We start from the raw sequence: 230,686 nt of genomic DNA, 5'->3' as shown, positions 1-230,686 counted from the left end.
TTCTTTTACAAATATCTTTTCTTGCTTGCCTTCAACTTCATCATAAAGGTCTTTAAATTCATTTTCTTTTAATTCCTCTATAGCTTCGGCAAGAATTTTTTGATAGGTTTCAAAACCAATTTCATTGATAAATCCGCTTTGCTCACCACCCAATAGGTCTCCCGCGCCTCTAATCTCCAAATCTTTCATGGCAATGTTAAAACCACTGCCCAGTTCTGTAAATTGTTCTAAAGCCTCAATTCGTTTGCGGGCATCGGTTGTCATTACTTCGTACGGCGGTGTAATAAAATAGCAGAATGCTTTTTTATTACCACGACCAACTCTACCACGCATTTGGTGTAAATCACTTAGACCAAAGTTATTGGCGTTGTTAATGAAAATTGTATTGGCATTGGTTACATCTAAACCGCTTTCCACAATTGTTGTTGAAACTAGAACGTCAAATTCACTGTTCATAAAACCAAGCATTAACGCCTCTAGTTTTTTACCGTCCATTTGACCGTGACCAATACCTACTTTTGCGTCCGGCACCAATCTCTGGATCATACCGGCCACTTCTTTTATGTTTTCAATACGGTTGTGGATAAAGAAGACTTGTCCACCTCTTTCAATCTCATAGCTTACCGCATCCCTAATAGTTTCTTCGTTAAAACGGATTACCTGACTTTCAATGGGGTACCTATTTGGTGGTGCTGTGGTTATGGTAGATAAATCTCTGGCTGCCATCAAACTAAATTGAAGTGTTCTTGGTATTGGCGTAGCCGTCAACGTTAAAACATCTACATTTTCTTTAATTGATTTTAATTTGTCTTTTACGGCAACCCCAAATTTTTGTTCTTCATCTACAATTAAAAGTCCTAAATCTTTGAATTGGACATTTTTGTTGACCAGTTGATGCGTACCAATAATAATATCTACTTTGCCCTCACCTAAACGTTGAATGGTCTCTTTTTTCTCTTTTGCCGTTCTAAACCTATTTAAATAATCTACGGTTACCGGCATATCTTTTAAACGTTCGGAAAAAGTTCTATGATGTTGAAAAGCCAAAATAGTAGTTGGTACCAAAACAGCAACTTGCTTGCCATTATCCACTGCTTTGAACGCGGCCCTTATGGCTACCTCGGTTTTACCGAAACCTACATCGCCACATATTAAACGGTCCATGGGGCGTTCACTTTCCATATCGCGCTTGACGTCTTCGGTAGCTGAACTTTGATCGGGCGTGTCTTCGTAGATGAACGAAGCTTCTAGTTCATTCTGTAAATAACTGTCTGGATTATATTGGAACCCTTTTTCCAATCTTCTTTTTGCATAGACCTTAATGAGATTGAAGGCAATTTTCTTGACCCTGGATTTGGTCTTATCCTTTATTTTTTTCCAAGCACCAGAACCTAATTTGTAAATTTTTGGCGGAGCACCATCCTTGCCGTTGAACTTGGATATTTTATGTAAAGAATGTATGCTTACGTATAAAATATCTCGCTCGCCGTACATTAATTTAATGGCTTCTTGCTTTTTACCTTCAACATCTATTTTTTGTAATCCGCCGAATTTTCCAATTCCGTGGTCAATATGGGTTACATAATCACCAATTTCAAGCTTGTTCAGCTCTTTTAACGTTATGGCCTGTTTTTTGGCATAACCGTTTTTTAAGTGGAATTTATGGTAACGTTCAAATATTTGATGGTCAGTATAACAAACCAGTTTTTGGTCGTCATCTATAAAGCCTTGAAAAAGGGGCGAAACAATGGTTTGGTAATGAACTTGTTGGTTTACTTCTTCAAAAATGTCATGAAAACGTTTTGCCTGCTGTTCACTGGCACAGAATATAAAATTGGTGTATTCTTTGTCTTTATAACCATTTAAGTTTTCGATTAATAAATCGAATTTTTTGTTGAAAGATGGTTGAGGTTTTGAGTGAAATTCAACAAGGTTGGGCGCATCTTTATGGGCATCTTGACTTAAAACCGTAAAACCGGAAAGTTGCTCCCTAAATTCATTGCCTCCCATAAAAAGTTCTTCGGGCTCGGCATGTTTTATATCTTTTGAGAGTTTTGTGAATGCTTCCTTTGCCTTACCGAAGAAATCATCTAATCGGTCATATAATAAATCGGTGTTTTTAGCAAATACCAATGTTTTAGAGGCAACATAGGTTAAAAAGCTTTGGCGTTTTTCAACCAAAAACTTATCCGCCATATTTGGCACTATGGTAATTGATTTTATCTTCTCTTTTGAAAGCTGCGACTCTACATCGAAAGTACGTATGCTGTCTATTTCATCTCCAAAAAATTCAATTCTATAGGGTTCATCGTTAGAAAACGAATAGACATCTACAATACCGCCCCTAACTGAAAACTCACCAGGTTCTGTTATGAAATCTACGCGTTTAAACTTATACTCAAAAAGTATTTCATTTAAAAAGTCTAAAGAAAGCGTATCCCCTAATTTCATTTTTAGGGTATTCTTGTCCAATTCTTTTCTGGTGACCACTTTTTCGAACAGCGCATCTGGGTAGGTGACAATTACCGCAGGTTTTTTTCTGGAATTTATTCTGTTCAATACCTCTGCCCGTAAAAGCACATTGGCATTGTCTGTCTCTTCAATTTGGTAAGGTCTTCTATAACTGCCCGGGTAGAATAGCACATGGTCTTCACCAATTAGCCGTTCTAGATCGTTAAGGTAGTAGGCCGCCTCTTCCTTATCATTGAATATCGCCAAAAACGGTCGGTCTTCAGATTCGAAAATACTAGAAAGTACAAAGGATAACGATGACCCTACAAGACCTTTCAGTTGAATATTTTTTGTTACTGATTGTTCAGATTCGGCAATAGCGTTTTGCAGTTTCCCTATTTGGGGAGACTGGGCATACCGTTGTTGGATAGAAGAATGACTCAACAGTTTAAATTTTTGCAAATATACGTATACCTAATTAATGGATACCACTCATTATTATCACATATGGGCTACACATTACCCTTAAAAAGTTGGAAATTGTGGTGTAGCTAATAAAGTAAGGTTTATGGAAGAGAATGCATTTGATGTTTTTGTAATAGGAAGTGGTATCGCCGGGCAAACCGTGGCAAAATCATGCGTAGAGGCTGGTTTAAAAGTTGCTATAGCCGATAACCGCGAATTTGGAGGTACCTGTGCAAACAGAGGTTGTGATCCCAAAAAAATATTATTGGGGGCAATGGAGGCTTATGAACTTAGTAAAAATTTGAAGGGGAAAGGCGTTGCCAAAACACCTAGGATTAACTGGGGCAAGTTGCAAAAGTATAAACGTAATTTCACCGTTAACGTGCCTGTTGCTACAGAGCGGGTTTTAAAAGAGAAAGGTATTCATCTCTTTCACCAATCTCCAAAGTTTATTGATGAGCTAACGTTACTGGTGGAGGGTAAGAAAATAAGTGCCCAAAAAATTGTGATTGCTACAGGGCAAGTACCTAGAAAAATAGAAATTAAGGGCTCAAAACATTTTAAGAATAGTGATGATTTTCTGAACCTTAAAAAATTACCAGAGCATATTGTTTTTGTTGGTGGTGGCTACATTGGGATGGAATTTGCCCACATGGCCGCACGCGCAGGAGCAAAGGTCACTGTTGTAGATACGGGTAAACGACCATTACATGCATTTGATCCGGACTTGGTTAAAGCACTGAAAAAGTATTCTGAATCTTTAGGTATTACTTTCATTTTTGAGGCGAAACCAACTTCACTTAAAAAGAAACGAAAGAAACATATTTTAAGCTATGAGGTAAAAGGTGATATAAAAATTATTGAAGCCCATATGATTTTTAATACTGCAGGTCGTGTACCGGCATTGGCTGAGCTAGATTTGGATAAGGGTAATGTTGATTTTACAGATAGCGGAGTAGTTACCAATGACTTTTTGCAAAGTAAGAGCAATGTCAATGTTTATGCCTGCGGAGATGTGTCTGACAAAAATTTGCCTTTGACCCCTCTTTCTGGAAGACAAGGTTATGTAGTTGCAGAGAATATTATCAACGGAAATAAAAAAGAATTGGAAGTACCTGTAGTACCTTCTGTTGTTTTTACCTTACCAAATTTGGCTACCGTAGGTTATTCTGAAGAAGAAGCCCGTGCTAGATATAAAAATATCATTGTTAATTATGAGGTGTCTACAGATTGGTTCAATGCCAAGCGTATAAATGCACCGTTGTATGCCTACAAGGTAATTTTAAACGAAAGAACAAGAGAAATTGTTGGGGCTCATTTAATTGGTCCTAATGCTGGTGAGACCATAAACATTTTTACCATGGCTATAAATAATAAAATGACAGATAGGGATATTAAGTCGACTATTTTTACGTATCCTTCGTGGGTAAATGATATTAAGAGTATGGTTTAATTCTTTTCCCTCAATCTTTCTTTCAGTTTTTTAAATGGGTTGGTCTCATGATTTTTCATGGCATGAATGGTAATTGCAACAAAAAGTATAATAACACCTGTAATAGCCGCATAGGCAATGTACATATTGGACCCGTTGTGTCTTATAAAAATCGCAAATAATGCCCAAACACCAACCAAGGCAAACTCTCGCATGTTTCTTTTCCAAATCATCAATAGATTAATGATCGTAGCCGCTACAATCATATTGATCGTCCAGGCTTGTTCAGAAAGTATGCCCCCGTTCCAATCTAGTTTACTTAAATATGCCGCAATGTTGGCTATGGTGGCTACAGAAATCCATCCACTATAAAAACATACAGGCCACCAAACAAAAGCTATTGTGGAAATCGGGGCGTCCCAACGTTCCATATTTGTATTAAGAATAATTTTTATCAGTGACAGTAATATCCCGAGCATGATAATAACTGAAAATCCTGTGTAATTGTACATAAAGACAAACACCCAACAACAGTTCAATATATTGGCTAAAAAGAACCAATACCCAGTCTGTTCTATAAAATTGCTTTTCTTGTTACTGTAGTAGGCTCTCTTTACCTGAAAAATACCATAGCCCAATAAGCCTAGAAATATAATGCCCCATATGGCAAAAGCATATCCGGCTGGGGTAAATAAGTTGTCATAACGCCTACTCATTTCACCTATAGTGGTGTCGTTAAGTGAAAAGGCTTGTGAAATATAATTCACGGCAATTACCAAAACGACAGATACCAAATTAAGTATGGATAATTTTTTTTTCATCCTTATAAAATTATGGTAGATATTTTATAAAGGTATGCCCTTTAGCGTATTAAATGGACTATTTTCGTTTAAACTGCCTTTTTTTCACTTCTTTTATAGGTACGGGTAATACGGCATCGCCCAAAAGGGCATAGACTTCACAGCCCTCACAAGGTTCTAGGGTATAGGTGCCCGTAAATTCTCCAAACGCCGGTACAATCATTTGGTGTTCCGTTTTGTAAAAGCAAGGTAAACGTACCGATTGCCTACCTAATCCACTTAATTTAATGGCAGGATGAATATGCCCTGAAAAATTGAAGAAACCATCGCGCTCCTCTGGATGATGTGTAAGTAGAAAAGAATCAAGTGTTAATTCTGGAATTACCTTAATATTTAGCGCTTCATATTTCAGTGGAGAAATGATATCATGATTACCACTAACCAATATAATTTCTTGAGATGTAGTTTGCACCCATTGCTCAAAAAGTGACCATTCTATATTTAAGGCAGAATGAAACAAATCGCCCAAAAAAAGGATAGATTTTGGTTTAAAATGTTCAACAACCGCTGTTAACGCATCAAAATTTTGCTGTACGGCTTGTTGTGGTACCGCAGCGCCATATTTTCTAAAATGGGAAACCTTGCCCAAATGCACATCACTAATTAAAAGTATGGAGTGCTCTTCCCAAAATAATGCACCTGAGAAATGCATTTTAAAGGTGTGGTCTTTAAGAATAATAGTGTGGGTCATTACTGCAAAATTACCTATTTCTTCATCAATAAGGCTGCCATTTTCTTAATACGGTCTGCTAGCTTTTCACTGGACAATTTTTCCCTGCTCATACGATCGGTAATCAGCGGGAAAGAAAACGGGGTAGGTTTTGCGCAATCTTTCCAAACAATTTCTTGCGTGGCAATGCGCTCTAACGATAATCGTAATCGCCCTTCTTCCAACTGGTGTTCAAAGGTTTCCGTAAAAGCTTGTTGGAAGAGTAAATTTTCTGGTTCGTAATCCCTAAATACATCGAACAATAGCTGAGAACTGCTTTGCAAGTGCTTCATTTTAATACCTTTTTTTGGGTATCCAGTAAAGACCATACCACTTATAATGGCAACATCCCTAAATCTTCGTCGAGCCATTTCTGTGGCATTCAGACTTTTTTGCAAATCATCCAGCATAAAATCTGTAGTGAACAGGTCATTGTCCAGCACCTGTTGTACGTCTATGGGTTGGTCGGATAATAGTTCAAAACCATAATCATTAAATGCCAAAGAGAATGTAATAGGGGATAGTAAACTAATACGATACCCCAGTAAACTACCCATGGCTTCATGAACAAATCTACCCTCAAAAGGGTAGAAGAGGTGGTGATACCCGTCTCTGGTATTAAAGGTTTCAATTAAAAATTCTGATGGTTTGGGTACAATGCTATCTCGTCTTTGTCTTTCAAAAAGTGGTGCCAAAGCCCTTATTTCTTCAGATTGATTTTTTAATGGTTCGCCTGAACTGTATAATTCATTTCGCAATAACTCTGACATTTGTGCTGAAAGGGTGAGTCGGCTTCCCATCCAACTAGAAATTTTGTTGGTTTTCTTATTGCTATTGCGCACCTGCACCGTCATTTCTTTTATTCGAATGAACTCTAGATTTCTACCGGCAAATGTAAACACGTCGCCTTTGTTGAGTTTAGAAACAAAAAACTCTTCTATAGACCCTATATATCCTCCTTTTTGATACTTCACAGATAAGTTTACATCGCCAACAATTGTGCCTATTTGAAAACGATGCCGCATGGCAACACCACGGTTATTGACCTTAAATTTCCCGTCCTCCTCAATTTCTACCTTTTTGTACTCATCATAACTTTGCAGACTTTGACTGCCCATCACCAAAAAATTCAATAACCATTGCCACTGGTCTTTGGTCAACGTTTGGTAGCAAAAAGTTTGCTTTACTTCTTGAAAAATTTCTTTAGGGTAGAATCCGTCAGATATTGCCAAGGTGGTCAAGTATTGTAAAAGCACATCATAACTGTTAAGGTAGGGTATACGGTCTTCTACCGTATTCAGCTTTACTGCTTTTTGCAAAGCCGATGCTTCAATAAGTTCAATGGCGTGGGTGGGTAAAAAATAAATGACACTTTCTTTACCTGGACTATGACCACTGCGACCGGCACGTTGTAAAAAACGGGCAACACCTTTGGGTCCTCCTATCTGTACTACAGTTTCTACAGGGGCAAAATCTACTCCAAGATCCAAACTTGAGGTGCAAACCACTGCTTTCAACTGTTCATTGCGAATTGCATTTTCAACCCAAACGCGAGTTTCTTTATTAATGCTGCCATGGTGCATTGCCATTTCGCCCGCATATTCTGGGTGCTTTTCCAAGATTTTTTGAAACCAGATTTCACATTGGCTACGGGTATTGGTGAAGAGTAAAGTGGTCTTGCTATTATTGATGATGGGAACAACATCTTCCAAAAGGTGTATACCTAAATGACCACGCCATGGAAAGGTTTCCATTTTTTTGGGAATAATACTTTTAACCGTAATTTTTTTGTTGAGTTTGGCTTTTATGAGCGCCGAGTTTTCTATCGTTTTAGAATCAATGCCCAACAAAACATCTCGTGCCTGTTCTAGATTACCAATGGTTGCAGAGATGCCCCAAATTCTTAATTGCGAGGATATATTTTTTAAACGTGATAAGGCAAGTTCCATTTGTACGCCACGTTTTGTGCCCAATATTTCATGCCATTCATCTACTACAATTGCCGAGCAGTCTTTAAAAATTTTATCATAACCTTTTGTAGCGAGCAGTAACTGAAGACTTTCTGGAGTGGTGATCAGCAGATCGGGCATTTGCTTTTTTTGTTGCGCCCGCTCTTTGGTGGTAGTATCTCCAGAGCGGATACCCACGGTCATCTGTGTGCCCAGGTCTTGCGTAATGCGTTCTGCCGATTGCTTAATTTCTTGCGATAATGCACGTAATGGCGTTATCCAAACAGCTTTTAACCCTTTTTTATGTTTGGTCTTGTAATCTGGATTGTTCTTGATGTAATTTAAAACAATTGGAAACCATAAAGCATAGGTTTTGCCACTACCGGTTGGAGCATTTAGGAGTCCGTCCTTACCTTGTAAAAATGCTCTCCAAGTATCTTTTTGAAACTTGAAGGGTTTCCAATGCTGTTCGGCGAACCAGTTTTCGGCTATATCGTAGAGTTCTTGTCTTTTTACCATTGCGAGTAAAGCGAAGCAATCTGTTTAATTTATTCTTGAATTTTATTTTTTGTTCCTAAACTCAAAGTTATCATCTAACCAATTAATGGAAAGATCACCTCATTCAGGAATCATTGAGTTTTTTAACTCTTCTTTTAAAATTATCTGTAGCTCCAACATAAAGAACTGTTTTATTTTTATTGGTTGTTATATAGACATATCTTTTCATTTTATTTGGGCTTGCGAAATCAACAGATGTAAATTAATTATTCGTTTTTTATTTAACAGATTCCTTCGCTTCGCTCGGAATTAATCCCTTCAATTCATCCAAGGTATTAGCTTCATGGATGTTTTTATCTTTTCTCCAGCGTAGCATTCTAGGAAAACGGGTAGCAACACCACTTTTATGTCGTTTGGATAATGCTATACCCTCAAAGGCGATTTCAAATACGTGATGCGGAGTAACACTACGAACGGGTCCAAATCTTTCTAAGGTATTTTTCTTTATCCAAGCATCTAGTTTTCTGAATTCCGCATCGGTTAAACCTGAGTATGCCTTTGCAAAGGTTACCAGTTCTTTTTCTCCTTCTTCATTATCCTTCCAAAGGGCAAAAGTATAATCTGTAAAAAGATTACTTCGCCTACCATGACCGCGCATGGCATAGGTAAGAACCGCATCTATGGTCAGTGGGTCAACTTTCCATTTCCACCAATCGCCTTTCTTACGACCTACTAAATAGGGCGAATCTTTTCTTTTTAGCATTAGTCCTTCACTGTGCATTTCGCGAGAGCGGTCTCTTTCTTCAGCCATCTCTTCCCATGAATTAAAATACATGGTTTTAGAAAGGTGAAGGGGAATATCACTTCGGCTACGCTCAGTGACCTCACTTCGACTGTGCTTAGTGGTTGCACTTCGACTAGACCTAGTGTCTGCGGTTGGGTTACGTTCGGTAACATCTTTAAATAGCTTTTCTAAAATTTCTCTACGTTCTATAAAAGGTAATTGGCGAATATCTTCTCCTTCCCATTCAAGAATATCATATGCTTTTAAGATTACCGGAACTTTTTTTAAAAGTGCGGCGGTTACGTTTTTTCTGCCAATGCGGGTTTGTAAATCGTTAAAGGTGCCGATACCACCTTTTGGAAAAGGGATAATTTCACCATCTATGACCGTACCGTTTGGAATAACGCCTATGAATTTTTCAAATTCGGGATACTTATCCGTTACCAATTCTTCGCCACGGCTCCAAACAAATAATTCATTGTTTCTTAAGATCACTTGAGAACGAATTCCGTCCCACTTATGTTCTGCAGACCATTCTTGTATATCGCCTAAGTCCGATACTTCACCTTCAATGGCATAAGCCAAATAAAAAGGATAAGGTTTTGAAAGGTAATCGCTCTCATTTTCCTCTAAAACCAATTGCTGAAATGTGATTTTATTCGGGTCCCAGTTGCCCATTAATTTATAGGCTAGAATATCTTCATCAATTTGGGTGGCTTTTGCCAAGGCACGTGTCATTAGTTTTTGACTTACCCCAATTCTGAATCCACCAGTAATCAGTTTAGTGAACACAAACCGTTCGTAATAGTTTAAAACACTCCAATTTTCGTAGAGATACGCTCTTTTTTCTTCATCTGTCTTCTTTTTAAGGGCAATCATTTCTTGAAGAAAATCGGTTAAACTTTTGTCCGATGATTGGTCGGCTGCAGGAATGACCAATGCTATGGTTTCTGCGAGATCACCAACAATATGATAGCTTTCTTCAAATAACCACAATGGAATGTTAGCCAATTCTGAAGCCCAAGTTCTTAATAACGTTGTATTTACCGGTCTAGGTGGTCTGCGATGCGATAAAATTGCTATGGTCCAAACCTTATCGGCATCATCGGCTTTAAGAAAATAGTCGGTCAATGCCTGTACCTTAATCGTAGTTTTGTTGGTGCTATCCAAGGTTTTTATAAGCTGTGCAAAATTTCTCATACAGATGCTGTCGATTTTGAAGCTAATGCAGCTTCTGTTTCTTCTTCGCCATATTGCGTAGCTTCTGTACGGGCATCATATCCTTGTTCCCGTAAATATTTCGAGAATATATCGGTATAGCCATGTGTACATATAATTTTTTCGGCGCCTGTAGCTTCAATACTTTCTAAAAGACCGGGCCAATCGCAATGATCGCTTAAAACAAAACCTTTGTCAATAGCCCTTCTTCGCCTTGCTCCCCTAAAGGTCATCCATCCGCTTGCGGAAGCAGTAACATAGGGTACCATTTTTCTGATCCAAGTACTACCATGGGCACTTGGTGGTGCCAATACAATATTGCCCAATAACTGCTCTTTTTTGGTGTCTCTGGTAATTAAAGTGGTCTTGGGAAAATCTACCATCGGTCTAAGAACCTCGGTCATATTTTCAATGGCACCATGGGTATATATTTCTCCAATGTCGGTATCTAGGTACTTTAATAATCGTTGTGCTTTGCCCAAACTATACCCAAAAAGTATGGATGTTTTACCTTCAGCTCTATTTTCTGCCCACCAATTGTTAATGTTTTCTAGAACTTCTGCCTGGGGTGTCCATTTAAATGCGGGTAATCCAAAGGTACATTCGGTAATAAAGGTGTTACATTTTATAGGTTCATACGGTGTGGAAATACCATCATTTTCAGTTTTATAATCTCCTGTAAAAACCCATACTTCATCTTTGTGTTCTACCCTAATTTGTGACGAGCCAATAATATGCCCGGCTGGGTGAAGACTAAACTTTACATTGTTGACCGTGAAGATTTCTCCCCATTCTTTTCCGGTAACATTTATTTCACCTAAACGATGTTGAATTATTGGTACGTTACGGTAGTGGGTTATATATTTCTTATGACCATATCTACTATGGTCTGCATGCCCATGAGAGATTATGGCGTGGTCTACCGGTTTCCACGGATCTAGGTATACATTGGCTTTTTCGCAATAAATACCATTGTTAGTAAATTGTAATAAGGGAGTTTTCATAGCTTTGTCAAGTTACAAATTTTGTATTTTAACAAAGTTGATGTCAAAGTAAACTATGACCTCTAAAAAAATTATATTTGCTCAATAATTAAAAAATAAGATATGTCTTTTGCAGATTTATATACTAGCGGTGAGCACAGAAGAAATTTGGCCCACTTTGCAGCTTTGGCAACTTTAGCGTCAGTAGACGGTGAAATTAGTACAGAGGAAAGAAAAATGCTAGATCGTTTTGCTACGAAACTAGATATCACCAAATCTGAGTATGAGGAGGTTTTTAAGAAAGAAAATAAATATCCAATAGATTCAACGCCAGATTCCGAAAAAAGATTGGAGCGTTTATATGACCTATTTAGAATTGTTTATTCTGATCATGAAATTGATGATGAAGAAAGAATTCTAATTAAAAAGTATGCTATTGGTCTTGGTTTTACCGGTGATAAAGCAGATAAGGTTATTGAGCGTTCAGTAGCTATTTTTGGAGGAAAAATCGATTTTGAAGATTATCTGTATCTATTAAAGAAGTAATTTTTAGCCTTGAAAAAGGGTAATAAAAAAGGGAGCTTTTAGCTCCCTTTTTTATTAATGATATTTATCTAAAAATTCTTGAAGTTTTATGACCATGTTCTTACTTCCACAGAAGAAAGGAACCCTTTGGTGCAGTTCTGTTGGTTGTATATCCATAATTCGATTTTTGCCGCCAATTGCAAGTCCGTTCGCTTGTTCGGCTAAAAATGCCATAGGATTACATTCATATAGTAACCTTAATTTACCGCTTTCAGTAACACTACTTTTAGGGTACATGTAAATGCCACCTTTGATCATGTTTCTATGAAAATCTGAAACCAATGATCCAATATATCTTGAGGTATATGGTCTATCATCTTCTTCCATTTGGCAGTACTTGATATAATCTTTTACGCCTTGGTGAAAATGCACATAATTACCTTCGTTTACGGAGTAAATTCTACCATCTTCCGGGAATTGCATATTTGGGTGCGATAGGTAAAAAGTACCCAATGCAGGGTTTAAGGTAAAACCGTTTACACCATCACCTGTGGTATATACCAACATAGTAGAGGTGCCGTAAACTACGTAACCGGCGGCAACTTGTTTGTGACCAGGCTGTAAAAAATCTTCCATGGTAACAGGTGTTCCAATAGGGGTAACCCGTCTGTAAATAGAAAAAATGGTACCCACAGAAACATTTACATCGATGTTAGACGAGCCGTCTAAAGGGTCAATCAGTACTACATATTTATTCTGGTGGTTATCATCGTTACTGTTGATGCTGATAAAACTATCTTCCTCTTCCGAGGCGATTCCACATACAATTTCCCGGTTTTTTAATGTTTGAATAAATTTATCGTTCGCGAAAAGATCCAGTTTTTGTTGGTCTTCACCTTGAATGTTGGTTTCGCCTACGCCACCTAGAATATCAATTAGTCCTGCTTTGCTTACCTCATGGTTTACAACTTTGGCCGCTAATCTAATGGCATTAATAAGTTTTGATAATTCGCCCGAAGAGTACTGAAATGAATCTTGATTTTCAATAATAAACTCCCCTAGGGTCTGATTTCTTTTTGGAGACATTCTTTAGTTTATGGTTATATACAAATATCGTGTATTTTGTTAAACGTTTCATTTTCATTTTAATTACATTTTTTAAATTTATAACTTTGTGTTTTATTTGTAACAATTATGGAGTATACAATTAGAGTTGCCCAAGCAGGGGACATGGAACAAGTGCATCAATTAATTCAAGAATTGGCCACTTTTGAGAAGGAAGAACACGCCGTTGAGGTTAGTGTACAAGATTTAAAGGAACATGGTTTTGGCAAACAGAAATTGTTTCACTGTTTTGTTGCAGAAAAGAATCAAAAAATTGTAGGTATGGCATTGGTATACCCAAGATATTCTACGTGGAAAGGACCGGTTATTCATTTAGAAGACCTGATCGTCACCAAAGAAATGCGCGGAACAGGATTGGGTACGGCGCTTTTAGATGAAGTGGTGAAGTATGGTGATGAATTAGGAGTAAGAAGAATTTGCTGGGAAGTGCTGGATTGGAACGAGCCTGCCATAGGTTTTTATGAAAGTAAAGGTGCCAATGTAATGAGAGATTGGGATGTAGTTCAATTAGATCAAAAAGGTATTAAAGCATATTTAAATGCCATTGCATAAGAACTAAGGAAAAAGAAAATAAATAGATTAGATATAGATTGAATATGAGGGTTTTTAAATTTGGAGGAGCATCTGTAAAAGATGCAAATGCGGTTAAAAATGTAGTTAAGGTTCTAAGGGAAGTAGGGTATGATAATACGTTACTAGTAGTTTCGGCAATGGGGAAAACCACCAATGCCATGGAAGATATAATTAATGCCTATTTTAATGATAAACAAGAAATACCAGCTAAGGTTTCTGAGTTGGTCGATTATCATCATGCTATAGTGTCAGAATTATTTCCAAATGCTTCACATGCCATTTATAAAGAAATAAAAGTATTGATCGATGAAATAAACGGCTTTCTAGTTTGGAACAAATCTCCTAATTATAATTTTGTTTATGATCAAATTGTAGGTTACGGTGAGCTGTTATCTACAACAATAATTAGTGCGTATTTAAAAGAGATTGGCATTGCAAACCAATGGTTAGATGTTAGAAACTATATTAAAACAGACAGTAGTTATAGAGATACCACTGTAGATTGGGAACGTACGCAAAAGAACGTAACCAATATTGATAAAAAGGTTCTTAACATAACGCAAGGATTTTTAGGCAGTGATGACAATAACTTTACAACAACCTTGGGACGTGAAGGTTCTGATTATACGGCAGCTATTTTGGCCTATTGCCTAAATGCGGATTCCGTAACCATTTGGAAAGATGTTCCAGGCGTTTTAAATGCGGATCCTAGATATTTTGAAGAAACACAATTACTTAACAATATCTCGTATAGAGAGGCTATTGAACTTGCTTTTTATGGGGCATCTGTTATTCACCCTAAAACATTGCAGCCTCTACAGCGCAAGGAAATTCCTTTGCACGTAAAATCTTTTGTCAACCCAAAGGATAAAGGTACTACGGTAGGTAAGGGTGTTGGTATAGAACCAAAAGTACCTTGCTTTATAGTAAAGAAGAATCAGGTACTAATGAAATTATCCTCATTGGATTTTTCATTTATCGTAGAAGACAGTATTAGTGAGCTTTTTAAATTATTCCATCAGCATAAAATTAAGGTAGATTTAATTCAGAATTCCGCTATTAGCTTTTCTGTTTGTATCGACAATAAATTTGGAGGATTGGCTGCGTTATTACAACAGTTAAAAAGTAAGTTTAAAGTGGTACACCACGAGAATGTTTCTTTATATACCATAAGGCATTTTGACAATAAGGCTTTAGAGACCTTGCAAAACGGACATGAGTTGTTATTGGAGCAGCGCGGTACGGAAACCGTTCAATTGGTAGTGAAGTAATACAGTCACTATTTCACTAATTTATTATTGGTAGCTACTTTGGCTATTTGCCTATATTTACATTTTAAAATGAGGATGAATATATGGGTTTAGTCACCGCAAAAGAAATAGCCAAAGCCATTAACCTCTCCAAATATGGGGTGTTGGGAACCTTTGTTGGTTGGGTGTTAATGAAGGTTACACGTATATCGGCTATCAATAGATTTTATGATTCTATTGCCCATTTAGAGGGGGAAAGTTACGCCAATGCCATTTTAGAGCATTTTGATATTGACTATGAAATTCCTGAGGAAGATTTTAAACGTCTGCCTAAAGAAGGACCATACGTTACTATCAGTAATCATCCTTTGGGGGCAATAGACGGTATTCTGTTATTCAAGCTAATGTTGCGTCAACGTCCAGATTATAAAATAATGGCGAATTTTCTTTTAGAGAGAATGGTGCCTTTAAAACCTTATATATTACCGGTAAATCCTTTTAATGACCATAAAGATGCTAGAAGCAATTTAGCCGGATTCAAGAAAACCTTAGAACATTTAAAGAATGGTCATGTACTGGGTGTATTTCCTGCGGGCGAAGTATCTACGTATAGAGACGGTAAGTTAATTGTTGATAAGCCTTGGGAAGAAGCGGTCATTAAACTGATCAGAAAGGCAAATGTACCCGTAGTACCCATATATTTTCATGCTAAAAACAGCTCTTTGTTCTATAGGATCTCTAAGTTGGGCGATTCTTTAAGAACTGCCATGATACCTTCACAGGTTTTTTCCCAAAGCAATAGACCGATCAAAGTTAGAATTGGTCAACCTATTTCATTAGCTACCCAGCAAGAACAGCAAAGTATTGAAGAATATACTGATCTTTTGCGCCGTAAAACATACATGCTCTCTAACGCCTATGAGAAAGAGCGTTTAATTGATCAAATACCTACTTCACTTAAACTGCCCAAGCAACCAAAGAAAATTGCGGATGCGGTTCGTAAAGAGGTTATGGAGGGTGAAATTGAGAAGCTAAGGGAGAAGGATTGTAGGCTACTGCAGAGTAAGAACTATGAGGTTTTTTTAGCCAAAGAAAAGGATATGCCGTTTATCTTAAAAGAAATTGGTAGACAGCGAGAGGTAACGTTTAGGGCTATTGGAGAAGGTACCAATAAGGCAATAGATCTTGATGATTTTGATACCTATTATCACCACCTTTTTCTTTGGGACGATGATGCTAAATGTATTGTTGGAGCTTATAGAATGGGTATGGGGTCAGAGATATTTCCTGCTCATGGTATAGATGGTTTTTACGTACAGGATTTATTTAGGGTAGAGCCAGAACTCTATGATATGATGAAGCATTCCATAGAAATGGGCCGTGCCTATATCACAAAAGAGTATCAGCAAAAACCAATGCCATTATTCTTGTTATGGAAAGGCATTGTGCATACTACTTTGCGTTTTCCAGAGCATAAGTATTTAATAGGAGGGGTAAGTATAAGTAACCAGTTCTCTAATTTTTCTAAGTCTTTGATGATCGAGTTCATGAAGTCCAATTACTGGGATCCCTATGTGGCACAATACATTAGACCTAAAAAGGAATTTAAGGTGAAACTAAAGGATGCCGATAAAGAATTCGTTTTTGATGAAACCCAAGCCGATTTAAATAAGTTTGATCGATTGATCGATGAAGTAGAACCTGGAAATTTACGCTTACCGGTTTTAATTAAAAAATACATTAAGCAAAATGCAAAAGTGGTGGCTTTTAATGTGGATCCACTTTTTAATAATTCTGTAGACGGATTAATGTATATTAAAATAGCAGATCTTCCGGAAAGCACGGTTAAACCTGTTATGGAAGAATTTCAAGCTGAATTGGAGCGACGGTTACTTGAAGGTCAAAATACTGATAACGAAGTATAATTTAATCTATACCAACAATTTTGCTACGCCTTTCAAAAAGCACGTTATCTACCCATTTGCCATGTAATTTTCCTATATGCTCGCGTTTACCTATCATTCTAAAACCTGTTGCTTCATGAACTTTTATGCTTCCATAATTTGTAGGGAATACGCCAGATTGTAATGTCCAAATACCTTCTTTTTCACTTGCGATTATGACGTGTTCCAATAACAATTTGCCAAGACCTTTACCTCTATTGTTACCAGCAATGTAAACGCTAATTTCTGCTACACCACCATAGACACATCTATTGGAAACGGGAGAGAGGGCAACCCAACCTAATATTTCACCATTGCTTTCAGCAACAAAGCGACAGTTTTTCATGTGGGCGGCATCCCATGCTTCATAGCTTGGTGCACATGTTTCAAAAGTGGCTATGCCGGTTGAAATACCTTCTACATATATATCTGATACAGCATTCCAATCAATAGCCAACATTGCTCTTATGGTTATATTATTCATACTTTATTAGCTTTAATGGAATTCAATGATTTTAAGATTCATTAGCAACAATTACTTTTAGTAGTATTAAAAAATGAATTCAACAAGTCCTGTATTGCTGTCCATTTTTGGAGATTTATACAGTAACAAACTTTTTTGCCTTCAATTTCACCTCTAATTAAATCAATACTTTTCAATTCTTTTAGATGCTGTGATATTGTTGGTTGTGCCAAACCTATTTCATCAACAATATCATTGCAAATACAAGCATTTTGCCTACTTATGTATTGTAGTATGGCAATGCGAGCGGGATTAGAAAGCACTTTAAAAATAATAGCTAGGTCATTTTGCTCTGCATTGAATATTTGTGTTTTCGTTAATCCCATAAGATATTTGTATATAGCAATATTACGATATTAAAAAAATTAAAAAAAGCCAGATAAATCATATCTGGCTCAAGTTATTTAGAACCAAGGTTTTTTACCTACTTGGTACGTGTTATAAAATTCTTCATCTGATTTTGTTAGGTAGATGATACCTTCAATTAATCCTATAACGCCCGGTATCCAAAAGAAAAAAGCTCCTATAACTAAACAAGTGGTGGCATAACCAGCAATTGTTACCCCTAAAAGTATAAATCCTTCTTTTTGATAACCCAATAAGAATTTATGGACCCCTAAGGAACCTAATATAATTGCTAAAATTCCTACTAAAACTTTTTTGTTTTCTCCTCCTGCTCCACTAAAAGCTTCTTTGGCTCCAGCAGTAAATTCATCGGCAGTTTTCTTGGCATTCTCACTAAATTCTTTAGCTGATTCTTTTGCATCTTCAGAAAATTCTTTGGCCGATTCTTTTGCGTTATCAAAAGCATCTTCAGCCTTATCTCCGAAATTTTTATTCTCGTCTGACATTTTAATTGTTGTTTGGTGGTTAATAAGTGTTAAATGTAGCAATTATTTTAACATCATAAAAATGCTTTATCAACTGGTTCCCAAAGTTCTATCTTGTTTCCATCAGGGTCTAAAATCCATCCAAATTTTCCATATTCAAATTCTTCGATCTCACCAATTACCGTGACTCCTTCTTCTTTTAAAACTTTCAAAAGTTCTACAAGATTCTCAACCCTAAAATTCATCATAAAATTAGATTTGCTAGGGTTAAAATAGGTAGTGTCGTTATTCATAGGGCTCCATTGAGTAGAACAGTCGTTTCCTTCTTTATCTTTCCACCAAAAAGTACAGCCATATTGATCGGTATTTAAACCTAAGTGTTTGTTGTACCAATTTTTTGAATGATCGGGATCTTTGGTCTTAAAGAAAAAGCCACCTAGTCCCGTAACTCTTTTTTTCATATCTATTTATCTTTTAATAGTATTTTCGTACAGATCAATCCAATTCTTTACGGTCATTTTAGTACACAGTTCTTCTATTAAAGAATACGGGATGTCATCCATACTCTTAAATCGTATACAGCTTTTGCCCATATCCAATTTACGTTTGCAATATTTGGGGTATTCGTCCTTAAACCAACTCATTAATGTGTTGTCTGCATAAATGCCGGAGTGGTACAGTGCAATATAATTTTTTTGCGATGCCAAATTAATGAAAGGTAAAGGTAGTTCTGGTTGAACATGATAACCTGCCGGATAAAGCGAATGTGGCACAACATAGCCTAGCATACCATAACTCAATTGCTCTGTAAAGCCCTTAGGTAAATTTTCAAGTAAAATTGCCCTTAACTTTTCAATTACCTCTTTACGTTCTTGTGGTAATTGAGCAATATATTCGTCTGGTGTGTTAGCTTTGTACTTCATTGTAGCTTTCGAATTTTGCCTTTACTTTATCAACTACGGTTTGGGCCAATTTTATTTTGCTTTCTACCGTCCAACCGGCTACATGTGGCGATAGCATTACTTGGTCAGATGCAATTAAATACTGAAATGCCTCAGGAAGATTATCATCTGTGAACATGTTTTCAAACGAAGCTTTTTCATATTCCAATACATCTAAACCTGCCCCTAAAACTTTACCGGATTTTAAGGCATCAACTAAATCTTTGGTTTTTATACATTTTCCCCTGGCAGTATTAATAATCCAAATAGGTTTTTTGAACTTATCTAGATATTCTGCATCTACCATGCCTATGGTTAACTCTGTTTGGGGTACATGGAGGCTTATGACATCCACCCTGCTTTGAAATTCCATAATACCAACTTGGCGTGCGTTTTCATCTTCAACGCCGCCTTTAATATCGTAGCAGATCACTTCTTCCACATCAAAACCTTTTAGTTTTTTAGCAAAGGCCTTGCCCATGTTGCCATAACCGATAACACCAACTACTTTTCCTTCTAGTTCAATTCCGCGATTGCCTTCTCGGTCCCATTTGCCATTTCTAACTTCCTTGTCGGCAGTATTTAATTTGTTGAATAACGATAAAAGCATACCCAAGGCGTGTTCACCTACGGCATTGCGATTGCCTTCAGGTGCAGCTGCTAGAAAAATACCCAATGATTTTGCATATTTGGTATCAATGTTCTCAAGTCCGGCTCCTAATCTGCCAATGAACTTTAGATTTTTAGCTTTATCAAGAAATTGTTGGTCTATCGTAAACCTACTTCTAATGATCAGACCATCATAATCGGCTATTTTTGCTTCTATCTGATCTTTTGAAGAAGTATAATCTTCATCGTTCGTAAAACCTAGTTCAGCAAACTGTTCAATTATTAATGGGTGGTTTATATCTATGTGTAATACTTTCATTTATGTTCAATTATATTTTGGGGTATTCTGTCTTTGTTTTTTCGTCTATTACATTACCAGTATGTGCTATGCCTTGTTTTTCAAATAACATAATATGCACTTCCTCATTGTCTTTGGTTAAAGGGCAATGTTCTACACCTTTGGGTACAATAATTAATTCGCCTTGTCTTACCACTTCCGTACGGTCTCTAAATTGCATATATAGCGTACCTTTTGTCACTTGAAATAGTTCATCTTCATTGTCATGTGAATGCCATACAAATTCACCTTTAAGCTTAGCCAATAATACCTGCATATTATCCACGACACCAATTTTGTGTGGATGCCAATACCCATCTACAAGTTTATGTTTTTCTTTAAGATTAATGCTTTTCATAGGGTTGTTTGCCTTATCCTTTTTGAAGGGTATGGCAAAGAATGATTTAATTAAGGTAAAATTGAATACAGTAAGATACGTAAAGCCTTAGTATTCTAAAAAAGATAGTGGGTTAATTATATGCCCAAAATCAATTTTGCGATAGAGAAGTAAATTAATATACCAAAAATGTCATTACTGGTCGTAATAAAAGGTCCTGTTGCAATGGCGGGGTCAATACCTCTTTTGTCTAAAAACAATGGCACAAATGTGCCTATGAAACCGGCTACTACAATAACGGCGATCAATGATATGGAAATTGCCAATGAGGTGGGGAAATCGCCTTTCCAAATCCAAGTAAAAATAAGTAGTAAGCAAGACAGGATAAACCCGTTCAATAATGCCAATAACATTTCTTTTATCAACCTATTACTGATGCTTCCTTTAATGTCGTCATTGGCCAGACCTTGTACTATAATAGCACTAGATTGTACTCCAACATTACCTGCCATTGCCGCTATTAGTGGTGTAAATAGAAAAAGTACGGTATACTCACGAAACATTTCTTCAAAACCGCCCATAATTACTGCGGCGGCGGCACCACCAAAAAGCCCTAAGATCAGCCATGGTAAACGAGCTCTAGTTAAATCCCAAATACTATCGTCTGCCTCAACATCTTGTGAAATACCCGCGGCCATTTGGTAATCTCGTTCCGCTTCTTCTTTAATGACATCTACAATATCATCAATTGTAATACGCCCCACCAACCTGCCAATTTCGTCAACCACAGGTATGGCTTCAAGGTCATATTTGCTCATAATCCTAGCAACTTCCTCTGGATCTTCATTAACGTTGACCGAATCTACATTTTTTATAAAAACATCCTTTATGTGGGTTTTGGTAGAAGTGGTCAATAAGTCTTTTAAGGATAAACGACCTTTTAGTTTATCCTCATCATCTACTACGTAGATAGAATGTACGCGGGTAACGTTCTCTGCTTGTGTGCGCATTTCTTTTACGCATGTAAGCACGTTCCAGTTTTCGTTCACCTTTACAAGCTCTTTTGCCATGAGTCCCCCTGCGGAATCTTCGGCATATCTTAAAAGATCAACAATATCTTTGGCATGTTCCCTATCTTCAATTTTAGAGATAACATCCTGTATTTGTTCTTTTGGTAGTTCACCAATAATATCGGCAGCATCATCTGTGTCAAGTTCTTCTAGCTCGCCCGCAATTTCCTTGGTAGATAGGTTACTAAGAATAGCTTCACGGACATCTTCATCTAGTTCTGTAAGAACATCCGATGTTTTATCGCTGTCCAATAATTTGATCAAATAAGTTGCCTGCTCCTTATCCAGTTCATTAATGATCTCCGCAACATCTGCATAATGCACGGTCCCCAACATAGCATTTAGTTCAGCGTCATTATTTTGTTCAATGAGCTGTTCTATTTCTGAAACTAATTCGTCTGTAAGTTTAAAGGGTGTCATCTGCTATTTTCTTCGTCAATGCAATAAAATCTTCGACCGATAATTGTTCCGGTCTAAGGTCAAATATAGTGTCTTCTCTTAGATTATCTGATAAAGTGAATGTTTTTAAACTGTTACGTAATGTCTTTCTTCTTTGGTTAAAAGCTGTCTTTACTACCCTATAAAGTAGTTGTTCGTCACAAGGGAGTTTAAAATTCTCTTTTCGGGTCAATCTTAAAACGCCCGATTGCACTTTTGGTGGTGGGTCAAAGACATCGGCTTCAACGGTAAATAAATATTCGGCATCATAAAATGCTTGAGACAATACAGAAAGAATACCATAGGCCTTGCTACCTTCTGACGAACATATACGTTGTGCTACCTCTTTTTGAAACATACCCGAAAATTCTGGAATTTGATCTCGTAGCTCTAACATTTTAAAAACTATTTGGGTTGAGATGTTATAGGGGAAGTTACCCGTAATGCCAAACTGCTCATTGCCAAATAAAGTGGAGATATCAAAATTTAAAAAATCCGCTTCAATAACCTTAAAAGAACCTTCGCCTTGAAATGCCTTTGGATGCTCTAGTGGAAAAGTTTCGTTCAAGTAGTTGATAGACTCGGTATCTAAGTCCATGGCCACTAAATTACTGTTGCGTAATAGTAGGTACTTTGTTAATACCCCCGTACCCGGACCAATTTCAATTACATTTTTATAGTCTTTCTGTAATAACGTATCTGCTATTTGTTTGGCAATATTTTCATCTTTTAGAAAATGCTGGCCAAGGTGTTTTTTTGCTTTTACGGGACCTTTTTCTTGATGCTTTTTTTGAGCATATTTATCTCCTTTGTATTTCTTTTTCTTTGTTCCCATAAATCTATTTTAAAAGCTTAAAATTTTGCAATATAAGCCCACGCTTTTTTACCGGAAGCCAATTGAATTTCAATTCTTTCATATGCTTCGCCCTCGTATACATCGGCTTTTTGCAATTCTTGATGAGACAGGGTGTACACTTGGCCTTTAATGGAATCTTCCGCTTTTCCTGTGTGTTGCAAAGTAGGGTAGAGGTCTGCTATTTTTTGGTCGGATATTATATATGACGGTAATTCATCTTCAAATCCGTTCAAAGGCCTTGCAAAAACTCCCAATTGAACTTCTCTTTCTTGTAAAGTGCCATATGTAAACAAAAAGTGTGTTGCAGTAGCGCGTTGTACAAAATATTCATCTACAACTTCTAATTCTGTTTTGAAAGAAACCAGCTGACCGGCAAATTTTTTCTGGATACTTTCTATGAGTGCAGGGGCATCTTCTTCATAGTAACGATCTAATGTTGCCTTATCGGGCACCGTATATTGCACGGAATACGTATAGCCTCCCATATCTTCTTCTACTAGAACCTTGGTGAATTTTGCGCTCAAAAATTTACCGGTAGATAGTACTTGTGGTATATGGGTCTCTTTCATCCATTGCAGCCAAGAGTCATGTGCTGTTTCCTCTATATTGGTGGTAACGTTATATATGTACATGTATTATTGTTCAGATTGAATTGCAAAGTTAGTTCAACTAGACCTGACTATGAATTAGATATCCCTTGAATTTAATTAATGGAATCTCCCCTTAAAATTCTGAAGTTCTTGCGGGCTTCTGGGAAGTAGTAACTATCTTGATAGTTGTAAATGATTTTTTCATATTGCTCTTTCGCTTTTATGGGGTCATTGAACACTGTTCTGTAAAGTTCACCCAAGGCATAATAAGCATCATCTGCAAGAATTCCATTACCATAGAACGTGATGATTTTTTGGTAATTTAATTGCGCATCATCGTATTTCTTAAGTTTCTCGTATAATTGGGCTTGCTTTAATAAAGCCTCGTCCTCAATTTTTTCTCCCTTATGATTTTCTAGAATGTCACCCAAGGCATTGATCGCCTCATCGTTTTTATTTTGGTATGCTAAAAAATCTGCCCGTGCATATTTTTTCAATGCTGTTTGAGTAGAATCTTCTAATGAATTATCGGATATCAAGAGGCTCAGCTGCATGGCATCATTTGCGATAAGCTGTGAGGTAGAGCTTCTTAAAACTTTTAGTTGGGTTAAGGCCCAATCAAAATCTCCCTTGTAAAAGCTAGTCTGCGCAACTTTAAACCGTGCATTCTGACCTAAAACGTCGTTTTTAAGTTTTTGCTGAATCTGTGAAAAATAGATGAGTGCTTCATTGAATTTTTTGTTGAACACTAAAATATCTCCAAGTGCCAATTTTAAATAGGCAGTGCCTCTATCGCTCATGGGCAGTTCAAGGCTGTTTTTCAATAATTTTTCGGCAGGTGCCGGGTCGTTCTTTTTAAAAGTTAGAAAATTGGCATAGGCTACCTGAAGCTGAAGGGTTTGTGATCTGTACCCGTAAATATCCACAAGTTCCTCATATTTTTTTTGAATAGCGTCTAACGTACTATCCGTTGCGCCAACCAATTCAATATCAATTAGATTTAATTCTGCATCTAGTTGAACTATTTTATCACTGGTGTTTTCAATGATATAGCTGTAAATATCTTTAGCAATTTCATATTCTTCATTCTCCAGAGCGCTTTGTCCTAAATTTTCTAAACGACTGGTAGAACTGCCATTCATACGCTTAAAAATGGCTTTTTCTTGTCTAAATGCACTACCGTATTGATTTTGTTTTTCAAATAACCAACTCAATAACTCGTTCCATAAAATATCAGGATTCTTTTGAGCGCGTTCCAATAACACTTTTTTTAGCAAAATGTTATTTTGGTTTTCCGGTTCTTCCGATACAAAATCGTCTATGCTTCTTAGAATATTGCTTTTGGAAGTTTTACCATCAATAACAAGATTTAAATACGAATTATACATAGCCTCAACGTTGCCCTGCTCCCCATAAATTCTTGCCAATTGAAAATTGAAGTTTAAAGCGGGGTTTAACTCCATTGATTTTTGAAAAGCCTTTATGGCCATACCCAAAAGGTTGTATTTCTGAAATTGAAGTCCCAAGGCATATCCGTAATTGGGATTTTTATCTATAATGGCCAAAGCTTTGTCGTAATTCTTTTGCGCCAAGTCTTGCTGCTCTTGTAGCGCATAGTTGTAACCAAGGTCAATTAAAAGGGTAGGGTAAGGATTGCGGTCATTTAACCGTGCATTCAAAAAAGATTCTGCTTTTTGGTATGCTTCCAACTGTTGGTAGCAAGCAACTAGGTCTTGCACATACTCTGTTCTTCGGGGATTTTTTTCTACCAATTTTTCGTAGAAAACTACAGCTTTTTCAAAATCACCATCGGCAAAATATTGTTTGGCCAAAAAATCATCTTGGGCAAAACAAAATGTTGTAAAGGTTATGTATGTAATTAGAAAAAGGATAAACCGCATACTCAAAGATACATAGAATGCTGTAAGTAGTTACAAAGCATATATTATCACAGTATATTTTATGAAATGGTTCCGGTGCCCTTATGAGACCCGTCGCAATTGGGCATTCTTTTAGAAAGTCCGCAAACACAATCATTAAGACCTTTTCCGCTTAAAATTCTATTGGTGTATTTATTGATTCGGGCTAACCTTGTCGAAGATTGTTTGGCTTTTGAAAAATGTAATAAATATCCTTTTTGCCTACCAGGGGTCAATTCTTCAAACGCGTTTTTAAAAGTGGGATTTTCCTTTAAAATTATTTTCAATTCTTCAGGGACTTCATAGTCACTAACTTTTTTCGTTGGTATTATTAGATTTGATTTTTCAATTTCTACGGCTTCAAAAATGTAATCTTTGATCACCTTTTTCATTTTTAAAATATCTTCTGTATTCTTGAACCTTATTTGCCTGCCCGCTTGTACGTTTTCTGTCTGTTGTATTAAAATAGAATGCGGGTCTCTAAGCAGCGCACCTTTGTAAAATAGAAGAGCGCAGTATTGTTTGAAACCGTGAATTAAAACAATGTTCTTTCCATTTTTGGTGTAGCAAGGATGTTTCCATTTGAAGTCTTCTGTAACATCGCATTCCAGGATTATTTCTCGGAGCAATGAAAGCTCATTCTTCCATACTTCTTGTTCGTTCAGAAAATCATCCACTTTTAGGTTCATACTTTTTCAATATTGTCTTAAGAACATTATGGTGTGAGCTAGTGTGAAACGACTTTAAGGCCTATTATGGATCCGATCAATGTAGTTAAAAATAGTATTCGTAAAAAAGTAGCGGGTTCTTTAAAAACAAATATGCCCACTAAAACCGTACCTACGGCTCCAATGCCTGTCCAAACCGCATATGCAGTGCCAATGGGAAGAGTTTGCGTTGCTTTTACCAAGAGTATCATACTTATAGCTAAGGCTATTAAAAAACCGATATACCATAAATACATTTCATTACCGGTAGATTCTTTTGCTTTACCCAAGCAAAAAGCGAATGCTACTTCAAATATGCCGGCGATAATTAATAATATCCAATTCATAAGTAACAATTTTAAATATAAAGGTCGAAGAATTAATTGGTATCAAAAAAAACGTCATGAGATTTATAAGTTTCATGACGTTTTAATGATTGTTGTAACCTTAAGTTAAATCAACCAATATTTAAAAGTTGGCTTTTGAAGATTTAATCAATCATATCAAACCCACAATAAGGTACCAAAACATCAGGAATTTTAATGCTATCTGGGGTTTGGTAATTTTCTAGAATTCCTGCTAAAACACGCGGCAACGCCAAAGAACTTCCGTTTAAGGTATGTGCCAATTGGTTTTTACCGTTTTCATCTTTAAATCGTAGTTTTAATCTATTGGCTTGGTAGGTTTCAAAGTTTGATACAGAGCTAATTTCAAGCCATCTATCTTGCGCAGTTGAGAAAACTTCAAAATCAAAAGTAAGCGCAGCGGTAAATCCTAAATCACCACCACAAAGTCTTAGTATACGGTATGGTAGTTTTAATTCACGGAGAATATTTTTCACATGTTCAACCATGCCGTCTAAAGCGTCATAGGATTTTGTAGGGTGTTCTACACGAACAATTTCAACTTTGTCAAATTGATGTAAACGGTTTAGTCCACGTACGTGTGCACCATAACTACCTGCTTCTCTTCTAAAACATGGCGTGTAACCTGTATAAGTTATTGGGAAATCGCTTTCATTTACAATAACATCTCTAAAAATATTGGTTACAGGAACCTCTGCCGTTGGTATCAAATAAAGGTCGTCTGCGGTTACATGGTACATTTGCCCTTCCTTGTCCGGTAATTGCCCAGTACCATAGCCAGATAGTTCGTTTACTAAGTGTGGTACTTGAATTTCAGTATAGCCTGCTTCAGTATTTTTATCTAAAAAATAAGCTATTAGTGCACGTTGTAACCTTGCACCTTTGCCTTTGTATACAGGGAATCCCGCTCCGGCAATTTTAACGCCCAATTCAAAATCTATGATATCATATTTTTTGGCAAGCTCCCAGTGTGGCAAAGAAGCTTCATCTAATTTTGGCACTTCGCCTTCACTGAATACTTCTTCATTGTCCTCTTCAGAAGAACCTTTTACTACCGAGGTATGCGGAGTATTAGGTAATTGATATAATAATGATTTTAACTCTTCTTCAGCTGCATTTAAGTCGTCGCCTAATTGCTTAGACTCCTCCTTAAGTTTTACGGTCTGTTCTTTCAACAGATTTGCCTCTTGCACTTTACCTGTCTTGTACAATACGCCGATCTCTTTAGAAATCTTGTTAGATTCAGCTAAAACGTTATCTAAACTAGTTTGTGAAGCACGTCTTTTTTCATCTAATCTAAGCACGTTGTCCACTAATGGTTGTGCATCAATATTTCTTTTTTCAAGAGCTAGGATAACTTCTTCTTTGTTATCTCTAATGGTCTGTATTTGTAACATTGTAGAATTGTATTTGGCTGCAAATTTACTTAATCTAATATTTTAAGTAGCTACTTTTTAAGACTAAACATCAATTATCTATTTTTCTGATTTGATGTAAGGGGATGGAAGAATCCAGCTATGGTGTTTTGTTCGGTACCATGTCTCGCCCGCCAAGTCGGTCTTTGAATCTATAAAGGGTTCGTACGGCTTACGGTTTATGCTAATTTTTGAATTTTCTAAGTATACTGAAACGTCCCTATTTTCTTCTTTGAATTCCTTTTTAAGATATTGGGCAAACTGCCAGGCAAAATCTGGGTAAGCAAATATCTTTCGCTCTTGACTACGAGATACATAATCTTTGGGGTTGATTATAAAAACCTCTTCGGTATTCTTGTCCACTACCTTGTACCTTCCTTTGCCCTGTCTACTGCGTAACATCATACGCCAGCTCATTCTGTGTCCTTCTTCGGTCCATAATACATCATCTTCAAAAGTATAATGTCTAACGGGTAATAACAGCTGTGTTAAAAAGTATACTGCAGCTACAATCAATAGGATGTTTTTATAATTTGGGATGATGACTTTTGATGTGGTCAACGGAATTTTAGATTTAAAGAAAATTTTGCGGATGGTTTCAGGCTCAAAAAAGAAAACACTGAAGGCTATGGATAAATAAGGGAAAATACCAATTTGAAATATGATCGAATTGAATAGGTGAAAGAATAATGAAAGAAAGAAAGCCGCTTTTCTGGTCGGTTTCCAAAGTAATGCCGGTACAATGAGTAAATCAAACAAAATACCAACAGATCCTATAACAGTATGTATCCAAGGTTCCTGTAAAATATCGCCAACAAGCCAATAGTTCCTCTTCGAATGCATTAAAACGGCTATGGTACTGAAGTCTAGCCAATCTCCATATATTTTAGCAATTGATGCGTATGTGTAAACAATAAAAAGTTGTAGCACCACGATCCATTTTATGTATGCATACATTGCATTGCTTTCTATCTTGGGGTTAAGATTAACGTCTATTGAACGGCTTCTTTCGGCAGGAAAAAAGCACATGATCAATGAAATTAAAATAAGAAGATAGTAATGATTGTTATAGGCGGTCTTTTGCATTAAATAAGTAGCCGTCCACATGGTTGTAAACGTAATCATACTTGCCCGGTACTTAAAACCTAATGCAATGCATATGCCCATTAGCCCCATTATACCAAAGTAGAAATACATTCCGTTGCCTGGTAAAGGTTGTAAAAAATCGAAATCTATAAATGGAAATTTAAATTTTGGGGCAATTAAATTTCTATTCACCCAGCCGGTAGCAATAGCGCCAAAACATTCAAGTGAGATTAGAATGCCAAAAAAGATTCTAAAAATGATCAATGAGCTATTATCTATGCGTTGAAATAATAACCTATTAAGCATAATTACTTATTTATATAGTGAAGAGATTTTTCTTTGTCTATTGCCAATTGAACCTTTAGGGCATCAACAGATTCAAATTTATGTTCATCTCGTAAACGAACCAAAATATTAACTTGTAATTTAAGATTGTATAAATCCGCATCAAAATCAAAAAAATTGACTTCTATGGATTGTTTGGTGCCGTTTACGGTAGGGTTAAAACCTATATTCATCATTCCGTAAACTATTTTACCGTTAATAGTACTATTTACGATATAGGCTCCATTTTTAGGTATTAGCTTATAGTCTTCCGCAATGGAAAGGTTGGCGGTAGGGTAGCCTAGTTGTTTGCCAATTCCCTTGCCTTTTATGATTGTTCCGGTAAGCATATATTCATAGCCTAAATAGCTGTTGGCGGTTTCAATATCACCTTCTTCCAAAGCTTTTCTGATCTTGGTGCTACTTACAGATACATCATCTATTTCTTGGGCGGGTATTTCGTCTACTGAAAATTCATACGTATTACCAAAAGTGACCAAGTCGTTTATGTTGGCATTACGATTTCTGCCGAACCTATGATCATAGCCAATGATTACTTTTTTGGTATTTAAGGTGTTAACCAAAATATCACGGACAAACTCTGTTGCCGTAAGTCTAGAGAATTCTTTTGTAAATGGGTGAATAATAAGAACATCTAACCCTAAGCGCTCTAAAATATTAATTTTCTCATCTATAGTGTTCAAGAGTTTTATATTGGCATCTTTCTGTAAAACCATTCTTGGATGCGGAAAAAACGTAAGAACCGATGATTTCAATGCCGTATTTTTGGCATGATTTATGATTTTATTAAGTATTTTCAGGTGGCCTATATGCACCCCATCAAAGGTGCCTATGGTAATGACCGTAGGATACTCTTCTTTGTATTTGGAAATGTTGCGGACTGTAATCACCTTATGATAGAAAATAAAAAGACTTATATTTGATTTTGGTTAAAAGTCCCTTAATGATTGCAAAATTACGCCTAGTTTTTACAATTACCATAGTATTTCTTTCCTTTTCCGGTGTAGCGCAATCTACATATTGGAAAAATACGGAGTTGAACGGAGCGGCGAAGCGATTATCCAAACAACGCTTAAAAGTAAATAAAAGCAAGGCTTTTAAATTAGATCAAGAACAATTTACGAAGGTATTAAACGACGGTAAATCATCTAAAATTGTTTATTTCCCTAACGAGTTGGGTGAAATAATTCCCTTTTTAGTGGAAGATGCACATCTTTTTGCTGAAGGTTTAGCCGAGAAATACCCTTCCATAAAATCTTTTAAGGGAGTTGCCTTGAACGATGCAACAACGCAGATAAGGTTCAGTATGTCGCCAAAGGGTATACAAAGTACAATTAGTACATCTGGTGAAAATGGGGCTTTGTTCATGCAAAAATCTACTGATGATATTTATGTGTTGTACCGTAGAACGGAACAAGAGGAGAGCGATATAGATTTTGTTTGTAAAACAGTGCCGGAGGTTAAGGAGTATTCTCAGAATGTAACCGCTAAATTGGTAGATGATCAAACACTAAGAAAATTCAGGATAGCTATTTCTGCATCAGGTGAGTACACAGAATTTCATGGTGGAACCAAGGCAGATGCATTAGCGGCGATAAATGCTACGTTGACAAGGGTCAACGCAGTTTTTGAAAGAGATTTGGCTATTACTTTAGAGTTGATCGCAAATACAGATCTTGTTATATATACCAATTCAGATACTGATCCTTACACCGGTAGTTTAAGCTCTCAGGTGCAAAACACTCTAACAAGTGTCATAGGAGAATCAAATTATGATATCGGGCATTTATTCAACCAACAGGATAATACTTTAGATGGTAATTCTGGCTTTATCGGTGCTGTTTGCGTAGACGGAAGAAAAGGTAGCGGTTATACTACTTTGTCTTCTCCTATAGGCGATGCTTTTGATATTGATCTGGTAGCGCATGAAATAGGGCATCAATTTGGTGCCAATCACTCTTTTTCACATACTTCAGAAGGCACTATAGTACAAGTTGAGCCTGCCAGTGGAACAACTATTATGGGGTATGCCGGTATTACGGGAAATAATAATGTTGCCAATAATAGCGATGATTATTTTCACTACGTAAGTATTGTACAGATCAGGGATTATTTGGAAACAGTTTCATGTGGTAGTACCGAGGTACTTGGAAATACACCACCAACGTTAAGTCCATTGGTGAATTATAATATTCCAAAAGGCACATCTTTTGTGCTAACTGCAGAAGCTAACGATGTAGATACCGGTGATATTCTTAGTTATACATGGGAGCAAATAGATAACGGTATTGTAACCCAATCTACGTTCGGACCTACAAATCCGGCAGGAGCCAATTTTAGGTCTTTACCACCTTCACTAATTCCACAACGATATTTTCCTAACCTTACCCGTATTTTGGGCGGGGAACTTACAGAGGCGTTACCTTCAATTGGCGATGCTTGGGAAACTGTGTCAAACGTTGGCAGGGATCTCAATTTTTCAGTGACCGTAAGGGATAATGCCTTGAACGGAGGGCAATCTGTTTCTGATGAAATGACAGTTTCGGTGAGCGGTGAAGCCGGTCCTTTTTTGGTGAGTTCACAAAGTACACAAGAGACCTTTGAAGCTGGATCGGTACAAACCATAACTTGGGATGTAGCCAATACGAACGTAGCACCGATCAATGCGGAAACGGTTACCATATTATTATCTACGGATCGTGGAATTACCTTTTCTGAAATATTGGCAGAGAATATACTAAATGATGGAAGTCATGAAGTTATTATACCGAACCTTCCTACCAGTACAGGGCGTATAATGGTAATGGCGGATGATAATATATTCTTTGCAGTTAACGATGCTTTATTTTCCATAACACCTTCTGAAATTGTAATGGATTTTGATGAGGTAATATTTGATGTCTGTAAGCCTAATGATTTAAATGTTTCCTTTAATTACGAAACCAATTTGGGTTTTGACGAGGAAAGTACATTTAGTGTTCAGGATTTGCCAGCAGGCCTTACGGCAACCTTTATCCCGGCGACCGCAGATGCAACGGATACCGAAGTTAGTATAGCTATAGAAGGTGTGGCGGGTCTAAACGTAGGAGAGTACCCTATAAAGGTGGTAGCTATATCCGCTACGGTCACTAAAGAAATTACGCTTCAAGTAAGGGTGTTTGAGGACAATTTTGAAGATGTTATTCTAGTAGCTCCTACAAATGGTTTTGCAAATGCTTCTACAGATATTCTTTTGGAATGGGGTACATCGATCGGTAATACTCAGTACGAGTTGGAAATTGCGAGCGATTCTGCCTTTACTTCTATCGTAGAATCTGTATCCGTATCGGGTAGTTCCTACACGCCAACCCTTTTGGATAATAATAGCACATATTATTGGCGCGTAAAACCTAAGAACAATTGTGGTGAGGGAGATTTTAGTGAAGCCTTTAGCTTCTCTACCGTACAGTTTAATTGTACCACAAAAGAATCTTCTGATACGCCAATAGCAATATCAAGCAGCGGAACACCGGTAATAACGTCTAAATTGATCTTCTTAGAAGATTTGCCCATTGCGGATATTAATGTGCAGTTAGATATTGAGCATACTTTTTTAGCTGATTTGGTGGTCAGCTTAACTTCACCGGCAGGTACAACCGTTACCTTGGTTTCTAATTCTTGTGGTGATGCAAGTGACATCAATGCTATTTTCGATGATGACAGCCCTGCTTTTAATTGTGGTGTAAATCCTGGAATAGGTGGGTCTGTGAAACCATTGGGAACGTTAAGTTCCTTTAATGGGGAATCTATACTGGGTGAATGGACTTTGGAGGTAAAAGATAATGCGCCTTCTGATGGTGGACGCTTGGTTTCTTTTGCTGTTGAGGTTTGTGTTGAAGGTGACTTTAGACCAGATGCAGATAATGATGGTGTATTCGATGATGGTGACGATCTTTGTCTAAATACCCCGGCAGGGCAGGAGGTAGATGCTTCCGGTTGTGCAATTTATCGCTTTCCTTCAGAGAATTTTGTAATTACTTTAGAAAGTGAAACCTGTAGCGATAATAATGATGGGTCTTTGTCCATTGCCCCTAAATTGGCATTGGATTATCAAATTACCGTGTCGGGTAATGGGGTTGATTTAACGCAAAATTTTTCCAATAGCTTTAATTTGGCAAACTTAAGTGCGGGTACGTATACGTTATGTATTACGGGTACGAATGGTACAGTCGTTTATCAAGAGTATTGTGTTGAAGTACAAATAACCGAACCTGGTCCGTTAAACGTTTCTTCTAAAATTGCGGATGATGGGTCTTTAGTGACATTGAATTTGACGGGATCTTCATTTTATACGATAGAATTGAACGGAATAGCCATACAAACGGAAGATTCTGTTGTGCAATTAGAACTGCAAAAAGGACTAAATTCTTTAAAGGTATATACTCCAATTGCCTGTCAAGGAGTTCATGAAGAGCAAATAGGTTTTTATGAGCGCCCGGTAGTTTTTCCAAACCCGGTAAAAGATGTAGTACAGGTGTATATAGGTGGGCAGCAAGAAGATGTTTTTGTAAGTATTTTTAGTATAGACGGTAGGTTTATCTATGATGAAACAACCACATTGGTGAATGGCATAATTCAGTTAGATTTAAGTGCATTGGCCGCGGGAATATACTATTTAAGGTATGAGGGAAATACAATTAATGGAACAACAAAAGTAATTAAGGAATGATACGTTTTCTAATGTTCTCTTTCTGCGTAGTTATAGCTTTTTCTAGCTGTAAAAAGAAGCGTTCTGCAACACCTCCAGAAGCAGTAAGTTTAGTATTCCCCGAAGAGAATTCTGAATGTACAACCGGTGTAAGCTTAGGTACTGAAACCAGTCAGGTAGAATTTAGATGGAACTTGGCGGATAATACGGAAACGTATGAGTTACGTGTTACCAATATTGCTACGAGTACGGTGCAAACCATTGTGTCTACTTCAAATTCAGCAAAGCTGCCTTTGGCTAAAGGAGAGCAGTTTTCATGGTTGGTACGATCACGTAATAGTGACGTAGAAGAAACTGTTTCCAGTGAAGAATGGTATTTTTATAATGCGGGGTCTAGAACTACATTTGCTCCCTTTCCGGCAACTATTGAGAGTCCGGCTTCATCTTCAAGTGTTTTTAAGGACATCAATAATGAGGTAGAGCTAGTTTGGTCTGCATCTGATCTGGATAATGATATAACCGGTTATGAAGTCTATTTCTCGGTAGAAACGCCACCAATTGATCTTATACGTACGCTTTCATCAGATGTTACCAATATCAAAGTTTCGGTATCTTCAGATACGGTTTACTATTGGCGTGTAATTGTTATAGATGCAGAAGGTAATAGATCTAATACCGGGGTATATAGTTTTAAGGTGCTTTAATGCTAAGAATTGTTGAATTGATTCATTGTTCTGGCAATGCCGGCTAAAGCGAAAGAGTTGATAATCTCAGTTGATTTCTTTAATCGCTCTGGTAACAATGCTTGCTCGTCACTGTTCCATTGTCCTAACACGTATTCAACCTGTCTACCCTTACCAAAATCTGAACCTACTCCAAAGCGGTACCTGTTGTATTGAATGGTCTGTAGAAATAATTCTACATCCTTTAATCCATTATGGCCACCATTACTGCCTTTTGTTTTAATACGAATGGTTCCAAATGGCAGATTAATATCATCTGTAATTACAAGGACGTTACTTTGCGGAATATTTTCTTTATCCATCCAATATTTCAATGCCTTGCCACTTCTGTTCATATATGTTGAGGGCTTAAGACAAATAATAGTTCTTCCTTTTACCTTATAAGAACCAATGTCGCCTAGTTTTGCCGTTTCAAAGGTAAAGTCGTTTGTTTTGGCTACTTCGTCCAGTATTTTAAAACCGATGTTGTGTCTGGTTTCGGTATATTCTTCTCCTATATTTCCAAGGCCAACGATTAAAAATTTTTTCATGGGATCTTTTTCTTCGATAATAATACTCTGTTTGGTAAAAAAGGATTTAAGTAAACGGAGCATTTGAACTATAATTTAGTGCGTAAAAATACAAAAGCATCCTGATACAAATACCAGGATGCTTTTTAATGAATTTTAAACCGTTAAGTCTATTCTTGAGCAGCTTCTTCAGATGCACCTTCTGCACCTTCAGCTCCTTCTTCATCTTCATCTTCATCATCAGTAACAACAGCGGTACGTGCAGTTTTAACCTGTACTACAACTTGATTGTCTGGGTGTAAGATGCTAAAGTCATCATTTAATAATGATGCTACAGAAATGTTCTGACCAATTCTTAATTTAGAAATATCGATATCGAAGAAATCTGGCAATTTGCTAGGTAAAGCTTTGATTGCAAGCTTACGTTTTCTGAACAATAAACGTCCACCATTACGAACACCCGGTGAATTCCCTTGTAATCTTACAGGAATGTTCATGGTAACCATTTTATCATCGAATAACTGATAAAAATCAATATGGATGATGGCATCTGTTACAGGGTGAAATTGAATATCCTGTAATACTGCGTTAACTGTTTCTTTGCCTTCCAATTCAATTGCAACTGTGTGTGCATTTGGAGTGTAAACCAAGTCTCTGAACGCTAGTTCATCTGCTGAAAAGTGTAATGGTTTATCCCCTCCGTATACCACGCAAGGAACCTTTCCAGCATTACGTAGGGCTTTCGTTGCCTTCTTGCCCACGCTTTCTCTTTCTGATCCTTTAATTGTAATTGACTTCATTATATGTATTAAAAATTAATATTCTTGTTTTGACTTCTTCTTTACATTAAAAACTTAGAAGATATGGAGTTATTGTTGTGTACCTTGTCCATGACATCGGCAAATAAATCTGCGCAACTTAAAACTTTTACTTTATCACTCTTTACCTCCGCCGGTATTGAATCTGTAATGATCAATTCCGTAAGTTTTGATTTCTCAATTTTCTCGTAGGCATCTCCTGATAATAGACCATGTGTAGCAATAGCCCTAACACTCAAAGCGCCACGTTCCATCATTAGGTCCGCTGCTTTGGTCAATGTACCTGCCGTATCTACCATGTCATCTGCTAGTACTACATTTTTACCTTTTACATCACCAATTAGTTCCATGTGTGAAATAACATTAGCTTTAGCTCTTTGCTTGTAACATACTACAACATCACAATCTAAAGCTTTTGAATAAGCGTAAGCTCTTTTTGATCCACCCATATCTGGTGAAGCTATGGTAAGATCTTTTAAACCTAAACTTTTTAAATAAGGCAAAAACAATGTTGATGCGAATAAGTGGTCAACCGGTTTTTCAAAAAAGCCTTGTATTTGATCAGCATGTAAATCCATGGTGATAATTCTAGTTGCCCCAGCGGTTTCTAACATTTTTGCAACCAATTTGGCTGCAATAGGCACTCTAGGTTTGTCTTTTCTATCTTGTCTTGCCCAGCCAAAATATGGCATAACGGCTGTAATATGACGCGCAGATGCCCTTTTGGCAGCATCTATCATTAGTAACATTTCCATTAAGTTTTCTGGACCGGGATGTGTTGATCCAATAAGAAATATACGGGTTCCTCTTATTGATTCTTCAAAAGAAGGTTGAAATTCACCATCACTATAGCGGGAAAACGATATTTTGCCTATTTCTGCACCATAAGCTTTGGCAATTTTTTCTCCTAAGACTTTACTTTGAGTACAAGCAAATATTTTCGGTTGTGGAACTTGGTATGGCATGTCTTTGTATATTGTTTTCCAAACAGTTACTTCCTTGTGTGGTGGGAAGCACTTGTTTTTTAGAAGGTGCAAATTTAAAAATTAATTTTGGTTGCTAATGCATAAATATTGATATTTTTAGTGGTAGAAAGAAAATTATTATTTAATTTTGCAGTCCTATTTTGATAGGATGCCAATTTTGAATGGCAAATATGCTCGAGTGGCGGAACTGGTAGACGCGCTGGATTCAAAATCCAGTTCTTCGGAGTGCGGGTTCGATTCCCGCCTCGAGTACTTCTAAACCCTTTTAATCATTTGATTAAGAGGGTTTTTGATTTTTGTAAAATTCTGATATTGCTAATGTTGATTTTGTGGAATAATTGAACTTGCTATTTAATTAGCTTGTTATGTTATCCATTTTAATTTTCTTCGCTCTTGCCTTTTTAGGTGTAATTTTCTCATTTACCTTCAATTGCTCCATAATACTTTCAGCCAAAAATTTTGCCAAATTCACAGGTACGGCATTACCGATCATCTTATAACCTGCTGCTACTTTTTTGTAATGGAAAGTAAAATCATTGGGGAAAGTTTGTATTCTGGCACATTCGCGCACACTTAACCTTCGGTAAAGGTGTTCTTTTCCTGGGACAAAGATTCTAACATCTTTATCTATCAGTTTCATTTTGGGCGCCTGTGGATGTAAAGGTGCATGTCTGCCGCCAGCTTGTATGGTAAAAGATTGTTCATCCCAATTACGAACCCGGTTTCTTGACATAAACATGGTAGAAAAACCACCGATCATATATTCATGATTGGCTACCTTACAATTTGTACCATTGGTATTATTATATTCCAATGCAGGTATGGCGTTACTTTTTAGGTCATGTATGGCAGTTTCAAGAGTTACTTTGGGGAAGGTATAGGTAGGAAATTCATATTTAAAATTCAAATCTTTTCTAATACCTATAAAAAACACCCTTTTTCTATCCTGTGGTACATTGTAGTCGCTTGCATTTAGCATTTGAAATGATAGGTCATAACCTACACCTGCATTTTTTAAAAGTTTTTTAATGCCATCAAGTGCTGTGCTGTGCTTATGAATAAGCATACCGCTTACATTTTCTGCTAAAAAGAATTTGGGTTGTTTGGCTTCAAGAATTCTAATGAAATCATAGAAAAGTTGCCCTCGTTTATCTTGAATGCCTCTGGCAGCACCTGCTGCACTCCAACTTTGGCAAGGTGGTCCGCCAATGATTCCGTCACAATCGGGAACTTCATCGGCAGGGATGTCTACAATACTTCTTTTGTCAAAGATAGTATCCGGATGATTTTTCTCGTACGTTTCCCAAATATCCTTATCATATTCGTTTGCCCAAATGACATTGAAGCCTGCTTGTTCAAAACCAAGATCTAAACCGCCCGCTCCGGCAAAAAAGGATACTACATTCATTTTTTTGTGCTATTCAATTGTTTTTGTTCTAAACAATATCTTGATTTTAAATGCTATTGTTATTACAAAAATACATTTTAGATTTTCAAAATGCTTTTAAACCAAGTATCTATTTCACTTGTATGGTCTGCTTCTTATTTTTAATATTCGCTACATTGGCTTCAAAAGATTTGATAATTTTACGGTCTTTTATGACAACATGCATTCCCACCTCGCAATGAATACCGGTATAACTTACATTTGGCATATTCTTAAATGTAGGGATGTTCACATCATCTAAATATATAAATTGTGTAGGGGTAAAATTGTAAGAGCAATAGATAAGAAGATTATCTATGATGATATATTTTGAGTGAATGTCATTATTGATAAAGTATGTTGCGTTTTTGGTGTTTTTAAGCTGATTGTAGAATTTTTGGAAATTCCCGGTGTTTACCGGACTTCTGAATTTTACATCCTTAAATTTTTGTTCGTCTTGGGGTAATGGAGCAAATGTTTGAGATAAACAGGTGACGCTGATTCCTTTGTCTGCCATTTTTAGTACCACGCCCAATATACCTTGTCTGGTTTCATTTTTTTCTAAAGTAGAGTGATGTGTGGCGTAGAAATTATAATTAAATGCCGCTAAATGTTGCGCGCAAAGGATTATTTTTTCTTTTGCCGCTTCTAGGTAATTGATCAAAGTTATTTCTAGGTGGTTAGCAGAGTTGTCGTAAAAAGGAGCGGTGATATATATTGAATCGGAAAATTGAAATACTGCCTTATCATGGGTGTTACATGTTGTATTCAGTGAAGACCTGTAATCTTTTATGGCAATAGAACGCTCTATCAAATTCTTGTAAAACGTGTTGGCCGTTTCTTCATAACCAGGTTCGTTTTCAATACAGATCATAGATTCATTTTTTACCAAATCCCTTACGGCTAAATTAGATGAGCTCATTAATAATAAATAGCCGTTTTTCTTTTTTATGTAGGCAGATTTTATATGCAGGGAATACGGTAAGGTGCCCCTTGAGAATTTTTTAATATTCGCGCTGCGAACATAAAGATGGGAGAATACATAAAAATGAAAATTTTTGAGAGATGTAGATCTGTAAACTTCCCCAAAAATCTTTCTTGCTAAATTATATTTGGTAAGTTCTTGAGTTGTTTTTTTTCCGGTATCAAGGTTTTTTAAAACTTTAGGATTGTTGTTGTCATAGCCCTCTAGCGGAATAGTAATTACATTTACCGTAATGCCATTGGCGGCTAGCTTTTTAAGATAGTCGTACAAATATTGATTGTTGAACAGGTACCATGAAATATTGATTTCCTCAATATTGTTCTTATCGTTTTCAATAGTGCGTATAAATTCTTGAAGTAAGAAAGGGGAGCCACCCTGTTCATAAAAATCGAATTGATTTTTATAATTATCAGGTTCATCAAAATAGCAATGGATGGGCATACTCAGTGTTGGTTATTTTACACTGATCAAAACCGCTTCACAACTTTGTAAATCTGAGTTAAGAACAATATTTTCTGATTTTTTTCCGTCGGTGATTTCCACGGCTACGGTATTTGGGGGCGAGTCGCCTAGGTTATGGGCATAGAGAAAAAGATCGTTAGATTTATTGGGGTCTAATTTAATTTTAAACTCTTTTTTCCAATAGGTTAGATAATACTTTTTTACTACTTGTACTCCGTTAAGGTAAATAGATACGATGTCACCATCTTGCCTGCCATGGTCCCAAATTTTTACAATAATGTGTTCAGAATCGAATTCAAATTCTTTGGTGTAGGAGATTTTTCTTCCATCAAAACTTTCTCTTACTTCAGGTTTCTCTTGGGCTTGGGCAACTTCTGTTTGCGCCGGGACAATTTGCTCCTTTGTTTTTACTTTAGATTTCTTTCTCTTTTTTTTAGGGGCAACCGTATTGGCATTTGCTAATTGCTGCTTTTTCTTTCTTTCGTCAGAGGCTGCATTGGTAATGGTAAAAAAAGGTGTTACCCTTTTGGCAATATTGTATTTGTCATCAGGAAATAATTCTATGGCAACTACCTGGTATCTATTGCCAGAACCTATATTTTTTGCTAATTCTATTCCGCTTTCAAAACCATCGTTCTTAAAAGAGCCTAGTTCTTGTACCACCATTTCATTTCTAACTAGAAAAAAACGAATAGACTTACTGGTATCTATTTTTACGGTATTCCACTCTAATGTTATTTTTTCTGGAATATTCCAGATTGTGTTTTCATTTGGAGAAGTAATGTTTATCGTAGATATCTCTTGCGTGTGGGCAATAGTAGATGATAATGATAAAACAAATAAAAATATAAAATGAAGTTGGCGCATATGTACTTTCTAATCTTAAAGATAGTCTTAGTAGTAATTATTCAAGACCCTTATAATCTACAAGATATATGACATTTAACGAAAAACTATATTAAATTAATATAAATGCTACTATTTTTTTGAAATAATATAGAAGATGAATATTTGCAATGGGAGGTAAGTTGTGTGTTTTATTGTGTTGATAGTAAGTAGTTTGTAGTGTAGTAGGCATTAAGTATATGGTCCTTTTGGTTCAGAATCTTTTTCTTCATTTTTCAATGTTAAAAAATGGAAATAATCCTAATAATTGGAAATAATCCATAATTTAGCTGTCCCGCTTTTTTATAGGGGTAGTTATGAGCAAGACCATTTTACATATAGATTTAGATACTTTTTATGTGTCCGTAGAACGATTAAATAATCGTGAGTTACAGCATAAACCTTTGTTGGTAGGCGGTACAGGAGACCGTGGTGTAGTGGCAGCGTGTAGCTATGAAACCCGTGGCTTTGGGGTACATTCTGGTATGCCCATGAAAATGGCAAGAGAACTTTGTCCCGAAGCTGTTGTCATTAGAGGTAATGCGGGTGACTATAGTAAGCACTCAGATATTGTAACCGAAATTATAAAAGAGTATGTGCCCGTATTCGAAAAATCGAGCATAGATGAGTTTTATGCAGACCTCACCGGTATGGACCGTTTTTTTGGTTGCTACCAATATGCATCTGACATGCGAAAGAAGATTATTAGGGAAACGGGGCTTCCTATTTCTTTTGGACTTTCAGCAAATAAAGTAGTTTCTAAAGTGGCTACGAACGAGGCAAAACCTAACAATCAATTAAAAATAGATGAGGGATTGGAAAAGCCTTTTCTGGCACCGCTGTCCATCAAAAAAATACCTATGGTGGGCGATAAAACCTATCAAACATTACGAAATTTAGGATTGCGCCAAGTACGTACTGTACAAGAAATGCCCATGGAGGTAATGCAGCGTGTGTTGGGTGCCAATGGTGGCGTTATTTGGAAACGAGCCAATGGCATTGATAATACACCCGTGATTCCGTTCAACGAACGAAAGTCTATCTCTACAGAACGAACTTTTGACAAAGATACTATTGATGTCAACAGGCTGCGCGGTATTCTCATTGCTATGACCGAAAACCTAGCCTACCAATTACGAAGAGGCGAGAAGCTAACAGCTTGTATTTCGGTAAAGATCAGATATTCAGATTTTAATACTTACTCAAAGCAAATGCGTATTCCTTATACCAGCGCAGATCATATTTTAATACCTAAAATTTTAGACCTGTTCAAAAACCTGTATAACCGTAGGTTGCTAGTACGCTTAATAGGTATACGTTTTAGTCATTTAGTATCGGGTAATTACCAGATCAATTTGTTCGATGATACCGAAGAAATTCTAAGCCTTTACAATGCTATGGATAACATACGAAAACGCTACGGAGATAAAAGTGTATTGCGGGCATCGGGCATGGGAGCAAAGACCATTGGTAGAATGCATAATCCTTTTAATGGCTTGCCGCCTGTTGTATTGGCACATCGGAAACTGTAAGCCCCCTAGCCCTCAAAGGGGGAATGAAATGATGTTGGGTGTTGATGTCCGGTCGAGCGCAGTCGAGACCTGTTGTTTGTTGAGGAGAGAAAAGAAGAAGAAAGGGAGCGCATTGCGCAACACGCTGAGCGCCACACGCAAAGCGCAAAAAAAAGCACACTGCGCGTAGCGTCAAGCGAACAGCGCAAAAAAACGAACAACCAAAAACGAACAACGAATTTTGTACCTAAACTGCCACACATATTACAGCCTTCGCTACGGAACCTTCTCGGAACTGGAGCTGTTGCAATTGGCAAAAGATCATGGGGTTACGCAACTGGCATTGACCGATATCAATAACACATCGGCTTGTTTAAATTTTGTTCGTAAAGCTCCAGAATATGATATAAAACCCATTTTAGGAATCGATTTTAGAAACGGGGTTGAACCTTGTTTTGTGGGTATAGCTAAGAATAACGAAGGGTTTTTAGAGCTCAACGATTTTTTATCGCATCACATTCATCATGAAAAGAACATTCCTGAAATAGCTCCGCAGTTTAAAAATGTCTTTGTTATTTATCCTTTTGAGAAAGTTTTAGAGAGTGAAAAGAAAGTCTTTGCAGAACATGAGTTTATTGGGGTTTCGGTCAATGAGCTAAAACGGTTACGATTTTCAAAGTTGTTAGAGCAGCACGATAAAATTGTATTGCTACAACCTGTAACCTTTAGAAATAAGCGCGATTTTAATGCTCACAGGTTGCTACGCGCCATTGCTAATAACACCTTGTTGAGTATGCTGTCGGTTACTGAACAAGCTAGTGAAGATGAGAAAATGTATGCCATACCAAATTTGGCAGCGCATTTTTCCGAGCATAGCTTTATTTTAGAAAATACCCAGCGTTTAATGAATAATTGTGCTATTCATTTCGATTTTAGCTTGGAACGAAAACCACAGAATTTAAATGTGTATTTAGGGAGCAAGGCAGAAGATGAGGTGTTTTTAGAACAGCTGTGTCAAGAGGGCTTGCCTAAGCGGTATCCAGAAATAAACCAAGCTGTTTTAGATCGCTTAGAGAAAGAGCTCTACCTCATTAAAAAAATGGATTTTGTCTCTTATTTTCTTATTAATTGGGATATCATCTCTTATGCCCGTAAGCAGAAATTCTTTTATGTGGGGCGTGGTAGTGGTGCCAATAGTATTGTGGCATATTTGCTTTTTATTACCGATGTGGACCCTATGGAGCTCGATTTGTATTTTGAGCGTTTTATTAATCTGTATCGTGTAAATCCGCCAGATTTTGATATTGATTTTTCGCATCGGGACAGACCGGTAATGACGGAGTATATTTTTAATCGGTTCAAGAACGTTGCTTTGTTGGGTACCTATGTTACGTTTCAGTCTAGAGGGGTAATTCGAGAATTGGGTAAGGTATTTGGATTGCCAAAAGATGAAATAGATGTGTTGTGCAACGGTGATTTTCAAGCCAGCAGGTTAGATAATATATCGGCTTTGGTATTAAAATACACTCAGTTGCTACACGGCATGCCCAATTATTTGAGTATACATGCCGGGGGAATCTTAATTACCGAACAACCTATTCATTGGTTTTCGGCAACCAATATGCCCCCAAAAGGTTTTCCTACCACACAATTTGATATGGTGATTGCCGAGGATGTCGGTATTTTTAAGTTTGATATTCTTGCCCAACGCGGACTCTCCAAAATAAAAGAAACGCTCGATATTTTGGAACGTGACCGCCCTGAGGAATTTGCCAAATTCGATATTCACGATATCAAAGCATTTAAAAACGACCCCAAAATCAATAACATGGTAAAAACAGCGCAGTGCATGGGTTGCTTTTATGTAGAATCTCCCGCTATGCGTATGTTGTTGAAAAAGCTAGAGGTTGATACCTATTTAGGTTTGGTGGCGGCAAGTTCCATTATTCGCCCTGGAGTGTCTAAAAGTGGTATGATGCGAGAATATATTCTTCGGCATCGCAACAAGGGCAGGGCAGAAGAGTTGGCTCATCCGGTGATGCTAGAAATTATGCCAGAGACCTACGGAGTTATGGTATACCAAGAAGATGTGATAAAAGTTGCCCACCATTTTGCCGATTTAGATTTAGGTGAAGCCGATGTGTTACGTCGTGGTATGAGCGGTAAATTTCGCTCGCGAGAAGAGTTTCAAAAAGTACAGGATAAATTTATAGATAACTGCCGTAAAAAGGGCTATACGGAAAAGCTTATTAATGAGGTGTGGAATCAAGTGGCAAGTTTTGCCGGCTATGCTTTTGCAAAAGGGCATTCGGCATCATACGCGGTAGAAAGTTATCAGAGTTTGTTTTTAAGGGCGTATTATCCGCTAGAATATATGGTGGCGGTGCTTAATAATGGTGGCGGATTCTACAAACCCGAATTCTATGTGCACGAAGCTCGTATGTTGGGCGCAACTATACATCCGCCTTGCGTAAATAGAAGTAATGCGGGTAATTGCATTTATGGTAAAGATTTGTATTTAGGGTTAGGCTATCTGCGAGAATTGGAACAACGGGTTATGGAGCGTATTTTAAAAGAGCGCTTTCTTAATGGGAAGTTTCATTCGTTAGAAGATTTTTTAGATCGGTTGATTATCTCCATAGAGCAAGTGAGTATTTTAATACGGATTGATGCTTTTAGGTTTACAAAAACCAATAAGCACGAACTACTGTGGAAAGCACATTTGTTTTTAAATAAGACTAAAAAAGCGGATCACCCTAAATTGTTTGTGCCACGACACCAACATTTTGAAATTCCATCATTATATAGCACCCATTTAGAAGTTGCCTTTACACAATTAGAATTGTTGGGCTTTAGTTTATGCAGTCCGTTTCAGTTGTTGTTAGAACAGCCGTTAAATACTTGTAGTAGTAAAGATTTAGAGCGGTACTTAGGTAGGAATATAGATATTTACGGATATTTAATTACAGTAAAGCGCACCAGAACACATACAAAGAAAGCCATGTACTTTGCAACACTATTAGATCAACAAGGGCAGGTTTTTGATACGGTCTTATTTCCGCCGGTGGCAGCAAAATATATGTTTAAAGGACGAGGAATTTATCGGTTTTATGGTAAAGTGGTCAGTGAATTTGGTTTCCTAAGTATAGAAGTTATAAAACTACAAAAACAAGATTTTATACAAGACCCTAGATATGCCGATATGAAAACTAGCGTCAAGGTTTTTGACCAAAAGAAAACTGGGAAGAGAAAATAGAAATTAGAGAATAGAGGAAGCGCTATTTGTAAAGCCCTATATGCTCTGCGCAGATAAAGCTTCTTATAATGTTCAGCGCAATGCGCCCAGCGTAAAAGCCATCAACCGAAAACTAACAACTAACAACCATCCTCAAAAAGCCTCTAAAACATAACCGAATATCCAATACAGAATAAGAAATACAAAAACGGTTCCTATGCAGCCACATTTGCCACCACCTATTTTCTTTGCGCCGTACCATGCGCCAATAATTTGAATTAATTTTTTCATGGGTGCAATTTATAATATTGTTTGGTTACTATTGATGTAAAAAGTTGCTCAAAAACTTTTTTCAATAAAAAACCTCTTTTTCTTATTAAGAGCATAGATGCTATTAAAATGAAAAAGAGATGTATTTGAACGGAGTTACTAATTAATTTTTGAAAGACTTATCTAAAAACTCATAACGTTCATCATTGGGAGCCTTTACTAATTTGCTTTCAGTGTCTAGAACCATAACCGGAGGAGTTGTGTCGTTGGGTTTGGAAGGATTCCATTTTGGTAGTCCTTCGCCATTAGGGTTTCCGGTTTTAATAAAATTCGCGAAATAGGTCATCATCACTTTAGAAACTTTATAATCATCTGCAGTCCAGGCATAATCATCCACGAGATAAAGATTGCCCATACAGTATTCAATTTCACAAGCATGTGGTGCTCCCACGGCTTTTGGAACAGTAGGTGAATTTGATTCCTTTGCTACTGTGCCGCCGGCTAAACCAGAAGCTAAAGTGTTATCTACTAATGGGGGTCTTAATTTGCTATATAGATATCTGTAAACCGGTTGGTCACTATTTTTTCTATGTAAGTCGAACCATTTCCAAGTACTATAAGAGATAAATCTGTCAGATGCTAAAGCAGTAGCAGATAATTGAATTTCTTTTTCAGAACTATGAGGATACAGTTCTAATACCTTTTCATATTTTTTTGGATAAGCTTCTTTGACTTTGTTTACATAGTTTTCTTTTGTATAAGGACCTTGGGTAAAAGCCATACCCGGTATTTCGGCAGAGTTCCATCCTAATAATAAAGGTACCATAGCTTGCTCTTTATTCTTAAAAATTTCAGGTAGTGTTTTAGTTAGAAAATAGCCGTCTAAAACAGTAGGAAAACGCATTTTATTTAACTCGATATATATTTCATATAGCTCTCTAGAGCTCAATTTTCGGAATTCGGTTATGGAAGTATAACCGGTATTTTTTAGAAAGTCTGAACCGATTTTTTCTGCTTCTTCCAAACTAACGGGAGACATCGTTGGCTTAATAGCGGCACCACTTTCACCAATAGCGCCTGCAATAAGATTTTTTGACAAGGGAGATGCCATTTGTTGACTTGTACCAATAGATCCTGCAGACTCTCCGGCAATAGTTACTTTATTAGGATTGCCTCCAAAAGCGGCAATATTTTTGTTTACCCATTTTAGAGCTGCATTTTGATCTAACAATCCATAATTTCCAGAAGCCTTATATGGTGCCTCTGCGCTTAATTCTGGATGTGCCAAAAATCCGAATATATTCAATCTATAATTGGTTGTAACAACCACAATACCTTCTTTGGCCATACTCTCACCATCATAACGGGGCTCAGAACCATCACCAACTACATTTCCACCGCCAAAGAAATATACAAGAACGGGTAAGTCTTTGGTATTACGGTCTGCAGGTGTCCAAACATTTAAATATAAACAGTCTTCGCTAACTCCGTTTGATCTCGATTTCATGTCGCCATAAACAATAGTTTGCATTGGTCTAGGACCAAATGTTTTAGTCTCCTTTACGCCTTCCCAGTTATCTAAAGGTTGAGGGGCTTTCCATCTTAGCTCACCTACTGGAGGTTTTGCAAACGGTATGCCAAAATAACGTTGAATTCCAGTATGCGTGTCATAATTACCCTCAATAATTCCGTTTTCAACTTGTACTTGTACAGAAAAAAAATTGGTATCCTGGGCTAGCATAAAGTTGAAGCTTAAAATGATGCTAAATAATAGAATTTGTATATTTTTCATGATAGATGTTAGTTATTGTCTCAAAGTGTGACAATAATACATTTATTTTTTAACAAATTGATTTCACAAACGTTAAAAATTTATATTATTAATGGAAATAAGTGGTTAATTATAGGTTTTTAATGGTATTGGGAGGTGTTAAGGTGATTTTTTCAGGTATTAAGGTGAGTTTCTTGTCAACTAAAGATTCATCCAATATCTCCTTTTGTGGAAATACATTGAATGATGATTGTTATTGTTTCAATGTATTGTTAGGCGATATGGGAAACTAGTGATTATAAATAATAGTGTATTGGTGTTTGTTTAAGCTGTTTTCAGTTAAAGTTTATTGGTAGATAGATAACGGACTTAAGTTTGTGGGTTTTTCAGTGAACTTGAAACTATTGATAAATGAAGCGTCTAGTGTTCACTTTTCTTTAATTGATTTAGAATATTCATAACAGTTAATCCATCTAATGCAGAGCAAGGGTTTTTGCTATATCCTAGAAAATAATCTACAGTTGCCTTTATCATGGGTTCTTGAACATGTTTGGGATTGTTGAACTTATATTCTTTATTATCAATTTCAGTATTAAGGTGAACTTTGGAGCCAAAAAAGGAAAAGGCAATACTTCCTTCCGTGCCATATATAATACATTGATCTTTTTGATCCACTTCGGAAACATTAAAATTCCATATGCCTTGAAATTGAACTCCATTTTTAAAGGATAAAACCCCATTCACTATTTCTTCCACATGACTATTGTTAGATTGTTTGGTAAAGCCGTGCATTTCATCAATTTCTCCAAAAAAGTGAAGCATTAAATCTATGTGATGCGGAGCCAGATCATAGAAATAGCCACCACCTGATATTTCTGGTTGTATTCTCCAATTCTCTTTTTTGTCAGAAGCAAATAGTTCATTTTTAGATTGTAAAACTTGTAATCCAACGTGAAGCACATTGCCAATAGCATTAATTTCTAGTAATTCTTTTACTTTTAAGAAAGCGGGTAGTTTACGTCTGTAATGAGCCATGGTTAATTTACCTGTGCTATTTACTAATGCTTCACAAATTTGGTTAGCTTCATTTGGGTTCAGTGCCATTGGTTTTTCTAAATACACATTTTTATTTGCCTTTAGAGCCTGTATCGTATAGGTAAGGTGAGAAGATGGGGGAGTGGCAATATATACTGCATTGATATTTGGGTCGTGTATAATATCATCAGCATTGGTAGTCCATAACGGTACCTCATGGCGTTGTGCAAAATCTTTGACCTTAGCTTCATTTCTGCGCATGACCATTAGCAAGTTGGAGTTTTCCACTTTTTGAAAAGCAGGTCCACTTTTTACTTCGGCAACATCTCCACAACCAATTATTCCCCAATTAATTTCTTTCATTTAAGGTCTCCTTTTATTTCTTACTAAAGTTACAAATTAGGGATGGGTTATCTTTTTTAGGTATAGAATTCTTAATAATGAATTTGTTGAATTATTTTTGAGCAAAATGATATAAATGGCATCAGGATTTTTTGCAGTATTGGATGACGTAGCGGCATTGTTGGACGATGTAGCGTCAATGAGTAAAATAGCTACTAAGAAAACGGCTGGTATTCTCGGTGATGATTTAGCGGTAAATGCAGAAAAAGCATCAGGATTTGTCTCTCAAAGAGAATTACCGGTACTTTGGGCAATTACTAAAGGCTCTTTGCTCAATAAGATTATAATTCTACCTATAGCCTTTTTGTTGAGTGCTTTTTTGCCTTGGGCGGTTACAGTGATTTTAATTTTAGGAGGTGTTTACCTTGCTTTTGAAGGTGCCGAGAAAATTTATGAATTTATTGTACCCCATAAGCATGATCATGTTTCTGCCGATACTCAACCAATGAGCAAGGCGGAAATTTTAGAACTGGAAAAGTCAAAAGTGAAATCTGCTATTCTAACGGATTTTATTTTGTCCATAGAAATCGTGATCATTGCGTTAGGAACTGTTATTGAAGAACCCCTAACTACTCAAATAGCTGTTGTTTCAGTTGTTGCTTTGTTAGCTACGGTTGGAGTATACGGTATTGTAGCTTTAATAGTTCGTATGGATGAGTTTGGAGCTAGATTAATTAACATAAATGAAGAGACCAATACCATTTCAGATAAAATAGGGCAATTTTTTGTAAGCGCATTACCTAAGGTGATTAAAGCGCTTGCTGTAATAGGTACAATAGCGTTACTTTTGGTTTCTGGCGGAATATTTGTACACAATATTGAATTTTTGCATCATCTATTGCCTAATGTTCCAGGTATTATTGTGGAATTTTTAACTGGACTTTTAGTGGGGTTTGTAGCTCTGTTGATTTTTAAAGGAGTCAAATCAATATTCAAAAAATAGGTTCTTGGGTTTAGTTGTTTAGTATGCACGTTCTTCTCCTTTAATGGCATTATATACAGTCATGATTATAATTTTTGCATCTAATCCCAATGACCATTTTTCCATATAAAAAATATCATAACGTACTCTGTTAATGATATCAGATTTGTATATGATTTCACCTCTGTACCCTTGAATCTGTGCCAAGCCTGTTATACCTGGTTTTAGGAAATGCCGTACTAGATATTTGTCTACTGAATTTTGATATTGCTCGGTATGTACAACCATATGTGGTCTTGGACCAACTACACTCATGTCTCCCATTAATACATTGATAAATTGAGGTAATTCATCAATACTGGTCTTTCGTAAAATTTTGCCTAACCTAGTAATACGCATATCATTCTTGGTAGCCATTTTGGTGTCACTATTTTTGCTTTTGGTCATAGACCTAAACTTGTAACACCAAAAAGTTTTTCTATTAACCCCGTGACGCTTTTGTTTAAAAAATAAAGGACCTTTAGAATCAAGTTTCATAAGGATATATATGATAGGAGTTAACCATGATAGTACTAGCAAAATTACTAGGCTTGAGAAAAAAATATCGAATAAACGTTTTATAATGCTAGAATAATCTAGATCTAAAGGAGATGCCCTAAGATTTAGTACCGGCACATGCCCATAAAGCTCTAAAGACATTGCCCTTGAAAATAGTTCTTTATTATCTGGTATTATTTTCACTTTCTTTAGACTATTATCGGCAATGTTTATTAAATATTGAATCTCTGATTTTGAGAGTCTAGAAGCCATGCAATAAACTTCCTCTACGTTATTTTCAAAAATGTAATTAAAGGAACTTTCAATATTGCCTAAATAAAAAGGATTTTTTGATTCAATATTATCAAAATACCCCATATAACGATAGCCGTATTCAGGATTGTCAAATATGCGTTTTACTTTTTGTAAGTTTTTATCTCGCCCAATTACTACCGTTCTAATTTCGCTATACCCTTTTTTACGGTATAAATTTCTCGCCCAGTAAAATAGTATTCTAAAAACTGTGAGTAAAATACAAATCTGAAGATATACTAGAACTAAATAAATAGGGGTATACGTTTGTTGGTTAAAGAATATAAAAGAGGTAAAATAAACCAACCCGTACACAGTAAATTGTGCGACAAAATTCTTGAAATTCGTCATAAAACTATCCCTTCTCGCAGTAGGGTAAAAGTTAATGTGGTATGCAACAATTAACCAAGTTAAGTTATAATATAGTATGCCATAAATATTTAGATAGGTTTCAGGTATGTATACGTATAATGTAAGGTTTATGAACATTATATGTACAAAAAATGAAATTGGAATAATGAAAATTGATTTCTTCATTTCAGCTTTTAATAATGGTTGGTTTAAGAGCTAATGATAGGTTATTACTGTTATCCATTGGTGTCAACCAATGGATAACAGGTAAATTTGAGTTTGATAGAAATCTGTAGGTAAATGACAACTATTTCTTAGTGGTGTACCAAGAATACACTTGTTCTATTCCTTGTGATAATGAAACGGTGTGTTTCCATCCAAGGTCATGTAGTTTTGAGGGATCTGTTAGTTTTTTTAGGGTTCCATCTGGTTTTTCTGTGTTAAAATATAAATTGCCTTTAAAACCTATTTTCTGCTGAATAAGTTCAGCTAAATCTTTAATACTGATATCTACACCAGTACCTATGTTAATATGCGTATTGCGAACTTCTTTATTATCTTGGTCATAACAGTCATTAAAATCTCTTTGTTCCATTAAGAAAACACAGGCGTCTGCCATGTCTTCACTCCAAAGAAACTCTCGCATTGGTTTTCCTGTTCCCCAGATTTCTAAATGAATGTTATCATCTTTCTTTTTGATACCGTATTTATCTAGAACTGATAAAATTTCTTCTTTTGATGAGTTTCCATTGACTCTCTCAATGGGTAAGGCGTTTAAGTCAGATGAGATGGCATCCCAATGATCATTCTCTAGGGCTTTTCCTAAGTGCATTTTTCTTATCAATGCTGGTAAAACATGTGATTTTTCTAAGTCGAAATTGTCATTAGGACCATATAAATTAGTAGGCATTACAGAAATAAAATTAGTTCCGTACTGCAGATTATAACTTTCGCACATTTTTATACCAGCAATTTTAGCAATAGCATAAGGCTCATTGGTATACTCTAAAGTATCGGTCAGCAAATAATCTTCTTTCATGGGTTGTGGACAATTTTTAGGATAAATACAGGTACTACCTAAAAAAAGTAATTTTTTCACACCATGTTTATAGCTTTGGTGAATCACATTATTCTGAATCATGAGATTCTCATAAATGAAATCAGCCCTATACGTATTGTTGGCAATTATGCCGCCAACTTTTGCGGCAGCAAGTATTACATATGAAGGTTTTTCAGTTTCAAAAAAATGTGAAACCTTTACAGAATCGGTCAAATCTAACTCTTTGTGTGTTCTGAAAATTAAATTTGAGTAGCCTTTATTTTTAAGGTTCTTAACTATTGCACTACCGACCAGACCTCTATGACCTGCAACATATATTTTAGCTTCTTTTTCTAACATTTTGAATTTTACCTTGAATAATGGTTTAAATAATTGTTTATTACTTACTCAAAATAGTTATAAGTTACATAGCCGCCTTCTTTCAAGTATTGGTCTTTCTTCATCAGTTTTAGGTCATGTACCATCATATCCTTTACCAAGCCTTGTAAATCATATTCCGGGATCCATCCTAATTTGGTGTTTGCTTTTGTAGCATCGCCAATTAACAATTCTACTTCTGTTGGTCTAAAATATTTAGGATCTACAGCTAGTACTTCTTTGCCAATTTCTAGTTGAATTTCTGGGTTGCTACAAGATTTTACATAACCTTTCTCATTAACCCCTTCACCTTTAAATTCTATTTCAACACCCATTTCTGCAAATGCCATTCGTACAAATTCTCTAACCGGAGTGGTTTTACCAGTAGCAATAACCCAGTCTTCTGGTTCGTCTGCCTGTAAAATCATCCACATCATACGTACATAATCTTTGGCATGGCCCCAATCACGCTGTGCATCTAAGTTCCCTAAGTATACTTTGTCCTGTAGCCCTAGACCAATACGTGCCGCAGCTCTAGTAATTTTTCGGGTAACAAAAGTTTCCCCTCTAATGGGCGACTCATGATTAAATAAAATACCGTTACAAGCAAACATATTATATGCTTCCCTGTAATTTACCGTAATCCAAAATGCATACATTTTTGCAACTGCATAGGGACTTCTTGGGTAAAAAGGAGTAGTTTCAGATTGTGGTACCTCTTGTACCTTACCGTATAATTCTGAAGTAGACGCCTGGTAGATTCTTGTTTTTTTCTCTAGCCCTAGTAGACGAACTGCATCCAATATTCTTAAAGTACCTAATCCATCCGCATTTCCTGTATATTCAGGAACTTCAAATGATACATGGACGTGACTCATGGCCGCAAGGTTATATATCTCGTCAGGTTGAATCTCTTGTATTAATCTAATCAGGTTAGTACTATCGGTCATATCACCATAATGAAGTACAAAATTTCTATGTTCAACATGTGGGTCTTGATAAAGATGGTCTATTCTATCAGTATTGAAAAGAGAAGCTCTTCTTTTAAGTCCGTGAACTTGGTATCCTTTTTTCAGTAAAAATTCGCTCAAATAAGCGCCGTCTTGACCTGTTACTCCTGTGATTAATGCTACTTTCATAGTGCTGTGAAATGAATTTAAATAATATTTTATGTTTAATTAGAATCCAAATTTTGTTCTAAATTGTTTGAATTGTTAGGTGATAAACATTTTTCCTGTGAAAAACTTAGTGTATTCATTAAATTTATATGAGAAAAGATGTTCGTTTAAATCGTTAATAAACTGGTTTTAAAAGTAAAATTATGTTTTACCACTACCTAGATTAAAACAAAATAAGTATGAAGTTCATCATAGATTAAATCGCCTAAAATGACTGTGGTTAATGGTTGTGAAACAAATTTAGGATAATATTTACCTAATTCACCTTGTTAAAATCAAACTATAGACAAATTAATCATTTATTCGATAAAGTGTAATTATATAAAATGTTGTTCTCAATTATTATTAAGAGTGTATTTATGACCTGTATATTTTAAGGTTTTCTAAGAATGTTCTAGTTAAATAATGATAATTGCTATTGAATATTATTTACTTGCGCGGTAAAAAGAATTATTTCTTAAATGATCGAAAGCTTAGTTTATCGGAAGTAAAGCCCGATTAGATACAATTTTGTTTCAATTGGCAAATGGATGGTAATAACTGCATGCCAATTTATCTTCTTAAATGTTGTACATATTTTCAAACTTATTAGGTGAAGTTTTGTTTTAGTCTTAATATTCAAATTAAAACTTATAAGCGAATTGTTGTTGGATAGTTAAAAAACAAATAAAATATAATTTTTTTAGTATTTGTATTGTTGTTTATACTATGTTTAGCTTTTATAAGTTTTCTCTTACTTAAATTATAAAATTAAGTCATCTCTTGTAGAATATTTATTGTTTCCCCTCGTTATTTTATCAACTTAAACCACCATATGATGATATCTAACATTTTAAATGGAAGGCTAAAATTTACTTATCAAAGGAAAAAGTTAGTTTCTCTTGAAAGTTGCTATATGCACCTAGGCCCTTATTTTAATCTTAAAACAAGTTCGAAGGTAAATACATTTTCCTCTACTATTAAACAAAAGGAACTTCAAAGTGCTAGAGATCAACATTCACCTAATCTTATTGAACAGAATCAAATAATATATGCCAAATTAATGACGGAAAGGTTGTTAAAAGGCTAATACAGTTTTTTGAGAAATTATATAAGTATTTATAAATGCCAACCAGGTAATTTATAATGAAAAGGTATAGTCCAAACTTTATTGGGTTATACCTTTTTTTGTTGTTATATACATCATTTTTAAGGGTCTTAAGTAGGGGGCTAAAATCTTCGCTTTTTTACAAACAACTCTTTTTATATACAGATTAGCGAATCTAAGTCCAAATTGTTAGGAATATAAATATATTTATCCCAAGATTTAAATAATTACACCCATTAAGGTGAAGTTGTGTGAATTTAAACGTGTTCCCCTTATCTTATATAATTAACCTATTTAGTATAGAATCTTGGAAGTTTTAACACCTTTTAATCCTTTTGAAGGACCTGAGATTAAGCATATTTTGCAAACGACCGATGCGCAAGAGGAAATTTGGTATTCTTGTTATTTTGGTGGTGAGGCGGCAAATATTGCTTACAACCTTTCCCTTACTATAAAACTGCAAGGACAGCTCAATGTAAATGCTTTGCAATTGGCGGTAGATGAATTGATTGCGCGTCATGAGTCACTAAGATCTTCATTTAGCCCGGATGGTAAGTATATTAACGTTTTTTCATCGGTGTTTACTAATATCGACCTGGTGGATTATAGTCAACTTTCAGTTGAGAAAGCCAAGGAGGCAATACATAATTATACTGAACAGGATACGAATACCTCTTTTGATCTTACCAAAGGACCATTGATCAGGTTTGCACTGCTTAAACTTGATGAGGAAGTTTATAATTTTATAATTACCGCACACCATATTGTTTGCGACGGATGGTCCGTTGGCATTATTATGCAGGAAATAGGCGCGCTATATTCGTCTAAAGTACTCCATAAATCTCATAATCTTCCGGTAGCAACACCGTACACCGCCTATGTGACTCAACAAGAGGAATTAAAAACCAATGGCGAGTTTGAAAGAGCTGAAACGTACTGGTTGAACCTTTTTAAAGGAGAGATTCCCAAAACAAATTTACCTACCGATTTTGGACAAGTAACGAAAAGAACCTATAACGGTGCTCGTATAAATCAAACTTTAGATAAAGAAATTGTAAAGCGCATAAAAGATACTGGTATTAAAGCTGGCTCTAGTTTAGTATTGACCTTAATGGGCGCATTTGAAATATTGCTCTACAAAACTACGGCTCAAAAAAGTATAGTACTAGGGCTTCCTGTTGCGGGGCAATCTAACATGGGCGTTAAAAATTTAGTGGGTCATTGCGTTAAGCTGCTTCCTATGAAAAGTGAGCTTAATGATGTTGATAGTTTTATTGAGTATTTAAAGAAACGTAAATCTGACAATTTTGATGCGTTCGAAAATCAAGAACTCACCTTTGGTAGCCTGTTGAAAAAACTGAACATCCCTAGAACACCAGGTAGGGTTCCCTTGGTTCCTGTTGTTTTTAATGTGGACATGAATTTAGATGATGATGTTGCTTTTGAAGGGTTAACCTATGATTATCATAGTAACGCTCGTAATTTCGAAACTTTTGAATTGTTCTTGAATGCTACAGGCTCCAATGATAATATAACACTTGAGTGGTCGTACAATACCAACTTATTTGAAGAGAACACGATACTAAACTTAGGTAGTGCTTTTAAGGCCGTTATTAACCAGTTGGTTGAAAACCCTAATGCCAAACTATCTGAAATAATTGATAAAGAACCAAAGCAGATCGGTATTGAAGGTGCTTCAATGGCTTTACCAAATACCAACTTACACGAGTTATTCCATAAACAAGCTGTAATTACTCCAAATGCAACTGCACTGGAGTTAAATAAAGATAAAATCACCTATGCAGAAATGCAAAATAGGATCAATGCTACTGCCGGCTATTTGTGGCAAAAAGGCATTAAACCAGGGGTTACGGTTGCAATTTCCTTAGAAAGATCTCCAGATTTAATTATTACGCTATTTTCCATATTACAATGTGGAGCTAGATATGTTCCTATAGATACCGGTTATCCGGATGTTCGTACAAAACTGATGATAGCCGATGCTCATGCCACTTTTTTCATTTGCAATACATCTAAGAAGGTGCTGGATCACAGTTGTCAAACAATTTTCGTGGAGGATATTGTAGCCAACGGGAATGAGGATTTTCAGAAAATAGATGTTTCTGCAGATTCGGGTGCCTATATCATTTATACTTCGGGATCTACGGGCAAACCTAAAGGTGTACAGGTAACACATAAAAATGTGATTAACTTGTTATATTCAATGGGTTCTGAGCCTGGTATTTCAGAACAAGACAGAATATTCGCAACTACGACCATTTCGTTTGATGCTATGGTCATGGAGATATTTTTACCATTAATCCACGGAGCAAGTGTAGTATTGGTAGATGAAAACACCAGAAAAGACGGACATCTTTTATTGCAAAAAGCAATTGCCGATAATATTACCATGATGTGGGGAACGCCAACTATTTGGCAGATTTTACTGGATTCCGGTTGGGAAAAACCATTGCCTATAAAAGCATTGATCGGTGGAGAACCTGTGCCTAAAGCACTTTCATTACAATTATTGGAAAAGTGTAATGAAGTGTGGAATATTTATGGTCCTACGGAAACCACGGTATGCTGTATACTTACTAAAATTACGGCAAATGATAATCCTATTTCAATAGGTAAGCCTATTGCCAATACTCAAATATACCTCTTGGATGATCAGCGAAATCCTGTATCAAAAGGTATGGTAGGTGAGATTGTTATTGGCGGTGAGGGAGTAACAAACGGGTATTTAGGTCAAAGAGAACTAACTAATGAGAGTTTTGTGAATAATACGTTTGTTGGTGACGGGCAATCTAAAATGTACTTATCGGGCGATTTAGGTAAACTTTTGCCTAACGGTCAAATAGAGTGTTTGGGTAGAAAAGATGGTCAAGTAAAAGTTCGTGGTCATAGAATTGAGCTTGGCGAGATAGAACACGCACTACTGAAATTAAAGGGAGTTTCAGCTGCTGCAACAGATGTTAGAAATCATGCTTTAAAAGCATACATTGTTTTTAATGGAAGTAATGAGGATTGGGATGCAAGTGTGCCGCAATGGAAAAATCAACTTGCCGAGGAATTGCCTTCTTTTATGTTGCCTTTTGAATATATAAGATTAAAGGAATTGCCAGTAACCATAAACGGCAAATTAGATAGAAAGAGCTTGCCCGATACTGTTTTAAATGGCGAAGCCAATATAAATGAACCTACTCGGACATTAACAAAAGCAGAAGAATTGGTTTGTGAAGTATGGAAAGAATGCTTGTTTTTAAACCAAGTACATCCAGATGATGATTTCTTTGAGCTTGGCGGGCATTCATTAATAGCTGCCAAGGTAATGACCAGTTTGGAGCAAAAATCCGGTCAGCGCTTACCTCTTTCTTCATTGTTTGAGTATTCTACGGTTAGTGGACTAGCTAGTTTATTAAAAATAGAGGAGAATACCGTAACCTGGGACTCTATGGTGCCAATACAACCAAAAGGTTCTAAGACCCCTTTGTTCATTGTACATGGAGCAGGTTTAAATATTCTTTCGTTTAAAACCCTAAAGGACCATATGGATCCAAAACAACCCATTTATGGTTTTCAGGCAAAAGGTCTTGACGGTAAAGAAGCTATGTTGACTTCTGTAGAAGAAATAGCATCTCATTATAATGATGCGTTATTGGCAACACAACCTAAAGGACCGTATAAATTAGCGGGTTATTCCTCTGGGGGTATCATTGCTTATGAAATGGCAAAGCAGTTGATGGACAGAGGAGAACAGATATCTACCTTGGCATTATTAGATACCTATGCGTATGCACATTATGGGCGTAATTCATATTTGGGTAAAAAATTGGCATTTGGTAATTATATAGCGAATAAGGCTTTACATGTATTAAAACAATTGTTGCTAAGCAGAGAGGGCTTTAATTATAGAGTAGGTGTAACAAAGGCGAACTTAAAGAAGTTTTATCTAAGGTTGAAAAAGGATAAGAATACCTTGTCTAAAATGGATTACGATTGGGAATATGAAAGCAGAATTATTGAGCATAATAAGGTCGTGGATAAATACCATTTAAAACCTTTGCCCATTAAGGCAGATCTGTTCAGAATACAAGATGTAATAGATTATACCCATGATCCTAAAAATTTGGGATGGAAATCATATGCCAAAAATGGTATAGAAGTTCATTATGTACCCGGTGAGCATTTAACAATGTTTTCACCACCTAATGATAAAATTTTGTCAAAGACGCTCCAAAACGTTCTAGATAAAAATAACTAGGTGTAAAAATGATAGCCATACCAGACTATCTTAAGGCTACCATTACAGCTTTTTTACTATAATTATCAGCACCCATATAACTAAAATAATGATCAAGGGTGCTGTCTTTTGTTGAGCTATGCCATAGGTTAAAACCAGCTTTCTTAAAAAGTACCTTGTAATTGTGGGAAAATGAACGCTCATACCCATATGGCTCTGAACCGGTATTAGCATTAAGGTCATGGTTAACTCCATTAGGCTCAATAGCTACAAAAATGGTGTTTCCTAATCTATTTATCTGTTGTAAAAAGTCTAGGAGCTTACTTTCGGTAAAGTATTCAAGTACACCTCTAGAGGTAACAAATATCATATTCTTATTGGCATAAGTGTTTACCCAATCAAAAGCATCGTAGGCAACAAACTCAAGTCTTTGGTTCTTGCTGTATGTTTTTTGGTTACGAATTATTTGATTTTCACTTAGGTCAATACCTACGAACCTGTCTATTTGTGGAAATTGTTCGCTTAAATAATTTAAAACTTTTCCGTTGCCGGTGCCAATCTCCACTAGGGTATTAAAATCTTCCTCTTCTATAGATAATTTGTTCTTTAAAAGTTCAAACATAAAAGAACATTCGGGTAAGAAGTTTTTTTCAAAGGAGTCATCGGTGGCCGTAAAGAAATCATCTCCTTTGTTTTTCCAATATGCCTTATGAAATTCTGATAGTGTGTTGTAGTCTGATTTATCCTCTACTTTTTTTAATAGCGACTTGCGCATAAAAAGCTCAATCAGGGTAATTTTATTTCTATCGGTAATTGTCATGCCGGTTTTTGCAAGTTTCTTAGCTTTTTTTGGCATCAACAATATGAGTAAGTCACCTATGAGATATATAAGCTTTCCTTTCATTTTAACCTTGTTGTAATTTACTTGTGAAAATAAACAATATATCTATTTGAAATCGCCGATTATCTTAAATATAACACAGTTCATCTACCTAGTCATATTTGAGTGAAATTGTATATCGAAGAACGTCTTTTTTTATTCGATGAAATTATAGGAATGAAATAATTTATGTTTCAGTTATGGATGATGTATAATTTTTTAATTAATTGATAATCAATTATTTGCAATCTAATTTTGATTGAAATTGTTCATTGATTGCCGTTAGCTGAAATCTTATTTATACAATAGATTCACTAATTTTACTACTATTATAATGTTCAATGATACATTCAATTATTTTATAAAAATAGGTATGCTTGTTTAAGCTTTTAGCACAAAACAATTTTCTTTTAACCTATTCAATAATCCATGCAGTATGTTTTGGGCATTTGCAATTTGAAAAGTACTTGAACTTAGTTGATAATTATAGCATTAAGTAAGATATGAATGCCAAAAATAAAGGGGCTGTTTCCAGTAGCGCTAAAATCTATTGGGAAAATTTATTGTCAGACGACATAAAATTGCTTGACTTGCCCAATAGAAATTTAAAAGTAAACGATACCGCTTCAAAAGGGGTTTTGTTGCGTACTTATTTTTCTGAACAGTTGTCTGGTTATTTGAAATCAAATACTTCTTCCCCTAATGAAATAACGACTTTTGCAATTTCTGCATTAGCTGTACTCTTTCATAGGTATACAAATCAGAACGATATTGCTTTTGGACTATTGTTAGATCAAAATCTATCTTTATTTAGAAATACCATTGAGGCTGAATTTAACTTTAATAGGGTAAATAAAGACACTACTGAAAGGTTATCGCTAAATCAAGAAAATTTTTATCCTTCTGAAGAGCTATTGGCAGATTTTAATTTAATCGATACCAATGGTCACAATGCACTACAAGATGTCGTGCTTTCCATTAACGCTATAAAGACTGATGATTCTTCTGTTTCAAATGGTATTGATAAGTTCAATGAGATTAAAAGGATAGGTGAAGTCCATGTCAAATCTAATTTGGAAATTAATCTTGAGATTAATGCTGATACTATAAGGTTAGATGTCGTATATAATGATGCGGTATTTGAAAATAGTTTTATTGAACAGTTTATGATGCATTATATGAGCATCATTTCTCCATTAATGAAAAATTCAACTTCTGAAATAGGAAGTATAGATTTTCTTCTAGAAAAGGAGCGTGATATATTATTAAATGAATTCAATACATCTACCGTAGACTATCCAACGGATAAAACCGTGGTTGATTTGCTTAAGGAGCAGGCTCTAAAAACTCCAGATCGTATAGCTGTAGCCTTTGAGGAGCATACATTAACGTACAGGGAGTTAGATGAGCTGTCCAATCAATTTGCAAATTATTTAATTCAAAAGAAAGGGGTTAAACCAAGGGACCTGGCATGCTTGATTTTAGATAGGAGTGAATGGCTAATTATTGGTATGATGGGGATTATGAAAACTGGTGCCGCATACGTGCCTGTTGACCCAAACTACCCGGAAAAACGCAAAGAATATATTAAAAACGATAGCAATTGCAATATAACGGTAGATGCCGCGGCAATTGAAGAGTTCAAGGCAACTAAAGCTAATTTTACAACTGCCCCATTAACAGGTGTAGAGCTATTGCCTAACGACTTGATTTATATCATTTACACTTCAGGAACTACAGGTAATCCTAAAGGTGTCATGTTAGAACATAGAAATATCGTTAGTTTATTTGTTAACGATGATCCTTTCTATTATTTCAATGAGAACGATGTTTGGACCATGTTCCATTCGTACTGTTTTGATTTTTCCGTTTGGGAGATTTACGGAGCGTTGTTGTTTGGGGGTAAATTGATAATTCCTTCCAGTGAAGTGATCAAGGATCCTTTTGAATTTATGTCCTTGCTCATAAAAGAAAAGGTGACCATTCTGAACCAAACACCATCATCATTTTTAAATATCATGGGTAGCTTACCTTCAGGTGATATCGATCTGAAATTGCGATACGTCATTTTTGGTGGTGAGGCATTGTTTCCAAAATATTTAGAAAAATGGTACCGTAAATTTCCGGGTATTCAATTCGTAAACGGCTACGGTATAACCGAAACTACCATATTTACAACATTTAAAATCATTGATGATGAGGATGTAAGAACCAATGTTTCCAATATTGGTAATTGTGTGTCATCGTTAACATCCCATGTGGTGAATACCAAAAACCAGTTACAACCTGTAGGGGTTATAGGTGAACTGTGCATTTCAGGTCATGGATTGGCAAGAGGTTATTTGAATAGACCGGAATTGACCAGTGAAAAGTTTATTGCGAACCCGTTTGAGCCTGGGCAAAAAATGTATCGCTCAGGAGATTTGGTAAGAAGACTTTCAAATGGTACATTAGAATATATTGGCAGAATTGACCATCAAGTTAAAATTCGTGGGCACCGTATAGAATTAGGGGAAATAGAATCTACTATAAATGCTTTAGACGGTATTGAACGTACTGTAGTGTTGCCAAATACAAACGAGGAAGGTGAAACCAGATTGGTAGCATATATGCAGGCTGTTGGTGAGAAACCTGAAATAACCGGTATTAGACTAGCGCTTGTCAACAAGTTACCAGAATTTATGGTCCCCACTTTTTTAATGTGGGTAGATGAGTTTTCTACAAACTCTAATGGGAAAATTGATAAGGAAAAGCTACCGGCCCCTGGGTATCTAAGGTCAAATTCAGATGTGATCTTTAAAAAACCACGTACCAAGGTAGAGAAGAGTATAGCTGCTATTTGGGAAAAGGAATTAAAACTTTCGGGTATTGGTGTTGATGATAACTTTTTTGAAATGGGCGGTACCTCGCTTATGGCACAAAAAGTCGTAAATGCCATTATGAAAACCCTGAACAAGAGAATTCCGGTAACCAAGCTGTATCAACATACGACCATTGCCGCACTTGTAAATTTTATAGAGGGCGACAAAGAACCTGCTATATTATCCAATAAGCGAAAAGAGAAAAATAATGCTTCATCTAACGATGTTGCCGTTATTGGTATGACGGGCAGATTTCCCGGAGCCAAGAATATTGATGAATTTTGGGAGGTCTTAAAAAATGGAAAGGAAACTATTTCATTTTTCACCAAAGAAGAATTGGACCAAAGTATTCCTGAAACCTTAAGAAATGATAGCTTGTACGTAGCTGCAAGAGGTGTAGTGCCTTCTGTTAAAATGTTCGATGCGCGTTTCTTTGGCTTAACGCCTAAACATGCGGCGGCCATGGATCCTCAGCAACGTTTGTTTTTAGAGCTTGCATGGGAAGCACTTGAAGAGTCTGGTCATCTTCCGGAACATTACAAGGGTAGGGTTGGGGTCTATGCCGGTACGGGTACCAATACGTATTATAAAAAGAACATTTTACCAAACCATGAATTGATAGAGTCCGTTGGTCAGCTACAACTGGATACGGTAAATGAAAAGGACTATATATCTTCAAGAACGGCTTATCATTTAGATTTAAAAGGTCCGGCGGTAAGTGTACAATCCGCATGTTCCACATCTCTGCTGGCTATAGCCGAAGCGGTCGAAGCTATTAGAAATGGACATTGTGAGGTTGCTCTCGCTGGGGGCTCTAGTATAACGGCACCAATTAATAGTGGTCATTTGTATCAAGAAGGATCAATGCTCAGTACTGACGGTCATTGTAGACCTTTTGATTCTCAAGCAAAAGGAACCGTGTTCAGCGATGGTGCAGGAGTGGTTGTTTTAAAGGACTTGGAGGAAGCTAAAAAGGATGGGGATTTTATATATGGAGTGATTAAGGGTGTAGGTATTAACAATGATGGCGGTGGCAAGGGTAGCTTTACGGCTCCTAGTGCAGAAGGGCAGGCCAACGCTATTAGGAGCGCTATTAATGATGCCGGTATTTCACCTGCAACCATTAGCTATGTAGAGGCTCATGGTACGGCCACGCCTTTAGGAGATCCTATTGAGATGGACGGACTCAACCTCGCCTTTGGAGAGCAATCCAAGAAAAACTATTGTGGACTAGGTTCGGTAAAAAGTAATATGGGCCACCTTACCGCTGCGGCAGGTGTAACTGGTTTGATTAAAACGATATTGGCCTTTAACCATAAACAAATACCACCTTCTTTAGGGTATGAAAAACCTAACCCGGTAATAGATTTTGATAATAGTCCGTTTTATGTAAACAATACTTTGGCTTCATGGGACGTAAAAGGCCCTAGAAGAGCAGGGGTAAGTTCTTTTGGCGTTGGAGGAACCAATGTACACGTGGTATTAGAAGAATATGAGATGAAGGTAAAAGAGCCTGTGCAACAAAGACCGGTACAGCTTTTACCTATTTCCGCAAAAACGAATACAAGTTTAGAGGGTTATGAAAGTGCCTTGAAAGCTCATTTTGATGCTGGTAAAGAGGAGAATTTAGCAGATGTGGCTTATACGCTGAGTACTACTAAAGCTAGTTTTGGTGCTAGAAGGTTTATGTTGGCATCGAACACTAAAGAGGCTTCAGATGTACTGTTTGATAAAGATAATAAAACAGCACAATCGTCAGTAGTTAGGGCAGTTCCTAATGAAGTGGCGTTCTTATTTCCGGGGCAAGGTTCCCAGTTTTTGAACATGGGCAAGGAGTTGTATAGCGGCGAAGGTGTATTTAAAGATGCTGTGGATAAATGTGCCAACTTGTTGCTGGACACCCTAAAGCTGGATATCAGAAAAATAATATTCCCGGAATCTTTAAACGAGGAAGCGGAAAATAAGCTTCGCGATACACGGTTTACACAACCGGCGTTGTTTACCATAGAATATGCATTATCTCAATTATGGATCAGTTGGGGAATTCAACCTACCGTAATTTGTGGTCATAGTTTAGGGGAGTTCGTTGGAGCTCATCTGGCTGGTATTTTTAGCTTGGAAGATGCATTAAAACTAGTTTCAATGAGGGGTATTTTGGTAAGTACACTTCCTAAAGGTAGTATGCTCACCGTTCGTATAGATGAAGAATCGCTCCATGAAATATTGCCAAAAACCTTATCTGTAGCTGCTGTTAATTCCCATAAACTTTGTGTAGTTTCTGGAGAGGATGGTGAAATTCAAAAATTTGCAGAGGTACTTAAGGAAGAAAACCTGCCTTATAAATTAATAGCTACAAGCCATGCTTTTCATTCCGCAATGATGAACCCTATTTTAGAGGAGTTCGGCGCTATTGTTGAAAATATCGATTTAAAGATTCCACAGATACCCATAGTATCTACGGTAACAGGTACTTGGCTGACCAATGAGGAGGCCCTGGATCCTATATATTGGACCAATCATTTACGCGATACCGTAAAATTTTCTAATGCTATGGATACCTTAGTGAAATTAGAAGATGTGGTATTGTTAGAAGTAGGTCCGGGTAATACACTTACTACGCTAAGTCGTCAGAACAAAGAAGCAAGAAAAATTAAGTCTATAGCTTCATTACCGGTGCCTAAAACCAATGAGAATAATTACCACGGTATACTTAATGCCTTAGGACAATTATGGTTAACGGGTATAACCATAGATTGGACTAGTTTTTATGACAAACAGGGTAGACATAGATTAAGATTGCCTACCTATGTGTTTGACCGAAAACCATGTTGGGTAGACCCTATAGTTACTCAACCAAAAATTGAAAGGACTAGTGTTCATACCAACCCAACAATACAAACCTTAACAGAAAAACCAAAAAGCGTTACACCAATGAGAAACGTGACCATTTTAAATAAAATTTCGGAGTTAGTTTCAAACAATTATGGTATTGAAATTGAAGCCAATGACAAAAATCTAAGCTTTTTAGAGCTAGGGTTAGATTCCCTTATCCTTACTCAAATGGCTATTACTTGTAAGAGAGAATTTAAAATTCCAATTACATTTAGACAGCTTAATGAGGATATTAATACACCAGAACTTTTAGCAAGCTATTTAGATGCTAATTTACCTGAAGAAGTTCTAAAGCCACAACCACAAGTGGTTCAACAGCCTACTGTTGCAGTACGTCAGGTTCAAGAAAATAACGCAGCCCAATATGCTACGGCTGCTGGTAATCAAACGGCTATTGGTCTAATTGGGGAGCAACTTCAACTACTTAGCAAGCAATTACAGCTTTTACAAGGTGGATCGGTAGCTACTGTACAACCAAGTGTTGCGCCAAGCGTTCCTCAACAAACAGAAAAGGTCAATGGCGCAAGTAGTATGGATATACGTACGGAACAGGAAAAACAAGAACATAAAAAACCGTTTGGTGCTTCACCAAGAATAGAAAAGCAAACAACCGGTTTAGATCAAGCTCAGTCTCAATACTTAAATGAATTGACAGCTAGATATAACAAGAAAACCATTGGCAGTAAAAATTATGCCCAGAATCACAGGGCAAAAATGGCAGATCCAAGAGTGGTGTCGGGTTTTAAACCGTTGACCAAAGATTTGGTATATCCCATAGTGATCGGTAAATCTCAGGGAAATAGACTTTGGGACCTAGACGGCAACCAGTATATAGATGCTTTGAACGGGTTTGGTTCTTGCTTTTTTGGTTATCAGCCAGATTTTATAAAAGAGGCAATGCATAAACAAGTGGATCTTGGTTATGAAGTAGGGCCACAACACCCATTGGCAGGTGAGGTTTGTGAACTTTTATGTGAATTTACGGGTCATGATAGAGCTGCCTTGTGTAACACGGGATCAGAAGCGGTTCTTGGAGCTATGCGTATTGCACGTACGGTTACAGGACGTTCATTAATTGTAGCTTTTACCGGAGCTTATCATGGTATTAACGATGAGGGTATTGTAAGAGGTTCTCAAAAGAAAAAAACATTTCCGGCTGCCGCGGGTATTATGCCAGAAGCTGTACAGAATATGTTGATACTTGATTATGGTACAGACGAAAGTTTACAAATAATAAAAGATAGGGCTCATGAAATTGCAGGGGTGCTAATAGAGCCTGTTCAAAGTCGTAGGCCAGAGTTTCAGCCTATAGAATTTATAAAGAATGTAAGAAAACTAACTACTAAAGAAGAGATTGCTTTTATTTTCGATGAAGTTATTACAGGTTTTAGAATGCATCCGGGCGGTGCTCAGGCATTATTTAATGTAAAAGCTGATTTAGCTACCTACGGTAAAGTTATGGGCGGCGGGGTTTCTATAGGTGCCATAGTAGGCAAAAAAGAATATATGGATGCACTTGATGGCGGATTCTGGCAGTATGGAGATGATTCTTACCCAGAAGTTGGGGTTACTTATTTTGCCGGTACTTTTGTTCGCCATCCTTTGGCATTAGCCTCTGCAAAGGCGGCTTTGCTCCATATGAAAGAACAAGGACCAAGTTTGCAGGCAAATGTTTCTGCCATGACAGAACAAATGGTGGTTAGTTTAAATGAAAATTTTGCTAAAAACGGCCTGCCATTAGAGATCAATTATTTTGGGTCTTTATGGAGGATAAAGTTTAAGAAAGAAATTCCGTATTCAGAATTACTGTTTGTAATAATGCGCGAGAAAGGGATACATATTTGGGATGGCTTCCCTTGCTTTTTAACCACGGCATATACCAATGAGGATGTGGACTTTTTGAAGAAAACACTTTTAGATGCCATTGATGAATTGGTAACTGTTGGGATATTAAAAAAGCAAACCAATGGGCATGCCGTTACAATGCAAAATTCTTTTGAGAGATTGAATACGCCACCTGTGCCAGGAGCTCGTTTAGGTAGAGATGAGAATGGGCAGCCAGCATGGTACGTAGCAGATGCCACAAAAGAAAATGGCTATTTGAAAATTGATATTTAGAGATATAGAATGGTTTAGGAATATTGTTTACCTATTTAGATGACACATCTTTTATGTACTAGCTTAACACCTATTGACAATGAAATTTTCTTTGCGCAGGCACAAGAGAAATTTTCTGAAGAATTTGTGCTTAAATATTCGAAATATAAAAGATGGCAAGATGCTAAGTCTACTATTTTAGGCCGACTGTTGTTGGCATATGGTTTACAAAAATTCTATAACATTAATGTCGATGAGATTACCATTGAATATTCTAAAGATAAACGACCTTTTTTAGAAAATTCTGAGGCTCAGTTTAACATCTCCCATTCAAATGATTTTATAGTTTGTGCATTTACGTCTCATGGAGGTATAGGTGTAGATGTAGAGAAAATTAGTAATGTAGATATAAATGATTTTAGATTACAATTCTCAAAATCGGAATATGACAATATGGTTGGTTCTTTACATGTGCAAGAAAAGTTTTTTGAATTTTGGACACAGAAGGAAGCAGTTTTAAAAGCTTATGGAACCGGTTTGAATGTAGCTTTGGATTCTATTGAAATTATTGACGGATCATCTAAAATAGGTGAAGAAGTATTTTACTTAGAAGAAATTGATCTTACTGCAGAATATAAATGCCATATTGCTACACAGCATTTAAATGAATTTTCCAGGACGGAGATTACACATGTAAGCCCAGAAAAAATAGCGCATTTTATGGGTTCCAATTTCTTCAAAACTATTCGGTGAATTGTTGTAAGACCATGTAAATACGATGAAGTACCTAATTACTTTTAGAATTTTCTGCTAACAATGGGTAAAATGCCCTGTTTTCTTAATTACGACGATTATATAAACTAGGATGTCGGAATTAATGTCGTTCAATTTTCTCTTTCAATTAATTTTGATGTTCACCATTTACAGTAACTATAAGCTGCAAACAATTAATTTATGAAAACTAGTATTTCCCTAATTAACTTTCACAACACTAAATCTTATTTGCTGAAAATTTCAATGTTGCTTGTTGTGGCATTGCAATTGACATCATGTGGTAGCGCTAAAAAATCATCTTATTTCAATGAAGTAGGTAATAATACATTTGCATCATATTATGAGCCCTTAGAGCCCATTTTGCAAAAGAATGATTTGTTGAGTATCAATATTACCAGTTTAAATGCTGAGGTAACCGAGATGTTCAATATTGCCAATAACGTAGGCGGTATACAAACTCCTGGTTATTTGATCGATCAAGATGGATTTATAAGATTCCCGGTTTTGGGTAAAATAGCGGTAGCCGGTCTTACAAAGAAAGAACTGAGAGAATATATAAGAGAAGAGTTGATATCTAAAAGATTGTTGATGGAGCCAATAGTTGATATACGCTTTATGAACTTTAAAGTTTCTGTTTTGGGAGAAGTAAATCAACCTGCAGTTTTTACCATACCAAATGAAAAAGTTACACTGCTAGAAGCTTTGGGTATGGCGGGCGATATGACTATTTATGCCCAAAGAAATAATGTGTTATTAATAAGTGAGGAAGACGGTATTAAAAGTACTAGAAGAATAGATCTTACTTCAGATGAATTATTTACTTCACCAAACTATTACCTACAACCAAATGATATTGTTTACGTACAACCAAATGATAGAAAGGTTAGAAATACTTCTAATGCTACGCAATGGTTCTCGGTAATATTAGGTTCGTTGTCATTGGCGGTAATTTCTATTGCCAGCTTTTAATCAATCCATACAATTAAAAAATTCTTAAGCTAAGGACTGTTCATAGTCAGGCTTATTTATCCCGATAAATTGAATACAATGACTGAAAAGGAATATTTTGACTCAAGGCTATCTTCTTCTGATAATGAAGAAAATTTTGATGTAAAGGCATTGTTGAGCAAATACCTGAAATCATGGAAATTATTTCTATTGTTTCTTCTGATTTTTATTGGCTTGGCGGCTCTTGCCCTGCAGTTTATAAATACTTCATATGAAGTTTCTAGTAAGATCTTATTGAAAAATGAAACCTCTAATATAGATGCCTCTGGTAATAACATGGTCAGCAATAATCCATTTAGTAACTCAGAGCGGGTTAACAATGAAATTGAGGTGTTGACTTCTGTACATTTAATGCGTTCTGTTTTAGATAGTTTGTCCTTGCAATGTAAAGTCAGTACTCCAGAGACTTTTTCTGAAACGGAATTATATGGTTCAGATTTGCCGTTTAAAATTGTTGTAGACACCTTATATCCATCGGCTTATGATACTTCTATTAAAATTAAGTTAGAAGGAAAAGATAGTTTTAGTATATCGGAAGATTTTGAAGGTGACTTAGATGCAGCAAGTTCTATTAGCTCAAGTTATGGCTATAATAGATATAATTATGGTTACAAAATTGAAAAACCCTATGGAACTTTTAAGATTGTGCCCAATGAAAAGTCCAATGTAAAGAGTACTGAATTTTTATTGGAATTTAGGGATATAGATGAGATGGCACACGATTATGTGAAAAAAGCATTGAGTGTGTATGTAATCAATAAAGATGCTTCTGTTATCAACATTGTTTTAAAAGAGCAAAATCCTCAGAAAGGCGAGGATATCATAAATACATTGGTTGAGATATATGGTATAAAGGCATATCAAGAGAAAAATGCCATGGCTTTAAATAACGTAAAGTTTATTGATGAGCGTTTAAATGCATTATCTGTAGAGCTTAGTGAGGTAGAAAAAAATGTTGCCCAGTTCAAAACAGAAAATGAACTGGCTAATGTAGAGTTCGATGCAAATTCATTTTCTGAGCAAGAAATAGATTATAGTAGAAAACTGACCGAAGCTGAAATAGAACTAAAAGTTTTAAGTGCTATAGACCGTAATTTAAGAAATGGGGATAATGAATCTACATTAAATTCATTAAGTGTATCAAGCCCTAATCTGGTGTATTTAATAGATAATTATAATAGATTACAGATAGAGCGCAAAAGTCTTCAAAGAACGGTACCTGAGAACAACCCGCGTATGATTGATATTAGAGATCAGTTACAGCAGCTGAAAGGGAATATTCTTGGTAGCCTTTCTACATCTAGGCAAAGTTTAAGAAGTACTATAGGTAGTATTAGAAGTAGGTCCAATCAATTTGCAGCCAAAAAGCAAAGAATACCATCAATGCAAAGGCAATTATTGGAAATTAGTAGAGAGCAGGGTATTAAAGAAAACTTGTTTTTGTACTTATTACAAAAGAGGGAAGAGGCGGCTTTAATGGTTGGTGTTAGGCAAGATAACTTTACCGTAATCGATAAGGCTATTACTGATTTTGAGTCAAAATCTCCCAGTAAAAAACTTTTCATGTTGGTATCCCTGTTATTGGGTCTTGCCGTTCCTGTAGGTATTGTTCATTTAAAGGATGGATTAAATACTAAAGTTGCCGATAAGAAAGATGTTCAGAAAAGAATTAGTGTGCCTTTAATAGGTGAAATAACACATAATGCATCAGGTAAAAATCTTATTGAAAAGGGAGAGGAGAGTAGTAGATTGGCTCAAGATTTTAGAATGATGCGTATGAATATGAGTTTTCATCTACCTAAAAAGAAGATGCAAATTATTTTGGTTACCTCAGCGCAAGAAGGGGAGGGAAAAACTTTCTTTTCTTCAAATATTGGGATGGCGCTGGCTTCTTCAAACTCTAAAGTCGTGATTTTAGAATTAGATAAGCACAATCCAGAATTAATGGGGACATTGGGAGCTGCTAATTCAGAAATTGGTATTTCAAATTACCTATCACCAGGTACACGTACTATTACTATCAACGATTTGTTGGTACCGGTAAATAACAATGACAATTTGTTTGCCATAGGGTTGGGTTCCGAAAAAGTAGACGGATTAGAATCTTTTAATTCAGTGCAAATGGTTCAATTTATGGAGCAATTAAGAAATGAATTCGATTATATTGTCATAGACTCCGCCCCAATTGGCACATTGGCAGATACGCTTGCCCTTTCTAAACATTCGGATTGTTGTGTTTTTATGGTTCGTGAGAATTACACCCATTTAGATGATCTGGCAATCTTGGAAGAAGCTAAGCGTAATAAGAAGTTTAAAAATCCTATGGTTGTTTTTAACGATGTTACAAACAATTAATAAACGACCTACCGAAATTAGAATAAAGTAAGGACCAAAATGAATATATACTACCTTGTAGTTTTACTTTTCTTATTGTTTTCTTCTAAAGCCAATTTTTTAGTTGATTATAATTCGGCTTGGTTTGGGCTTGAGGTTTTTATGATTATCGTTGCGTTTCGATTGAAGAAGGTTAAAAAGCGCGATATTCAGTATTTCTTGACTTGCCTGGCAGTGTACTTTCTATATATCGCCGTTCGATTTAAACTGAATAAACTACCTGCGGATTATTTTACAAGCGATGTATTCTATTTTTTCAAATTTGCATTTACGGCCTATTTGTTTTGTGTGATACTACGAGAAAAGGCTTTGTATTATTTGGTAAAGGTAATTTCACATTTAGCCATAGTCTCCCTGGTGTTTTATAGTATTCAATTGTTTCAAAATGGCGCAATTGTAAAGACAATAGGTACTACGTTCGAAAGTTTAACGGTAGATGATGGCTCTTTTAGATATACCAATTTTGTGTTTTTCACCTTTGATGATATCCATTACTATAGAAATTCCGGATTTTGTTGGGAGCCTGGCGCTTTTGGTTCGTTTTTGACGTTGGCATTAATGTTCAATTTTTTAATCAATGATTTTAAACTGAACAAAGAGGCATTGATAATTACTTTAGCCGTTTTAACAACGGTGTCTACCACGGCCTACCTTGGTGTGTTTCTATTATTTTTCCTTAGATACCGCGTATTGAACAGGAGCAGTAAGATCGCCATCATAATTTTTGCGGTCATATTTGCATTGGCCATACCCAACGTACCTTTTTTAGGGGAGAAGGTGGTTGAGATTTATGAGCAAGATATACGTGATTTAAAAGAGCTGGAGCAATTATCTGTCTATTATGAAGATGTAGAAAGGCAAATACCCTTAAACCGTTTTGCTAGTATAATTTTTCTTTACGAACAATTTAACTGGAAACTTTTTTTAGGGGTCAGTAATCAATATGATGAGTACTACATTAATGAGTTTAATGTTAATATCTCTAACGGTATTATGGACTTTATTACTAAGTTCGGAGTGGTTGGGCTTATGGTTTTACTCTATAGATATGGTAAGTTATGCTGGGGGTATTTAAGAAAAACCGAATACGTATGTTATTCCATATTAATTTTACTGATATTAAGCTTTGGTGAACCCATATTAATGCTACCTATTTGTGTCATATTTATATTTTTGCCCACATTTAAAAAACAAGATTTTACAGCTTTGTCATTTGATTATAGGTCAAAGTACCTACCATTAAAAAGACCTAACACAATATAATGATCAAAAGGTTTAACTCCATTAAGGTAATCATACAGTCTTATTTTCAAGGAAATTCTAGGACTAATCTGTTGATTAAGAATGTTTTTTCTTCATTGATTTTAAGAGGCTTGGGTACGGCTATAAACTTTTTGTTTGTTCCTTTGGTTATAAATTTTGTCAATGCTGAACGATACGGTATTTGGTTAACGCTTAGTTCTGTATTAACATGGTTTACCTTGTTGGATATTGGTTTTGGTAACGGTCTACGCAATAAATTTTCAGAAGCCGTAGCTTTGGATGATATCAAAGAGCAGCGTAAACTGGTTCATACCACTGCAGCCGTATTAATATTGATCTCTACTGTCATATTTATCTTAAATGTCATATTTACAGATCAGTTAAAATGGGATGAATTTTTAGGAGTAGATGCGTCATACCGTTTAGAACTGCAACAGTTGGTTTTTCTTTTAATATCCTTTTTTAGCTTACAGTTTATTTTTCAAATATATAACCCTATCCAATTTGCCCTGCAAAAGCCTGCAATGATTGCCAGGACTATCTTATTGGGCAATGTGCTTGGCTTAATTGGTATTCTGTATTTAAGGGAATTTTCTGAGCCTTCTTTATTTAATTTGGGTTTTGTGGTCATGGGTAGTAACGTACTTTCTATATTTCTCTTTACCGCATATTTCTTTGTAGTGCAAAGACCGGATTTAATACAAAAAATAGAAAAACCTACGGTAGATACCTTAGGATCTATCTTTTCTCTAGGGATCAAATTTTTCTTTTTGAACATTGCCTATATGGTGCAGTTTCAAACCAGTAATTTTTTGATCAGTAAATACTTTAGACCTGAAAAGGTAACCGAGTTCAATATTGCTTTTAAGCTGTTTAGCGTTGCTTCTTTAATATTTGGTATCATATTGAGTCCGGTGTGGAGTTCTGTTACCAATGCCCAGGTAAACAATGATTATACGTGGATTAAAAAATTGATAAAAAAGCTATTGCTCATTTGGAGCGTTATTGCCATAGGATGTATCATTGGATTATTATTGGCACCTACTATCTATAACTTATGGATCGGTGATATTATAACCATACCGTTCATAACCTCATTGGGTGTTGTTCTTATTGTGCTATCAAATTGTTTTTCAGAAATATTTATTAGTGTGTTGAACGGCATGGGCAAGGTCAATTTACAATTCTATATTTCCATTTTTGTAATCCTATTTTTTGTGCCAATAGCATATTTCCTATCGGTAGAAATGGGTTATGGAATTTTTGGTATCTGTATGGCAATTGTGGTAACCAATGTCAATGGGTTAATTGTTGCACCGTACCAAGTGTATGTAGAAATGAGAAAAAACAGAAAGTTACCAGCTTAACAGTTGAAAAAGTTTAGAGATGATGTCAACTAAAGAAAAGAAATTAATAACGGTTTTACTTACGTGCCATAATCGTAAGATGAAAACGTATAGCTGTTTAGAGGCGCTTTTAAATTGTGATTTAGATGATGATAGTTACTATTTAAAAATCTACCTGGTAGATGATGGTAGTACAGATGGTACTACGGAATACCTTCAGGGTAATTTCAAAAACCTTCATATCATACAGGGATCAGGTAGTTTATTTTGGGCAGGTGGCATGCGTACGGCTTGGAAAGCGGCTCGTGATAATGACAGGCATTCAGATTATTATTTACTCTTAAATGATGATACCATTGTTTTTAAGGATACACTGACCAGGCTGTTAAGTGACTTAGAAGAGGTAAACGAACCTAAAAGTATCATCGTGGGTCCTACCTTAGATCCAGATACTAAGAAGGTTTCCTATGGCGGACATAAAATTCTAAACAAACTATCATTCAAGAGTAAAATGGTATTGCCTAATGATAAGTTTCCGCAGAAGTGCGAAATGGGCAATGCCAATATCATGCTGGTACCTCATGAAGTCTACGAGGTTATCGGTTCTTTAACGGAAACCTATACGCACGGTATTGCAGATTTTGATTACACCTTAAAAGCTTTGGACAACGGTATTTTCACCTATGTTGCCAGTGCTTATTGTGGTTATTGTAAAAATGATCATGGGGTAAATTGGTTAAGTCAAAAAAGTAATTTAAAACAAAGAATAGCATATTTATATAGCCCTACAGGCTTATCGTATAAAGAATATTTAAAGTTCATTAAGGTGCATTTTCCGTTTCACCTACCACAGGCATTCTTACTGTTGTGGGGTAAAACCTTATTTCCCATCATTTGGCAATTGTTTAAAAATGAAGACTATTTAAAATGAAAACAGCAACAGCACAAGCACCGGTACTATTTATCATTTTTAATAGGCCGGAACAGGCAAAAAGGGTTTTTGAAATGATACGGAAAGCCCAGCCAGCAAAACTCTATGTGGCGGCAGATGGTCCACGTAAAAACGGTAAGGATGATCAAAAATGCAAAGAAACTAGGGCTATTGTAGATTTGGTAGATTGGGATTGTGAAGTTAAAACGTTGTTCAGGGAAGAAAATGTAGGTTGTGGATTAGGACCCAAAACTGCTATAGATTGGTTTTTTGAAAATGAGGAAGAAGGTATTATTTTAGAAGATGACTGCCTGCCGTCTTTGAGTTTTTTCAAGTTTTGTTCAGAATTATTGGAAAGATATAGAGACAATAACCAGATTATGCATATTGGGGGCTCTAACTTTCAGAATGGGTATATCTCAGATTCAGATTATTCGTATTACTTCTCTTATTTTAGTCATGAGTGGGGTTGGGCAAGTTGGCGAAGAGCCTGGAAAAACTATGATTATGAATGTTCAAGCTTTCCAGAACTAAAAAAGAAAGGCTATTTTGACAACTACTTTTCAAATATCATCGAAAAGAAATATCGACTTAGTAAAATAGAAAAAACGATCAATGCTAAAGAAGTCTCTTGGTGGGACTATCAGTGGGACTATACAAAACTGGTCAACTCTGGCTTGTCAATAATACCAAACCAAAATATGATCAAAAATGTAGGGTTTGGTGAAGATGCTACACATACCGTTAGTGCCAATGATGCTAGGCAATATAATGAAGCACAGGAAATAGATTTTCCGTTATTGCATCCTAAGTTTATTATTAGGGATATAAAGGCAGATAGAAGGTATTTTAAATATTTCTTTAAAGACACTATAGTACGCAGAAAAATCCTGGGCTTTCTAAGAATTCCCGGGTATGCTACAGAAGGGTAATGTAGTGGTGTTTTCCTTGAACATGTCTAATTGCCATTACCACCTTAATCACAGTTGAAATTAAGCACAATAGGATTTCTAGGTTCAAAATCAATATCTGTTCTATAGTCAATAACATCAAAATTGTGTTCTGGCCAAACAATATTGGTGGGGTTACAGGAATTGTACACGATACAATCATTTATACTATTTCCTCCGGTATTGGCCGTAGTGCCAAAAGCACCGAATATTAATGAGTTAGAGGTAGATTTCCCCCTGTTTTGTCCAAGATCGCCACAAATGATCTGTTTGGCTCGTATTCTTGTAAAACTCACATTTTTAGAGCCTTCCACGGAGGAGACCACACCATTACCCATTTCCAAAAAATCTACATCTTCTACAAGTCCGCCATAACCACCTCGTGCACCTTCGGTATTTTGATCTTCAAATAACACACCAACTCCAGTAGGACTGTTATTGCCAACGATCAATCCTTTTTTGATCTGTTGCCCGCCACTTTTGTAGATACTTATATTGTCCTCTGTCCAAGCCACATCACGATCATTGATCACGGAGAAATTCTCTAAAAGCCCACCGGCGCATTTATCGTATTGTACTAATTGTCCCCTAGGGAAAGGACCTCTCATATTATGGCCTTCAATATATCTTAAAACCGAATCATCACATTGGTTTAATCGTATGCCCGTTGAACCGTCCTCTAATTTTACATTCGCAATTACAATATTTTGCGAACCTATACCTTCAATACAGTTTCTTTCAGAATCCGCTAATGGACCGCTAGATGGCGCATTGGTATATTTTATATAACAGTTTTTTATGGTCAGGTTATCGGCACTGGTGAACTTTATTCCCATGTAAGCCCCGGTGTATTCAATAATACAATTAGAGATTACCACACCTGTATGGTTATTGATCTCAATACCATGTTGGTCAGATGTTCTAATGTAGAGGTTATCTATGCGTTGGTTGTTCGTACTTACTACAATAGGACCGGAATCAACTAGATTAGAAGTACAAATATTCCCTATAATACTCGGTACAACTTTATAAACGGTTGTTGTACCGTTTTCTGCAGTAACCGTATAGGTAACTTCATGGCTAAAATCTTGTTCAGATTTTGATATTGGGCTAACCGTAGATCCAGAAGATAAGGTAACGGTAGGTATTAGTTGGTCTATGTTTAACACTAATGGATCAAGCTCAACGTAGATTATTTTTGTTTCTTCATCAAGGGTTGCAGCAATATCGGTGGTTAAGCCATTATTATCTGTAGTTAAAAAACTAAAAGTGATGATTTTGGGTTCTTTTGATTGTTCATACGTGGTATTCCCATCTTCTACATGGTCTTTTTCAGAGGCACAAGATTCAAATAGACATACATAGAATAGGAGGGTCGCAAAAAAGAACAATGTGTTTTTTAATGAAGTAGGTCTTATCATAATTCTTAAGTATTCATTAATGTCTTTATAATTGAAAGTCATTAAAATTTCTATAAGAGCAATTGGGTCTTTTAAAATTGTTATTCAGAATATGATTTGGGGGAAATATAAGCAGAATAAAAATTTGGAATCCCTTATGTGTTAATTCTTAAATGATTAAGAATGCTAAGATAAATTTTATAATGTAAAATGCAGTCCTCAACTTGTATAATAAAAGTTAAAAATTTATTCGGATTACCGACTTACAATAGTTGTTTGAATAATACTACAAGTTTGGTAATTGTTTTTTTTGATAGTGTAAGGCCATATGTTTTAAGCTGCGCTATAACTATAATTTACTACACGTTAACAGAAGTAATCTGTGGTTGCATGCCAAATAAATATATTTGTCTGAACAACCATTAACCCCCGATATAGTTATAATTGTTGTTGAAGATTGATGCGAACATTGCGTACATGTTTAGGGAGAACAAAATTATAATTAGGGCTTTTTTAGAAATTTATGATGCTTACTGAAGTTGACTCAAAGGTGTTATGCCTTGGTTATCCTATTTACAAGTCTTCACTTGATAATTTACCATTCAAATCTAAACTATTGGTAAGTACAATCAATCAATATTCATATTGTATAGCTGAAGAAGATGCTGAATTTAAAAAAGCGTTGTTGGGTAGTGATGTTATTCTGCCTGATGGTGTTGGCATAACATTAGCTGCAAAATGGTTGAATGGTGCTTCCATAAAAAAAATAGCAGGAGCAGATTTTCATGAGTATCAATTAAAACGATTAAATGAAAACCATGGATCTTGTTTTTACTTAGGGGCAAGCAGTGATACCTTGGCTAAAATAGAGTCTCGTTTAAAGGGCGAATATCCAAATATTAGATTTGCTAGTTATGCGCCACCTTTTAAATCGCAATTTACTGAAGAAGAGAATTTAAGTATGATCGAGGCGGTTAATAGTTTTGATCCTGATGTGCTTTTTGTAGGTATGACCGCTCCAAAACAAGAGAAATGGAGCCATGCACATAAAAATCTTCTTAATGCAAAGATTATATGCTGTATTGGTGCTGTTTTTGATTTTTATGCAGGTACTGTAGAAAGACCAAGCAAAGTATGGAGAGATTTAGGTTTGGAATGGTTGGGGCGTTTGGTAAAAGAACCCAAGCGAATGTCTAAACGGTATCTTTATTATGGTGTTGTCTATGCAGTACATTTGGTACGGGCGAAGTTTTCTGCAAGAGAAGAAATGACCGCTACTATAAATTAGAAACTAAACGGTACATAAAATAGGGCTATTCAGTAATTACATAAGTGCTTAGCATGTTGTTTATTAAATATTTGTGAACATTTCACATACTAATTGTTAAATAAAAAATTTAACAGTTTTAAAAACTACCTATTCAATCACAAAAGTGGGGTTTAATTGAATTTTCCGTAGGATTTTATGTTTTTTTAAAAAAGAATGTAAAATGCTCAATTTCTATAGTCTTAAATAGGTTTTATAGCGTATAACTTAAACTAAGTTTAACTTATTTTCGTTTATAGAATAGTTGTTGAATTTATTTTTAAATACTATTCAGTTTATTTTCATACACTTAGACCGTTTAGACTTTTGTGATTTTTAATGAGATTTCTATTTTTTGTTTTATTGTTAATGTCCGTCATACCGGTCTTTGGTCAAGATAATGATGCATCCGTTGGGTCCAGTATGGATCAAACTAAACATTCCATAAACTCTGGTGGAGGATATAGTGTTGGTCAAGAAGGTAATTTTTCTTTTTCTATAGGTCAAATTTTTACAAGTCAGGTATTTGTGAAAGAAGGTCAAATATTAATGGGCGTTCAGCAAGGGGAAAGTAGTGGTAGTGATAATAGTTCTAATGTAGAAATTGTGGCTTATCCAAATCCTGTAACTAATAAGTTGTTTTTAAGTTTAGGTGATTTGAATATTGAAAATATCTCGTATAGCATCTTTGATTTCGGAGGCAAATTAATTCAAAATGAGGTATTGGAAAACGCTCTGAATGAAATTTCATTTGAAATTGTGACCTCTGGTTTATATGTCATAGTAATATATCAAAATGATGAAGTATTAAAGTCTTTAAAAATTATTAAAAAATGAAAGTAAAAATAGTCATAGCGCTCTATTTTATTTTTTTGTGTGCAGGGGTTTTTGCTCAAGGTCCTGATAAGATGAGTTATCAGGCTGTTGTTCGTAATATTGATGGTTCTATTTTGTCCGAGTCTCCTGTGGCATTAAAAATTGGAATCATTCAAGGGTCTACTAATGGGCAGCGAATTTATGAAGAGGTACACAATCAAGTTACTAATGAAAATGGTCTTGTTAGTTTACAGATTGGTTCAGGAGATGTCACTATTGGTAATTTCTCAGATATAGATTGGTCTAATGGGTCGTTCTATCTTGAAACTCAAATGGATTTAGAAGGTGGTTCAAACTATGCGCTTACAGGTTTAACCGAACTTTTAAGTGTACCCTATGCCTTACATGCCAAAACAGCTAGTAGTCTTGTTTCTGCTGACGGTGACTATGCATTAAAAGCTAAGGTAATTTCATTACAGGTTGGTAGAGCAATAAATGTGGATGATATTGGAAATATAATTGAATGTAAAGGTAATGCTACCTTGGTTTTAACTTCTAATTTTAATGCTATGGAAATTGGCGATATCATTAATTTAGAAGCGCATAATGGCGCAGCATTAACCATTGCTGGTGATAGTGATGTACAGATCAATTATGTGATGGGTGGTAGTGCAATCTTTGAAAGTCAAACAGGAAATGTTCGTTTTGGGTTGCTTAGAAAAATGGGTCTTAACTCTTATATAATATCCGGGCAATGAAGCTATTGTATATACTTACATTTTTAATAACTGGTGCTTCTTTAGGGCAAAATTACCATTATGCATTAGATTCAAAGAATGATGCTGGTATTGTTGAAACGGAAGAGTTTACCGGAGCACAGAATTTTGAAGAAGAAGATTTGTATTTTGATTCGTATTTATTGCCGGTTTCAAGAGCAAGTGAATTACAAGAAGCACTTAATACACATATTTCTGTGAGATTAGAAAGTGGTGATTATTCTGGTGACCCCATAATTATGACTTCTGGACAACGGTTATTTGGGCACCCAACAATTACGAAAGTACCCAATATTACTGTGCAGGCTGGTAGTAGTAATGTAAGGGTGCAGAATGTAGATTCTTATATTTTATTCAATTCGGGTGGGGTAATTTCCAATTGTACATTTAAGAATATTAAGTTTACCTCTCTTGAATGTACTAATTGTAGTTTAGAAGATAACACCTTTATTAATTTGGATAGATGTTCGTTAAATTGGGATAGTAGAGGCTCAGGTTATTTCCGCAACAACAAATTTATAAGACATTGGGTGCATGCTTCATGGCCTCAAATTGTAATGAGAGGTAATTCTACTACCCCAAGTTATGGTAATGTTACGGTATGGGCTAATCTCTTGACTCCTGGGGGGCATTCTGTTGAGCTTGAAAATTTGGAATCTTATACTTTTTTAGGTATGGATTCTGAAAGTTGGAATTGGAATAATGACAGTGACAAAGCCATGATGTATATGCGTAATATGGGTGAAGTAAAATTGGCGGGGCTAACCGGTGGTAGCCATGTCGATTATAAAACACCTGTTTTTGATATTGAAGCAGTAAGGCTAGATATTTTTGATAAGCAAACATATTCTAATGGTGGTGGACTAAATATTGTACGAGAGGGAACTGATGTTGTTTCCATTTATAACAAATCGGAAAGCCATGCCATGGAAAACTCGTCTTCTGGGTTTGACTTAAATGCTTATGATAATAATAATACTATTAATTTCAATAAAGTTCTTGTAAGTGATGTCATTACAGCTAATGACAAAGCCGTTCTTGAAGATTTTATCTTGGGTACTGAATATACACCATGGGCTATTTCAGCTCATGAAAGCATTCCGGATATATTAGGGGATAGTTGGCAAGAAGAACGAATGAATAAGCCAGATCAGAGCGATTTTATTCAAAATTTGATTGATACCAATGGTATTGCGGAGTTAGATGAAGGAATTTATTATATCGGAAAAACATTGACCATTGTTGACGAAGAAGGTATAATTGGTAAAGGCACAGGCAAAACAGCAATTGTAGGTCTAACCGATGATTTCCCATTAGTTACAGGAGAAGGGAATTCTAGCGGTGTAAATTATATCTTGGCAAATATGACATTACAGGGGGGTAGTGTTGGTCTACGTATGCATGATATAGGTAGTGAATATATGCAAGTTAACGCTAGTGTTTTTAATTTTTTGGTTTTTAGAAACCAAGAAGTTGGAATTCACTTGGATCAGTTTTATGGTTTTGACAATAATTTTTTAGATCATTTGAACTTTGTTAACTGTGAGATTGGGTTTTATCAAGAAGTTGACCCAAGTTATACTAGTGGAGTAACAGCATCCATGATGTATGTTGATAAAACAGTATTTTATAAAAATCAATTCGTTAATTGTGGTACTGCCATAAGTATGCGAGCAGAAAGAGGCGATTACCTTAATGCGTGGGTAAACTGTAATTTTGATGGAAATAAAATTGCTGCCGATTTAAAGCATCATAACGGTTCTTTTTTTGCAAATAGTAATTTTATAAATCATAATGGAGATTATATAATTGGTGGAAGTCCAATAGGTATATATTCTTGTATATTTAATGAAAATAAATCTAAAACAATATTCGATATACGAGAAATTGTCATTGAGGGGAGCAGTTTTTTGGATGATTTAGACCTTTTTACTAAAAATGCAAGTATTAAAGGATTTATACGAAATTCTAATATACAAGGCAACCTGGGTCGACTAGATAATGGAATGTTAATTAATTCAATAATAGGAACTAAAAGTAGCTTACAACCACTTTTAATCGATTATACAAATGGTGAATCTACTACAATTTTAGATAATACTGCGAACCCTTACCCACAACTAATGGTGAAGTACTAGTGATATGTATATTAAATTTTATAAGAAACTTTTTAATAATTTAATTCAATACCAATTATAAATTTTCAATTAATATTTTGGCCAATTTACGTTGACCACTATTATTAATATGAATTTGATCTCTATAATCTGAAGAATCAAAACTATAGTCCAACCCTTTTATTAATGGTACATTGTTTTCAGTAGCCCATTGAATAATTTTAGCACCTTGGGGATTGTAGCATTTTTTTTGCAACTCGGATTTTTCGGCATGTAAATAAATAATCAAGGGTATTTGTAAACTATCTCCAATTTTTTTTAGTTCATCAAAGCCAGGGTTGAAGGTTGCACCTTTTTTTTGGATTCCAACTAGCACTTTTGCATCCGGATCTAAGTTTTTACTTGTTGGATAGTATTTTATTAACCTAGGAATAAGGTAGCGATCAACTAATTCCCACCAGGCAAGTACATATTGCTTTTGAGGATAGGAAGGATGGGTACCCACCACGGGCATAAAGTCCATGGTATCATATACATCATGACTGCTGGTTACCAAGAGCATTTTCTTAGCGTCAAAGGTGCCATGCTCTTTAAGATAAGCAGCACAATTATCGGGACCCCAACTCCCTGTAGCTATGTTCAACATTTGAAAATTTTTGTTTTCCTTATTGAAAATGGATGTGGCAAGACTGTCTTGGTCGGATTGGACGCCTCCATATAATACTGAATCGCCTAGTCCTAAAATTTTGGACTTAGTTGCATCGAGCTCTGCACTTCTTTGGGAATAAGAGTTAAAATAATAACGATTCCCAAATCTTTGTCCTTCTTGGTTAGGAGCAGTAATATATTCATATTTTTCGCTGGCAATATATAACGGGGCATTACAAAAGCCCCATAGCATGCGTAAAAAGAACTCACCTGAAATCAGAAACAAAACAATACTAAAAGCTAGTTTACTAAATTTTGATTTAAAAAATAAACCTTTCATCGTTAAAGTTTTATTTTGTAATTCTTCTCTAGAAAATATTTCATTTTGACTTTATCATTACCACATGCTTTTTTTATTTCGTAAACTTTTGCATCTACTAAAGTTCTATACCACCAACCTTGCAAAAAATGCCACAAAAAGCCTTCTTTACCCTGAAGAAAACCCATTTTAAGGAAATAACGATATATAAAATATATGAAAGACCGCCAAAATAATGGCATTTTGGCATATTTTTTCTTCTTATACCTTTTAGATTGAGCATCAGCGGACATAAGATGATGTTCTATGGATTTTTCATCCCTGGCTATAAAATTATATTGAATATTAAGTAATTCTACAGCTTCACGTGTCGCATAATTATTATGCTTCTCTATCCACCATCCTAAGGGATTTAGATTATGATCAACAAAATAGCCATCAAATTGAATACTCTTTCCTTCAGTTAAAACAATGTGCTCATCCATCCATCTATTCTCACATATAGCACTTTTATTTCTAAATAGGCGTAGCATATTCATTTGAATCATGCCCTTTGTCATTAATTTATTTAAGAAGTACATTTTTCGTTCAAATACAACTCCGGTAATTTCAGTATTTAATGATGGCAGTTTAGAATGGATTTCATCAATTAAAGTCTCTGTTAAATATTCATCGGCATCTAGTCTAAATACCCAATTAGTCTCAATAGGTAAATTTTTTAAACCCCAATTGAATTGAATAGCATGATTATTTTCCCATTTGTTTTGAAATACAATTGCTCCTAAGGATTTTGCAATTTCAACAGTGCTATCTGTAGAAAAAGAGTCCACCAAAAAAACAGATTTGGAAAAACGAAAAGCATTTTTAATACATCTTTCAATATGCTTTTCTTCATTATAGGTTAGGATTATAGTTGATATAGAATTCATTAGTCTTTAAATTCTCTAGTTTTAATAAATTTTGCAGGATTTCCACCCACAACGGTCCAAGGTTCCACATCTTTAAAAATAACACCTCTAGCACCTACAACAGCACCTTCGCCAATAGTTACACCGGGTCCTACAAAAGCTTCAGCTGCCACCCAGGCAAATTTAGAAACGGTAATTGGCTTCGTGTATAAAGGATGTCCTTTAAGATTAAAATCATGGGTGCCGGTACAGATATAAGAACGCTGTGAGATGACGCATCTGTATTCAAGTAGTATTTTACCTTGGGAGTATAGATCAACACCATTTGCCACACCTACTTGATCATGTATTTCTAAATTCCAAGGAGCCCAAATTTTCACCTTGGGATATATGTGTACGCCTTTGCCAATTTTGGCTCCAAAAATTCTAAGGAGTAGAGAACGCCATTCATGAAAGGGCCTTGGTGAATATTTAAATGCCATGATGTAAACAAAATTCCAAATGAGTCTTGCAATTTTATTTTTTAGAGAAAAAGATGAACCAGTATACGTATCTACATTATGCATAGTTTATGCCGTTTAAGAATTGTTCAGCAGCCTTTGCAACGGTAAAGTAATTTTCATACACATGGAATGCATTATTTGACATTTCCAATTTTTGTGTTGTACTGTATGTTAGCCATTCTTTTAGTAAATTAGAAGTGTCCTTTGCCGTATCGGGTTCTACTATTCCACCTTTTTCTGTTTCTATTTCTCGCCAAATATTCACTTTGTTGCTAATAAGCACAGGTTTTGAGCAAGCTAAAGCTTCAACCACGGCAATACCAAAATTTTCTTGATGACTTGGTAGTACAAAGACCTCACTCTCGTAAAAAGCGCCCCATTTGGCGTCATCTTTTAACATACCGGGGAATAAAATGTTTTCAGAAGCTGCGGCTAGCTCTTTCATAGCTATGCCGTAACTTTCTTCCAGACCGGGTCCTGCAATAACAAGTTGGGGTAAATGTTCTAATTCTTGTTCTAATTTTAAATACGCTTTGATCAAAAGGTCTACTCCTTTTTTAGGATGTATTCTACTTAAAAATAATAAATGTGGTTTACCGTTCCATTGCGATAGTCTTTTTGCAAATACCTCACGCATTTGAGGTGTGTATTCTGGTGGTGGTTGTATTCCATAACCAACATTAATCTCTTTTTTAGGTTGGTAGTTGGGAAAAGTGGTCCTGGCCAATAACAATTCTTCCTCACAAGTAAATAATACACCATCGGCTTCATTTATGACCTTTTTTTCAATCAACTTCCAATAAATATCATTTCGTAACGCTTTTAATTTACGTGATGAAGCTTTTTGAAAATAAGGATCTAACATGCCATGGGGCATAACGAATAATCTTGATGATTTCTTTGTGTTTTTTTTGAAAGCTTTTATTGCAGCATGACTATGGTATAACCAAAGCCCATGAACAATTATAGTATCATATGTACTTGAATTTTCTAAAAGCCATGGTAATAGATTTTTATTGTATTGCCATGGTGTGCTTGCTTCGCCCAAGGTATATATTTGGAAAGGGTCTTTTCCTAAATATTCAGATTTAGGGTCATCTAAGCACACAACATCATTGCTGACTCCTAATTTTATTAATTCAGGAATCGCATTTCTAATGCCTTGACAGGGTCCTCCTTTTTCGGGATCCATACTAGGTATAACTCTTAGTATTTTCATTTAAATTGTATATCTACTTTTTCTTTTAAAAAATTTTGTTTCCTCAGGTAATAATTTAATTTTCTTTGCAGGGTTACCTCCATATAAATGGTATTCTTCGGTAAATTGCTTATTAAGTAGTGATTTAGCTCCAAGAACTGAGAAAGATGGCAACTTGGCTCCGCCCAATATCACACAACTTGTTCCAACAAAACAATAATCGCCTATAACAATGGGTAAACTATCCTGTCTGTTCTCTATAATATTTATAGAATGAGTTAAGAACTGGGAACTATATCCTGCAACCACAGAATATTTTCCAATTATAATACTGTTAGTACAATCTATATGATGTTTTTTTGTAATTGAAGCTTCGTCATCAAGAATTAATTTACTTTCTCTATCCTTTTGATGTTTAAAGTGCTCTGACTTAGTATTAATAGGAAAACCTGTTATCCAGTTTGATCTATTTATAGAAGAATTTTTATTAAGAATAATTAAATGTAAGTTGACTGCGACATTAAAGTGTTCAATTTTAGACCCTTCTTTCATAATTAAATTTTTAGGGAAAATATAGGCTAGTCCAATTTTTGCAGTTGGGTGAATTTCATATTTCCATATTTTAATTAAAAGAAATCTTTTAATTGTCCATGGAAGAAAAACGATTAATATTGATAGTATTTTTTTCATTATTTAATCATTTCTTTATATAAATTTATATATCGCTTTGCGATATTATCGACTTGATATTGTTTTACGTTTTCAAACCCTTTATAAATAATTTCATTACGAAATAACTCATTGTTGATTATTTTTAAATAGCCCAGTTTAATACTTTCAATATCAGTAGGATTCACTAAAACTGCAGCATCTCCCGCCACAAATTTCATCGGTGAAATATTTGATGTTATAACAGGTCTTCCTACCGCTTGACCCTCTATTATGGGCATGCCAAAACCTTCAAAAAGTGATGGAAAATTTACAATGTCAGATCTTACATATTCATTGACTATTTCTTCATTAGTTAAATTTGAAGCGTTTGAATATTCAATATTATATTTTTTTAACAACCTGATGATTTCATTGTTCATTTTTCCGATTATTCTTAAATGACATGAAATATTTTCTAAAGCAGCTATTGAACGACCTAAATTCTTTCTCCCTGATTGAGCTCCGATATGTAAAATTATGGGTTTTTCTACATTAAATTTTTTATCTTTTTTTATAAAATCGGAAGAAACTGGATTCGGTATCACACAGTAACTTTTTTTTGGTAAATCTAATTCTTTAAGAACTTGGTCTTTAGCAAACTCAGATATAAAAACTACTTTTTTTGCGCGTTTAAGTGAATTAATATATAAAGATTTCCAAATTTTCTTCTTCAAGCCTTTTAAATAAGAATAGTACATGATATCATGCACTGTTATCACTGTTTTCTTAGATGATAAGAAAAAAGTTAAATAATGAGCGTCACCAGTAATATGATTTATTTTGCCTTGATGCTTTCGTGCATATAGACCATTTCTAATGATTGAGACTATATTTGATTTAGGGCTTGGTAGAAATATCTCTTCAATTTGTGTATTCTCAGAAATTTTCTCATTTACGGTTTGGAATACTCTTTGAATAGAATAACCTACTTTAGGATTTCTAAAAAAGTAATTTATTTTCATATAAGATATTACAATGATAAACTGTTGAGGTTTTTCTTATTAACGTTTATAAAAATTGTTCCAGCCTAAATCATTAAATCCAGGACCTTGGGTAGCTTCAGAAAATGCTACACCAGCACCGTAACCGTTCCATTCCATAATAACGACCTCATTATTCTCATCCATGACTAAATCCCAACCTATAAGTTTGATCATGGGCATTTTTTTTTGTAGTTCCAATACTAAAGCAACACCTTTATCATAAAATGGGATAACTTTATCTTTAAAGGTAACATTGGTATCTGGGTGAAAATTTGTCGATTTAAAAGAACTGGTATAACCTATATCTGATAATTGACCCGTAGCTACATCAACCGCAACCAAAATTTGATCTTTAGACTGCACATGGGTTTGCTTGTTTCTACCAAATCTAATTAGTGCCGCTCTTAAACATGCTTTACCATTGGTGTCTATGACCGTGGTCAAACGTAAGGTGGCTACAGCGTCTTTGCAAAATTGGTTAAAGAAATTATGCTGGTTTATAAAAGGTTGTACAACCCCATTTCCGTTCTTTGCTACTTTTACGGCATCAAAATTAGCTTTGTCATAAATATGTATGCCAAGACCTTGATAACTATAGTCCAGTTTATTAATGATCTTGCCGTTATTATAGAAATCGTTTTTTTTAACTATATCAGTAATCTCTTTTGGGGTTTTCGGTTCATATGTGGCTGAAAACCATTGTCCGTTGATATAATGAGCTATATCCGGACAAACATTACTGTTAAATAGCTTGTTTGCAAAAGGTTTTAAAAATGAAATTTTTCCATAGTCTCCTTGTATTTCGGGTATTACAATTCTACCAAAATAATTATCGGGTAACCATCCTTCTTTAAACTCACCGTGCATAATGGTGTAAACGTATATCCAAGGAGCAAAACCTTTCCAACCTAAAACTTCTATGGCATATTCTTGTGCAATTCTTTTTTGTTGGGCATTTAATTTTCCTTTTTCTTGTTCTATATTTTTAAGGATTTTTTTTGCAATGTTATTGGAGTTTCTGTGGTATAAAACATTTTTTGAATATTCTATACATTGCTTTGCTGTATTTTTAAGAAATTGCGACATCATCGTAATGATTGTATATTAAAGTTCGCTTATAATGAATGGTGATTTTTTACCAATACGTTTCACCTGACCCACTTTTTTATGGGTTATTTGTATTTCAAATCTAGCCCTTTGACCTAACAATTGAGCCATTTCTTCTATTTCAAGAGTACTTTTTTCAATTCGAGGTACATAAAAAAGTATCACCGAATGATCAGCATTTTGTTGTATTTGAATTTCTTTAAAAGCTTTCATATGCCCATGAAACATGGCCATCAAATGTTCCCCTTTAATTCGTAAACCCGTTGGGGTTACCACTTGTTTGGATTGGCGCCCCTTAATATTATCCATCAATGGAAGAGTACGACCACAGCTACAGGTTCTATCCAAATATTTACCTTCGTCTCCAATTTCATAGCGTATAAGCGGAAATGCAAAATTGGTTAAATCCGTTAATAGTACCTTTCCAGAGGTATTAGGGGGCACAGGTAGGTTGTTTTCATCTACAAATTCAATGTGTACCGTATCTTGCATGATATGTAGTCCATTTTGTTCTGGACATTCCGCCGCAATGAGCATAATCTCCGTATTTCCATATTGATCGCATACAGGGGCTCCAAATGCCTTTTCCATGATTTCCCGTTGTTCTTCAAAAAGTGGAGCTGAAGTAACCCAGACCATTTTTGGCGGATGAATTTTAATGTTGTTGTCCAATAAATACAATGCAAATTCAAATACAACGTCAACGTAACCTTGTAATAAGGTGGGCTTAATATGGTTGAATTTTCGAACGAATGCTGCCAATTGTTTAGGACTTGGATTGGCAGCTGCTAAAAAGACTCTTTGGGTGGGCCACCACATTAGAGTATTGTAAAACCGCTCCCAAAATGGTTTTTTAAAACGGTAGATGAAGGCTTGATTTTCCCAAGGCTCTATACCCCACCATTTTAAAATTCGCCATCTTATTGGTGTTTCTGGATGTCTCTTGTCATGAAACACTGATATTGAAGGTCCTGTACTCCCAGATGTACTTGCTTTTCTACAATGTTTTAAGGAAACATTGTTAGATTTTATTTGGTCAAAATTAAGCCGTAATTCTTCCCTAGTTAAGGGCGGAATTTTCAGAAAAGCAGATTCACATCTCAATCCATGTTTCAATGTTGGGATATTGGAATATTTGCTTTTGTAAAATTCAGAATGATTAATTGCGTGTTGTAACAATTCTTGACGCTTTGAAAAATTCAGAATTTTAAGATCTTTTACATTAAGGTTTTCATTAGATTTTTTATATAAATCTATGAGCTTGTGACTCAAAACTTTGGTCTTAATGGAGAATATAAATTTTTTAAAACTATGTTGCATAGTCAAATGGTATAAAAAGTCATTATCAGCTATTACATTATAGATTTATAAATTAGGGGAGTAATAAATGCGTTCAATGTGATAAATAAAAATAATCGGCTTACTAGTTATTCTTAAATGTAGTTACTATTCGTTTAGGTTAAGTTTTTTAAGGTTCTTTTACATGCTTAATCGACAAACTGCAAAGCCGTAGTTTTATGTTCTGTAGTTATTTTATCATTGAAATTGTTCATCACCGTATCAATGGCCAAATAGTTCTTTGCATAATTTCGTGCGGCCTTTTTTATATCATTATTGTCCTTTTTATTTAGCCCTGTTAAAATACCTTTATTTAATGCTTCTTGATCTTCTGGTGCAACCAATATACCCATATGGTGTTTAGTTACCACGCGATATAAGCTAGATTTAGGATTGGCAGTAATTAAGGACACGCCCCCCACTGCCAAGATGGTCGTTAATTTAGACGGCATAACCAAATCACTTGCTTTTTCTTTTTGAATGACCAAATGAAGATCTGCCATATTTAAAAACTCATTAAAACATTCCTTAGGCTGTAAAGGCATAAAATGAACATTATTCAATTTCATTTCATGTGTTTTTTCTTGAAGCACTGTTTTATAAGGACCAGTACCACAAATTATAAATTGTAAAGATTTGTATGAATTCAGCTCCTTGGCAGAATGCAATATGGCTTCTAAACCTTGCTTTTCGCCAATTCCACCGGAGTATAATACGACATAATCACTAGGGTGAAAACCAAATTGTCTTTTTAGTTGTCCATTGTTTTCAATGGGGTAAAAGTTCTTGGTTTCTGTCCAGTTGGGGAAAAATGAAACAGGTTTCAATGCCTTACGTTCTATTTTTTCGATCATCCCATCAGATATGCTGCTAATGATATCGGTATTTTTAAAGATAAATTTCTCGATACCGTATAGCATCTTTAATAGTTTTGGTGAAGTGATCATGCCCAAATCTTGTGCAGCTTCAATCTGCATGTCTTGTATGTGGTGTATATGTTTTGCCCCCCTTATTTTTTTATAGAATACCCCTAATAAGCCTAATTGAAAAGAAGGCGCTATGGTAATTATCCTATCATATTTTTTGACAAATAACAGTGGTATGCTTAATAAAAACGCAGATAGTGTGAAAGTTGAATCCAATAACATTCTTTTAATTCCACTGGGTTTATTGGGTATATACATAGGACAGCGTATGACCCGTAATTTTCCACCAGAATCAAAATTAGTCACTTCTTTTTTGTACCAGAAGCGCCTCTTCCTATAAGGTTGTTGAATTTTCCAATACGGATAGTAGGGGTATGAGGTGAGTACGGTACATTTATGGCCTTTTTGGGCCAGCCAATGCATCATTTCGCCGGAATACTTTCCGATTCCGGTCAGTTCTGGGGAAAAATTGTATCCTACAAATAATATACGTTTGGTGTTAGTTACTTCCATAATATGTTTTTAAATGATTTGTACTGAAATGATGTTTTACAACTCATTTGTGATATATAGTGTACATGTTTTGATTGGTATTAGTTGCTAGGTGTTTAGCTTACCTGAGCTTACAAATTTGGATCAGTTGGTACTTGTGTTTTATAAAGGAAATAGGATTAGTCTAAAATAGATTGATAAAAGACTTCAATTTCATTTAAAATATCCTTTCCATTAAATTTTTTAGACTGCTCTAATCCTTTTTTAATAATAGTGTTACGTTCATTCTCGGTCAATTGTAGTGTCGCTTCAATTATTTTAGCAGATGCAGTTGCCCAAGAAATGATTTCATCGGGCGATGGGCAACGTTCTATATAAATAGCCGCATCACCACCCACTTCGTTCATTGGGGCTCTATTAGTCGTAATTACCGGGCAACCACATGCCATAGCTTCTGCAACTGGCCAACCAAAACCTTCAGTTAAAGAAGGGAAAAGAAATAAACGACATCCTTGGTACGCTTTTAAAAGCAATTCATTATCAACTCTAATTAATAAATGAATATCGTCTTTATAAGGTGATCGATCATAGCTTCTTTGTATAATTTCAGAAGGTTCGTAACCAATCATTAATAGTGGTACAGGACTGTTGGTTTGTTCTCTCCAGGAATTATAAAGCGCAATGACGCCCGTTCTATTTTTATAAAAATCATTGCCGCCTACATGCATTAAATACCCGTCTTGTACATTTAAACCTAAATGCTTGCTCACATAGTTTCTTGCATTTACAATATCTCCGCATTTAAATATCGGATCTAGTGCATTGTACACTTGGCCAAGTTTATGAGGGGGTTTATGTAAAAAATGTAATAGTTCTTTTTCTGTGTTTTTAGAAATACATATAAAATTTGATGCTTGAGAAAAGCCTTTTAATATTAAATTCTGATATTTTTTACCTGTCCAACTTGTAGGATTCTCTATCATTAAACCTAAGGATGATTTTAGGGCGGTAAAATCATGACAATGCACTACATGTTTTTTGCTTTTTAAAACCGGCACCCACATTCCTAAGGCTTGATCTGTTATAACGTATAGGGTAGATTTAGGTGACCTTTTACTTTCAATGAATAACCATATTGGAAAAAGTACAAAGGAATCCATATACCGTAGCCACTTCTTAAGTTGTTTTGGCATGCCATTCTTACTTAGAATAGCTTTTGGACTAACAATCTTGGTATCATGACCCTTTGATTGTAGTCCGTCACTTAAAAATGAACAATAGCGTTTCATGCTATACCCTCTAAAATGCTCATGATGGGTCAAGAAAATAATTTTCAAAATATAGTTGAGGTATATGGGTATTTAAAAAAAGATAAAGTGACAAGCGTATACACCTTAAACAAAAATTTTTGCCAATTTAGATTTATGTAACAATTTAGCAATAGCTAGCGTACTAATAAATACGGTGATAACAGTAAGTATGGCTATACATATTTTCATCCAAGAAGGTGCCGAAACAATTATTTCATTTAAAGTATTAACTGCGATAATTTTTTCTATGATGATAACAATTAATGGGTTTGATACAAAAATCGTTAAGGTGTTACTTCCAATAAATTGAATTAAATTTTCAGTTTTTTGGTTGATCTGGATACGGTTATTTTTTAGTAAGGAAATACAAAACAAAATGGAACATACAAAGACGCCTAATGTTATATATACTAAATGCCTTAGATGTAAACTTTCAAGTATAAAAAACTCTATGCCGATTAAAAAAGGGACCAGTGCAAACCATGGTGAAATCTTTTTAATGTCATTTCGTGCCAGACCAATACCGATTAATAGGTATGGTAGCCAAAAATAAAAAGGACGGCCACCTAGTTTTAGAATTTGTTCAGGAATTGTAGCATGATACCATTCGTAATTAAAATACAGTAATATAGAAATAATATATGTTAGATATCGCAAGACTTTAATAGCATAGACTTTTCTAAGAAGAGGATATAAGAAAATTAGCTGAAATAGTATGATGAAAAAATATTGACCAGACCAACCATATCCTAAAAAATGTGTTGTCACTAAACTTTTAAGGTTTACGGTTTGCCATTCTACCGTAATAATAAAGTAAATAAAGCTCCAAATAAAAAAAACTCTAAACAAATAAATAAAACGTGTAGTAAGGTACTTTAGTCTTTGTTCCTTTGGTTTATTACAGTAAGAATTTTCAAAAAAATACGCCCACAGCATAATAAAGCAAGGTACTGCAAATCTAAAGGCATCGCTTAAAAACCCCAAGAGTTTTAATTCTCCAAAAATTGGGACACTGTTTATAAAGACTACTCCAAAAATTGAGATAGTTTTTATAAAATCAGCGTTAATATTACGTTGTATCAATATTTTTGTTTTAATTACCGCGTATTTAGTACCCAACTATTTTGATATTAGACCTTTGACTTTTTTGCGAATAATAGGAGTATTTCTTTCAAACAGATACCAGAATAAAATACTTATGAAGATTAGTAATAAAAACCAAGCAGTAAATTGTAAGTTACTATTAAAGTTAAAAGTTAGTTGTTTGCCTAAATAATAGTTGCTATATATTAAAAGGACTATTGGAAAATGCGTTATATAGAGCGTATAGGATATTTCAGAAATCCAAAAGGAAAATTTCTTTAAGTTCAAAAATTTAAAATTTGGTATTTGGTAGTTTATTATCGAAATCAGAAAAAAACTAAATGATATTCCTGTGAAAATATCATTGTAATTATTTATTAAATCTTTCGAAAATTCAAATTTGCTATTTAAAAGAGAAAAAATAAATAATGAAAAAGAGGAGAGAATAAATATAACATTTGTTTGGATGTATTTTTTAGTTGTAATCAAATATACAGCAGCTCCAAATAGCCAAATTAGAAAACCTTGTAGCATTTCTAAAGGCATAAACCTCACAATAAATATAGCTAGTATTCCACCAATAATTTTGCTTAAAATATTTCTCTTTATGAAATTGCTTAGTATCATTAAAATAGGAAATAATATATAATACCAAAATTCATAGGCCAAACTCCATAGCGGACCATTGGTACCGTAAACTGGAGTGAATATGGTTTGTAAAAAAGACATATTTGATAGAAACGTTAAAAAGGAAATAGAATAATCTGTTTTTGGTCCTGAATTTAATATGGAATAATAATTACCATTTAATAATTCAGGTGATGCTATACCTATAAAATAGTCTATGATAATAGTGAAAATTAAAATAGGTAATAAGGGAACCCAAAGTCGAGAAAGTCTTGCTATTAAATAATTTTTAGAACTAAAATATTTTTGATTTTTAATTACTGACCCCCCAACAAAATACCCACTTAAAACAAAAAAGACCATTACGGCTTCGTGACCTAAACCTGTTATAAAATAGAATCCTTTTTCAACCAAAGAACTATTTTCAACATTGCCTAGTTCAGAGAAATCTTTATAAAGTGCAATTCTTAGATGCCCAGACATTACAATCAGCGCGCTTACACCTCTTATGAAGTCAAGAGTGTAATTTCTTGTATTATACATTGGTATTGTGCTATGTTTTAATTCAAAAAATTCTGATAATGTCCTGCATATTAAAAAAAAATACTACTATTATATCATAATCTTGATTGCAGCGGAAATTGTTTTTCCATTATTTTTTGATTAAAACTTGCTAGTAATATTCCTGTTGAAAAAATGGCAAATCCTAAGTTAGTGGGGAACTGCCATTGCCCCTGCGGGACATTTAACAGTACAAAACCTAATAACATCCAAGGAATATGATTTTGATGTTTTAATGCTTTGAAACTCGATAGGCTAAGTCTTATACTTAATACAACGCGAATAAGGATAACCCCTAATCCCAATAATAATCCCATTTCACCAATGGTTCTGGCCCATTCTTCCTCATCAATTAAAAATGCTCGACCTCCTGTTAATAGTTGACTACCTACGTTCGTTCCCATACCTAAACCATGGCCAAAGAAGGGTGTATCTGCTGTATTGGAAATTGCTTTTATAAAGCCCCCTAAATATCGATTGACTAGAGTGCCTTCTAGACCTCCCTCGGTTTCACTAGCACTTTCAAAGCGCGAACTAAATGCTTCTGTTGCCGTTCCAACAAATTCTAAATTCAATGCTATAAACCCAACTAGAACAATAAAAATAAGGAACACTGTTAATTTTTTCAAAAAATTGGGTTTAAAATATAACGCAGTCAAGTAAAATAAAAGGAAGATAAAAATTGAAAAAAACAGGGCTCTACTGATGGATAAAGGAATGGCAATAACTAAACAAAGTGTTGCTGCAACTAGGACTATTTTGTTTATGTATTTAGCTGATAACCAATAGATTAAAACAAAACAGGATAATAGTTGATAAAACAATGTATTTCCACTGGTAAAGGAAAAAGTGCCTGGAGGCCTAAAATAACCCATAGCTCCTGGGAAACCAGCACCCTCCATATTACCCCCAACACCACGATTTACCCAAGCCGATTGCGGACTATAAAATTGTAAGGCTATCAGGATGGTCATGGGTATAGCTATATAAAGTAAATGTTTGCCCAGTAGTAAAACATCCTCGCGATTAAAAACTGATCCGATAACGAAAACAAACGGAAATTGAATCAATAATATCCTAGCACCATAAATGGTAACAAAAATATTCTGATGTCCTGTAAATAATGTGGTAATTACCGCCAATAGGCTTATAGCGCTCATTACTTTAATGTAGGAATTAATCTTTAATATATTAGCTTTCCATGCAAAAAATAACAATAGGATAACCAATGGATCACGAACTACCAAAAGAGCATCAGATAAGCTCGGTAGCACCCACTTACGTAGGGCACCTTCAAAAAGTAGTAAGTAAAAATATAACCATACACCTCTCTTTAACCATAGCTTAGTATTGTTAGAATTACGGTTATTTGGGATCAACTTACTCAAAATTAATATTTTATATTTTTAATTGTTTCTATAACTTCATTTGCATAGGCAGCCCATGGTCTCTTTTTTGCCGTTTTTAAAGCTTCTTGAGCAACTGTTGTAATTTGTTCGGGATTTTCAATAAGTTCTTGTAATAAACTTGTAAGTTCATTGGTACTCCCTGGGGTTACCAACCACCCATTTTTACCATGTTCAATTAAATCTCCACCTGCCGTATTAACTGTAGTTATCACGGGTAAGCCTTGTGACATGGCTTCCGTAATGACCATACCAAAACCTTCAAATAAGGAAGGAAATATAAATATGTCTTGCTCAGCCATTAATTCCAAAACTTTTGGAAAAGGTAGACTTGGAATGTAGTTGTGCTTTTTTAATGTTTCGTTTAAAATAGAACATTGATCATTTAGTTTTCGCCCCACTATGGTCAATTCTACATGGTTTTTTAAACTTTCCACGGCACTAAATAAGTTAGCTATACCCTTACGCTGTGATAGACCACCAACAAATAATAATTTAAGCTTTTTATTGGGTTTTATTTTCGTAATTTTTTTTTCTGTATTTACGGAAGGAAAACCAAAGGGAACTACTTTGATTTGCTTTATGTTTCCTGAATATTCCTTAAGTGTATTGGCAGTAAAGGTACTTGCTGCAAAAACACAATCGGCTAATGCTAATTCTTTGTCTTTATTTAAAAGTTTTTCCTCTGAATCGTTCAAACCAGGTAGTGTAGCTTCCCATTCTGGCCATAATTCGCGTTCTTTTTGTAAAATTCTATGAGCGGCACGCCAATACCCTATGGGTTGGTCATAAAAACACTTTAAGCCTAATTCTTTGGCTTTTATAAAAGAATGAAATGCACCATCTTCATAGGCATATAAAGCGTCTGCACCAGCATTGGCCTCTTTTACTAATTGATTTGCAACCATTTTATCAAAATATTGATAAACACTGTATATTGAGAATTTTGCATGTTCTCCTGCTGTGTAATTTTGCATACCTAATTTTGGAAGTATCATACGCATTAACTCTTTGTAGGGATAGGTTTGAGTTAATTCTTGTAGTTCGCCAGGAAACTGCCTTTTTTTAAATTCTGAGAAAGGTTTAATTTTGCTTATCAAGTCCAAGCTATCATTTGGAAAAATAGCTACTGAGGTATAAAAACTCTGTAGAATTTTGATCTCATAGAATCCTTTTAACATGGCTCTATTTACTTGGTTGCTGGTAGGATGTGCGACAATTACTTTCATTAACTTTTTATTTTAATTAAGCTTAGCTTTCAGTCCAGCTAAAATTTCTTTTAAATCAAGGTAGCCATACTTAATAACATCTAAAATTTTCATATTAAGCATGCTAATGCTCAAAGGAAATATATAAAATGCCATTATTACATCTAATATCAAAGCACCTAGCGCAGCACCATTTAGTCCCCAAAACTTAGAAAATACGTATGTAAAAAAGACAGAGATTAATGCAGCGATAATACCAGTAAAAGCAAATTTATAGGGTTCGTTTTTTGCCCTGAAAACCGGTTCTGATGACCACCAAAAAGAATGAAATAGAATACTTAATACAAAAAGATGCCACATTGTAGTAGGAACGTTCAATTCATTTTGAGTCCATAAATTATAAAACCACAATCCAAATAATGCTAAGAATAATACACCTGCAAATGCTATTAAGAATGAGAGTACCACAGAGAATCTGTATATTTTTTGTGCTTTATGAATATTTCCAACACCTATTTCATATTGTAATTCAGGAAATATACTGGAACTTACAATATTTAGTAATTGATTAACCGATCTACTCAAGGTTCTAACCGTATTAAAAATTGCAACACCTTCTGCTCCTAAAATTATTCTAACAGCAAATGTAGTTCCTTGAAAATAGATAGCCTGCCAGGCTGGAAATATTAGATAGCCAAAACCCTTTTTTGTAATATCGTTAAGTATGATTTTATCCTTGACGCCATTATAATTTTTAAATAATACTAATACAGATTTACCTTTTAACCAATAGTAAATCGTAAAAGTTACCGTAACGATAAGTTGTGATATTGCAAATTCAACTATGCCATACCCCACTAAGAGTACAATTAATCCAAAACTTAATTTTAAAACAGCTCTTATAGTTATTAGGTTAATGCTTAATGCTGCTTTTTGTGCTGCTCTGTAATAGGATTCTATTAGTGGATCGTAAAAACTTAATAAGCATGCAAAATTCATTAGTGAAACCGCTATTATGGCATCATTTTTATCAATAATAGATTTGTCAAATATGTGAAAATAATCTAATGAAAAAACAACTACGGTACTTAGAATTATGGCGATTATAATTACTATTGTAATAAGATACATGCCAATTTTACTTATGTTCGATGCTTTTTGCTTTTGACCAGAAGCGTATGTTAAAACAAAACTATTTGCAGACGCGGTGCCAAATCCTAGATTAGAAAAAGCCAGAATACTAGGTACAATGGTTAAGGTGATCCACTCCCCGTAGTAAGCAGGTCCCCAGGCTGTTAAAAAAAATGGTACAAGGAATAATTGTTCCATTACTCGAACACCCTTTTGAAAAACTGATGCTAGTCCGTTCTGGAGCAATCTTTTTTTGACCGACATATATTATTTATTTCGAAAACTATTTATGGGCCTAAAGTTTAATAAGTCTTATTGCCATATCCATAAGATTGCCCTGATGAAGTATCATTCAATAAGACCATAGTATTTCGTAATTTGTTCTGTTGATAAATATTATTCAGCGTTTTTAAATATTCTTTCTTTGAGAAGCCTTGTCTTACTACGTAAATAGTGCTATCTATATATGGGTTGAGCGCAAAACCATCAGACACTTTTCCAATAGGTGCCGTATCTATAATGATGCGGTCGTAGTCCTTTTTAAGTTGGCTCAATAAAGTTTCTATTCGCTCATTTAATATAAGTTTACCCACTTCAATCATTGGTATGCCAGCACCGATTAAATTTAGATTCTCAATATCTTTATTGGTTTGTATGATTTCATTTAAAGGCATACCTTTTTTTACTATAAAATCTGTAATTCCAGGTTTTTCACTAAGTCCGAAAAGGGGCATTAACGCCGGTTCTCTTAAATCAAAAGATAGTAAGACAACTTTTTCACCAGCTGAAGCTAAGGAAATAGCTAAATTGGCCGCAACAAAGGTTTTACCCTCACCTTTCACGGAAGAGGTGACCATTAAGGTTTGGTTCTTGTCATTCTTTTTAAGGTATTCTAAATTAAATCTTAGCAATCTAAAAAGTTCGGCAGTAGGGGTGCGCTCTCTTTCAGATGCGATAAGGCTTGTTTTAGTCTTGTTTTTTGATATCTCTCCGAGAACTGGAGCCATAGATAACTTTGTTAATTCATCTAAAGAACTTATGTTATTGTTTAGTGTTTCTTTGGCAAAGACAATACAAAATGGCAGAAATAGACCAAGTAATAGACCTCCTAGATATAACGAGACTTTATTTGGGCTAACTGGGTATAGACTGGCTTTTGGCAAGCTCACAATTCTTGTGGAGGATACCGGTGCTGCCATTGATAGTACTTCTTCTTCTCTTTTTTGTAATAGATAAAGAAAAAGGCCTTCTTTAGTACTCTGTTCCCTACTAATATCCGATAATTTACGCTCCATAGAGGGTACTCTTGCGATTTGAGCTTGATATTTATTGGCGTTTGACTGTAAATTACGCTGTGCAATCAATAGACCATTTTTGGTACTGCGTACATTTTGTAGAATGGAAGAGCGTAAATTAGTTAAAGTGGTGTCCAAATCCACAATAATAGGGTTACTTGACGGTGTGGATTGTGCAAGACGCTTCTTTTCCATTAAAGTCTCATTGTAGGTATTGACCATATTACTCAAAACCCCATCATTTACAGCAATAGAACTACTTATAGTTGCATCTGCACCACCACTGTTAAAAGACTCTTCAACATAACCTAAAACATTGATCTGCGATTGATATTCTGAAATTCTATTTTTATAGTCGTTGGCCTGACCAATAAAACTGTTGGCGTTACTAGCCACATCGGTAATTACATTTCTGGATTTAAAATTCTCTACATTGCTTTCAACCCCTTCAATTTCACTGGATAGTTTTGTTAGACGATCGTCTATCATCTGAATGGTATTTTCAGCAATCTCATTTTCGTATTTAATAGTTTCCTCTACATAGGTTTCAATTAAACCGGCAACAATATCTTCACCTTTTTGTTTTGATGAGCTCAAAAAACTAATGTTCAATAAGTTGCCGCCTTTATTAGAAGGAGCAATTCCTAATCTACCTAAAAAATCAATGACCAGGCGATCTTTATTTTTTATTTGAAAGTACAGTGGTTTACCTTGGTCTATAAAATTGGTATCTTCTTTTTTGGTTACCGTAATCGTACCAAATGGTTCAGAGACCAAATCACCAAACTTATGTTCAGATGATATGGATTGGCCATCATATTCTGAAATTATTTGGTAAGTGTCATCAGTAAGAAGTTTTATATATATAGGAAGGTTGAAGGCAAGGTTTTTTGAAGTTTCATCTACCAATATGTCTACAGGAACATCATCACCGTAAATTTCAACGTCTCGTATTTTCCCTTCAACATAATAAGCTACATTAAGGTTTAGCTTAGAAATCACCTTTTCCATGATACCTGATGACTTTAAAATACCAATTTCGTCATCAATGCTATGCGATGTTTTAATTAAGCCAAGATTATTGAAGCCCTGGTTTTCATTGACACTCTGGCCAGCTGCAGTTTCTTTTATAAAAATAGTACTTGAAATGGCATAATTGGTATCTGCCTTATAACGTATATATAAAAATATAGCAGAAAGGCATATTACGATACCTATGGCAAATAGGGGCCAATATTTCACATATTTTTTTAAAATATCTGCGATATTTTTCTCTTCAGAATTTAAAAATTCAGGTTTATTCTCATTCATACGTAACTTGATTACTAAGGTGTTTTACTATTTTGAAACTTGCGATTTCATAAAAAGATAGAGGCAAGTTATTCAATTATTTTTACTAAAATGTTGAAAAATTGTGTCTGCGATCAATGATCGGCCATAGTTATTCCAGTGTGCATCATAAACTAGTGATGTGTTATTTTTTGCTGTTTGAAAAGCTTTCTTAAAGTCAATGATATTAATACCGTTTTGTTTACAAAAAGCTATAAACTGAACGTCTGTATGTCTACTATCAAGTAAAAGTTTAATTTTCTTATTGTCAAAACCATAAGTTTGAATCAATTTTTTGAAATTTGAAATACGTTTCATGGCAACCTCATGATGGTTTAATTCGGTAGACTCTTTTTTTTGTATCTCATGAGGATTTCTAATATGTTGTTTTGCAGAGGTCAAAAAGGTTTTAAAATTATTTAAAAGACCTAATTGTCTTAGGTAAGTAAGCAATTTACTTTGATTACGTAGTTGATCAAATTTTGATTCTTGAACTAGGCCAGGTTCGTGTACCGACCTTTCAAAATCATTTTCAAACTTCATATAGAGGATAATATCATCAATATTTTCAAATTCATCTGAGTATGCTTGAATTAAATGAAGTTGATCTGCCATATCATAACCTGAAATGCCATATTCATAAACTCGTATGGTATCAAATTTAGATTCCAACATTGTTCCTAAGGAATTAAAGTAAGGTTGATGCATACCTTCAATGTAAGAATCGCCAATGATGGCTATGTTATATGATTGGTTTGATGGGGACTCTGATGTAACTGTATTAAAACCATTTTTATTGATTTTATATGGTGTAACATGTTGTTTTCTGTTCCCTGTTACATTATAGCCTTCCTGATATGGGATATGTTTTCTTACCCCATAATCATCAACAAATTGTTTTGGGTTATCTGAATATAGATGAAATACCCTCACTAAACATTCCAGAATAGCAAAGACCAAAAAGCTTTTAAGTACTATTTGAAACATTAATTTTTTCATCTTTTAAAATTGAAAGTAAATAAAGCTTCTACCGGTGTTGTCATAAAAGAGAATCATAGCTAGTATCATTAAACTATAAATCATGGTTCTAGCACCTTTATATTTAAATTTAAAGGGTCTTCTTTCATCATTGCGAATGAGGTATTCATATAGTGTGAAAGCTATTATCAGAATAAAGAAATCTATCATTCTATATCCTTTAGGGTGTAAATAGTTTTCAAAATTCACTTCTGTCATAATTCTTTTTAAATAGGCAAAGGCATCGGTAACCGTTGGTGATCTAAAAAATATTCTTGAAAAACTAACTAGCGCAAATGTGAGTAATACTTGTAGCATCTCTATTATTGTCGGGATTCCGCTTTTTTCGCCTATACTATTGTCGGCATAAATTCTATTTCTTCCCATTAAAAAAACAGGTATATAAAAAAGAGCATGTAAGCCCCCCCAAATGATAAATGTCCAGTTTGCTCCATGCCAAAAACCACTTACTAAAAATATGATTACGATATTACGTATAGATAACAATTTAGAAACTCTTGATCCACCCATAGGAATGTACATATAGTGTCTAAACCATGTAGATAAAGAAATATGCCAACGCTGCCAATATTCAGCAACATTTCTTGAGAAATGTGGGAATTTAAAATTGCTTCTTAGTTCTATACCAAAAAGTTTGGAAGAACCAATGGCAATGTCACTATAACCGCTGAAATCACCATATACTTGAAAACTAAAAAATACGATGCCTAATACTAAAGTAGAGGCGGAGTAATTATTATAATTTAAAAATATGTCATCGACAATTGGAGCTAGGGAATCTGCTATAACGATTTTTTTAAAGAGTCCCCATAAAATTAATTTTAGACCATCCGTAATTTGTATATAATTAAACTTACGCTCATTACCGATTTGGGATAACAGATTTGAAGCCCTTTCAATGGGGCCTGCAACCAATTGCGGAAAGAAGCTTACAAAAGCTGTAAAAGCAATCAAATCTTTTGTTGGCCTTAATTTTTGATAATAGATATCCAATGAATATGAAAGTGTTTGAAAGGTATAAAATGAGATGCCTACAGGTAAAATGATATTAAGTGTTGAATATGTAGAATTTTCAATGCCTATACTTTGTGTTAGGTCAATAAAAGAATCAACGAAAAAATTGAAATATTTAAATGTGCCTAACAGGCCTAAATTGAAAACTACACTTACTGTTAACCAATTTTTCTTTTTACGTGGATTTTGAATATTATCATATATTTTATGACCTATATAAAAATCAACAAGAGAACTAGCTAAAATCAAAAATAAAAACCGAACATCCCAAAAGCCATAGAATGTGTAGCTGGCAAAAAGTAATAAAATGTTTTGCAATAACACCTTCTTCTTAGAAAGTGCCCAATAAATTACAAATACGACCGGTAAAAAAAATAAGTACTCCCAGGAATTAAATAACATTTTTTTGTTAAAAGTTTTGTTTTGATATAAAACAAGACTCAGGGGAATAGAAGCAAATAAAATACGACTGCACTAGTTAAGCCAGTGACAGAGAAATTTATCCTTTTCAGAATCTATTATTTAGTAAAAATTTAAACCAATGAATGGGATAAGTAAATAATATACTTATCTATTAATATTTAATATGACCAAAGACGCAGCTGAAATAATTCCTAGAACTAAAGAAATATTGGATCTGGTTAAACTTGATTGATCTTTTCTAGCTTTTACAGGTTCTACGTAAACAATGTCATTAGGTTTCAAATAAAAATTAGGGGAGTCTAATATGGCTTTATCATTTAAGTCTAATTGTGCAACGGTACGAACGCCGTCGGATTCATTGATAACCATAACATTATCTCGCTTGCCGTATATGGTCAAGTCGCCTGCCATGCCTAAGGCCTCAATCAAATTAATACGTTCTGAAGGTACCAGAAAAGTACTTGGATTGTTTACTTCACCAACAACCGTTATCCTATAATTCAAATATCGAATGGTAACTATTGGGTTACCTAAGTAATTGGTGAGAAGGTTGGTCAAGCTAACTTTAGCTTCATTTTTTGTTTTTCCACCTATATTAATTCTTCCTAATACGGGAAAATCAATTATACCATTCTCATCAACTAAATATCCGTCTTGCAAATTAGAAGTTGAATTACTTTGGTTATCGCCAACGGTACCCACTTTATTAAATGGTGCTGCTGCAATTGGATTGTTGTCACTTACCGAAATGTGTAATAAGTCTCCTGGTTGTATAACTGGCTGTGTCGTTTTTAAGGTTATATCTTCGGTAAGTAATTTTTCTTCACCGTAATTGCTGAAATAACCTAAGTTTCTTCGGGAACATGAAAAGATTAAAGGAAGTAAAAGAAATATTAAAATTCTATTTAAATATTGTCTGCGTATCATATTGTTCTGTATTTGTACAAAAAATTAAAGGATAGTCATTTGTTATCTAAAGCGTGCTCAAAAGTAGTATATGTAGAAGAAAAAGATTAATTAAAAATAAAGTATAAATCTCAATAAGGTTTCTTATTACTAGTATGCCTTTTCTTCATTAGTAAAAATATTAGTAAATGTTAGTACAATTATTTGAATATCAAGTAGAATGGACCATTTTTCCATATAAAATATATCATAACGAACACGGTTTACGATGTCCGATTTACGTATGATTTCTCCTCTATACCCTTTTACCTGAGCCAAACCTGTTATCCCTGGTTTTAAGAAGTGACGTACCAAGTATTTCTCAACAGATGTTTCATACTGCTTGGTATGTACCTCCATATGCGGTCTTGGTCCTACAATACTCATATCACCCTTTAATACATTGAAGAACTGTGGTAATTCATCTATACTGGTTTTACGTAGTATTTTGCCAAGTTTGGTTACACGCATATCATTTTTTGTGGCCATTTTAGTGTCACTATCGTCGCTTTTGGTCATTGATCTAAATTTGTAGCACCAAAATGTATTTTTATTAACCCCATGACGCTTCTGTTTAAAAAATAAAGGTCCTTTGGAATCGAACTTCATTAATATATACACCAAAGGTGTTAACCAAGAGAGAACAAAAATGATAACCATTAAAGAAAAGATGATGTCAAATATGCGTTTTATTAAATTGGAATATTCTAAATCCAAAGGTGAGGCCCTTAAATTCAAAACAGGTACTGAATCATATAGTTCAATGGACATAGCTCTTGAAAAAAGCTCTTTGTTATCTGGAATGATCTTAAGCTTCTTTAAACTATTATCTGCAATATTCATCAGATGTTTTATCTCGTCTTTTGACAAACGTGATGCCATGCAATACACTTCTTCAACATTGTTCTTAAAGATATATTCATAACTACTCTCAATGTTGCCTAAATAGGTAGGGCTGTTTGATTTAGAATTGTCAAAATAACCCATATACCGATACCCATATTTTGGGATATCAAAAATGCGTCGTATTTTCTTAAGGTTTTTATCCCTACCGATAACAACCGCTCTGGTATGCACATATTCTTTTGTTCTAACAAGGTTTCTTGACCAGTAGAAAAAAATTCTAAATAGCATTAACAAAATACATATGATGAGATAAACCATAAGCAGGTACTGCCAAGAATATGAGTAGGGTTTTAGAAATGTAAAGGATGAAAAATAAACTAAGCCAAATAGTAAATAGAGTTTAAAGAAATTTTTAAGGCTTTGACCAAAACTTTCTCTTCTTGCTGTTGGGTAAAAATCTAAACTATAGGTGATGAAAAACCACGAGAGGTTGATAAAAGCAATAGTGAAGGCATTTAAATATGTTATAGGTGTTAAGGCATATAGAGTGATGTTAACAATCAAAATATGTGCTAAAAACGAAAGTGGAATAACAAAAAATGACTTTTTCAATTTGCTGGGGATAAAGTTTGATTAAGGACGTTAAGCTTGTGACTATTGTAGCCTTTAATGAATAAATTGGAATGAATTCTATTAACTATAGCGTGCAAAAGGGATATAAGATTCTTTGCTGAGAAAATGTCTGATCTTAAAATAGGGTATAGCGCTCCGCATTGTCAGCCCCATTTTCTAGAACCAACCGTAGGTTTATATTTTAAAAACGAAGTATACCTAATACTTCATTAAACTTTTACGGGGGAGTTAAATGAAGCAACAAACTTAAGTAGCATAAAGTAACATTCCAAAAAATATCGATAACCAAATGGTTAATTGTGAAATAGAAATTTTAGATCTCTATTTACAAGTACTTTGGTATAATTTCACAATTATTATTATGAATTTATAAGTGTGATTTTTTAAAATGATAAGAATAGAATAATTCTACTATGTTATGATGTATTTAGTTTAGAACAAAGGGTAGGAAGTATGAAAATATGACATGGCTAAGCACAAATATGTCTTTGGTAATTGGAACAAGCTAGATACATAGGTATGGAGCTAAAGCAGAAGGTAGTGAAGAAAAATTATGCCAAATCCCTAATTTTCATATTAAGTACAACACCCATACCTTCTAGAACCAATCTTACACGTTTTTTACCTACTTCTATAACTTCGGCTTTTTGATCCTTTAACGCCCCATATTTAATGGCAACCTTATCACCAGATTCTAGTTTACATAAACTGTAGTTTTCTACCGTATCATTAGATAACCAGTTTTTTAAAGCTTCCATTTCAGTATTGCGAACTATGGCTGGTTTGCCTAACCAGTACAAGTACCGTACAACACCAGGAACGTTAAACACCTTCTGTCTGTCCGTTTCTGCAATTTGTACAAAAACGTAAGATTTGAATAAGGGGACTTCAATGGTCTTTTTACGATCGCTCCATTGCTTTACTTCCTTTATCATTGGGCAGTAGACTTCAATTTGATGGCTCAATAATCTTTCTGCTACCTTTTTTTCATTCTTAGGTTTTACATAAAGTACATACCAGTTTTTCAACATAAATATAGATAATGGATTCTCTAATATGGTAACTATTTTTTTGCTTTTGTAGTATTTTGAATACCCTAAAATAAGAATTTTGCATTCATACGTGCATTGTTTGGCGTAAATGAGCTAATTATAGTTTTTTATAGTTAGAAGGTACTATTTGTTGTTATTAAAATAAGTAGGAAAAAGATTACTTTCAATTATACTATTTTGACATAAGCATCGTTTTATACTAAACCCCAAATCAATACCTATGACGTTTTTAAGCCTATTCAAATCTGTGGTCTCTAAAGAAAATACCGTAGCATTATCTGAAACTGAAGTAACTAATGAGTTAAATCTATTATTGAACGATTTAACTATCGAAAGTCAAAAAGAAGAGGAATCTTCTGATGCATTTCTGAGTGATGAAAGGGTATCCGAGGTTTCTGAGCGAGAAAGGTTAATTGAAGAAAATCAGATACTATATGCTCAATTAATGAATGAGCGAATGCTAAGAACTAAGCGAAAGTTGATTTAAATTTTTCGCTACTTATTTAAAACAATTCTATAAAAATTTTGAATTATTAATACGCAAAAAGCTCTCAATTTCTTGAGAGCTTTTTGCGGTCTGGACCTGACATGAAACTATCTTGTAATATCCTGAATTTTCAGATGGAAATAATTATAAAGTGTCTGAAATTAATATGTCTGTATTTAAGAAATTTAAAAGTTGGCTTATTGATTATAAAAAATATGCATAAAAGAGTACGGTCTTGATTGATCGGACTCTTTTTAGTTTATCACGTACTCAAAAGAACAGAAACAAAAAATGCCCCATATATGTGGGGCATTGATATAGTTACTCAATTTATTTTAATCCTCTAGTTGCATGGTAAAATAGATTTTATACTCAACGCCATTATCCTCTACCACAACATAACCGTCGCGATCATTCACCGTTAAGGCATAATCTTCATTGGATAAAGCTCCTGTTAATACCGTGGTGGGATAAGTGAAATAATTCTCTACAACAACATTTTCATTTTTACCTGTTACGATTCTTTTTATAGTATAATCCCCAATATCTTCATTGAAAGTCAAAAGAATCTGTTTTGCAGAAGTAGCATTGCTATCGCTATATAGCTTAGACTCAGCAACCTCTAAAGTTGGGTGCTCTGAAGGCAGTTGTGTAATAGTAATGCTATAACCGATGTATTCTAAGGGATAGATCGTATAGTTACTGGAATAAGCCACGTTATAGGTTCCCGTTGGCATGTATTGGCGAGATGAAAGATCAACGATAAGGTTTCTGTTAGCATCTACTTCTTCACTATAAACATAATAGTAATTACCCATACCATCACTTAGCAACACATTACTTCTTTTCCTTAAAAAGTTTGAGTTGGCATAACCAATAACTGGACCATTAAACAAATTTTCCCCCAATATTTTAAAAGTTCCATCTTTGCGCACCGAAGTAGTACTTATAGAATTAACTACCGGTTCCTTGGCAAAAACAACCTCTATTTTGTTTCCTTCGCTATTGACAAGGTCAAATACTTCATCCCCATCGGCATTTCGTATGACCAATTTAAAATCGGTACCTTCTGCCGGCAATACATTTGGAAGTTCCGGCATTTCAACCCTAACCCCTGATGTAATGGATGTATTATACTCATCTTTTTTAATCAATTCATAATAGACCCCACCCTTTAAAAGGAAAAATTCATGATCATCCACAGCATCATCCTTTATATATACAAACAAATCAAAAATATGTCCCGGCCATATTGCTTTCTCAACAGGTATTGGATTGCCATCGTTATAAGGGGTTACTACCCTTGTGAAATTCGATTTTCCTTTAAGTAACCTAAATCCGTCAGATTCATCGGTATTTTCACTTGCTATCGAAACTTCAAGTGCAAATCTGTTATTTATATAGGAATCGGGTAGGGTTGCCGTTATTTCATTTGTTTCTTCATTAATACTCTTTACCTCAAGGTCAAAGGACTCCAAATCACTGAACAACCGTACTTGGATACTATCGCGATAAGGTGTGAGTTCATTCACCTCGAACGTTATATCGCCTCCTAAAGGCACATCAGCAAATTCACTTGAAACAAAACCATCTATTCTCACTTCTTGAAGTGGCCGATTCTTAGCCAAAACAAGAATCTCATTTGTTGAACCATCGGCTCCTGTCACTGTATATTTGACCGGAGAAGAATAATCAGTTATTCCGGCGGGATCAGGCTCCAAAGTAGATCCTTCAGAAACCTCGATTTGTGCTTTTAAATCTGTTATATCGGCAAAGGTGAACGTATAGTACAACGTATCTATATCTGCCGGATTTTGCCCGTGAAAACCCGTGCTATAACTACCCGAATTCTCAAAAGTTACCAATGTAATTTCATTTTCGGGATCAGATTTGTCCAATACGGCCGTATATTCCTTTTGGGATTCGTCCTCAGCTGTTACCGTATATTTAACCGGACCTGTAAAATCTACTGTTTCTTCCGAAGCTGGATCTATATCCGCCAATTCGGAATAAGTGATTATCGGTGCCAAAGCAGTTAAATCTGTGTTAGAAGGAAAAGTATAAAAGATACTGTCGTTCCTGATTGCCGCCGTATAATCTTCATTGTCAATACTTATTTTAAATGAAAGAATCTCTTTGGCATCACTCAAAACCTCCTCTTCTGGAGTTTTAGGCGAATCATCGGATTCATTTTTGGAACATCCTAAAAAGGACAAGGTCAATAAAAAAAGTGCAATAGGTTTTTTAAGCATAATTTGATTGTTTGTTAAATTGGTTTAACGACGAAAATATAATTTCATTGCTTTTAAAAACATAATCACGGGTATTCACAACATGTTTTACTCTCTACGTATTATTTCTTTTTGACGTAGGAAGGGGTTAGCTACTTTTTCCATGTAATTAAAACGAAATTTTTTTTTCTTTTCATGTAGTGCTATCATAAATCAAGGACATTTGTTATTTGTTTAGTTTTGAGAATATTGGTTTAATAATCTTAGCAAATTAATATGCTTACCATCTGGATGCCCGTTTCAATTAGGTTCTACAGAGATTATTGCTTGCCCCGCGGACGGCTAAGTTTTAGAAAATTACGCTGCTTAACCAACATACTTGCGATAACATAAGGTAGATTTTTTTACAATTTGGAGTTTCTGTTGATGGTCAATAGAATATCTAATCTTGGATAATTGTGAATAGCCTCCGATATAATCGAGTATTTAAAATTACCAATTGTATCATCTTGTCTCTATGGACGGACAGCTTGTAGAAATAATATGAGTGTAATTTTAGCTAGGAAAAGATTTACCGTACAAATACCGTACACGCTATAAACGCAAAAATCCTAACTAGTTATTAGTAACTAATTAGGATTTGTATTTGCGGTCTGGACGGGACTCGAACCCGCGACCCCCTGCGTGACAGGCAGGTATTCTAACCAACTGAACTACCAGACCGTGGCGTTTAGCGAGTGCAAATATACACCGCATTTTCAATTGCACAAACATTTTTCTTTATTTTTTTTCAAACTAGAGAAACTTATTTCTCTCTACAAGAAAAGTATTGAGCACTGTAGAGAAATCTCGGTGTATATCTATGTCCACATATTTAATTTTATATTGGGCACATTTCATTTTTATATCATTTAAGTAATTTGTAACCCGTTCATTATAAGATTCTTTTATGTTGTCTGCGTAGAGGTCTAAATGTTCTCCAGTTTCTACATCGACAAATCTCTTGGGGGTGTTTTCAAAATTGAAGAAGATTTCTCGCTGTTTATCCATTGGGTGAAAAAGAACCACATCATGCTTATTATATTTTAAATGACGTAGCGCTTCAAACAATTCTGCATCATTTTTTTCGGTCTGAAACATATCGGTAAACAAAAAAATGAGACTTCTACGCTTAATATTCTCTGCAATTTGATGTAAATAGGTGTACGTTTTGGTCTCCTTAGGCGGATTCTTTGCCATACCCACACTACTTAACTGGGCTAAAAGCATCTGAAAATGACGTTCGCTGCCTTTTTCTGGGGCGTAATAGTTATAAGCATCGGAGTATATGCTAAGCCCAACAGCATCTCGTTGTCTTTTAAGTACGTTCATTAACGCTGCTATACTCAAGACGCTAAAACCAATTTTGTTTAAGTTGTCTATACTTAAATTGTCTACCTCAGGATAATACATAGAAGCAGAGTTATCCAAGATCATGTGGCATCTTAAATTGGTCTCTTCCTCATATCTCTTGGTGTACAGCTTGTCTGTTTTGGCAAACAGTTTCCAATCTATATGTTTGGTACTTTCGCCATTGTTATAAATTTTATGTTCCGCAAATTCCGCAGAAAACCCATGGAACGGACTGCGGTGTATTCCACTTATAAAGCCTTCTACAACTTGATTGGCAAGTAGCTCTAAATTGGAGAATAACGACGATTTGTTTAATTCTGATTGTAGATTCACATTACTAAAGATAGTGAAGACGGCTGAACTATATAAGTGGAAAGAATTAAAATTACTGCAAATAATAAGAGCCGGCATTTGCCGGCTCTTCTAACTTATTTTATTATAACGTGATACAGTTTGCTTACAAAGCTGCGTCAATAGCGTCTGTGTACACTTTCTTAGGTGAAACACCTACTTGTCTACTTACTATCTCGCCGTCTTTAAAAACTAAAACTGTTGGTATATTACGTACACCATATTTTGCAGCAAACTCTTGATTTGCATCTACATCAACCTTACCAACAACAGCTTTGCCGTCATATTCAGTACTAACTTCGTCTATGATAGGACCTACCATACGACAAGGACCGCACCATGCTGCCCAAAAATCTACTACTACAGGTTTATCGCTTTTTAAAACTACCTCGTCAAAAGTAGCATCTGTTATTTCTAATGCCATTTTATTTACTTTTATTGATTATGCAAATTTAGTCAATTATTCTTCTGTTTCCTTACGTGCCAACAATTCGTTTTACCTATAGGGGTATCAAGCTAATTTATCAATTTTTAGGGCTATTTTCTTACATTTTACTGCTAAATAAAAGTTATAATTTACAGTAATGATGTTTGTAAAACGCATATTCTTAGCCTAATACTCCATAAATACATTATTTAGTTGAGCTTAAAATGAACGTCTTGTTGCTCTAAAAGTTGTAATAATTCGCTCGAAATCTGCACTTTTTGTCGTCTGCTGTTCAGATTCACCTTAATTTTTTCTTCCATTTCGTAGACAATAAAATTAATGGCATGGTCTCCTTTATGGCTGTCAAAGGTGTCTTTTAAGGTTCTGACTTTTTCTTCTTTTAACTCGGCAATATTAAGTTTAATGGTCAGTTTTCTGGCATAGGTTTCCATGACTTCTTGTAATAACATAAAGCTATTGAATTGCATTCTAGGATCTCCTTTCTTTCCCGTATCCTTATTTGTCCATCCATCTCTGACATAGAGTTTTACATAAGCGAAGGAATTGATCATTAAGAAATGTCTGAATTTCAGGTATTCCTCACCAAATATTCTAAATTCAAAAGAGTCCGTATAGTCTTCCATGGTAAACGCAGCCCAGCCTTTACCGTTTTTAGAAACCCTATGCTGTACATCTGTAATGACTCCTGCAAAGGTAAGTTCTCTGTTTACATATGTTGGTAAATCGTTTACGCAGCCCACATTTGCGTTACAAAAAGCTTTGATTTCCGTTTTAAAATCATCTAAAGGGTGTCCGGATATATAGATACCTACTACTTCCTTTTCTCGACGGAGTTTTTCCATGGTCCCCCATTCTTCACAAGGTGGTACAACGGGTTCCGGTATTTGAACCTCACTGGCGTCACCAAAAAGACTTACCTGTGAAGAGTTTTCGTTTTCTTGATACTTGGCACCGTATTTAATGACTTTTTCAAGAAATGTAATACCGTCACCTTCATCATGAAAATATTGTGCCCTATGTGTAGTACCAAAAGAATCGAAGCCACCTGCAACGGCAAGGTTCTCAAATGCCTTTTTATTGGCTGCACGTAGGTCTATTCGTTTGGCAAAATCGAATACAGATTTATAAGGCCCTGCATCTTTTCTGTTTTCAACTATGGTTTCAACGGCACCACGACCAACGCCTTTTACCGCTCCCATACCAAAACGAACCGCACCGGCATCGTTTACGGCAAATTTGTAGTAAGATTCGTTTACATCTGGTCCAAGTACATCTAGACCCATGCGCTTACATTCTTCCATGAAAAATGTAACCTGTTTAATATCGTTCATGTTGTTGCTCAGTACCGCGGCCATATATTCGGCAGGGTAGTGGGCTTTACAATATGCGGTTTGGTAGGCGATCCAGGCATAGCAAGTGGAGTGCGATTTGTTAAAGGCATAGGCTGCAAACGCTTCCCAGTCTTTCCAAATTTTTTCCAATTTATCTACGGCATGTCCTTTTGCTGAAGCTTGTTCAATGAACTTTGGCTTCATTTTATCTAGTACGTGCTTCTGTTTTTTACCCATTGCCTTACGCAATACATCGGCTTCACCTTTTGTAAAGTCTGCCAACTTTTGCGATAGGAGCATCACTTGCTCTTGGTAAACTGTAATACCATAAGTTTCCGCTAGGTATTCTTCACAAGCGTCAAGGTCATATACAATTTCTTCGGTACCGTGTTTACGGGCAATGAAACTTGGTATGTATTCCATTGGGCCAGGACGGTACAAGGCGTTCATGGCAATAAGATCGGCAAAAACCGTTGGTTTTAGTGATCTCATGTGTTTCTGCATTCCGGGAGATTCATATTGGAATACACCTACCGTTTCACCTCGTTGGAAAAGCTCATAGGTTTTTTCATCATCCAGCGGAAAATTCTCAGGGTCTAGTTCAACACCATGTTTGGCTTTTACGATTTTAACGGTATCCTTAATTAAGGTCAACGTTTTTAGTCCCAAGAAATCCATTTTCAACAACCCTGCGCTTTCCACTACCGAGTTGTCAAATTGGGTACAGTACATTTCCGAATCTTTGGCAAGCGCCACGGGTACGAACTTGGTTATATCATCTGGTGTAATGATAACCCCACAGGCGTGAATACCGGTGTTACGTACAGAGCCTTCCAATACGTACGCTTGGTTTAAGGTTTCAGATTCTAATCCGTCGCCTTCGGAAATGTTCAAAAGCTCGTTTATCTTCTCGAGTTCTTCACTGTTGAATTTGCTTCGGAGTACCTTTTCATCAATGCCGATAATTTTTTTCAGCTTGGACATGTTCGGGATCAACTTCGCCATACGGTCCGCATCACCTAAAGGTAGATCAAGCGCTCTTGCCGTATCTCGAATAGATGATTTCGCGGCCATGGTACCATAGGTGATAATCTGTGCCACCTGGTTAGATCCATACTTGTCAATTACGTAGTCCATAACCCGACTTCGCCCTTCGTCATCAAAGTCGATATCGATATCGGGCATACTAACACGATCCGGATTTAGGAAACGCTCAAAAAGTAAATCGTACTTAATAGGGTCTAAATTCGTAATCCATAAGCAATAGGCAACTGCAGATCCCGCAGCCGATCCACGACCCGGACCAACGGATACATCCATTTGCCTTGCCGCCCTTATGAAATCTTCCACGATCAAGAAATAACCCGGGTAGCCGGTCTTTTCAATTACCTTGAGCTCAAAGTCTAACCGTTCATCAATTTCGGGTGTAATCACCCCATATCTCTTTTTAGCACCTTCATAGGTAATGTGTCTTAGAAATTTGTTCTCACCACGTTTGCCTCCGTCTAATTTATCTTCTTCGAATTGAAACTCTTCTGGAATATCAAAAGCAGGTAACAGTACGTCACGTGCTAGGGTAAAGGTTTCTACCTTGTCTATAATTTCTTGAATATTGATGATGGCTTCAGGAATATCCTTAAAAAGCTCCTTCATCTCATCAGATGATTTAAAGTAGTATTCTTGGTTGGGCAAGCCATAACGGTAACCACGACCACGACCTATGGGAGTTGATTGTTTTTCCCCGTCTTTTACACATAAAAGAATATCATGCGCATGGGCATTTTCTTTCTCTGCATAATATGTGTTATTGGTAGCAACGAGCTTGACATTGTGCTTTTTTGCGAACTGTATTAAAACTTGGTTCACACGGTCTTCATCTTCTTGACCATGGCGCATAATTTCTATATAGAGATCATCGCCAAAGGTTTCTTTCCACCAAAGTAATGCTTCTTCAGCCTGATTTTCACCTACGTTCAGGACTTTACTTGGAACTTCACCATATAAGTTACCGGTAAGTACCATGACGTCTTCCTTGTACTGCTCAACAATTTTCTTATCAATACGTGGTACGTAGTATTTACCGTCTACAAAGGCTATTGAAGACATTTTTGCCAAATTTAGATATCCTTTTTTGCTTTTGGCAAGCATGACTATTTGGTATCCGTTGTCTTTTTGAGATTTGTTGGTATGGTCTTCACATACTTGAAATTCACAACCAATTATGGGTGTGATCTCCTGTTCTGGTTCGGGCAATTCCTCTAAAGGTTCTTGACCTTCTTCTAGCGTTCCGTTTTGGGTAGCCTCATAGCGCTTTTGGTTGGCTTCGTTCCTGGATACTACTCCTTTGTTATGATTGAGTACGCCGTTGACGAAATGAAAGGCGCCCATCATATTCGCATGGTCCGTCATAGCTACTGCCGGCATTTTTGCCTTGGCGGCGGCGGCTACTAGATCAGGAACACTAATGGTGGACTGTAGAATAGAGAATTGCGTGTGGTTATGTAAATGCGCAAAACTTGCATTTTCTAATGTCGCAAGGTTTTCCTGTATTTCTTCTTGTGAAACTCCGCCCGTATCTTTTTCCCATAGGGCATCGGCAATTTTTTTCGATGCTTTTTTAAGGTTGATATGCTTAAGACCGATAAGTTGAATCTCTTGCGGATTAGCTTCGGAGAAATTCTTGAAATAATCGGGTTGAACGTCTAATTGTTCTTTGGTATATTGTTGCTTTCGTATAAGTTCTAGAAAACAACGTGTGGTAGCTTCAACATCGGCAGTTGCATTGTGTGCTTCACCAAATGGTTCGCCAAACAAAAACTCATGTAGTTCTGTCAATGTGGGTAATTTGAACTTACCACCACGACCACCGGGTATTTGGCATAGTTGTGCCGTGTGTTCTGTACAAGTATCTAAAACAGGAAGTTCTTGTAATGGGTTTTCAACACCTAAACGGTGAAATTCCGCCCCCATGATATTCACGTCGAATCCAACATTTTGCCCAACAATGAATTTTGTTTTGGACATAGCAATGTTGAATTTCTCTAAAACCTCTGCAAGAGATACACCTTGTTGCTCGGCAAGTTCTGTAGAAATACCGTGGATCTGTTCAGCATCATAGGGTATGTTGAATCCGTCTGGGCGCACCAAATAATCTTGATGTTCAATACAATTACCCATTTCATCATGCAACTGCCAAGCGATCTGTATACAACGTGGCCAGTTGTCCGTGTCAGTAATAGGGGCATTCCAATTTTTTGGAAGACCGGTGGTTTCGGTATCAAAAATAAGGTACATATCGTGTTTTCTGAGTGTTCAAAAGAGGTCAGAATTTTGACCTAAAAAGTGCCTATAAAATTACGAAAAAGGAGGTGTTGGTGAAAACGTAGTTGCTAAGAGTTATCAACGGGTGATTTTTTAGCTATTTTTATTTGGGCTATTCCTGATTTAAATAATTGACTTTGAGTGTTTTTAGAGCTTGAAAAGAATTTTGGGTTTGTTGATTCAAATAACTTTAAATCATTGTTGCCAATTCAGCATTTTGAATTATATTTGCACCCGCTTTCAGATGGGCTTTGCTTATTGATGGCGAACGAGTTAAAAAACTAGAATTAATAATCAGGGGTCGGGCACCCTACAAATTAATGTGATATGCCAGTAAAAATTAGATTACAAAGACACGGTAAAAAAGGTAAACCATTCTATTGGGTAGTTGCTGCAGATGCAAGAGCTAAAAGAGATGGTAAATTTTTGGAAAAATTAGGTATCTACAATCCTAATACAAACCCTGCAACTATTGAACTTGATGTTGATAGTTCTGTAAAGTGGTTACAAAACGGAGCACAACCAACGGATACTGCTAAAGCTATTCTTTCTTATAGAGGTGTGCTTTTAAAGCATCATTTATTAGGTGGTGTTCGTAAAGGAGCATTGACCGAAGAGCAAGCTGAAGAAAAATTCAACGCTTGGGTTACTGAAAAAGAAGCTGCAATTGCCGATAAAGTTGGTGGATTGGATAAAGCGAAAGCAGAAGCTAGAGCTGCTGCATTAAAGGCTGAGAAAGAAGTAAACGATAAGCGTGCTGCTGAAGCTGCCGCTGCAGCTTTGCCAGAGACTCCAGAAGGTGAAGACGCTGAAGCGGAAGTAGAAGCTGTTGAAGCTGCTGGTGAGCCAGAACAAGCTACTGAAGCTCCTGCTGAAGACGATAAAGCATAATTTTTAAGAAACGATGCGAAAGGAAGATTGTTTCTACCTAGGTAATATCGTTTCAAAATATAGTTTCAAAGGTGAGGTATTGGTTAAACTAGATACCGATGATCCTGAGATATACGAAAATATGGAATCAGTATTTGTTTCTTTAGGAAACAATCTGGTTCCATTTTTTATTAAAAGATGCCGACTTCATAAATCTAACTTACTTCGTATAGATTTTGAAGAGGTGAAATCAGAATCAGATGCAGATCGCATCATGAAATCTGGACTTTATTTGCCCCTTTCCATATTGCCAAAACTTACCGGCAACAAATTCTATTATCATGAGATTATCGGTTTTGCTATGATCGACTCCGTTCACGGTGATATTGGTATTATACAAAGTGTTAACGATACAACTGCACAAGCGCTCTTTGAGGTAGAAAAAGATGGCGCACAATTATTAATACCCATAAGTGATGATTTCATCACTAAGGTAGATCGTGAGAATAAGCGTATTCTTGTCACTACACCAGAAGGTCTAGTAGACCTGTATCTGTCTTAAAATCAAACACTACTGCTTATTGCTGTTTTTGTAAGTATTTCAGGTATTTTTTAATATAATCATATTTAACGATTTCATTTTTACGAATTTTGATATTATTTAGCTTGTTTGCTTTGTTATTGGTCGAATTTTAACGGTTATTAAATGGTAAAGTTTGTAAGTTCATTACAGATTTAAAACCACCATCAATGACCAAGAATGTAATGAGCCAATTGTTCAGCATTGCTGCTTTTGTTTTTGCAAGCTGTGTATTATGCAGTTGTGCTTCTGAAGCTGATAAGACAATTGCACTGGAAGATGGCAATAAAGAAACGGCCATACCCGAAAAAATCGATTTCACTTTTCATGTAAAGCCTATTCTATCGGACCGATGTTTTATATGTCACGGTCCGGATAAGAATGCCGTTGAAGGTGATCTATCCCTTCACTCCGCCGAAGAAGCATACAGGGCTTTAGGAGAACTTAAAGACCATGCGGCTATTGTGCCCGGTAATGCAGCTCAAAGTAGTTTGGTAGAACGTATTTTCAGTGATGATCCTAATTTGATCATGCCACCACCGGAATCTAACCTGGTTTTAGAGGATTTTGAAAAAGCTATTCTAGAAAAATGGATAGCACAAGGTGCCGAGTATAAAACGCATTGGGCATTTATACCACCTACTCCGCAAGAAGTACCGGAAAATGATGGTGCTAAAGTTTGGGGCAGCAATGAAATAGATGCTTTTATCTTAAATAAATTGACCGAAAAAGGGTTGAGCCCTAGTTCTCGGGCAAGTATTGAAAAACTATTGCGCAGAATTACTTTTGACTTAACCGGATTGCCACCCACTTTAGAGCAAATAGAAAAATTTGCGGCTAATCCTTCACAGGAAAAATATGAGGAGGTTATAGATTCATTGCTGTCAACGGTAGATTATGCCGAGAATATGGCTGCAGAATGGATGGATATTGCCAGATACGCAGATACCCACGGGTATCAAGATGATTTTGAACGTACCATGTGGCCTTGGCGAGATTGGGTTATTCACGCTTTTAAGGAGAATATGCCATATGACCAGTTCGTTACCTATCAATTAGCGGGTGATCTAATGCCAAATGCCAATCTAGAACAAATATTAGCTACCGGTTTTAACAGGAATCACAAGATAACTGCCGAAGGTGGGGTGATTCCTGAAGAATACCGGGTTGAATACGTAGAGGATAGAAATACCACGCTGGGTACGGCGTTTTTGGGGCTTACCTTAGAATGTGCAAGGTGCCATGACCATAAGTATGATCCCATTAGTCAAAAAGATCACTTTCAGTTTTATAGCTTCTTCAACACAATACCTGAAAAAGGCTTGTTGGATAATGCTGCGGATTTGCCCGAACCTTACATTAAAGTGACGCAGAAAGAAGTGAGCGATATTCTAGGATTCATCAACCTTGAGAAAAGTGAGATGAAAGAGGTGCCGGTGATGGTGATGAAAGAAATGGATCAGCCTAGGTCTTCATTTATATTAAAAAGAGGTATTTATGATCAATATGGCGATGAGGTATTTCCAGATACTCCGGAATCCATTTTACCTTTTGATAACTATCCGAAGAACAGATTAGGATTGGCAAAATGGCTGTTTGATGATAAGCACCCACTTACGGCAAGGGTTGCGGTGAACAGATTATGGCAGCGAATGTTCGGTAGTGGTATTGTAGCATCTTCTTTCGACTTTGGTAATCAAGGTTCGTTGCCTACACACCCGGAATTGTTGGATTATCTGGCAATCAAATACAAAACTGAAGGTTGGGATACCAGAAAAATGTTGAAATACATTGCAATGTCCGAGGCATATCAGCAAGATACAAAGGCTAGTCCCGAGAAATTGGAGCAAGACCCTGAGAATAAATATTTGGCGCGCGCCTCTCGTTTACGACTTTCTTCCGAGGCTATTCGTGATCAAGCCTTGGCGTTTAGCGGATTGCTGAATAGGGAAGTGGGCGGTCCTAGTGTTAAGCCGTATCAGCCAGAAGGTATCTGGGAAGAAACTACGGGTGGCGGTGGTGGTAGTACGGCTTCCTATACCTTAAGTGAGGGTGAAGATGTGTATAGAAAAAGTATTTATACGTTTTGGAAACGTACCGTTCCACCACCAAGTATGATGACTTTTGACAGTAGCTCAAGAGATTATTGTTCGGTTAAAAGGCAAGAGACCAATACCCCGTTACAAGCTTTGGTATTATTAAATGATCCACAAATAGTTGAAGCCGCAAGGGTAGCTGCCGTAGGTGAGATGGAGGCAAACCCCAATGCGCAGAGCGAGCAGATAAAAACCCTGTTTTACAAAGCGACCTCGCGTATGCCCAATGAGATGGAGATACAGTCTTTGACCGATTACTATACTGAAATGCTGTCGAAAGTTGAGAACGGTGAAATTTCTACAAGCGAGTATTTAAGCATTGGCAGAAGTGAAGTACCTACGGGTTTAAACAAAGAAAAGTTAGTGGCAATGACCTTAACGGCACACACAATTTTGAATTTAGACGAAACTATAAATAGAGGCTGATTATGAGCGAAAAGAAAATAGTTGAAGAGCGGTCGCTAATTTTAAACAGACGGTCTTTTTTAGGAAAGGCTGCATTGGGAGTTGGTGGAATTGGATTGGCTTCCTTATTGGGTGCAAACTTATTTAGAAAAGGTGAAAACGGATTATATACGGCAGATAGCGGACCTACTGGAGTAAAGGGCGTATTGGATTCGCTACATCATCCATCGAAAATTAAAAGAGTTATTTATTTATTTCAAAGTGGTGGTCCTTCGCAATTGGAGCTGTTTGATTATAAGCCGCTTTTAAACAAACGTAGAGGTGAAGATCTGCCGGAATCTATTCGTAACGGACAACGATTAACGGGTATGACTTCCGGTCAAGATAGATTTCCTTTGGTGGGCTCTAATTTTGGATTTCAGCAGTATGGTAAAAATGGTACCTATATTAGTGACCTTTTGCCTTATACCGCCAAAATTGTAGATGATATCTGTATTGTTAAATCAATGTATACGGAAGCTATTAACCATGATCCTGCGGTAACATTTTTTCAAACGGGATCACAGCAACCGGGCAGACCAAGTATTGGCTCGTGGTTAAGTTACGGGCTGGGTAGCGAGAATGAAAATTTACCCGCTTTTACGGTGCTTCTGTCAAGAGGTTCGGGTAGACCTAACGGGCAACCGTTGTATACGCGACTATGGGGTAACGGGTTTCTACATTCCCTTCATCAAGGGGTACAGTTCAGAGCGGCAAAAGATCCTGTTTTATATTTGAATGACCCCAAAGGAACTACGGCAGATGTTAAAAGATCTATGCTTGATAAATTGGCAGAACTCAATGATCAACATTACCAAGAATCTAACGATCCTGAAATTCAAAGTAGAATTGCCCAGTATGAAATGGCATATAGAATGCAAACTTCTGTACCAGATGTTATGAATACGGATGGTGAGCCAGATTATATATATAAAATGTATGGTTCGGATGCTAAAATTCCCGGGACTTTTGCAGCTAATTGTCTTTTAGCAAGACGATTGGCAGAGAAAGATGTTCGTTTTATACAATTGTACCACATGGGCTGGGATCAGCATGATAATCTTCCTGGAGCAATAGAAAAACAGGCTAAAGATGTGGATCAAGCGTCTGCCGCTTTGGTGGCAGATCTTAAACAGCGTGGTATGTTAGAAGATACTTTGGTGGTTTGGGGAGGAGAATTCGGTAGAACCAATTACTCCCAAGGTTTGCTTACAGATACCAATTACGGTAGAGACCACCACCCAAGATGTTTTACCATGTGGATGGCAGGTGGTGGTATTAAACCGGGTATTGTCTATGGTGAAACCGATGATTTTGGGTATAACATAACCAAGAACCCGGTGCATGTTCACGATTTTCAGGCTACTATGTTGCATCAGTTGGGTATTGATCATGAGAAATTTACTTATAAATATCAAGGTAGACGATTTAGGCTTACCGATGTTGAAGGTCATGTGGTTAAAGATATTTTATCGTAATGCAGAGAAGAACATTTATAAAAAATACCGCCGCAGCCTCAGCGGGACTTTTAACTTGCTCTTCTTTGGGCGCAAGTATATTGGAATATAAAGATGCCGTTGTTGGTCATGGTAGTCACCGGTATAAAATAGATTTGAACTGGGGTGCATTGAATTCTAATTACCATCCGGTGAACGATTGCCATGAAATGGTACAAGATTCCAAGGGCAGGATTTTATTGTTAACCAACCATACCAAGAACAATGTTATTGTTTATGACCGTTCTGGTAAATTGTTGGAAACTTGGGGAACGGATTATCCCGGTGCGCACGGTTTAACATTGAATATTGAAAATGGTGAGGACTTTCTGTACATAGCGGATAACAATAGGCATGAGGTGATTAAGACAACCATAGACGGTAAGGTGGTACAAGTTTTTTCGTATCCCAAGGAATCGGGAAAATATACTGCCAAGGAGCAATACATACCCACAGAAACGGCTATTGCTGAAAATGGCGATGTATATATTGCCGATGGTTATGGCGCTCAATACATTATGCGGTACAATGCCAAAGGGGAGTTGTTACAAACTTTTGGCGGTAAAGGAGATGCAGATCACCTTTTTAATAATGCCCATGGTATTTGTATAGATACCAGAGATGGAAAATCTCCCGAACTTTTAATAACTGCAAGACAGCAAAATAAGTTGAAACGGTTTACCATGGATGGGGAATTTATAGCAAGTATAGATTTGCCCGGAGCATATATTTGTAGACCAGTAATTAAGGATGATATCATTTATTTGGCAACCATTTGGTCTGGTGATGGGTCTGATGGCACCGGATTTATCTCCATATTGGATAAGCAAAATAAACTTATATCCGCACCTGGCGGATGCACACCCGTTTATGGGAAAAATGGTTTGGAGCCTATGTATCAATCCATTAAAATATTTACGCATCCACACGATGTATGTGTAGATGATGAAGATAATTTATATGTTGCCCAGTGGAATTCAGGGAAGACGTATCCTATAAAACTGAATAGAATATGATCAAAAGAATTTTCTATTCAATAGCTATAATTCTAGTATTGTGCCAAGCCTGTTTTTCTCAACATACGGAACATGCACCAACAGCCTTATTTCAATTATCCAACCCTCGTGTTCAAGTGTCGTCCATATTTTTCGATTCGTATACTATGCTCAATTTCAGCATAGATATGCCAAATTCAATTATAAAATATACCTTGGATGGCAGCTCGGTAAATCAAAACGCAAAGGTGTTTTCTGAACCATTGAAAATACAGGAAAGTGCCGTAATCAAGGCTAAAATGTTTCATCCGGATTATAGAGAAAGTGATGAAGTTGTGTTAGAAGTGGTAAAGATTGCCAAGAACAGTGCTATTAAGCAGGTAGCAATTAAACCGGACCCTAGTGAGAAATTTTCAGGTATGGGTGCTATGGGATTATCGGATTTGAAAAAAGGAAGTGCCCAATTTGCAGAGGATAAACAGTGGATGGGTTTTCAAACGGAGAAGATAACGGCATCACTTCAGCTAGAAAAGAATAGCACGGTCAATAAAATAGTGGTCAGTGTATTGACCAATCAATCCAACTGGATATTCGCACCTGGTAAAATTGAAGTTTTTAATGAGGGGGAATTAATAGGAGAAAGGACGTTTGCAAAGAGTGAACAAGAAACACCTAACAGTCCCACATTTTTACATGTACCGGTAAGTACAGGAATGTACAATACGTTGAATGTGGTAATGCATCCATTAAGCGAAATTCCAGCATGGCACCAAGGAAAAGGAACAACGCCTTGGGTTTTTATAGATGAAATAATTATACAATAGCATGATTCAATTAGGAATACAAATAGGACACCTGCACCCGCTTTTTGTTCACCTGCCCATAGGTATCATCATGCTTGCCTTTATTTTAGAGGTTTATGGTAGATTAAAGTCAAAAGAATCTTTTGCTGAGGTAGTAGAATTTACACTTTTGGTAGCGGGTATTACGGCAATATTTTCACTGGGTACCGGGTGGTTGCTCGGAGAGGAAAGTGGTTATGATGAAGATTCCCTTTTTCTACATAGGTGGATGGCTGTTGCGTTTACCGTGACAACAGTACTTCTCTATTTGGTAAAACGAAGTAAAATTGGGTGGGTTAGAAAAACCTATATTCCAACGTTTTTATTGGTATTGGCATTAATTAGCCTTACCGGTCACTTTGGTGGTAATATGACCCATGGAGAAGATTATTTATTTGTAGATGAAAAAGAAGCTATTGTCATTACAAATATTGAAGAGGCTCAGGTTTACGCCCAAGTCATACAACCTATTTTTGACGCTAAATGTGTAAGCTGCCATAATGAAAGCAAGGCTAAAGGCGGTTTGCTTATGGGTTCACCTAATGATATTATTAAAGGTGGTGATACAGGTAGTCTTTTAGACACTATTTCAGGTCAGGAAAAATCTTTGTTCTTGGAAAGGGTGCATCTGCCTTTAGATCATGATGAACATATGCCACCAAAAGGTAAGGTGCAATTGACCGATAATGAAAAGGCTTTGCTTGAATGGTGGATGGAAAATAACAATTGCTTTGAGTGTAAAGTAAATGAACTGACTAGAGAAGAAAATATAGCTGGAATATTAACTTCATTGGAACAAGACACTTCTGCAATTGCCGTATTAACGAAAGAAGCAATGGAAGTGCCACAAGAATGGTTGCAACATGTTAGGCGCGCCGGTATATCGGTTCAAACCTTATCTGGTGAGAATCAATTGCTCTCGGTGAATATGGCAAGTATGGATTCTATTACTGACGATACGTTGGAAGTGCTTGAAGAATATGCATCAAATATTGTGGAACTAGATTTAGGGTTCAGCAATTTTAACGATGATCTTGCCTCAGAATTGAAACCGTTTAAAAATCTGTTGAAATTAAAGTTACAGCATACTAAAGTAACCGATGCTATTGGGAAATATCTTAGTGATCTTGAGCTGTTAGAGTCATTAAATTTATATGGTACCACCGTTACCGATAAGATCGTTCTTGATTTAAAGGAAAACAAAAAGCTTCGTAATATTTATTTATGGAAAACTGATGTTACGGAAGACGGACTGGCAAAATTACAGCAGAATTTACCGGGAGTGACCATTCAGCAAATTGGGAAAGATGTATTTAAGGCAACCGTTTTAGACCCGCCCACCATTATAAGTGACCGTAGTTTCTTTAGTGATAGTTTAACCATAGCTATTGAAAGCCTATTTGATGGTACTGAGATTTACTATACGCTTGATGGCTCTGAGCCCACGGAATCTTCCTTGAAGTATGATGGTGCGATCACATTAGAGACAACGGCAAATGTGAAAGCGATTGCTGCAAAAAAAGAATGGGAGCCAAGCAACATTACCGAACGAACGTTTATTAAGAACAATATAGCCTATGCCGATGTAGATTTATTAACGGTGCCCAATGATAAGTATCAAGGGAAAAAGGGTAAAACTTTAATGGATCAAAAGCGTGGGTCTACCAATTTTGTAGATGGTAACTGGTTGGGTTTTGAAGGAAAGCACTTGAATGCCGTGGTAGAGCTGAAAGAGCAGAACACCATTTCAAAAGTATCTATTGGTGCATTGTCGGCACCTGCAAGTTGGATTTTTTACCCCACATCTTTTGTGGTATCGGTTTCCAATGATGGTACTAACTTTAAGGAAGTAGGGAGAAAAGATATGGGAGAAGAGAAACCCAATGCCGAGGTGAAACTCACTTTTTTCGATTTAGACATACCTACCACCCAAGCAAAGTATGTAAAGCTATCCATTAAGAGTCCCTTGAAAAACCCTGATTGGCACACTGATCCTGGTGGTAAAAGCTGGATTTTCATTGATGAAGTGGTGCTGAATTAAAAAGTGGAAACGGGATTGAAAAATGTCCATTAATGGAGTCAAAATAATAGTTATGAGTTCAAGGTCAATTTGCTTTATAATATTCCTATTGGTTATGGGGCAGCGTCTTTTGGCTCAGAAAACCGGAGTTGCTGCCAATGATAGACCAAATGTTATTTTAATTTTTACGGATGACCAAGGTTACAATGATGTGGGCGTTTTTGGTGCTCACGACATAGATACTCCCAATTTGGACCAAATGGCTAAAGACGGTGCAATGCTTACCCATTTTTACGCTGCTCAAGCTGTGTGTTCCGCCTCAAGGGCAGGTATATTAACGGGGACATATCCTAATAGGATCGGTATTCATAACGCTTTTATGCCCAATAGTAAAGTAGGTTTGAATCCTGATGAAACTACCCTCGCCGAATTATTGAAAGCGGAAGGGTATGCTACGGCTATTTTTGGAAAATGGCATTTGGGAGATACAAAAGAATTTATGCCCAATAATCATGGGTTTGATGAATATTATGGCATACCTTATTCCAATGATATGTGGCCGTTACATCCGCAGCAAGGTCCTATTTTTAATTTTGGTCCCTTGCCTCTTTATGAGAATGAAAAGGTATTGGATACATTAACGGATCAAACGAATTTGACTACTGAGATTACAGAGCGTAGTGTTGACTTCATTAATCGTAATAAAGAAAATCCATTCTTTTTGTATGTACCGCATCCTCAGCCCCACGTACCTTTATTTGTGTCCGATAAGTTTAAGGGTAAATCTAAAAGAGGATTGTACGGTGATGTTATCATGGAATTGGATTGGTCTGTAGGTGAAATTATAAAGGCTGTTGATAAGAATGGATTAACCCAAAATACCATTATTATTTTTACTTCTGATAATGGACCATGGTTAGCATACGGAAATCACTCCGGAAGTGCTTTGCCTTTTAGAGAGGGTAAGGGCACCGGTTGGGAAGGTGGTCAACGTGAACCGTTCATCATTAAATATCCGAAAGAAATAAAAGCGGGAATTATTATTGAGGCACCTGTTATGGCAATAGATATTTTACCTTCAATAGCAGAGGTTATCAATGCCCCTTTGCCAGAGAAAGAGATAGACGGTAAAAGCGCATGGTCTTTATTTACAGGCAAAACAGATGAGAGTCCGCAAGAAGCCTATTTCTTTTATTATCGCGTAAATGAGCTATTTGGGGTGCGGTATGGGAAATGGAAGCTTTATTTTCCTCACAAGTACAGAACTATGAACGGACAAACCCCCGGTAAAGAAGGATTGCCCGGGGTATATAAAATGATCGATTTAGAGCAAATTGAACTCTATGATTTGGAACAGGATGAAAGCGAGTCTACCGATGTAGCAGCAGCTCATCCAGAAGTGGTAAAGACCATACAAAAATTGGCGGATGATATGCGAGCCAAATTGGGCGATTCCCTTTTAGAAATGAAGGGTAGTGAAACCCGGTCTCCCGGGCGTATTGATTAATTAGTTTTTCTGTAATTCAAAAATCTGAAGGACATCATCATTATTGCCCACCAAGAAATAGTCATTTTGAACATTGCTTAAGGTAACCAGTTTTTTGGCGTCCCTATCTGCAAAGAATCCTATCTCTGACCCTCTTTTAGCAGAAAAGCTCCCATTACCATCTCCCAATAACAGTAGTCCTGTTCCAGCGTCGTTTCTAGGGGTTTCTATCTCTGAAACGTATAAGTTGCCTATGGCAAGAACATCTAATGTGCCATCGCCGTTAAAATCCCTTACAAGCATATCATTGAGATTAGATAGTTGAGCTACATTGGGCAAGTCCGTTATTTTAAATTGACCATTGCCTAGATTTTCAATGTATACCGATGCAAAAGTGTCTGCGCTGTAATGCAGGGAGTTTTTCAGTTTTTCTTCACCATATACATCCTTTAGCTCCATAGAGGCAAAGGCATCATACTTTACTATTTTTTTCTTTAGGGCAGGAATTTGTTCCGATGAACATGAAAACCCTCTTAATGGATAATGTTTTTCCTTGTTGTAATATCCTAGAACAATATCTGCATTACCATTGGCATCAAAGTCATTATAATATACATCAAAAGGTTTGTCAGAGCTGGTTTTGTACTTGTAGTTAAGACCTAAATTCCCTGCTATATAATCCAAATCTCCATCATTGTCAAAATCTCCTTGTTCTATGCTGAACCACCAGCCGTAGCTAGATGTAAAGTTTTCATTCTCAACCTTTGCTAGGTTACCATTATTGTTTTCAAAAATGGTAATAGGCATCCATTCGCCTACAATCATTAAATCCAAATCTTGGTCATTGTCATAATCGCTCCAAATGGCATCGGTAATCATTCCTATTTGCAACAATTGTGGGGATAATAATTCTGTTTGGTTCACCAATTGCCCATTGTTGTTTACCAATAACATGCTAGAAGATGGGTTTGGGTATTGTTGCGGAGTATGTCTGCCACCAACAAAAAGGTCCATATCACCATCACCGTCATAATCGGCGGATTTTACTACAGAGCCACTAATTCTGTTAGCATTTAAAATGGCTCCTTTTTTAAAGGTCGCATTACCTTGGTTTAGGTAGATTCTATCCGTATAGTGAAAATCGTTTTTTGGATACTCATTACCACCACTTACCACGTACAAATCTTTTAATCCGTCATTATTGATGTCCACAAATAGGGCATCTACATCTTCATAACCAGCTTCTTTTTGCCAAAATACAACCTGACTTTCTTCAAAATTGCCATCTTTTTGTTGAATGAATAGGGTAGGTGCTTGGTTAGCGGCACCGCCAATATAAAAATCATCCAATCCGTCATCATTGATATCTCCCGCGGTCAGGGCTGGTCCAAATTGAGAAAGCTTATGTGGCAATAGTATTTGTTTCTCAAAATCATCGAATTGATTTTCTTGATGTTTAAATTTTGCAGGAAAAACATCGGTCATATTTGCAAAAAGAGTCTTATCCGTTCCTTCATTTTTAACGTCTAAAATTTTAGATTCGTCAGATGAAATTTCTAACAATTGATTTGCCGAGATGTCTCTTTTTACAGTACTTTTTCCATTAGGCCAAACAACCGTTAGACTGTCTACTTGTGTCAAATTCTTTAATCCAAAATGTAGCGTAGGTTCACTGGTAGAATAAATACCACGTACGTTTGTGGATTCTAAGGTTTGTACACCATTTTGAGTGTATATGTTTACCCTAGTTCCAAATGTTGGTCTGTTGTTTTTATCGACCAATTGTATTCTTAGATAGTTACTGTTTGGTTTTGCTTCCGAATTGTTTCTGTAAATAAATGCCTCACTGTTGATATTATTGACCACCAAATCTAGATCACCATCGTTATCTAAATCGGCATATGCTGATCCGTTGGAGAAAGATTCATTGTCCAAACCCCATTCGTTGGAAGTATTTTTAAATTCCAAATCGCCCAAATTTTGATAGGCGTAGTTTTTTAAAGGTTGGGATGGGACCATGCTTACCGCTTTTTCAAGGTCTACGATATCCCATATGCTTTTTACGTTTTGGGCATTGGGATTGCTCTGTAGCCATTGTGCTCTAGTGGTATTTATATAATGGGCTACATTTTTATCCGCATCTGTATTTCTAATATCACGCAATAATCCGTTGGTGACATACGTGTCTTTTAGACCATCATTGTCAAAATCGGCTATAAGATTAGACCAGCTCCAATCTGTTGCGGACATGCCGGTAAATTGGGCAATGTTACTGAAGGTTTCATTACCGTTGTTTAGCTGTAGTGTATTGTACATGTATTGATATCCTCCACCGTCTTCTACTACTTTCCAAAAAGCACCAATGTTCATACCGCTCATGTTAGATTTTAATCTGAAATTATCTTCAGACACCATATCCAGTACAAATACATCTAAATTTTGGTCATTATTGATATCGGCTACATCTACACCCATACTATAGTAAGACGTTTGTTTTAAAGCGTTTTTTTCAATGCTTGTGAACGTACCGTCTTGATTATTAAGGAATAGAAAATCTGGTGCATAAAAATCATTGGCCACATAGAGGTCTGGCCATCCATCATTATTAATGTCACTTGCCGATACGGCATTTGGAAAACCGGTGCGGTCTATACCTGCAGTTTTGGATACGTCTTTGAACGTAGAACCATTGTTTTTGTAAAGTTTTAGTGCATATTCCGGTATGAGTAAATTTTTCGCACTGTGATATTGAGAAAGACTTCCCGGATTTGGTGGTTGGGTCAATAGAAAAAGATCTAATAGTCCGTCTTTATCAAAATCTAAGAATGTTGCGTGTCTTGTTCTTTCGGTATTTGCAATGGACAACTCTTTGGCTTTTTCTGTAAAAGTGCCATCTCCATTGTTAATGTACACCAAATTTCTGCGCCACTCCGGGTTTTCATCATACAGTTCTCTGCTAACATAAATATCTAGGTGTCCGTCATTATTGATATCAGCAATGGTGACCCCGGTAGACCATCCATCAAAATTTTTGATGCCAGCTTTTAGGGTAATATCTTCAAAAACCAAATTTCCTTTGTTCAGATATAATTTATCAGGAACCATATTTCCTGCAAAAAAGATGTCTTGCAGTCCATCATTGTTAAAGTCGCCCACACCAACACCTGCCCCGCCATAAAAATTGGCATAGGCAAATATGTTTTTATCCTTATCATCTTTAATAATATTATTAAAGTCAATTCCTGTATCATTAGAACTGAGAAGTGTAAATAATTTTGGTGTTGCCTTGGTCTCTTCAGGAGCATTTTCACAACATAAAACGAGTAAGGAGCAGAAGTATAATAAATGCCTAATTTTCATGATTACAAGATACTATTTTATACAAAAAAAGGAGAGTTTCCTCTCCTTTTCAAACTCAATAAAAAATTAACTCAAAACTATTATGAGAGGTTTCACTCAAAAACCAAACTTAATTGTTATTATTCAACATCCCACCACACTCTAGTGGTAAGAACATCTGGACCTTGTGCGGCTATTACAGCGGCATAATTATCAGGGTTGTTACTTTGTTCACTTTCAGAATACGTTAATCTTCTTGGTATAGTACCGTTGGTAACATTACCAGGGTAGTTTACCGGTGTAAGTGCCGGGAAACCGGTTCTTCTCCAGTTAGAGAAAGATTCATATTCATTTAAGAAAGTGGCAGCCCAATATTGTGTATTGATTTGCTCTAGTGCATTAGCCGAATCATAAGGATTGGCAGCAAGATAATCTGCAATGTCGGCATCTGCAATAATACCGGCATCACCATAAAGTGATAATTGTTTCATAGCAGCGGTAACTCCATTGTTATAATGTGTTTCTGCATCACCTGCAAGACCCCATCTTACGTTTGCTTCTGCAAGCATAAACTCTACTTCTGCATAAGTCTGAAAAATCATAGGGGCAGTTTCTGAGGTAATTAAAAGACGATTAGGCTCAGAATAGTCGTTTAAGTTGCTAAAAAGATTATCAAGATCAACATCTTGTTCTTGTAGCATAGGAAGATCCTTACCATTGGACAGACCTCTTTGTGCGTCTGGATCTAGTCTTTCCTCAACTGTTCTATCTTCTCTATAATCTTCTATGAACAGACCAGGGTTATCAGGGTCTTCTTTGAAAATTATTTTCTGTGCAGGTAATGATGCCAATACCGTTAATCTTGGGTCATTTGCATCTTTTAATAAATTAATGAATGTATCGCTCATTCTTGGATTTCCATCAGCCGTAAACACTTCGCCAATACCATTTTTATTGTCGGCATCATGTTGTAGGTAAAAGATGTCATCATTAGATGTCATTACACCTCCGTCAATTGCTTTTGTAACCCAAGCTTGTGAAGCGGTAGGGTCTACTTTAATTAACCTAAGACCTAAACGTAACATCAAGGAATTAGCTAACTTTTTCCATTTTGCTTGATCACCATTATAGATTACATCTGCAGAACCAAATTCAGAAATACCAGAGCCTAATGCAGCAGAAGCCTCTTCCAGTTCATTTAACAAATCTGGGTAAATTTCGCTTTGCGCATCATATTTAGGAAGAAAAATACCTTCTATAACTGCTTTACCAGCCTCGCTATATGGTACATCACCATATAAATCGGTAAGTCTAGAATAAGCAAAGACACGTAGTATTTTTACAATTGCCTTCATTTCTTCAGGAGCTTCTTCCTCTTCTAATTGAAAGGTCAAATCCTCAATTGATTTAATGGCATTCTCATAATAGCGATCCAATAAAGATGAAGCATAACCTTTGTTCCATGTATATTTATCACCACTCCAGTAACCGGCAGTTGTAGCTACATGTTGCATCATGGTAGATTGATAGATCATGGCCGCTCTCCAGTTGTCATATCTTTCACTAGATATAAATTTCATCACTGCAGTTAGCTTATTACCCGCAGCAACTTGGGTAGGTTTTGTTGGATTTACATTCAAATCTTCAAAACCATCATCACATGCACCTACAGAAAGTAGTGCAAACATTAGTATATATATTGATTTTTTCATAGTTCTCTTTTAAAACTTTACATTGATAGTTAGACCGTAACTTCTAGAAGAAGGAACTCCAAAATATTCCAGACCCTGTGAGTTTCCAACAGTGTATGCACTTTCCGGGTCAATATTATCTACACTTCTTTTTATGTAGAATAAGTTAGAAGCGATTAATGATACATTAACATTGGTTAAAAATACATTGTCTAAGGCTTTCTTTGGTAATGAATAACCTAGGCTTAATTGTCTGAATTTTATATAATCAGAGTCTTCAACGAATTCTTCTGCGATATCTGCAATTTCACCATAATAGTCAGCTAGATTTTCAGGTGCCACTGTCGTAGTAAATGCAGCCCCGGTTTGGTCAACACCAGATACGGTCAACCCATTTTCTCTACCTTCTAAAGTGTTTTTGTGAAGTCCATTGCTATAAAGTATAGTGTTGGTACCAGAAAAGATCTGTCCGCCAAATTTTCCGTCTATCAAGAAGTTAAGGTTAAAGTTCTTGTAAGTAAATGAATTTGAAAAACCTAACGTTAATGGAGGTACACCCTCACCTAAGATTTTACGCTCACCTTCAACAGCTCTAGGTACACCATCATCACCTACTTCATAAACTATGGTACCGTTATCATCACGCTCATAAGAAACACCAACTATAGAACCATAAGTTTCACCAACAATGTGGGTAATTCTTACGTTCTGTGTTCTTGGTTCGTCTAAGTTAACGTCAGAATTAACATCATCTGTAGCTACTACCAGTCCTTCATTATAAGCACCATTTACGGTCATATTCCAAGAGAAGTCATTAGTTCTGATCGGCGTACCACTAATTAGGAATTCAATACCCTCATTAGTAACCTTACCTAGATTTGCGCTAGCACCGGTATAACCAGAATATATAGATGTTGATACATCTACAATATCATTTGTGGTTTCATTGCTATAGTAAGCAACATCAAAAGATAGTCGGTTGTTAAAGAACCTCATATCTAAACCAATTTCCGTTTCACTTTTGCTAAAAGCAACTAAATTGGCATTAGGAACAATGCTACCGGAAACTCTACCTAATGGCTGACCGCTGATCGGAATTCCGAAAATTTCATAGTTCAAAGCCAATGTATAAGGATCTTGAGCACCACCTGCAACTTCTGAATAACCACCTCTTAATTTTAAGAAGCTAACGAAAGAAGGCATATTAAAAGCATCTGATAATATTAAACTACCATTAACAGAAGGGTAGAAATCATCATTTGGTGTAGTCTTGCCAGGGAATGATAACGTAGAAAACCAGTCATTTCTACCAGTAAACGTTACATATGCCCAACGGTCATAAGATAATTCCAACGAACCGTACACAGAACCAATTTTTCTTTCCGAATATTCTCTGCTACGAGATTGGCTAACTGTGTTGCCTATGTCTTCTAAGCCTGGAACAATGAAGTCGTTACCACCTAAAAATAAATTTTCAGATTTAACGTGGTTGTTGTTTGCACCTACTAATGCAGAAATGGCAAACTTATCTGTAATATCTTTTTCTGCCGCTAAAATTAAATCGGCATCCACTTGATTGTATCTTCTTTCTTCCTCGTTAATGCCTCCCAATGGTTTATAAGCCGTACCGAAAGGTTCAACGGAAGTTCTTCTGATAATGTCATTATCAATACCAATTCTACCGGTTAGCGATAGCCAATTCAATATATCATAACGAAGGGATGTTGATGCAATTATTCTATTTCTAACATCTTCATTATTGAAATTATAAGCGGCAAAATACGGGTTGGTAGAAAATGTATTGTTTGAGAATTGTCTTTCAGAACCATCAGGATTGGTAGATGGCTGTAATGTAGTTACATCTATATTACCTGGAAGTAAAGCCACTGAAAAGTTGGCATTACCAGGTGAATCTGAAAGTCTAGGTCTGTTTTGTACCTTTTCTATAATATATTTGGCATTTACGCTACTAGTTATCTTATCTCCTAAAATAGCACTGGAGTTGAAAGAAAAAGATTTTCTGTTCAATCCTGCATTTGGTAATACATCAGCATTATCCAAATTAGATGCAGAAAGTCTATAGGTCAAATTTTCTTTAGCACTGGTTATGGCAACCGTGTTAATGAAAGTAGACCCTGTTCTATAAAATTTGTCAACATTGTTACCTAAATAGGAGTAAGGTCTTGAAACACCATCGAATTGAGGAGAATTTACACCGTCATAAGCTTCTCCCCATGAAGAACTACCTGCTTCTAATGCGGCGCTTTGTGAAGATGGTCTTACACCTCTAACTCCTTGTCCATATTCTGTTTGAAAATCTTGTAATGAAGTGTCTACCTTGTCAAAGGTTACTGAGCTACCTATTTCAATACCAAAACCTTCCTGGCCCTTACCGGATTTTGTGGTAACGATAATAACACCACCCGCAGCACGAGAACCGTACAGCGCAGAAGCCGCACCACCTTTTAATACGGAGATAGATTCAATATCATCTGGATTTAAACTAGAGATACCGTCCCCACCATCTGATCCACCCCATAAACTGGCAGAACCGTTATTACCATTTCCGATAGGAATACCATCCACTACATAAAGTGGTTGGTTGTTACCGGATAATGAACTTGCACCTCTAATGACTACTCTACTAGAACCGGCGGCACCAGTAGCATTTTGAGAGATGTTTACACCTGCAATTTTACCCTGTAAAGAATTAATTGCATTTGGAGTTTTAATGGTTGCAATTTCCTCGGCATCTACTTCAGTTAAGGAGTATCCTAATGCTTTGGTTTCTTTACGTATACCAAGTGCTGTAACAACTACTTCGTCCAATTCGCTGGCATCTTCCGCTATTGAAGTGTTTACTGTAGATCTACCATTTACTCCTACTTCTTTGGTTTTGTATCCTAAAGAAGAGAAAACCAATGTAGCATTTGCATCAACGTTGATGGAGTAATTACCATCAAAATCAGTAGAAGTTCCATTTGTTGTGCCTTTTTCAACGACGTTAACACCTGGCAAAGGTGAACCGGTGTCATCTGTGACTACACCAGATACGGTCTTGTCTTGACCTATTACTGCTTGAAAAAACAGCAGCACAGCAACGGTCAAAAAACTTGAGATTTTTTTATTCATAAATATTTGAGTTAAGTTAGTTTGTATAAAATACTGTCATAAGGTGAGCCATATTCCAGTTAATTATCAAAAATTTCGACAAATAACAATTATGAAAAGCTTAACAGCATGTTAATAAAAAGGAAATTTTTAGGAATGAAACAATTATTGAGGGTTTTGTGATGCTCTAATTACTTGCCATTGTTCTTCAGTTATGGCAGGTCCGTCAAAGAAAGATACTCCTTTTGCACCGTTGCTAATAGATTGATGTATAGCTTCCTGCAATTGTTCTGGTGTCATGCCCGGCACATATATGCCAGTATGTAACTCAGTGTTTTTCCCTTTTAAATCATTAACACCTTGCTGGGTTGCATACCCGATCCAATCTATTTCTTCATTATAAAAGACATTGTAAATCATGGGTAGAACTGCATCTATTTTCCATTTATCCCAACGTTGACGAACCATGTGGTCTGCCATTTCTGGATAAGGAAATACCGCTGCGGTAAGTATTTTGCCATTTGCATGCGTAATCTTGTATGCTTCGTCTACAATGGCTTTTACTTTGTTTAAACGGAAGTTTTTCCACTCCATATCTATTGCCGGATTGCTAAAATCATTTGGGTTTTTATGATGTTCTTTTTCAAATTCCGAAGTACAAACATCGCAATAGCAAAAGTCATATCTGGGCAATTCCGTTTCTTGTTTTAAATTGTATTTAGGAAGAAGACCTATAGGTAAAAAAATGTCCGAGTATCTAATATAATCTAAATGGAAACTTGCTACACCCTCTACTTTTGACAATCCTTCAATTAAACTTAGTATGTGTTCGCGAGATTCTTTTCTTGTGGGGCAAAGCCATTTGTAATATCCTACATAGGGTGGTTCATCAAAGCAAGACTTGCCATCTCTACTTACAGCATACCATTCCGGATGCTGTTCTGCAACTTTATCGCCAGGGCGGTTCATAGTGAACATCCAAGCATGGACTTCTAAATTGTATTTTTTGGCTATTGGTACCAACCTAGCCAGTAATTCTGGATCTCCGTAGGTATTTATAAGTATTGCATTAATACCATTGTCTCCGTACTTTTTAAACTCTTCATCAAAAGATTCATTTGTCCGTGCTTTGTCAGCAGTAATCCATGTCCATAATTTAAATGTCTCAGTGTTAGATGAAGTATCTGTAGTGGCTATTTTCTCTTTTTTTTGTTCATTTGTTCCGCATGAGATGAAAAGAGTAATAAGTACAAGAAGTAATGCCTGTAAAAACTTAGTTGGTTTGGTCATAGTCAGTTGTAAATTTTCCGTCAGTATGTATAATTAGTCTGTTGTTCGTGAATGGGCTTTTTGCCCATATGTTAAAGCCAAAGTTGTTCTTTTCTAAAACAGCAACAACCGGTTTGCCCTGTATTAAAATCGGCTTTTTTTGCAGTTCCCCGTGTATGGACAACCATTCTTGGTCGTTTTTGGTCTTTACATTTCTATATAGTTTGTATAAATACCATTTTATATGTTCATCATCAGGTATATCGAATTTGGTGGTTTTGCTACCTTTATTGAAATAGACATATCCCCAATGTTCTGGCTCGTGCATATTAATGACTCCCTGTGGTGACCATACCCAATTGTATTCTGGTAAAAAATTACCATAGCTATCTTTTTTTCTAGAATACGTACCATTATCAAGATCAAAATCCCAGTTTACTCTAGAAAAATTTATTCTCCAATATTCATTTTCCGGTACTTTGGTAGTTCCACCTGGGGCTGTAGTAAAAGACCATGGTATGGCTACTTCTACAGTCCAACCTTGGTCTATGTCCGTTGAGTTGTTCAATGTGCCGTTGCAATGTATGGCGGTTTTAATGCCTTTAAAATCCCAAGCATCGGTAACGTGCCCATTATTTCTGTATGGTTTTGATAAGTAGAGGTCCCATATGGTATTTAGGGCATTTATTTCAAATTCGTAATAGTTGTGCGTATCGCCATCTGGGTCCAGGAATATTTCAAAATCGTTATTGTAAAATATTATGGTATCCATTTGCTTTAATGTGGCCCAAATATGTGGTTCTTCAATTTTTGCAAAAAAATAAATGTATTGGTGGTCCCATAGCATTTTAAATTTTGTGTTATACGTAGGTTTCTTAGTGCCTTCAATATCAATGAAATCGCTAGACCAAGTGGTTGTCTGCCATGCACTCTCATTCATTTTGCCATCTATGGATATGTTTTCAACTGTATTTTCAGCAATATATGAGCGTGGTGTTTCTTGGGCCATTAGGGAAATTGCTCCTAGGTATAGTAGAAACAATAATAATGCTATGGCTTTTTTAGTTTTTAAAGATTTTTTATTGATTATATCCATAGCTTAATAGTCTGTCCTGTACTAGTTGATGATCTTATAATCCTAAGAATAGAAAAATGTAAGTAGTGAATAATCTGCTACTTCTGTATTTTACTAAGCTTTTCTAAAGTTTTTGAATGCACAAACTAAGCGATGAAGTTGCTTTTCTATTTTACAAATTACACTTTTACTTAGACCGTTTTTAACTACATTTAGAAATAATTAAGCTAAGGAGGCTATTCTGAGATTATAATTGAATATTTTTAAAATTCTTCGTAAACTGAATGTTTTTAGCTTAACAACCGTAGATTGTTGCTCAACGTCAAAAAAACGGAGAAAATAAATTGGTTTTAGTTGCCTATGGACATTAGATTAATGAAGTTTTTGAGAAGGCCCAAGTTTTTTGGTACAAGTGAAATTAAACCTTGGCACCATATTTTATTTTGGTCTGTCTATTTTATCTTTAATACGTTTAGGTGGACCTTTATACATGACGACTTTTTACTTTCTTTACGTACCAATCTTATAGGTTTTCCCATTCATATGTTTTTGGCGTATTTAAATGCCTATTACCTAATGCCAAAATTTATATATACCAAAAGATACTTTGAGTATACGGTATATATACTGCTGTCATTGTTCATAATGCTCTTGGTGAAGTATAACCTAACGTATTACTTGGTAAGTACAGATGTTATGCCCGAAGCACAGGATGTTATCAACTCATTGACCATTGGGTATGCCGTGCAGACTATGATTGGTGAGGTTTATGTGATATCGTTTTTTACAGCAATTAAATTGACCATAGATTGGTTAAGGGAAAGTAGCAAACTACATGATCTTGAAAAACGACAGCTAAAGACCGAACTTAGATTTTTGAGGTCGCAGGTATCACCTCATTTTTTCTTCAATACCTTGAACAATATATATTCATTGACCTTGGAGAAATCTGACCAAGCTCCAGAGGTGGTTTTAAAACTTTCAGAGCTAATGCGTTACTTATTGTACGCAACCAAAAAGCAACGACAGGATCTAACCAGTGAAATTAATTGTATAAGAAATTACATAGATTTGGAACGTATAAGGTTCGATGATTCTTTGAAGATTGATATGAATATCTCGGGGAATCTTGGTAACTGTAAAATACCACCTATGTTATTGATACCACTTATTGAAAATTGCTTTAAACATGGGGCAAGTAAGAATATTGGGGATATGAAGATTAAAATCGATGTAAATGTTGACGATAGTTTTATGGATTTTAAAGTATCCAATTCCATACCAGTAGTAAAGAAAGAATATGTATACCCGGTAAAACGAGGAGGTATTGGTCTTTCTAATGTGAAAAAGAGGTTAGAGCTGGGCTACGCTAAAAGTGAGTACGATTTAAAGATTTTTGAAGAGGATAAAATGTTCAATGTGTTTTTAAAGCTTAAGGTAATATGATTTTAAAAGTAATAGTAGTAGATGATGAGCCGTTGGCAGTAAATGTGATTAAGAACTATATACTTAGGGTAAAAGAATTACAGCTAGAGGGTACTTTTTCCAATGCCTTGGATGCATCGACCTTTTTGAGGGACAATGAGGTAGATATCATGTTCTTGGATATCAATATGCCCTATTTGGACGGATTGGAATTTTTAAGCACCTTGCACAAAAAACCGTTCGTAATCATGACCACCGCTCATGAAGAACATGCATTAAGAAGCTTTGAACTAGAAGCCATTGACTATTTGGTGAAACCCATTTCATTACCTCGATTTTTTAAATCCATAGATCGTATTATAGGTCTTAAGAAAATAGGTAGTAACGGTAGTGCTGAAAAAGAAGAGAAGCCTTCCATTTTTGTTAAGGTTGATAAAAAGAAGTTACAAAAGATTTATTTGGACGAGATTATGGTGATAGAGAGCCTAAAGGATTACATTAGGATCATAACACCAACGGCAAAATATATAATTCACAGAACCTTAAGCAGTTTTACAGATGAGTTACCAGGTGATAATTTCATAAGAATACACCGTTCCTATACTATAGCTGTTGATAAGGTAAGTGTGGTTGAGGGCAATAGCGTTGAAATTGGCGGTATTAGGTACACCATAGGTAGAAGCTATTTAGCAGATGCCAAAAGCAGAATACTTAACAACCTTACAGATTAAAATTTCTTATTCACTATAGAATTAAATTGCCTTGAGCCAACTATTTAAATTTAAACAATTTAGTATTGAACAAGATCGTTGTGCCATGAAAATTGGTACAGATGGTGTGTTGTTAGGTGCATGGACGCCAGTGGACACATCATTGGAATCTATTTTAGATATTGGCGCCGGTACAGGAATCATCGCTTTAATGCTGGCCCAGAGAAGCAATGCGGATGTTGTAGATGCCATTGAGATAGATGCTGATGCTTACGAACAATGTGTTGAGAATTTTGAAGGCTCCCCATGGGGAGATCGGTTGTACTGTTACCACGCCGGCTTAGATGAATTTGTTGATGAAATCGAAGACCAGTATGAGTTGATCACGTGTAATCCTCCTTTTTATTCGGAAAATGTCAGTTCTGGCAACTTAAAGCGGGATCAAGCACGCCAAAACGGTTTTTTACCTTTTAATGAGCTTATTGCCTCGGCTGCTGTTTTGTTGGCGGAAAATGGATTGTTTACAACGGTAATTCCCTATAAAGAGAAAGATGAGTTTGTCGCCATGGCAGAGGAAAAAGGTCTTTATCTTATCAAATACGCTTATGTAAAGGGTAATTCTACTGCAGAGGTGAAACGGGTATTATTGGCATTCTCAAAAAATAAAACACCATTAGAATCGTCAGAATTGGTCATTGAAACTGAAAGGCACTCTTATACTGATGATTATATAGCCTTAACTAAGGAATTCTATTTAAAAATGTAACTTTAGTGTTGCATATTGTTATATTTCTTTATTTATCTTTGATAAAAGCATAGTTATGAGACCAGATTTATTTGAAGCCCCAGACTACTATCACTTAGATGATTTATTATCTGAAGAGCATTTGTTGGTACGTGATGCCGCACGTCAATGGGTAAAAAGAGACGTATCCCCAATTATTGAAGAATATGCCCAAAAAGCTGAATTTCCTAAGCAGATAATAAATGGCTTGGCCGAAATTGGTGCTTTTGGACCTTATATTCCTGAGGAGTACGGCGGTGCAGGATTAGATCAAATTAGTTACGGACTTATTATGCAAGAAATTGAAAGGGGAGATAGTGGTGTTCGTTCTACGGCATCGGTACAGTCCTCTTTGGTAATGTATCCTATTTATACGTATGGAACCGAAGACCAACGTAAAAAATACCTACCTAAGTTGGCTACTGGCGAATGGATGGGCTCTTTTGGGTTGACCGAACCAAACCATGGTTCTAATCCTAGTGGTATGGAAACCAAGTATAAGGATATGGGCGATCATTATCTTTTGAACGGAGCCAAACTTTGGATTTCCAATGCTCCATTTTGTGATATTGCGGTAGTATGGGCAAAGAACGAGGAAGGACGTATTCATGGTTTGATCGTGGAGCGTGGAATGGAAGGTTTTACAACACCGGAAACCCATAACAAATGGTCATTGAGAGCTTCGGCTACCGGTGAATTGATATTTGATAATGTAAAGGTCCCTAAAGAAAACCTATTACCTAATAAATCTGGTCTAGGGGCGCCATTAGGATGTTTGGATTCTGCCAGATTTGGTATTTCTTGGGGTGCTATAGGTGCTGCTATGGATTGTTATGATACTGCATTAAGATATGCCAAAGAACGTATTCAATTTGGTAAACCTATTGCGGCAACTCAATTACAGCAGAAGAAATTGGCAGAAATGATTACGGAGATCACCAAAGCCCAGTTATTGGCCTTTAGACTAGGTCAATTAAAGAATCAAGGGAAGGCAACCTCTGCCCAAATATCTATGGCCAAGAGGAATAATGTAGAAATGGCCATTAAAATAGCACGAGAGGCGAGACAAGTTCTAGGTGGTATGGGTATTACCGGTGAATATAGTATAATGAGGCATATGATGAATTTGGAAAGTGTAATTACCTATGAGGGTACTCATGATATTCATTTACTGATTACAGGGGCGGATATTACTGGAATGCCTGCTTTTCAATAATTTAACGGTATGCTTTAATGGGCATAACATTTAACTGTTGAACACCATCTATCTTTGATTTGCGCGTGTAAGATGTGTGCATGTTTTTTTTAGATATAAGCTATGGCCGATGGAGACATCGGCTTTTTTAATGCTAATTTTTTCGCGATAAAAAATCGGCAAACCATTTACCAGAGGCTTTAATAGTCCTTTTTAAGGTTTTAAAATTAATATGTACCAAGCCAAACCTAGGGTAATACCCTTCTGCCCATTCAAAATTATCCGTAAAGGTCCACACGAAATATCCGTGGATATTCAACCCTTCTTTTTTGGCTTTAAGCACTTGGTTTAAATAACGCTGCAAATAATTTACCCTAGCGATATCATTTATAATTTCTCCGTCAATGGAATCTTTAAAAGCAGCACCGTTCTCGGTGATGATGATTTTTTTAATTTGCGGGTATGAACTGTATTTCTTGATCATGTTGTAAATACTAGGCGGATATACCTCCCAATCCATCAAAGTTGTAGGTACATTTCTCTTACTTGCCTTTACAATTTTAGCTCTTATGTACGGTACCAAAAGACTATATTTTACTTTTTCTCGAGTGTAATTTTGAATTCCGATAAAATCGAAATCAAACAGGCAATCTTCCATGTCAGTAGGTTGAATGTAAGGTTGTAGTTTTTTTAAAACCGGAGCTTCTTTGGTTGGATAACCTAAACCCAATGCTGGCTCAATAAATAACCGATTCAATAAGGCATCTACCAGAACAGCTGTTTTCTTGTCTCTGTTATTTTGTCTGTAGGGTGAAATTTGCGAACATGAAAACGTGGTGCCTATTTGGGCATTGGGTACTAGTTTACGAAGTAATCTGCCACCTTCCGCTTGGCACAAAACAGCATGGTGCACGGCGGGAAGAAAATTCTTCAATCTTTTTTTTCCAGGTGCATGTACGCCTAGAAAGTAACCGGCACCCGTAAATACCATGGGTTCGTTCAAAACCATCCAGTGTTTAACCCTATCTCCAAAAGAAGTTGCGCAAAGGCTGGTAAATTCTGAAAACCATTGTATAATGTTTCTATTCGTCCATCCGCCTTTATCCTCTAACACCTGTGGAAGATCCCAATGGTATAGGGTTACCCATGGGGTAATACCTTGTTCTAGACAAAAGTCAATGACATTATTATAAAATTGAATACCTGGTTCGTTTACAGAGCCAATACCATTAGGTAAAATTCTTGTCCAAGAAATAGAGAAACGATAGTTGTCAATATTCATGGACTTCATCAATAGGATATCTTCCTTGTATTTATGATAGAAATCGCAAGATACATTGGCATTGTCACCATTTAAAACCGTATTTGGTTTGGTGGTAAATGTATCCCAAATAGAGGGTCCCTTGCCATGGGTGCCGTACGCGCCCTCAATTTGGTATGCTGCGGTGGAAACTCCCCAAGTGAAATTTTTGCCAAATTCATGGGCATTTAAAAAGAATTCTTCTTGTTCTCTCAATAGAGTAGTGGCTTTTTAATGTGTTTTTAGAGATTTCTCTAATAGTTGGCTCACAATTTGGTCGGTAATATCTGGGTAGTCTACCGGCACAATGGTTTCGGTATCTAACCAATGTTGCAACTTGGGTAAGTGTTTTGTTTTAAGCGATTTTATTACCGGTACACCCATATCTGCCAAGGCAGCTGCATTACATTGCTGCTCATATTGCCCTTTCATAGGCACTACCATTAGCTTTTTTTGCATGTGTAGACTTTCTGCGGGTGTTTCAAAACCTGCACCGCATAGTATACCTCTACTACTTGCCATGCTTTTTACAAATGCCTCATTGGTTATTGGCTTTATATGAATGTTCTTTTTAAAATATTCATAGGTATTGTGCTTGGAGAATACTTCCCATTTTACCCTTTTCATCTTACTTAAAAACTTCAACAATTTCTCATCACTGTAAGATGGTAGATATACGGTATAATGCTCGCCTTTGGAAATTGATGCCGATCGTATATCGTTTCTGATTATAGGTGTATAGATATTAGGTTCATAAGGTTTGAAATGAAGTCCGAATTGATGGCTGGTGGGTGCATAATTATTAAGAATCCATTTACCCATTCTGTCCGTTTTTTTAGGCTTTGGAACTAATTTGGAGAGTACTGCCGCTTGGTGGCTAAAACTATAGCAAGGTATGTTTTTTAACTTGCACGCCCACGCCGTAACCGGTTCAAAATCATTAATGATGAGGTCGTAATCTTCAACCGGTATACTTTTTATCTCTTTCTGCAAACGCATAGAGTTTGCTTTGTAATAGGTTTTCCAAACATCTACACCTCCTTTTTTGCCGAAAATAAAGCTTAATCCTTTTAGCTGATACTTAATGGGATAGGGTAGTTTTATATCTGCTTGAATGCCACTCACTAAAAGATCTAATGAAACATTATGTTTTAATATTGCAGGTATTACATCTCTAGCCCTGCTCAAGTGTCCGTTGCCGGTACCTTGAATTGCGTATAGTATTCTCATTTACTCTGTTGCGTCATTCCACTTATTCTAAACTCTTCAAGCAAGCTTTGAAACAGTTCAGCTTTTTCCAATACATAGGTTTCTTCCTTACTATCCTCTTTATGGTCAATGGTTAGTTGATCTTCAAGATAAGAGTATAGTTTCCAGTGACCATTATGATACTCAAGTGCGGTTAAATTTTCTATCCAATCTCCAGAATTTAAATAGACGACTTCTCCTTTATCTGTTTTTATATTGCGAATTTCCGGTTGGTGAATGTGACCGCAAATAACATAGTCATAACCATTTTCTATGGCAATATCTGCGGCAATCTGTTCAAAGTCGTTTATGAACTTAACGGCAGACTTTACACCGTTCTTAATTTTCTTGGACATTGAAATTGGACCCTTGCCCATTTTTTTGCTGATGAAATTAATGGCTCTATTTAATAAAATTAAAAAGTCATATCCTTTTGCACCAAGTTTGGCTACCCATTTTGAATGCTGCATAGTAACATCGAACACGTCACCATGAAAAATCCAAGCTTTTTTATCTTCAAGCGGAATCACCATTTTATTGACAATATTTAATGAGCCCATACTGTTGCCCGAAAATTTCCGCAAAAGTTCATCGTGGTTACCTGTTATATAATGTACTGGAATTCCTTTGGCTACCCACTCCAATAAAAGTTTAATGACTTTCATATGAGACTTGGGCCAATAGCGTTTGCTAAATTGCCAAATATCTACAATATCGCCATTGAGGATTACATCTTTTGGCTTAATGGACTTTAAATATTTTAAAAGCTCTTTGGCGTGGCAGCCATATGTTCCTAAATGAACATCGGAAATGACCACAATATCAACCGGTCTTTTTTTCATAAGTGAATGAGGGATTCCTTTCTTGGGAATTTTAGAAAATTAGAAAGAGATAGAACCACCTCAAACTTGACATTAAATGCAAGAATGGCAATACATAAGGCGGCCAAATCAGTAGATTTCATATGCTGAAACTTATGACCGTAAAGTTTCAAAATTTATGATTATAGAAAGGTTACTGTTAACTTATTATTCGGTTACGAGATTGTTAAGTAATTGAATTTCAGAAATGTATTTATTAACTATTTCTTTACTAGTCTAACCTTTACAGACTTGCTTATTGGTGTTTTGCTTTTATCGGCAAAATGATTGTAGGGTATTAAAACATTGGTCTCCGGAAAATAAGAAGCCAGATTTCCAGAAGGAATATTATATGGAACGATCTTAAAATTATGGGCTGTTCTTACAATACTGTCATAAGTACTGGTAATATCAACAATGTCAAGTTTGTTTACACCAATGGCTTTCATATCGTCTATATTCATAAAAACCACTCTTCTTGCATTGTAAACACCTCTGTAACGGTCATCTAATCCGTAAATAGTGGTGTTGAACTGGTCGTGAGAACGTATGGTCATCAACATGTATTCATCTTTTTCCAAGGTGTGTTCAGGAAGTTTGTTAATGGTAAATTGTGCTTTACCGTTGGGTAACATGCTAAAATCCAATTCACGTACATTATTTGGTAAGTAATAGCCTGCGCCTTTTGAACGTTCTTCGGTATCATTGAACCCCTTTGCAACTTGGTCAATTCGCTTTCTGATCAATTCATAATCTTCACCTAAAGATTTCCAGTTCATAGGATGTTCTTCGCCGAACAAGGTATGCCCTAAATTGGCAATAATCTCTGGTTCGCTCATGATGGCCTCTGAAGCTGGTTTTAATATTCCCTTGGATCTTTTTACCCTGCCCATACTATTTTCAACCGTAAAATGACGAGGCTTGCCATTTTTCATATCCTTTTCAGACCTTCCAATAGTCGGTAATATCAAGGCAGTTTTACCGGTGATTAAATGTGTGCGGTTTAATTTGGTACTGATCTGTACCGTTAAATCGCAATTTTGAATTCCCTTTGCGGTATATTCTGTATCAGATGCCGCCATTAAAAAGTTACCGCCCAAGCACATAAATACTTTGGCATTACCTTCATACATCGCTTTTAAGGAGCCTACAACATCTACACCTTCATGCTCAGGTGGGGTAAACCCTAAATGTTCTTTAATACGTGCGTTCATGGCACTATCTACAAAATGCTGAATACCAACGCTGCGATCACCTTGAACATTACTGTGGCCGCGTACCGGACATGTACCTGCATTAGGTTTTCCAATAGCTCCTTTCAATAATAGAAGATTTATGAACTCTCTAATATTTTCTACGCCATTCTTATGTTGGGTAAGACCCATGGCCCAGCACACTATAATTTTAGATTTATTCGCCAATAGTGCAACCGTGTCGTTTATTTTTTCTTCGGATACGCCAGTTTGCGCCAATAGGTCTTCCGCATTGTAGTTTTTTAAATCAGAGATCAAAGACTCATAACCATCTGTATATTTTTCAATGAATTCATGGTCAAAAACTGCATTTCCTTTTTCTTCTAATGCAACTAATTTCTTTAAAATTAATTTTACCAGAGGTATATCTTGATTAATGTTGACCGCCAAATGAATATCTGCCATGTCCTCCCCACCGCCGATCCATCCGCCTAGATGTTGCGGATTTTTAAAATTCACTAATCCTGATTCTTCTAACGGATTTATACTAATGACCTTACCACCGTTCTGCTTGCATTTTTCTAATGCGGATAACATTCTAGGGTGATTGGTACCTGGGTTCTGCCCAGCTATCAATATGACCTCTGCTTCGTATAAATCCTCTAAAGTGGTTGATCCCTTGCCTATGCCCAAGGTTTCTCCCAAGGCAACGCCGCTGCTCTCATGGCACATGTTAGAACAATCCGGAAGGTTGTTGGTGCCTAATGCACGCGCAAACATACCGTATAAAAAGGCAGCTTCATTACTTGATCTTCCAGAGGTGTAAAAGATAGCCTCGTCCGGATTGTCCAACTTTTTTAATTCAGCTGCGATCAAATCAAATGCGGCCTGCCAAGAAATTGGTTCATAATGAACGTTGCCGGGTCTTAATACCATAGGTTCAATTAAGCGCCCAAATTTGTTGAGTTCATAATCGGTAAGTTGGGAAAGTTCTTCTACCGAATTATTTTTGAAAAAATCTGCACCAATATGTTGGGTAGTAGCTTCATCACCTAAGGCCTTGGCTCCATTTTCGCAGTACTCAGCTACTGGTGATGGGTGTTCGGGATCGGGCCAAGCACAACTTGGGCAATCAAAACCGTCTTTTTGGTTCATGCTCAGCAAGGTGCGCATTGATCGTAATACGCCCATTTCTTTGAATGTATGCTTTAGGGCTTCACGTACGCCTAAATAACCTGCAGCATGTGTTACAGGTGCTTTTACTTCAATATCCAGAAATTCTTCAGACCCTCTAAAAGAGACGTTACGTTCGTTTTTTGCATTCATGCAATAAACTTAAGAAATGTAATAGTAACGTTTATAATCATTTCTATTAAAACTGTATTCCAAATGATTAAAATAGGATATTTTAACTCAACTTAGGATTGGGGTAATTGTCAGATTGGTCTTCTATAGTATTGTCCAAACAGGTGAAATCTTTTTCCAATAGCAAGTACAGGTTGTTGCCAGCGGTAGTTTTCAAGGTATGGTCAAAAGTTATGATATCATTGGAAAACCAAGATCTGCCATTAGCCTCTGGCATAGAAAGGATAATACTACTGTTTTCAAAATTGATATGTAATTGCTCAATATCGCTCTTTAATACTACACCATAGTTAAATTTTGTAGTTCCAAAATTTGTACTGTCGTAAATTTCTCCACTTTCCGATAATGTTTTCACTTCAGATTGGGTTAATCTAAACCGTACAGAATCGCCTTTTATTCTAATTTTCATAGCTATAGATTCAGTTCACAACAAAAATAGCCCATCTGACAACAAAATATAGGGGGTTGACATCAATTTGTTTCTAATAATTAACCTTACCTATATATTTACAATGTAATTAAAAACGAATAAAATTTTTTCATTTTCATATAGTGTTCTCGTAAAAGAGTCCGGTCTGATAAGATCGGACTCTTTTTAGTTAAAGTCGATTTAGAGCATAAAAAAACCCACTAAATTAAAATCTAATGGGTTCTGGTATATGTTGAAAAGGGTTATTTCCAAATAGGTGCAGGGTACTTTCCTGAATCGGATTTTTCCTTTAAACTGTTCATTGCTTTTTCCTTGTCACTGGCATATGTTACACCAAACCAATCTCCACCAGAAGGTATACATTTAACCTCAATTTCGTTGGCCTGTAACATTTCTTGTATCATTAAAGGAATGTATAGTTCGCTGTTAGCGATACGGTCATCATCTTTTAAGAAAATTCTAAATTCAGATTCGATTTTATCAAAGATAGATGGTCTACAAACCCAAAAGTTCATACTGGCCTGTTCATCACCTGTAAATTCTAAATTAGTATCCTCATCAATAATCTTATCTCCCTGTTGTACCAGTTTTAATCGCTCTTGTACAGATACAAGGTTATCGCCATTTACTTCGCAAACACCTCTAGATACAGAACCATGCTCAGATAAAGTATCTTTAAGGGTATAACCTAAAAGTGCATAGGCACTATCATCCGATTTCATGAAATCCGCAGCTTTTTTATAGGCAGACTGACCATAAAAATCATCTGCATTAATCACTACAAACGGTCCGTTGATCACATTTCTTGCCGTCCAAACTGCATGAGCGGTACCCCAAGGTTTTTTACGTTCACCTGTAAAAGTAACTCCGTCAGGTAAATCTGTAAGTTCTTGAGCAAGAACGTTCAATTGAATATTGCTAGGAATTCTTTTTGAAAGATGTTCCTCCAAAAAAGAAACATTTTCTTTTTTGGTAATAACTACTATTTGTTCAAAGTTATTCTGAATAGCATCATATATAGCAAACTCCATTAAGAATTCACCATTAGGACCTAAATCATCAAATTGTTTTAGTTTTCCATATCTACTACCACTACCGGCAGCCATTAAAAGTAATGTCATGATTTTTGTGTTTAAATGCCAAAAATATGAAATGCTAATAGAAATTGTGGCTAATTTTAGATGTATCCCTTTTAAAATTGATGATTAGTTAATATGAGTCAGTATCTTTTTTTAAATTCAGTGTTCTTAATTACCACCAACAATGACAACGAGAAGAAAATTTATTAGAAACACATCAATAGCAAGTATGGGTATTGTTACAGTACCTGGTTTTGCACATAAAAAATTTAGTGTAACGGATAAACTAAATGTAGGTTTAATAGGAGTAGGTTTAAGGGGAACTAATCATTTACAGAACTTATTACTTAGAAAAGACGTTAACGTTACCGCAATTTGTGATATAGACGAAAATAGGATAGCAATTGCCAAAAAGCATATTGCAGATGCAAATGGTAAGAGTCCTAAAGTATTTGGGTCTAATGAGCATGATTATAAAAACCTATTAGCTCTGCAAGAGGTTGATGCCGTAATCATAGCTACACCTTGGTTATGGCATACCCGAATGACGGTAGATGCCATGGAAGCGGGAAAGTACGCAGGTGTTGAAGTTTCTGCGTCTAATACCTTAGAAGAATGTTGGGATCTTGTGAATACGCATGAGCGTACCGGTACCCATATGATGATCCTTGAGAACGTAAATTATAGGCGAGATGTATTGGCCGTTCTGAATATGGTAAAGCAAAATGTATTTGGCGAAATGGTTCATTATAGATGCGGATATCAGCATGATTTACGTCATGTAAAGTTCAATGATGGCAAAACGGCTTATGGTAAAGGTGTTGAATTTGGTGAAAAGGGTATTTCTGAATCTAAATGGCGTACGGAACATTCTGTAAAGAGAAATGCCGATGTATACCCAACACATGGTTTAGGGCCGGTTGCTATAATGGCAGATGTCAATAGGGGCAATAGATTTGTATCTATGACTTCACATGCAACAAAAGGTATTGGCTTGCACAATTATATTGTTGGCCAGGGGGGAACAGAACACCCAAATGCAAAAATTAAATTTAAGCAGGGTGATGTCATTACCTCAACCATTAATACCGCAAACGGTGAAACTATTATTATTACCCATGACTGTAATTTACCAAGACCGTATTCTTTAGGTTTTCGCGTACAAGGTGCAAACGGACTCTGGGAGGTTGACGGAAGTCGTATTTATGTGGAAGGAAAGTCTGAACCACATCAATGGGATGATGCAAAACCTTGGTTAGAACAATATGATCATCCACTTTGGAAAAAGTATGGAGCGTATGCCTTAAATGCAGGTCATGGCGGTATGGATTTCTTTGTACTTAACTCATTTGTTGAATCTGCAAAACAAAACATAGCGCCACCTTTAGACACTTACGATGCAGCTGCTTGGAGTGCTGTTACACCATTATCAGAGGCTTCTATTGCCAATAATGGCGAACCCCAAGATTTTCCTGATTTTACTAGGGGACTTTGGATCAAAAGAAAGCCTTATGAATGGATGAAAGAAACGTACTAAAGTTTAGCTGGCCTTAGCTTCATTCATTGTTTTCTCGGTCTTATGTTTGAAATCGTTTTTTGCGATGGTCAGCTTAGATTTTGGTTTAACTGATTTTGGCATCTTCTTACGCTCTCTGTCGAGCATAAAACTGGTAGATTTAAAAATATCGGGGGCAAATGTAATCCCTAAAATTATTGCGCCTAGACCAAGAAGTGTAAGCGGGTTAATGAAGTATTCGCTAAATGAGAATATGCCAATTATTAATAGTGTTGAAAAGGGTAGGGAACAAGCCAAAATGTTCAACCCAAAATTGACATCGAATGTAGGTTTTGGCTGTTCGTCTTTTTCTTCCATAGATTGTATGGCACTCATGTGGGCAAAAGGCCAAAAGCTACAGGCACTTTGCGGAAAGACTACTAGAAGTAGAATCATAGCAGGCGTTAATGCAGGTATTGTATAGGCAAAAACACCGCTTATTAAAAATGCCAGGCCCATTCTGCGTAACAGCATAGAAAGTATCAATTTAAACTCTCCTTTATTAATTCTTACCGCCATACCTATGAACAAGAGCACTAACGGAGTCATTAAATCTTTAATGCTCAATGCGGTATTTTGAAAAAAGGTTGGTAGTGATGAAAGATCAAGTCCTAAACCTAGCATGATCAAACCTATGACTATGACCAAGTTAATAGGTTCATTGATCAATGAAATAAATAGTCCTTTAAGCTTACTTGTAGAAGATTCCTGTTTATTGATTACGGAGTTCTTACGATACCAATGCATGGCTAGCATGTATAGTAAGATAAGTACAAATATCTTGTTTCCAATATCTGCAAGTGCTGCTAAGGCTAAGGTGTCGTCACCTAAGTAAGCTACAATGAATGGAAAGCATGATAGCCCAGGTGCTGTTGAGGGTAACAACATCATCAATGTTCGCTTTTTGCTCTGTTCTTCTTTGTGTAATGATGCAGCTAAGAAGTATTTTGTTGCTGCCAACATTATAAGATTGAAAATTAATGCAACTAGGGGAAACACCAATAAGGTTCCCTTAAGTTCTATTTTTAATAGTGCAACAAAAATAGTTGCAGGTAGTGCAACGCTTAAAATCAGAACTTTTATCCCTTTTAAATCTTGCTTTGCCACTTTCTTTTGAAGTAGTAGTCCAAGTCCTATAATCAGTATTAATTCTAGGGTTTTTTGTAGTGCAAAATTCATGCTGTTGAAAATTTCATTGGGATTTGATGTTGTAAAGTAAATTAGAAATAGCCCAAAGGAGTTGAACTTTGGCTTTGTGTCAAGGCAATGCTTTATATGCCCAACTCCCGGACTAATTCAAACTTAAACGAGCACTTTTTCAAGTGCAGTTGTAAACAACTTCATTTCATCCATAGTGCCCATACTTACTCGGCACCAATTTTTACCATAGATTTCAAAAGCTCTTACACCAACACCTTCGGCGGTCATCTTCTCTAAGAAGGGTTTACCGTCCATTTGTATGGGGAAAATAATAAAGCTGGTAGAAGAAGGCACATATTCAAACCCCAATCTGTCAAGATTTTCATATACATAGTCTCTACATTCTTTATTTAGTTTTCTGGATTTATCTTTAAAGGCAACATCATCCATACTTGCCATAGCAGCGTAAACAGATGGTAAGGAGATTCCCATGCCGCCACGTGTAATTTTTTGAATAATTCCTAGCGTTTCTGGTTGTGCTACAATATAACCAACACGCAAACCTGCCATACCTTGTATTTTTGAAAATGTACGGGCTATGATTACGTCTTTACCTTCATTGATCAATGATACCATACTTTTTTTGGTGGCGTCATCCAAGAATCCTAAATAGGCTTCATCAACAAAAATGGGGGTCTTTTCAGAAACACGAGAGCAAAAATCAATAAGTTCATCATGGTCTGTCATACTACCAGTTGGGTTATTAGGGTTACATATATATACCAACTTGGTGTTATCATCTACAGCTGCTTCCATTGCAGCCAAATCATGTGACCAATCTTTTTTAAGTGGAACTGGTTTCCAAGTGGCACCCGTTGCTTCTGCAACTTTAATAAGTGACATATACGCCGGGTCCGCAGAAACGATATTTCCTCCATTTTGAAAGAATACCATGGCGGTTTTTTCCAAAAGATCAGATGAGCCAGGCCCCATCATTATATTCTCTTGCTTAACACCTTCTTCAATTGCAATCTTATCCATTAACTGATATAGTTCTTTCCATGCATAACGATTTCCTTTTGGTGCGTACTCCTGCATGGCAGAAACAGCCATTGGTGATGGTCCATAAGGGTTTTCATTTGCATTTAGCTTAGCCGCTAAGGCTAAAGGTTGCATTGGTGCTTGTGGTAAATACTCCTTAAAAAAAGGAGTGTAGGGAATATTACCGTTGGCATCTAACGCAATAGGTTGTGACGGAAAAGCCCCGTAGGTCAAATAAGGTGCTGCCATAACTCCTGCAGCTGAAAGAACTCCTTTTTTAAGCCAATCTCTTCTGTTTACTGTTGTTTTCATCTTTGTTCAAGTTTGAAATGTTGGTAATGGGTTGTTTGTTCCTTATAAATAAAGTAACCAAACATCGATTTTATTTATCGATATAAACATGTTCGCTACTATGGTAAATGTTCATGTTTAGTGCTAAACAATATTATTGAATGTTCAAGGATTATGGAAATAGCCTATGCTTACAACGGCTTGTAAATACAGGTCGTTTAGCTTGTTTTATTGAATAATAGTTAGATTTTGTTTAAAATTATACCGATAATGTAAGAAGTGATTTGTTCGCTGTTGAAAATGTGCGGATATGGCATAATTATTCTAAAACCCTCTTTTTATGCATTTGTCAATTTGATTAGAGAATTATAAAGAAAACCTCATTTTTAAGCCTTTTTATTGTCATATAATTACTAAAATTTAACTAATTATAAATTAAATTTGTTAAAATGGATTAAAACCTTGTAATAATTCAATGAATATTTCAAATGATTATGAAAAATGAGGAATAAACTTGATCACGTAGATTTCAGTATTTTAAATATTTTGGCAGAAAATGCCCAGACCCCGTATACAGATGTTGCCAAAAAATTAATTGTTTCTCCAGGTACGGTGCACATGCGAATGCGTAAAATGAGAGAAATGGGTCTTATTACCGGGGCAACTTTAAGTCTTGATTATGCAAAAATGGGGTGGAAGATGACCATATTTTTGGGAATCTTTTTAAGTGAGATCAGTTTATTTAAAAAGGTAATGGAAAGATTGAACGAAATTGAAGAGGTGGTCAAAATACACCACGTAACCGGAAAGTATGACGTCTTCATAAAAATGCATGCAAGGGATAGCTTTCATTATAAGCAGGTATATCAAGACGAAATTCTGAGTATTTCTGGAATACGTGGTATAGAATCTTTTATTTCAATTGAAGAAAACTTGGAACGCCATATCCAATTTGTTGAAACGGAAGAAAATTAACTAGATCAATTTCATTTTTGTTGGATCCCAATTTACCGGTTGTTTTCTAGTATAACTTTCATTTGCCAACAAAGCTGCTCCTGCTGCCCTTAGTCCAAATTTTGGGTCTTGTATTACTTTTCCATTTTCTCTTATGCTGGTAAAAAAATTATAAAAATGGTCATAATGCGCTCCTTTATAATCACGTGGTGCTTGCCAAGTTGTTGATCCCGTAGCCAATTTACTTGTTCTAGTATTTAATATTTTAGCGGCATATTCCTTTCTTATTTCCGCTTGCATGCCTTCAGTAAATGAAATCATTGAATAACCACTGGGTTCTAAGCCTAGGTTAGAACGTTTAACGGTTACCGAATTTTGACCAATTTCCATTTCTCCTTCAGTGCCAATTAATTTAAAACCGCCACCGCCTCCACTGCCCGCAATAAAGTTGATGCGAAATGCCGCATTAAAAGGCGAATGTGTTTCGGTTTTAGGGTAGTCATATAATGTAATGGAAACATCTGGAACATCCCTGCCGTCTTTCCAATAACGTAGCCCGCCTGTAGCCATGGCTCTGTTAGGACCATCTGAGCTAATTACATAATTTAAGGTAGAGAAGGCATGAACAAATAAATCACCGGCTACTCCGGTACCATAATCTTGATAATTTCTCCATCTAAAAAAGCGGTTATTATCAAAAGGTACCTTTGGTGCGTTTCCTAAAAAAGTGTCAAAATCTACGGTATTGTTATTGGCATCCGTTGGTATGGGATATTGCCAAGCACCTTCGGCTGAATATCTATCATTGTACATATCTAGCATTACAATATCACCAATGGCACCATCTTCATATAGTTCTTTTGCCTTTTCATTACCAAGGGAAGCCATGCCTTGGCTACCTATTTGACAGATTTTACCTGAATCTTTTTGCGCTTTTATAATTTCTTGGCCTTGGTTGAAATTTTGAACCATTGGTTTTTCACAATACACATGTTTTCCAGCTTTCAATGCTGCTACTGTAATGGTTTGGTGCCAATGGTCTGGTGTAGCAATCAACACGACATCAATATCTTTTCTACTTAATATTTCTCGATAATCTCTTGTTACAAAAATATCATTGCCCCATAATTCTTTGGCGCGATCAAGCCTGCCCGTATATAGGTCACAAGCAGCTACAATTTTTACACCATCTACCATTAAGGCGGCTTGTGTATCATATATGCCTTGAATTCCTGAACCAATTAGTGCAATATTTATATGGTCGTTACTACCATACTGATCAAACGAATATTCTCTATGTAGTAGTTGTACTTTATTTGTTGATGCCGATAATAAATAGGGGGCGGTGCCAAGTGCAGCAGTGGTTAAAGATGCTTGTCTTAAAAATGATCTTCTGGAATTCTTTTGATCCATGTTGTTTTGTGTTGATATTAGTTGTTGTTAGTTATTAAAAATACCAAATAAATGATGTTGCTAGGTTATCATGATTGGATAATTTGAGATTATATGATTTTAAGCGCTAACAATTTTTCAACTTAAGTAGTTTATCTATATAAATTGGTAATTGACAACATTTATGATATAAATGGCAAACAATTTTTCAAGAACAACGTAATTTTGCATTCGCTTAAAAAGAACGTTTTGTTGAAAGATATACTTATAGCAGCACTTTGGAGTATCTCCCCATTAGGAGAGGCTAAAGTTGGTATACCCTATGGTCTACTTCATGGAGTAAATATTTACGTGGTATTGGCAGTTTGTTTTTTAGCGAATGTTCTGGTATTTCCTATCATGATGTTTTTTTTAAATACCGTTAATCGATATTTATTAAGATGGCATTTCTATAAAAAGAATGCGTTGTTTGTGGCAAGACGGGCAAAAACGGGATCTGGTGATAAAATTAAAAAGTATGGTTTTTACGGACTTATATTCTTTGTAATGCTACCAGTGCCGGGTACAGGTGTTTATGCAGGTAGCATTGCTAGTTACTTATTTAAAATTGAAAGAAAAAAAGCTTTTTTAGCGAATACCATAGGCATCTTTTTATCTTCGGTTATCGTTTGGGCAACTACCCTGTTGACCATGAAGGGTATGGCGTAACATTTACTTGGTTATGTTTTTTATTCATTTATTTTGTGGATAACTATACTCGTTAATTATTCCATTACCCTAACAGGTATTTTAAATTTGTACCTTTTTTAAGTTATGGATACCCTTAAAATTGGAGATAAATTATATAATGTAGAGCAGAATGGTTTCAACGATTTTGCCAGATATTCTTTTTCTGAAGTTGTACGATTAACAGAAACATTAGCCGTTCTAAAAAACGGAGTCCGATTAATAAATAGACCTAAACAGTCTTATATTATGGAAGATGTTGGGTATTCCGTTTCTCGTAACAAGGGTACTCATTGGCACATTGTGTCTTTAAAAGCCATTAGAAATGCCCAGATAGAAAATGAAAAGATCAAGGTGCATGACTGGTTTGAGAACAAACAATTTACCTTGAAAGAGAAGCAATATATTTATAAGCTTTTTAAGGGTGATGAAGATCAATAATAGGTGTATAGATCTTAGTTTTTACAAGAATTGTACAGACCGTTATTTTTATTTAAAAAGCTTTATTACCTTTACGGCGTTGTGTTGTGTCTCAAAGAATATTTGAGGCAATTGTGTTTATCGGATTCAACCGATAGAACCCAATGAAAGGCTTTCCATTAAGGGAGGCTTTTTTTGTTTTTACCCTAAATTTTATGAATAACATAGTGTACTAAAGACGCAGCAAGTTTTGCAGTTTGGTCGTCTATATCGTAATTGGGGTTTAGCTCTACAACATCCAATCCCAATAATTTGCCAGATTCAATAATCAACTTTAAGCTTTCTAGCACAATGTCTGGAGAAAAACCCATAGGTGATGCCGCGCTTACACCTGGGGCGTAGGCAGAAGAGAATCCATCAAGATCAATGGTAGTATAAATATAATCTACATCCTCCATGAACTGAATAAGCCTTAGTTGAACATGTTCTAAATAATTAATGTTAAAATGCTCTTGAAGTAGATAGTTGACATTGCGCGATTCTGCAAAATCAAAAAGGACTCTGGTATTCGCATCTTTTCGAATACCTAAGGCCATATATTTTATAGATTCGTTCTTAGCTTCCTGTTCTATCGCAATTTGATAGAATGGAGTGCCAGAATTGTTACCGTCAATGTTGGCTCTCAAATCAAAATGTGCATCAAAATTGATAATACCTAATTTCTTATCTGGCTTTAGATAATTTTTTAGTCCGTTGTAATGACCATAGGCAAGATCATGGCTGCCACCAAGTACTATTGGTTTAGCACCTTTGTCAAGTAAAGAAGTGATAGTATTGGATAAATCTTCTTGTAAAGCCTCAAGGTCATCTTCTTCACATTCTAAATTTCCAAAATCTAATAACTGTGAGTTTTCTTTTAAATGATTGGTCATTTTACCCAACTGTTTCCGAATAGCGTTGGGGCCAAATGCAGCACCAATTCTTCCTAAATTACGTATAACACCTTCATCACTACTATAGCCTAGTATGGCAATGGTTGTGTGCTCTGGTATATTGATAGGATCTTTTATACTTGAGAATCTAATTTTCTCATGTAAATAGAGTTCTTCACCAGATACTCGACCAAACCAATTTTCTTTATTTGCTTTAGTATAATGTGACATATATTGTTAGAATAATTTATCAATAAGTTGGTCTTCTACTAAGGTAGGGAATGTTACTTTAAATAATTTCGTTCTTTCCATTTCTCGTTGTAATGCAAACATTGCTTCTTTGTTTCTTGCCCAGCTTCGTCTTGCAATACCATTGTTGACATCATAAAACAACATGTTTTTCAATTTGCGCTCTGCATCTGTAGAGCCATCTAGTACCATACCGAATCCGCCGTTGGTGACTTCGCCCCATCCTACGCCACCACCGTTGTGTATAGATACCCAGGTTGCACCTCTAAAGCTATCGCCAATGACATTGTGTATGGCCATATCTGCTGTGAATTTACTGCCATCGTAAATATTACTAGTTTCTCGGTATGGAGAATCGGTGCCGCTTACATCATGATGGTCGCGTCCTAAAATTACCGGAGCACTTAACTTTTTGTCCTCAATTGCCTTGTTGAAAGCCAATGCAATTTTTGCCCTTCCTTCTGCATCTGCATATAATATTCTAGCTTTAGAACCCACTACCAATTTGTTTTGTTCTGCTTCAGAAATCCATTTAATATTATCTTCTAATTGTTGTTGTATTTCTGATGGAGCGTCTTTTTTAATCTCTTTTAGCACTTGTAAGGCAATGGCATCTGTTTTTCTTAAGTCTTCCAATGTACCAGAGGAGCAAACCCATCTGAATGGTCCAAAACCATAATCAAAACACATGGGTCCTAATATATCCTGTACGTATGACGGATACTTAAAATCTATATTGTTCTCTGCCATTACTTCTGCACCTGCTCTTGAGGCTTCGAGTAAAAAGGCATTTCCATAATCAAAAAAGTATGTGCCTTTTTTGGTGTGTAGGTTTATAGCGTTGGCATGTCTACGTAGCGATTCTTGAACTTTCGTTTTAAATGCCTCCGGTTGCTTATTCATCATTTCGTTAGACGCTTCAAAAGTTAACCCAACTGGGTAGTACCCTCCTGCCCATGGGTTATGTAAAGAGGTTTGGTCAGATCCTAGGTGAATGAATAATTCTTCTGCAAAAAAACGTTCCCATACGTCTACAACATTGCCAATAAAAGCCAATGATACTATTTCTTGTTTATTCTTGGCTTCTTTGGTTCTTTTTACTAAATCATCAAGGTTGTCTATTAATTCGTCTACCCAGCCTTGTTCGTGTCTTTTCTTTGCTGCAAGTGCATTCACTTCTGCACAAATGGTGATGCATCCGGCAATGTTGCCGGCTTTTGGTTGTGCGCCGCTCATTCCGCCTAAACCTGCAGTTAAGAATATTTTTCCGTTGGCATTTTCATCCGCCTTCAGTACTTTTCTAAATGCATTCATTACGGTAATTGCGGTGCCGTGCACTATACCTTGCGGACCAATATACATATATGAACCCGCGGTCATTTGACCATATTGGGTTACACCAAGCGCATTGTATTTTTCCCAATCGTCTTGTTTAGAGTAATTGGGAATCATCATTCCGTTGGTAACGACAACTCTTGGGGCATCTGCTGATGAAGGAAACAAACCCATAGGATGACCAGAATAGATATGCAAGGTTTGCTCCTTGGTCATTTCAGATAAGTACTGCATGGTCAAAAGGTATTGTGCCCAATTCTGAAAAACGGCACCATTGCCACCGTAGGTAATGAGTTCTTGTGGATGCTGGGCTACCGCTGGATCTAAATTATTCTGGATCATTAACATGATTGCAGCAGCATGACTAGTCCGTGCCGGATATGCTGAAATTGCTCTTGCATGCATATCATAATCTGGCTGAAAACGATACATGTATATTCTACCATATTTTTGTAATTCCTCTGCAAATTCAGGTGCGAGAACGGCATGCCAGTCTGCCGGAAAATAGCGTAGCGCATTTCTGATCGCCAATTTTTTCTCTTCTTTTGAGAGTATTTGCTTTCGGTTAGGTGCATGGCTTACCGTTGAAGAACGCTCCTTTCTTGGAGGTAATTCTGTAGGTATTCCCATTTGTATCTGCGCTTTGAAATCCATTTTTTAAATTTTATACTATAGAATTAATGCTTTTTAGGAGTACCCCCTTTGGGGGCTAGGGGGCTTTGTGCCTATCAAAAACCAATACCCCATTTTTCCATATCATACAGGGCTTTAAATTTCCTTGGTTATAAAGAATATCTTGATAATTATCCGAATGAAAAACGGCCAGGTCAGCTAAATGCCCCACTTCCAATTTACCGCGGTCTTCTAATTTTAAAGCGGCTGCGGCTCTAAAAGTGATTCCTGCTAAGACTTCGGCATTGGTCAATTTTTCAAAAGTTCCCAATATACTGGCTTGGGTCAATAAATCGCCCATAGGGGCAGAACCTGGGTTGTGGTCACTGGCTATGGCAAGTGCTGCACCGGCATCTAATAATTTTCTTGCGGGCGTAAAATTGCACCCAAGTCCTATTGAAGCACCTGGTAAGGCTACGGCTATGGTATCACTGTTTGCCAAAAGATCAATTTCGTTGTCCGTACTTGCTTCAAGATGATCCGCGCTAATGGCATTGTAATCCACCGCTACCTTGCTTCCACTTGTTGAAAATTGGTCTGCATGTACGGTAATGTCAAAATTCAGGTCCTTCGCTTTCAAGAAATATGCTTTTATATCTTCCGAAGAAAAAGCGCTCTGTTCTATAAAAGAGTCAATTCTATTTGTTAGATTTTCTTTTTTAAGAACTGGGAATAACTCTTCGCTGATCATTTTTAAGTACACTGTTTCGGATCCCTCAAAATCTTTGGGTAACATATGTGCGGCAAGACATGTAGATATTAATTCGGGCAAAGCCACTTTATCGGCTTCTTTAATAGCGCGGAGCATTTTCAGTTCCTCATCAACTGTTAATCCGTAGCCACTTTTAACTTCTAGCGTTGTGGTACCGTTTTTTAAATGACGATTGGCTCTTTTTATGGTGTTTTTGGTCAATTCTTCCATACTCGCTTTTCTGGTTTGGGTAACGGTATCCCAAATACCACCACCTGCATTTGCGATTTCTAAGTATGATTTTCCGGCATTTCGCATGGCATAATCTTTAGCGCGTGATCCGCCAAAGCAAATGTGGGTATGAGCATCTATAAAACCGGGTAAGCAAACATGATTTCCTTTTAGTTGATGAATAGCTATTTCTGGGAATTTCAATTTTAAATCTTCAAAATTGCCTATTGCCAAAATCTGTTCATTTTCTATTACCATACCGCCATCATCAATGACGTTTAGTTCATTGTCTAAAATGGCGCCTTTTAGTTTTAGCCCCGTCATGGGAATAATCTGTTTAAACGGACCTATGAGTGTTCTCTGTGTCATGCAACTAGTAATTTTCGAACTCTTCTGAGTGTTTTGTTTTTAAAGATATGTTATGTTCTGCTTGTACACGGTCTATAACGTTTAGTATTGTCCGATCCTTGATCATTGCAATACCCTTTTCAATATCATCTGCAAATACACGGTCTTTACTGGCAAAGGCAACACGCTCACGAACGGCATTATGAACCTCTTCTAAATAAATACCCGATTTCAATGGTTTTCTAAATTCAAAAGCTTGGGCGGCTGTCAACAACTCAATAGCCAATATTTTTTCAACATTGCCAATTACCTGCAATGCTTTTCTACCGCCAATGGAGCCCATACTAACATGGTCTTCTTGACCAAGTGAAGTAGGAATACTATCCGCGCTGGACGGAAAACATAGTCCTTTGTTTTCACTTGCCAAAGCCGCAGTGGTGTATTGTAAGATCATATATCCGGAATTGATACCTGTATCGTTCATGAGCAATTTGGGCACACCTGGACTATTACCTTCCAGTGAAAGATAAATTCGACGGTCTGAAATATTACCGATTTCCGATGCGGCCAAACATGCATAATCCAATGCCATTGCTAGAGGCTGACCATGAAAATTACCACCGCTTATGGTCAGTTCTTCATTGATGATAACAGGGTTGTCCGTAACCGAATTTAATTCTACTTCCAATAATTCTTTAAGATGTAACCATGCTGTTCTTGAGGCACCGTGAACTTGTGGTATACAGCGAATGGAGTAGGGGTCTTGTACTTTTTCGCAATCTACATGGGCTTCCATAATTTCTGAACCCTTCAGTAATTTTTTAACCCTTTTTGCAACATGAACATTTCCTTTAAATGGGCGTAGCGCATGTAGTTCATTGTAAAATGGTTTTACAGACCCTTGTAAACCTTCTATCATCATAGCGCCAATAACATCTGCTTGAGCTAAAATAGCATGTAATTGTACTACCACTTTTACGGCATGTGCCGCTATAAATTGAGTACCGTTTATAAGTGCCAACCCTTCTTTTGGTCCTAAGGCAATAGGTGCTAACCCTGTTTTTTTGAATAGTGATGCTGTTGAAATTATTTCACCTTGGTATTGCACTTTACCTAAACCGATTAATGGTAAAAATAAATGGGATAACGGAGCTAGATCCCCAGAAGCACCAACAGATCCTTGGGAGGGGACCACAGGTGTGGCATTGTTTTCAATGTGCCAGATTATACGGTTTAAGGTTTCAATGGCTATGCCCGAATATCCCTTGGCCAGTGACTGGGCTTTAAGGATCAGCATTAGTTTAGCGATGTCATTGTCTACGGGTTCACCAACACCAACGCTATGACTTTGAAGTATGTTGGTCTGTAGAATATTGGTTTCGGACTTTGATATTTTGGTCGTACAGAGCGGACCAAAGCCAGTATTTATACCATAAACTGGGTGACCTTTATCTACAATGTTTTGAACTATTTTCCAGCTATCGGTAATTTTTTGTTCTGTAGTTCTGGAAAGTGTTACCGCGTATTCATTGTTTACGATCTGCATGGCTTTGCCCGCCGTAAGCCAATCTTCTCCTAATTTAAAGGTCTGTTTACCCATAGCTTTTGCTTTTCAAGAATTTTATTAAAATTAATATCTATTTTTAATACTTGGTAATATCAATTTTATCATCAATTCATAACTATGAGTAATCAAATAGAATTGCGGCACCTAACGTATTTCTTAGCGGTAGCCCAAGAATTACACTTTAGAAAGGCCGCGGAAAAATTATTTATTTCCCAACCCGGTCTCAGCAGGCAAATAAAGCAAATGGAAGAAATTCTTGAGACCCAATTGTTTGAAAGAAACAAGAAAAAAGTGGGTTTAACACCTGCGGGGCACTATTTAAAAAAAGAGGTTGAATACATATTCAGTCACATGGAAAAAGTAGAGCGTCAGTTGAAATTGGTAGGAGATGGTGATAGTGGCGAGTTACGGATAGGTTTTTTGGGATCTGCTATGCAACAGGTAATTCCAAAAATGCTTTTACGGATAAAAGATAAATATCCTAAAGTAAAAACATCTTTAGAAGAGCTTTCTAATTTTGCCCAGGTAGATGCGGTTTTAAAGGATAAGTTAGATATGGGTTTTGTCCGTGTGAGTAGGGTGCCCAACACTTTGGAAATGAAAACGGTATTTACCGATACTTTTTCTCTGGTATTGCCAGAAAGATATCCTATGTTGACCAGGGAGTTTGATGGTATGAATCGATTTGCGAATGAAGATTTTATATTATTTAGTCAGGCTTATAGTCCGCTGTATTATGATACTATTATCAGTATATGTAAAGATGCGGGATTTGCTCCAAAAATTTCTCATAAATCGGTTCACGCGCATACCATATTTAAATTGGTAGAGAATCATATGGGCATAGCTATTGTGCCCACATCTTTACAAAATGGCTTTCAAATGCGGGTAAAGTTTATTGAGTTGAAGGAGATACCCCAAAGAGCTAATTTGTCCGTCATTTGGAAAAAGGAACATACCAATCCTGTTCTTAAGAATTGTATGGAGTTGCTATTAGAAGGATAAGTTTTAATACTAATCTAACATAGAATGAGGTTTTCAAATCTTAATTTTACTTTGATTAATAAAAGAGATTAGAAAATAGAATAGAGAAAATAGAGCGTGCTGCGCTTGGCGAACAAACAAATAACGAACATTATGATATTAGATATAATAAAGAAGAGACGATCGGTATTTCCGGTACAATATAATGGTACGCCCATTAAGAAAGCAGATATAGAGAAGGTGTTAGAAGCTGCAAACTGGGCGCCAAACCATAAATGTACAGAGCCTTGGCGATTTAAAGTCATTCAGGGTGATGCCAAGGGCAGACTTGGTGCGTTTTTGGCAAAAAAGTATGAGGAGTTAGACCCAAAGCCAAAGACATCCAAGATTAAAAAATTACAGGAGAACCCAAAAAAGGCAGCTGTTATTATTGCTATTTGCATGCAAAGAGATCTTAAAGAATCATTACCTGAATGGGAAGAAGTAGCAGCCGTTTCTATGGCCGTGCAGAACATGTGGTTGCAGTGCACGGAAATGGGCATTGGGTCCTATTGGTCTTCACCAGGGCTTATAAAACACATGGGCGAGTTTTTAAACCTGGCCAATGGTGAAAAATGCTTAGGTTTCTTCTACATGGGCAATTTTGATGGAGAATTAAATAAGGGTAAACGCGGGTCTATTAAAGCAAAAACCGAATGGATTACCGAGTAATTCCTTTCTTTAGTTGAAGAAAGGAAACAACGCATTACTATGCTCCCATGCTTTTGAAATGAAGAGTCCCAAATAAACTATGGCGACCATGAATTTCAAAAATGTCCCCGTTAAAAAACCTAGAAAAGAACCAAAAGCCGCTTTCGTAGCGGTTTTTTTATCCGCCTTATTTAATAACTCTCCTACCAAGGCACCTACAAAGGGCCAGATAATTATTCCAAAAGGTCCTAGAACTGGGAAAAATAAGGCAACCAATAAACCTATGGTAGTACCAATAACTCCGGCTTTTGTGCCACCAAATTTTTTGGTGCCCATGGCTGGTATTACATAATCTAACCCAAAAACGATCAATGCAATCGCCAAGGTAATGCCCAAGAAGGTCCAGTTCATGGCTATAGCGCTAGTAGAGTAGAGTAAAAGTAGACCTACCCAACTAATTGGAGGTCCTGGTAGTACAGGTAAAAAACTGCCAAAAATGCCTACGAGCATTAAAACAAACCCAAGAACTAATAAAAAAATATCCATTGCATATAATTAGTGTTGCCTATAAGACTAATATAGGGTGCATTTGTTACATGTGTGGTAATCATAATAAAATTTTTCAACTATAAAATTAGTTTAAACTAAATATTTAGTTATATTTGACCATAGAACTAAAAGATTAGTTGAATGAAACAATTGACGAAAGCAGAGGAGGAAGTAATGATCGTATTGTGGGACTTGCAGAAATGTAACGTAGCATCGATCATTGAAAAATTACCGGAACCAAAACCCGCTTACAATACCGTTTCTACCATTGTAAGAATACTGGAGAGTAAGGGTTTTGTTGATCATGAACAACTGGGTAAAGGCTATTTGTATTTTCCTTTGGTTAAGAAATCGGACTATAGTAATCAGTCCATCAACAAATTGGTAGACGGCTATTTTCAAGGTTCTTTTAAAAGTATGGTGTCATTTTTTATGAAGAAGAATGATATGAGCCTGTCAGAATTAGAATCGGTACTAAATGAAATTAAAAAGGAAAAACCATGATACAATACATTTTAGAGAGCATTGCCTTTCAGCTTCTTTTCTTGGTTTTTTATGATTTTTACTTGAAAAAGGAAACCTTTTTTCAATGGAACAGATTATATCTGTTAGGAACGTTTGTATTGTCTTTGGTTCTGCCTTGGGTAAAAATAGAAGCTTTTATGCAACAAGTGCCACAAACCTTTGCTTCATATCCTGAGTATTTATGGAAATTGCAAAATGAAGCTGTTGTAGCGCAGGTTCAAGAATCATCGGGCTGGAATATTACTTGGCAAGAAGGTATTCTTTATGGCGGAATGTTAGTGGCATTGTTGTTATTCGGATTGAAGATTAGACAATTATACCTTTTAAGAAGGAGCGGAGAGAAGGTTACTTATCCATCATTTACTCAAATTATTATAACAAATAGCAACATAGCTTTTTCATTCTTTACATCGATTTTTATTGGAGACAAGGTGTTGAAAATGAAACACGATACCATAATTGCCCATGAATTGGTACACATAAAACAAGGACATACATATGATTTATTGTTCTTTGAGTTTATGAGAGTGGTAGGCTGGTTTAATCCGCTAGTGTACGTGTATCAAAATCGTATTTCAGAATTACATGAATTTATTGCCGATGCTCAAGTATCAAAAGAGCACCAATCAGAACATTATGAGCAGTTATTGGCTCAGGTTTTTCAAACCGAACATATATCATTCATCAATCAATTTTTTACTAAATCATTAATCAAAAAACGAATCGTCATGTTACAAAAATCAAAATCAAAGAAAGTATGGCAGTTGAAGTATTTGCTGCTAGTACCAATGGTGTTAGGAATGCTTCTATATACTAGTTGCGAAATGGAACCTAAATTAGATGATAAGGATACTATTGATAGTACTAGCTTAAAATCTAGTCAAAATTTTGCTTTTGCCGAAGTTGAAGAAGTTCCAATCTTCCCTGGCTGTGAAGATGCAGACGATAGGCGCGCTTGCTTTAATGAGAAAATTCAAAAACACATCAGTAAGAATTTTAACTATCCTCAAGCTGCACAAGATGCCAATATTGAAGGTAGGGTAAATACGATGTTTATGATTTCTTCAGAAGGTACTATAGAGAACATTAAAATGCGAGGTCCTGATAAGCTATTGGAAGATGAGGTAGAGCGTATTATTAAAAGACTACCACAGATGACTCCTGGAAAGCACCTTGGTAAAGCAGTTAATGTACCATTTTCAATTCCCGTAGTTTTTAAATTGGATTACCTAAGTTCTTCTGAGTTTTCATTTTCAGAAGTTGATGAAGTTCCAATCTTTCCGGGTTGTGAAGATGTAGACGATAAGCGCGCTTGCTTTAATGAGAAAATTCAAAAACACATCAGTAAGAATTTTAACTATCCCAAAGCAGCTATAGATGCTAATATTGAGGGTAGGGTAAGTTCTATGTTTATGATTTCTTCAGAGGGAACTATAGAGAACATAAAAATGCGCGGTCCTGATAAATTATTAGAAGATGAGGTAGAACGTATCATAAAAAGGTTGCCACAAATGACTCCGGGAAAGCAATCAGGGAAAGCAGTTAATGTACCTTTTTCAATTCCTGTACAGTTTAAGTTGCAATAAAAAACTAATTAAATGAATCGACTTTTTATAGTAATTCTATTGATGCTAATTGCTAAAGTCGAAGCCCAATCTTCGGCCTTGACTCTTGCCGATAGTTTATATTCAATAGGTAATTATTCAAATGCGATTAATGAATATTCCAAAGTTGGCGGACTTTCTGCTGCGCTACAGATTGCAAGAAGTTACAATGCCGTTGGAAATTATGAGAAAGCTATTACACAGTATCAATATGTAGTTGAGGAAGATGTTGAAAATCAACTCGCACAATTTGAACTTGGGAAATTATTGCTGAAAGTAAATAGGTTTGAAGACGCAAAATCAGTGTTTACAAATTTGTCTAATCTCAATACAACTAATCCGGAATTTCTATTTTATTTGGGGGAAGTCAACCGTCATTTAAATGCTACAGACGCAAGTTTAAAACAATACAAAAAAGCAATTAAATTAGATAGTACACATCTTAGAAGTCTGTTTCAGCTTGCAAAGCATTACACTATTAAACAAGAGCGCGACAATGCATTAACGTATATTTTAAAAGGATTGCGTTATTATGAGAATGATGTCTCGCTCATTAATTTACATGCGTTGGTTCTCTTTAACGATTATCAATATGAAAATGCTATTCCATGGTTTGAAAAGGTTTTAGAATTAGGGGAGAACAAAGATTATGTGTACGAGAAATTAGCTTTTTCGTATAACAGAAATTGGGAATTTAGTAAAGCAAAAAAAGCTTATCATATTTTGATAAAAAGAGACGATACCAATTCACAGACGTATTTTGACCTTGCGAGTGTTTATCAGAAAGAAAGCAAATTAGACAGCGCTAAAATTTATATTAACAAAGCAATGGAAGTTCAAAAACCGATTTTTGCTAATGGTTACAATCGATTGGCAGAAATAGCACGCGAGCAAAAAGATATTAAATCTGCTTTTGAACTTTATGAAAAGGCTCACCAAGAAGATAGGGCTAACGTTCGAATTTATTACAATTTAGTCACTACCTACGATCAATTTGGTGCCGACTTGCAAAAGAAACTAGCCTATTATCAAATTTTCTTAAAGCGATATCCAAACGAACATCCATATTACTATGAAATGGTCAGAAAGCGTATTTCTGAATTAAAGTCAGAAATCCATTTTACGAAAGATTAAACTCCTCAAAAAAATCGTAATTTCACCCGTAGAACAGGTGTAATGAAACGAGTTATCTATTTTCTTGTGTTAATTCTAATAAGTTCTTGTTCGTTCTTTGATTCTAAACAAAAAAGAACGCAAGAACTTATTAATGAAGAATTACGCCATATAGATTGGAACAGCGTAGATTCTTATCCTTTTTTCTATAGCTGTGATGAGGCAGTAACCAAAGACCAACAGAAAATTTGCTTTGAAGAAACCTTGATCTCTCATTTTGAAGAAACCCTAAATGATTTTGAATTTACCTTAACGGATAAGGAAAGTGAAACCGTTGATGTCATCTTTGTAATAGATACTTTGGGAAGGATAAGAGTGTCCAACATAGAAAAGAATGTATTGGTGCTAGATCAAATGCCAGAATTTGACGGTGTGGTTACCCAAAGCTTAAAGAATCTTCCTAAACTTGCACCCGCTATAAAAAGGGGAATTCCGGTAAATACCAAATACCGTATACCCATTCAATTAAAAACAAACTAAGCATTTTGGCGAACGAAAAAATAATTTTGGGTATTGACCCTGGTACTACTATTATGGGTTTTGGACTCATTAAAGTGGTGGGTAAAAAAATGGAGTTTGTTCAAATGAACGAATTGCTTTTACAAAAGTATAACGACCCATATACCAAATTGAAGCTGATTTTTGAACGAACCATAGAACTTATAGATACCTATCACCCAGACGAAATTGCGATCGAAGCTCCTTTCTTTGGCAAGAACGTACAGTCTATGTTAAAGCTTGGTAGAGCACAAGGTGTTGCCATGGCAGCCGGACTCTCGCGTCAAATTCCTATTACGGAATATCTTCCCAAAAAAATAAAAATGGCCATTACTGGTAATGGTAACGCCAGTAAAGAACAAGTGGCAAGAATGCTGCAAAGTGTATTAGGACTTAAAACACTCCCTAAAAACCTAGATAGCACGGACGGACTAGCTGCTGCCGTTTGTCATTTTTATAATGAAAGCAGAATTGATGTTGTCGGTAAAAGCTACTCTGGCTGGGATGCTTTTGTAAAGCAGAATGAGAAACGTGTTAAGAAGTAATCTTTAATAAACAATAAACAATTAGCAATAAGCAGTTAACAATAATTAATTAGCAATGAATAATGAAAATCCTCTTTTGAGTAAGTCTTATGATTTTGCTTTAAAAATTGTCAAACTATATCAAGAACTTACTAAGAATAAGAGGGAATATGTTTTATCTAAACAACTTTTAAGAGCAGGGACATCTATTGGAGCTAATATTGCCGAAGCTAACGGAGCAATTTCAAAAGCAGATTTTTCTTCTAAGATTTCAATAGCTTATAAAGAAAGCCTAGAGACTAAATATTGGTTAAGCCTTTTAAAGGATTCAGAATATATTGAATTGTCAATTGCGAACGGGTTAATTGAAAAAGCTGATGAGCTTTCTAAAATTATGTTCGCTATACTTAAATCTACAAGAATTAAAAATAAGTGAGAATTAGATGATTATTAGAAAACAGCTAATACGTAATTTTTTATTGCAAACTGATAATTGCTTATTGCTAATTGTTAATTGAACAAATGAGCGGAATCTACATCCATATCCCATTTTGCAAGCAGGCTTGCCATTATTGCGATTTTCATTTTTCTACTACAATGGGGAAGAAGGAAGAAATGGTGAAGGCATTGTGTAAAGAGCTGGAATTGCGCAAAGCCGAATTTTTAGGTGAACAGGTAGCTACTATTTATTTTGGTGGTGGTACACCTTCGGTCTTAGAGACGGAAGAGATTGAACAACTGATTGCTGCGGTTCGGGAATGTTATGATGTTGTGGATAACCCGGAGATTACGTTAGAAGCGAATCCTGATGATTTATCCGAAGAGAAAATTATGCAATTGGGAGTTAGCCCAATTAACCGATTGAGTATTGGTATTCAATCTTTTTTTGAGGAGGATTTAAAGTTGATGAACCGTGCACATAACGCTCTGGAAGCTGAAAAGTGTTTGCAATTGGCAAGCGCACATTTCGATAATATTTCAATTGACCTTATTTACGGAATGCCTAATATGACCTTAGATCGGTGGAAACAAAATATTGATAAAGCACTAAGTTTCGGTATTCCTCATATTTCAAGTTATGCCTTAACGGTTGAGCCAAAAACGGCATTGGCGAAATTTGTTGAAGACGGATTGATTACTCCCGCTACCGACGAAGAAACTCAAGAGCATTTCAACGTATTGAATGAAACCTTATTGTCAGCAGGATTTGATTGCTACGAAATTTCCAATTTTGGGAAACCCGGTTATTACTCCCAAAACAATTCTGCCTACTGGCAACAGAAAAAGTATATAGGTGTTGGTCCGTCCGCACATTCTTTTGACGGTGTGCAACGTGGGTGGAATATCAATAACAATCCCAAATACATAAAATCCATAGCACAGAACATAGTACCCATGGAGGTTGAGGTACTTTCTTCGACCGATAAGTATAACGAGTATGTGATGACGGGCTTGCGTACTATATGGGGTGTTTCTTTATCTAGAATTTCAACCGAATTCGGACCTAAATACAAAGAGTACGTTTTATTGCAAGCTGATAAATTTATAGCAGAACACTTGCTGTTCGTGGATGGTGATATTTTGAAAACCACTAAAAAAGGTATGTTTTTAGCCGATGGTATTGCGGCAGATCTGTTTATGGTGAATTTGAAATAGTATAAAACGTATTGTCAGTTCGAGTGATTTTTCATTGAAGAGAAACGGAAATGAAAAATTGTATCGAGAACAGGTTCGTACCACGTGAACTTCTCGATACACTCCTCGACGGCGAGCAAGCAAATTTTCTCGTGCCTCGAAATTCACTCGAAGTGACATTGGTGCTTAAAATAAATTGTTTGTAAAGGTAAAAGTAAAATGTACTGTCAGTTCGAGTGATTTTTTATTGGAGTAAAACGGAAATGAAAAATTGTATCGAGAACGGGTTCGGAACGCAAATACTTATCTCATCAATATGCTTTAATCATAACCGCACAAAAAGTCGTAAATTTCTTATCTCAAAACAACCTTGTAATTTGAGCATAATTAGAATGAAAACTACCATTACCCACAATGCTAACCAATATCAAATTGACCTGTCTAAACCCTTGGATATTTCTATTGCCATAACCAATAAACAGGATAATGTCAACGCATGGTATATTGATGCTCCTAAAATAGAACCGCATCGGGATAAGGATTTTGTTGGTAGTATTCCTGCAGGTGCCAGTACTAACTTTTATGATATTTGGTTTAATCCGCATTCGCATGGTACGCATACTGAATGTGTAGGGCATATATCAGCTGAACATCAATCTGTAAACAAATATTTACAACAGTTTTTCTTTCTAGCGGAGGTCATTACTATTTCACCTTCAAAAGAAAACCAAGATTTGGTCATTACTAAAGAACAGTTACAAAAAGCCTTAGGTGGAACAGCTCTTAGCGCATTGGTGATAAGAACTTTGCCCAATACAGCTATGAAATTAAACCGACAGTACTCCAATAGTAATCCGCCATACATTTTAGAAGATGCCATGGTGTTTTTGAGAGAACTTGGTGTTGAACATTTACTAATAGATTTGCCTTCTGTAGATAAAGAAAAGGACAACGGTGCTCTTTTGGCACACAAGGCCTTTTGGAATTTTAATGGGGAAGTAAGATTAAATGCAACGATTACAGAATTTATTTATGTTCCGGAATCGATTGTTGACGGTTCGTACTTTTTAAATCTACAGGTGGCACCTTTTGAAAATGATGCCAGCCCAAGCAGACCTGTGCTTTATAAAATTGAATGATTATGAAAAATCTACTGAAATTAGAGGAACTCGCCTTAATGGTTCTTGGTATTTTTATGTTTGGGCTATTAGGTTATCAATGGTGGTGGTTGCCGGTTTTGATACTTACTCCAGATGTTTCTATGTTAGGTTATTTATTGGGTGCTAAAATTGGGGCAATGTCCTATAACCTATTTCATCACAGGGGTTTTGCCGTGCTTTTGTATTTTGTGGGTATTTACTTTATGCTACCCATTGTTCAATTAATAGGTACAATTCTTTTTATACATACGGCTATGGACCGTATCTTTGGTTACGGACTTAAATACGATAAAGGGTTTAAGTTTACGCATTTAGGCGAAATAGGAAATAAAAATGGATAATATTTTTGATACGATTCTAGGTCTGGTTTTAGGGGCTATTGGTATGTATTGGCTCTTTAATTTTTTTAAGGGCAAGAAAAGTAAAGAGATAACCACACACCAATCTACCGTGTTGTTGGAAAAAATGAAAAGCGTTTGCAAATTGATTTCTGTAGAAGGCGAATTTGCCGAAATCTACAAATATGAAAATGTAAAGGATTTCATGAGTTTGGTAAGCAGTAAAAAGAAAGCACTTGTTGTTATAAAAGCGAAGGCCCATATTGGTTATGATCTAAGTAAAATACTAATGCATGCAGATGAGGGTAAAAAAACAATTATTCTTGATAATTTTCCTCAACCAGAAGTATTGAGTATTGAACCAGAATTGGAATTTTATGATATTAAAAGCGGATTTTTCAACTTCTTTGCTCCTGATGATCTTACAAAGTTGAACGCAGAAGCCAAGAGTCACATTAGAGAGAAAATACCGGAAAGCGGATTGATGGATACGGCCAGAAAAGAAGCCTTGCAAACCGTTTTGATTATGGAAAAAATTGTGGAAACTATTGGGTGGACACTTGATTATACTGCCCTAAAAATTCCACAAAAACAAATAGAACTATTAGAAGAAAAACAGTAATTAAAAATGAATTTTAAAATGAAAAACTTAATTTGTATCCTTGTAATAACACTAATGACCACTGTAACTTTTGGTCAAAATGATGATAAAATGACAGAATTTGATGCTAATTTTTCCCATACTGTATTTTTTTGGTTGAAAAATCCTGATAATCAAGCAGACAGAACCGCTTTTGAAACTTCTTTGCGTAAATTTTTAGATAACTCTGGTTATGCGAAGACAAAATTTATTGGCACTCCTCCAAAGGCTAGTAGAGATGTAGTAGATGGTTCTTTTACCTATTCATTGATCGTAAGTTTTGATTCTGCGGAATCTCAACAAGCCTATCAAGATGAGGCTCCTCATAAACTGTTTATAGAAGAGTCGGAAAAGTTATGGTCTAAGGTAATCGTTTACGATTCCACAGGAATCTAAGATCGATATTATGGTTTTTAGAAAGGCTGCTAAAGTTGATGTTGAGAACATTGCAACTTTACATTCCGTAAGCTGGCAGCAAAATTATAGAGACTCCTTTAGTGATCATTTTTTAGATCATCAGGCATTCGATAATAGATTGATTGAATGGAAAAAGCGCTTTGAAAATCCGTCAGATGATCAATTTGTTGTTATAGCGGAGGAAGATGGCGAGTTTTTGGGTTTTATGTGTGCCTATTTCAATCATGATGCCCAATACGGTACATTACTGGATAATTTACATGTAGGCTTACATACTCAAGGAAAAGGTGTAGGTACAAAATTAATGGCCGCTTTAGCGGAAGAAATCCTAACGCGGAATAGTGAAAAAGGTTTTTACCTATGGGTTTTAGATACCAACGCCGCTGCGATTTCCTATTATGAAAAAATAGGTGGCGTTGCTATGGAAACTGTTGAGTCTAATGATATTGGAGATAAGACTTTTTTAAAAATCAAATATTATTGGCAAAATGCCTCAGCGTTTTTAGAAAATGTAAAAGCCAAAAAATCATAAAATGAATATTGAAGAATACCGGGAGTACTGCATAGCGAAAAAGGGTGTTACAGAATCCTTTCCTTTTGATGAGGTTACCCTGGTATTCAAAGTAATGGGCAAGATGTTCGCCTTATGTGGTTTGGATCATGTGCCTTTGCGTATTAACCTAAAATGTGATCCTGATAGGGCTATGGAACTTCGTGAAGAACATGATGGTATTATAGAAGGCTGGCACATGAGCAAAAAACATTGGAATACGGTCTACCTTGATAGCATCTCTAAAGACTTAACAAAAGAGCTTATTGACCATTCGTACTATTTGGTAGTTTCTAAACTGACCAAAAAGGTTAAGGCGGAGCTTGAAGTACTTTAATACTACTTTCTATTTATTGAAACCATTTTCTAAGGTTATCTTTACCTTTTTAAAGGGTTTATTTGAATGAATAATTTACGAGAATTTTATACCACTAAAGTAAACGGTTTTGAAAAACAGATCGAGGCACTGAACAAACAGTTATTTACGTTCAGTATACTTCGTTTACTAATATTTCTTGGGACCATTGTTGCCATATATTTCGCATCTGTAGATGCTAAATATGTCATTGGTGTATTGTGTGTGGGTATACCGTTGTTCTTGTTTCTGGTGAGCAAATACACGAATCTTAAACAGCAAAAATCAAAATTAGAGGCATTAACGGAAATTAATGCGGTAGAGTTACAGGTGTTGAAAAGGGATTATTCTAACCTTCCCAACGGAAAGGAATATGCTGACGATATTCATTATTTCAGTCAAGATATTGATCTTTTTGGCGAAGGTTCTTTTTATCAAGTTTCCAACAGAACAAAACTTGCCGAGGGTAGCTTGTTGTTGGCAGATATCTATAAGGAAAATTCCATAAATGAGATAAAGGAAAAACAAGAAGCTATTGCCGAGATAGCGGAGAAAGTAGATTGGAGGCAAGAGTTTTCAGCCATGGCAGCATTGACGAAAACAGAAACTTCTACACATACTATCGCTACTTGGTTAAAGAACTATAAGTCCTTTGTGCCAAAGGCGATGAAATTTATTCCTTCCGTATTTTCTATTATTTCAGTAACTATATTCATAGCGTACTTTTTGGATTATCTACCAGAATCAGTGTTGATAACATGGCTGGTTTTAGGAATGGTCATTGTTGGTTTGTTCACTAAAAAAGTGACCAATTTAGGTCAAAGTGCCTCAAAAATGAAGTCTACCTTTGATCAGTACAATCAGCTATTGGCTATGATTGAAGAGACTGAATTCACTTCAAATTTATTAAAGAGGCAGAAGGCGAATATTCTAAGTAATGGGGAGCAAAATTCTAAGGTATTAAAGAAATTTGCTTCGCTTTTGAGCAATCTAGACCGTAATAATAATCTATTGTATTTAATATTTGCTAACGGATTTTTTCTTCGTTCGTTAACCGATTGTCTGGCAGTTGAAAAATGGATCGAAGAACACGGTAAAAGCGTTGAAACCTGGTTCAATACTATCGCATTTTTTGATGCTTATAACAGTTTAGGGAACTTTGCTTTTAACCATCCAAATTTTACGTATCCTACAATTACTGATGATGAGGTGGTGTTGAAATCCAAAAACGCAGGTCACCCCTTATTGGATCCCAAGAAAAGTATCTTGAATGATATTACTATAGAGGGCGGACAGTTCCTTATTATCACAGGAGCTAACATGGCAGGTAAGAGTACGTTTTTAAGAACGGTATCCTTGCAGATTATGATGGCGAATGTTGGTTTGCCAGTTTGCGCAGAAACGATTAGTTATTCGCCAATAAAATTAATTACTAGTATGCGTACTACAGATTCATTGACAGATGATGAGTCTTACTTCTTTTCTGAGTTAAAACGCTTACGTTATATAGTAGATGAAATACAAGTTGATCGTTACTTCATTGTACTGGATGAAATCTTAAAAGGAACCAATAGTACTGATAAGGCATTAGGATCACGAAAGTTTGTGGAACGCTTGGTGAAAAGTAAATCTACAGGGATTATAGCCACTCACGACCTTAGTCTATGTGAAGTCGCCAATCAATATAATGCGGTTAAAAACCATTATTTTGATGCTGAAATCATAGATAACGAATTGCATTTTGATTATACGTTCAAAGATGGTATATGCCAAAATATGAACGCTTCTTTCCTGTTAAAAAAGATGGGGATTATTGAGTAGTTTTTAAATACAAATACAAATACAAATACAAAAAACAAACACAAGCTCAAAATAGAAGTAAATTAGTTGTTTACAATAATGATAAGAAACGTATATATTTCAGGTATTCTATTGTTAGTAGCAACAAACAACAAAAAATGTTTGCGTTTGAACTTGTTTTTTGAGTTTGAACTTGAATATTAATTCCCCCTTTGGGGACTAGTGGACTTATGGATTCATTAACACAAATAGTACTAGGGGCAGCCGTTGGTGAAGCCGTGCTTGGTAAAAAAGTGGGTAATAAGGCAATGTTGTATGGAGCTATTGCCGGTACCATACCAGATTTGGATGTTATTACGCGTTATTTCCTTGATACGGTTACAGCAACGGAATGGCATAGGGGTTTTAGTCACTCCATATTCTTTTCTGTACTTTTTGCTCCTGTGTTCGGGTGGTTGGTCTGGAAGATAAACAGGAAAGAATCTGCTACCTGGAGAGAATGGTCATGGTTAATGTTCTGGGGATTGTTCACTCACCCATTATTAGATGCTTTTACCACTTGGGGAACACAATTGTTCTATCCCTTTAAAACGCGGTTGGCATTTCAAAGCATTTTTGTAATAGACCCGTTATACACTGTTCCTTTTATCATTTTTTTGATTATGGCAATATTCAAAAAAAGAACTTCCGTTAAACGTCAAAAATATGTTCATTTAGGGCTTACTATTAGTACAGCATATTTGCTATTTACCCTTGTTTTAAAAGGAATCGCTTTTCAAAGATTTGAGAATGCCTTAATGGAACAAGGTATTGTTTACAGTGATATGAATACACGCCCGGCGCCATTGAATACGGTATTATGGATGGCGAATATAGATACTGAAGATGCGTATTTGATGGGAGAGTATTCTTTTTTTGATACTAAGGATGTTTCATTTTCTGCATTTCCAAAGAATCATGAACTGTTGGGTAAATGGGCGGATAATGATAAGATAGTACGACTTATTAAAATAACAGAAGGCTGGTATACCATTACAGAAAGAGAAGGGGACCTTTATTTAAATGATTTAAGATTTGGACTTATAAGTTTAGATGAAAACGAAACCCAATTTGCCTTCAGTTATAAACTGGTGCCCAATGGGGAAGATCTCATTGTAGAAGAAAGACCTAAATTTAAACGGGATGTAAAACGACTGATGACTGCCCTTTGGAAGCGTATGTGGGGAAATTAGGTGTTAAAAAGGATAGCCAATAGCAAAGTTTAAGGTCATGTTATTATCGGCATTTCCAAAGAAAGGTACGTTCCATCGTTCGTTTTTAGCTTCGTACGGAATTCTTAATGGAGACGCAAGATCAAGGCGGATAACAAAATTTTGAACATCTAATCGTAAACCAAACCCTACTCCCGCAGCAACCTCAGTAAGCCAGTCTTTTTCAAATTTACCATCTGTAAAAAGTGTTTCGGAAAAACTGCTGTTCAGTTGGTTTTCTTCTAGTTCAGAGTAGTCACCGGTCAGCCACACATTACCTGCATCAACAAAAAAAGCGCCTTTTAAATAGGAAAAAAGTGGAAAACGATATTCTACATTAGCTTCTAGCTTAAGGTTACCGGATTGGTCAAAATAATCGGTAGTGGCATTTTCTGTTTCCGCATTAAAATTACCGGGTCCTAAAGAACGGATGTTAAACGCTCTAACGCTATATGGACCGCCGGAATAAAACTGTTTAACAAAGGGTAATGTTGAACTATTGCCGTATGGAACGCCCCAACCTGCATAAACACGGGATACCAAAGTGCGCTCCTTTTTCCAACGTAGGTACAGTCTTAAATCTGCATCGGCTTTTGCATATTGGGCGTATGTAGAGCCAAAAATAGTTTCTGAACCACCGCTAATAAGATTTAGCATATTACCGGCAATATCAAAGTTGGTTGAAAAGTAAATAGGAGCCTCTTTACTAAGCTTGGATACTTCGTCATAGGTGAAACTATAGAGCAATCCTGCTATAAAACGCTGCTCAAAACTTTGACTCAAATATTCATTGTCGTCTAAAATTGCCTGAAACTCATCGGTTACATTTGATAGCCTTGAGTAGTTTATACTGATGGGGTCTAGGGTGTGGTATACGTATTGGTTTTCTTGCCATGTATAGCCAAATGATGCATTTACAGAACTTAAGGTAAACAATTGGCTACGCTGTAAAAAATCGTAACCTAAAGATATTTTTGTTTTTGGTACGGCATACTGAAACCTACTGGGTGAAAACGGTATGGACCTGGGTATTACTAGATCGGCACTTATACCACCTGCTATACTGCTTAAACTGGAATTACTGCCGCTTGATAATTGCGATTCATAACTAAAATTGGCAGAAACACTAAAGGTCTCACCACCGTTGAACACATTTCTATTGGTATGGCTAAGAAGAATACCGGGACCGGTGAATCCGTTAGATTTTGATACGGCCTGTATTTCTGCCCTAATAGAGCGTTTTGTCAATGGTGCCAAATAAATGCTTGCTGCCAATGAACCGCCATTACCATCGGTAGCCGTAGTATCCAGTTCCGTGTACTGTATGTTTACATATTTGTAACTGCCTAATGCAGATAACCTATTGCTTGTTTGTTTGGAAATATTGGCATTGTATAGGTCACCCTCATTGAATAATAGATAGGATTCTAAAAGCTTTGGTTTAAAGTATAGCTCATTCTGTACAAAATCAATACTGTCTATTTGGGTTACATTTTCTTCAGTTAAAGGCAGTGTGTCACCTTCAATGGTGTAATTGGGGTAAACGGTAATGGAATCAATAGTGTACGGAATTGATGCCCGCGCTGGAACATCTTTTTTTAGTCTAAGAAAAAGGTCAAATTTTCTGTTTTTATATTGATTGGTATCTGCCTCAAAAATGAGTAGATCTTCTTGACTGTTGTAAAACCCTTTTTGTTTTAATCCATTGTTTAATCTTGCTCTTTCGGCCTTCAGTAAATCTAAATCAAATCTATCTCCATTTGCCAAAGAGGTTTCCGGGAGCATTTTTTCTATTTCTTTATAAATGGGCAATGAGTCAGATTCAAGATGATAGTTTTCCAAAACATAGGGCTGCGGCATACTGGCCGTATAATTGACCGAAGCGAATTTGTCGTTGTTGACTACTTCAGAAGATGATTTGCTATAGAAGAATCCATTATTGTCCAAGCGATTTAAAATCAATTCTTCTACACGGTCTGTATTTACTTCAGAAAAATATACCGGTTCTTCCCCAAAAGATTTATTCAGAAATTTATATAGAAACCCTGGTTTTTCTCGCTGCGCCTTGTAATGAAAAAATAGGGCAGGCTTCATGCCTAAAAATGTGGTATTCGGGTTAGGTTCAATAAGATTTAATAATTCGGCCTTTACCTCTTTACTGTCATGTATCTCACCTTCGGAAAGTAACTCAAGCTCGGCACCGGTGTACAGTTGCTCTCCTTCAGGAATATATTTTTCAATGCCACATGAATATATCAGCAAAAATGCCAAACAAATTAAAGTTCTATATGTGCAGTTGTTCGTTTTCAATGTACCGTTATTCTTCTTTTTTGTTCGCGTCTTTTTTAGACGGTTTATTCTCTTTTTTCAGCGGACTGAACAATTGACTAAATTTATTGAACTCGCGATTAAAGATAAAAGCTAAACCCGTTACTATAAGTTGACCGTCAATAATATTTTGATACTCTTGTTTTCTAAACCCCTTTAGTCTGTACGTGCCTTCTTCACTCAATAGGTACTCCAAGGTTACGTTACCGATCAATGGTGTTTCACTTTCGCTGGAATATGCACTTCCTTCAACATCTACTGCGCTACCTGCGGTAACGATCAACCGATCGTTAAATAGTCTTTTGCTGGCATTGATATTCAATTGGGTACGACTTTGGGCGCTTCCGCTTTCGTAATCCTCAAAACTGTCCAAGTCAAAACCGAGCTCAAAACCGGTATTGCCCAGTAATTTATTGGAAATGGAAGTAAGTTCGTTAGACAGTACTTTGTTTACGTTGTTTCTGGCAATAGTTACAGCGCCACCACTACTACCATCACTTCCTGTGGTAGGATAAAAACGGTTCAGTGCCAAGAGCGAGAATACCTGTTTGTTCAATTCGGATTCTTGCTCGTTCAATTGTTGAATACGACTGTACACGGCACCACCAAAGTTACCTTGCGCATTTTCTGGCATGTCCAGGGCAAAGGAGAGTTCTGGCTGCATAAGCTGCCCGTCTATGTTTAAATATACCAAGAATGGTGTAGACTGTGCATAGGAGCCAGAAACACTGCTGTCCGTTCCGTAACTAATGGAAGACATTAATGAAGAAGCAGATGTTTCTATTTCATAAATAGCGGTTACGTCCATTTTGGCATCGAATGGGTCACCGCTCCATACAATACTGCTACCTTTTTGTAATTGAAATTCGCGACTTACCAAGTTGTATAAACTGGTTCTGTAAAAGCCCGAGTTCAATTCTAGCCTGCCCGATAGTCTTATGTCTTGATTTGGATCTATGTTCAAATTCAATGTAGCGTTACTGGATGCCTGCAACTTGTCTTGGGTTTTTTCATCAAGTACAATGGTAAATTTAGCCTCGTTTCCAATTTCTAGAACCGTATTGATATCCATACCGGCAAAAAAGGAATTCGTAGTTTCTTCGTCTGATCTGGTAAGTATGGCATCAGGGTTTTCCCTGTTTACAAAAATAACAACACCGTCTCGCTCCTGAATGTCCAATTGGTCTTGAGGTACAACATAAGTTAGATCGGTAATATCGCGAATGCGTAACCTGCCATCTATAACGGGTAGTTCTAAATCTCCCTGTACTTTTACATCTGCTTTTATACTTGCAATTCCATAGACCAATTCATCATCTCCTTTTTTGGAATCTAACACTCTAAATTGATCTGTTTTCACCGTTAGGTCAAAACTTGGGTTGACAAAACTCTCTGTGTAAACCGTACCATCTATAGTCAATGTACCTTGATTAATGTCCTTTATGGCAAAGGAATTAAAGCTTACTTCGTCTTGATCAATATCTATGAATTGATCATCTATGGTAAACGTAGACTTATAGGCCGCCAAGGCTAAGCTAAATTCATTAAAGTTTATTCTGCCGGAGTATTTTGGTTCTGCCAGGGTGCCCTTTACCAATAAGCTTCCGTCTAGATAACCCTTGGCATTCGTTAATTGTTCGTTAGAGAATCCTTCTATTATACTGGCTTCCAGCTTTTGAATATCCAGTTCCATATTCAGGTAGGCGGTATTTTGTTTTGCGGTATAATCTCCGGTTAAATTAAGCTTTGCACCACCGTCTTTTAGGGCAAGGTCAAAGTCATATTCTGATAACGATTTGGAAGTTGCATCTAGGGTAAGGGTGCCTAACGGATTTTGAAGTACCTGAAAATCTTTGATATCTAAATTGGCAACAAGCCCAGACGCGGTGTAGGGATTGATGATTACAAAATCGCCTTCTACCTTACCTTTTGCCAAGGCTTCATCAGGATTGAAAAAACTGAGAAATGTCTGTAACTGAAAATTCTCGAACAGGATTCCAATATGTTCCGTATCCATCTTTGGAAACGTATTGGATATTTCCATCTTTTGAGAATTTCGAGTAAAGATTATTTTTTCAAAATCTGAAAATGATTCACTGATCACTATAGAATTGTCCTCTGGAATTTCCCATTGCTTTTTATTAAGGATTAAATCTTCTGGGTCAATATGGAGTTTTAAAGTGTCTTTCTGGAATACTAGACCAGATGCTATGTGCATGACCTGTACCGTGTCATTTTTTGAATTGAAATCAAGTAATAATTCTTTATTCTTTAAGCTACCTTCTAAATAGGTTTGTTTAAGATGAATGGGTTCGTAAATTAAATCTGCAAGGCCTGCAAAGAATTTTAGGTCTACAGAATCTCCTTTTACATAGGCATTTAAACTATCTACAGAACTACCGGCATACGATATGTGCGGTACTTTCACTTGAGCGGAAATTTTTCTCTTTTTAGAATTAAAACTGGCATCTATATTCAAGGAATCTAAATCTTCTACTCCGTTAAAAAATACTTTAGACAATACCGGTGTTGGTATTATGGCAATCGCCAGTTTTGCTTCAATAGTATCTTCGACCTCATAGACGGTGTCGTCTGTTGAGAAATAATGTTCCAATTGTTTTTTTAATGCGTTGGTAATACGACTAGGCGATGCATTGGATGCCAACTGCCCGTTCAAGAAATTACTTTGTACGGAAACGTCGGTTATGGTATCTTCAACATGTGCCTTTAGAATGATGGTTGACACTTGATATTGCTCGTTATCCGCCACCGCAATACCATCATCAATAACGGTGTTTATCGTAAAATTGGATGGTGTGCCGGTATAATCACCATTTATATTAGCGGCAACTTTAATGTTTTCCTTTGTAAGTCCAAGCTCTTTTAAATCTGCCCCAATAATATTTGAAGTAAATTGAATATCATTGTCATTGGATGTAAGAAGCAAAGTTACGCCTGCATCCATATTCAAATTGGGGTCGTTGATATTTGCGGATATGATACCCTTGCCATTATTTAGAATACCGTCAATATCAATCGCTTTATAACTGTAACCGCCGTATTGAAATTGCGAAATGTTACCGGTTATGTTGGCATCTAAATTGCTTGTTTCGTTACCAGAGCCATTAGCATTTATTTGCAATGAAATTTCACCTAACTGATCGTTCTGTAACAGTTGCCCTAGTTGAAGACTGTCTATAGAAACGGTACCATCAAATTTCATGATATCTCCAAAGTCAACAAGGGCATTTATACTTGCATTCCCTTCTGGAATTTTTAGGGCCATGTTTGGTTTTACCCAGCTAGTTCCACCAGATAAGCTGCCTACGGCTACAATGGTTTTAGGTATAGAAATTCCTAGTTCCTTGGAGGATATTAATTTGTCTATAGCGGTTTTGTTGCTTTTAAAGCTAATATTGTTCAAATTATAAAAAAGTGAATCTTTTTGGGTAAGATTTTCAATACTGCCTTTTGCCACAAGATGTGTGTCTGGCCCCCATTGTATTTCTGTACTGAGGTCATCAACTTTTCTTAGGTTTCCTCTTGCTTTTAAATGACCGGTAAAAGGATGTTTTGATAAGGAATCTAGATATTGATTTTGGGCAAGCTCCGGTTGAATTTTTAAGAGGTCGCCAAGCTCTAAATTTAGATCGGCAATGTTTGCGGTTAGGGTGCTTTTTTCAGGATTTTCCAATGCATCTTTCAACGAATTGAACTGAACATTAATATCTGCATTTGCAGAACTATTGTTTATTTGAAAAACGACATCTGACAGTGATGCCTTGGTATTGTTTAAGCCAGCTTTAAAGGCCAATTGATTTAAATGTATACCGCTAGGTTCTGAGAAGGAGAATTTAGAAACATCTAAATTGAACTGCTCTGGGCGATATTCTAAATTTTTGGAAAGTAGTTGTAACTGCTCAATTTTAAATGCATTGGGGTTGAAGCTTTCCGTGCTTTGCTGGTTGCCATTTATGGAATAACTGAATGTATTCTTGGCTAGGTCTATATCGTTAGCTGCAATGATGAATTCCGGCCATTCAAATTCAGCTGTATTGGTGGTAGTTATTTCAGTTTCTTCACTCCTTAGTTTTACATCTATTTCTGAATCATGAAGAACAAGGTCATCTGTCTCATATCTATTTTTGGATACATCTGCCAGTATTTCTGTAAGTTCAATGGTACCAAGTTTTAACTGGGCCTGTAAACCGCCTGGCTGACTGTTGTAGGTGATATTTACGTTGTTTACATTAAAATCTTCCACCTCAATATGTGGTAGAGCTGTACTTGTGGTGTCTTCGGTTATTGGGAATTCATGAGATTGAAGGTACTGGAGTTGGGTATTGCTCAACTTAAAATCATCCAAAGAGAATTTCATGGAATTCAAGTCGAATTCCGATACGTTAATATCTAATTGGCCAAGTATAAGGTTGATATCTGTTCCAAGATAGGCATCGGAATAATTCAATTTCCAATCAGTGATATCTAAGCTGCCAACATTTATATTCATGGGGGTACTAGTTGTAGCAGTCGTATCCGTCGTAGTAGTCAGTGCATCTATTAAGAACGTAAAGTTGAAAACATCTGGGTTGTTCTCCCTATTTATTTTGGCAACAACACCTTTAGATATAACATCATCAATTGAAATTTCATTTTTAAAAATGGCAGGGTATATTGGAATGTCCGCTTGTAACGATTTTGAATAGAATAGGGTATCTCCCTTAACATCTTCCAGATAAACACCTTCTATTTGTATATCACCAGAAAAGGTAATGTACAATTTGCCAACTTCTACTTTAGTATGTGTTTTGCTAGAAATATAATTGGTAACCTTAGATACAATGGCATTTTGTGCCCAAGGTGTCCGTACTAACAGGACTAAAACAAAAAATAGCAAAATTAGCCCAAGGAGAATTTTTCCAATGCGCTTTAGGTATTTTTTGAATTTCAGATTTTCGTTGGCCATAAGGAAAACAATATAATATTGAATACAGTCATTCAATTTTTAAGCTTAAACCTGTTACGATCCCAGCTGTGCCATAAAACCTGTAGCAATTATAATTAGTAGAACTATGATGATCATAAGGTTATAAAACCTTCTCTTCTTTTTCTTGGTTTCTTTCAGTGATGCCATTAAAATGCAAAGTTAAGATTACCAATATATAAAATTAGCTTATTTACTAAGAAGATTATCGGTATAGAACATGTTGAGAGTCCATTACTGTTTTTGATTTATTAAAGGATAGCTTAAGAAAAATAGGTTCATCTACACTTATGGTCCATTGGCCTATACTTAGATTGCCCCGGTCAGAAATCAAAGATCTAAGCTGAATTGATGAGGTACCTTTGGAGTGTAATTAATGACTAACTCAAAAAATCACCAATACTATAAAATATGAAAACAGTAATTAACACAAATAGATGCTTAGGTTATTTTGAAACTGCCAACCAAGAGGAAATTTATGAAATATGTACCTATAACGTTACAAATTCAGAATTGATCTTAGAGGCTATGACCGTGTAAAGAAGTTGTTCAGGTAGTTCCCCCAAACCGAAGAAGGCCAATAGAAATATTGGTCTTTTTCTATTTTAATCCTTTTGTTTGAACATTATGGAAACTATCTGCCTGTAAGCGTAACAATTCTTCCGCTTTTTTCTTTTTGTATCCGTATAGCTCTTCTTCGCCCTTTAAATCTTCATAAATTTTTTGGTTGATTTCTCCATCTGTAGCAACTATTAATTTACGTTGCGCCAATTTTTGGGCAACCCATGTAGCTAAAACACTTTCTTCTTCTTCCAATTTAATGTCGTACTCACCTTTTGGAGCAAGTAATTTCGCAATTATAGGCGAAGTTTCAATAGCTAAGAACAGTAGAAATATAAAAAATGATGGCATCCATGGCAATTCATCTAGAGCCGTAATTCTTGCCATTAATCCGTCGAAACCATCAATAATCGGTTGTGAGTTTTTCACCACGTCTGCATAATCTGTATTCAATGCCGTTATTTGGGCTTCTAAATCTGTAATTTTTTCTGCATTAGTGGTCTTTAATGCCTGTAGTTCAGCAAGTGCGGCATCATGTTTTTCCCGCTTCTCCGCATATACAGGTCCTTTGCCCAATAGCTTTGTACCGGCAGTGCCTTCTGCTTCATTGATATAAATATCATAAAGGGTATTGGTTTCTTTTTCTTTTTCTGTTATTTCAGATTTTAAGTCGGTGATGTCGTTATTTAACTGCGTTATCTTAGGAGTGTACTGTAGGGCAAGTTGATCTTTATTGGCAAGAGTAAGGTCATTCTTTTGCTCTAATAAAACCTGATTGATCTCTTTTTCAAAAATCTTCATTTCCAAAGGTTTTGAAATTACGATAGCAATGATAACGGCAAGAACTATTCGTGGTACTGCCTGTAAAAACTCTTGCCCAAAATTGCCTCGTTTTTTTATGGTCGATACTATAAAACGGTCCAAGTTAAAAATTAGGAGTCCCCAAATGAGTCCGAAAAATACGGCGGCATAGACATTGTCAAATACGGTATACAGAGCATAGCTACTTGCTATAAATGCCATTACCGCAGTAAAGAAAACTGTAGCACCAATACCTGCATATTTGTTTTGTTCGCCTTTAGAGCATGTTTTTAAAAGTTCTGAGTCGGCGCCAGAACAAAGAATGAAGAAATTTTGAATCATGATGAAAATTCGTTTTTTGACCATCCATACGGCTGGCAAGTTGATGATGATGTATACTGGGTGAACGTAACTATTTTGTTTTTGGTACGTAAAAAGCCCTCCAAAAGAGGGCTTTAACATATGTTTGACGTTGTGTCTATCGTATTGTTACAGGTGCGGTAGTGATTCTTACTTCGGTCTTTCCAAGTTTCTTACGAGATTCCATATTCAATTCTTTGTTCTTTTTAAGTAAGTCGATCGCTTTATCAGACGTTATTTTTTCGCCTTCAAAATAAAATATTGCTCCTTTTTTTGCCATGTCTATAGCGTAGTCAAGAGGAGAGGGTGGAGTAGGAGGAGTGGGTGCCGTGGGACTAGTAAGTTCCATAGTCGTTTTTGAGGATGTTCCTTTTATTCCATTGATGTCTAAGTTCAAATGGTCATAGGGGTCTTGATTTTCAATGATTTCTTTAATTTGATTATCTGCATAATCTGAAGAATTCGGTGCTTTTGGAGCTTTGGGTGCTGGTGGTGGTTCTGGAAAATCAGGAAATGGTTCAGCATGCTCTTTTTGCTCTATAGACATTAATCCGTAAATATGTTTTAATTGATCTATATCAGATTTCAGGATGCGGATATTGCCACCATCGGCTATCATACGGTTGTATTTTTTTGCAAGCTCATTATAGTAGACTAATTGCTCTTTACTTGCGCCATCTTGATTTTGTTTAGGTAAGCATTCCGGAAATGGATCTGCCAACTTTTTTTCGGCATCACTCATGTTTCTATAAATAGATTCCAACACTTTTAAATCATTTAAAGGAATTGTTCTTTTATTAATGGGAATAGCGTTATATTTTTTGGCTAAACGGTTATACAAACCAAAAGCTCTTTTGTCTAGGTTCGTATTTATATCTCCTGAGATTGTATATATAGCGTGCTGTGCAGTGTCATAGCTTTCTAATGGAGACATTGCTTTTATGTTGTTTCTATTTATGTAAGTATTTAATTTCGATGCAGGTAAATTCGTTTCATCGTTTATGGCTATTACATCATTAAAAGAATTTAATTTTATCCATGAGGTAGCACTAACCAAATAGGGTGTTTTATTAATCTCAACAATACAATTGGTATTACCCTTCTTTACATCTTCTAACTTTGAAGTGAAAAATTTTTCATTTTCAATTACAGAAATATTTTGGGCAATTGATGCATAATCTAAATTGATGTTCTTTGTGAATAGTTTGGAGAACTCTGGTGTAGGTCCATTATTTTTTTGAAGTCCAAAGTACATTGAAGTTTTTATTTCACCACTAAGATTTCCCCAATGCTCTTTTTGAACTAACGGTTTGTAACCTTCTTTTTTGACTATGAGATTAAAGTCAATTTCACCTTGTTGTGCATTGACAAACTCAAGTGAATAATAGCCTTTGTTGTCTGTTGTGGTGAGTACAGTTCCATTATAGTTTTTGATTTCTGCATTTATTATAGGTTCTAAAGTTTCAGAATCAATTACTAAACCAGCGAGTTTTATTATTCTGTTTGCCTTTGTGTTGAATGTATTATCACTTCGAAATTTATTTGAAGAATCATCTTCGTGGATAATATATCGGTCTATGAAAACACTGATACTTTTTGTGTTTAACTTTCTTAATTCCTGTATTATGGCATCTGTAAAATCTGAATGAATATTCTCTGTAGTATAAATCTGTGCTGATAATTTGTTGTTGTTAACCGCCAATGGAAATTCTTCCTTTACCTTCTCATTTAGTTGTGATAGTTGAACATGCTCATCGCTGAACCAAATTTCATTTTCGTTCTTTACTTCTATCCAAGCTATCTCTAAAAGCGGCTCATGATAGATATCTGTTTTAAGATCATTGTAAACATTTGCTTTACGTATTTCTTTAGCTTCATCTATAGTTTTGCCATGATACTCACTTGGTTTAAATCCGTTTTTGCCAAGAATATTTGTAGTTCTTTTACTAAAATGTTTGATGTTAGAAATTCCTAAAGCTCCTAGTTTTGTCTCAATCTGGTCAATTAATTTATTTTGAGTTTCATCATAAAGAATATGAGCGGTTATGTAGTTTCTAGTAATATATGAACCAAAATTATGATTGACCCTATCAACTTCTGTAGAAAGATTTTCTAAAGTTGTCGGTTCATTGTTGATTAGCAAATCTCCACTTTTTGTAATTTCAATGTTAATGTCTTTGATAGTGTTTTTAGATACCACGTTCCTTTGACTGAAGCCGTAAAGCATTAAGGATAATAGGGGCAGTAATAAAAGACTTCGTATTAAAATCCCTCTTTTTGATGTTTGTTTTTTCATGATGATGAATCGTTTTTTGATTGATGAATAATTTATGGCATTTGCAATGCCAACGGATTGATGCGTGTGAAATTTGTCGTTTGATAAGTACGACAGTAAAGTGTTTTGATAGTGTAATTGATTTTCTTGCCCTTTAATTACGGCACTATCGGCTAAAAATTCATGATTGAGTTTGATACTTCTTTTAAATACATAAATCAGCGGATTAAACCAGAATAAAACTTGTAGCAATTCAATAAAAAGAACATCTAAACTATGCCACTCCTTAGCATGGGTTTCTTCATGTAATAGTACATCAGCTGGTATACTCTTAGATTCAAATTTTTGCTTGTTCAGAAATATATAGCGAAGAAATGTATGTGGCGGTAGTTCTTCTTTTAACAAGACTTTTACCAAGAAGTTAAATTTAATTTGGGTATTGCGCCTAACACGGATCCATAATTTGGCAATGTTGTAAAGAAAACGAAATCCAAAAATTGCAACTCCCAAACCATTAAGAGTATAAAGAATCAAGGTCCAATTCATGGGCGATTCTTCCATCTCATGAACTATAGATGTTATTTCTGGTTGTTCATTTATAGTTAAAACTTGAGTGACAGCAGGGGTTGGTTCTGCTTCTATATATTCGGTAAAAACAATCTGTGGAATTATAAGAGAAAAAATAAGCGCAGTTAATAAAAAGAATCTTTTAAAATGGTGCATACTTTCCTTTTCAAGCAAAAGTTTATAGAACACTAAAAAAATGCCCATGCATGCCGTAGATTTTAAAAGATAAATCTCCATAATTATTTCTTTTCTATTTCAACGTCTATTAATTTCTTCAATTCCTCCAATTCAGCTTTGCTTAAATTGGTTTCTTGCGTAAAAAATGATGCAAACTGACTGGCACTATCGTTGAAAAAGTTTTTAATGAGTCCGTTTACATGTTTAGAGAAATAGTCTTTTTTCTTAACTAGCGGATAATATTCCCTGCTTCTGCCATAACTTTTATAGTCAATAAACTTTTTATCGGTCATCCTTTTCAATAAGGTGGCTACGGTGGTGGTAGCGGGTTTTGGTTCTGGGTAAGCATCCAATAAGTCTTTCATGAAAGATTTCTTTTGCTTCCAAAGTATATTCATTAATTCTTCTTCCGATTTGGATAACTGCATTTTCTACAAGTTTAGAATTTGTTCTACAAACATAGAATAAATAATTTGATTCTACAAATGTAGAGATTAAATGTGTTTTAGGGTGTACTAAGACTTTTTAAATCCTAATATGATAGAAAGGGCAGTAGTTATAAGACCTACGGTTAGCAGAAGGTTTCCGTTTATGAATCCAAATTGCCAGTGTAGAATTTTAAATTGAGCACCAATAATAATACAAATTACCGCAGTTGAATATAATACTATGTTGATGATTTTCTTTTTTGAAGTAGGGGGCTGCTCCTCTAATTTGGAGGAATTATCATTTGAAAAAAATACATCTTTTATATAGGCAATGATGAAAAATACCAAGGCCATTCTAAAAATATAGGAAAATATATAACCATAATTTAAATGCAGAACTCTAAATAAGTAATGAAGTAAAAAGGAAATTAATAAAAATAACTTGGCATAATCTAACCAGTTTTTGATTGGTTTCTTGTAAAACCCTATAATGAAGAAAATAGCGATACCACCAACTGCTGTAACCAATAATATTTCAGCATAGGGCCAATGCATTAATTTAAAGAGTATGGCAATTAATGCCAAGGCAATGCTTAGTCTTAGAAATCGGTTGCTTTTTTCCTTGGTAATCAAAAGTTTTACTTCTTTGGTTTCTATGTAGAACGACGAATAAAAGTTTTAAGTGTTTTCAAATAGGCTTTGGTGTGATTTGTTCCCTTTTAAAAGATTAAATTTGCAGCCTAAAAGCAACCTAGAATGAGCGTAAAAGATGATTTAGAAGCACGTAGTGGTTCCACATGTGAATTATGTACCGCAACCAATAATTTAGAAGTTTTTGAAGTTGAACCGGTTTCTATTAGTGGAGTTGATTCTAGTATTTTGGCATGTGAAACGTGTCGTACTCAAATTGATGACCCTGAACAAATGGATGCTAATCACTGGCGTTGTTTAAATGACAGTATGTGGAGCGAGTATGATTCTGTAAAAGTTGTGGCGTGGAGAATGCTATCTAGATTAAAATCTGAAGGTTGGCCCAAAGATTTGCTGGATATGATGTATTTAGAACCTGAAGTTTTAGATTGGGCAAAGGCTACGGGAGAAGGTTTGGCAGAAAGTGAGAAGATAATTCACCGTGATGTCAATGGTGTAATCTTACAAAATGGTGATAGTGTTGTATTGGTGAAAGACCTAAAGATTAAAGGTTCTAGTCAAGTAGCCAAACAAGGTACTGCAGTAAGGCGAATTTCGTTAGATAGGGAAAATGCTGAATATATTGAAGGCAAAGTAGGACCTACCCTTACCGTGATCATCACTAAATACGTGAAAAAAATATAGTTGTTTATTATTGGTTCTCGGTATCAATTTATCATCAACAAAATATACTTCTACAATAAAAAACGTCTTTGCTTACAAAGACGTTTTTTAATTTACTGTCAACTGTCAACTGTCAACTGTCAACTGTCAACTGTCAACTGTCAACTGTCAACTGTCAACTGTCAACTACTTCTTGGTCATTTCAGTGAAATATTGATAGAAATAAGGGATGGTTTCAATGCCTTTTAAGTAGTTCCATACCCCAAAATGTTCGTTAGGGGAGTGTATGGCATCACTATCTAAACCAAAGCCCATAAGAATAGTTTTACTCTTTAATTCTTTTTCAAATAGAGAGACTATAGGAATACTACCACCACTACGTTGCGGTATCGGTTTTTTACCAAATGTGGTTTCGTATGCTTTTGATGCTGCTTGGTATGCATCAGTATCTATTGGCGTTACATAACCTTGACCTCCATGATGAGGTTTTACTACTACGGTAACACCTTTAGGTGCAATAGATTCAAAATGAGTTTTAAATAGCTCAGTAATTTCTCTCCAATCTTGGTTGGGTACCAATCTCATAGATATTTTAGCATATGCTTTACTTGCTATAACCGTTTTGGCTCCTTCCCCAATATATCCGCCCCAAATGCCATTGACATCTAAGGTAGGTCTAATGGAGTTACGTTCGTTTGTAGAATAACCTGCTTCACCATACACTGAATCAATATCCAAAGCTTTTTGATATTTTTCTATGCTGAACGGTGCTTTTGCCATTTCTGCACGTTCTTCGGCGGAAAGTTCCTCTACCTTGTCATAAAACCCTGGAATGGTAATATGGTTATTTTCGTCATGTAAACTAGCGATCATTTTAGTTAAAATGTTGATCGGATTTGCAACGGCACCACCGTATAAACCAGAATGTAAATCGCGATTAGGTCCAGTAACTTCCACTTCAACATAGCTAAGTCCGCGTAAACCCGTGGTAATTGACGGCACATCATTGGCAATCATGCCCGTGTCCGATATTAAAATAACATCGTTTGCCAATTTTTCTTTATTCTCGGCAACATAAATACTTAAGTTATTACTACCAACTTCCTCTTCGCCTTCGATCATGAATTTTACATTACACGGCAGCTGATCGGTTTTTACCATCAATTCCAATGCCTTTACATGCATGTACATTTGCCCTTTGTCATCGCAGGCACCACGTGCAAAAATGGCTCCTTCTGGGTGTAAATCGGTTTTTTTGATTACCGGTTCATAAGGAGGGGAAGTCCATAATTCCAATGGTTCGGCCGGTTGTACATCATAATGGCCATATACTAGAACCGTTGGTAGGTCTTTGTTTATGATTTTTTCACCATAAACTATAGGGTAACCGGCTGTTTCATGAATTTCAACAATATTACAACCTGCATCTTCTAATTTTGACTTTACCATTTCCGCAGCGTTTAAAACATCTTGAGAGAAGGCAGGATCTGCGCTAACAGACGGTACTTTAAGTAGTTCTATGATTTCATTTAGAAATCGGTCCTTGTTTTCGGAGATATAATTCTTTACGTTTTTCATGCAATTTTTTATCTGACTTTTGATAAAAGTACAAAAAGCGTAATTTTTAAATAGCTAAAATTTAGAGAATTGATTTTTTGCATTATATTTGCACCCCGATAATCACATATCGTGATTTTGGAAAGTATGCAGGCGTGGTGGAATTGGTAGACACGCTAGACTTAGGATCTAGTGCCGCGAGGTGTGAGAGTTCGAGTCTCTCCGCCTGTACAACAAGGGAAAGCCGACTTTTAGGAGTCGGCTTTTTTGTTTCTGGGTAACACATGGGTAACACAATTGAATATTTTTCGGTTGGACATTTTAGATGATACCATTTCCAACCATTTGATGTCAAATAGAATAGTTGTTAATCCTTTATGAGTATTTCAGGGAAGAGTCCCAAATACTTACCCAAAACTTTGCGTGTGGATCCTGTGGAATTTTTGTAGTGTTCCGGCAGATAAGCGTCAAGCAAAAATTCCATAGGGCGCAACCTACTCTTGGTTTGTAATACTGTCTTTTTCCCTTAACCATTTTTGATAGGATTTGTAGTGCCCTGGGTTTTGGTCGAAATACACTTTCAGGTTTGAAATTACTTCTTGCTCCCATTCTGCTAAAGCTTTTTCCCGAACATCGTTTATTCGAAAAGCTTTAAATACCAAACATCCTATAACAACCAAAGAGATAAACCAAATCGAGTAATGAATCCACAACTGTACCTTCGGAACCAATCTTGCATCTGAAATCTGATGCCTAATGTCTTGAACCGACTCCTGAAGCCTTTCAGTACTGTCCTTCTCGGAATTCAAATGTTCTCGGAGCAATCGTTCGATTTCCGAAGTATCAAGTACTATTTTGATGTTGTCGGTATTTTGGGTCAACTGTTCCAATCTTAGGATGGCCTTGTTGAACCCGTCCAGCTCGTCGGTGAGCAGTTCCATTATTTCGTCCAATTTTTTGTATCCCATAGTTTCAGTTTAGATACCGATTCCGGTATCGATGGCCCTTTTGACCGTTTTTTTAATGATGTTCTTGGCGATGCTAGTTGCAAGATTGGTACCCAGTTCCACCGTTTTCCCAAGTAGTTGGACCGATTTTCCGATTTCTTTTGGTTTGGCGATCCCATTGTTCCGTGAAAGTTGTGCCATTATCCTTCCCCCGGACATTGAACGGTGTACCTCGCTCGCCTTGAAATTATGGCCTTCATATTGGAACCGGAATCCCTGTAACTTGTTGGCCCGGTTTATTGTCGGGATGACTTCCACGTTCCTTTCTTGCATGGCCCTGATGTAAGAGTCCAATGTTTTAGGCCTTATGGAATCCATTACGTACCTATGGATGTCCTTTATTTCTAGCCGTACTTTAGTGGTTTCAAATTCCTTTTCCATTTGTACCTCTTTTACCGTGGTCAGCCCCATTTCCTTCGCTACGTTCTCGGCGGCCAGTTGGCTCCGCTTCCCGATAAAACTATCGTTATAGGCCTTGCCATCGAAACCGATACGGTTCACGTACAAGTGGACATGGGTATGCGCCTTGTCCCTATGGACAAAGGCGATGGCCTGCCGTTCCTTTAGCTGCATTTCCTTGATGAACCTTTGGGTCAGTTCCCCTAACCGTTCCTTGGATAGGTTCCTACCGTCTTCTTGTGTAGGACTGAGGATAAAGCTCAGGGTGTTCTTTTGGCAACGTGTATTCTCTTCCTGTATCAACTTGAACTCCTCGGTGATATCTTGAGGACTGTTACCTGCCAAATGTTGGCTGAATACGATTTCCGCATCCTTCTCCTGGTTCCAACCGTAGTCGATACTTGTACCCGTATGCGCTATGGATTTTCCCTTTCCGATCATTGTTTCGTTCTTTTGAAGTTATGGAGGTGTGTTCGTATTTCCTCCGCCAATTGCTCCACCTCGCTGGCTAGTTTCGGATTGTGCTTCCTGAACATATTACCGATGCGGGTAAAATTCCCCTTGTACTTCACCAGCATTTTATAATGAGCCAATTGTTCCTCGGTCAAACGTTCGATGACCGAATTTCCAAAAGCCGAGCTGCGGCAATATTGGGAGAGGGAAATACCGGCCCGTTCCGCCCTTTTCTTGAGCAGTTTCTTCTCGTAGATGGAGCACCGGAACTTGATATAGGTCCTTTTCATTTCTTTTTTACTTTGCGACCGCCGGGAGCAAAGCAAGATCGTTTTTGTGGCAACAAAAACACATCTTGCGCTTCCTGACCAAATCCATTTTTAGCCTTAAAAATCAACCATTCGTTCATGTCCTTATACCCCTCGTATAAACTTGATTTGTCCAAACAGTTATTGGAATGGGCCAGCAAGTTTTGGGTCGTTGCTTTACCGGTCGAATCATTGTCCAGATAGAGGTCGATTCGGTCGTAAGGATCCATTAGCTTAATCGCTTTTTTGACCAATGCCGTAGAGTTCAGGACCATAAAATCATATTCCGAATTTGATTCTTGAGTACCCTCTAAAATGGATAATAGGTCGAACATTCCTTCGGTAACGACTAGTTTTCCGTTTCCATTTTTGATGTGGGTGATATCCTTGGGCGAGCTGGAATTCTTATAGTATTTGTTTCGTAGTTCCCATCCGCCCGAATCGTTCTTCAATCCTATGGCGAAGTAGCCTCGTCCCTTATGTAGATAATAGACCTCCCTACAAATGGTCGATGCCGTAGAAATGGAAATTTTCCGTTCAAAAAGATAGTTTAACAGACCGTAATGCCGAATAGGACGTGCATGGAGAATTTCTAGCCCTGTATTATTCTTGATTCTAATGATGGGCTGCTGTTGAAAAGAGAAAGAGGACTGGCCCTGTTCCAAGAACCTTAAGGCCTCTCTGACGGAAGATTTGTTGATTTGGCATATTAGGTCGATTACATTACCGCCTTTTCCCGCCCCATGGTCGTACCATCTATTGAGTTTCTTGGACACCTTGAAAGAAGCTAGGGTTTCTGAGCGGAACGGGCTCAGGAACCAAGCTTCTTTTTCGGTCGACCTGGTCGGAAAGTGTCCGAGTTTTGCCAGCGCTTTTTCGATGGGAAAAGCTCGGGCTATTTCACACGTTAACTTGTTCGTTCTTTCTTTTTTCATAAGCCGAATGGTTTTGGACAATTTTTTGATATTTTGATGAAAAACCATCGGGAAGCCAGTATTTGCAATGGTTTCCTTGGCATCGTTTTCTTCATCGATTCATCGTTTTCATGTTTTTTCTATTTTTTTCCGTCATCGTTTTATTTTTTGATGAACAAATGATGATATAATGATGACGGTCTCGACATCGATAGTCATTGGGAACAGCTCAATCCGTCATCATTTCATCGAAATTTTCAAGCAAAAAGGGTTTTTCCACGGTAAAGTAGCGACCCTTGGCGTCCACTAGTTGCATGGAGGCGTCCTGCCAGATGACCGGTTTTTGATAGCTTAGGGAATTGTCCTTGTTTTCCAATTTCCAATCCCTTTTCAGCAACCTTCTGAGCTGGGTCAGATCGGTCCTTATCCTTGTCCGGTTCAACAACTGCAATGCATCCAAGGGGCAAAGGTGTATTTCATCGGTATCGAATTGTTCCATGGCCCCAAGAAGAATTGTGGCAAGTTCCTTTTCAACCCTATTACGGTTGTTCTGCACCAACTTTTTTAACGCGGCTGTTCTAATCTGTTTTGGGGTAAACCACATTCTGGTGGTATGCACGGACAATAATGGTCGTTTTTGCAGATAGTACAGGAAAGCTGGTATTTCGGATACCAGTTGTTGGAGGAAATCCGTTTTCTCTTTTTTGAGCGTTGGTATCTTCAGTACCCAAAACCGGGTCTCGTTCCCGTCTATCTTGATAAAATTGTCCTCGTTGTTGCTACAGAGAACGAACTTGCCAAAGAACTCCACTTCACGTTTGTCCTTTCCCTTGGCCTCCAATTTGTTGATATTGGTCGTGCTCAGGTACTTGATGCGCTCGGTAAGCTCTTCCTTGTTGAACAGTACCTCGTCTATGCAGATGAGAAGCTTGTTGGCCCAGTCCGCATTGAACTGGCTGCTGAAACTGTCATTGGTCAGATAGGTCAGGTTGTTTTCGAAGATGGCCTTCAGCCACTTGAGAAAAGTGCTCTTGCCCGTGGAACGTTCCTTGGAGACCAGACAGAGAATGGGCAGTACCTGGACCGGTTTTGTATACAGTAATTGCAGGTAGTCCAATCCCAGTTCATAGTGCTTCCCGAATATGTGTTCGACGAATCCCAATGAGGTTTGGTATTCCCCTTCTTTGGGGATTGCCTGTAACGGGGAATAGGTATTGTAGAACCCTTTGTATTCCTGCTTGAAATCGATATGGCTCGGGATACAGGTAAAGCCATCGTACTTGGGCACCTTGCTCAAATAATCCTTTCCATGGTCCTGGCGGATGGTCTCGATGTTCCAGTGCACCAGGATCTCGTTGAAATGTCCTGCAATGTTCGGTGCCTGTACCAATTTGTAGTACGAAGTGCCCACCCTTAAATAAGGAATTGATTTCATATGATAAGGTTTTAGAGGCCAAAGGTGATTCCCAAGGCGTGCTATAAATTGATAAAGATCCAGGATTGGTATTACCTAACGAATTGGTTCCATTATAGTTCCGATTTCGGGAACGGGTCTGCGTTCGTTCTGGAGCAGCCAATCGACGATTTTCTTCCTTTCGAAAAAGATCAGTTTCCCGTTGGGCTTGGAGTGCGGGATATGCCCCGCAGCCGTCAGTTTGTACAGATAGCTTCTGGATATTCCCGTATAGTCACAGGTTTCCTCAAAGGTCAGTACCTCTTTGTTCGCGATCAATAGCCTTTCCAAACGGTCGAGCCGTTCGAGTATCAAAAAATTGTCCATTTTGTTTCTTTTTAGATTAAAAAATGAACAAAAGCGCTTTTGTTTTCTTTTAGAGAATTCGTGGTATAAAGGTAAAAAGAAGGAGGTTAAAAGGTAAGGCTCATCGACTAATTTTATACACAATTATATGATATACAATTACTTGTGATAAATCGGTATAAATAAAACCAAATATCATTTAGTGAATAAAATTTGATTTCAAAACGATTCAATTGGTACCATTTGCGTTTTTCTAAAACGGAGGGATTTTGGAGTTATCAACAATTGAAATTGAAGCGTTAAGAAAATAGGGGCTTGAAAAAAACAAACTTTCGTGTTTGGTGTTTCTAATTTTATGGCTTTAGCAGGAAGCTAAATATTTTTTTGTAAAAATATTGTCTTGAAAATCGTTCCTTTTAAAAAACTACGCTCAAAGCCATTCTTTGCAACACAATTGCACTATAATTCTTTTACCTTTGCAAGGTGAAATTTTTTGCGATTATATTATCCATCTACTTTCTGGCACTCAATTTCGTGCCTTGTAGCGATGCCAGCAGTGTTGATGAAGGCACACAGGTCGTTTCTGTAATGGATTTCGATGGCGAACACGGACAAGACTGTGAACTGTGTTCCCCATTCTGCCAGTGCCAATGCTGTCATTCACATACCATCGATTTCCGTTTGGCTATTTTTGAACCCATCGAGCCTATCGTTTCGCTAGAAAATTTTATCCACTTCGATAGTTTGGGCAAGGATATTTCACTTTCCCTTTTACAGCCACCTCGGGCATAATCCAGTTTTCATAGGATAGCTATATCCTGTTTTGACGTGTCCATCTATTGGATTCGTCAACATTGTGCATTGCTTTTTATTCAATGTGCTCAACAAGAATTTCAACTGAATTAACATCCTTATCTATGATTAACAAAATCATTGATTTTTCAATCAATAACAAATTTATAATCGGTCTGTTTACATTGACTCTTATAGGTGTCGGTATCTGGTCAATGGCAATGGTAAATCTTGGGTCTGTGCCAGATATTACCAATAATCAAGTGCAAGTCATCACACAATCGCCCAATTTGGGAACGGAGGATATCGAGCAGTTCGTGACCTATCCAGTAGAATTATCTATGGGTAATTTACCTGGCGTTACCGAAATAAGATCTATCTCACGTTTCGGACTTTCTGTAGTAACCATCGTTTTTGAAGACCATATGGGAACCTATCTTCCTCGACAGCTGGTAGGGGAAAAACTAAACGAACTAGGCGAATCCATCCCTGAAAAATTTGGAAGTCCTTCGATGGGTCCTATTTCTACAGGATTAGGTCAAATTTATGAATACACAATTCAACCAGAGAAAGGTTTTGAAAACAAGTATTCGCCTATGGAACTGCGTACCGTGCAGGACTGGGTTATCAAACGCCAACTTACTTTACTGGAAGGTGTGGTAGAAGTTAACTCTTATGGCGGTAGTATTAAACAGTACGAAGTTGCTGTCGACCCAGAGAAGCTAAATAGTATGGGCATCAGCATTTCACAAATGTACGAGGCTCTTGCTATGAACAACGTCAATACAGGTGGCGCTTATATAGAGAAAAATAAAATGTCAAACTTCATAAGAGGCGAAGGTCTAATTCGCTCTTTGGATGACATCATGAATATCTCGATTACTAACGAGGGCAACATTCCAATAACTATTGGAGATGTGGCAACGCGTGTCCATTTTGGGAGTCAAGTACGTTATGGTGCATTTACACAAGACGGTAAAGAAGCTGTTGGTGGTATGATAATGATGCTCAAGGGTTCTAATCCTAATGCAGTTATTCAAAATGTAAAGGATCGTATGGCAGAAATTGAAAAATCCCTGCCAGAAGGTTTAACTATCGCCCCTATAATTGATCGTAGTGAACTAATTGCCAGAACTACAGATACGGTTAAAACTAATTTACTGGAAGGTGCCTTAATCGTGATTTTTGCACTTGTCCTATTGTTGGGTAGTTTAAGAGGTGGAATTATAACAGCCACGACCATACCATTGTCCTTACTTTTTGCTTTTATCTTAATGAAGCAGTTTAATGTATGGGCAAACTTAATGAGCTTGGGAGCTATTGATTTTGGGATTATCATAGATGGTGCGGTAATTATTATAGAAGGAACGGTTTATGAGATCCAAAAACGAATTAGGTCTGGCAAGCTAAAATTCAATCAAGGCGTGATGGATAAAGTAGCTTATGATGCAGGAAGCACGATGATGGGTTCCGCTTTTTTTGGACAGATAATTATCCTCATCGTTTTTACTCCTATACTTTTTCTTACTGGTGTAGAAGGTAAAATGTTTAAACCAATGGCATACACATTTGGGTTTGCAATGATAGGTGCCATCATCTTGTGTCTTACGTATGTGCCTATGATGGCAGCGCTTTTTATGAAACCAGTACAAAATACCAAAAACTGGTTCGGCAGGTTTGAGCGCTGGCTCGAAAAAATAAGCGATAAAATTATAGGTGCTATTCATAGTGCATATATGCCATTATTAAAGGGAGCCCTTAAACTAAAACTTATTGTTTTATCAGCTGCTGCCGTATTACTTCTTATTGCTGGTTTTATCTTTTCTAATATGGGTGGAGAATTTGTGCCCCAGCTTGATGAAGGAGATCTAGCAATGCAAGCGCTCATTAGACCAGGAAGTTCATTATCCGAATCTATTAAAGTTTCCAAGAAAATAGAAACTATCCTATTAGAAAGTTTCCCTGAAATCAAGACGGTAACTGCTCGTATAGGTGTTGCAGATATTCCTACAGATCCTATGCCTATGGATATTGCAGATATGTACATCATCCTAAACAAGGATATGGACGAGTGGACAACAGCTTCTACTAAAGAAGGTTTGATAGATGCTATAAGAGATAAACTGGATGATGAACTCGTGGGTGTAAATTTAGTTTTTACCCAACCGGTTGAATTGAGATTTAACGAGCTGTTAGAAGGCGTAAGAGAAGATATTGCTGTAAAGCTGTATGGCGAAGATTTAGATGTGTTATCAGAAAAAGTACAGGAAATGGCAGCGATTATACAGACCGTTCCTGGTGCTGGTGATGTGAGTGCAGAACGAACTGCTGGATTACCACAGATGACCGTAAAATATAAGCGTGATAAAATGGCGCAATATGGACTGGATATTCAAAAAGTAAATGATTATATAAGTACCGCATTCGCTGGCGGAACCGCAGGAGTAATTTTTGAAGGCGAGAAACGATTTGATCTCGTGGTACGATTTGATGAAAGCCATAGAAAAAGTATCGATGACCTACGCAATATGTATATCGATCTTAAGGATGGCAATCAGATACCCATTATCGAAATAGCCGAAATTGAATACGTCCCTGGACCTATGCAAATTTCACGTGACAATACGTATAGAAGAACCTACGTAGGTGTAAATGCAAGAGGCAGGGATGTGGAGTCTGTAGTAAAAGATATTCAGCAAAAATTAGATGAAGAACTGGACTTGCCATCAGGCTATTATATTACCTATGGTGGCGAGTTTGAAAATCTACAAAGCGCAAAGGATCGTTTGATAATCGTTGTGCCCATCGCCCTGTTTTTAATATTTATACTGCTGTACTTTGCCCTAAAATCCTTTTCACAATCGCTAATGATTTACATAGCGATTCCCTTGGCGGCCATTGGTGGTGTGTTTGCTCTATGGTTGAGGGATATGCCATTTAGTATTTCGGCAGGTGTAGGATTTATTGTGCTATTTGGTGTCGCGGTTCTTAACGGGCTGGTACTTATTAATCGATTTAACTCCTTAAAAGAAGAAGGTGTGATAAGCATAAAGGATCGAATTTTTCAAGGGACTAAAGAACGTATTCGTCCCATTATGCTCACGGCCACCACAGATATTTTCGGCTTTTTACCTATGGCATTTTCCACATCGGCCGGTGCAGAAGTCCAACAGCCGCTCGCTACGGTAGTTATCGGTGGAATGCTTACAGCTACGCTGCTCACGTTGGTCGTGCTTCCCGTACTATATACCTTTATAGAAAAGAGACGCGAGCGCAAAGAGCAGAATAAGATTGGTTCGTTTAATCCGCAAGGCTTGACTACGATTTTGATAGTTGGTTTTATGTTAGGTGGCACCGCTTTCGCGCCTGCCCAGAGCGCAGTCGAAGGGAGAGCGCAACAATCACAAGCACCTGTGCAAGATCTCATTGCTAAGGACAGCATCACGCCCATCACATTATCACGAGCTGTAGAAATTGCCAAAGAAAATTATCCTGTACTCAAAGCAAGCCAACTCGAAATCGAAAGACAGAATGCACTCACGGGCCATGCCTACGACTTCGGTAGTACACAGATCTTTACGGGTGGCGAAGAAGTGGCCGATGGTCAGGGTATTTATACCTTGATAGGTATCGGTCAACAAAATATTTATCTACTGGGAATAGGTGCTAAAAAACGTTTGCAACAACAACGCATCCAGTTAGCCGAAATAGCTCTTGACCTTTCGGAAATCCAGATAGAACGGGAAGTCAAAAAGGCCTGGTCAGAAGCTTTTCAGGCAAAGAAGAAGTTTGTTTTGTACCGAGAACTGGACAGCATTTATGATCAGTTTGCACAATCTGTAGAACTCAATTATGAAGTGGAAGCCATTTCAAGACTGGAATATGCTGCTGCGCGCAATCAAGCACTACAAATTAACAATAAGTTTCAGCAGGCAGAAACAGACTATTTCATCGCCTTGCAAAAGCTCAACCTTTGGTTGACACCAGATGCGATGTACGGCGTTTATGATGAATTGGGAGCTAGTGAAATTTCAATTTTAGAGTCTAATAATACATTGAATGATCATCCCGAGTTATCGCTTTCGCGAAAGCGTATAGACGAAGCACAAGCAAGCTATGACGCAGCAAGGGCAAATTTACTGCCCCAGTTTAATCTGCAAGGTGGCCTGCAACGTGTCAATGGCGATAGTGGTTTTTATACCTATCAAGCTGGGATTTCCATACCACTGTTTTCTGGACCTGTCCGTAGTCGTGCAAAGGCTGCTAAACTCGATGCACAGATTGCAGAAACCAATGCAGCCTTTAAACAGCGTGAGCTACAATCGCAATTCATACAGGCACAACAAAATTATGCACGATGGCGGGATACCTGGTTTTTCTATAAAACCGAAGCTTTGCCACTTGCCATAGACCAGCGCAAAGGTGCATTGCTGGCATACAAAGAAGGAGCGCTGGATTATGCAGCATTCACGCAAATAATACGTGGTGCCATACAGACCGAAATGGACGCGCTGGATGCACTTGATAAATATTTAGAAGCCCTGTTTGATTTACAATATTTCAAAAACTAAAAAAGATGAAAACGATAAAATATATACCGATTACCGCAATGTTTTTTGCATTGACATTACTCAGCTGTGGCGACACAAAATCTGAAGATGGCCACGATGAAGCCACCCATTCTGATACAGAAGAAAACAATTCTGAGGGTGAGACCGGTCAAGAAAACCTTAACGAAGGCGAAGCTCAAGAAGTAATGCTCACGGCACAGCAGTTTGATGCCTTACAAATGGAAATTGACACGCTCGCGCAACGCAATATGAGTGGTTATGTAGAAGCAAACGGTACGCTGGAAGTACCACCGCAAAACGAAGCAAATATTACCGCGCTTGCAGGAGCAAATGTGGCATCCATAGAGGTTATAGAAGGAGACGAAGTCAAAAAGAATCAAGCGGTGGCTTATTTATCACATCCCAGCATCATCCAGATTCAATCAGATTATTTGAACGCTTACAGCAATAGTAAATTTCTGAAACAGGAATATGAACGTCAAAAAAGACTTTATGAAGCTGGTGTAGCATCAGGAATGAATTTCCAAAAAGCAACGGCAGACTATCAGTCATCTACCGCAATGGTAAAAGGGCTTGAAGCGCAGTTGCGACAGTACAACATCAATACGAGTGGTGTGCGCAATGGTACTATCTATCAGCGTGTGGCATTGCGCAGTCCCATAGCAGGTGTCGTAGAAAAAGTATTTATAAAGACTGGGCAATATGTGGAGCCACAGACCAACTTAATGCAAATAGTAGATACAGACCACGTGCACGCAGATTTAATGGTTTTTGAAAAAGATGTGGACAAAGTGAAGAAAGGCCAAAAAGTACGTTTCAGTATTCAATCGAGGCCAGGAAAAGAGTTGGAAGCCGAAATTTATTCGGTTAGTCAAACTTTTGAGCAAAATCCAAAAGCGGTTCACGTACACGCTGAAATTGAGAATAAAGGAGGTGGTCTTATCCCTGGTATGTATATAAAAGGTAAAATTGAAGTTGATAACCAACAGACTACTGCACTACCTGAAAGTGCCATAGTTACAGAAGCTGGAAAGAATTATGTATTTACAGCGCAAAGGGAAGGCGATGCTTGGAGTTTTAAACCAGTAGAGGTTACAACAGGCGAGAAAGATGGCGACTGGATAGCCATACGCTTTTTTGAAACCCCAGATCCTAACACACGTTTTGCATTCAACAATGCCTATTACCTGATGGGAGAAATGAAAAAGAGAGAAACTGAACACGAACATTAAAAGATATGAAAGAAGCAAGAAAACAAAATTTAAAAGAAGCCAGGACACTACAGATTTGGAATGTTATTTATGATGTTATTGAAGTAGTGATCTCGCTTATAGCAGGATTTACGGCCAATAGTTCGGCATTGATTGGTTGGGGATTGGACAGCACAATTGAAGTCGTAAGTGCGGGAACATTAGGCTGGCGACTACACGGCGAGATTAAAGGTATTGATGAAGAAAAAGTAAAACGAAGACAAAAAATCACGTTAAACATAAAAGCAATTTCATTTACGCTCATCTGTGTTTTCATTTCGTATGACTCCATTACAAAGCTTATAAATCAAGAAACTGCAAACTGGAGCACTTTGGGACTTATTATATTATTGGTTTCCCTCGCTGTAAATCCAATTCTAATATATTTCAAAAGAAAATATGGAAAGAAACTGGACAGTCCAGCTTTAATGGCCGATGCTAAAGACACCTTTATTTGTCTATACCAAACCGTGGTCGTTCTTATAGGACTGATATTGGTCAATTGGCTAGGCTGGTGGTGGGCAGACCCTGTGGCAGCATTGCTTATCGTGCCCTATGCGGCAAAAGAAGGCTGGGAAGCCTACAACAAAGCCAGAAACATCAATTATAACATCGCGAAAAATGACTGAAATAGAAAAAACATTGAGCGATCATAAGGTGCGTCCTACCGCAATGCGCATTTTGATCTATAAATATCTGGCTCAACAAAAGATTGCACTGGGTTTGCTTGATATAGAGACCGCTTTCGCGAAAGCGGAACGATCTACCATCTTTAGAACATTAAAAACTTTTGAAGAGAACGGTATTGTACACCAAATAGAAGATGGTACCGGAATCACTAAGTACGCACTTTGTGAGCCAGGTTGCAATTGCGAGATAGATCAAGATTTACACTTGCATTTTCATTGCAGTAATTGTGATGAAACTGTTTGCTTGACAGAACATAAAATACCACACATCAACCTTCCAGATGGCTACGTAGCCGAAGATGTAAATCTTGTTGTGACAGGTGTTTGTGAAAAGTGCAGTAGTTGACATTGCACAACAGTTGCGCAACTATTTCACTAAATTGTAAGAATTAAAATGTAAAAAATGATACAGCTATTAAATTCAGAGAAAGTCAATTTAATTTCAGCGAAAATCAGCGGTAAAATTTCAAAAGATGAAGTTGAAAAAATCCATTCAGAAATTCACGAAATCTTGAAGCAGAACAGCAAGGTTGATTTCTATTTTATATTGGAAGATTTTGACGGTTATACACTAAAAGGTTTTTGGGAAGACTTAAAAGTGGACAGGGCTCATATTTCAGATTATGGAAAAATGGCGTTTGTGGGCGAAAAGAAATGGCAGGAATGGGCTGCAAAGGCAACCGATTTTTTTACAAGCTCGGAAGTGAAATATTTTGATTTAGAAAATAAGGAACTGGCAAAGACTTGGATTATCTCTTAATTAGCGATAAATGAAATTCAACACTAAAATACCAAAAGGCTTTAAAGAATATTATGATAACGAATTACAGTTTTACCGGTTGTCATTGCTTAAAGGAGATTTATTTCAAGCTTGGAATCATCTTGAGCGCTCACACATAATTGGTCAATCCTATCCTTTTGAGCATACCTATTCACATTGGCTTATGCTCAAATTTGGATTCAGACAAAAAAATGTAAAAGAAGTATTAGGTCAAGTTGTTCGCTTACTTGTCGGTGGTTGGAAATCATTTATAAATCACGTTCCACTTGGTAATACAGGTGGTGCAAACGTACCACCATTAAAACGTATGCCTATTCCAAATGATATTGAAAAATTATTAGATATAGAATGAAAAATAAATTAGCGGTTACAAGTATCCTAACAGCAATTACAGCTTCATTGTGTTGCATCACACCTGTTTTGGCATTAATTGCAGGAACAAGTGGTGTAGCTTCAACTTTTTCTTGGATAGAACCATTTAGACCTTACTTAATAGGGCTAACAATATTAGTTCTTCTGTTTGCTTGGTATCAAAAATTGAAACCAGAAAAAGAAATAGACTGCGAATGTGAAACGGATGAAAAACCAAAATTTATGTATTCAAAAACCTTTTTAGGTATTGTAACGGCATTTGCAATTGTGATGTTGGCTTTCCCATACTACTCAAGTATGTTATATCCAAAAACCGAAAAACAAATCATAATAGTTAATAACTCAAATATCAAAACAATAGAGTATAAAATAAGCGGTATGACCTGTGCCAGTTGTGAAGCACACGTAAACCACGAAGTAAATAAACTCAACGGAATTGTAAATTCAAAAACATCATACGAAAATGCTAACGCAATTATTGAGTATGATAAAACTAAAACGAACGAAACGGAAATTGAGAAAGCAATTAATGCTACAGGTTATAAAGTAACTGATAAAAAATAAAATTGATGCAAACCATATTAAAATCGGAAATCACTTGCCCAGCCTGTGGTTATAAAAAAGAAGAAAATATGCCAATAAATGCCTGTCAGTTCTTTTATGAATGTAAGGATTGTAAAATAGTTCTCAAACCAAAGGAAGGAGATTGCTGCGTGTATTGCTCATACGGAACCGTTCCTTGTCCACCAATTCAACAAAACAAAAGTTGTTGCTAACACAAAATTAGATGAAAAAGAAAAAAGTAAACTTACGTGACATAGACCCAAAAGAACATCAAGGCGAACATTCTCACGATGATGGTCACAATCACGATCACGGAGATGGAAGTGCATTTAAAACGTACATCCCTGCGATAGTAAGCTTTGTAATGCTTATTCTAGGCATAGCTGTTGATTGTTTTGATGCCATTCCAGCCTTTAAAGGTTGGGTACGGATTGTTTGGTACACCATTGCTTATTTACCTGTAGGTTTTCCAGTTATTAAAGAAGGTTGGAAAAGTATTATGCGTGGAGACGTCTTTACAGAATTTTTCTTAATGTCCATTGCCACCTTGGGTGCATTTGCGATTGGAGAATATCCAGAAGGGGTAGCCGTAATGCTGTTTTATGCTGTGGGCGAACTCTTCCAGAATGCGGCTGTTAACCGTGCAAAAGGAAATATAAAAGCCCTACTCGATGTAAGACCAAATGAGGCATTAGTTTATCGTGATGGCGATTATGTTTCAGTAAATCCCGAGACAGTTGAAATTGGCGAAAAGATACAAGTGCGTGTGGGCGAAAAAGTCCCACTAGATGGTATTCTGCTTTCTGAAAAGGGATCTTTTAATACTGCGGCCTTGACAGGTGAAAGCAAGCCTGATACAATTGCTAAAGGCGATAGTGTTTTTGCTGGAAGTATTAATGTCGATGGAGTTATTGAAGTTGAAACAACAAAAGAATTTAAGGACAGTTCCATTGCACGTATTCTCGATATGGTGCAAAACGCAACTGCTAGAAAATCAAAAACGGAATTGTTCATTAGAAAATTTGCGCGGATTTATACGCCTATCGTTGTATTCCTTGCCATCGGCCTGACGTTTCTTCCTTACTTTTTTGTAGATGATTATGTGTTTAGAGATTGGTTATATCGTGCATTGATATTCCTCGTGATTTCGTGTCCTTGTGCTTTGGTTATCTCGATACCGCTAGGTTATTTCGGTGGTTTGGGAGCTGCTTCACGTAATGGTATTCTTTTTAAGGGTGCGTCCTTTCTCGATGCAATGACTCAAGTTAATACCGTAGTGATGGATAAGACGGGAACGGTCACTAAAGCAGTGTTTAAGATTAAGGAAATTGTTACTGGTTCCGCTTTCGCGAAAGCAGAATTTATGAAATACCTAATGGCAATGGAAGAGCAATCCACGCATCCAATAGCAATAGCCATTATGGAATATAAAGCTGAAGGAGCAGATTATAATGCTACAGACGTTTCGGAAATCGCAGGTAAAGGTTTGAAAGGTAGTGTAAATGGAAAAACAGTCTTAGTTGGGAACAAAGCATTGATGACAGCACATCAGATAGAGGTACCAGCAGAAACAGACAACATTGTTGAGTCTATAGTGATGGTAGGCATTGATGGCGCATTTGCAGGTTATGTAACAATTGCCGATGAATTGAAAGACGATGCGCATCAAGCGATCAAAGAAATAAGAGCAGCAGGAATCGATAAGATCATTATGCTGTCTGGAGATAAGGATTCTATCACTCAAGAAGTAGCAAAAGAATTAGGCATCGACTGGGCAAAAGGTGGAATGCTACCAGAAGACAAACTCAATGAGGTGGAAAAATTAAAACAGCAACCAGATACTAAGGTGGCTTTTATAGGTGATGGTATTAATGATGCGCCTGTACTTGCGGCTAGTGATGTAGGAATCGCGATGGGTGGTCTTGGTAGCGATGTGGCGATTGAAACCGCAGATGTTATCATACAGACCGACCAACCGAGCAAGATTGCAAGAGCGATTAAAATTGGTCGTTCAACGCGACGAATTGTCTGGCAAAATATTGCGCTTGCATTTGGTGTCAAGGTCATAGTCCTCATTCTCGGTGCAGGTGGATTAGCGACAATGTGGGAAGCTGTTTTTGCTGATGTGGGTGTGGCGTTTTTGGCTATATTGAATGCGATACGATTGCAGCGCATGAAGTGGGGGTAATTAGAGTCATGAAGTATTTTTAGCTCGTCTTGTAAAACTGCCAATATATAGGACAGTTTGCCTACTCTTTAGTGCTTGGTAATTAAAGGTCTAAATTGTGGTCTTTTTTTAGTAGTTCTCTTAATTAACCTTTTACGGGACAGAAAAAATTACCTCGTTTTAGATATTTACAATTCCATGATTATTTAGAAAAATTAATTATTGCGTTTAAAGCTTCATCAGCGTTCTTATGAATGAAGTTGCCTTGATAACCTATAGTGGTGCTTAGATGAGTATGTCGATATAATTTCTGAAGCATTTGTGGAGAAACTTTATCACCGGCTATATTTCCAAAACTATGACGGGCAATATGATTGGTGATTTTTTTGTCGATTCCGGCAAGGTCCGCAATAATAGTTAGATTTGAATTTAGTCTTTTAATTGAGGTTTTAATTCTCGAATAGATAGCTTTTGAATCTTTATTGGGTATGGTCTTGAGTTCTGGAAAAATATAATCGGATTTGGTTTTTTTATCTTTTCGATAATATGATAAAATAGTAATTACGGGCGTTGGGAGCTTTAAGGAATCAGCTTTGTCATTTTTACTCATCTTGTAATACAATCTGTCTCCCACAATATCGGACCATCTCATCCTTAAAACGTCTGAAATCCGAATTCCCGCAAGATAGAATGAAAACAAGAATACATTTCTAGTATGCCACACGGATGTTCTTGGGTCCAAGTCAAGTTCTTCAATTTTAAGAATTTCGGTTTCATCAAGACCTATTTTAATAGTCTGGGGGTATTTGATTTTTATTTTGTCCTTCCCGAAAGGGTAAAACTTTCTATCTACTATTTTTCTGCTGATGGCCTTATTATATAGTAATCGAATCATGACGAAAATATTCATAACGGATCGTTCGGATAGTCTGGCGGTTGTACGGAGATAAATTTTTAATTTTTTCAATAAATTTTCGTCAATTTCTTCAAACTCTAAGTTGCGTTTTTTAGCGAATTCTTTTATTCTGTTTATTTTACTTCTATCGGAAATTGCTCTGTTATGATTATTTGCTTTGACTAAATCTTCAACATGTTCATTGGCAAGTTCGAAAAAGGACAACCTTTTAGTGTTTTTCCTTATTGAGTCTATTATCTGTTTTGCGGAATAAGTCTGTTTTGAAGCTTCCATTTCAAAAATGATATCTTCAATCTCATCATATTTCTTTCTTATTAACCTATTCAACTGCTTATGCCGGGAATGGGTAGATTTTACTTTTCCTGCTTGTTCATCCCAAAATTTCGGGTCTACCTTTTGCCCCAAATGATAATAACTTCGTTTTCGATTTACAGTGAGCCGCAGAGCAAGTCTATAATCTTTGTTTCCTTTTGTGTCGGTTTTGGTGTGTAAAACTGTTTTTAAGGTTGCCATATCTTACCAATTTTTTATAAAGATAAACATTCGGGGTAACACATGGGTAACACATTTTATGGTTTCATATCGATTCAAATGAGTATAAATAAAATTTTAAGTGACTAGATATCAGTAATTTGTATTGTTTTGATGTGATTTGATTTACAAAAAAGCTGAACTTAGGATCTAGTGCCGCGAGGTGTGAGAGTTCGAGTCTCTCCGCCTGTACAACTAAAGTCTTTCAGGAAACTGAGAGGCTTTTTTTATGGATACTTTGAGTGTTTTCTTTCTGATACTTCATCAGTTGAATTCTATCAGGTTTCTACAACAAGAGATTATATTTGTGAGCAATTATTGCAAAACCCAGATATAATTAGATTGTGGACTTTTGCCACATAACCATCAGGCAATGGTACAGATATATCTCGTTCTAAACATTCCACTTTTCCACATTCTAAACATCTAAAATGCATGTGGTTGTGAGAATGTAGTTGCTTTTCTTCTCCACAATTGGAACACAGGGCAAAGTATTGTTTACCATCGTCGCCAACAATTTTGTGTACTTTACCGTCTTCACAGAATCTGTTTAGAACTCTATAAATGGTAGCTCTATCAATATCAGATTCAATATTGGCTTGTATCATATCATGACTCAAGGCGTTCCCCGAAGATTTAAGTACTTGCAAAATTTCAGTTTTAGATGGTGTTTTTCTTCTCTTCATAGTTTTAATGCGACTGTGTTGCAATATACTAAAATTTCATTACATTTGCCTTGTATTAAAGCGACATAATCGCATTAATGAAAATGTTTTGTATTAAATCAATATTCAAAATACACTTATATGGTAGATAGTAAAATTTTTGATGTTATTATTATTGGAGGTAGTTATGCAGGTTTATCTGCTGCAATGTCCTTAGGGAGGTCATTGAGAAGCGTATTAATTATTGATGGTGGTAAGCCCTGCAATAGGCAAACACCACACTCACATAATTTTATTACACAAGACGGTGTAGAACCAAGCCGTATTAATGAACTGGCAAAAGATCAAGTGCTTAACTATGATACGGTTGAGTTCATTGAAGATTTTGCCCTTAGAGCCAAAAAAACTGAATCAGGTTTTAATATTACGACGTTATCTGGTAAAGTTTTCAATGCCCATAAATTGATATTTAGTAGCGGCATAAAAGATATTATGCCAGATATACCGGGTTTTTCTGATTGTTGGGGTATCTCTATCATTCATTGTCCTTATTGCCATGGTTTTGAAAATAAAGGTAAAAAAACGGCTATTTACGCCAGTATACCTAGAGCTTTACATTTGGCTCCATTGATCAAGAATCTTACTGGTAACCTAACATTGATCATAAAAAATATGACCAATTTAAAAGAAGATGAAATTCAAATATTAAAGAATAATCAAGTTAAGTTCATAGTTGCTGATATTACTTCAATTGAACATGATTTGGGTAATTTGAAAAGTATAGGTTTTAGCAATGGAGAAAAACATTCTTTTGTAGCTCTATACGCATCGTTACCATTTGAACAGCATTCGCAAATACCTCAAGAACTAGGGTGTACCTTTACTGATGACGGGTATATTGATGTTACCCCTTCCCAAGAAACTTCTATAAAAGGTGTTTATGCCTGTGGAGATAATTCAAATATGTTCCGGTCTGTTGCAAACGCAGTTAATACCGGAAACTTTACCGGTGCCAAGGTCAATGCAGATTTGGCCAATGAGCAATTTAAATAATTGCTATTACAGGCTATTGCTAACGTTCAATAAAATATGTGTGAGGTCATAATTAAGGTTAGTGGTGAACAAAGTCATTTTTCTGTAATAAAGTATGCCTTAAAAACTGATTGTTATGGATGATTTTTGGGAGCTTAGTTTTAAGATAAACACTGTCATGTGGGGAAAGGAACCAGCCGATGCCGCGGTTATGGTAGCCAATAGTTTTAAGGTTAAAGGCTACGATGAAATTTTAATACCCGGCTGTGGTTATGGTAGAAATGCCTTGCCCTTTATTGCTATGGTAATGAATGTTACAGGAATAGAAATTTCGGCTACAGCTATAGCTATTGCATCTAATTTGGTGCCTGATAAATTCAAAATTTATAATGGTAATGTAACCGATATGCCATTTGATCAAAAGTTGTATGATGGTATTTTTTGCTACTCGTTATTGCACCTTTTAAATAGTGTACAAAGAAGTAACTTAATTAGAAATTGTTATAACCAGCTTAATATAGGTGGTTCTATGGTTTTTGTTACGTTGTCTACTAATGATCATCAATTTGGTAAAGGAACCAAGATTTCCAAAAACCATTATTTATCCAAACATCATATTGAATTATATTTTCATGACACCGCTTCTATTCACGAGGAATTTAGTGATTACGGTATAAGTGATTTAAGAGAAATTATTGAGCCTGTAAAGAGTATGAAAAATGCTTTAAATCAACGTTTATGGATGATTACCTGTACCAAATAAACTGTTGGTTCATAATAACTATGAGTAGGTTTGTGTAGATCATATGGTTTAGAAGTATAGTAGGTGTTGTAAGTTTTTGGTTGAATTCACCTCTAATACTTTAATATTGGTTGAATTGTAATTAAAACAATAGTTATGGGTTTTGAAAAAGTATCTTTTATTAATTCTCAAGGAAAAAAATTAGCGGCACGTCTAGAAAGACCTGATAACCAAGAACCTCATAGCTATGCTATTTTTGCGCATTGTTTTACTTGTAATAAGAACTTTTCTGCGGTTCGTAATATATCAAGGGCATTGGTGAGTAAAGGTATTGCCGTGCTAAGATTTGATTTTACCGGACTTGGAGAGAGCGAAGGGGAATTTGAAGAGACCAACTTTTCCTCTAATGTGTCCGATCTTATTGAGGCTGCGAAATATTTAGAGCAGCATTATAAAGCTCCATCTTTATTAATTGGTCATTCTTTAGGTGGTGCTGCCGTAATATTTGCTGCGTCTGAATTAGATTCCGTTGCTGCAGTTTCTACCATTGGGGCGCCATCTTCACCAGCTCATGTACAACATTTATTTAAGTCCAATGTAGATGAAATAAATGCAACAGGTAAGGCAAAAGTGAATATCGGAGGACGCGATTTTACCATTAAAAAGGATTTTATAGATGATATTGAATCTAAACCCATGAAAGAGGTCCTAAAGAATTTAAGAAAACCGTATTTGGTGCTGCATTCTCCTCAAGATACCATTGTAGGGATTGAAAATGCAAAAGAATTGTACCAATATGCACATCATCCAAAGAGCTTTATTTCTATTGATAAGGCTGATCATCTTTTAATGGATAGTGTAGATTCTACCTATGTAGGTAATGTTATTGCGGGTTGGGCAGAGCGGTATTTGGATATTCCTAAAAGAACACCTTTAAAAACATCTCACCAGGTGGCAGTAAGTATTGGTAATGAGGGTTTCACCTCTGAAATAGTGGCCGGTAATCATTTGTTGATCGCAGATGAGCCAAAGGATTTTGGCGGTAATGACTTTGGTCCTTCCCCTTATGATTATGTTTCTTCAGGATTAGGTGCTTGTACGGCCATGACGTTGAGAATGTATGCTTCAAGAAAAAAGTGGGACTTACAAAAGGTTATAGTACATGTTGATCACGGTAAAGAACATGCTCCTGATTCTCAAAATACCTCGACTATTAAAAAGATCGATACTTTTAAACGAAGTATAGAATTGTTCGGTGATTTAGACGATAGTCAAAAGAATAGGTTAATGGAAATTGCAGATAAATGTCCTGTACATAAAACCTTGTCCGCAACATCGGTTATAATAACAAAACTTAAATAAAACAAACTAAAATAATATGGTAAAAGCTATATGGAATAATACGGTAATTGCAGAAAGTGATGCTACGGTACAGGTTGAAGGCAACCATTACTTTCCACCTTCAGCAATTAAAAAAGAATATTTTAAAACTACGGATACACATACAAGTTGCCCCTGGAAAGGAGTAGCATCTTACTATGATATAGAGGTTGATGGTGATGTCAACAAAGATGCCGCATGGTATTATCCAGAAGTATCAGAATTGGCAAAAGGTATTAAAGGGTATATCGCTTTTTGGAAAGGGGTAGAAGTAAAGTGAAATAAAAAGGACCGGAATAACCGGTCCTTTTGTTTTAAGCTTGTATTGTTATCTATGCTGTGGCATTCTGTGGTGCCCAGTGACTGCATGACATACCTGGAGCTGCTTTTTGTGGGTTAGCGCAATCGCTAGATTCAAACTTTACACAGGTTACACAATTAGTCTCATCTTTTAAGGCTGCTTTCATTTCAAAACTATCACACGTATAACTATTTCCTACTTTTACGCCATGCACTTTACACGTGTTGCCTTCAACCAAATTATCACAATTAACACAACTATTTCCAAATCTTATCGACATAATCTTCTATTTTAAGTTCCTAATAAATTTACATTCACATACGTTTAGAAGCAATTTAAATAGCTGTAGTTCAGTAGTATGTATTTAGATTATTTAAAAATAGCTGAACATGTGTTTTATATATTTTAACTCAAAAATGTTTTTGTCCGGAAAACTCCATAGCCTCTCCTTTACCGAAACCAAAACTAATACCCAATGTAATAAATCTTCCGCGCTTACTATAATCTCTTAGGTAGTAGGTAGGTTGTGTGGTTATACTTTCACTTATACGCGACGCAAATACATCACGTACACTCAAGTTTACAATAGCTTTACCTTTTAAAATCTTTTTTCTTGCCCCAAAATCCATAAATAAATTTTCAGATACTTCTTGTTGCAAGGTTCTATAATTTGATCGGTAATTACCTATAAGTTCAATGTCAATATCTGCAGGTAATTTAAATTTACCTGTAAGTCGCGTAGACCATTGGTCTCCTGTAAAATCAAATGAGCTTCCTTCAAAATCCCCTTCACGGGCAAAGTGGCTATAATTAAAATCATTTGTAAACGACACCCAGTTTGCAGGTATGTATTTAGCATTGAATTCAATACCGGTAGTGTTGCTTGTGCCCACATTTTCTGGTCTGGATATACTTACATTGTCCTCAAATTCTACGATCCGTTCCACAACATCTTCGGTATGTCTGTAAAACACGCCCAGGTTCATAGACATTTTACCAATTTTATAGATACTGGTTACCTCAAAACTGTCCGTGAATTCAGCTTGTAAATCGGCATTACCGGTACTGATACTAAAGTTATTCCTAATATTAAAAAACGGATTCAGATCCCATAGTCGTGGTCTAAATATACGTTTAGAATACCCTGCTTGTAATGAAAGGTCATCATTGATCTTATAAGAAGTGTGCCCACTAGGAAATAAGTTGTTATACTTGTTGTCATTGGCAACGTTGGTGTTTCTCAATAGTGTGGCAACATCGGTATCTTCAAAGCGAAGCCCTACTTTAAGGCCCCATTTATCGCCTTCGTAAGCTGTAGTGCCATAAATGCCCAATACCTTTTGGGTCCACTCAAAAATATTGGTCAGGTTAGGGTCTTCTATAAAGTTTGTACCGTCATAATTACTTATGGCAAAATCGTTTTCTACATCATTAATTTGATATTGTGCACCGGTTTCCAATGTAAATTTTTCTGACCAAGGATGTGTATAATCTGCTTTAAACGTGTATTCTGCCTGGCTAAAATCTGTTCTACTTTTTTGAAGCATGTCATCTTCATTACCAAAAGTTGTAGTATTCGTGAAATTACTGGTCTGATCTTTCGCAAACAGATTTCCGGTAGCGCTTAATAGTAGAGATTGTTCTTCATTACCTTCAAAGTCTTTTTTGTATTGAAGTTCATACGAGTATTTTGGATTAGTTGCTTCGGTTAATTCTTGTCTTCTAAAAGCATCGGTCAACGAGTTGCTTGCATCAAATGTGCTAAAAATGGCATCTGCATTTTCTTTCTCCCATTCATAGGCAAAATTTCCTGAAAGGGTAATGACGTTTAGATCGTTTATATGATAATCGGTTCCTAAGATGAGATTGAAAAACGTCTCGTTTTTGTCATTTTCCCCAAAACTGCTGATGTAGGTACCATCTTCTAAATTTCTGTTTTCAGTTTCCTCATCACTTGGAAAAGTTCTACGACCAAAACCAACTTGACTGAATAAATTGAATTTTTCTGTTCGTCTATTAAGGCTTAGGCCCAAACTGTGGTTGTTGGGTACACCTGTATTAAGGGTAACCGCACCGTTAAGTCCTTTTTTCTCCTCTTTTTTTAAGACGATGTTTATAATGCCCGATGTGCCTTCTGCATCATATTTTGCAGATGGGTTCGTAATTACCTCAATGCGTTCTATCATATCTGCGGTTAAGGTTCCCAATGCGTTCCCTTGCTCATTAGCAATTACGGAAGGTTTACCGTTGATCAACATTTGTACACCTTGACTTCCACGTAAGCTTACGGCTCCTTCTATATTAACGTTAACAGATGGGACGTTGTTTAAAACCTCTAAAGCACTAGCGCCGGTACTGCTTAAGTCTGCCCCAACATTAAAAACACGTTTGTCCAGTTTAAATACGGTTTGGCTAATTTCTCCTTCTACAACAACTTCATCTAATTGTTGTGAATCTTCTGAAATGGAAACAGTGCCTAATTCAATTTTGTTATTGGTAATAGTAGGATTATCAAATCTTTGGGTGGTAAACCCTATAAAACTGACTTCAATATAAAAATCAGAAGCCGTAGTTTCAAGAACAAAACTGCCATCCTGTAGGGTAGTTGTGCCAACAATTGGCTTTTGGTTAACTGGATCGCCTACCAAAACTGTGGCAAATTCTATGGCTTCGCCATTATTGGTCTCTATAATTTTACCAGTGATCGTAATTGTATTTTGTGCCAATGCTGTTTGACTAAAAAGCATTGAAACTAATATTATAAATGAGTAGTAAATTGGTTTGTACATGTTAAAGGTTGATAAGTTGAACCGTAAAAGTGCACATAACTAATTTTGTTTTATTCTTAAATTCTGCAAACGACATTTGTTGTAGTGCAAACGACATTTCTTTTTGACGTGGCGTTTACCAGTAAAATAATGTCGATGACAGCCTTAATAAATAGCGTAATCCAATTATGTAGTATTTTTAAATAATGACCATGGATTCTAAATTTAATAATAGCACAACCCAAGAAATTATTTTTCAGGTGCTACTGCATATTGTGGTCTTTCTTTTTTTTACGTTCGATAGAAATGAACCTGAAATTGAAGGTTTTAAAGTGTTGGCTTTTTTAAACTACGCCTTTGGTGCCTTTGTAATCAATTACCTATTGTTGCCCAAATATTACTATAGGAAAAGATATTTGCAGTTTTTTCTTTTTCTGGTTATTCTAATTAGTGCTATTATATCTTTTGAAGAGTTGGTTCTAGAGCAAATTTTTTATCCCAATACACGTGCAGTGTATTTTCCGGGAGTGGTCTATAGCCTGTTAGATGTAATGCCGGTAATATTAATTTTAGTAGGGTTCAAATTTGCTTGGGATGCCTCTAAGAAACAATTGGAGGTAGAAGAGTTGCGTACTTCAGTTAAGGAAAGTGAGTTGTTATTTTTAAAGTCACAGATCAATCCACATTTTTTATTCAACAATTTAAATAACCTTTACTCATATGCCATAGAAGAATCCTCAAAAACGCCTTCTATTATTCTTGAATTGTCTGCAGTGCTAAGATATATGCTTTATGATTGTAAGGAAAAGTTTGTAGCCTTACCCAAAGAAATGGAACATTTAAAGAACTTTACGCAATTAAATGAAATGCAGATAGAGGAACGAGGTAGTGTTAACTTTAAAACCGAAAATATAAAGAGCGGCTATCTAATAGCTCCTTTAATTCTATCTGTTTTTATAGAGAACGCTTTTAAACATAGTACTGCAAGTCAGTCTCATGGTATTTTTATAGATGTAAATGTGTCATTGGATGAGAAGGGGCTTTTAAATTTTGAATGTAGAAATTCATTCTTAAAACTATCTAATACCCAAAGTATTTCAAATGGTATAGGTTTGCAAAATGTGAAGAAAAGACTCGAGTTACTATACCCAAACGCGCATAAATTACATATTCAAAAGGAACAGCATATTTATTATGTACATTTAAAATTACAATTGATACAGGCAAGCTTATGATGCAGTGTATTATAATAGAAGATCAACCGCCAGCGCAAAGAGTGCTTAAGAAGTATATTTCAGATATAGGCAACTTGCAGTTAAAGGCTACGTTTGCCGATGCAATTCTGGCAATGGAGTATCTAAAAACGGAGCATATAGACCTTATTTTTCTAGATATTCATTTACCTAAGATTTCAGGAATTGAATTTTTGAATGTTTTAAAGCAAAAACCTAGCGTAATATTGACCACGGCATTTTCAGATTATGCCTTGGAAAGTTATGAGTATGGGGTGGTGGACTACCTTTTAAAACCGTTTTCATTTAAGCGATTTGTACAAGCGGTCCATAAAGTGCCAACCAAAGAAAATTTTTTAATGGATGGTACAGTTCAAAATGATAATGTTTTACCTGATGTGATTTTTGTAAAATCTGGATATGAACATGTTAAGATTGAAGTGAGGAACATAAGTCATATTAGATCCGATGCGGACTATACAGAGATTCATTTGGTAAAACACAAATACCTGTCGCAAGAAACCTTAAAATATTGGCAAGAGCACTTAAATAGCCTTAAGTTTTTAAGAGTGCATAAATCTTACATCGTAAATATGAGCAAGATTAAAAAAGTGATTGGAAATCATGTAGTATTGGAAAGGAATGTGAGAGTGCCTATTGGTAGAGCCTATAAAGAGGATTTTATGAAAAGCATTATAAAGTAAAATATACTAAGAGTATGAGTTGTATGTGATAAAACTGTATGCTTTTTTGCAAGCTTCATAACAGAATTAGGCAAATTTTAAATACCTATATTTAAGTTTGTCAATATATGATTCGCTATTAGATGGTATTTAAACCGTTACATTTTTTATTTGCCTTATTAACCGTAGCTGTTTCGGCTCAAGAATTGCCCCCTATTCAAAATTATACTCCTATTGAATATGAGGCGGGCAATCAAAATTGGTCTTTTACCCAATCTCAGTCTAAGACCATGTACATTGCTAATAATAATGGTTTACTTGAGTTCAACGGTACTTCATGGAAATTGTACCAATCACCGTATGGAACACCTGTAAAATCGGTATTATCCATTAAAGAAAGAGTGTACACTGGCAGCTATATGGAATTCGGTTATTGGGAAAGAAATAAATTAGGGGTCCTTACCTATACTTCTTTATCCAGTGTAATAAAAAATCAGCTGGTAGAAGACGAAGATTTTTGGAACATTACAGGTTTTAAAGACTGGGTTTTGTTTCAATCTTTGGATAAAATTTATATCTATAATTCAAAAACTAAATTGTTTGAGGTTTTCGATACGGTAACCAAAAGGGCGAAGATTTTTAATGTAAAGAACAAATTATACTTTCAAAGCGGGGAAAGAGGTTTGTTTACTTTAAGTGATGGAAATTTAGTACTAGTTTCAGATCATGATATTTTTAAGAATGAAATAATTGTTGGGGCATTTTCTGTTCAGGATTATATGTTGGTCATAACCGAAACAGGTAGGTTTTTTCATTTTGATAATAGAGAATTAAAAGAATGGAAGATAAGTGCAAAGGTTGACTTGAATGCTACCAAAGTATATAGCACCTTAAAATTGCATGATGGATCTTATGTTTTAGGTACCATTTCTAAGGGTATATTTCATTTAAATAAAAATGGGGAGTTAATATATCATATAAATCAAGAGAAGGGTCTCAACAATAACACCGTTTTATCATTATTTGAAGATGCAGATCACAATGTATGGTTAGGTTTGGATAATGGTCTAAGTATTCTGAACTTAAATTCTCCGTTTAAGGAATACGTAGATCAATTAGGTACCATTGGGGTTGTATACGCTGCAAAGAAAATTGGGAAGCTACTTTATTTGGGAACTAATCAAGGCTTGTTTTATAAGAATGATGATAGCCAAGACTTTCAAATGGTTGAAGGTACCGAAGGTCAAGTTTGGATGTTGAAAGAGCTTCAAAACACATTGTTCTGTGGTCATCATAATGGTACTTACGCAATAAATGATGCCGTTGCTACAAAAATTTCTGATTTTCCTGGTACTTGGGATATTCAGAAAATCAAAGAATATCCGAATTTATTGATTCAAGGTAATTATAAGGGGCTCAGTATATTGCAATTTATTAATGGGCAATGGATATTCAAAAATAGAATAGAGGGTTTTGATAATTCTTCTAGGTTTTTTGAGTTTATTGATCATAATAAAATTCTTGTAAATCATGATTATAAGGGTGTTTATAATTTAGAACTGAATACTGATTATACTAGAGCTTTAAATGTTGGTCAAATACCTTCAAAAGGTAATGGCTCAAGTTTAATGAGATTTAGGAATGAAATTGTTTACACAACTATAAATGGGGTCTTTAATTACAAGCCGAAAAAGCAAGATTTTATAAGAGATTCACTTTTATCCAAAAAGTTCTTTAATGCTCAAGATAGTATCATTGGTATTGTTCAATCTACTAATGAGTCTAAGAGGTTATGGGGTTTTTCCAATAATAATATTATAAGTGTGTCATCTGGGAATCTAACAAATAATCCCGAAGAAATTAAAATCTCTATCCCTGTTTTTTTTAGAAGGAGTATGGGCGTTCTGGGTTTTGAATCTGTGGTTCATTTGGAAAAGGAAAACTACTTGATAGGTATGTCAAACGGTTATGTGACCTTAGATTTAGATAAGAAACATGATAGAAATTATCGTATCGAATTAAACGGTATATCTAGAACTTCTTATAATAGCCCTAAAGTGTCAATACCTATAGTTGAAAATAAAGAGTTTGACTATTCAGAGAACAATATTTCTTTCTCGTTTCATGTAGCTGAATATGATAAGTTTACAGAAGTGAATTATCAATATATGCTTGATGGTCGTTATGATCAGTGGAGTAATTGGTCAACTGAGCCCTCCATTGCTTTAGAAAATCTAGCTTATGGCTCGTACACATTAAAGGTGCGTGCAAAAGTGGGCAATACACCTACTTTAAATGAGGTCAGTTATTCTTTTGTAATAAAAAGACCTTGGTATATGTCACTTTGGGCATTTTTAAGCTATGTGCTTATGATTATTTTATGCTCCATTTTAATTCATAGAATTTATAAAAGTTACTATAGGAAACAGCAGATGCAGCTAATTAAGGAAAATAAGAAACGTTTAAAACGTAAGAAATTAAAGAATCAAAAGAAATTGGTTCAAGTAAAAAATGAGCGCTTACAAGAGCTTGTGGATAGTAAAAATAGAGAACTGGCTATCTCCACTATGAGTATTATTAAAAAGAATGAATTTTTAAATGCTATAAAAGAAAAATTAAAAGATTTAAAAGATGATGCCCAAGTCAGATCGGTGATCAAAACCATAGACAGGAATATTAATAATGACGATGATTGGACATTCTTTGAAAATGCCTTTAATAATGCTGATAAGGATTTTCTAAAGAAAGTAAGAGAAAAGCATCCGGAATTATCTTCAAACGATCTTCGTTTGTGTGCTTATCTTAGACTCAATCTTTCTTCCAAAGAAATAGCGCCATTGTTGAATATCTCGGTTAGAAGTGTAGAAGTAAAAAGATATCGTTTAAGGAAAAAAATGAATCTTTCGCATGATGACGGGTTAACCGACTACATCATCAACATATAATTTCCTTATCATATTACATATTTACCACAACATTACCACAACATAGGTTATTTTTATTGATTTACTAATGATTTAGGAATGATATGGATTCTTAGATATCAGTAGGTTAAATTGTCAAATTGCTATTTAAAGTACTTGTTTTTTGAATTGTATGTTTTTTGTATAGGTAATTTTTTAGAAATTATTAATGTTTGAATTTATATTGCAGAAGTGTTACTATCAAATTTAACAGTTGTTGAAAAGCTGTATTGGATAGAGGCAAGAATCAAATAATTAACTCAAACAAATGATTTAAACTATGAAAAAATTAATGTACATCACAATATGTATGTTCACGGCATTGATCGGCTGTGACGAAAATGATATTGATATTCCGGTTTCTGTGTTACCTTCTAACCTAATTGTGGATGCCCAAAATATGGGCGGCGGAACTGTCAATTTTACAGCGACTGCAGATAATGCAAATTATTATCATTTTGATTTTGGCGACGGCACATCTGCCCTAGGTACTTCAGGAGAGGCATCTAAAACCTATGAAATGATTGGAGATAATTCTTATACAGTAACGGTAACAGCTGGTTCCACAGAAGGCAATAAAATTTCAGAATCTGTAGACGTTTCTGTTTCTATTGCTTTTTCTGACCCTGAAACGGTTTCTTTGTTAACCAATGACAGTTCAAAAACTTGGTTTCTTGCAGCGTCTCAACAAGGGCATTTAGGCTTAGGGCCAGCTCGTGAAGGTATAGATGGAGATTGGTGGTATCCTAAATGGTATGTGGCTTCGGCATTTGAAAAGTGTGGTAGTGAAGATTCTGATTGTTTATGTGATGATGAGATAACTTTTGCGCAGGATGCTAACGGTAATTTAACTTTTGAGCTTGATAATAAAGGGCAAACTTATTTTAATGTTGGTCATAGAGCCGTAGTTGGTGGTAGTGAAGAATCTGATTTTTGTTATGATTTTGATACCAGTGGTACAAAATCCGTTGTATTATCCCCTGTTGAAGGCAATGTGCCAGATGAAGAAACTACTGGAATACAAATGACAATTGCAGATGGTGGTTTTATGGGGTATTATGTTGGTTCTTCGGTCTATGAGATATTGGCAATAGAAGATGACTTTCTATATGTACGTACTTATGATACTGAAAATGCTGATTTAGCTTGGTATCATAAGTTTACCGCAGAAGCGGCTATTGATGGTGGTGATGAAAACCTGGAGACCATTTATACCAACTTGGTTTGGTCAGATGAATTTGATGTAGATGGCGCTCCTGATCCATTAAACTGGACCTATGACTTAGGTGCTGGCGGATGGGGCAACGGTGAGGCTCAGACTTATACCAATGATTCAGAAAATGTAAAAGTTGAAGATGGTGTCTTGAAAATAACCGCCATTGCAGGTGAAGGTGAAGCTGCTGTTCATTATTTTGATGAAATGACGTTGATCGATGCTGGTGGCACCGAGCAAATATTAGAAGACTTTGAAAGTGCTGCGCCAACTTTTACAGGTTTTGGTGGTTCTGAAACAACCGTAGTGGCCAATCCAGATGCCAGTGGTGAAAATACTTCCGCTAATGTTGCGCAATCTACAAAAGCTTTAGGGGCAGAAACTTGGGCAGGATCTTTCTTTGACCTTTCGTCTCCTATTGATTTAATGACGTATACAACAATTAGTCTTAAAACCTGGTCTCCTTCCGTGGGTGCTAACATAATTCTGAAATTAGAAAATCAAGCCAATTCAGATGAGAATGTAGAAGTAAGTGTTAATACGGCTACGGCAAATGCATGGGAAACACTGAGCTTTGATTTTAGTGCCGCTCCTGCCGGAACTTATGATAGAGTAGTGCTGTTTTTTGATTTTGGTGTATCGCCAGCTGGGGGAATTACTTCAGGTAGAATTAAATCGGAAAATCTGTTCGAGTTTACTTATGGTAGAGTAGAAATTAGAGCTAAACTTCCTTCAGGTGGGGGTACGTGGCCTGCACTTTGGGCATTAGGTGCTAATTTTGATGAAGTAGGCTGGCCTGCAAGTGGTGAAATAGACATTATGGAACATGTTGGTAACAATAATAATGTGGTCAGTAGCGCATTGCATTATCCTGGTAATTCAGCAGGTAATGCGGTTGTAGGTACTACCCCGGTAGCGACGGCTACTTCAGAATTTCATAATTATACAGTAGAATGGACCCCGGATAGCATTAAGTTTGTAGTAGATGATGAGGTAGTGCATAATAGTTTTGTCAATAATGGAACTACACCGTTTAATAGCGATTTCTTTCTGATTATGAATGTAGCTATGGGAGGTACTCTTGGAGGTTCAATTGACCCAGCGTTTACACAAGATACAATGGAAGTAGACTATGTTAGGGTCTATCAGTAAAAACAGTTAGTTAATTTTGTTTTAAAGACTGTCAGGTTTTATTTGACAGTCTTTTTTTTGTGTTATTACTCTCGGATATCTAATGTTCGGAATGTTATAAATATAAAAAAGCCCCTTTCAAAGGGGCTTTTATAATGTAATTTTTTGCAATAAGCTTTAATTTAAAAGATTAGACAATCCCTAAAAGGGTTAATATAGCACCTACCGCAACAACAGCCAAAAAAGCATTCATTGCTATAATAAGTACGGATAGATAAGTTTCTACCCCTGTTTTAAATGATAAATTGTTCATAACATTACCTACTTTAAAGTTACTCTACTAAAGTTAGTTGAAATGAGCAACTTTTACCTAGTAATTGTTGTAAAAACTTACAAAAACGACGTAAAACCTTACTTATTTGTGGTTGATAGTTCTTGACAGATGCATTTTAACCGTAAAATTGGTGTTTCATCGATGTTGAACTATCAGTAATGTTCTTTAGTCAACTTTTAAAAGCTTTGTTGTAAATGTTACTTGTAATTATTTAATCAGTCCTAACCAATCTGCTATACCTGCAAGTGGTACTGCTAGAAGAATTAGAATTAAACATGTAATCATTAATTTGAGAAATCCGTTGAGCATTTTTACTCCAGAAGTTAGTTCTTGTTCCATAATCATACTTATATTGTTCTGTTCTCAATATAAGTATTAGAAGTGTAAAGTGCTGTAATATAGTGATGTAAAATCGATTAACGTATCATATAATCAGGGGAATGCACCCAAATTGAGTCTATGGTAGTCTAATTTTTGAGCTAAATATTCGGTAGTTTATAAGTTTGGTTGGTGTGAATACTTCAATTTTTTGTCGCTAAAACTGAATTTAATTCATTCAGTATACATGGTGTGGCCCCAGCCTTTTCTTTGATGTATTTAGAATTGATTTGTCCGGTTAATTCCCGTTTATCGTTGTCGTTGAAGAATTCGTCTACTTGCTTTTTTAATTCTAAAAAGCTATTTACGGAAATAATACCAACTAATGTTACTAGTTCTTCCGCTTCTGCAAAACCTTCGTATTTTTCCCCAATAATTACGGGTATCTCAAAAACTGCAGGCTCTAATGTATTGTGTAATCCTGTAGCGAAACCACCGCCAACATATGCAATGTCTGCATAACTGTATATTTTGGTCAATAACCCAATGGTATCGATAATTATAACATCGTAGTCTTTTAATACGACCTTTTCATTTAAATCAGAATAGCATATAACAGATTTATCAATAGATGAAACTATATTTTTTATATGATCAGCTTTCATAGTGTGCGGCGCGATCACATACTTAATGGCATATTTACTTTGGTTGATATAATCAATTAGTAGTCTTTCATCCTCTGACCAAGTGCTACCTGCTACAAAACAGAACTGTTCATCTTTGAATAATTTCATAAATTCCAGGTCGTTATTGCGCTTTGTTATTTCAAGTACCCTATCAAAACGAGTATCTCCTGCAACGGTCACATTTTTTAAACCAATAGATTTTAGTAAGTCTGAAGACATGGAATTCTGAACAAAAATATGAGTGAAATTTTTTAAAGCTTTACGCATAAAATGACCGTACCACTTGAAATAGGATTGTTTCTTTTTGAATAAGGCAGAAATTAAAAAAGTGGGGGTATTCAAATTTTTAAGGGCGGCTAAATAATTAGGCCAAATTTCATATTTAATGAAAATGGCAATATCTGGGTGTGCCATTTTTATAAATGATTTTACATTGTTTTTAGTGTCTAATGGTAGATAACATATTACATCGGCAACTTTGCTGTTTTTCTTTACTTCGTACCCTGAAGGAGAGAAAAAAGTAAGTAGGGTTTTGTAATGTGGATATGATAATTTTAATTGCTCCAATACTGGTAACCCTTGCTCAAATTCACCTAAAGAGGCGGCATGGATCCAAATTACTTTATCTTCTTTAGAAATGGACTTTTCAATTATGGAAAGCGAATTTTTTCTGCCATTTACAAAAAGGGAAAGCTTAGTGTTTACCAATGCCAAGCCTTTTAAAATTACAGAAGCAATTACCGCTATGAAGTTATAAAGAATATACAAACTGATGCTTTTGGGCTAAATTACGTTTCTTTCCATAAAATTAGTGTTGCCCGTTTCGTATTTTTGCTGCACTTCATGTAATTACAACAGATGAAAAAGATACAAATGGTAGACCTAGGTGGTCAATACCAAGAAATTAAAGAACAGGTAAATAACTCAATTTCTCAGATATTAGGGACATCAGCATTTATTAATGGTCCAGAAGTTCATGCATTTCAAAAGGAACTGGAGGAGTATTTACAGGTAAAGCATGTCATTCCCTGTGCAAATGGTACAGACGCTTTGCAAATTGCAATGATGGGGTTGGGTCTAAAACCTGGCGATGAGGTGATTACTGCCGACTTTACCTTTGCCGCTACGGTTGAGGTAATTGCATTGTTACAACTTACGCCGGTTTTGGTAGATGTATATCCAGATACTTTTAATATTAACATTGAAGCGATCGATAAGGCGATTACCCCTAAGACAAAGGCTATAGTGCCGGTACATCTTTTTGGGCAATGTGCTAATATGGATGCAATTCTAGATTTGGCAAAAAAGCATGATTTATTTGTTATCGAAGATAATGCACAGGCAATAGGTGCCAGGTATTATGCTAAAGATGGTGCTAAGCAGATGGCCGGAAGTATTGGGCATGTTGGTGCCACTTCTTTTTTTCCTTCTAAAAATTTGGGCTGCTATGGTGATGGCGGCGCTATTTTTACTAATGATGATGAATTGGCACATACACTTCGTGGTATTGTTAACCATGGTATGTATGAGCGTTACCATCATGATGTGGTTGGGGTAAATTCTAGACTAGATTCTATACAGGCTGCGGTACTTAGGGCAAAATTGCCAAAATTAGATAGCTATTGCGAAGCAAGAAGAAATGCGGCAAGAGCATATTCCAAAGCGTTTGAGGGTCAAGAGCATATCATAACCCCGGTGACCGTGAATAATTGTGAGGGAATTTGCGATGTGTGCGATTGTCACGTGTTTCATCAATATACGTTGAGAATAACAAATGGCAAAAGAGATGAGCTGGGACAATTTTTAGCAAAGAATGAAGTTCCTTTTGGTGTATATTATCCTATCCCGTTGCATAAACAAAAGGCATATTTGGATGATAGGTATAATGAGGCAGATTTTCCTGTGACCAATCAATTGGTGAAAGAAGTAATTTCCTTACCGATGCATACGGAATTGGATGAAGAACAGATTAACCATATTACGCAGTTGGTTATCGGGTTTGTTAATGGGTAGTGCAAAGTTTTTTTAATTTGGCAACGTTCAAATAATATAATAGATGAAAGTATTAGTAACAGGAGGTTTAGGTTTTATTGGCTCACATACTGTAGTAGAATTACAGAATAAAGGGTTTGAAGTGGTCATTATTGATGATTGTTCTAACTCTGATGAAAGTGTGCTAGAGGGTATTGAGGCCATTACCGGTAAAAAGCCACTTTATGAAAAACTGGATCTTAAGGAAAAACAAAAAGTCGAGGACTTTTTTCAAAAATACCAAGATGTTACTGGAGTTATACACTTTGCTGCGTCTAAGGCGGTGGGAGAGAGTGTTGAGAAACCATTATTGTATTATGAAAACAACATTGGTACTTTAGTATACATATTAAAGGAGCTTTGTAAAAAGAATAAGGCAAGTTTTATTTTTAGTTCTTCTTGTACGGTATACGGACAGGCAGATAAAATGCCAATTACCGAAGATGCACCGGTCAAGGTGGCAGAATCTCCATATGGCAATACCAAACAAATGGGTGAGGAAATTATTGCAGATACCTGTAAAGTTACTCCTGGTCTTAATGCTATTGCCTTACGATATTTTAATCCTATGGGAGCGCATCCAAGTGCGAATATTGGAGAATTGCCAAAAGGGGTTCCACAAAATTTGGTGCCGTTCATTACTCAAACAGGTATTGGACTTAGAAAAGAGTTATCTGTTTTTGGAGACGATTACCCTACACCTGATGGCACATGTATTAGAGATTATATTTACGTGGTGGACTTGGCCAAGGCACATGTGGTAGCTTTAGAGCGCTTGCTTAATGGTGACAATGCATCTAACTACGAAGTATTTAATGTAGGTACGGGTAAAGGTAGCTCGGTTTTAGAGGCTATTAAGAGTTTTGAAAAGGTTTCAGGTAAAAAATTGAATTATAAAATTGTAGATAGAAGACCTGGAGATATTACAACAGCATATGCAGATACTACCAAGGCAAATAAAGTGTTAGGTTGGAAAGCTGAATATACTTTAGAAGAGGCAATGAATTACGCTTGGATCTGGGAGCAGAAAATTAGGGATTGATTTTTTGATACTATCAATATAAATAAGGGGAAATATGGTTATATTTCCCCTTATTTAATTTAAATACCACCTCTTATGAAAAATTCTCTATTCGTATTGTTCCTGTTTGTTATAGGTCTGGCTAATGCACAGGACACTTACTTACAATGCGGTAAAATTGTTGACGTTGAATCTGGTAAAATTTTATCTGAAAAGACAATTATAGTATCGAGTAATAAGATCAAGGAGATTAAAAATGGTTATGTATCGGGTAATGATACGGATATGGTGGTAGATTTAAAATCCAAGACCATATTACCGGGTTTTATAGATATGCATGTGCATATAGAAAGCGAATCTAGCCCATCTAGATATTTAGAAGCATTTACCTTGAACGAAGCTGATGTGGCATTTCAATCTACGGTGTATGCTAAACGGACTTTAATGGCCGGTTTTACAACAGTTAGGGATTTAGGTGGTTCTGGTGTAAACATTGCCCTCAAGAAAGCAATTAATAAAGGAACAATAGTTGGTCCAAGAATTTTCACCGCCGGAAAATCTCTTGCTTCTACAGGTGGACATGCGGATCCTACCAACGGAAGAAGTCAAGAATTAATGGGTGATCCAGGACCAAAAGAAGGGGTGGTCAATTCTCCAGAGGATGGCAGAAAAGCAGTTCGTCAACGATATAAAGATGGTGCAGATGTTATTAAGATTACCGCAACTGGGGGTGTTTTAAGTGTAGCTAAAAGTGGTCAAAATCCACAATTTACTATTGAAGAAATAAAAGCGATTACAGATACTGCAAAAGATTATGGTATGCTTACCGCTGCACATGCACATGGTGATGAAGGTATGCAAAGAGCTATTTTAGGCGGAATTAAAACTATTGAACATGGTACATTAAT

180 protein-coding genes and 3 tRNA genes (2 of these 183 cut by a window edge) are annotated in these 230,686 nt (G+C 36.2%); 82 read left to right on the top strand and 101 right to left on the bottom strand.

What is annotated here, in order from left to right; all coding sequences use genetic code 11:
- Positions 1 to 2,895 carry the 5' portion of a transcription-repair coupling factor gene (gene mfd, locus CSC80_RS04700; protein ID WP_099190135.1) on the bottom strand. The gene continues 474 nt to the left of window position 1, outside the view, so 2,895 of the gene's 3,369 nt are visible here — the first part of the coding sequence; it begins with the start codon at positions 2,893 to 2,895; its stop codon lies beyond the left edge, outside the window.
- A gap of 124 nt (positions 2,896 to 3,019) precedes the next feature.
- On the opposite strand from mfd, the gene CSC80_RS04695 reads away from it, so the two are divergent.
- Positions 3,020 to 4,369, top strand: coding sequence for an NAD(P)/FAD-dependent oxidoreductase (locus CSC80_RS04695; protein WP_099190133.1), 1,350 nt, complete (start codon positions 3,020 to 3,022; stop codon positions 4,367 to 4,369).
- Here CSC80_RS04695 and CSC80_RS04690 read toward each other — a convergent pair.
- The 5 genes from CSC80_RS04690 to CSC80_RS04665 all read right to left on the bottom strand — a co-directional run bounded on the left by CSC80_RS04690 (position 4,366) and on the right by CSC80_RS04665 (position 11,370).
- Complete coding sequence (locus CSC80_RS04690; RefSeq protein WP_099190131.1) at positions 4,366 to 5,169, bottom strand: hypothetical protein; 804 nt, start codon at positions 5,167 to 5,169, stop codon at positions 4,366 to 4,368. The two genes, CSC80_RS04695 and CSC80_RS04690, sit on opposite strands and share 4 nt — an antisense overlap.
- Before the next feature lie 58 nt (positions 5,170 to 5,227).
- Positions 5,228 to 5,899 (bottom strand): ligase-associated DNA damage response endonuclease PdeM, encoded by a 672-nt coding sequence (gene pdeM / locus CSC80_RS04685; protein ID WP_099190129.1) that lies wholly within the window; start codon positions 5,897 to 5,899, stop codon positions 5,228 to 5,230.
- Between the two features lie 14 nt (positions 5,900 to 5,913).
- On the bottom strand, positions 5,914 to 8,385 hold the full coding sequence (locus CSC80_RS04680) for a ligase-associated DNA damage response DEXH box helicase (RefSeq protein ID WP_099190127.1): 2,472 nt from the start codon (positions 8,383 to 8,385) through the stop codon (positions 5,914 to 5,916).
- A gap of 256 nt (positions 8,386 to 8,641) precedes the next feature.
- Complete coding sequence (locus CSC80_RS04670) at positions 8,642 to 10,348, bottom strand: ATP-dependent DNA ligase (RefSeq protein ID WP_099190123.1); 1,707 nt, start codon at positions 10,346 to 10,348, stop codon at positions 8,642 to 8,644.
- A complete protein-coding gene (locus tag CSC80_RS04665) occupies positions 10,345 to 11,370 on the bottom strand; it encodes a ligase-associated DNA damage response exonuclease (protein WP_099190121.1) in 1,026 nt (341 codons plus the stop codon). Before CSC80_RS04665 ends, CSC80_RS04670 begins: the two co-directional genes overlap by 4 nt.
- A gap of 102 nt (positions 11,371 to 11,472) precedes the next feature.
- On the opposite strand from CSC80_RS04665, the gene CSC80_RS04660 reads away from it, so the two are divergent.
- Positions 11,473 to 11,895 carry a TerB family tellurite resistance protein gene (locus CSC80_RS04660; RefSeq protein ID WP_058104129.1) on the top strand — a complete coding sequence of 141 codons (423 nt, stop codon included), beginning with the start codon at positions 11,473 to 11,475 and terminating at the stop codon, positions 11,893 to 11,895.
- A 54-nt stretch (positions 11,896 to 11,949) separates the two neighbouring features.
- Here CSC80_RS04660 and fbp read toward each other — a convergent pair whose 3' ends face one another.
- A complete protein-coding gene (fbp, locus tag CSC80_RS04655) occupies positions 11,950 to 12,960 on the bottom strand; it encodes a class 1 fructose-bisphosphatase (RefSeq protein ID WP_058104128.1) in 1,011 nt (336 codons plus the stop codon).
- Between the two features lie 108 nt (positions 12,961 to 13,068).
- On the opposite strand from fbp, the gene CSC80_RS04650 reads away from it, so the two are divergent.
- The 3 genes from CSC80_RS04650 (at position 13,069) to CSC80_RS04640 (ending at position 16,747) form a co-directional block, all read left to right on the top strand.
- Positions 13,069 to 13,551, top strand: a complete 483-nt coding sequence (locus CSC80_RS04650) for a GNAT family N-acetyltransferase (RefSeq protein WP_071341096.1) — start codon at positions 13,069 to 13,071, stop codon at positions 13,549 to 13,551.
- 44 nt (positions 13,552 to 13,595) lie between these two features.
- Positions 13,596 to 14,843 carry an aspartate kinase gene (locus CSC80_RS04645; protein ID WP_099190119.1) on the top strand — a complete coding sequence of 416 codons (1,248 nt, stop codon included), beginning with the start codon at positions 13,596 to 13,598 and terminating at the stop codon, positions 14,841 to 14,843.
- A gap of 83 nt (positions 14,844 to 14,926) precedes the next feature.
- On the top strand, positions 14,927 to 16,747 hold the full coding sequence (locus tag CSC80_RS04640; protein ID WP_099190117.1) for a lysophospholipid acyltransferase family protein: 1,821 nt from the start codon (positions 14,927 to 14,929) through the stop codon (positions 16,745 to 16,747).
- Between the two features lies 1 nt (position 16,748).
- On the opposite strand, the gene CSC80_RS04635 is transcribed toward CSC80_RS04640, so the two are convergent.
- The 16 genes from CSC80_RS04635 to CSC80_RS04560 all read right to left on the bottom strand — a co-directional run bounded on the left by CSC80_RS04635 (position 16,749) and on the right by CSC80_RS04560 (position 30,023).
- Positions 16,749 to 17,249 carry a GNAT family N-acetyltransferase gene (locus tag CSC80_RS04635; protein WP_099190115.1) on the bottom strand — a complete coding sequence of 167 codons (501 nt, stop codon included), beginning with the start codon at positions 17,247 to 17,249 and terminating at the stop codon, positions 16,749 to 16,751.
- Between the two features lie 41 nt (positions 17,250 to 17,290).
- Positions 17,291 to 17,614 carry a metalloregulator ArsR/SmtB family transcription factor gene (locus CSC80_RS04630; RefSeq protein ID WP_099190113.1) on the bottom strand — a complete coding sequence of 108 codons (324 nt, stop codon included), beginning with the start codon at positions 17,612 to 17,614 and terminating at the stop codon, positions 17,291 to 17,293.
- 78 nt (positions 17,615 to 17,692) lie between these two features.
- Complete coding sequence (locus tag CSC80_RS04625) at positions 17,693 to 18,139, bottom strand: NINE protein (RefSeq protein WP_099190111.1); 447 nt, start codon at positions 18,137 to 18,139, stop codon at positions 17,693 to 17,695.
- Positions 18,140 to 18,192: 53 nt separating this feature from the next.
- Positions 18,193 to 18,579 (bottom strand): VOC family protein, encoded by a 387-nt coding sequence (locus tag CSC80_RS04620; RefSeq protein ID WP_099190109.1) that lies wholly within the window; start codon positions 18,577 to 18,579, stop codon positions 18,193 to 18,195.
- 6 nt (positions 18,580 to 18,585) lie between these two features.
- Positions 18,586 to 19,041 (bottom strand): DUF1801 domain-containing protein, encoded by a 456-nt coding sequence (locus CSC80_RS04615; RefSeq protein WP_099190107.1) that lies wholly within the window; start codon positions 19,039 to 19,041, stop codon positions 18,586 to 18,588.
- Entirely contained in the window at positions 19,025 to 19,987 is a 963-nt protein-coding gene (locus tag CSC80_RS04610; RefSeq protein WP_099190105.1) for a 2-hydroxyacid dehydrogenase, read from the bottom strand. The genes CSC80_RS04615 and CSC80_RS04610 overlap by 17 nt, the downstream gene beginning before the upstream one ends.
- Positions 19,988 to 19,997: 10 nt before the next feature.
- Positions 19,998 to 20,363 carry a cupin domain-containing protein gene (locus CSC80_RS04605; RefSeq protein ID WP_071341104.1) on the bottom strand — a complete coding sequence of 122 codons (366 nt, stop codon included), beginning with the start codon at positions 20,361 to 20,363 and terminating at the stop codon, positions 19,998 to 20,000.
- A 116-nt stretch (positions 20,364 to 20,479) separates the two neighbouring features.
- Positions 20,480 to 21,832, bottom strand: a complete 1,353-nt coding sequence (gene mgtE, locus CSC80_RS04600; RefSeq protein WP_058104117.1) for a magnesium transporter — start codon at positions 21,830 to 21,832, stop codon at positions 20,480 to 20,482.
- The gene (gene rsmA, locus CSC80_RS04595) at positions 21,819 to 22,685 is read right to left on the bottom strand and encodes a 16S rRNA (adenine(1518)-N(6)/adenine(1519)-N(6))-dimethyltransferase RsmA (RefSeq protein WP_058104116.1); all 867 of its coding nucleotides are present in this window, start codon (positions 22,683 to 22,685) and stop codon (positions 21,819 to 21,821) included. The genes mgtE and rsmA overlap by 14 nt, the downstream gene beginning before the upstream one ends.
- Positions 22,686 to 22,702: 17 nt before the next feature.
- On the bottom strand, positions 22,703 to 23,338 hold the full coding sequence (locus CSC80_RS19810; RefSeq protein ID WP_074671506.1) for a DUF4286 family protein: 636 nt from the start codon (positions 23,336 to 23,338) through the stop codon (positions 22,703 to 22,705).
- Positions 23,339 to 23,409: 71 nt separating this feature from the next.
- Complete coding sequence (locus tag CSC80_RS04585; protein ID WP_099190103.1) at positions 23,410 to 25,197, bottom strand: tetratricopeptide repeat protein; 1,788 nt, start codon at positions 25,195 to 25,197, stop codon at positions 23,410 to 23,412.
- Positions 25,198 to 25,256: 59 nt separating this feature from the next.
- A complete protein-coding gene (locus CSC80_RS04580) occupies positions 25,257 to 25,904 on the bottom strand; it encodes a DUF1801 domain-containing protein (protein WP_099190101.1) in 648 nt (215 codons plus the stop codon).
- 38 nt (positions 25,905 to 25,942) lie between these two features.
- Entirely contained in the window at positions 25,943 to 26,269 is a 327-nt protein-coding gene (locus CSC80_RS04575) for a multidrug efflux SMR transporter (protein ID WP_058104114.1), read from the bottom strand.
- A gap of 143 nt (positions 26,270 to 26,412) precedes the next feature.
- Complete coding sequence (gene serS / locus CSC80_RS04570; RefSeq protein ID WP_099190099.1) at positions 26,413 to 27,684, bottom strand: serine--tRNA ligase; 1,272 nt, start codon at positions 27,682 to 27,684, stop codon at positions 26,413 to 26,415.
- A gap of 78 nt (positions 27,685 to 27,762) precedes the next feature.
- The gene (locus tag CSC80_RS04565) at positions 27,763 to 29,094 is read right to left on the bottom strand and encodes an HTTM domain-containing protein (RefSeq protein WP_099190097.1); all 1,332 of its coding nucleotides are present in this window, start codon (positions 29,092 to 29,094) and stop codon (positions 27,763 to 27,765) included.
- Positions 29,095 to 29,096: 2 nt separating this feature from the next.
- Positions 29,097 to 30,023 (bottom strand): bifunctional riboflavin kinase/FAD synthetase, encoded by a 927-nt coding sequence (locus tag CSC80_RS04560; protein ID WP_099190095.1) that lies wholly within the window; start codon positions 30,021 to 30,023, stop codon positions 29,097 to 29,099.
- 53 nt (positions 30,024 to 30,076) lie between these two features.
- On the opposite strand from CSC80_RS04560, the gene CSC80_RS04555 reads away from it, so the two are divergent.
- On the top strand, positions 30,077 to 33,841 hold the full coding sequence (locus tag CSC80_RS04555; protein WP_099190093.1) for a reprolysin-like metallopeptidase: 3,765 nt from the start codon (positions 30,077 to 30,079) through the stop codon (positions 33,839 to 33,841).
- Positions 33,838 to 34,524 (top strand): hypothetical protein, encoded by a 687-nt coding sequence (locus CSC80_RS04550; RefSeq protein WP_071341114.1) that lies wholly within the window; start codon positions 33,838 to 33,840, stop codon positions 34,522 to 34,524. The genes CSC80_RS04555 and CSC80_RS04550 overlap by 4 nt, the downstream gene beginning before the upstream one ends.
- 2 nt (positions 34,525 to 34,526) lie before the next feature.
- Here the strand turns inward: CSC80_RS04550 and pth are convergent, their stop codons facing one another.
- The 3 genes from pth to CSC80_RS04535 form a co-directional block, all read right to left on the bottom strand.
- The gene (gene pth / locus CSC80_RS04545) at positions 34,527 to 35,156 is read right to left on the bottom strand and encodes an aminoacyl-tRNA hydrolase (protein WP_074671520.1); all 630 of its coding nucleotides are present in this window, start codon (positions 35,154 to 35,156) and stop codon (positions 34,527 to 34,529) included.
- An 86-nt stretch (positions 35,157 to 35,242) separates the two neighbouring features.
- Positions 35,243 to 35,872 carry a 50S ribosomal protein L25/general stress protein Ctc gene (locus CSC80_RS04540; RefSeq protein ID WP_058104107.1) on the bottom strand — a complete coding sequence of 210 codons (630 nt, stop codon included), beginning with the start codon at positions 35,870 to 35,872 and terminating at the stop codon, positions 35,243 to 35,245.
- Positions 35,873 to 35,913: 41 nt separating this feature from the next.
- The gene (locus tag CSC80_RS04535; RefSeq protein ID WP_099190091.1) at positions 35,914 to 36,855 is read right to left on the bottom strand and encodes a ribose-phosphate pyrophosphokinase; all 942 of its coding nucleotides are present in this window, start codon (positions 36,853 to 36,855) and stop codon (positions 35,914 to 35,916) included.
- A 193-nt stretch (positions 36,856 to 37,048) separates the two neighbouring features.
- On the opposite strand from CSC80_RS04535, the gene CSC80_RS04530 reads away from it, so the two are divergent.
- Positions 37,049 to 37,128 (top strand) — tRNA-Leu (locus tag CSC80_RS04530).
- A gap of 103 nt (positions 37,129 to 37,231) precedes the next feature.
- On the opposite strand, the gene CSC80_RS04525 is transcribed toward CSC80_RS04530, so the two are convergent.
- From CSC80_RS04525 to CSC80_RS04515, 3 genes are all read right to left on the bottom strand, one after another.
- The gene (locus CSC80_RS04525; RefSeq protein WP_099190089.1) at positions 37,232 to 38,284 is read right to left on the bottom strand and encodes a DNA cytosine methyltransferase; all 1,053 of its coding nucleotides are present in this window, start codon (positions 38,282 to 38,284) and stop codon (positions 37,232 to 37,234) included.
- A gap of 109 nt (positions 38,285 to 38,393) precedes the next feature.
- Positions 38,394 to 39,728: a phospholipase D-like domain-containing protein gene (locus CSC80_RS04520; RefSeq protein WP_091607303.1), complete on the bottom strand. Its 1,335-nt coding sequence runs from the start codon at positions 39,726 to 39,728 to the stop codon at positions 38,394 to 38,396.
- A gap of 12 nt (positions 39,729 to 39,740) precedes the next feature.
- Entirely contained in the window at positions 39,741 to 40,616 is an 876-nt protein-coding gene (locus tag CSC80_RS04515; protein WP_099190087.1) for a hypothetical protein, read from the bottom strand.
- A 335-nt stretch (positions 40,617 to 40,951) separates the two neighbouring features.
- Here CSC80_RS04515 and dinB point away from each other — a divergent pair, with 335 nt between their 5' ends.
- Complete coding sequence (gene dinB / locus CSC80_RS04510; protein WP_074671642.1) at positions 40,952 to 42,166, top strand: DNA polymerase IV; 1,215 nt, start codon at positions 40,952 to 40,954, stop codon at positions 42,164 to 42,166.
- 220 nt (positions 42,167 to 42,386) lie between these two features.
- Positions 42,387 to 45,401 carry a DNA polymerase III subunit alpha gene (gene dnaE / locus CSC80_RS04505; RefSeq protein WP_099190085.1) on the top strand — a complete coding sequence of 1,005 codons (3,015 nt, stop codon included), beginning with the start codon at positions 42,387 to 42,389 and terminating at the stop codon, positions 45,399 to 45,401.
- Between the two features lie 132 nt (positions 45,402 to 45,533).
- Here the strand turns inward: dnaE (CSC80_RS04505) and CSC80_RS19415 are convergent, their stop codons facing one another.
- The 3 genes from CSC80_RS19415 to CSC80_RS04495 form a co-directional block, all read right to left on the bottom strand.
- On the bottom strand, positions 45,534 to 45,671 hold the full coding sequence (locus tag CSC80_RS19415; protein WP_027065147.1) for a hypothetical protein: 138 nt from the start codon (positions 45,669 to 45,671) through the stop codon (positions 45,534 to 45,536).
- Positions 45,672 to 45,813: 142 nt separating this feature from the next.
- Positions 45,814 to 47,442, bottom strand: a complete 1,629-nt coding sequence (locus CSC80_RS04500) for a carboxylesterase family protein (protein WP_099190083.1) — start codon at positions 47,440 to 47,442, stop codon at positions 45,814 to 45,816.
- 399 nt (positions 47,443 to 47,841) lie between these two features.
- Entirely contained in the window at positions 47,842 to 48,819 is a 978-nt protein-coding gene (locus CSC80_RS04495; protein ID WP_099190081.1) for a Gfo/Idh/MocA family oxidoreductase, read from the bottom strand.
- Between the two features lie 115 nt (positions 48,820 to 48,934).
- Here CSC80_RS04495 and CSC80_RS04490 point away from each other — a divergent pair, with 115 nt between their 5' ends.
- Entirely contained in the window at positions 48,935 to 49,801 is an 867-nt protein-coding gene (locus tag CSC80_RS04490; protein WP_099190079.1) for a DUF808 domain-containing protein, read from the top strand.
- Positions 49,802 to 49,819: 18 nt separating this feature from the next.
- On the opposite strand, the gene CSC80_RS04485 is transcribed toward CSC80_RS04490, so the two are convergent.
- The 3 genes from CSC80_RS04485 to gmd form a co-directional block, all read right to left on the bottom strand.
- Positions 49,820 to 51,166 (bottom strand): undecaprenyl-phosphate glucose phosphotransferase, encoded by a 1,347-nt coding sequence (locus CSC80_RS04485; protein ID WP_058104097.1) that lies wholly within the window; start codon positions 51,164 to 51,166, stop codon positions 49,820 to 49,822.
- 121 nt (positions 51,167 to 51,287) lie between these two features.
- Positions 51,288 to 52,379, bottom strand: coding sequence for a GDP-L-fucose synthase (locus CSC80_RS04480; RefSeq protein ID WP_099190077.1), 1,092 nt, complete (start codon positions 52,377 to 52,379; stop codon positions 51,288 to 51,290).
- 44 nt (positions 52,380 to 52,423) lie between these two features.
- Complete coding sequence (gene gmd / locus CSC80_RS04475) at positions 52,424 to 53,536, bottom strand: GDP-mannose 4,6-dehydratase (RefSeq protein ID WP_058104095.1); 1,113 nt, start codon at positions 53,534 to 53,536, stop codon at positions 52,424 to 52,426.
- A gap of 1,433 nt (positions 53,537 to 54,969) precedes the next feature.
- Here gmd and CSC80_RS04465 point away from each other — a divergent pair.
- The gene (locus tag CSC80_RS04465) at positions 54,970 to 58,929 is read left to right on the top strand and encodes a non-ribosomal peptide synthetase (protein ID WP_099190074.1); all 3,960 of its coding nucleotides are present in this window, start codon (positions 54,970 to 54,972) and stop codon (positions 58,927 to 58,929) included.
- 25 nt (positions 58,930 to 58,954) lie between these two features.
- Here the strand turns inward: CSC80_RS04465 and CSC80_RS04460 are convergent, their stop codons facing one another.
- A complete protein-coding gene (locus tag CSC80_RS04460; RefSeq protein WP_099190072.1) occupies positions 58,955 to 59,812 on the bottom strand; it encodes a class I SAM-dependent methyltransferase in 858 nt (285 codons plus the stop codon).
- Positions 59,813 to 60,291: 479 nt separating this feature from the next.
- Between CSC80_RS04460 and CSC80_RS04455 the strand changes: the two genes are divergently transcribed.
- The 8 genes from CSC80_RS04455 to CSC80_RS04420 all read left to right on the top strand — a co-directional run bounded on the left by CSC80_RS04455 (position 60,292) and on the right by CSC80_RS04420 (position 76,286).
- A complete protein-coding gene (locus CSC80_RS04455; RefSeq protein ID WP_201796622.1) occupies positions 60,292 to 67,659 on the top strand; it encodes a non-ribosomal peptide synthetase/type I polyketide synthase in 7,368 nt (2,455 codons plus the stop codon).
- A gap of 39 nt (positions 67,660 to 67,698) precedes the next feature.
- On the top strand, positions 67,699 to 68,391 hold the full coding sequence (locus tag CSC80_RS04450; RefSeq protein ID WP_099190070.1) for a 4'-phosphopantetheinyl transferase superfamily protein: 693 nt from the start codon (positions 67,699 to 67,701) through the stop codon (positions 68,389 to 68,391).
- A gap of 201 nt (positions 68,392 to 68,592) precedes the next feature.
- Positions 68,593 to 69,381, top strand: coding sequence for a polysaccharide biosynthesis/export family protein (locus CSC80_RS04445; protein WP_099190068.1), 789 nt, complete (start codon positions 68,593 to 68,595; stop codon positions 69,379 to 69,381).
- A 78-nt stretch (positions 69,382 to 69,459) separates the two neighbouring features.
- The gene (locus CSC80_RS04440) at positions 69,460 to 71,775 is read left to right on the top strand and encodes a tyrosine-protein kinase domain-containing protein (protein ID WP_099190066.1); all 2,316 of its coding nucleotides are present in this window, start codon (positions 69,460 to 69,462) and stop codon (positions 71,773 to 71,775) included.
- A 39-nt stretch (positions 71,776 to 71,814) separates the two neighbouring features.
- Entirely contained in the window at positions 71,815 to 73,077 is a 1,263-nt protein-coding gene (locus tag CSC80_RS04435) for a hypothetical protein (protein ID WP_099190064.1), read from the top strand.
- Positions 73,077 to 74,444: an oligosaccharide flippase family protein gene (locus CSC80_RS04430; RefSeq protein WP_099190062.1), complete on the top strand. Its 1,368-nt coding sequence runs from the start codon at positions 73,077 to 73,079 to the stop codon at positions 74,442 to 74,444. The genes CSC80_RS04435 and CSC80_RS04430 overlap by 1 nt, the downstream gene beginning before the upstream one ends.
- Positions 74,445 to 74,463: 19 nt before the next feature.
- Complete coding sequence (locus CSC80_RS04425) at positions 74,464 to 75,354, top strand: glycosyltransferase (RefSeq protein WP_099190060.1); 891 nt, start codon at positions 74,464 to 74,466, stop codon at positions 75,352 to 75,354.
- Positions 75,351 to 76,286 (top strand): nucleotide-diphospho-sugar transferase, encoded by a 936-nt coding sequence (locus CSC80_RS04420; protein ID WP_099190058.1) that lies wholly within the window; start codon positions 75,351 to 75,353, stop codon positions 76,284 to 76,286. Before CSC80_RS04425 ends, CSC80_RS04420 begins: the two co-directional genes overlap by 4 nt.
- Positions 76,287 to 76,330: 44 nt before the next feature.
- On the opposite strand, the gene CSC80_RS04415 is transcribed toward CSC80_RS04420, so the two are convergent.
- Positions 76,331 to 77,767, bottom strand: coding sequence for a right-handed parallel beta-helix repeat-containing protein (locus CSC80_RS04415; protein WP_099190056.1), 1,437 nt, complete (start codon positions 77,765 to 77,767; stop codon positions 76,331 to 76,333).
- A gap of 460 nt (positions 77,768 to 78,227) precedes the next feature.
- Between CSC80_RS04415 and CSC80_RS04410 the strand changes: the two genes are divergently transcribed.
- The 4 genes from CSC80_RS04410 to CSC80_RS04395 all read left to right on the top strand — a co-directional run bounded on the left by CSC80_RS04410 (position 78,228) and on the right by CSC80_RS04395 (position 82,740).
- A complete protein-coding gene (locus CSC80_RS04410) occupies positions 78,228 to 78,992 on the top strand; it encodes a WecB/TagA/CpsF family glycosyltransferase (protein WP_099190054.1) in 765 nt (254 codons plus the stop codon).
- A 357-nt stretch (positions 78,993 to 79,349) separates the two neighbouring features.
- Entirely contained in the window at positions 79,350 to 79,847 is a 498-nt protein-coding gene (locus tag CSC80_RS04405; protein WP_099190052.1) for a T9SS type A sorting domain-containing protein, read from the top strand.
- On the top strand, positions 79,844 to 80,584 hold the full coding sequence (locus CSC80_RS04400; protein WP_099190050.1) for a hypothetical protein: 741 nt from the start codon (positions 79,844 to 79,846) through the stop codon (positions 80,582 to 80,584). The genes CSC80_RS04405 and CSC80_RS04400 overlap by 4 nt, the downstream gene beginning before the upstream one ends.
- Positions 80,581 to 82,740 (top strand): hypothetical protein, encoded by a 2,160-nt coding sequence (locus CSC80_RS04395; RefSeq protein WP_099190048.1) that lies wholly within the window; start codon positions 80,581 to 80,583, stop codon positions 82,738 to 82,740. Before CSC80_RS04400 ends, CSC80_RS04395 begins: the two co-directional genes overlap by 4 nt.
- 55 nt (positions 82,741 to 82,795) lie before the next feature.
- Here the strand turns inward: CSC80_RS04395 and CSC80_RS04390 are convergent, their stop codons facing one another.
- The 21 genes from CSC80_RS04390 to CSC80_RS04290 all read right to left on the bottom strand — a co-directional run bounded on the left by CSC80_RS04390 (position 82,796) and on the right by CSC80_RS04290 (position 107,732).
- Positions 82,796 to 83,707, bottom strand: coding sequence for a hypothetical protein (locus tag CSC80_RS04390; RefSeq protein WP_099190046.1), 912 nt, complete (start codon positions 83,705 to 83,707; stop codon positions 82,796 to 82,798).
- A gap of 2 nt (positions 83,708 to 83,709) precedes the next feature.
- Positions 83,710 to 84,615, bottom strand: coding sequence for a glycosyltransferase family 2 protein (locus CSC80_RS04385; protein ID WP_099190044.1), 906 nt, complete (start codon positions 84,613 to 84,615; stop codon positions 83,710 to 83,712).
- Positions 84,615 to 85,160 (bottom strand): putative colanic acid biosynthesis acetyltransferase, encoded by a 546-nt coding sequence (locus CSC80_RS04380; protein WP_099190042.1) that lies wholly within the window; start codon positions 85,158 to 85,160, stop codon positions 84,615 to 84,617. Before CSC80_RS04380 ends, CSC80_RS04385 begins: the two co-directional genes overlap by 1 nt.
- The gene (locus CSC80_RS04375) at positions 85,153 to 86,316 is read right to left on the bottom strand and encodes a glycosyltransferase (RefSeq protein WP_099190040.1); all 1,164 of its coding nucleotides are present in this window, start codon (positions 86,314 to 86,316) and stop codon (positions 85,153 to 85,155) included. The genes CSC80_RS04380 and CSC80_RS04375 overlap by 8 nt, the downstream gene beginning before the upstream one ends.
- Entirely contained in the window at positions 86,317 to 86,985 is a 669-nt protein-coding gene (locus tag CSC80_RS04370; protein ID WP_099190038.1) for a hypothetical protein, read from the bottom strand. It lies immediately after the preceding gene.
- Positions 86,985 to 87,968 (bottom strand): glycosyltransferase family 1 protein, encoded by a 984-nt coding sequence (locus CSC80_RS04365; protein ID WP_099190036.1) that lies wholly within the window; start codon positions 87,966 to 87,968, stop codon positions 86,985 to 86,987. Before CSC80_RS04365 ends, CSC80_RS04370 begins: the two co-directional genes overlap by 1 nt.
- 39 nt (positions 87,969 to 88,007) lie before the next feature.
- Positions 88,008 to 89,078, bottom strand: coding sequence for a sugar-transfer associated ATP-grasp domain-containing protein (locus tag CSC80_RS04360; RefSeq protein ID WP_099190034.1), 1,071 nt, complete (start codon positions 89,076 to 89,078; stop codon positions 88,008 to 88,010).
- Between the two features lie 15 nt (positions 89,079 to 89,093).
- Positions 89,094 to 90,416, bottom strand: a complete 1,323-nt coding sequence (locus CSC80_RS04355; RefSeq protein WP_099190032.1) for a phenylacetate--CoA ligase family protein — start codon at positions 90,414 to 90,416, stop codon at positions 89,094 to 89,096.
- 167 nt (positions 90,417 to 90,583) lie between these two features.
- Positions 90,584 to 91,873, bottom strand: a complete 1,290-nt coding sequence (locus CSC80_RS04350) for a WcaI family glycosyltransferase (protein ID WP_099190030.1) — start codon at positions 91,871 to 91,873, stop codon at positions 90,584 to 90,586.
- A gap of 158 nt (positions 91,874 to 92,031) precedes the next feature.
- Positions 92,032 to 93,141 carry a glycosyltransferase family 1 protein gene (locus tag CSC80_RS04345; RefSeq protein WP_099190028.1) on the bottom strand — a complete coding sequence of 370 codons (1,110 nt, stop codon included), beginning with the start codon at positions 93,139 to 93,141 and terminating at the stop codon, positions 92,032 to 92,034.
- 105 nt (positions 93,142 to 93,246) lie between these two features.
- Positions 93,247 to 94,245: an acyltransferase gene (locus CSC80_RS04340; protein ID WP_180268579.1), complete on the bottom strand. Its 999-nt coding sequence runs from the start codon at positions 94,243 to 94,245 to the stop codon at positions 93,247 to 93,249.
- A 36-nt stretch (positions 94,246 to 94,281) separates the two neighbouring features.
- Positions 94,282 to 95,415 (bottom strand): acyltransferase, encoded by a 1,134-nt coding sequence (locus CSC80_RS04335; protein ID WP_099190024.1) that lies wholly within the window; start codon positions 95,413 to 95,415, stop codon positions 94,282 to 94,284.
- A 74-nt stretch (positions 95,416 to 95,489) separates the two neighbouring features.
- The gene (locus CSC80_RS04330; RefSeq protein ID WP_201796621.1) at positions 95,490 to 96,821 is read right to left on the bottom strand and encodes a hypothetical protein; all 1,332 of its coding nucleotides are present in this window, start codon (positions 96,819 to 96,821) and stop codon (positions 95,490 to 95,492) included.
- A 2-nt stretch (positions 96,822 to 96,823) separates the two neighbouring features.
- Positions 96,824 to 98,068 (bottom strand): glycosyltransferase family 4 protein, encoded by a 1,245-nt coding sequence (locus CSC80_RS04325; protein WP_099190022.1) that lies wholly within the window; start codon positions 98,066 to 98,068, stop codon positions 96,824 to 96,826.
- A 12-nt stretch (positions 98,069 to 98,080) separates the two neighbouring features.
- A complete protein-coding gene (locus CSC80_RS04320; protein ID WP_099190020.1) occupies positions 98,081 to 99,376 on the bottom strand; it encodes a hypothetical protein in 1,296 nt (431 codons plus the stop codon).
- A gap of 104 nt (positions 99,377 to 99,480) precedes the next feature.
- Entirely contained in the window at positions 99,481 to 101,784 is a 2,304-nt protein-coding gene (locus tag CSC80_RS04315) for a polysaccharide biosynthesis tyrosine autokinase (protein WP_099190018.1), read from the bottom strand.
- Between the two features lie 72 nt (positions 101,785 to 101,856).
- Positions 101,857 to 102,801: a hypothetical protein gene (locus CSC80_RS04310; protein WP_099190016.1), complete on the bottom strand. Its 945-nt coding sequence runs from the start codon at positions 102,799 to 102,801 to the stop codon at positions 101,857 to 101,859.
- 3 nt (positions 102,802 to 102,804) lie between these two features.
- A complete protein-coding gene (locus CSC80_RS04305; RefSeq protein ID WP_099190014.1) occupies positions 102,805 to 104,256 on the bottom strand; it encodes an MBOAT family O-acyltransferase in 1,452 nt (483 codons plus the stop codon).
- Between the two features lie 165 nt (positions 104,257 to 104,421).
- A complete protein-coding gene (locus CSC80_RS04300; protein ID WP_099190012.1) occupies positions 104,422 to 105,204 on the bottom strand; it encodes a polysaccharide biosynthesis/export family protein in 783 nt (260 codons plus the stop codon).
- Positions 105,205 to 105,333: 129 nt separating this feature from the next.
- Positions 105,334 to 106,680, bottom strand: a complete 1,347-nt coding sequence (locus tag CSC80_RS04295) for an undecaprenyl-phosphate glucose phosphotransferase (RefSeq protein WP_099190010.1) — start codon at positions 106,678 to 106,680, stop codon at positions 105,334 to 105,336.
- Positions 106,681 to 107,252: 572 nt separating this feature from the next.
- Positions 107,253 to 107,732, bottom strand: a complete 480-nt coding sequence (locus CSC80_RS04290; protein ID WP_099190008.1) for a UpxY family transcription antiterminator — start codon at positions 107,730 to 107,732, stop codon at positions 107,253 to 107,255.
- 241 nt (positions 107,733 to 107,973) lie between these two features.
- Between CSC80_RS04290 and CSC80_RS04285 the strand changes: the two genes are divergently transcribed.
- Positions 107,974 to 108,240, top strand: a complete 267-nt coding sequence (locus CSC80_RS04285; protein WP_099190006.1) for a hypothetical protein — start codon at positions 107,974 to 107,976, stop codon at positions 108,238 to 108,240.
- A gap of 335 nt (positions 108,241 to 108,575) precedes the next feature.
- On the opposite strand, the gene CSC80_RS04280 is transcribed toward CSC80_RS04285, so the two are convergent.
- The 5 genes from CSC80_RS04280 to dnaE (CSC80_RS04260) all read right to left on the bottom strand — a co-directional run bounded on the left by CSC80_RS04280 (position 108,576) and on the right by dnaE (CSC80_RS04260) (position 117,287).
- Complete coding sequence (locus CSC80_RS04280; protein ID WP_099190004.1) at positions 108,576 to 110,492, bottom strand: hypothetical protein; 1,917 nt, start codon at positions 110,490 to 110,492, stop codon at positions 108,576 to 108,578.
- 628 nt (positions 110,493 to 111,120) lie between these two features.
- Positions 111,121 to 111,194: transfer RNA gene (locus CSC80_RS04275), tRNA-Asp, on the bottom strand.
- Between the two features lie 72 nt (positions 111,195 to 111,266).
- The gene (locus CSC80_RS04270; RefSeq protein WP_099190002.1) at positions 111,267 to 112,196 is read right to left on the bottom strand and encodes a DUF58 domain-containing protein; all 930 of its coding nucleotides are present in this window, start codon (positions 112,194 to 112,196) and stop codon (positions 111,267 to 111,269) included.
- A 124-nt stretch (positions 112,197 to 112,320) separates the two neighbouring features.
- Complete coding sequence (gene trxA / locus CSC80_RS04265; RefSeq protein WP_027065108.1) at positions 112,321 to 112,638, bottom strand: thioredoxin; 318 nt, start codon at positions 112,636 to 112,638, stop codon at positions 112,321 to 112,323.
- Positions 112,639 to 112,850: 212 nt separating this feature from the next.
- On the bottom strand, positions 112,851 to 117,287 hold the full coding sequence (gene dnaE, locus CSC80_RS04260) for a DNA polymerase III subunit alpha (RefSeq protein ID WP_099190000.1): 4,437 nt from the start codon (positions 117,285 to 117,287) through the stop codon (positions 112,851 to 112,853).
- Between the two features lie 354 nt (positions 117,288 to 117,641).
- Here dnaE (CSC80_RS04260) and CSC80_RS04255 point away from each other — a divergent pair, with 354 nt between their 5' ends.
- The 8 genes from CSC80_RS04255 (at position 117,642) to CSC80_RS04220 (ending at position 128,164) form a co-directional block, all read left to right on the top strand.
- The gene (locus CSC80_RS04255; RefSeq protein ID WP_091607202.1) at positions 117,642 to 118,205 is read left to right on the top strand and encodes a 30S ribosomal protein S16; all 564 of its coding nucleotides are present in this window, start codon (positions 117,642 to 117,644) and stop codon (positions 118,203 to 118,205) included.
- A 13-nt stretch (positions 118,206 to 118,218) separates the two neighbouring features.
- Complete coding sequence (gene rimM, locus CSC80_RS04250; RefSeq protein WP_099189998.1) at positions 118,219 to 118,746, top strand: ribosome maturation factor RimM; 528 nt, start codon at positions 118,219 to 118,221, stop codon at positions 118,744 to 118,746.
- A 188-nt stretch (positions 118,747 to 118,934) separates the two neighbouring features.
- The gene (locus CSC80_RS04245) at positions 118,935 to 121,286 is read left to right on the top strand and encodes a PSD1 and planctomycete cytochrome C domain-containing protein (protein WP_099189996.1); all 2,352 of its coding nucleotides are present in this window, start codon (positions 118,935 to 118,937) and stop codon (positions 121,284 to 121,286) included.
- 2 nt (positions 121,287 to 121,288) lie between these two features.
- On the top strand, positions 121,289 to 122,782 hold the full coding sequence (locus CSC80_RS04240; RefSeq protein ID WP_099189994.1) for a DUF1501 domain-containing protein: 1,494 nt from the start codon (positions 121,289 to 121,291) through the stop codon (positions 122,780 to 122,782).
- Entirely contained in the window at positions 122,782 to 123,816 is a 1,035-nt protein-coding gene (locus CSC80_RS04235; protein WP_099189992.1) for a 6-bladed beta-propeller, read from the top strand. Before CSC80_RS04240 ends, CSC80_RS04235 begins: the two co-directional genes overlap by 1 nt.
- Entirely contained in the window at positions 123,813 to 124,619 is an 807-nt protein-coding gene (locus CSC80_RS04230) for a chitobiase/beta-hexosaminidase C-terminal domain-containing protein (protein ID WP_099189990.1), read from the top strand. The genes CSC80_RS04235 and CSC80_RS04230 overlap by 4 nt, the downstream gene beginning before the upstream one ends.
- A 1-nt stretch (position 124,620) precedes the next feature.
- Positions 124,621 to 126,678: an FN3 associated domain-containing protein gene (locus tag CSC80_RS04225; protein ID WP_099189988.1), complete on the top strand. Its 2,058-nt coding sequence runs from the start codon at positions 124,621 to 124,623 to the stop codon at positions 126,676 to 126,678.
- Positions 126,679 to 126,730: 52 nt separating this feature from the next.
- The gene (locus CSC80_RS04220) at positions 126,731 to 128,164 is read left to right on the top strand and encodes a sulfatase (RefSeq protein WP_099189986.1); all 1,434 of its coding nucleotides are present in this window, start codon (positions 126,731 to 126,733) and stop codon (positions 128,162 to 128,164) included.
- Here CSC80_RS04220 and CSC80_RS04215 read toward each other — a convergent pair whose 3' ends face one another.
- The 5 genes from CSC80_RS04215 to CSC80_RS04195 all read right to left on the bottom strand — a co-directional run bounded on the left by CSC80_RS04215 (position 128,165) and on the right by CSC80_RS04195 (position 138,649).
- A complete protein-coding gene (locus tag CSC80_RS04215) occupies positions 128,165 to 131,503 on the bottom strand; it encodes a VCBS repeat-containing protein (protein WP_099189984.1) in 3,339 nt (1,112 codons plus the stop codon).
- Between the two features lie 119 nt (positions 131,504 to 131,622).
- The gene (locus CSC80_RS04210; RefSeq protein ID WP_099189982.1) at positions 131,623 to 133,194 is read right to left on the bottom strand and encodes a SusD/RagB family nutrient-binding outer membrane lipoprotein; all 1,572 of its coding nucleotides are present in this window, start codon (positions 133,192 to 133,194) and stop codon (positions 131,623 to 131,625) included.
- Between the two features lie 9 nt (positions 133,195 to 133,203).
- Positions 133,204 to 136,305, bottom strand: coding sequence for a SusC/RagA family TonB-linked outer membrane protein (locus CSC80_RS04205; RefSeq protein ID WP_099189980.1), 3,102 nt, complete (start codon positions 136,303 to 136,305; stop codon positions 133,204 to 133,206).
- 144 nt (positions 136,306 to 136,449) lie between these two features.
- A complete protein-coding gene (locus CSC80_RS04200; protein WP_099189978.1) occupies positions 136,450 to 137,574 on the bottom strand; it encodes a family 10 glycosylhydrolase in 1,125 nt (374 codons plus the stop codon).
- Positions 137,558 to 138,649: a carbohydrate-binding family 9-like protein gene (locus CSC80_RS04195; RefSeq protein ID WP_099189976.1), complete on the bottom strand. Its 1,092-nt coding sequence runs from the start codon at positions 138,647 to 138,649 to the stop codon at positions 137,558 to 137,560. The genes CSC80_RS04200 and CSC80_RS04195 overlap by 17 nt, the downstream gene beginning before the upstream one ends.
- A 339-nt stretch (positions 138,650 to 138,988) precedes the next feature.
- Here CSC80_RS04195 and CSC80_RS04190 point away from each other — a divergent pair, with 339 nt between their 5' ends.
- The 4 genes from CSC80_RS04190 to CSC80_RS04175 are packed head-to-tail and all read left to right on the top strand — an operon-like array spanning position 138,989 to position 142,763.
- On the top strand, positions 138,989 to 140,074 hold the full coding sequence (locus CSC80_RS04190) for a histidine kinase (RefSeq protein WP_099189974.1): 1,086 nt from the start codon (positions 138,989 to 138,991) through the stop codon (positions 140,072 to 140,074).
- Positions 140,071 to 140,784 carry a LytTR family DNA-binding domain-containing protein gene (locus CSC80_RS04185; RefSeq protein WP_071341178.1) on the top strand — a complete coding sequence of 238 codons (714 nt, stop codon included), beginning with the start codon at positions 140,071 to 140,073 and terminating at the stop codon, positions 140,782 to 140,784. The genes CSC80_RS04190 and CSC80_RS04185 overlap by 4 nt, the downstream gene beginning before the upstream one ends.
- A gap of 31 nt (positions 140,785 to 140,815) precedes the next feature.
- Positions 140,816 to 141,529 carry a methyltransferase gene (locus tag CSC80_RS04180; RefSeq protein ID WP_236973321.1) on the top strand — a complete coding sequence of 238 codons (714 nt, stop codon included), beginning with the start codon at positions 140,816 to 140,818 and terminating at the stop codon, positions 141,527 to 141,529.
- Between the two features lie 55 nt (positions 141,530 to 141,584).
- Entirely contained in the window at positions 141,585 to 142,763 is a 1,179-nt protein-coding gene (locus CSC80_RS04175) for an acyl-CoA dehydrogenase family protein (RefSeq protein WP_058104047.1), read from the top strand.
- A gap of 133 nt (positions 142,764 to 142,896) precedes the next feature.
- On the opposite strand, the gene CSC80_RS04170 is transcribed toward CSC80_RS04175, so the two are convergent.
- The 6 genes from CSC80_RS04170 to CSC80_RS04145 form a co-directional block, all read right to left on the bottom strand.
- Positions 142,897 to 144,258: a GH1 family beta-glucosidase gene (locus tag CSC80_RS04170; RefSeq protein WP_099189970.1), complete on the bottom strand. Its 1,362-nt coding sequence runs from the start codon at positions 144,256 to 144,258 to the stop codon at positions 142,897 to 142,899.
- 15 nt (positions 144,259 to 144,273) lie between these two features.
- Positions 144,274 to 145,272: a glycosyltransferase family protein gene (locus CSC80_RS04165; protein ID WP_099189968.1), complete on the bottom strand. Its 999-nt coding sequence runs from the start codon at positions 145,270 to 145,272 to the stop codon at positions 144,274 to 144,276.
- On the bottom strand, positions 145,269 to 146,132 hold the full coding sequence (locus CSC80_RS04160; protein ID WP_099189966.1) for a UDP-2,3-diacylglucosamine diphosphatase: 864 nt from the start codon (positions 146,130 to 146,132) through the stop codon (positions 145,269 to 145,271). The genes CSC80_RS04165 and CSC80_RS04160 overlap by 4 nt, the downstream gene beginning before the upstream one ends.
- A gap of 239 nt (positions 146,133 to 146,371) precedes the next feature.
- Positions 146,372 to 148,669 (bottom strand): FdhF/YdeP family oxidoreductase, encoded by a 2,298-nt coding sequence (locus tag CSC80_RS04155; protein WP_099189964.1) that lies wholly within the window; start codon positions 148,667 to 148,669, stop codon positions 146,372 to 146,374.
- Between the two features lie 82 nt (positions 148,670 to 148,751).
- Entirely contained in the window at positions 148,752 to 149,117 is a 366-nt protein-coding gene (locus CSC80_RS04150; protein WP_074671776.1) for a hypothetical protein, read from the bottom strand.
- A gap of 263 nt (positions 149,118 to 149,380) precedes the next feature.
- Positions 149,381 to 150,259: a sugar phosphate nucleotidyltransferase gene (locus CSC80_RS04145; protein WP_236973320.1), complete on the bottom strand. Its 879-nt coding sequence runs from the start codon at positions 150,257 to 150,259 to the stop codon at positions 149,381 to 149,383.
- Between the two features lie 142 nt (positions 150,260 to 150,401).
- Here CSC80_RS04145 and CSC80_RS04140 point away from each other — a divergent pair, with 142 nt between their 5' ends.
- Entirely contained in the window at positions 150,402 to 151,754 is a 1,353-nt protein-coding gene (locus tag CSC80_RS04140; protein WP_099189962.1) for a Gfo/Idh/MocA family oxidoreductase, read from the top strand.
- Positions 151,755 to 151,757: 3 nt separating this feature from the next.
- Here CSC80_RS04140 and CSC80_RS04135 read toward each other — a convergent pair whose 3' ends face one another.
- The gene (locus CSC80_RS04135) at positions 151,758 to 152,951 is read right to left on the bottom strand and encodes an AEC family transporter (protein WP_180268578.1); all 1,194 of its coding nucleotides are present in this window, start codon (positions 152,949 to 152,951) and stop codon (positions 151,758 to 151,760) included.
- Positions 152,952 to 153,074: 123 nt separating this feature from the next.
- Positions 153,075 to 154,265 carry a histidinol-phosphate transaminase gene (locus tag CSC80_RS04130; protein WP_099189960.1) on the bottom strand — a complete coding sequence of 397 codons (1,191 nt, stop codon included), beginning with the start codon at positions 154,263 to 154,265 and terminating at the stop codon, positions 153,075 to 153,077.
- Positions 154,266 to 154,745: 480 nt separating this feature from the next.
- Between CSC80_RS04130 and CSC80_RS04125 the strand changes: the two genes are divergently transcribed.
- Positions 154,746 to 155,219, top strand: a complete 474-nt coding sequence (locus tag CSC80_RS04125) for an Lrp/AsnC ligand binding domain-containing protein (protein WP_058104038.1) — start codon at positions 154,746 to 154,748, stop codon at positions 155,217 to 155,219.
- Here CSC80_RS04125 and CSC80_RS04120 read toward each other — a convergent pair whose 3' ends face one another.
- Positions 155,220 to 156,611: a Gfo/Idh/MocA family oxidoreductase gene (locus CSC80_RS04120; RefSeq protein ID WP_099189958.1), complete on the bottom strand. Its 1,392-nt coding sequence runs from the start codon at positions 156,609 to 156,611 to the stop codon at positions 155,220 to 155,222.
- A gap of 228 nt (positions 156,612 to 156,839) precedes the next feature.
- Here CSC80_RS04120 and CSC80_RS04115 point away from each other — a divergent pair, with 228 nt between their 5' ends.
- Together CSC80_RS04115 and CSC80_RS04110 are read left to right on the top strand one after the other, a co-directional pair.
- Positions 156,840 to 157,298, top strand: a complete 459-nt coding sequence (locus CSC80_RS04115) for a small multi-drug export protein (protein WP_058104328.1) — start codon at positions 156,840 to 156,842, stop codon at positions 157,296 to 157,298.
- 105 nt (positions 157,299 to 157,403) lie between these two features.
- Positions 157,404 to 157,757: a hypothetical protein gene (locus tag CSC80_RS04110; protein ID WP_058104036.1), complete on the top strand. Its 354-nt coding sequence runs from the start codon at positions 157,404 to 157,406 to the stop codon at positions 157,755 to 157,757.
- A gap of 185 nt (positions 157,758 to 157,942) precedes the next feature.
- Here the strand turns inward: CSC80_RS04110 and hutG are convergent, their stop codons facing one another.
- The 4 genes from hutG to hutH are packed head-to-tail and all read right to left on the bottom strand — an operon-like array spanning position 157,943 to position 163,794.
- Positions 157,943 to 158,899, bottom strand: a complete 957-nt coding sequence (gene hutG, locus CSC80_RS04105; RefSeq protein WP_099189956.1) for a formimidoylglutamase — start codon at positions 158,897 to 158,899, stop codon at positions 157,943 to 157,945.
- Between the two features lie 6 nt (positions 158,900 to 158,905).
- Positions 158,906 to 160,906 carry a urocanate hydratase gene (locus tag CSC80_RS04100; protein ID WP_099189954.1) on the bottom strand — a complete coding sequence of 667 codons (2,001 nt, stop codon included), beginning with the start codon at positions 160,904 to 160,906 and terminating at the stop codon, positions 158,906 to 158,908.
- 55 nt (positions 160,907 to 160,961) lie between these two features.
- Positions 160,962 to 162,215 carry an imidazolonepropionase gene (gene hutI / locus CSC80_RS04095; protein WP_099189952.1) on the bottom strand — a complete coding sequence of 418 codons (1,254 nt, stop codon included), beginning with the start codon at positions 162,213 to 162,215 and terminating at the stop codon, positions 160,962 to 160,964.
- Positions 162,216 to 162,219: 4 nt separating this feature from the next.
- Complete coding sequence (gene hutH / locus CSC80_RS04090) at positions 162,220 to 163,794, bottom strand: histidine ammonia-lyase (protein ID WP_099189950.1); 1,575 nt, start codon at positions 163,792 to 163,794, stop codon at positions 162,220 to 162,222.
- Between the two features lie 84 nt (positions 163,795 to 163,878).
- Between hutH and CSC80_RS04085 the strand changes: the two genes are divergently transcribed.
- Positions 163,879 to 164,766: a LysR family transcriptional regulator gene (locus CSC80_RS04085; RefSeq protein WP_058104031.1), complete on the top strand. Its 888-nt coding sequence runs from the start codon at positions 163,879 to 163,881 to the stop codon at positions 164,764 to 164,766.
- Between the two features lie 132 nt (positions 164,767 to 164,898).
- Positions 164,899 to 165,456, top strand: a complete 558-nt coding sequence (locus CSC80_RS04080) for a nitroreductase (protein ID WP_099189948.1) — start codon at positions 164,899 to 164,901, stop codon at positions 165,454 to 165,456.
- Between the two features lie 9 nt (positions 165,457 to 165,465).
- Here CSC80_RS04080 and CSC80_RS04075 read toward each other — a convergent pair whose 3' ends face one another.
- Positions 165,466 to 165,981, bottom strand: a complete 516-nt coding sequence (locus CSC80_RS04075) for a DUF456 domain-containing protein (protein ID WP_099189947.1) — start codon at positions 165,979 to 165,981, stop codon at positions 165,466 to 165,468.
- A 144-nt stretch (positions 165,982 to 166,125) separates the two neighbouring features.
- Here CSC80_RS04075 and CSC80_RS04070 point away from each other — a divergent pair, with 144 nt between their 5' ends.
- The 15 genes from CSC80_RS04070 to CSC80_RS04000 all read left to right on the top strand — a co-directional run bounded on the left by CSC80_RS04070 (position 166,126) and on the right by CSC80_RS04000 (position 178,435).
- On the top strand, positions 166,126 to 166,488 hold the full coding sequence (locus tag CSC80_RS04070) for a BlaI/MecI/CopY family transcriptional regulator (protein WP_058104028.1): 363 nt from the start codon (positions 166,126 to 166,128) through the stop codon (positions 166,486 to 166,488).
- Positions 166,485 to 168,095, top strand: a complete 1,611-nt coding sequence (locus tag CSC80_RS04065; protein ID WP_099189945.1) for a M56 family metallopeptidase — start codon at positions 166,485 to 166,487, stop codon at positions 168,093 to 168,095. The genes CSC80_RS04070 and CSC80_RS04065 overlap by 4 nt, the downstream gene beginning before the upstream one ends.
- Positions 168,096 to 168,107: 12 nt before the next feature.
- Complete coding sequence (locus CSC80_RS04060; protein ID WP_099189943.1) at positions 168,108 to 169,247, top strand: tetratricopeptide repeat protein; 1,140 nt, start codon at positions 168,108 to 168,110, stop codon at positions 169,245 to 169,247.
- A gap of 42 nt (positions 169,248 to 169,289) precedes the next feature.
- The gene (locus CSC80_RS04055; RefSeq protein WP_091607132.1) at positions 169,290 to 169,766 is read left to right on the top strand and encodes a hypothetical protein; all 477 of its coding nucleotides are present in this window, start codon (positions 169,290 to 169,292) and stop codon (positions 169,764 to 169,766) included.
- A 5-nt stretch (positions 169,767 to 169,771) separates the two neighbouring features.
- Positions 169,772 to 170,329: a crossover junction endodeoxyribonuclease RuvC gene (gene ruvC, locus CSC80_RS04050; protein ID WP_058104024.1), complete on the top strand. Its 558-nt coding sequence runs from the start codon at positions 169,772 to 169,774 to the stop codon at positions 170,327 to 170,329.
- A gap of 55 nt (positions 170,330 to 170,384) precedes the next feature.
- Positions 170,385 to 170,744, top strand: coding sequence for a four helix bundle protein (locus CSC80_RS04045; protein WP_099189941.1), 360 nt, complete (start codon positions 170,385 to 170,387; stop codon positions 170,742 to 170,744).
- An 86-nt stretch (positions 170,745 to 170,830) separates the two neighbouring features.
- Entirely contained in the window at positions 170,831 to 171,964 is a 1,134-nt protein-coding gene (gene hemW / locus CSC80_RS04040) for a radical SAM family heme chaperone HemW (RefSeq protein WP_099189939.1), read from the top strand.
- Positions 171,965 to 172,335: 371 nt separating this feature from the next.
- On the top strand, positions 172,336 to 173,082 hold the full coding sequence (locus CSC80_RS04035; RefSeq protein WP_099189937.1) for a cyclase family protein: 747 nt from the start codon (positions 172,336 to 172,338) through the stop codon (positions 173,080 to 173,082).
- A gap of 2 nt (positions 173,083 to 173,084) precedes the next feature.
- The gene (locus CSC80_RS04030) at positions 173,085 to 173,444 is read left to right on the top strand and encodes a DUF4260 domain-containing protein (protein WP_058104020.1); all 360 of its coding nucleotides are present in this window, start codon (positions 173,085 to 173,087) and stop codon (positions 173,442 to 173,444) included.
- Positions 173,437 to 174,063 (top strand): DUF4230 domain-containing protein, encoded by a 627-nt coding sequence (locus CSC80_RS04025; protein WP_058104019.1) that lies wholly within the window; start codon positions 173,437 to 173,439, stop codon positions 174,061 to 174,063. The genes CSC80_RS04030 and CSC80_RS04025 overlap by 8 nt, the downstream gene beginning before the upstream one ends.
- 18 nt (positions 174,064 to 174,081) lie before the next feature.
- Positions 174,082 to 174,477 (top strand): Dabb family protein, encoded by a 396-nt coding sequence (locus CSC80_RS04020; RefSeq protein WP_071341206.1) that lies wholly within the window; start codon positions 174,082 to 174,084, stop codon positions 174,475 to 174,477.
- Positions 174,478 to 174,487: 10 nt separating this feature from the next.
- A complete protein-coding gene (locus CSC80_RS04015) occupies positions 174,488 to 175,030 on the top strand; it encodes a GNAT family N-acetyltransferase (protein ID WP_099189935.1) in 543 nt (180 codons plus the stop codon).
- 1 nt (position 175,031) lies between these two features.
- On the top strand, positions 175,032 to 175,385 hold the full coding sequence (locus tag CSC80_RS04010) for an MmcQ/YjbR family DNA-binding protein (RefSeq protein ID WP_099189933.1): 354 nt from the start codon (positions 175,032 to 175,034) through the stop codon (positions 175,383 to 175,385).
- Between the two features lie 66 nt (positions 175,386 to 175,451).
- Positions 175,452 to 177,224 carry a DNA mismatch repair protein MutS gene (locus CSC80_RS04005; protein WP_099189930.1) on the top strand — a complete coding sequence of 591 codons (1,773 nt, stop codon included), beginning with the start codon at positions 175,452 to 175,454 and terminating at the stop codon, positions 177,222 to 177,224.
- Positions 177,225 to 177,433: 209 nt separating this feature from the next.
- Positions 177,434 to 178,435 (top strand): metal-dependent hydrolase, encoded by a 1,002-nt coding sequence (locus tag CSC80_RS04000; protein ID WP_099189928.1) that lies wholly within the window; start codon positions 177,434 to 177,436, stop codon positions 178,433 to 178,435.
- A 3-nt stretch (positions 178,436 to 178,438) separates the two neighbouring features.
- Here CSC80_RS04000 and CSC80_RS03995 read toward each other — a convergent pair whose 3' ends face one another.
- Both CSC80_RS03995 and CSC80_RS03990 read right to left on the bottom strand, forming a co-directional pair.
- Positions 178,439 to 180,724, bottom strand: coding sequence for a BamA/TamA family outer membrane protein (locus CSC80_RS03995; protein WP_236973319.1), 2,286 nt, complete (start codon positions 180,722 to 180,724; stop codon positions 178,439 to 178,441).
- 46 nt (positions 180,725 to 180,770) lie between these two features.
- Complete coding sequence (locus tag CSC80_RS03990; protein WP_099189923.1) at positions 180,771 to 185,747, bottom strand: translocation/assembly module TamB domain-containing protein; 4,977 nt, start codon at positions 185,745 to 185,747, stop codon at positions 180,771 to 180,773.
- 429 nt (positions 185,748 to 186,176) lie between these two features.
- On the opposite strand from CSC80_RS03990, the gene CSC80_RS19745 reads away from it, so the two are divergent.
- Positions 186,177 to 186,305: a hypothetical protein gene (locus tag CSC80_RS19745; RefSeq protein ID WP_257786201.1), complete on the top strand. Its 129-nt coding sequence runs from the start codon at positions 186,177 to 186,179 to the stop codon at positions 186,303 to 186,305.
- 60 nt (positions 186,306 to 186,365) lie between these two features.
- Here the strand turns inward: CSC80_RS19745 and CSC80_RS03985 are convergent, their stop codons facing one another.
- From CSC80_RS03985 to CSC80_RS19655, 4 genes are all read right to left on the bottom strand, one after another.
- Positions 186,366 to 187,469: a DUF4407 domain-containing protein gene (locus tag CSC80_RS03985; RefSeq protein WP_099189921.1), complete on the bottom strand. Its 1,104-nt coding sequence runs from the start codon at positions 187,467 to 187,469 to the stop codon at positions 186,366 to 186,368.
- 136 nt (positions 187,470 to 187,605) lie between these two features.
- The gene (locus CSC80_RS03980; protein ID WP_099189919.1) at positions 187,606 to 190,566 is read right to left on the bottom strand and encodes a M56 family metallopeptidase; all 2,961 of its coding nucleotides are present in this window, start codon (positions 190,564 to 190,566) and stop codon (positions 187,606 to 187,608) included.
- Between the two features lie 2 nt (positions 190,567 to 190,568).
- Positions 190,569 to 190,934 carry a BlaI/MecI/CopY family transcriptional regulator gene (locus CSC80_RS03975; RefSeq protein WP_099189917.1) on the bottom strand — a complete coding sequence of 122 codons (366 nt, stop codon included), beginning with the start codon at positions 190,932 to 190,934 and terminating at the stop codon, positions 190,569 to 190,571.
- Between the two features lie 87 nt (positions 190,935 to 191,021).
- The gene (locus CSC80_RS19655) at positions 191,022 to 191,567 is read right to left on the bottom strand and encodes a hypothetical protein (RefSeq protein ID WP_236973367.1); all 546 of its coding nucleotides are present in this window, start codon (positions 191,565 to 191,567) and stop codon (positions 191,022 to 191,024) included.
- A 123-nt stretch (positions 191,568 to 191,690) separates the two neighbouring features.
- Between CSC80_RS19655 and CSC80_RS03965 the strand changes: the two genes are divergently transcribed.
- Entirely contained in the window at positions 191,691 to 192,269 is a 579-nt protein-coding gene (locus CSC80_RS03965; protein ID WP_099189914.1) for an alkylphosphonate utilization protein, read from the top strand.
- 165 nt (positions 192,270 to 192,434) lie between these two features.
- On the opposite strand, the gene CSC80_RS03960 is transcribed toward CSC80_RS03965, so the two are convergent.
- Positions 192,435 to 193,826 (bottom strand): dipeptidase, encoded by a 1,392-nt coding sequence (locus CSC80_RS03960; RefSeq protein WP_099189912.1) that lies wholly within the window; start codon positions 193,824 to 193,826, stop codon positions 192,435 to 192,437.
- A 128-nt stretch (positions 193,827 to 193,954) separates the two neighbouring features.
- Here CSC80_RS03960 and CSC80_RS03955 point away from each other — a divergent pair.
- A tRNA-Leu gene (locus CSC80_RS03955) sits at positions 193,955 to 194,036 on the top strand.
- 263 nt (positions 194,037 to 194,299) lie between these two features.
- Here CSC80_RS03955 and CSC80_RS03950 read toward each other — a convergent pair.
- From CSC80_RS03950 to CSC80_RS03925, 6 genes are all read right to left on the bottom strand, one after another.
- A complete protein-coding gene (locus CSC80_RS03950) occupies positions 194,300 to 194,773 on the bottom strand; it encodes a DUF6730 family protein (protein WP_143751718.1) in 474 nt (157 codons plus the stop codon).
- 9 nt (positions 194,774 to 194,782) lie between these two features.
- Entirely contained in the window at positions 194,783 to 195,652 is an 870-nt protein-coding gene (locus CSC80_RS03945) for a relaxase/mobilization nuclease domain-containing protein (protein ID WP_099189908.1), read from the bottom strand.
- A complete protein-coding gene (gene mbpA, locus CSC80_RS03940; RefSeq protein WP_099189906.1) occupies positions 195,649 to 195,954 on the bottom strand; it encodes a mobilization protein MbpA in 306 nt (101 codons plus the stop codon). Before mbpA ends, CSC80_RS03945 begins: the two co-directional genes overlap by 4 nt.
- Positions 195,951 to 196,907 carry a toprim domain-containing protein gene (locus CSC80_RS03935; protein ID WP_099191406.1) on the bottom strand — a complete coding sequence of 319 codons (957 nt, stop codon included), beginning with the start codon at positions 196,905 to 196,907 and terminating at the stop codon, positions 195,951 to 195,953. The genes mbpA and CSC80_RS03935 overlap by 4 nt, the downstream gene beginning before the upstream one ends.
- Positions 196,908 to 197,115: 208 nt before the next feature.
- A complete protein-coding gene (locus tag CSC80_RS03930; RefSeq protein WP_099189903.1) occupies positions 197,116 to 198,321 on the bottom strand; it encodes a primase-helicase family protein in 1,206 nt (401 codons plus the stop codon).
- Positions 198,322 to 198,396: 75 nt separating this feature from the next.
- Positions 198,397 to 198,666 (bottom strand): helix-turn-helix domain-containing protein, encoded by a 270-nt coding sequence (locus CSC80_RS03925; protein ID WP_099189901.1) that lies wholly within the window; start codon positions 198,664 to 198,666, stop codon positions 198,397 to 198,399.
- Positions 198,667 to 199,128: 462 nt separating this feature from the next.
- Between CSC80_RS03925 and CSC80_RS19805 the strand changes: the two genes are divergently transcribed.
- The 10 genes from CSC80_RS19805 to CSC80_RS03875 all read left to right on the top strand — a co-directional run bounded on the left by CSC80_RS19805 (position 199,129) and on the right by CSC80_RS03875 (position 209,852).
- Positions 199,129 to 199,437 carry a DUF6660 family protein gene (locus CSC80_RS19805; RefSeq protein WP_099189899.1) on the top strand — a complete coding sequence of 103 codons (309 nt, stop codon included), beginning with the start codon at positions 199,129 to 199,131 and terminating at the stop codon, positions 199,435 to 199,437.
- A gap of 125 nt (positions 199,438 to 199,562) precedes the next feature.
- Positions 199,563 to 204,008 (top strand): CusA/CzcA family heavy metal efflux RND transporter, encoded by a 4,446-nt coding sequence (locus tag CSC80_RS03915; protein ID WP_099189897.1) that lies wholly within the window; start codon positions 199,563 to 199,565, stop codon positions 204,006 to 204,008.
- A gap of 5 nt (positions 204,009 to 204,013) precedes the next feature.
- The gene (locus CSC80_RS03910) at positions 204,014 to 205,240 is read left to right on the top strand and encodes an efflux RND transporter periplasmic adaptor subunit (protein ID WP_099189895.1); all 1,227 of its coding nucleotides are present in this window, start codon (positions 204,014 to 204,016) and stop codon (positions 205,238 to 205,240) included.
- A 5-nt stretch (positions 205,241 to 205,245) separates the two neighbouring features.
- Complete coding sequence (locus CSC80_RS03905) at positions 205,246 to 205,887, top strand: cation transporter (protein WP_099189893.1); 642 nt, start codon at positions 205,246 to 205,248, stop codon at positions 205,885 to 205,887.
- Positions 205,880 to 206,293: a transcriptional repressor gene (locus CSC80_RS03900; RefSeq protein ID WP_099189891.1), complete on the top strand. Its 414-nt coding sequence runs from the start codon at positions 205,880 to 205,882 to the stop codon at positions 206,291 to 206,293. The genes CSC80_RS03905 and CSC80_RS03900 overlap by 8 nt, the downstream gene beginning before the upstream one ends.
- Positions 206,294 to 206,350: 57 nt before the next feature.
- Positions 206,351 to 206,707 carry an STAS/SEC14 domain-containing protein gene (locus CSC80_RS03895; RefSeq protein WP_099189889.1) on the top strand — a complete coding sequence of 119 codons (357 nt, stop codon included), beginning with the start codon at positions 206,351 to 206,353 and terminating at the stop codon, positions 206,705 to 206,707.
- A gap of 10 nt (positions 206,708 to 206,717) precedes the next feature.
- The gene (locus tag CSC80_RS03890) at positions 206,718 to 207,080 is read left to right on the top strand and encodes a DUF3703 domain-containing protein (RefSeq protein WP_099189887.1); all 363 of its coding nucleotides are present in this window, start codon (positions 206,718 to 206,720) and stop codon (positions 207,078 to 207,080) included.
- Positions 207,077 to 207,664, top strand: a complete 588-nt coding sequence (merTP, locus tag CSC80_RS03885) for a mercuric transport protein MerTP (RefSeq protein WP_099189885.1) — start codon at positions 207,077 to 207,079, stop codon at positions 207,662 to 207,664. Before CSC80_RS03890 ends, merTP begins: the two co-directional genes overlap by 4 nt.
- Before the next feature lie 5 nt (positions 207,665 to 207,669).
- The gene (locus tag CSC80_RS19650) at positions 207,670 to 207,876 is read left to right on the top strand and encodes a GDCCVxC domain-containing (seleno)protein (RefSeq protein WP_099189883.1); all 207 of its coding nucleotides are present in this window, start codon (positions 207,670 to 207,672) and stop codon (positions 207,874 to 207,876) included.
- Positions 207,877 to 207,887: 11 nt separating this feature from the next.
- Positions 207,888 to 209,852, top strand: a complete 1,965-nt coding sequence (locus CSC80_RS03875; protein WP_099189881.1) for a heavy metal translocating P-type ATPase — start codon at positions 207,888 to 207,890, stop codon at positions 209,850 to 209,852.
- Between the two features lie 181 nt (positions 209,853 to 210,033).
- Here CSC80_RS03875 and CSC80_RS03870 read toward each other — a convergent pair whose 3' ends face one another.
- Positions 210,034 to 211,260, bottom strand: coding sequence for a site-specific integrase (locus tag CSC80_RS03870; protein WP_099189880.1), 1,227 nt, complete (start codon positions 211,258 to 211,260; stop codon positions 210,034 to 210,036).
- Positions 211,261 to 211,577: 317 nt separating this feature from the next.
- Positions 211,578 to 211,964, bottom strand: a complete 387-nt coding sequence (locus CSC80_RS03865) for a transcriptional repressor (RefSeq protein ID WP_074671855.1) — start codon at positions 211,962 to 211,964, stop codon at positions 211,578 to 211,580.
- A gap of 120 nt (positions 211,965 to 212,084) precedes the next feature.
- On the opposite strand from CSC80_RS03865, the gene CSC80_RS03860 reads away from it, so the two are divergent.
- The 4 genes from CSC80_RS03860 (at position 212,085) to CSC80_RS03845 (ending at position 215,377) form a co-directional block, all read left to right on the top strand.
- Positions 212,085 to 212,996: an NAD(P)/FAD-dependent oxidoreductase gene (locus tag CSC80_RS03860; RefSeq protein WP_099189878.1), complete on the top strand. Its 912-nt coding sequence runs from the start codon at positions 212,085 to 212,087 to the stop codon at positions 212,994 to 212,996.
- 115 nt (positions 212,997 to 213,111) lie between these two features.
- Positions 213,112 to 213,738 carry a class I SAM-dependent methyltransferase gene (locus CSC80_RS03855; protein ID WP_099189876.1) on the top strand — a complete coding sequence of 209 codons (627 nt, stop codon included), beginning with the start codon at positions 213,112 to 213,114 and terminating at the stop codon, positions 213,736 to 213,738.
- A 135-nt stretch (positions 213,739 to 213,873) separates the two neighbouring features.
- Entirely contained in the window at positions 213,874 to 215,079 is a 1,206-nt protein-coding gene (locus CSC80_RS03850) for a bifunctional alpha/beta hydrolase/OsmC family protein (RefSeq protein WP_099189874.1), read from the top strand.
- Between the two features lie 16 nt (positions 215,080 to 215,095).
- Positions 215,096 to 215,377, top strand: a complete 282-nt coding sequence (locus tag CSC80_RS03845) for a DUF427 domain-containing protein (RefSeq protein ID WP_099189872.1) — start codon at positions 215,096 to 215,098, stop codon at positions 215,375 to 215,377.
- A 52-nt stretch (positions 215,378 to 215,429) separates the two neighbouring features.
- Here the strand turns inward: CSC80_RS03845 and CSC80_RS03840 are convergent, their stop codons facing one another.
- On the bottom strand, positions 215,430 to 215,678 hold the full coding sequence (locus tag CSC80_RS03840) for a hypothetical protein (RefSeq protein ID WP_058103995.1): 249 nt from the start codon (positions 215,676 to 215,678) through the stop codon (positions 215,430 to 215,432).
- Between the two features lie 130 nt (positions 215,679 to 215,808).
- Complete coding sequence (locus CSC80_RS03835; RefSeq protein WP_236973317.1) at positions 215,809 to 218,145, bottom strand: outer membrane beta-barrel family protein; 2,337 nt, start codon at positions 218,143 to 218,145, stop codon at positions 215,809 to 215,811.
- Between the two features lie 233 nt (positions 218,146 to 218,378).
- Between CSC80_RS03835 and CSC80_RS03830 the strand changes: the two genes are divergently transcribed.
- The 4 genes from CSC80_RS03830 to CSC80_RS19645 all read left to right on the top strand — a co-directional run bounded on the left by CSC80_RS03830 (position 218,379) and on the right by CSC80_RS19645 (position 225,409).
- Positions 218,379 to 219,401 carry a histidine kinase gene (locus CSC80_RS03830; RefSeq protein WP_099191404.1) on the top strand — a complete coding sequence of 341 codons (1,023 nt, stop codon included), beginning with the start codon at positions 218,379 to 218,381 and terminating at the stop codon, positions 219,399 to 219,401.
- Positions 219,398 to 220,102: a response regulator transcription factor gene (locus CSC80_RS03825; protein WP_099189868.1), complete on the top strand. Its 705-nt coding sequence runs from the start codon at positions 219,398 to 219,400 to the stop codon at positions 220,100 to 220,102. Before CSC80_RS03830 ends, CSC80_RS03825 begins: the two co-directional genes overlap by 4 nt.
- A 122-nt stretch (positions 220,103 to 220,224) precedes the next feature.
- Positions 220,225 to 223,026 (top strand): triple tyrosine motif-containing protein, encoded by a 2,802-nt coding sequence (locus CSC80_RS03820; RefSeq protein ID WP_099189866.1) that lies wholly within the window; start codon positions 220,225 to 220,227, stop codon positions 223,024 to 223,026.
- Between the two features lie 298 nt (positions 223,027 to 223,324).
- Positions 223,325 to 225,409, top strand: coding sequence for a family 16 glycosylhydrolase (locus CSC80_RS19645; RefSeq protein ID WP_236973316.1), 2,085 nt, complete (start codon positions 223,325 to 223,327; stop codon positions 225,407 to 225,409).
- Positions 225,410 to 225,578: 169 nt separating this feature from the next.
- Here CSC80_RS19645 and CSC80_RS19740 read toward each other — a convergent pair whose 3' ends face one another.
- Together CSC80_RS19740 and CSC80_RS03805 are read right to left on the bottom strand one after the other, a co-directional pair.
- Positions 225,579 to 225,701, bottom strand: a complete 123-nt coding sequence (locus CSC80_RS19740; protein ID WP_257786202.1) for a hypothetical protein — start codon at positions 225,699 to 225,701, stop codon at positions 225,579 to 225,581.
- Positions 225,702 to 226,243: 542 nt separating this feature from the next.
- Positions 226,244 to 227,494 (bottom strand): glycosyltransferase N-terminal domain-containing protein, encoded by a 1,251-nt coding sequence (locus CSC80_RS03805; RefSeq protein WP_099189864.1) that lies wholly within the window; start codon positions 227,492 to 227,494, stop codon positions 226,244 to 226,246.
- A 90-nt stretch (positions 227,495 to 227,584) separates the two neighbouring features.
- Between CSC80_RS03805 and CSC80_RS03800 the strand changes: the two genes are divergently transcribed.
- The 3 genes from CSC80_RS03800 to CSC80_RS03790 form a co-directional block, all read left to right on the top strand.
- Positions 227,585 to 228,739, top strand: coding sequence for a DegT/DnrJ/EryC1/StrS family aminotransferase (locus tag CSC80_RS03800; protein ID WP_099189862.1), 1,155 nt, complete (start codon positions 227,585 to 227,587; stop codon positions 228,737 to 228,739).
- Between the two features lie 43 nt (positions 228,740 to 228,782).
- The gene (gene galE, locus CSC80_RS03795; protein ID WP_099189860.1) at positions 228,783 to 229,799 is read left to right on the top strand and encodes a UDP-glucose 4-epimerase GalE; all 1,017 of its coding nucleotides are present in this window, start codon (positions 228,783 to 228,785) and stop codon (positions 229,797 to 229,799) included.
- A gap of 75 nt (positions 229,800 to 229,874) precedes the next feature.
- Positions 229,875 to 230,686: the 5' portion of an amidohydrolase family protein gene (locus CSC80_RS03790; protein ID WP_058103988.1), read on the top strand. Its footprint extends 460 nt past the window's final position; the window shows 812 of its 1,272 coding nt (coding positions 1-812); it begins with the start codon at positions 229,875 to 229,877; its stop codon lies off the right edge, out of view.

This window comes from Maribacter sp. 6B07 (assembly GCF_002700155.1).
Lineage (GTDB): Bacteria > Bacteroidota > Bacteroidia > Flavobacteriales > Flavobacteriaceae > Maribacter > Maribacter dokdonensis.
This window is presented reverse-complemented; position numbering and strand designations above follow the sequence as displayed.

Excerpts from the sequence above, each read along its gene's own strand:
- CSC80_RS04695 (WP_099190133.1), top strand. The coding sequence starts at position 3,020 with ATGGAAGAGAATGCATTTGATGTTTTTGTAATAGGAAGTGGTATCGCC.
- CSC80_RS04690 (WP_099190131.1), bottom strand. The coding sequence starts at position 5,169 with ATGAAAAAAAAATTATCCATACTTAATTTGGTATCTGTCGTTTTGGTA.
- pdeM (WP_099190129.1), bottom strand. The coding sequence starts at position 5,899 with ATGACCCACACTATTATTCTTAAAGACCACACCTTTAAAATGCATTTC.
- CSC80_RS04680 (WP_099190127.1), bottom strand. The coding sequence starts at position 8,385 with ATGGTAAAAAGACAAGAACTCTACGATATAGCCGAAAACTGGTTCGCC.
- CSC80_RS04670 (WP_099190123.1), bottom strand. The coding sequence starts at position 10,348 with ATGAGAAATTTTGCACAGCTTATAAAAACCTTGGATAGCACCAACAAA.
- CSC80_RS04665 (WP_099190121.1), bottom strand. The coding sequence starts at position 11,370 with ATGAAAACTCCCTTATTACAATTTACTAACAATGGTATTTATTGCGAA.
- CSC80_RS04660 (WP_058104129.1), top strand. The coding sequence starts at position 11,473 with ATGTCTTTTGCAGATTTATATACTAGCGGTGAGCACAGAAGAAATTTG.
- fbp (WP_058104128.1), bottom strand. The coding sequence starts at position 12,960 with ATGTCTCCAAAAAGAAATCAGACCCTAGGGGAGTTTATTATTGAAAAT.
- CSC80_RS04650 (WP_071341096.1), top strand. The coding sequence starts at position 13,069 with ATGGAGTATACAATTAGAGTTGCCCAAGCAGGGGACATGGAACAAGTG.
- CSC80_RS04645 (WP_099190119.1), top strand. The coding sequence starts at position 13,596 with ATGAGGGTTTTTAAATTTGGAGGAGCATCTGTAAAAGATGCAAATGCG.
- CSC80_RS04640 (WP_099190117.1), top strand. The coding sequence starts at position 14,927 with ATGGGTTTAGTCACCGCAAAAGAAATAGCCAAAGCCATTAACCTCTCC.
- CSC80_RS04635 (WP_099190115.1), bottom strand. The coding sequence starts at position 17,249 with ATGAATAATATAACCATAAGAGCAATGTTGGCTATTGATTGGAATGCT.
- CSC80_RS04630 (WP_099190113.1), bottom strand. The coding sequence starts at position 17,614 with ATGGGATTAACGAAAACACAAATATTCAATGCAGAGCAAAATGACCTA.
- CSC80_RS04625 (WP_099190111.1), bottom strand. The coding sequence starts at position 18,139 with ATGTCAGACGAGAATAAAAATTTCGGAGATAAGGCTGAAGATGCTTTT.
- CSC80_RS04620 (WP_099190109.1), bottom strand. The coding sequence starts at position 18,579 with ATGAAAAAAAGAGTTACGGGACTAGGTGGCTTTTTCTTTAAGACCAAA.
- CSC80_RS04615 (WP_099190107.1), bottom strand. The coding sequence starts at position 19,041 with ATGAAGTACAAAGCTAACACACCAGACGAATATATTGCTCAATTACCA.
- CSC80_RS04610 (WP_099190105.1), bottom strand. The coding sequence starts at position 19,987 with ATGAAAGTATTACACATAGATATAAACCACCCATTAATAATTGAACAG.
- CSC80_RS04605 (WP_071341104.1), bottom strand. The coding sequence starts at position 20,363 with ATGAAAAGCATTAATCTTAAAGAAAAACATAAACTTGTAGATGGGTAT.
- mgtE (WP_058104117.1), bottom strand. The coding sequence starts at position 21,832 with ATGACACCCTTTAAACTTACAGACGAATTAGTTTCAGAAATAGAACAG.
- rsmA (WP_058104116.1), bottom strand. The coding sequence starts at position 22,685 with ATGGGAACAAAGAAAAAGAAATACAAAGGAGATAAATATGCTCAAAAA.
- CSC80_RS19810 (WP_074671506.1), bottom strand. The coding sequence starts at position 23,338 with ATGTACATATATAACGTTACCACCAATATAGAGGAAACAGCACATGAC.
- CSC80_RS04585 (WP_099190103.1), bottom strand. The coding sequence starts at position 25,197 with ATGCGGTTTATCCTTTTTCTAATTACATACATAACCTTTACAACATTT.
- CSC80_RS04580 (WP_099190101.1), bottom strand. The coding sequence starts at position 25,904 with ATGAACCTAAAAGTGGATGATTTTCTGAACGAACAAGAAGTATGGAAG.
- CSC80_RS04575 (WP_058104114.1), bottom strand. The coding sequence starts at position 26,269 with ATGAATTGGATATTATTAATTATCGCCGGCATATTTGAAGTAGCATTC.
- serS (WP_099190099.1), bottom strand. The coding sequence starts at position 27,684 with ATGTTACAAATACAGACCATTAGAGATAACAAAGAAGAAGTTATCCTA.
- CSC80_RS04565 (WP_099190097.1), bottom strand. The coding sequence starts at position 29,094 with ATGCTTAATAGGTTATTATTTCAACGCATAGATAATAGCTCATTGATC.
- CSC80_RS04555 (WP_099190093.1), top strand. The coding sequence starts at position 30,077 with ATGATTGCAAAATTACGCCTAGTTTTTACAATTACCATAGTATTTCTT.
- CSC80_RS04550 (WP_071341114.1), top strand. The coding sequence starts at position 33,838 with ATGATACGTTTTCTAATGTTCTCTTTCTGCGTAGTTATAGCTTTTTCT.
- pth (WP_074671520.1), bottom strand. The coding sequence starts at position 35,156 with ATGCTCCGTTTACTTAAATCCTTTTTTACCAAACAGAGTATTATTATC.
- CSC80_RS04540 (WP_058104107.1), bottom strand. The coding sequence starts at position 35,872 with ATGAAGTCAATTACAATTAAAGGATCAGAAAGAGAAAGCGTGGGCAAG.
- CSC80_RS04535 (WP_099190091.1), bottom strand. The coding sequence starts at position 36,855 with ATGCCATACCAAGTTCCACAACCGAAAATATTTGCTTGTACTCAAAGT.
- CSC80_RS04525 (WP_099190089.1), bottom strand. The coding sequence starts at position 38,284 with ATGAATGTAGTATCCTTTTTTGCCGGAGCGGGCGGTTTAGATCTTGGT.
- CSC80_RS04520 (WP_091607303.1), bottom strand. The coding sequence starts at position 39,728 with ATGCCCATCCATTGCTATTTTGATGAACCTGATAATTATAAAAATCAA.
- CSC80_RS04515 (WP_099190087.1), bottom strand. The coding sequence starts at position 40,616 with ATGCGCCAACTTCATTTTATATTTTTATTTGTTTTATCATTATCATCT.
- dinB (WP_074671642.1), top strand. The coding sequence starts at position 40,952 with ATGAGCAAGACCATTTTACATATAGATTTAGATACTTTTTATGTGTCC.
- CSC80_RS19415 (WP_027065147.1), bottom strand. The coding sequence starts at position 45,671 with ATGAAAAAATTAATTCAAATTATTGGCGCATGGTACGGCGCAAAGAAA.
- CSC80_RS04500 (WP_099190083.1), bottom strand. The coding sequence starts at position 47,442 with ATGAAAAATATACAAATTCTATTATTTAGCATCATTTTAAGCTTCAAC.
- CSC80_RS04495 (WP_099190081.1), bottom strand. The coding sequence starts at position 48,819 with ATGAAAGAAATTAATTGGGGAATAATTGGTTGTGGAGATGTTGCCGAA.
- CSC80_RS04490 (WP_099190079.1), top strand. The coding sequence starts at position 48,935 with ATGGCATCAGGATTTTTTGCAGTATTGGATGACGTAGCGGCATTGTTG.
- CSC80_RS04485 (WP_058104097.1), bottom strand. The coding sequence starts at position 51,166 with ATGAAGAAATCAATTTTCATTATTCCAATTTCATTTTTTGTACATATA.
- CSC80_RS04480 (WP_099190077.1), bottom strand. The coding sequence starts at position 52,379 with ATGTTAGAAAAAGAAGCTAAAATATATGTTGCAGGTCATAGAGGTCTG.
- gmd (WP_058104095.1), bottom strand. The coding sequence starts at position 53,536 with ATGAAAGTAGCATTAATCACAGGAGTAACAGGTCAAGACGGCGCTTAT.
- CSC80_RS04460 (WP_099190072.1), bottom strand. The coding sequence starts at position 59,812 with ATGAAAGGAAAGCTTATATATCTCATAGGTGACTTACTCATATTGTTG.
- CSC80_RS04455 (WP_201796622.1), top strand. The coding sequence starts at position 60,292 with ATGAATGCCAAAAATAAAGGGGCTGTTTCCAGTAGCGCTAAAATCTAT.
- CSC80_RS04450 (WP_099190070.1), top strand. The coding sequence starts at position 67,699 with ATGACACATCTTTTATGTACTAGCTTAACACCTATTGACAATGAAATT.
- CSC80_RS04445 (WP_099190068.1), top strand. The coding sequence starts at position 68,593 with ATGAAAACTAGTATTTCCCTAATTAACTTTCACAACACTAAATCTTAT.
- CSC80_RS04440 (WP_099190066.1), top strand. The coding sequence starts at position 69,460 with ATGACTGAAAAGGAATATTTTGACTCAAGGCTATCTTCTTCTGATAAT.
- CSC80_RS04435 (WP_099190064.1), top strand. The coding sequence starts at position 71,815 with ATGAATATATACTACCTTGTAGTTTTACTTTTCTTATTGTTTTCTTCT.
- CSC80_RS04430 (WP_099190062.1), top strand. The coding sequence starts at position 73,077 with ATGATCAAAAGGTTTAACTCCATTAAGGTAATCATACAGTCTTATTTT.
- CSC80_RS04425 (WP_099190060.1), top strand. The coding sequence starts at position 74,464 with ATGATGTCAACTAAAGAAAAGAAATTAATAACGGTTTTACTTACGTGC.
- CSC80_RS04420 (WP_099190058.1), top strand. The coding sequence starts at position 75,351 with ATGAAAACAGCAACAGCACAAGCACCGGTACTATTTATCATTTTTAAT.
- CSC80_RS04415 (WP_099190056.1), bottom strand. The coding sequence starts at position 77,767 with ATGACTTTCAATTATAAAGACATTAATGAATACTTAAGAATTATGATA.
- CSC80_RS04410 (WP_099190054.1), top strand. The coding sequence starts at position 78,228 with ATGATGCTTACTGAAGTTGACTCAAAGGTGTTATGCCTTGGTTATCCT.
- CSC80_RS04405 (WP_099190052.1), top strand. The coding sequence starts at position 79,350 with ATGAGATTTCTATTTTTTGTTTTATTGTTAATGTCCGTCATACCGGTC.
- CSC80_RS04400 (WP_099190050.1), top strand. The coding sequence starts at position 79,844 with ATGAAAGTAAAAATAGTCATAGCGCTCTATTTTATTTTTTTGTGTGCA.
- CSC80_RS04395 (WP_099190048.1), top strand. The coding sequence starts at position 80,581 with ATGAAGCTATTGTATATACTTACATTTTTAATAACTGGTGCTTCTTTA.
- CSC80_RS04390 (WP_099190046.1), bottom strand. The coding sequence starts at position 83,707 with ATGAAAGGTTTATTTTTTAAATCAAAATTTAGTAAACTAGCTTTTAGT.
- CSC80_RS04385 (WP_099190044.1), bottom strand. The coding sequence starts at position 84,615 with ATGAATTCTATATCAACTATAATCCTAACCTATAATGAAGAAAAGCAT.
- CSC80_RS04380 (WP_099190042.1), bottom strand. The coding sequence starts at position 85,160 with ATGCATAATGTAGATACGTATACTGGTTCATCTTTTTCTCTAAAAAAT.
- CSC80_RS04375 (WP_099190040.1), bottom strand. The coding sequence starts at position 86,316 with ATGAAAATACTAAGAGTTATACCTAGTATGGATCCCGAAAAAGGAGGA.
- CSC80_RS04370 (WP_099190038.1), bottom strand. The coding sequence starts at position 86,985 with ATGAAAAAAATACTATCAATATTAATCGTTTTTCTTCCATGGACAATT.
- CSC80_RS04365 (WP_099190036.1), bottom strand. The coding sequence starts at position 87,968 with ATGAAAATAAATTACTTTTTTAGAAATCCTAAAGTAGGTTATTCTATT.
- CSC80_RS04360 (WP_099190034.1), bottom strand. The coding sequence starts at position 89,078 with ATGATGTCGCAATTTCTTAAAAATACAGCAAAGCAATGTATAGAATAT.
- CSC80_RS04355 (WP_099190032.1), bottom strand. The coding sequence starts at position 90,416 with ATGCAACATAGTTTTAAAAAATTTATATTCTCCATTAAGACCAAAGTT.
- CSC80_RS04350 (WP_099190030.1), bottom strand. The coding sequence starts at position 91,873 with ATGGAAGTAACTAACACCAAACGTATATTATTTGTAGGATACAATTTT.
- CSC80_RS04345 (WP_099190028.1), bottom strand. The coding sequence starts at position 93,141 with ATGAAACGCTATTGTTCATTTTTAAGTGACGGACTACAATCAAAGGGT.
- CSC80_RS04335 (WP_099190024.1), bottom strand. The coding sequence starts at position 95,415 with ATGTATAATACAAGAAATTACACTCTTGACTTCATAAGAGGTGTAAGC.
- CSC80_RS04325 (WP_099190022.1), bottom strand. The coding sequence starts at position 98,068 with ATGAAAGTAATTGTCGCACATCCTACCAGCAACCAAGTAAATAGAGCC.
- CSC80_RS04320 (WP_099190020.1), bottom strand. The coding sequence starts at position 99,376 with ATGGAACAATTATTCCTTGTACCATTTTTTTTAACAGCCTGGGGACCT.
- CSC80_RS04315 (WP_099190018.1), bottom strand. The coding sequence starts at position 101,784 with ATGAATGAGAATAAACCTGAATTTTTAAATTCTGAAGAGAAAAATATC.
- CSC80_RS04310 (WP_099190016.1), bottom strand. The coding sequence starts at position 102,801 with ATGAAAAAATTAATGTTTCAAATAGTACTTAAAAGCTTTTTGGTCTTT.
- CSC80_RS04305 (WP_099190014.1), bottom strand. The coding sequence starts at position 104,256 with ATGTTATTTAATTCCTGGGAGTACTTATTTTTTTTACCGGTCGTATTT.
- CSC80_RS04300 (WP_099190012.1), bottom strand. The coding sequence starts at position 105,204 with ATGATACGCAGACAATATTTAAATAGAATTTTAATATTTCTTTTACTT.
- CSC80_RS04290 (WP_099190008.1), bottom strand. The coding sequence starts at position 107,732 with ATGTTGAAAAACTGGTATGTACTTTATGTAAAACCTAAGAATGAAAAA.
- CSC80_RS04285 (WP_099190006.1), top strand. The coding sequence starts at position 107,974 with ATGACGTTTTTAAGCCTATTCAAATCTGTGGTCTCTAAAGAAAATACC.
- CSC80_RS04280 (WP_099190004.1), bottom strand. The coding sequence starts at position 110,492 with ATGCTTAAAAAACCTATTGCACTTTTTTTATTGACCTTGTCCTTTTTA.
- trxA (WP_027065108.1), bottom strand. The coding sequence starts at position 112,638 with ATGGCATTAGAAATAACAGATGCTACTTTTGACGAGGTAGTTTTAAAA.
- dnaE (WP_099190000.1), bottom strand. The coding sequence starts at position 117,287 with ATGTACCTTATTTTTGATACCGAAACCACCGGTCTTCCAAAAAATTGG.
- CSC80_RS04255 (WP_091607202.1), top strand. The coding sequence starts at position 117,642 with ATGCCAGTAAAAATTAGATTACAAAGACACGGTAAAAAAGGTAAACCA.
- rimM (WP_099189998.1), top strand. The coding sequence starts at position 118,219 with ATGCGAAAGGAAGATTGTTTCTACCTAGGTAATATCGTTTCAAAATAT.
- CSC80_RS04245 (WP_099189996.1), top strand. The coding sequence starts at position 118,935 with ATGACCAAGAATGTAATGAGCCAATTGTTCAGCATTGCTGCTTTTGTT.
- CSC80_RS04240 (WP_099189994.1), top strand. The coding sequence starts at position 121,289 with ATGAGCGAAAAGAAAATAGTTGAAGAGCGGTCGCTAATTTTAAACAGA.
- CSC80_RS04235 (WP_099189992.1), top strand. The coding sequence starts at position 122,782 with ATGCAGAGAAGAACATTTATAAAAAATACCGCCGCAGCCTCAGCGGGA.
- CSC80_RS04230 (WP_099189990.1), top strand. The coding sequence starts at position 123,813 with ATGATCAAAAGAATTTTCTATTCAATAGCTATAATTCTAGTATTGTGC.
- CSC80_RS04225 (WP_099189988.1), top strand. The coding sequence starts at position 124,621 with ATGATTCAATTAGGAATACAAATAGGACACCTGCACCCGCTTTTTGTT.
- CSC80_RS04220 (WP_099189986.1), top strand. The coding sequence starts at position 126,731 with ATGAGTTCAAGGTCAATTTGCTTTATAATATTCCTATTGGTTATGGGG.
- CSC80_RS04215 (WP_099189984.1), bottom strand. The coding sequence starts at position 131,503 with ATGAAAATTAGGCATTTATTATACTTCTGCTCCTTACTCGTTTTATGT.
- CSC80_RS04210 (WP_099189982.1), bottom strand. The coding sequence starts at position 133,194 with ATGAAAAAATCAATATATATACTAATGTTTGCACTACTTTCTGTAGGT.
- CSC80_RS04205 (WP_099189980.1), bottom strand. The coding sequence starts at position 136,305 with ATGAATAAAAAAATCTCAAGTTTTTTGACCGTTGCTGTGCTGCTGTTT.
- CSC80_RS04200 (WP_099189978.1), bottom strand. The coding sequence starts at position 137,574 with ATGACCAAACCAACTAAGTTTTTACAGGCATTACTTCTTGTACTTATT.
- CSC80_RS04195 (WP_099189976.1), bottom strand. The coding sequence starts at position 138,649 with ATGGATATAATCAATAAAAAATCTTTAAAAACTAAAAAAGCCATAGCA.
- CSC80_RS04190 (WP_099189974.1), top strand. The coding sequence starts at position 138,989 with ATGGACATTAGATTAATGAAGTTTTTGAGAAGGCCCAAGTTTTTTGGT.
- CSC80_RS04185 (WP_071341178.1), top strand. The coding sequence starts at position 140,071 with ATGATTTTAAAAGTAATAGTAGTAGATGATGAGCCGTTGGCAGTAAAT.
- CSC80_RS04175 (WP_058104047.1), top strand. The coding sequence starts at position 141,585 with ATGAGACCAGATTTATTTGAAGCCCCAGACTACTATCACTTAGATGAT.
- CSC80_RS04165 (WP_099189968.1), bottom strand. The coding sequence starts at position 145,272 with ATGAGAATACTATACGCAATTCAAGGTACCGGCAACGGACACTTGAGC.
- CSC80_RS04160 (WP_099189966.1), bottom strand. The coding sequence starts at position 146,132 with ATGAAAAAAAGACCGGTTGATATTGTGGTCATTTCCGATGTTCATTTA.
- CSC80_RS04155 (WP_099189964.1), bottom strand. The coding sequence starts at position 148,669 with ATGAATGCAAAAAACGAACGTAACGTCTCTTTTAGAGGGTCTGAAGAA.
- CSC80_RS04150 (WP_074671776.1), bottom strand. The coding sequence starts at position 149,117 with ATGAAAATTAGAATAAAAGGCGATTCTGTACGGTTTAGATTAACCCAA.
- CSC80_RS04145 (WP_236973320.1), bottom strand. The coding sequence starts at position 150,259 with ATGACATTACTTTTAATGGCTGCCGGTAGTGGTAGTAGATATGGAAAA.
- CSC80_RS04140 (WP_099189962.1), top strand. The coding sequence starts at position 150,402 with ATGACAACGAGAAGAAAATTTATTAGAAACACATCAATAGCAAGTATG.
- CSC80_RS04135 (WP_180268578.1), bottom strand. The coding sequence starts at position 152,951 with ATGAATTTTGCACTACAAAAAACCCTAGAATTAATACTGATTATAGGA.
- CSC80_RS04130 (WP_099189960.1), bottom strand. The coding sequence starts at position 154,265 with ATGAAAACAACAGTAAACAGAAGAGATTGGCTTAAAAAAGGAGTTCTT.
- CSC80_RS04125 (WP_058104038.1), top strand. The coding sequence starts at position 154,746 with ATGAGGAATAAACTTGATCACGTAGATTTCAGTATTTTAAATATTTTG.
- CSC80_RS04120 (WP_099189958.1), bottom strand. The coding sequence starts at position 156,611 with ATGGATCAAAAGAATTCCAGAAGATCATTTTTAAGACAAGCATCTTTA.
- CSC80_RS04110 (WP_058104036.1), top strand. The coding sequence starts at position 157,404 with ATGGATACCCTTAAAATTGGAGATAAATTATATAATGTAGAGCAGAAT.
- hutG (WP_099189956.1), bottom strand. The coding sequence starts at position 158,899 with ATGTCACATTATACTAAAGCAAATAAAGAAAATTGGTTTGGTCGAGTA.
- CSC80_RS04100 (WP_099189954.1), bottom strand. The coding sequence starts at position 160,906 with ATGGATTTCAAAGCGCAGATACAAATGGGAATACCTACAGAATTACCT.
- hutI (WP_099189952.1), bottom strand. The coding sequence starts at position 162,215 with ATGACACAGAGAACACTCATAGGTCCGTTTAAACAGATTATTCCCATG.
- hutH (WP_099189950.1), bottom strand. The coding sequence starts at position 163,794 with ATGGGTAAACAGACCTTTAAATTAGGAGAAGATTGGCTTACGGCGGGC.
- CSC80_RS04085 (WP_058104031.1), top strand. The coding sequence starts at position 163,879 with ATGAGTAATCAAATAGAATTGCGGCACCTAACGTATTTCTTAGCGGTA.
- CSC80_RS04080 (WP_099189948.1), top strand. The coding sequence starts at position 164,899 with ATGATATTAGATATAATAAAGAAGAGACGATCGGTATTTCCGGTACAA.
- CSC80_RS04075 (WP_099189947.1), bottom strand. The coding sequence starts at position 165,981 with ATGGATATTTTTTTATTAGTTCTTGGGTTTGTTTTAATGCTCGTAGGC.
- CSC80_RS04070 (WP_058104028.1), top strand. The coding sequence starts at position 166,126 with ATGAAACAATTGACGAAAGCAGAGGAGGAAGTAATGATCGTATTGTGG.
- CSC80_RS04065 (WP_099189945.1), top strand. The coding sequence starts at position 166,485 with ATGATACAATACATTTTAGAGAGCATTGCCTTTCAGCTTCTTTTCTTG.
- CSC80_RS04060 (WP_099189943.1), top strand. The coding sequence starts at position 168,108 with ATGAATCGACTTTTTATAGTAATTCTATTGATGCTAATTGCTAAAGTC.
- CSC80_RS04055 (WP_091607132.1), top strand. The coding sequence starts at position 169,290 with ATGAAACGAGTTATCTATTTTCTTGTGTTAATTCTAATAAGTTCTTGT.
- CSC80_RS04045 (WP_099189941.1), top strand. The coding sequence starts at position 170,385 with ATGAATAATGAAAATCCTCTTTTGAGTAAGTCTTATGATTTTGCTTTA.
- hemW (WP_099189939.1), top strand. The coding sequence starts at position 170,831 with ATGAGCGGAATCTACATCCATATCCCATTTTGCAAGCAGGCTTGCCAT.
- CSC80_RS04035 (WP_099189937.1), top strand. The coding sequence starts at position 172,336 with ATGAAAACTACCATTACCCACAATGCTAACCAATATCAAATTGACCTG.
- CSC80_RS04030 (WP_058104020.1), top strand. The coding sequence starts at position 173,085 with ATGAAAAATCTACTGAAATTAGAGGAACTCGCCTTAATGGTTCTTGGT.
- CSC80_RS04025 (WP_058104019.1), top strand. The coding sequence starts at position 173,437 with ATGGATAATATTTTTGATACGATTCTAGGTCTGGTTTTAGGGGCTATT.
- CSC80_RS04020 (WP_071341206.1), top strand. The coding sequence starts at position 174,082 with ATGAAAAACTTAATTTGTATCCTTGTAATAACACTAATGACCACTGTA.
- CSC80_RS04015 (WP_099189935.1), top strand. The coding sequence starts at position 174,488 with ATGGTTTTTAGAAAGGCTGCTAAAGTTGATGTTGAGAACATTGCAACT.
- CSC80_RS04010 (WP_099189933.1), top strand. The coding sequence starts at position 175,032 with ATGAATATTGAAGAATACCGGGAGTACTGCATAGCGAAAAAGGGTGTT.
- CSC80_RS04005 (WP_099189930.1), top strand. The coding sequence starts at position 175,452 with ATGAATAATTTACGAGAATTTTATACCACTAAAGTAAACGGTTTTGAA.
- CSC80_RS04000 (WP_099189928.1), top strand. The coding sequence starts at position 177,434 with ATGGATTCATTAACACAAATAGTACTAGGGGCAGCCGTTGGTGAAGCC.
- CSC80_RS03990 (WP_099189923.1), bottom strand. The coding sequence starts at position 185,747 with ATGGCCAACGAAAATCTGAAATTCAAAAAATACCTAAAGCGCATTGGA.
- CSC80_RS19745 (WP_257786201.1), top strand. The coding sequence starts at position 186,177 with ATGAAAACAGTAATTAACACAAATAGATGCTTAGGTTATTTTGAAACT.
- CSC80_RS03985 (WP_099189921.1), bottom strand. The coding sequence starts at position 187,469 with ATGATTCAAAATTTCTTCATTCTTTGTTCTGGCGCCGACTCAGAACTT.
- CSC80_RS03980 (WP_099189919.1), bottom strand. The coding sequence starts at position 190,566 with ATGGAGATTTATCTTTTAAAATCTACGGCATGCATGGGCATTTTTTTA.
- CSC80_RS03975 (WP_099189917.1), bottom strand. The coding sequence starts at position 190,934 with ATGCAGTTATCCAAATCGGAAGAAGAATTAATGAATATACTTTGGAAG.
- CSC80_RS03965 (WP_099189914.1), top strand. The coding sequence starts at position 191,691 with ATGAGCGTAAAAGATGATTTAGAAGCACGTAGTGGTTCCACATGTGAA.
- CSC80_RS03960 (WP_099189912.1), bottom strand. The coding sequence starts at position 193,826 with ATGAAAAACGTAAAGAATTATATCTCCGAAAACAAGGACCGATTTCTA.
- CSC80_RS03950 (WP_143751718.1), bottom strand. The coding sequence starts at position 194,773 with ATGGGATACAAAAAATTGGACGAAATAATGGAACTGCTCACCGACGAG.
- CSC80_RS03945 (WP_099189908.1), bottom strand. The coding sequence starts at position 195,652 with ATGATCGGAAAGGGAAAATCCATAGCGCATACGGGTACAAGTATCGAC.
- mbpA (WP_099189906.1), bottom strand. The coding sequence starts at position 195,954 with ATGAAAAGGACCTATATCAAGTTCCGGTGCTCCATCTACGAGAAGAAA.
- CSC80_RS03935 (WP_099191406.1), bottom strand. The coding sequence starts at position 196,907 with ATGAAAAAAGAAAGAACGAACAAGTTAACGTGTGAAATAGCCCGAGCT.
- CSC80_RS03930 (WP_099189903.1), bottom strand. The coding sequence starts at position 198,321 with ATGAAATCAATTCCTTATTTAAGGGTGGGCACTTCGTACTACAAATTG.
- CSC80_RS03925 (WP_099189901.1), bottom strand. The coding sequence starts at position 198,666 with ATGGACAATTTTTTGATACTCGAACGGCTCGACCGTTTGGAAAGGCTA.
- CSC80_RS03915 (WP_099189897.1), top strand. The coding sequence starts at position 199,563 with ATGATTAACAAAATCATTGATTTTTCAATCAATAACAAATTTATAATC.
- CSC80_RS03910 (WP_099189895.1), top strand. The coding sequence starts at position 204,014 with ATGAAAACGATAAAATATATACCGATTACCGCAATGTTTTTTGCATTG.
- CSC80_RS03905 (WP_099189893.1), top strand. The coding sequence starts at position 205,246 with ATGAAAGAAGCAAGAAAACAAAATTTAAAAGAAGCCAGGACACTACAG.
- CSC80_RS03900 (WP_099189891.1), top strand. The coding sequence starts at position 205,880 with ATGACTGAAATAGAAAAAACATTGAGCGATCATAAGGTGCGTCCTACC.
- CSC80_RS03895 (WP_099189889.1), top strand. The coding sequence starts at position 206,351 with ATGATACAGCTATTAAATTCAGAGAAAGTCAATTTAATTTCAGCGAAA.
- CSC80_RS03890 (WP_099189887.1), top strand. The coding sequence starts at position 206,718 with ATGAAATTCAACACTAAAATACCAAAAGGCTTTAAAGAATATTATGAT.
- merTP (WP_099189885.1), top strand. The coding sequence starts at position 207,077 with ATGAAAAATAAATTAGCGGTTACAAGTATCCTAACAGCAATTACAGCT.
- CSC80_RS19650 (WP_099189883.1), top strand. The coding sequence starts at position 207,670 with ATGCAAACCATATTAAAATCGGAAATCACTTGCCCAGCCTGTGGTTAT.
- CSC80_RS03875 (WP_099189881.1), top strand. The coding sequence starts at position 207,888 with ATGAAAAAGAAAAAAGTAAACTTACGTGACATAGACCCAAAAGAACAT.
- CSC80_RS03870 (WP_099189880.1), bottom strand. The coding sequence starts at position 211,260 with ATGGCAACCTTAAAAACAGTTTTACACACCAAAACCGACACAAAAGGA.
- CSC80_RS03865 (WP_074671855.1), bottom strand. The coding sequence starts at position 211,964 with ATGAAGAGAAGAAAAACACCATCTAAAACTGAAATTTTGCAAGTACTT.
- CSC80_RS03860 (WP_099189878.1), top strand. The coding sequence starts at position 212,085 with ATGGTAGATAGTAAAATTTTTGATGTTATTATTATTGGAGGTAGTTAT.
- CSC80_RS03855 (WP_099189876.1), top strand. The coding sequence starts at position 213,112 with ATGGATGATTTTTGGGAGCTTAGTTTTAAGATAAACACTGTCATGTGG.
- CSC80_RS03850 (WP_099189874.1), top strand. The coding sequence starts at position 213,874 with ATGGGTTTTGAAAAAGTATCTTTTATTAATTCTCAAGGAAAAAAATTA.
- CSC80_RS03845 (WP_099189872.1), top strand. The coding sequence starts at position 215,096 with ATGGTAAAAGCTATATGGAATAATACGGTAATTGCAGAAAGTGATGCT.
- CSC80_RS03840 (WP_058103995.1), bottom strand. The coding sequence starts at position 215,678 with ATGTCGATAAGATTTGGAAATAGTTGTGTTAATTGTGATAATTTGGTT.
- CSC80_RS03835 (WP_236973317.1), bottom strand. The coding sequence starts at position 218,145 with ATGCTTTTTAGTCAAACAGCATTGGCACAAAATACAATTACGATCACT.
- CSC80_RS03830 (WP_099191404.1), top strand. The coding sequence starts at position 218,379 with ATGGATTCTAAATTTAATAATAGCACAACCCAAGAAATTATTTTTCAG.
- CSC80_RS03825 (WP_099189868.1), top strand. The coding sequence starts at position 219,398 with ATGATGCAGTGTATTATAATAGAAGATCAACCGCCAGCGCAAAGAGTG.
- CSC80_RS03820 (WP_099189866.1), top strand. The coding sequence starts at position 220,225 with ATGGTATTTAAACCGTTACATTTTTTATTTGCCTTATTAACCGTAGCT.
- CSC80_RS19645 (WP_236973316.1), top strand. The coding sequence starts at position 223,325 with ATGAAAAAATTAATGTACATCACAATATGTATGTTCACGGCATTGATC.
- CSC80_RS19740 (WP_257786202.1), bottom strand. The coding sequence starts at position 225,701 with ATGAACAATTTATCATTTAAAACAGGGGTAGAAACTTATCTATCCGTA.
- CSC80_RS03800 (WP_099189862.1), top strand. The coding sequence starts at position 227,585 with ATGAAAAAGATACAAATGGTAGACCTAGGTGGTCAATACCAAGAAATT.
- galE (WP_099189860.1), top strand. The coding sequence starts at position 228,783 with ATGAAAGTATTAGTAACAGGAGGTTTAGGTTTTATTGGCTCACATACT.